The 226968-nt window shown below is 70.8% G+C and carries 204 protein-coding genes, 2 tRNA genes, 2 pseudogenes and 1 riboswitch (2 of these 209 only partly in view); of the genes and pseudogenes, 115 read left to right on the top strand and 93 right to left on the bottom strand.

Annotated elements, in window-relative coordinates; genetic code table 11:
* The 4 genes in view from opcA to tkt are tightly spaced (at most 19 nt apart) and all read right to left on the bottom strand, a layout consistent with a single transcriptional unit that may run on beyond the window.
* On the bottom strand, positions 1–524 hold the 5' portion of the coding sequence (gene opcA / locus ACFY5C_RS03275; protein WP_389439816.1) for a glucose-6-phosphate dehydrogenase assembly protein OpcA. It extends 412 nt beyond the left edge of the window; the window shows 524 of its 936 coding nt (coding positions 1–524); the start codon lies at positions 522–524; its stop codon lies beyond the left edge, outside the window.
* Positions 521–2062: a glucose-6-phosphate dehydrogenase gene (gene zwf / locus ACFY5C_RS03270; protein ID WP_389439812.1), complete on the bottom strand. Its 1542-nt coding sequence runs from the start codon at positions 2060–2062 to the stop codon at positions 521–523. Before zwf ends, opcA begins: the two co-directional genes overlap by 4 nt.
* Positions 2059–3207: a transaldolase gene (gene tal / locus ACFY5C_RS03265; protein WP_389439810.1), complete on the bottom strand. Its 1149-nt coding sequence runs from the start codon at positions 3205–3207 to the stop codon at positions 2059–2061. Before tal ends, zwf begins: the two co-directional genes overlap by 4 nt.
* A 19-nt stretch (positions 3208–3226) precedes the next feature.
* Positions 3227–5302 carry a transketolase gene (gene tkt, locus ACFY5C_RS03260; protein ID WP_389439808.1) on the bottom strand — a complete coding sequence of 692 codons (2076 nt, stop codon included), beginning with the start codon at positions 5300–5302 and terminating at the stop codon, positions 3227–3229.
* Between the two features lie 177 nt (positions 5303–5479).
* Between tkt and ACFY5C_RS03255 the strand changes: the two genes are divergently transcribed.
* On the top strand, positions 5480–6367 hold the full coding sequence (locus ACFY5C_RS03255) for a helix-turn-helix domain-containing protein (protein WP_389439807.1): 888 nt from the start codon (positions 5480–5482) through the stop codon (positions 6365–6367).
* A 122-nt stretch (positions 6368–6489) separates the two neighbouring features.
* Here ACFY5C_RS03255 and ACFY5C_RS03250 read toward each other — a convergent pair whose 3' ends face one another.
* Together ACFY5C_RS03250 and ACFY5C_RS03245 are read right to left on the bottom strand one after the other, a co-directional pair.
* Positions 6490–7848 (bottom strand): rhodanese-like domain-containing protein, encoded by a 1359-nt coding sequence (locus ACFY5C_RS03250; protein WP_389439805.1) that lies wholly within the window; start codon positions 7846–7848, stop codon positions 6490–6492.
* 237 nt (positions 7849–8085) lie between these two features.
* The gene (locus tag ACFY5C_RS03245; RefSeq protein ID WP_389439803.1) at positions 8086–9483 is read right to left on the bottom strand and encodes a glycoside hydrolase family 16 protein; all 1398 of its coding nucleotides are present in this window, start codon (positions 9481–9483) and stop codon (positions 8086–8088) included.
* Between the two features lie 229 nt (positions 9484–9712).
* Here ACFY5C_RS03245 and ACFY5C_RS03240 point away from each other — a divergent pair, with 229 nt between their 5' ends.
* Both ACFY5C_RS03240 and ACFY5C_RS03235 read left to right on the top strand, forming a co-directional pair.
* A complete protein-coding gene (locus tag ACFY5C_RS03240; RefSeq protein WP_389439801.1) occupies positions 9713–10000 on the top strand; it encodes a DUF1905 domain-containing protein in 288 nt (95 codons plus the stop codon).
* Positions 10001–10077: 77 nt separating this feature from the next.
* Complete coding sequence (locus ACFY5C_RS03235) at positions 10078–10281, top strand: hypothetical protein (RefSeq protein ID WP_389440729.1); 204 nt, start codon at positions 10078–10080, stop codon at positions 10279–10281.
* A 188-nt stretch (positions 10282–10469) separates the two neighbouring features.
* On the opposite strand, the gene ACFY5C_RS03230 is transcribed toward ACFY5C_RS03235, so the two are convergent.
* Both ACFY5C_RS03230 and ACFY5C_RS03225 read right to left on the bottom strand, forming a co-directional pair.
* Entirely contained in the window at positions 10470–11258 is a 789-nt protein-coding gene (locus ACFY5C_RS03230; protein ID WP_389439800.1) for an IclR family transcriptional regulator, read from the bottom strand.
* Positions 11259–11304: 46 nt separating this feature from the next.
* On the bottom strand, positions 11305–11844 hold the full coding sequence (locus tag ACFY5C_RS03225; protein WP_389439798.1) for a MarR family winged helix-turn-helix transcriptional regulator: 540 nt from the start codon (positions 11842–11844) through the stop codon (positions 11305–11307).
* Positions 11845–11965: 121 nt separating this feature from the next.
* Here ACFY5C_RS03225 and ACFY5C_RS03220 point away from each other — a divergent pair, with 121 nt between their 5' ends.
* From ACFY5C_RS03220 to fxsT, 8 genes are all read left to right on the top strand, one after another.
* Positions 11966–12883 (top strand): SDR family NAD(P)-dependent oxidoreductase, encoded by a 918-nt coding sequence (locus tag ACFY5C_RS03220; RefSeq protein ID WP_389439796.1) that lies wholly within the window; start codon positions 11966–11968, stop codon positions 12881–12883.
* 11 nt (positions 12884–12894) lie between these two features.
* The gene (locus ACFY5C_RS03215; protein ID WP_389440679.1) at positions 12895–13770 is read left to right on the top strand and encodes an amidohydrolase family protein; all 876 of its coding nucleotides are present in this window, start codon (positions 12895–12897) and stop codon (positions 13768–13770) included.
* 10 nt (positions 13771–13780) lie between these two features.
* Positions 13781–15295: a long-chain fatty acid--CoA ligase gene (locus ACFY5C_RS03210; protein ID WP_389439794.1), complete on the top strand. Its 1515-nt coding sequence runs from the start codon at positions 13781–13783 to the stop codon at positions 15293–15295.
* Positions 15292–15747, top strand: a complete 456-nt coding sequence (locus tag ACFY5C_RS03205; RefSeq protein ID WP_389439792.1) for a MaoC family dehydratase — start codon at positions 15292–15294, stop codon at positions 15745–15747. Before ACFY5C_RS03210 ends, ACFY5C_RS03205 begins: the two co-directional genes overlap by 4 nt.
* 350 nt (positions 15748–16097) lie before the next feature.
* The gene (locus ACFY5C_RS03200) at positions 16098–18230 is read left to right on the top strand and encodes an FxsB family cyclophane-forming radical SAM/SPASM peptide maturase (RefSeq protein WP_389439790.1); all 2133 of its coding nucleotides are present in this window, start codon (positions 16098–16100) and stop codon (positions 18228–18230) included.
* A complete protein-coding gene (locus ACFY5C_RS03195; protein ID WP_389439788.1) occupies positions 18227–19105 on the top strand; it encodes an aminoglycoside N(3)-acetyltransferase in 879 nt (292 codons plus the stop codon). Before ACFY5C_RS03200 ends, ACFY5C_RS03195 begins: the two co-directional genes overlap by 4 nt.
* Positions 19106–19174: 69 nt before the next feature.
* On the top strand, positions 19175–20458 hold the full coding sequence (locus tag ACFY5C_RS03190; protein WP_389439786.1) for a TIR-like protein FxsC: 1284 nt from the start codon (positions 19175–19177) through the stop codon (positions 20456–20458).
* Entirely contained in the window at positions 20445–24518 is a 4074-nt protein-coding gene (gene fxsT / locus ACFY5C_RS03185) for an FxSxx-COOH system tetratricopeptide repeat protein (RefSeq protein WP_389439784.1), read from the top strand. The genes ACFY5C_RS03190 and fxsT overlap by 14 nt, the downstream gene beginning before the upstream one ends.
* Positions 24519–24531: 13 nt before the next feature.
* Here the strand turns inward: fxsT and ACFY5C_RS03180 are convergent, their stop codons facing one another.
* The 9 genes from ACFY5C_RS03180 to ACFY5C_RS03140 form a co-directional block, all read right to left on the bottom strand.
* Positions 24532–25425: an alpha/beta fold hydrolase gene (locus ACFY5C_RS03180; protein WP_389439782.1), complete on the bottom strand. Its 894-nt coding sequence runs from the start codon at positions 25423–25425 to the stop codon at positions 24532–24534.
* A gap of 158 nt (positions 25426–25583) precedes the next feature.
* Positions 25584–26420: a hypothetical protein gene (locus tag ACFY5C_RS03175; protein ID WP_389439780.1), complete on the bottom strand. Its 837-nt coding sequence runs from the start codon at positions 26418–26420 to the stop codon at positions 25584–25586.
* Positions 26421–26427: 7 nt separating this feature from the next.
* Complete coding sequence (locus tag ACFY5C_RS03170; RefSeq protein ID WP_389439778.1) at positions 26428–28095, bottom strand: PHP domain-containing protein; 1668 nt, start codon at positions 28093–28095, stop codon at positions 26428–26430.
* A 19-nt stretch (positions 28096–28114) separates the two neighbouring features.
* Positions 28115–29950: a LamG-like jellyroll fold domain-containing protein gene (locus ACFY5C_RS03165; protein WP_389439776.1), complete on the bottom strand. Its 1836-nt coding sequence runs from the start codon at positions 29948–29950 to the stop codon at positions 28115–28117.
* 72 nt (positions 29951–30022) lie between these two features.
* On the bottom strand, positions 30023–32938 hold the full coding sequence (locus ACFY5C_RS03160) for a glycoside hydrolase family 2 TIM barrel-domain containing protein (protein ID WP_389439774.1): 2916 nt from the start codon (positions 32936–32938) through the stop codon (positions 30023–30025).
* Positions 32938–33801: a carbohydrate ABC transporter permease gene (locus ACFY5C_RS03155; protein ID WP_389439772.1), complete on the bottom strand. Its 864-nt coding sequence runs from the start codon at positions 33799–33801 to the stop codon at positions 32938–32940. Before ACFY5C_RS03155 ends, ACFY5C_RS03160 begins: the two co-directional genes overlap by 1 nt.
* A 15-nt stretch (positions 33802–33816) precedes the next feature.
* Positions 33817–34773 carry a carbohydrate ABC transporter permease gene (locus ACFY5C_RS03150; RefSeq protein ID WP_389439770.1) on the bottom strand — a complete coding sequence of 319 codons (957 nt, stop codon included), beginning with the start codon at positions 34771–34773 and terminating at the stop codon, positions 33817–33819.
* Positions 34773–36059, bottom strand: coding sequence for an ABC transporter substrate-binding protein (locus ACFY5C_RS03145; RefSeq protein WP_389439768.1), 1287 nt, complete (start codon positions 36057–36059; stop codon positions 34773–34775). Before ACFY5C_RS03145 ends, ACFY5C_RS03150 begins: the two co-directional genes overlap by 1 nt.
* 90 nt (positions 36060–36149) lie before the next feature.
* Positions 36150–37169: a PfkB family carbohydrate kinase gene (locus tag ACFY5C_RS03140; RefSeq protein ID WP_389439766.1), complete on the bottom strand. Its 1020-nt coding sequence runs from the start codon at positions 37167–37169 to the stop codon at positions 36150–36152.
* Positions 37170–37336: 167 nt separating this feature from the next.
* Between ACFY5C_RS03140 and ACFY5C_RS03135 the strand changes: the two genes are divergently transcribed.
* The 4 genes from ACFY5C_RS03135 to ACFY5C_RS03120 all read left to right on the top strand — a co-directional run bounded on the left by ACFY5C_RS03135 (position 37337) and on the right by ACFY5C_RS03120 (position 43841).
* Entirely contained in the window at positions 37337–38101 is a 765-nt protein-coding gene (locus ACFY5C_RS03135) for a DeoR/GlpR family DNA-binding transcription regulator (protein WP_389440676.1), read from the top strand.
* Entirely contained in the window at positions 38098–39438 is a 1341-nt protein-coding gene (locus tag ACFY5C_RS03130; RefSeq protein WP_389439764.1) for a 6-phospho-beta-glucosidase, read from the top strand. The genes ACFY5C_RS03135 and ACFY5C_RS03130 overlap by 4 nt, the downstream gene beginning before the upstream one ends.
* A 93-nt stretch (positions 39439–39531) precedes the next feature.
* A complete protein-coding gene (locus tag ACFY5C_RS03125; protein ID WP_389439762.1) occupies positions 39532–42585 on the top strand; it encodes an alpha-mannosidase in 3054 nt (1017 codons plus the stop codon).
* Between the two features lie 5 nt (positions 42586–42590).
* Positions 42591–43841 carry an alpha-L-fucosidase gene (locus tag ACFY5C_RS03120; protein ID WP_389439760.1) on the top strand — a complete coding sequence of 417 codons (1251 nt, stop codon included), beginning with the start codon at positions 42591–42593 and terminating at the stop codon, positions 43839–43841.
* Positions 43842–44200: 359 nt separating this feature from the next.
* Here ACFY5C_RS03120 and ACFY5C_RS03115 read toward each other — a convergent pair whose 3' ends face one another.
* From ACFY5C_RS03115 to ACFY5C_RS03105, 3 genes are all read right to left on the bottom strand, one after another.
* Entirely contained in the window at positions 44201–44632 is a 432-nt protein-coding gene (locus ACFY5C_RS03115; protein WP_389439758.1) for a hypothetical protein, read from the bottom strand.
* 18 nt (positions 44633–44650) lie between these two features.
* Complete coding sequence (locus tag ACFY5C_RS03110; protein ID WP_389439756.1) at positions 44651–46459, bottom strand: hypothetical protein; 1809 nt, start codon at positions 46457–46459, stop codon at positions 44651–44653.
* A 216-nt stretch (positions 46460–46675) separates the two neighbouring features.
* A complete protein-coding gene (locus ACFY5C_RS03105; protein WP_389439755.1) occupies positions 46676–47812 on the bottom strand; it encodes an ATP-grasp domain-containing protein in 1137 nt (378 codons plus the stop codon).
* 314 nt (positions 47813–48126) lie between these two features.
* Here ACFY5C_RS03105 and ACFY5C_RS03100 point away from each other — a divergent pair, with 314 nt between their 5' ends.
* On the top strand, positions 48127–48987 hold the full coding sequence (locus ACFY5C_RS03100; protein WP_389439753.1) for a metallophosphoesterase family protein: 861 nt from the start codon (positions 48127–48129) through the stop codon (positions 48985–48987).
* A complete protein-coding gene (locus tag ACFY5C_RS03095) occupies positions 48984–49664 on the top strand; it encodes a 4'-phosphopantetheinyl transferase (RefSeq protein ID WP_389439751.1) in 681 nt (226 codons plus the stop codon). Before ACFY5C_RS03100 ends, ACFY5C_RS03095 begins: the two co-directional genes overlap by 4 nt.
* Positions 49665–49691: 27 nt before the next feature.
* Here the strand turns inward: ACFY5C_RS03095 and ACFY5C_RS03090 are convergent, their stop codons facing one another.
* From ACFY5C_RS03090 to ACFY5C_RS03080, 3 genes are all read right to left on the bottom strand, one after another.
* Positions 49692–49922, bottom strand: coding sequence for a hypothetical protein (locus ACFY5C_RS03090; RefSeq protein ID WP_328421058.1), 231 nt, complete (start codon positions 49920–49922; stop codon positions 49692–49694).
* Between the two features lie 127 nt (positions 49923–50049).
* Positions 50050–50574, bottom strand: a complete 525-nt coding sequence (locus ACFY5C_RS03085) for a toxin-antitoxin system, toxin component (RefSeq protein ID WP_328430364.1) — start codon at positions 50572–50574, stop codon at positions 50050–50052.
* A 54-nt stretch (positions 50575–50628) separates the two neighbouring features.
* The gene (locus ACFY5C_RS03080; RefSeq protein WP_389439749.1) at positions 50629–51279 is read right to left on the bottom strand and encodes a helix-turn-helix domain-containing protein; all 651 of its coding nucleotides are present in this window, start codon (positions 51277–51279) and stop codon (positions 50629–50631) included.
* Between the two features lie 223 nt (positions 51280–51502).
* Between ACFY5C_RS03080 and ACFY5C_RS03075 the strand changes: the two genes are divergently transcribed.
* From ACFY5C_RS03075 to ACFY5C_RS03010, 14 genes are all read left to right on the top strand, one after another.
* Positions 51503–52165, top strand: a complete 663-nt coding sequence (locus tag ACFY5C_RS03075; protein WP_389439747.1) for a hypothetical protein — start codon at positions 51503–51505, stop codon at positions 52163–52165.
* A gap of 115 nt (positions 52166–52280) precedes the next feature.
* Positions 52281–53432: an NAD(P)/FAD-dependent oxidoreductase gene (locus tag ACFY5C_RS03070; RefSeq protein ID WP_389439745.1), complete on the top strand. Its 1152-nt coding sequence runs from the start codon at positions 52281–52283 to the stop codon at positions 53430–53432.
* The gene (locus ACFY5C_RS03065) at positions 53429–53731 is read left to right on the top strand and encodes a (2Fe-2S)-binding protein (RefSeq protein WP_389439743.1); all 303 of its coding nucleotides are present in this window, start codon (positions 53429–53431) and stop codon (positions 53729–53731) included. Before ACFY5C_RS03070 ends, ACFY5C_RS03065 begins: the two co-directional genes overlap by 4 nt.
* Entirely contained in the window at positions 53724–53957 is a 234-nt protein-coding gene (locus tag ACFY5C_RS03060; RefSeq protein ID WP_389439741.1) for an FAD-dependent oxidoreductase, read from the top strand. Before ACFY5C_RS03065 ends, ACFY5C_RS03060 begins: the two co-directional genes overlap by 8 nt.
* Positions 53950–55329, top strand: a complete 1380-nt coding sequence (locus ACFY5C_RS03055) for an NAD(P)/FAD-dependent oxidoreductase (protein WP_389439739.1) — start codon at positions 53950–53952, stop codon at positions 55327–55329. The genes ACFY5C_RS03060 and ACFY5C_RS03055 overlap by 8 nt, the downstream gene beginning before the upstream one ends.
* Positions 55326–56216 carry a dihydrodipicolinate synthase family protein gene (locus ACFY5C_RS03050; protein ID WP_389439737.1) on the top strand — a complete coding sequence of 297 codons (891 nt, stop codon included), beginning with the start codon at positions 55326–55328 and terminating at the stop codon, positions 56214–56216. Before ACFY5C_RS03055 ends, ACFY5C_RS03050 begins: the two co-directional genes overlap by 4 nt.
* 21 nt (positions 56217–56237) lie before the next feature.
* Positions 56238–57239, top strand: a complete 1002-nt coding sequence (locus ACFY5C_RS03045; RefSeq protein WP_389439735.1) for a proline racemase family protein — start codon at positions 56238–56240, stop codon at positions 57237–57239.
* A gap of 87 nt (positions 57240–57326) precedes the next feature.
* Positions 57327–58025, top strand: coding sequence for a GntR family transcriptional regulator (locus tag ACFY5C_RS03040; protein ID WP_389439733.1), 699 nt, complete (start codon positions 57327–57329; stop codon positions 58023–58025).
* Positions 58026–58075: 50 nt separating this feature from the next.
* A complete protein-coding gene (locus ACFY5C_RS03035) occupies positions 58076–59074 on the top strand; it encodes a LacI family DNA-binding transcriptional regulator (protein ID WP_389439731.1) in 999 nt (332 codons plus the stop codon).
* Between the two features lie 131 nt (positions 59075–59205).
* Positions 59206–60552, top strand: coding sequence for an ABC transporter substrate-binding protein (locus ACFY5C_RS03030; protein ID WP_389439729.1), 1347 nt, complete (start codon positions 59206–59208; stop codon positions 60550–60552).
* 6 nt (positions 60553–60558) lie between these two features.
* The gene (locus tag ACFY5C_RS03025; RefSeq protein ID WP_389439727.1) at positions 60559–61515 is read left to right on the top strand and encodes a carbohydrate ABC transporter permease; all 957 of its coding nucleotides are present in this window, start codon (positions 60559–60561) and stop codon (positions 61513–61515) included.
* Positions 61512–62372 (top strand): carbohydrate ABC transporter permease, encoded by an 861-nt coding sequence (locus ACFY5C_RS03020; protein ID WP_389439725.1) that lies wholly within the window; start codon positions 61512–61514, stop codon positions 62370–62372. The genes ACFY5C_RS03025 and ACFY5C_RS03020 overlap by 4 nt, the downstream gene beginning before the upstream one ends.
* A 44-nt stretch (positions 62373–62416) precedes the next feature.
* Positions 62417–64000 carry a glycoside hydrolase family 13 protein gene (locus tag ACFY5C_RS03015; protein ID WP_389439724.1) on the top strand — a complete coding sequence of 528 codons (1584 nt, stop codon included), beginning with the start codon at positions 62417–62419 and terminating at the stop codon, positions 63998–64000.
* 81 nt (positions 64001–64081) lie between these two features.
* Positions 64082–66232 carry a discoidin domain-containing protein gene (locus tag ACFY5C_RS03010; protein ID WP_389439722.1) on the top strand — a complete coding sequence of 717 codons (2151 nt, stop codon included), beginning with the start codon at positions 64082–64084 and terminating at the stop codon, positions 66230–66232.
* Here ACFY5C_RS03010 and ACFY5C_RS03005 read toward each other — a convergent pair.
* Genes ACFY5C_RS03005 through ACFY5C_RS02990 form a run of 4 tightly spaced genes read right to left on the bottom strand, consistent with a single transcriptional unit; the run spans position 66204 to position 69569 of the window.
* Complete coding sequence (locus ACFY5C_RS03005) at positions 66204–67034, bottom strand: ABC transporter ATP-binding protein (RefSeq protein ID WP_389439720.1); 831 nt, start codon at positions 67032–67034, stop codon at positions 66204–66206. The genes ACFY5C_RS03010 and ACFY5C_RS03005 overlap by 29 nt on opposite strands.
* A gap of 20 nt (positions 67035–67054) precedes the next feature.
* Positions 67055–67834 carry an ABC transporter permease gene (locus ACFY5C_RS03000; protein WP_389439718.1) on the bottom strand — a complete coding sequence of 260 codons (780 nt, stop codon included), beginning with the start codon at positions 67832–67834 and terminating at the stop codon, positions 67055–67057.
* Positions 67831–68604 (bottom strand): ABC transporter permease, encoded by a 774-nt coding sequence (locus ACFY5C_RS02995; protein WP_389439716.1) that lies wholly within the window; start codon positions 68602–68604, stop codon positions 67831–67833. Before ACFY5C_RS02995 ends, ACFY5C_RS03000 begins: the two co-directional genes overlap by 4 nt.
* On the bottom strand, positions 68601–69569 hold the full coding sequence (locus tag ACFY5C_RS02990) for an ABC transporter substrate-binding protein (protein WP_389439714.1): 969 nt from the start codon (positions 69567–69569) through the stop codon (positions 68601–68603). The genes ACFY5C_RS02995 and ACFY5C_RS02990 overlap by 4 nt, the downstream gene beginning before the upstream one ends.
* A 206-nt stretch (positions 69570–69775) precedes the next feature.
* Between ACFY5C_RS02990 and ACFY5C_RS02985 the strand changes: the two genes are divergently transcribed.
* Positions 69776–70567 carry an IclR family transcriptional regulator C-terminal domain-containing protein gene (locus ACFY5C_RS02985; RefSeq protein ID WP_389439712.1) on the top strand — a complete coding sequence of 264 codons (792 nt, stop codon included), beginning with the start codon at positions 69776–69778 and terminating at the stop codon, positions 70565–70567.
* Between the two features lie 9 nt (positions 70568–70576).
* On the opposite strand, the gene ACFY5C_RS02980 is transcribed toward ACFY5C_RS02985, so the two are convergent.
* The 7 genes from ACFY5C_RS02980 to ACFY5C_RS02950 form a co-directional block, all read right to left on the bottom strand.
* Positions 70577–71515 carry a PDR/VanB family oxidoreductase gene (locus ACFY5C_RS02980; RefSeq protein ID WP_389439710.1) on the bottom strand — a complete coding sequence of 313 codons (939 nt, stop codon included), beginning with the start codon at positions 71513–71515 and terminating at the stop codon, positions 70577–70579.
* Positions 71512–71712 (bottom strand): hypothetical protein, encoded by a 201-nt coding sequence (locus tag ACFY5C_RS02975; protein ID WP_389439708.1) that lies wholly within the window; start codon positions 71710–71712, stop codon positions 71512–71514. The genes ACFY5C_RS02980 and ACFY5C_RS02975 overlap by 4 nt, the downstream gene beginning before the upstream one ends.
* A complete protein-coding gene (locus tag ACFY5C_RS02970; protein ID WP_389439706.1) occupies positions 71709–72785 on the bottom strand; it encodes a Rieske 2Fe-2S domain-containing protein in 1077 nt (358 codons plus the stop codon). Before ACFY5C_RS02970 ends, ACFY5C_RS02975 begins: the two co-directional genes overlap by 4 nt.
* A 116-nt stretch (positions 72786–72901) precedes the next feature.
* Entirely contained in the window at positions 72902–74638 is a 1737-nt protein-coding gene (poxB, locus tag ACFY5C_RS02965; protein WP_389439704.1) for a ubiquinone-dependent pyruvate dehydrogenase, read from the bottom strand.
* On the bottom strand, positions 74619–75146 hold the full coding sequence (locus ACFY5C_RS02960) for a hypothetical protein (RefSeq protein WP_389439702.1): 528 nt from the start codon (positions 75144–75146) through the stop codon (positions 74619–74621). Before ACFY5C_RS02960 ends, poxB begins: the two co-directional genes overlap by 20 nt.
* A 146-nt stretch (positions 75147–75292) precedes the next feature.
* Complete coding sequence (locus tag ACFY5C_RS02955) at positions 75293–76015, bottom strand: hotdog fold domain-containing protein (protein WP_389439700.1); 723 nt, start codon at positions 76013–76015, stop codon at positions 75293–75295.
* A gap of 73 nt (positions 76016–76088) precedes the next feature.
* Positions 76089–77387 (bottom strand): MFS transporter, encoded by a 1299-nt coding sequence (locus tag ACFY5C_RS02950; protein ID WP_389439698.1) that lies wholly within the window; start codon positions 77385–77387, stop codon positions 76089–76091.
* A 162-nt stretch (positions 77388–77549) separates the two neighbouring features.
* On the opposite strand from ACFY5C_RS02950, the gene ACFY5C_RS02945 reads away from it, so the two are divergent.
* On the top strand, positions 77550–79601 hold the full coding sequence (locus tag ACFY5C_RS02945; protein WP_389439697.1) for a phosphocholine-specific phospholipase C: 2052 nt from the start codon (positions 77550–77552) through the stop codon (positions 79599–79601).
* A gap of 18 nt (positions 79602–79619) precedes the next feature.
* Here the strand turns inward: ACFY5C_RS02945 and ACFY5C_RS02940 are convergent, their stop codons facing one another.
* Positions 79620–80621 carry a DMT family transporter gene (locus ACFY5C_RS02940; protein WP_389439695.1) on the bottom strand — a complete coding sequence of 334 codons (1002 nt, stop codon included), beginning with the start codon at positions 80619–80621 and terminating at the stop codon, positions 79620–79622.
* Positions 80618–81439: a phosphatase PAP2 family protein gene (locus tag ACFY5C_RS02935; RefSeq protein WP_389439693.1), complete on the bottom strand. Its 822-nt coding sequence runs from the start codon at positions 81437–81439 to the stop codon at positions 80618–80620. The genes ACFY5C_RS02940 and ACFY5C_RS02935 overlap by 4 nt, the downstream gene beginning before the upstream one ends.
* Before the next feature lie 291 nt (positions 81440–81730).
* On the opposite strand from ACFY5C_RS02935, the gene ACFY5C_RS02930 reads away from it, so the two are divergent.
* Positions 81731–82345 carry a TetR/AcrR family transcriptional regulator gene (locus tag ACFY5C_RS02930; protein ID WP_389439691.1) on the top strand — a complete coding sequence of 205 codons (615 nt, stop codon included), beginning with the start codon at positions 81731–81733 and terminating at the stop codon, positions 82343–82345.
* A 178-nt stretch (positions 82346–82523) separates the two neighbouring features.
* Here the strand turns inward: ACFY5C_RS02930 and ACFY5C_RS02925 are convergent, their stop codons facing one another.
* From ACFY5C_RS02925 to ACFY5C_RS02915, 3 genes are all read right to left on the bottom strand, one after another.
* Positions 82524–83570: a DUF2510 domain-containing protein gene (locus ACFY5C_RS02925; protein WP_389439689.1), complete on the bottom strand. Its 1047-nt coding sequence runs from the start codon at positions 83568–83570 to the stop codon at positions 82524–82526.
* 75 nt (positions 83571–83645) lie between these two features.
* Positions 83646–84800 carry an anhydro-N-acetylmuramic acid kinase gene (locus ACFY5C_RS02920; RefSeq protein WP_389439687.1) on the bottom strand — a complete coding sequence of 385 codons (1155 nt, stop codon included), beginning with the start codon at positions 84798–84800 and terminating at the stop codon, positions 83646–83648.
* Positions 84801–84992: 192 nt separating this feature from the next.
* Positions 84993–86306 (bottom strand): MFS transporter, encoded by a 1314-nt coding sequence (locus tag ACFY5C_RS02915; RefSeq protein WP_389439685.1) that lies wholly within the window; start codon positions 86304–86306, stop codon positions 84993–84995.
* Between the two features lie 206 nt (positions 86307–86512).
* Between ACFY5C_RS02915 and ACFY5C_RS02910 the strand changes: the two genes are divergently transcribed.
* Positions 86513–89188 (top strand): ATP-binding protein, encoded by a 2676-nt coding sequence (locus tag ACFY5C_RS02910; RefSeq protein ID WP_389439683.1) that lies wholly within the window; start codon positions 86513–86515, stop codon positions 89186–89188.
* A gap of 6 nt (positions 89189–89194) precedes the next feature.
* Here ACFY5C_RS02910 and ACFY5C_RS02905 read toward each other — a convergent pair whose 3' ends face one another.
* From ACFY5C_RS02905 to ACFY5C_RS02870, 8 genes are all read right to left on the bottom strand, one after another.
* Positions 89195–89986, bottom strand: coding sequence for an SDR family NAD(P)-dependent oxidoreductase (locus ACFY5C_RS02905; protein WP_389439681.1), 792 nt, complete (start codon positions 89984–89986; stop codon positions 89195–89197).
* A gap of 75 nt (positions 89987–90061) precedes the next feature.
* Complete coding sequence (gene pcaD / locus ACFY5C_RS02900; protein WP_389439679.1) at positions 90062–91201, bottom strand: 3-oxoadipate enol-lactonase; 1140 nt, start codon at positions 91199–91201, stop codon at positions 90062–90064.
* Entirely contained in the window at positions 91198–92493 is a 1296-nt protein-coding gene (pcaB, locus tag ACFY5C_RS02895; RefSeq protein WP_389439677.1) for a 3-carboxy-cis,cis-muconate cycloisomerase, read from the bottom strand. Before pcaB ends, pcaD begins: the two co-directional genes overlap by 4 nt.
* Complete coding sequence (gene pcaG, locus ACFY5C_RS02890) at positions 92490–93095, bottom strand: protocatechuate 3,4-dioxygenase subunit alpha (protein ID WP_389439675.1); 606 nt, start codon at positions 93093–93095, stop codon at positions 92490–92492. The genes pcaB and pcaG overlap by 4 nt, the downstream gene beginning before the upstream one ends.
* Before the next feature lie 6 nt (positions 93096–93101).
* Complete coding sequence (gene pcaH, locus ACFY5C_RS02885; RefSeq protein WP_362381892.1) at positions 93102–93875, bottom strand: protocatechuate 3,4-dioxygenase subunit beta; 774 nt, start codon at positions 93873–93875, stop codon at positions 93102–93104.
* 17 nt (positions 93876–93892) lie between these two features.
* Positions 93893–95095 carry a thiolase family protein gene (locus ACFY5C_RS02880; RefSeq protein ID WP_389439673.1) on the bottom strand — a complete coding sequence of 401 codons (1203 nt, stop codon included), beginning with the start codon at positions 95093–95095 and terminating at the stop codon, positions 93893–93895.
* Complete coding sequence (locus ACFY5C_RS02875) at positions 95092–95736, bottom strand: CoA transferase subunit B (protein ID WP_389439671.1); 645 nt, start codon at positions 95734–95736, stop codon at positions 95092–95094. Before ACFY5C_RS02875 ends, ACFY5C_RS02880 begins: the two co-directional genes overlap by 4 nt.
* A 2-nt stretch (positions 95737–95738) precedes the next feature.
* Complete coding sequence (locus tag ACFY5C_RS02870; RefSeq protein ID WP_389439669.1) at positions 95739–96518, bottom strand: CoA transferase subunit A; 780 nt, start codon at positions 96516–96518, stop codon at positions 95739–95741.
* Between the two features lie 210 nt (positions 96519–96728).
* Between ACFY5C_RS02870 and ACFY5C_RS02865 the strand changes: the two genes are divergently transcribed.
* Positions 96729–97193 carry a MarR family transcriptional regulator gene (locus ACFY5C_RS02865; RefSeq protein ID WP_328420981.1) on the top strand — a complete coding sequence of 155 codons (465 nt, stop codon included), beginning with the start codon at positions 96729–96731 and terminating at the stop codon, positions 97191–97193.
* Between the two features lie 26 nt (positions 97194–97219).
* On the opposite strand, the gene ACFY5C_RS02860 is transcribed toward ACFY5C_RS02865, so the two are convergent.
* Complete coding sequence (locus tag ACFY5C_RS02860; protein WP_389440673.1) at positions 97220–98167, bottom strand: DUF3048 domain-containing protein; 948 nt, start codon at positions 98165–98167, stop codon at positions 97220–97222.
* A gap of 304 nt (positions 98168–98471) precedes the next feature.
* On the opposite strand from ACFY5C_RS02860, the gene ACFY5C_RS02855 reads away from it, so the two are divergent.
* Positions 98472–99662, top strand: a complete 1191-nt coding sequence (locus ACFY5C_RS02855) for a zinc-dependent alcohol dehydrogenase (protein WP_389439667.1) — start codon at positions 98472–98474, stop codon at positions 99660–99662.
* Between the two features lie 19 nt (positions 99663–99681).
* Here the strand turns inward: ACFY5C_RS02855 and ACFY5C_RS02850 are convergent, their stop codons facing one another.
* Positions 99682–100752: an ATP-dependent DNA ligase gene (locus ACFY5C_RS02850; protein ID WP_389439665.1), complete on the bottom strand. Its 1071-nt coding sequence runs from the start codon at positions 100750–100752 to the stop codon at positions 99682–99684.
* Positions 100753–100791: 39 nt separating this feature from the next.
* Positions 100792–101049, bottom strand: coding sequence for a hypothetical protein (locus ACFY5C_RS02845; RefSeq protein ID WP_389439663.1), 258 nt, complete (start codon positions 101047–101049; stop codon positions 100792–100794).
* Positions 101050–101225: 176 nt separating this feature from the next.
* Here ACFY5C_RS02845 and ligD point away from each other — a divergent pair, with 176 nt between their 5' ends.
* Entirely contained in the window at positions 101226–102278 is a 1053-nt protein-coding gene (gene ligD, locus ACFY5C_RS02840; RefSeq protein ID WP_389439661.1) for a non-homologous end-joining DNA ligase, read from the top strand.
* A 31-nt stretch (positions 102279–102309) separates the two neighbouring features.
* Here the strand turns inward: ligD and ACFY5C_RS02835 are convergent, their stop codons facing one another.
* Together ACFY5C_RS02835 and ACFY5C_RS02830 are read right to left on the bottom strand one after the other, a co-directional pair.
* On the bottom strand, positions 102310–104535 hold the full coding sequence (locus tag ACFY5C_RS02835; RefSeq protein ID WP_389439659.1) for an OmpL47-type beta-barrel domain-containing protein: 2226 nt from the start codon (positions 104533–104535) through the stop codon (positions 102310–102312).
* The gene (locus ACFY5C_RS02830) at positions 104535–107012 is read right to left on the bottom strand and encodes a ThuA domain-containing protein (RefSeq protein ID WP_389439657.1); all 2478 of its coding nucleotides are present in this window, start codon (positions 107010–107012) and stop codon (positions 104535–104537) included. Before ACFY5C_RS02830 ends, ACFY5C_RS02835 begins: the two co-directional genes overlap by 1 nt.
* A gap of 178 nt (positions 107013–107190) precedes the next feature.
* Here ACFY5C_RS02830 and ACFY5C_RS02825 point away from each other — a divergent pair, with 178 nt between their 5' ends.
* From ACFY5C_RS02825 to ACFY5C_RS02815, 3 genes are all read left to right on the top strand, one after another.
* On the top strand, positions 107191–108207 hold the full coding sequence (locus tag ACFY5C_RS02825) for a multicopper oxidase domain-containing protein (RefSeq protein WP_389439655.1): 1017 nt from the start codon (positions 107191–107193) through the stop codon (positions 108205–108207).
* Between the two features lie 14 nt (positions 108208–108221).
* Positions 108222–109145: an ornithine cyclodeaminase family protein gene (locus ACFY5C_RS02820; RefSeq protein WP_389439653.1), complete on the top strand. Its 924-nt coding sequence runs from the start codon at positions 108222–108224 to the stop codon at positions 109143–109145.
* 114 nt (positions 109146–109259) lie between these two features.
* The gene (locus ACFY5C_RS02815; protein ID WP_389439652.1) at positions 109260–110294 is read left to right on the top strand and encodes a LacI family DNA-binding transcriptional regulator; all 1035 of its coding nucleotides are present in this window, start codon (positions 109260–109262) and stop codon (positions 110292–110294) included.
* A gap of 27 nt (positions 110295–110321) precedes the next feature.
* Here ACFY5C_RS02815 and ACFY5C_RS02810 read toward each other — a convergent pair whose 3' ends face one another.
* Positions 110322–111113, bottom strand: a complete 792-nt coding sequence (locus ACFY5C_RS02810; protein WP_389440670.1) for a VOC family protein — start codon at positions 111111–111113, stop codon at positions 110322–110324.
* Positions 111114–111384: 271 nt separating this feature from the next.
* Between ACFY5C_RS02810 and ACFY5C_RS02805 the strand changes: the two genes are divergently transcribed.
* Positions 111385–111639, top strand: coding sequence for a WhiB family transcriptional regulator (locus ACFY5C_RS02805; protein WP_328877953.1), 255 nt, complete (start codon positions 111385–111387; stop codon positions 111637–111639).
* A gap of 331 nt (positions 111640–111970) precedes the next feature.
* On the opposite strand, the gene ACFY5C_RS02800 is transcribed toward ACFY5C_RS02805, so the two are convergent.
* The 5 genes from ACFY5C_RS02800 to ACFY5C_RS02780 form a co-directional block, all read right to left on the bottom strand.
* Entirely contained in the window at positions 111971–112945 is a 975-nt protein-coding gene (locus ACFY5C_RS02800; protein WP_389439650.1) for an acyl-ACP desaturase, read from the bottom strand.
* 221 nt (positions 112946–113166) lie between these two features.
* A complete protein-coding gene (gene ddaH / locus ACFY5C_RS02795; protein WP_389439648.1) occupies positions 113167–113943 on the bottom strand; it encodes a dimethylargininase in 777 nt (258 codons plus the stop codon).
* Positions 113944–114044: 101 nt separating this feature from the next.
* The gene (locus ACFY5C_RS02790) at positions 114045–116417 is read right to left on the bottom strand and encodes an ATP-binding cassette domain-containing protein (protein WP_389440667.1); all 2373 of its coding nucleotides are present in this window, start codon (positions 116415–116417) and stop codon (positions 114045–114047) included.
* A 22-nt stretch (positions 116418–116439) separates the two neighbouring features.
* Positions 116440–118065, bottom strand: coding sequence for an ABC-F family ATP-binding cassette domain-containing protein (locus tag ACFY5C_RS02785; protein WP_389439646.1), 1626 nt, complete (start codon positions 118063–118065; stop codon positions 116440–116442).
* 327 nt (positions 118066–118392) lie between these two features.
* Positions 118393–118809, bottom strand: a complete 417-nt coding sequence (locus ACFY5C_RS02780; protein ID WP_389439644.1) for an SsgA family sporulation/cell division regulator — start codon at positions 118807–118809, stop codon at positions 118393–118395.
* A 251-nt stretch (positions 118810–119060) separates the two neighbouring features.
* Here ACFY5C_RS02780 and ACFY5C_RS02775 point away from each other — a divergent pair, with 251 nt between their 5' ends.
* Together ACFY5C_RS02775 and ACFY5C_RS02770 are read left to right on the top strand one after the other, a co-directional pair.
* A complete protein-coding gene (locus ACFY5C_RS02775; protein WP_389439642.1) occupies positions 119061–120164 on the top strand; it encodes a WD40/YVTN/BNR-like repeat-containing protein in 1104 nt (367 codons plus the stop codon).
* Between the two features lie 49 nt (positions 120165–120213).
* A complete protein-coding gene (locus tag ACFY5C_RS02770; protein WP_328877947.1) occupies positions 120214–120540 on the top strand; it encodes a plasmid stabilization protein in 327 nt (108 codons plus the stop codon).
* A gap of 3 nt (positions 120541–120543) precedes the next feature.
* Here the strand turns inward: ACFY5C_RS02770 and ACFY5C_RS02765 are convergent, their stop codons facing one another.
* A complete protein-coding gene (locus ACFY5C_RS02765; RefSeq protein ID WP_389439640.1) occupies positions 120544–120840 on the bottom strand; it encodes a YciI family protein in 297 nt (98 codons plus the stop codon).
* A 62-nt stretch (positions 120841–120902) separates the two neighbouring features.
* Between ACFY5C_RS02765 and ACFY5C_RS02760 the strand changes: the two genes are divergently transcribed.
* Positions 120903–121601: an endonuclease V gene (locus tag ACFY5C_RS02760; protein WP_389439638.1), complete on the top strand. Its 699-nt coding sequence runs from the start codon at positions 120903–120905 to the stop codon at positions 121599–121601.
* A gap of 428 nt (positions 121602–122029) precedes the next feature.
* On the top strand, positions 122030–122176 hold the full coding sequence (gene mmpA / locus ACFY5C_RS02755; RefSeq protein ID WP_328877944.1) for a morphogenic membrane protein MmpA: 147 nt from the start codon (positions 122030–122032) through the stop codon (positions 122174–122176).
* A 26-nt stretch (positions 122177–122202) separates the two neighbouring features.
* On the opposite strand, the gene ACFY5C_RS02750 is transcribed toward mmpA, so the two are convergent.
* Positions 122203–123384 (bottom strand): saccharopine dehydrogenase family protein, encoded by a 1182-nt coding sequence (locus ACFY5C_RS02750; protein ID WP_389439636.1) that lies wholly within the window; start codon positions 123382–123384, stop codon positions 122203–122205.
* A gap of 91 nt (positions 123385–123475) precedes the next feature.
* Between ACFY5C_RS02750 and ACFY5C_RS02745 the strand changes: the two genes are divergently transcribed.
* The 6 genes from ACFY5C_RS02745 to ACFY5C_RS02720 all read left to right on the top strand — a co-directional run bounded on the left by ACFY5C_RS02745 (position 123476) and on the right by ACFY5C_RS02720 (position 130671).
* Complete coding sequence (locus tag ACFY5C_RS02745; RefSeq protein ID WP_389439635.1) at positions 123476–123859, top strand: MmcQ/YjbR family DNA-binding protein; 384 nt, start codon at positions 123476–123478, stop codon at positions 123857–123859.
* A gap of 136 nt (positions 123860–123995) precedes the next feature.
* Positions 123996–125162 carry a CaiB/BaiF CoA transferase family protein gene (locus tag ACFY5C_RS02740; protein ID WP_389439633.1) on the top strand — a complete coding sequence of 389 codons (1167 nt, stop codon included), beginning with the start codon at positions 123996–123998 and terminating at the stop codon, positions 125160–125162.
* On the top strand, positions 125159–126301 hold the full coding sequence (locus tag ACFY5C_RS02735; RefSeq protein WP_389439631.1) for an acyl-CoA dehydrogenase family protein: 1143 nt from the start codon (positions 125159–125161) through the stop codon (positions 126299–126301). The genes ACFY5C_RS02740 and ACFY5C_RS02735 overlap by 4 nt, the downstream gene beginning before the upstream one ends.
* A gap of 45 nt (positions 126302–126346) precedes the next feature.
* Positions 126347–127561: an acetyl-CoA C-acetyltransferase gene (locus tag ACFY5C_RS02730; RefSeq protein ID WP_389439629.1), complete on the top strand. Its 1215-nt coding sequence runs from the start codon at positions 126347–126349 to the stop codon at positions 127559–127561.
* 34 nt (positions 127562–127595) lie between these two features.
* Positions 127596–129773 (top strand): 3-hydroxyacyl-CoA dehydrogenase NAD-binding domain-containing protein, encoded by a 2178-nt coding sequence (locus ACFY5C_RS02725; protein ID WP_389439627.1) that lies wholly within the window; start codon positions 127596–127598, stop codon positions 129771–129773.
* 172 nt (positions 129774–129945) lie between these two features.
* Complete coding sequence (locus ACFY5C_RS02720; RefSeq protein WP_389439625.1) at positions 129946–130671, top strand: SDR family NAD(P)-dependent oxidoreductase; 726 nt, start codon at positions 129946–129948, stop codon at positions 130669–130671.
* Here the strand turns inward: ACFY5C_RS02720 and ACFY5C_RS02715 are convergent.
* Positions 130648–131370 (bottom strand): MerR family transcriptional regulator, encoded by a 723-nt coding sequence (locus ACFY5C_RS02715; RefSeq protein ID WP_389439623.1) that lies wholly within the window; start codon positions 131368–131370, stop codon positions 130648–130650. The two genes, ACFY5C_RS02720 and ACFY5C_RS02715, sit on opposite strands and share 24 nt — an antisense overlap.
* Before the next feature lie 230 nt (positions 131371–131600).
* Here ACFY5C_RS02715 and ACFY5C_RS02710 point away from each other — a divergent pair, with 230 nt between their 5' ends.
* The gene (locus ACFY5C_RS02710; RefSeq protein ID WP_389439621.1) at positions 131601–133067 is read left to right on the top strand and encodes an amino acid permease; all 1467 of its coding nucleotides are present in this window, start codon (positions 131601–131603) and stop codon (positions 133065–133067) included.
* 248 nt (positions 133068–133315) lie between these two features.
* Positions 133316–134227, top strand: coding sequence for a PfkB family carbohydrate kinase (locus tag ACFY5C_RS02705; protein ID WP_389439619.1), 912 nt, complete (start codon positions 133316–133318; stop codon positions 134225–134227).
* Positions 134228–134241: 14 nt separating this feature from the next.
* Here ACFY5C_RS02705 and ACFY5C_RS02700 read toward each other — a convergent pair whose 3' ends face one another.
* Positions 134242–135735: a M1 family metallopeptidase gene (locus ACFY5C_RS02700; protein ID WP_389439617.1), complete on the bottom strand. Its 1494-nt coding sequence runs from the start codon at positions 135733–135735 to the stop codon at positions 134242–134244.
* A 209-nt stretch (positions 135736–135944) separates the two neighbouring features.
* Here ACFY5C_RS02700 and ACFY5C_RS02695 point away from each other — a divergent pair, with 209 nt between their 5' ends.
* The 5 genes from ACFY5C_RS02695 (at position 135945) to ACFY5C_RS02675 (ending at position 143879) form a co-directional block, all read left to right on the top strand.
* Positions 135945–137903, top strand: coding sequence for a Xaa-Pro dipeptidyl-peptidase (locus tag ACFY5C_RS02695; RefSeq protein WP_389439615.1), 1959 nt, complete (start codon positions 135945–135947; stop codon positions 137901–137903).
* On the top strand, positions 137900–139171 hold the full coding sequence (locus tag ACFY5C_RS02690; protein WP_389439614.1) for a M14 family metallocarboxypeptidase: 1272 nt from the start codon (positions 137900–137902) through the stop codon (positions 139169–139171). The genes ACFY5C_RS02695 and ACFY5C_RS02690 overlap by 4 nt, the downstream gene beginning before the upstream one ends.
* Before the next feature lie 88 nt (positions 139172–139259).
* A complete protein-coding gene (locus tag ACFY5C_RS02685; RefSeq protein WP_389439612.1) occupies positions 139260–140963 on the top strand; it encodes a BCCT family transporter in 1704 nt (567 codons plus the stop codon).
* 172 nt (positions 140964–141135) lie between these two features.
* Positions 141136–142158, top strand: a complete 1023-nt coding sequence (locus ACFY5C_RS02680) for an oxidoreductase (protein ID WP_389439610.1) — start codon at positions 141136–141138, stop codon at positions 142156–142158.
* Between the two features lie 80 nt (positions 142159–142238).
* On the top strand, positions 142239–143879 hold the full coding sequence (locus tag ACFY5C_RS02675; protein WP_389439608.1) for an ABC-F family ATP-binding cassette domain-containing protein: 1641 nt from the start codon (positions 142239–142241) through the stop codon (positions 143877–143879).
* Between the two features lie 22 nt (positions 143880–143901).
* Here the strand turns inward: ACFY5C_RS02675 and ACFY5C_RS02670 are convergent, their stop codons facing one another.
* The 4 genes from ACFY5C_RS02670 to ACFY5C_RS02655 all read right to left on the bottom strand — a co-directional run bounded on the left by ACFY5C_RS02670 (position 143902) and on the right by ACFY5C_RS02655 (position 148160).
* Complete coding sequence (locus tag ACFY5C_RS02670; protein ID WP_389439606.1) at positions 143902–144453, bottom strand: putative glycolipid-binding domain-containing protein; 552 nt, start codon at positions 144451–144453, stop codon at positions 143902–143904.
* Between the two features lie 81 nt (positions 144454–144534).
* Entirely contained in the window at positions 144535–146922 is a 2388-nt protein-coding gene (locus ACFY5C_RS02665) for a Tex family protein (RefSeq protein WP_389439604.1), read from the bottom strand.
* A gap of 122 nt (positions 146923–147044) precedes the next feature.
* Positions 147045–147176: an LPFR motif small protein gene (locus ACFY5C_RS02660; RefSeq protein ID WP_010042827.1), complete on the bottom strand. Its 132-nt coding sequence runs from the start codon at positions 147174–147176 to the stop codon at positions 147045–147047.
* Positions 147177–147290: 114 nt separating this feature from the next.
* Complete coding sequence (locus ACFY5C_RS02655; protein ID WP_389439602.1) at positions 147291–148160, bottom strand: hypothetical protein; 870 nt, start codon at positions 148158–148160, stop codon at positions 147291–147293.
* Positions 148161–148273: 113 nt separating this feature from the next.
* Here ACFY5C_RS02655 and ACFY5C_RS02650 point away from each other — a divergent pair, with 113 nt between their 5' ends.
* Both ACFY5C_RS02650 and ACFY5C_RS02645 read left to right on the top strand, forming a co-directional pair.
* Positions 148274–149233: a GlxA family transcriptional regulator gene (locus ACFY5C_RS02650; protein WP_389439601.1), complete on the top strand. Its 960-nt coding sequence runs from the start codon at positions 148274–148276 to the stop codon at positions 149231–149233.
* Positions 149234–149256: 23 nt separating this feature from the next.
* Positions 149257–149892: a DJ-1/PfpI family protein gene (locus tag ACFY5C_RS02645; protein WP_369274743.1), complete on the top strand. Its 636-nt coding sequence runs from the start codon at positions 149257–149259 to the stop codon at positions 149890–149892.
* Here the strand turns inward: ACFY5C_RS02645 and ACFY5C_RS02640 are convergent.
* On the bottom strand, positions 149879–150634 hold the full coding sequence (locus ACFY5C_RS02640; protein WP_389439599.1) for an enoyl-CoA hydratase/isomerase family protein: 756 nt from the start codon (positions 150632–150634) through the stop codon (positions 149879–149881). The two genes, ACFY5C_RS02645 and ACFY5C_RS02640, sit on opposite strands and share 14 nt — an antisense overlap.
* Positions 150635–150746: 112 nt before the next feature.
* On the opposite strand from ACFY5C_RS02640, the gene ACFY5C_RS02635 reads away from it, so the two are divergent.
* Together ACFY5C_RS02635 and ACFY5C_RS02630 are read left to right on the top strand one after the other, a co-directional pair.
* On the top strand, positions 150747–151385 hold the full coding sequence (locus ACFY5C_RS02635) for an HdeD family acid-resistance protein (protein ID WP_389439597.1): 639 nt from the start codon (positions 150747–150749) through the stop codon (positions 151383–151385).
* Positions 151386–151559: 174 nt separating this feature from the next.
* A complete protein-coding gene (locus tag ACFY5C_RS02630; RefSeq protein ID WP_362382030.1) occupies positions 151560–152069 on the top strand; it encodes an ATP-binding protein in 510 nt (169 codons plus the stop codon).
* 27 nt (positions 152070–152096) lie between these two features.
* Here ACFY5C_RS02630 and idi read toward each other — a convergent pair whose 3' ends face one another.
* From idi to galE, 3 genes are all read right to left on the bottom strand, one after another.
* Positions 152097–152690, bottom strand: coding sequence for an isopentenyl-diphosphate Delta-isomerase (gene idi, locus ACFY5C_RS02625; protein ID WP_389439595.1), 594 nt, complete (start codon positions 152688–152690; stop codon positions 152097–152099).
* Positions 152691–152877: 187 nt separating this feature from the next.
* A complete protein-coding gene (locus tag ACFY5C_RS02620) occupies positions 152878–153819 on the bottom strand; it encodes a cation diffusion facilitator family transporter (protein ID WP_389439593.1) in 942 nt (313 codons plus the stop codon).
* Between the two features lie 169 nt (positions 153820–153988).
* Complete coding sequence (gene galE, locus ACFY5C_RS02615; RefSeq protein WP_389439591.1) at positions 153989–154972, bottom strand: UDP-glucose 4-epimerase GalE; 984 nt, start codon at positions 154970–154972, stop codon at positions 153989–153991.
* Between the two features lie 276 nt (positions 154973–155248).
* Between galE and ACFY5C_RS02610 the strand changes: the two genes are divergently transcribed.
* The 20 genes from ACFY5C_RS02610 (at position 155249) to ACFY5C_RS02515 (ending at position 176540) form a co-directional block, all read left to right on the top strand.
* Positions 155249–157057, top strand: a complete 1809-nt coding sequence (locus ACFY5C_RS02610; RefSeq protein ID WP_389439589.1) for a DUF5941 domain-containing protein — start codon at positions 155249–155251, stop codon at positions 157055–157057.
* The gene (locus ACFY5C_RS02605) at positions 157054–157806 is read left to right on the top strand and encodes a sugar phosphate nucleotidyltransferase (RefSeq protein ID WP_389439587.1); all 753 of its coding nucleotides are present in this window, start codon (positions 157054–157056) and stop codon (positions 157804–157806) included. Before ACFY5C_RS02610 ends, ACFY5C_RS02605 begins: the two co-directional genes overlap by 4 nt.
* Positions 157794–158855: an iron-containing alcohol dehydrogenase family protein gene (locus tag ACFY5C_RS02600; protein ID WP_389439585.1), complete on the top strand. Its 1062-nt coding sequence runs from the start codon at positions 157794–157796 to the stop codon at positions 158853–158855. Before ACFY5C_RS02605 ends, ACFY5C_RS02600 begins: the two co-directional genes overlap by 13 nt.
* Positions 158833–159612: a CDP-alcohol phosphatidyltransferase family protein gene (locus tag ACFY5C_RS02595; protein ID WP_328420897.1), complete on the top strand. Its 780-nt coding sequence runs from the start codon at positions 158833–158835 to the stop codon at positions 159610–159612. The genes ACFY5C_RS02600 and ACFY5C_RS02595 overlap by 23 nt, the downstream gene beginning before the upstream one ends.
* 8 nt (positions 159613–159620) lie before the next feature.
* Positions 159621–160493, top strand: coding sequence for a glycosyltransferase family 2 protein (locus tag ACFY5C_RS02590; RefSeq protein ID WP_389440664.1), 873 nt, complete (start codon positions 159621–159623; stop codon positions 160491–160493).
* A 99-nt stretch (positions 160494–160592) separates the two neighbouring features.
* Positions 160593–161522, top strand: a complete 930-nt coding sequence (locus ACFY5C_RS02585; RefSeq protein ID WP_389439583.1) for an ABC transporter permease — start codon at positions 160593–160595, stop codon at positions 161520–161522.
* On the top strand, positions 161515–162294 hold the full coding sequence (locus tag ACFY5C_RS02580) for an ABC transporter ATP-binding protein (RefSeq protein ID WP_389439581.1): 780 nt from the start codon (positions 161515–161517) through the stop codon (positions 162292–162294). The genes ACFY5C_RS02585 and ACFY5C_RS02580 overlap by 8 nt, the downstream gene beginning before the upstream one ends.
* Positions 162295–162652: 358 nt before the next feature.
* Positions 162653–163582 carry a squalene synthase HpnC gene (gene hpnC / locus ACFY5C_RS02575; RefSeq protein WP_389439579.1) on the top strand — a complete coding sequence of 310 codons (930 nt, stop codon included), beginning with the start codon at positions 162653–162655 and terminating at the stop codon, positions 163580–163582.
* Positions 163579–164541 (top strand): presqualene diphosphate synthase HpnD, encoded by a 963-nt coding sequence (hpnD, locus tag ACFY5C_RS02570; protein ID WP_389439577.1) that lies wholly within the window; start codon positions 163579–163581, stop codon positions 164539–164541. Before hpnC ends, hpnD begins: the two co-directional genes overlap by 4 nt.
* The gene (locus ACFY5C_RS02565; protein WP_389439575.1) at positions 164541–164684 is read left to right on the top strand and encodes a DUF6380 family protein; all 144 of its coding nucleotides are present in this window, start codon (positions 164541–164543) and stop codon (positions 164682–164684) included. Before hpnD ends, ACFY5C_RS02565 begins: the two co-directional genes overlap by 1 nt.
* Complete coding sequence (hpnE, locus tag ACFY5C_RS02560; RefSeq protein WP_389439573.1) at positions 164681–166108, top strand: hydroxysqualene dehydroxylase HpnE; 1428 nt, start codon at positions 164681–164683, stop codon at positions 166106–166108. Before ACFY5C_RS02565 ends, hpnE begins: the two co-directional genes overlap by 4 nt.
* Positions 166109–166179: 71 nt before the next feature.
* On the top strand, positions 166180–167244 hold the full coding sequence (locus tag ACFY5C_RS02555; protein WP_389440662.1) for a polyprenyl synthetase family protein: 1065 nt from the start codon (positions 166180–166182) through the stop codon (positions 167242–167244).
* 143 nt (positions 167245–167387) lie between these two features.
* The gene (gene shc, locus ACFY5C_RS02550; RefSeq protein WP_389439571.1) at positions 167388–169403 is read left to right on the top strand and encodes a squalene--hopene cyclase; all 2016 of its coding nucleotides are present in this window, start codon (positions 167388–167390) and stop codon (positions 169401–169403) included.
* On the top strand, positions 169403–170044 hold the full coding sequence (locus ACFY5C_RS02545) for a 1-hydroxy-2-methyl-2-butenyl 4-diphosphate reductase (protein ID WP_389439569.1): 642 nt from the start codon (positions 169403–169405) through the stop codon (positions 170042–170044). Before shc ends, ACFY5C_RS02545 begins: the two co-directional genes overlap by 1 nt.
* A gap of 5 nt (positions 170045–170049) precedes the next feature.
* Complete coding sequence (gene hpnH, locus ACFY5C_RS02540; protein WP_328877905.1) at positions 170050–171072, top strand: adenosyl-hopene transferase HpnH; 1023 nt, start codon at positions 170050–170052, stop codon at positions 171070–171072.
* Positions 171073–171076: 4 nt separating this feature from the next.
* Positions 171077–172252, top strand: a complete 1176-nt coding sequence (gene ispG, locus ACFY5C_RS02535; protein WP_389439567.1) for a flavodoxin-dependent (E)-4-hydroxy-3-methylbut-2-enyl-diphosphate synthase — start codon at positions 171077–171079, stop codon at positions 172250–172252.
* Between the two features lie 31 nt (positions 172253–172283).
* Complete coding sequence (gene dxs, locus ACFY5C_RS02530) at positions 172284–174272, top strand: 1-deoxy-D-xylulose-5-phosphate synthase (protein ID WP_389439565.1); 1989 nt, start codon at positions 172284–172286, stop codon at positions 174270–174272.
* Positions 174269–175654, top strand: coding sequence for an aspartate aminotransferase family protein (locus tag ACFY5C_RS02525; protein ID WP_389439563.1), 1386 nt, complete (start codon positions 174269–174271; stop codon positions 175652–175654). Before dxs ends, ACFY5C_RS02525 begins: the two co-directional genes overlap by 4 nt.
* Before the next feature lie 74 nt (positions 175655–175728).
* A complete protein-coding gene (locus tag ACFY5C_RS02520; protein WP_389439561.1) occupies positions 175729–176421 on the top strand; it encodes a helix-turn-helix domain-containing protein in 693 nt (230 codons plus the stop codon).
* Positions 176418–176540: a DUF6126 family protein gene (locus ACFY5C_RS02515; RefSeq protein ID WP_369274764.1), complete on the top strand. Its 123-nt coding sequence runs from the start codon at positions 176418–176420 to the stop codon at positions 176538–176540. Before ACFY5C_RS02520 ends, ACFY5C_RS02515 begins: the two co-directional genes overlap by 4 nt.
* A 58-nt stretch (positions 176541–176598) precedes the next feature.
* On the opposite strand, the gene ACFY5C_RS02510 is transcribed toward ACFY5C_RS02515, so the two are convergent.
* A complete protein-coding gene (locus tag ACFY5C_RS02510) occupies positions 176599–177396 on the bottom strand; it encodes a tyrosine-protein phosphatase (protein ID WP_389439559.1) in 798 nt (265 codons plus the stop codon).
* A 202-nt stretch (positions 177397–177598) separates the two neighbouring features.
* Between ACFY5C_RS02510 and ACFY5C_RS02505 the strand changes: the two are divergent.
* From ACFY5C_RS02505 to ACFY5C_RS02495, 3 genes and pseudogenes are all read left to right on the top strand, one after another.
* Positions 177599–179005: pseudogene (locus tag ACFY5C_RS02505) on the top strand (glycoside hydrolase family 36 N-terminal domain-containing protein); the annotation flags it as partial.
* A gap of 310 nt (positions 179006–179315) precedes the next feature.
* A riboswitch (cyclic di-AMP (ydaO/yuaA leader) is annotated at positions 179316–179473 on the top strand.
* A 4-nt stretch (positions 179474–179477) separates the two neighbouring features.
* Positions 179478–180443: a LysM peptidoglycan-binding domain-containing M23 family metallopeptidase gene (locus ACFY5C_RS02500; protein ID WP_389439557.1), complete on the top strand. Its 966-nt coding sequence runs from the start codon at positions 179478–179480 to the stop codon at positions 180441–180443.
* Positions 180444–180705: 262 nt separating this feature from the next.
* Positions 180706–181491 carry an SGNH/GDSL hydrolase family protein gene (locus ACFY5C_RS02495; RefSeq protein WP_389440660.1) on the top strand — a complete coding sequence of 262 codons (786 nt, stop codon included), beginning with the start codon at positions 180706–180708 and terminating at the stop codon, positions 181489–181491.
* A 97-nt stretch (positions 181492–181588) separates the two neighbouring features.
* Here the strand turns inward: ACFY5C_RS02495 and ACFY5C_RS02490 are convergent, their stop codons facing one another.
* Both ACFY5C_RS02490 and ACFY5C_RS02485 read right to left on the bottom strand, forming a co-directional pair.
* Positions 181589–182209: a TetR/AcrR family transcriptional regulator gene (locus ACFY5C_RS02490; RefSeq protein ID WP_389439555.1), complete on the bottom strand. Its 621-nt coding sequence runs from the start codon at positions 182207–182209 to the stop codon at positions 181589–181591.
* Positions 182210–182280: 71 nt separating this feature from the next.
* Positions 182281–183459 carry a Glu/Leu/Phe/Val dehydrogenase dimerization domain-containing protein gene (locus ACFY5C_RS02485; RefSeq protein WP_389439553.1) on the bottom strand — a complete coding sequence of 393 codons (1179 nt, stop codon included), beginning with the start codon at positions 183457–183459 and terminating at the stop codon, positions 182281–182283.
* 194 nt (positions 183460–183653) lie between these two features.
* Between ACFY5C_RS02485 and ACFY5C_RS02480 the strand changes: the two genes are divergently transcribed.
* The 6 genes from ACFY5C_RS02480 to ACFY5C_RS02455 all read left to right on the top strand — a co-directional run bounded on the left by ACFY5C_RS02480 (position 183654) and on the right by ACFY5C_RS02455 (position 189829).
* Positions 183654–184829, top strand: a complete 1176-nt coding sequence (locus tag ACFY5C_RS02480; RefSeq protein ID WP_389439551.1) for an MBL fold metallo-hydrolase — start codon at positions 183654–183656, stop codon at positions 184827–184829.
* Between the two features lie 671 nt (positions 184830–185500).
* Entirely contained in the window at positions 185501–187711 is a 2211-nt protein-coding gene (locus ACFY5C_RS02475; protein ID WP_389439549.1) for an ATP-binding protein, read from the top strand.
* Positions 187712–187803: 92 nt separating this feature from the next.
* On the top strand, positions 187804–188238 hold the full coding sequence (locus ACFY5C_RS02470; RefSeq protein ID WP_328877892.1) for a roadblock/LC7 domain-containing protein: 435 nt from the start codon (positions 187804–187806) through the stop codon (positions 188236–188238).
* 2 nt (positions 188239–188240) lie between these two features.
* The gene (locus ACFY5C_RS02465; protein ID WP_389439547.1) at positions 188241–188612 is read left to right on the top strand and encodes a DUF742 domain-containing protein; all 372 of its coding nucleotides are present in this window, start codon (positions 188241–188243) and stop codon (positions 188610–188612) included.
* Positions 188590–189189 carry an ATP/GTP-binding protein gene (locus ACFY5C_RS02460; protein ID WP_328420849.1) on the top strand — a complete coding sequence of 200 codons (600 nt, stop codon included), beginning with the start codon at positions 188590–188592 and terminating at the stop codon, positions 189187–189189. Before ACFY5C_RS02465 ends, ACFY5C_RS02460 begins: the two co-directional genes overlap by 23 nt.
* Before the next feature lie 61 nt (positions 189190–189250).
* Positions 189251–189829, top strand: coding sequence for a GAF domain-containing protein (locus ACFY5C_RS02455; RefSeq protein WP_389439545.1), 579 nt, complete (start codon positions 189251–189253; stop codon positions 189827–189829).
* Between the two features lie 24 nt (positions 189830–189853).
* Here the strand turns inward: ACFY5C_RS02455 and ACFY5C_RS02450 are convergent, their stop codons facing one another.
* Positions 189854–190459 carry a GPP34 family phosphoprotein gene (locus ACFY5C_RS02450; protein WP_389439543.1) on the bottom strand — a complete coding sequence of 202 codons (606 nt, stop codon included), beginning with the start codon at positions 190457–190459 and terminating at the stop codon, positions 189854–189856.
* A gap of 277 nt (positions 190460–190736) precedes the next feature.
* Between ACFY5C_RS02450 and tdh the strand changes: the two genes are divergently transcribed.
* From tdh to ACFY5C_RS02405, 9 genes are all read left to right on the top strand, one after another.
* Positions 190737–191765, top strand: coding sequence for an L-threonine 3-dehydrogenase (gene tdh, locus ACFY5C_RS02445; protein WP_389439541.1), 1029 nt, complete (start codon positions 190737–190739; stop codon positions 191763–191765).
* Between the two features lie 40 nt (positions 191766–191805).
* A complete protein-coding gene (locus ACFY5C_RS02440; protein ID WP_389439539.1) occupies positions 191806–192999 on the top strand; it encodes a glycine C-acetyltransferase in 1194 nt (397 codons plus the stop codon).
* A 37-nt stretch (positions 193000–193036) separates the two neighbouring features.
* Positions 193037–193939 carry a LysR family transcriptional regulator gene (locus tag ACFY5C_RS02435; protein ID WP_389439537.1) on the top strand — a complete coding sequence of 301 codons (903 nt, stop codon included), beginning with the start codon at positions 193037–193039 and terminating at the stop codon, positions 193937–193939.
* A 46-nt stretch (positions 193940–193985) separates the two neighbouring features.
* Entirely contained in the window at positions 193986–194573 is a 588-nt protein-coding gene (locus ACFY5C_RS02430) for a helix-turn-helix domain-containing protein (protein WP_389439535.1), read from the top strand.
* Positions 194570–195082 (top strand): GNAT family N-acetyltransferase, encoded by a 513-nt coding sequence (locus tag ACFY5C_RS02425; RefSeq protein WP_389439533.1) that lies wholly within the window; start codon positions 194570–194572, stop codon positions 195080–195082. The genes ACFY5C_RS02430 and ACFY5C_RS02425 overlap by 4 nt, the downstream gene beginning before the upstream one ends.
* Positions 195083–195189: 107 nt before the next feature.
* Positions 195190–195675, top strand: a complete 486-nt coding sequence (locus tag ACFY5C_RS02420) for a YfbM family protein (protein ID WP_389439531.1) — start codon at positions 195190–195192, stop codon at positions 195673–195675.
* Positions 195676–195744: 69 nt separating this feature from the next.
* Positions 195745–196104, top strand: coding sequence for an MmcQ/YjbR family DNA-binding protein (locus ACFY5C_RS02415; protein WP_389439529.1), 360 nt, complete (start codon positions 195745–195747; stop codon positions 196102–196104).
* A gap of 31 nt (positions 196105–196135) precedes the next feature.
* Positions 196136–197458 carry an MFS transporter gene (locus ACFY5C_RS02410; RefSeq protein WP_389439527.1) on the top strand — a complete coding sequence of 441 codons (1323 nt, stop codon included), beginning with the start codon at positions 196136–196138 and terminating at the stop codon, positions 197456–197458.
* A gap of 100 nt (positions 197459–197558) precedes the next feature.
* Positions 197559–197632: transfer RNA gene (locus ACFY5C_RS02405), tRNA-Pro, on the top strand.
* A 72-nt stretch (positions 197633–197704) separates the two neighbouring features.
* Here ACFY5C_RS02405 and ACFY5C_RS02400 read toward each other — a convergent pair.
* From ACFY5C_RS02400 to ACFY5C_RS02375, 6 genes and pseudogenes are all read right to left on the bottom strand, one after another.
* Positions 197705–198018, bottom strand: a pseudogene (locus ACFY5C_RS02400) (FAD-dependent oxidoreductase); the annotation flags it as partial.
* A gap of 55 nt (positions 198019–198073) precedes the next feature.
* Entirely contained in the window at positions 198074–198601 is a 528-nt protein-coding gene (locus ACFY5C_RS02395) for an NUDIX hydrolase family protein (protein WP_389440658.1), read from the bottom strand.
* A 41-nt stretch (positions 198602–198642) separates the two neighbouring features.
* A complete protein-coding gene (locus ACFY5C_RS02390) occupies positions 198643–199827 on the bottom strand; it encodes an amidohydrolase family protein (protein ID WP_389439525.1) in 1185 nt (394 codons plus the stop codon).
* A 1-nt stretch (position 199828) separates the two neighbouring features.
* Positions 199829–201232: a glutamine synthetase gene (locus ACFY5C_RS02385; protein WP_389439523.1), complete on the bottom strand. Its 1404-nt coding sequence runs from the start codon at positions 201230–201232 to the stop codon at positions 199829–199831.
* Between the two features lie 78 nt (positions 201233–201310).
* On the bottom strand, positions 201311–202120 hold the full coding sequence (locus ACFY5C_RS02380) for an SAM-dependent methyltransferase (RefSeq protein ID WP_389439522.1): 810 nt from the start codon (positions 202118–202120) through the stop codon (positions 201311–201313).
* 153 nt (positions 202121–202273) lie between these two features.
* Positions 202274–203176, bottom strand: a complete 903-nt coding sequence (locus ACFY5C_RS02375; protein WP_389439520.1) for a hypothetical protein — start codon at positions 203174–203176, stop codon at positions 202274–202276.
* A 258-nt stretch (positions 203177–203434) separates the two neighbouring features.
* Between ACFY5C_RS02375 and ACFY5C_RS02370 the strand changes: the two genes are divergently transcribed.
* Genes ACFY5C_RS02370 through ACFY5C_RS02340 form a run of 7 tightly spaced genes read left to right on the top strand, consistent with a single transcriptional unit; the run spans position 203435 to position 210397 of the window.
* Complete coding sequence (locus ACFY5C_RS02370) at positions 203435–204076, top strand: helix-turn-helix domain-containing protein (protein WP_389439518.1); 642 nt, start codon at positions 203435–203437, stop codon at positions 204074–204076.
* 52 nt (positions 204077–204128) lie between these two features.
* The gene (locus ACFY5C_RS02365; protein WP_389439516.1) at positions 204129–205502 is read left to right on the top strand and encodes a M24 family metallopeptidase; all 1374 of its coding nucleotides are present in this window, start codon (positions 204129–204131) and stop codon (positions 205500–205502) included.
* Entirely contained in the window at positions 205502–206479 is a 978-nt protein-coding gene (locus ACFY5C_RS02360) for a thiamine pyrophosphate-dependent dehydrogenase E1 component subunit alpha (RefSeq protein WP_389439514.1), read from the top strand. Before ACFY5C_RS02365 ends, ACFY5C_RS02360 begins: the two co-directional genes overlap by 1 nt.
* Positions 206467–207447 (top strand): alpha-ketoacid dehydrogenase subunit beta, encoded by a 981-nt coding sequence (locus ACFY5C_RS02355; protein ID WP_389439512.1) that lies wholly within the window; start codon positions 206467–206469, stop codon positions 207445–207447. Before ACFY5C_RS02360 ends, ACFY5C_RS02355 begins: the two co-directional genes overlap by 13 nt.
* A 36-nt stretch (positions 207448–207483) precedes the next feature.
* The gene (locus ACFY5C_RS02350; protein WP_389439510.1) at positions 207484–208836 is read left to right on the top strand and encodes an amidohydrolase family protein; all 1353 of its coding nucleotides are present in this window, start codon (positions 207484–207486) and stop codon (positions 208834–208836) included.
* Positions 208833–209708, top strand: coding sequence for a cupin domain-containing protein (locus ACFY5C_RS02345; RefSeq protein ID WP_389439508.1), 876 nt, complete (start codon positions 208833–208835; stop codon positions 209706–209708). The genes ACFY5C_RS02350 and ACFY5C_RS02345 overlap by 4 nt, the downstream gene beginning before the upstream one ends.
* On the top strand, positions 209705–210397 hold the full coding sequence (locus tag ACFY5C_RS02340; RefSeq protein WP_389439506.1) for an SDR family oxidoreductase: 693 nt from the start codon (positions 209705–209707) through the stop codon (positions 210395–210397). Before ACFY5C_RS02345 ends, ACFY5C_RS02340 begins: the two co-directional genes overlap by 4 nt.
* A 28-nt stretch (positions 210398–210425) precedes the next feature.
* On the opposite strand, the gene ACFY5C_RS02335 is transcribed toward ACFY5C_RS02340, so the two are convergent.
* The 5 genes from ACFY5C_RS02335 to ACFY5C_RS02315 form a co-directional block, all read right to left on the bottom strand.
* A complete protein-coding gene (locus ACFY5C_RS02335; RefSeq protein WP_389439504.1) occupies positions 210426–211256 on the bottom strand; it encodes an SAM-dependent methyltransferase in 831 nt (276 codons plus the stop codon).
* Positions 211257–211305: 49 nt separating this feature from the next.
* The gene (locus tag ACFY5C_RS02330) at positions 211306–211953 is read right to left on the bottom strand and encodes an endonuclease (RefSeq protein WP_389439502.1); all 648 of its coding nucleotides are present in this window, start codon (positions 211951–211953) and stop codon (positions 211306–211308) included.
* A 3-nt stretch (positions 211954–211956) separates the two neighbouring features.
* The gene (locus tag ACFY5C_RS02325; protein WP_389439500.1) at positions 211957–212289 is read right to left on the bottom strand and encodes a DUF3140 domain-containing protein; all 333 of its coding nucleotides are present in this window, start codon (positions 212287–212289) and stop codon (positions 211957–211959) included.
* A 94-nt stretch (positions 212290–212383) separates the two neighbouring features.
* Complete coding sequence (locus ACFY5C_RS02320; RefSeq protein WP_389439498.1) at positions 212384–212866, bottom strand: Dps family protein; 483 nt, start codon at positions 212864–212866, stop codon at positions 212384–212386.
* Between the two features lie 126 nt (positions 212867–212992).
* Complete coding sequence (locus tag ACFY5C_RS02315; RefSeq protein ID WP_389439496.1) at positions 212993–213850, bottom strand: alpha/beta hydrolase; 858 nt, start codon at positions 213848–213850, stop codon at positions 212993–212995.
* A gap of 131 nt (positions 213851–213981) precedes the next feature.
* Between ACFY5C_RS02315 and ACFY5C_RS02310 the strand changes: the two genes are divergently transcribed.
* On the top strand, positions 213982–215169 hold the full coding sequence (locus ACFY5C_RS02310) for a thiolase family protein (RefSeq protein WP_389439495.1): 1188 nt from the start codon (positions 213982–213984) through the stop codon (positions 215167–215169).
* A gap of 66 nt (positions 215170–215235) precedes the next feature.
* A complete protein-coding gene (locus ACFY5C_RS02305) occupies positions 215236–216009 on the top strand; it encodes a sulfite exporter TauE/SafE family protein (RefSeq protein WP_389439493.1) in 774 nt (257 codons plus the stop codon).
* Between the two features lie 3 nt (positions 216010–216012).
* Here the strand turns inward: ACFY5C_RS02305 and ACFY5C_RS02300 are convergent, their stop codons facing one another.
* Both ACFY5C_RS02300 and ACFY5C_RS02295 read right to left on the bottom strand, forming a co-directional pair.
* Complete coding sequence (locus ACFY5C_RS02300; protein ID WP_389440655.1) at positions 216013–216855, bottom strand: HAD-IIA family hydrolase; 843 nt, start codon at positions 216853–216855, stop codon at positions 216013–216015.
* A 53-nt stretch (positions 216856–216908) separates the two neighbouring features.
* On the bottom strand, positions 216909–218360 hold the full coding sequence (locus tag ACFY5C_RS02295) for a DUF6351 family protein (protein ID WP_389440653.1): 1452 nt from the start codon (positions 218358–218360) through the stop codon (positions 216909–216911).
* 237 nt (positions 218361–218597) lie between these two features.
* Between ACFY5C_RS02295 and ACFY5C_RS02290 the strand changes: the two genes are divergently transcribed.
* Positions 218598–219344 carry a cobalt-precorrin-6A reductase gene (locus ACFY5C_RS02290; protein WP_389439491.1) on the top strand — a complete coding sequence of 249 codons (747 nt, stop codon included), beginning with the start codon at positions 218598–218600 and terminating at the stop codon, positions 219342–219344.
* On the opposite strand, the gene ACFY5C_RS02285 is transcribed toward ACFY5C_RS02290, so the two are convergent.
* The 3 genes from ACFY5C_RS02285 to ACFY5C_RS02275 form a co-directional block, all read right to left on the bottom strand.
* On the bottom strand, positions 219334–219795 hold the full coding sequence (locus ACFY5C_RS02285) for a hypothetical protein (protein ID WP_389439489.1): 462 nt from the start codon (positions 219793–219795) through the stop codon (positions 219334–219336). The two genes, ACFY5C_RS02290 and ACFY5C_RS02285, sit on opposite strands and share 11 nt — an antisense overlap.
* Positions 219796–219863: 68 nt before the next feature.
* On the bottom strand, positions 219864–220637 hold the full coding sequence (gene cobF, locus ACFY5C_RS02280) for a precorrin-6A synthase (deacetylating) (protein WP_389439487.1): 774 nt from the start codon (positions 220635–220637) through the stop codon (positions 219864–219866).
* Between the two features lie 83 nt (positions 220638–220720).
* Complete coding sequence (locus ACFY5C_RS02275; RefSeq protein ID WP_389439486.1) at positions 220721–221242, bottom strand: DUF309 domain-containing protein; 522 nt, start codon at positions 221240–221242, stop codon at positions 220721–220723.
* 111 nt (positions 221243–221353) lie between these two features.
* Here ACFY5C_RS02275 and ACFY5C_RS02270 point away from each other — a divergent pair.
* From ACFY5C_RS02270 to ACFY5C_RS02255, 4 genes are all read left to right on the top strand, one after another.
* Positions 221354–221427: transfer RNA gene (locus ACFY5C_RS02270), tRNA-Pro, on the top strand.
* 405 nt (positions 221428–221832) lie between these two features.
* Entirely contained in the window at positions 221833–222495 is a 663-nt protein-coding gene (locus ACFY5C_RS02265) for an NUDIX domain-containing protein (protein ID WP_389439484.1), read from the top strand.
* Positions 222496–222607: 112 nt separating this feature from the next.
* Positions 222608–223594: an aldo/keto reductase gene (locus tag ACFY5C_RS02260; protein ID WP_389439482.1), complete on the top strand. Its 987-nt coding sequence runs from the start codon at positions 222608–222610 to the stop codon at positions 223592–223594.
* 46 nt (positions 223595–223640) lie between these two features.
* Positions 223641–224444 carry a DUF427 domain-containing protein gene (locus ACFY5C_RS02255; protein ID WP_389439480.1) on the top strand — a complete coding sequence of 268 codons (804 nt, stop codon included), beginning with the start codon at positions 223641–223643 and terminating at the stop codon, positions 224442–224444.
* Here the strand turns inward: ACFY5C_RS02255 and ACFY5C_RS02250 are convergent.
* The 3 genes in view from ACFY5C_RS02250 to iolD are tightly spaced (at most 42 nt apart) and all read right to left on the bottom strand, a layout consistent with a single transcriptional unit that may run on beyond the window.
* The gene (locus ACFY5C_RS02250) at positions 224434–225219 is read right to left on the bottom strand and encodes a GntR family transcriptional regulator (protein ID WP_389439478.1); all 786 of its coding nucleotides are present in this window, start codon (positions 225217–225219) and stop codon (positions 224434–224436) included. The genes ACFY5C_RS02255 and ACFY5C_RS02250 overlap by 11 nt on opposite strands.
* Before the next feature lie 23 nt (positions 225220–225242).
* Positions 225243–226736, bottom strand: coding sequence for a CoA-acylating methylmalonate-semialdehyde dehydrogenase (locus ACFY5C_RS02245; protein WP_389439477.1), 1494 nt, complete (start codon positions 226734–226736; stop codon positions 225243–225245).
* 42 nt (positions 226737–226778) lie between these two features.
* Positions 226779–226968, bottom strand: partial view of a 3D-(3,5/4)-trihydroxycyclohexane-1,2-dione acylhydrolase (decyclizing) gene (gene iolD, locus ACFY5C_RS02240; RefSeq protein WP_389439476.1) — the final stretch only. Its footprint extends 1688 nt past the window's final position; only the last 190 of its 1878 coding nucleotides appear in the window; its start codon lies off the right edge, out of view; it ends in the stop codon at positions 226779–226781.

The following is a 226968-nucleotide window of genomic DNA, read 5'->3' as shown; positions in this document are numbered from 1 at the left end:
AGGTCGGTGTCGCCGGGCGCGTAGGAGCGCGCGCGGGCCTCCAGCTCGGCCTGCGGGTTCTCGGTGGTGTAGAGATCGGTGATCCGGCGCTGTGCCAGCGCCCCCAGCGGATCCTTCGCCGGGTTCTCCGGCGCCTCCACCGGCCACCACACCACGACCGGCGCGTCCGGCAGCAGCAGCGGCAGCACCACCGAGTCGGCGTGGTCGGACACCTCGCCGTACATGCGCAGCACGACCGTCTCACCGGTGCCGGCGTCGGCGCCCACCCGGACCTCGGCGTCCAGGTGCGAGCGGGTGCGGTCGCGCGGGGTGCGGGCGTGCCGCTTGATGACCACCAGGGTGCGCGCCGGGTGCTCGTGGGAGGCCTCCTCGGCCGCCTTGATCGAGTCGTAGGCGTTCTCCTCGTCCGTGACGATGACCATCGTCAGGACCATGCCCACGGCCGGCGTGCCGATCGCGCGGCGGCCCTTCACCAGAGCCTTGTTGATCTTGCTTGCCGTGGTGTCGCTCAGGTCGATCTTCATGGCCTGCGCCAGCTCCGTCCGTCTCGTGCGAGCATCTCGTCGGCTTCCTCGGGTCCCCAGCTCCCGGACGCGTACTGCGCCGGCTTGCCGTGCGTGTCCCAGTACTCCTCGATCGGGTCGAGGATCTTCCAGGACTCTTCCACTTCCTGGTGACGGGGGAACAAATTGGCGTCACCGAGGAGGACATCCAGGATGAGCCGCTCGTAGGCCTCCGGGCTGGACTCCGTGAACGACTCGCCGTACGCGAAGTCCATCGTCACGTCCCGGATCTCCATCGACGTGCCCGGCACCTTGGAGCCGAACCGCACCGTCACGCCCTCGTCCGGCTGGACGCGGATGACGATGGCGTTCTGGCCGAGCTCCTCGGTGGCGGTCGAGTCGAACGGGGAGTGCGGCGCCCGCTGGAAGACGACCGCGATCTCGGTGACCCGCCGCCCGAGCCGCTTTCCGGTGCGCAGGTAGAACGGCACGCCCGCCCAGCGCCGGTTGTCGACGTTCAGCCTGACGGCGGCGTACGTGTCGGTCTTCGACCGCGCGTCGATGCCGTCCTCCTGGAGGTACCCGACGACCTGCTCGCCGCCCTGCCAGCTTGCCGCGTACTGCCCGCGCACGGTGTGCCTGCCCAGGTCCTCCGGCAGCTTGACCGCCTTGAGCACCTTCAGCTTCTCGGTGAGCAGCGACCCGGCGTCGAAGGCGGCCGGCTCCTCCATGGCGGTCAGCGCCATCAGCTGCAGCAGGTGGTTCTGGATGACGTCACGCGCCGAGCCGATGCCGTCGTAGTAGCCCGCCCGGCCGCCGATGCCGATGTCCTCGGCCATCGTGATCTGCACATGGTCGACATACGACCGGTTCCAGATCGGCTCGAACATCTGGTTGGCGAACCGCAGCGCCAGGATGTTCTGGACGGTCTCCTTGCCCAGGTAGTGGTCGATCCGGAAGACCTGCTCCGGGTCGAACACGTCGTGCACGATCGCGTTCAGCTCCCGGGCGCTCGCGAGGTCGGACCCGAACGGCTTCTCGATGACCGCCCGCCGCCAGGACCCCTCCGGGGCGTCCGCCAGGCCGTGCTTCTTCAGCTGCTGCACGACCTTCGGGAAGAACTTCGGCGGTACGGAGAGGTAGAAGGCGTAGTTGCCGCTCGTACCGCGGGCCGTGTCCAGCTCGTCGACCGTCTGGCGCAGCTGCTTGAACGCCTCGTCGTCGTCGAAGTCACCCGGGATGAACCGCATGCCCTCGGCGAGCTGCTGCCAGACCTCCTCGCGGAACTCCGTACGGGCGTGCTCGCGCACCGAGTCGTGCACGACCTGCGCGAAGTCCTGGTCCTCCCAGTCCCGGCGGGCGAACCCGACGAGTGAGAAGCCCGGCGGCAGCATGCCGCGGTTGGCGAGGTCGTACACGGCCGGCATCAGCTTCTTGCGGGACAGGTCGCCGGTCACACCGAAGATGACGAGCCCGGACGGGCCCGCGATACGGGGCAGACGGCGGTCGCGCGGGTCGCGCAGGGGGTTGTCCCAGTCCCAGTCCCAGTCGGCGGTCATTCTGCGTCAGCTCCCTTGCTGCCGAGCGACTTGTGCACGGCGTCCAACAGGTCCTGCCACGCCACCTCGAACTTGGCGACGCCTTCGTCCTCCAACCGGGTGACCACCTCGTCGTAGGAGATGCCGAGTGCCTCCACGGCGGCGAGGTCGGCACGGGCCTGCGCGTAGCCGCCGCTCACCGTGTCGCCGGTGATCTGGCCGTGGTCGGCGGTGGCGTTCAAGGTGGCCTCGGGCATGGTGTTGACGGTGCCGGGCGCGACCAGCTCGTCCACGTACAGGGTGTCCTTGTACGCCGGGTCCTTCACACCGGTCGAGGCCCACAGCGGACGCTGCTTGTTGGCCCGGGCACCGCCGAGGGCGGTCCAGCGGTCACCGGAGAAGACATGCTCGTAGGCCTCGTAGGCGAGCCGCGCGTTGGCGAGCGCCGCGCGGCCCTTGAGGGAGAGGGCCGTGTCCGTGCCGATCGCCGTCAGCCGCTTGTCGATCTCGCTGTCGACGCGGGACACGAAGAAGGACGCCACGGAATGGATGGCGGACAGGTCCAGGCCCTTCGCTGCGGCCTTCTCCAGACCGGCCAGGTAGGCGTCCATGACCTCGCGGTAGCGCTCCAGGGAGAAGATCAGCGTGACATTGACGCTGATGCCCTGGCCGATGACGTCGGTGATGGCGGGGAGCCCGGCCTTGGTCGCCGGGATCTTGATCATGACGCCTGGCCGGTCGACCAGCCAGGCCAGCTGCCGGGCCTCGGCGATCGTGGCCGCCGTGTCGTGGGCGAGCCGCGGGTCGACCTCGATGGAGACCCGGCCGTCCCGGCCCTCGGTGGCGTCGAACACGGGCCGCAGGATGTCGGCGGCGGCCCGCACGTCAGCGGTGGTCATCATGCGCACGGCCTCGTCGACCGTCACGCCCCGCACCGCCAGATCGGCGAGCTGCTCCTCGTAGCCCTCACCGGAGCCGATGGCGGCCTGGAAGATGGAGGGGTTGGTGGTGACGCCCACGACGTTCTTGTCCGCGATCAGTTCGGCCAGGTTGCCCGACTCGATCCGCTTGCGCGACAGGTCGTCCAGCCAGATCGAGACGCCTTCGTCGGAGAGGCGCTCGAGGGCTCCCGCGGTAGCGGTGGCTTCGGTGCTCACAGTGTTCATCTTCTTTCTGGCGGTCGGATCAACCACGCGCGGCGGCCAGCGATTCCCTGGCTGCGGCGGCGACGTTCTCGGGGGTGAAGCCGTACTCGGCGAACAGGGTCTTCGCGTCGGCGGAGGCCCCGAAGTGCTCCAGGGAGACGATGCGTCCGGCGTCGCCCACGAACCGGTACCAGGTCAGCCCGATCCCGGCCTCGACGGCGACCCGCGCCTTCACGGCCGGCGGCAGGACGCTCTCGCGGTACTCACGGGGCTGCTCCTCGAACCACTCCACGGACGGCATCGAGACGACACGGGTACCGATCCCGTCGGCCTCCAACCGCTCCCGCGCGGCGACGGCGAGCTGGACCTCGGAACCGGTGGCGATGAGGATCACCTCGGGCGTCTGGGTGGAGGACTCCCGCAGGACGTAACCACCCTTCGCCGCATCGGCGTTGGGAGCGTACGTCGGCACGCCCTGGCGGGTGAGCGCAAGTCCGTGCGGGGCGGGGTTGGTGGAGTGCCGCTCGAGGATCTCGGCCCAGGCGATGGCGGTCTCGTTGGCGTCGGCGGGGCGCACGACGTTCAGGCCCGGGATCGCGCGCAGCGAGGCAAGGTGCTCGACCGGCTGGTGGGTGGGGCCGTCCTCGCCGAGGCCGATCGAGTCGTGCGTCCAGACGTACGTCACCGGCAGCTGCATCAGGGCCGACATACGGACGGCGTTGCGCATGTAGTCCGAGAACACCAGGAAGGTGCCGCCGTAGATACGGGTGTTGCCGTGCAGGGCGATGCCGTTCATCTCCGCGGCCATCGAGAACTCGCGGATGCCGAAGTGGACCGTACGGCCGTAGGGGTCGGCCTCGGGCAGCGGGTTGCCCTTCGGCAGGAAGGAACTCGCCTTGTCGATGGTGGTGTTGTTGGAGCCGGCCAGGTCGGCCGAGCCGCCCCACAGCTCGGGGACGACCGTGCCGAGGGCCTGGAGCACCTTGCCGGAGGCGGCCCGGGTGGCGACCGACTTGCCCTCCTCGAAGACCGGGACCGTTGACTCCCAGCCCTCGGGCAGCTGCCCGGCGACGATCCGGTCGAAGAGCCGGGCACGCTCGGGGCTGGCCGCGCGCCACGTGCCGAGCTGCTTGTCCCAGGCGGCATGGGCCTCGGCGCCCCGGTCCAGGGCGCGGCGGGCGTGGGCGAGGACTTCGGCCGGGACCTGGAAGGACTGCTCGGGGTCGAAGCCGAGGATGCGCTTGGTGGCGGCGATCTCGTCGGGGCCGAGGGCGGAGCCGTGGGAGGCCTCGGTGTTCTGCGCGTTCGGGGCGGGCCAGGCGATGATCGTGCGCATCGCGATGATCGAGGGGCGCTCGGTCTCGGCCTGCGCGGCCCTCAGCGCCGCGTACAGCGCGTGGACGTCGATGTCACCGCCCAGCGAGGGCTCGATCCGCTGCACGTGCCAGCCGTAGGCCTCGTAGCGCTTCAGCACGTCCTCGGAGAAGGCGGTCGCGGTGTCGCCCTCGATGGAGATGTGGTTGTCGTCGTACAGGAAGACCAGGTTGCCGAGCTTCTGGTGGCCGGCGAGGGAGGAGGCCTCGGCGGCCACGCCCTCCTCCAGGTCGCCGTCGGAGACGATCGCCCAGATGGTGTGGTCGAACGGGGACTCGCCCTTTGGCGCGTCCGGGTCGAACAGACCGCGCTCGTAACGGGCGGCCATCGCCATGCCGACCGCGTTGGCGGCCCCCTGGCCCAGTGGGCCGGTCGTCGTCTCGACGCCCGCAGTGTGGCCGTACTCGGGGTGACCCGGTGTCTTCGAACCCTGGGTCCGGAAGGACTTGAGGTCGTCGAGCTCCAGCTCGTAGCCGGCGAGGAACAGCTGGGTGTAGAGGGTCAGCGAGGTGTGGCCGGGGGAGAGGACGAAACGGTCCCGGCCGGTCCACTCGGGGTCGGCGGGGTCGTGACGCATCACCTTCTGAAAGATCGTGTACGCGGCCGGGGCGAGGCTCATGGCGGTGCCCGGGTGGCCGTTACCGACTCGCTGCACGGCATCCGCCGCCAAAAGGCGGGCGGTGTCGACGGCACGCCGGTCGAGTTCGGTCCATTCGAAGCTGTCCGGTGTCTGCGTGCTCATCTTCAAAAAGTCCTCGATCGGAGCGAAGTGGCTGGTCCAACGCGTTCAAAACTAAAAGTCTGACTTTTACTAGGGAAGGTCGGGGTGTGCCAGGCTGTGGTGAAAGTGGGACACCGCGACGAGCGCCGCGCACGGCTGAGCGCGCCCCTCGCACGACTGAGACGGCACGAGACGGACATGGTGGACACAAGGGCCCAAGGCGGCCAGGCGATACGGACGTTTCCGTTCCCGGTCGATCTGAGCGTCCTCGGAGTCGGCATGCAGGTCGGCCCGATGGGCGCCGGCCGTACCTGGCACGCCGCCGACACACCGCTGGAGCGGGTGCATCGCATCGACTTCCACGTCGTGATGCTCTTCGACGAGGGCCCCGTTCGCCACATGATCGACTTCGCCGAGTACGAGGCGCAGGCCGGCGATCTGCTGTGGATCCGCCCCGGCCAGGTCCACCGCTTCGCGACGACCGGCGCCTACCGGGGCACCGTCCTGACCATGCAACCGGGCTTCCTGCCCCGCGCCACGGTCGAGGCCACCGGCCTGTACCGCTACGACCTCCCGCCCCTGCTCCACCCCGACGAGGCCCAACTCGGTGCCCTGCGTTCGGCCCTCGCCCACCTGCGGCGCGAGTACCAGGACACGACGACCCTCCCCCTGAGCCTGCACACGTCAGTGCTGCGTCACTCCCTCACGGCATTCCTCCTGCGCCTCGCCCACCTCGCGGCGAGCTCGGCCGAGGCCGAGCGGCGGCAGGGCGGCACGACGTTCACCCTCTTCCGCGACGCGGTGGAGCGGGGTTTCGCCACCAACCACAGCGTCAGTGCCTATGCCGACCAGCTCGGCTACTCGCGCCGCACCCTCGTGCGCGCAGTCCGGGCCGCAACCGGAGAGACGCCCAAGGGCTTCATCGACAAGCGCGTGATCCTGGAGGCGAAGCGGCTGCTGGCCCATACGGAGATGCCGATCGGCCGGGTCGGGGCGGCGGTCGGCTTTCCGGACGCCGCGAACTTCTCCAAGTTCTTCCATCAGCACACGGAGACGACGCCGGCGGCGTTTCGGGCGGAGCTGTGACGCTCCGCCGGGGTCGCCACGCGGTGGTGCCGCACCGGGTTGCCGGGCGCCTGCGGGTGCGTCGTGGCTGGTCGCGCAGTTCCCCGCGCCCCTAGGAGGTGGGGTGGTGGTGACGGGTGTCGTCATGCGCTGGTCTGCAACGGGCGGTCTGTGGCCCTCGACCAGTCGGTCGGGCCGCCCTTGAGGACCGACACGTTCGTGTGGCCCTCGCGTTGGAGGACGCTGGCGGCGGTCATCGCGCGTTCGCCGCGGGTGCAGTGCACCACCGGGCTCCTCGGTGCCTCGTCCGTACGGGTGGGCAGGGCGCCGAGTTCGATGCCGACGGCGTCGGGAATGTGCCCGGCGTCCCACTCGGACTGCTGGCGGACGTCCAGGACGGGACGGCCGCCTACGCCGTCGGCCGCCACGAACTCCACGCTCTCCCGCTCGCCCCCGTCGGCCGTCCAGGCGTCCATGGTCAGGTGCCCGTGCAGCCGGTCGTGCCCGATCTTCAGGGCCTGCCAGGTGAGCCCGGCCAGATCCTGGCCGGGCGCGGTGACGAAGACGAGCGGCGCGCCCTCGGGCAGCAGCCAGCCGAGCCAGACGGCGAACTGGTCACGCAGATGGATGGAGAGGGCGCCGGGGACGTGGCCGGCGGCGAAGTCCTCGACCGGTCGTACGTCGACGATCTGCGCGCCCAGGCCGAGCAGTTGGCGTACGTCGGACGCGGAGAGTCCCGGCAGCGAGGGCGCCGCGGCGAGGACCTCAGGGCCCCGCCGGTTGACCTCGGCCAGCCGGTCGAAGTAGGCGGGGTAGGACCCGAGGCCGCCGAGCAACTGCCGCACGAAGCTGTCCTCGTCCGGCGCGGTGAGCAGGTCGTTGGACCGCCTCTCGGCGCCGATGGTGGTGGTGCGCTCGGCGCCCTGCGGAGCCGAGCAGAAGGAACCGGCGCCGTGGGTCGGCCACACCGCCGTCGCGTCGGGCAGCCGGGCCAGACGGTGGAGGGAGCGGTACTGGGCGCGGGCGAGTTCCTCGGCGCGGTCCGCCCCGAGCAGGTCCGTGCGGGCGACCGAGCCGACGATCAGCGAACCGCCGCTGAAGACCCCCAACTCCCGTTCGCCGTCGAGGAGCAGGAAGGCAAGGTGCTCGTCCGTGTGACCGGGGGTGGCCAGCGCACGCAGGGTCAGCCCGCCCAGGTCCACCTCGTCGCCGTCGGTCAGGCCCCGATGTCCGAAGTCGCGCTGCCCGGCGGCGGACGCCAGCACCCTCGCCCCGTCGTCGGCCGCCAGCTGAAGCGCTCCGGTCAGGAAGTCCGCGTGCAGGTGGGTGTCGGCGGCGAAGGCGATCGCCAGCCCACGCCGCTGCGACTCGGCACGCACGGCGCGCAGATCCCGGCTCACGTCCACGGCCAGGGCACGCCCGTCGCCGAGGTCGACGAGATAGGCGCTGTTGCCGAGGCCTTCGTCGACCAGCGCAATCAGATGATCGTCGGCGAATCCCATGGGGTCCTCCATCTGCCACGGTACGCGTCGAGTGCCCCGTACACGCACTCTGACCCGGAACCGGTGATTTCCCCTCCCGGCCATGGTGCGGCCGACCGCCGACGTCGCCACCGTCGTCCCGCAGCCATGCCCCGCGAGGACCGGCTGGGACCGGCGCGTTCTCGCGGGGCAACGGGCGGCGCATGACTCGGCACGACTGGTCGGCAGGCGACTCGGCATGCCTCGTCAAGTCGCCGCTCAGCGGCCGAAGTTGAACCAGTTCACGTTCACGAAGTCCGACGGCTGGCCGCTGGTGAAGGTGAGGTAGACGTCGTGCGTGCCGGTCACCCCGCTGATGTTCGCGGGGATCGTCCGCCACGACTGCCACCCACCGGTGTTGCCCACCGCGAAACTCCCGACCGGCGCGTTGCTGCGGCTGTCCAGGCGCACCTCGACCAGACCGCTGACGCCGCTCGCCGCCCCACTCGCCACCCGGCCGACGAACTGAGTGGCCGCTGTGGAGCCGAAGTTGACGCCCCGGTACAGAGCCCAGTCGCCGCCCGCGAGAGAGCCGATGTTCTGGCCGCCGCCCGAGTCGGCCGTGGTCTCGGCGATGACCCCGCCCTGGCTGTCGTACGACTCGGCCTGGATGGCGCTGTAGGCGTCACGGTTGCCTGTCGGCGGGGGAGTGGTACCGCTCCCACTGGACAGCACCTGGACGTAGTCGACGACCATCGAGTGGCCGGGCACGGTCGCGCCGTCCGGGCCGCCGCCGAAGGCGTCGACGAAGCCGCCGCCCATCGCCACGTTCAGGATGATGTAGAAGCCGTGGTTGGTGGCGTTGCTCCAGGTCGTCGCATCCACCTGATCGGCCCGTACGGTGTGGTAATTGATGTCGTCGACATAGAAGCGGATCTGCTCCGGGCTGGTCGAGCGGTCCCATTCCACCGCGTACGTGTGGAAGCCCGCCTGGCAGGTCGCGCCGGGGCAGGCCCGGGAACCGCCGATGCCCGTCGTCTCGTTGCACGGCCCGCCGGGGCTCGTGCCGCAGTGCATCGTCGACCACACGGTGTTGAGGCCCTGGACGTTCTCCATGATGTCCAGCTCGCCGACGCTCGGCCAGTTCCAGTAGTTGCCGCGGTAGGGCGCGCCCAGCATCCAGAACGCCGGCCAGTAGCCGCGGGCGGCCGCGCCCGTGACGTTCGGCATCTGGATTCGGGACTGCACCCGCAGCTTGCCGCCCGCCGGCGGCTGGAAGTCGGTGCGGTTGGTCTCGATACGGCCGGACGTCCAATTGCCGGAGGCGTCGCGGCGCGGGGTGATGCGCAGGTTGCCGCTGCCGTCCAGGGCCACGTTGTTCGTGCTGGACGTCATGGTCTCGATCTCGCCGGTCCCCCAGTTGGCGGGACCGCCGGGGTAGCCGGTGCCGGTGGCGTACTGCCAGTTCGCGGTGTTGACGCCGGTGCCGGCGGCACCGGTGAAGTCGTCCACGAAGACCTGCGTCCAGCCCGACGGGGGCGCGGGAGCGTCGGCGTTCGCGGACGGGGTGGCGACCGTGGCGACGGCCGCCGCCAGACCCAGGGTGCTCAGGACGGCGACGAGGCCGCGCCGCAGCGGACGCCGTCGTCTGTGGGGTGTGCCGGAGGTTCCACTCATGTGAGGTGCTGCCTCTCGGGTACGGGGTGTGGGGTGCGCGGGTGCTCCGGAGAGCGGCTTGGGGTACAGGCTTGAGAGCGCTCTCAGAGTGTCGTCAATGTGCTCCTCGACTCTCGGGTCGTCAAGAGGTGAAACAGATAAATCCCTTGCGCCACAGGTAAGTTCATTCTGTGAATGCGTACCAGCACGGCCGGAGTGCGTCGCCCTGGAGAGAGAAGGCCCTGAACGCATGGAACTCGCCTTCACCGGTCCGGTCATCGAATGGCGTGGGCCGGCGCCGTACTACTTCGTCAGGGTGCCGGACGAGGAGGCCGCCGACATCCGCGAGGTGGCCGCGATGGCCACGTACGGCTGGGGCGTCATCCCCGTCGAGGCGCGGATCGGCGAGGTCGCCTTCGAGACGTCCCTCTTCCCCAAGGACGGCGGCTATCTGCTGCCGCTCAAGAACGCGGTACGCAAGCCGCAGGGGATCGAGGCCGGTGAAAAGGTGAGCGTCGAGATGACCGTCCGCCTGTAGGGCCGGTCCGGGCATGCCGGTGGCTGCACTTGCGGGCCGAACCGGTCGTGGTGCCGTCGCAGCGGCTTCGGTGCCCCATGCCAGGTGCCGAACAGCGCCATCGTGGCCGGGACCGGCAGTATCCGCACGACGGCGCCTTCATGACGGGCGCCTTCGCGCCGACCTTGCAGATCGGCCTCGGGCTCACCCCCGCGGTGCTGATCGACGCGGCCGCCGCGACGGTATCCGCCGCCGTGGCCTGTGACCCCTGGGACCCGTCGTGCGGATCAGCTCGGCTGTGAGGGTCGGTTCGTCTGGGCGGACCCGAGCGTTTGGGGCGTGCAGCTGCAAGGCGCGAGGAGGGAGTCGACGCGAGGGAGGTACCCCTCCCGCTCGAGCGAAGTCGAGAGTGGGGGAGTCGGCGACCGGCGACAGGCAGCAGATGCGCGTGCCAGGCCCCGCAGCGCCGGGATGATCCAAACGGCAGAGCCTAGGCCGCTGTCTCGGGCTGCCACCCCAGCGCCCGCGAGATCCCCCGCGCCGCCAGCCGTACGGCCGGCACCAACACCGGAACCTGTGCGTCGGCTTGGGGTACGACCACGGACACGGCGGCGGCGATCGTGCCGTCCGGGCTGCGGATCGGAGCGGCGACCGACAGGGCGTCGTCGGTGACCTGGCGGCTGCTCACGGCCACTCCGGTGCGGCGTACGTCGGCCAGCACGCGGCGCAGCCGGGCGGGGTCGGTGATGGTGTACGGAGTGAAGGAGGAGAGCGGCCCGGCGAGATACTGGTCCTGGAACTCCGCGTCGCTGTGGGCGAGCAGCGCGAGGCCGACCCCGGTGGCGTGCAGCGGCCAGCGGGCCCCGACGCGGATGTGGACGCCGACCGCGGAGCGTCCCGACAGCCACTCGATGTACACGACCTCGGGACCGTCCTGGACCGCCAACTGCACGTTCTCGTGCGTCGCTTCATACAGGTCCTCCAGGTACGGCAGCGCGATCTGCCGCAGCGCCGGCCCGCGCGGCGCGAGTGCCGCGAGCTCCCACAGCCGCAGGCCGACGTGGTAGAGACCGGATTCGTCCCGCTCCAGGGCGCCCCACTCGCTGAGCGCGGTCACGAGCCGGTGCGCGGTGGTCAGACTGAGTCCGGCCCGTCGGCTGATGTCCGTCAGGCACAGCGCCGGATGCTCGAGGTCGAAGGCTCCGAGCACGGACAGCAGACGGTCGGGCGCGGAACGCGTCCCTTTGGCCGGCGCGGTCGGCTCGGCGTCGGCGGTCATCGGCACCCCCATCACCCTGTGAAAACTGTGCGACCCGTCAAACCCGTCACGCCAGGCCGGACTCGCTGACCCTCTGCAGCAATGCGTGCAGCTGCTCGCGCTCGGCGGGGTCGAGAGGCTGGAGCAGCTCGTTGGTGACGCGCTGCCCGGCCTCGTCGGTGTCGCGCAGGAACGCACGGCCGCCCTCGGTCAGCACGATGATCCGGCTACGGCGGTCGTCGGGGGAAGGGCGCCGCTCGGCGAAGCCCTGCTTCTCCAGGTCGTCGACCAGGCCGACGATCGCGCTCGGGTCGTAGCCGAGCGACGTGCTCAGCTCGCGCTGGAGCGCGCCCGGCGTGGTGGCGAGGAACCGCAGGACCGCGTAGTGGCGCAGGCGCAGTCCCGACTCCTGGAGGGAGGCGTTGAAGAGCTGACCGGAGCGCAGGCCGAGGCGGTACAGCAGATAGCCCGTGTCGGAGTGCAGTCCCCGCATCCACGGCTCGTCGGCGTCGATCGGTGCGGGGTTCGTGGTCGGCCGGCTGGCGATGGCGGGCTCCCTGGTCGAGGCCCCGGGTGAGGGGGCGTGCGTACGTACTGCCCCCAGCATGACGCAAGGACGGGTCACCAACAACTATTGACGTCACCAATTATTGTTCCTACCTTCGATCTCGCACCGCCTTCGACATCGAAGTCGCACCACCCGCACCCCCACCCGAAGGGACCCGCCCGTGCCCAGCATCGATCTCACCGGCAAGGCCGCCGTCATCACCGGCAGCGGCCGGGGCCTAGGCCTGGCCTACGCCCACGCCCTGGCCGCCCACGGCGCCTCCGTGGTCGTCAACGACGTCGACGAGGCCGTTGCCGAGGCGGCCGTGAAGTCCATCACCGAAGCGGGCGGCACCGCCGTCGCCGAGGTCGTCCCGGTCGGCACGGCCGAGGCCGCGGACCGGCTGGTCGGCCGCGCGGTCGAGGAGTTCGGCCGGCTCGACGTCCTGGTGACCAACGCGGGCATCCTGCGCGACAAGGTCCTGTGGAAGATGACCGACGACGACTTCGACGCGGTGCTCACCACCCACCTCAAGGGCACCTTCACCTGCGCCCGCGCCGCCGCCGTCCGCATGCGCGAGCAGGGCGAGGGAGGCACCCTGATCCTGGTCGGCTCCCCGGCCGGGCAGCGCGGCAACTTCGGGCAGACGAACTACGCCGCCGCCAAGGCCGGCATCGCCGCCATGGCCCGTACCTGGTCGATGGAGCTGGGCCGCGCGAACATCACCGTCAACGCGATCGTGCCGGTCGCCGCGACCGCCATGACCGAGACGATCCCCGCGTTCGCCCCGTATGTGGAGGCGATGAAGAGCGGCGAGCCACTGCCCGACTTCCTGCGCAAGGGCGAGGGCTTCGGCACCCCCGAGGACTGCGCCGCCCTCGTCCCGTTCCTCGCCTCCGAGGCCGCCCGCGGCATCACGGGCCAGGCCATCGGCATCGGCGGTGACAAGGTGGCACTCTGGTCCCATCCGCAGGAGATCGCGGCGGCGTTCGCGGACGGCGGCTGGACCCCCGACACCCTGGCCGACGTCTGGTCCTCCTCGGTCGGCGCCGAGCTCCAGTCGGTCGGCATTCCGGCGCCCAAGTTCCCGGAGGCGTGATGGCCCCCTCCATGAATCCCGACGAGCTGGTCGCGATCGACGTCCACACCCACGCGGAGGTCTCCTCCAAGGGCCACTCCTCCCTGGACGACGACCTGCACGACGCCTCCTCGGCCTACTTCAAGGTCGAGGGCAAGCGGAAGCCGACCCTGGAGGAGACGGCCGCCTACTACCGCGAGCGGAAGATGGCCGCCGTGATCTTCACGGTCGACGCCGAGTCCGCGACGGGCACGCCACCCGTCCCGAACGAGGAGGTGGCCGACGCGGCCGCCGCCAACGCCGACGTCCTGATCCCCTTCGCCTCCATCGACCCCTTCCGCGGCAAGGCGGGCGTCAAGCAGGCCCGCCGCCTGGTCGAGGAGTACGGGGTGAAGGGCTTCAAGTTCCACCCCAGCATCCAGGGGTTCTTCCCCAACGACCGCTCGGTGGCGTACGACCTCTACGAGGTGATCGAGGAGACCGGCACGATCGCCCTCTTCCACACCGGTCAGACGGGTATCGGCGCCGGAGTCCCCGGCGGGGGCGGCATCCGCCTCAAGTACTCCAACCCCCTCCACGTGGACGACGTGGCGGCCGACTTCCCCCACCTGAAGATCATCCTCGCCCACCCGTCGTTCCCCTGGCAGGACGAGGCCCTCGCCGTCGCCACGCACAAGCCGGGGGTGCACATCGACCTGTCCGGCTGGTCGCCGAAGTACTTCCCGCCGCAGCTGGTTCAGTACGCGAACACCCTGCTCAGGGACAAGGTGCTCTTCGGCTCCGACTTCCCCGTCCTCACCCCCGACCGCTGGCTCGCCGACTTCGGGAAGCTGTCGATCAAGGACGAGGTCAAGCCGAAGATCCTCAAGGAGAACGCCGCCCGGCTGCTCGGGCTGACGACACCGTAAGGGGCGTGACATGCGCAACGAGGGACTGGGGTCATGGCCCGCACGCCGGGCCCGCAAGACCCCGCACCGCACCGCCCTGATCCACGGCGGGACGTCCACGGACTACCGCACCCTGCACACGCGCACGACCCGCCTCGCCCACGCACTGCGCGCCCGCGGCATCCGCCGCGGCGACCGCATCGCCTACCTCGGCCCGAACCACCCCTCCTACCTGGAGACCCTGTTCGCGGCGGGCACGCTGGGCGCGGTCTTCGTCCCCCTCAACACCCGCCTGGCCGGCCCCGAGATCGCGTACCAGCTCGCCGACTCCGGCGCCAAGGCCCTGCTCTACGGCCCGTCACACACCGGTCTGGTCGCAGGACTCCCCGGCAGCACCGATGTCCGCACCTACGTCGAGCTGGGACCCGAATACGAGGAGGCGCTCGCGTCGGCGTCCGAGGAGCCGATCGACACACCGGTCACCCCCGAGGACACCTGCATCATCATGTACACCTCGGGCACCACCGGGCGCCCCAAGGGCGCGATGCTCACCCACGGCAACATCACCTGGAACGCGCTGAACGTCCTCGTCGACACCGACCTGATCGCCGACGAACGCGCCCTGGTCAGTGCCCCGTTGTTCCACACGGCGGGCCTGAACATGCTGACCCTGCCCGTGCTCCTCAAGGGCGGCGCCTGCGTCCTGGTCGAGGCCTTCGACCCGGAAGCCACCTTCGACCTGATCGAACGGCACCGGATCACCTTCATGTTCGGCGTGCCGACCATGTTCGACCAGGTCGCCAGGCACCCGCGCTGGCCCGAAGCGGACCTGTCGTCCCTGCGCATCCTGACGTGCGGCGGCTCCCCCGTACCGACCCCGCTCATCGCCGCGTACCAGGAACGCGGCCTGACCTTCCTCCAGGGCTACGGCATGACGGAGGCCGCGCCCGGAACCCTGTTCCTGGACGCGGAACACGCTGTCACCAAGGCCGGCTCGGCCGGCGTGCCGCACTTCTTCAGCGATGTACGCGTCGTGGGGCCGGACCTCGCCCCCGTCGACGTCGGCGAGACCGGCGAGGTCGTGGTCCGCGGCCCCCATGTCATGCCCGGCTACTGGGGGTTGCCCGAGGAGACGGCCGCCTCCTTCGCGGACGGCTGGTTCCGCAGCGGGGACGCGGCCCGAACCGACGAGGACGGCTACGTCTTCATCGTCGACCGCATGAAGGATCTGATCATCTCCGGCGGCGAGAACATCTACCCCGCCGAGATCGAGGACCTGCTCCTCGCCCACCCCGACATCGTCGAATGCGCGGTGATCGGGGTGCCGGACGACAAGTGGGGCGAGGTACCGCGCGCGGTCGTCGTGCCCCGCGAGGGCGCCACCGTCGACCCCGACGAGGTGCTGGCCTCCCTGTCCGGACGGCTCGCCAAGTACAAGATCCCGAAGTCGGTCGTCCTCGCGGACGAACTCCCGCGCACCGCCTCCGGAAAGCTCCTCAAATCCCGTGTCCGTACCCGGTACGGCAAGAGTGAAGGAACCGCATGACCATCACCGTGAACGGCCTCGACGAACTGAAGAAGCTGGCCGGCAGCGACCTCGGCACCAGCGAGTGGATCGAGATCACCCAGGACCGCATCAACACGTTCGCCGACGCCACGGGCGACCATCAGTGGATTCACGTCGACCCGGAGCGGGCGGCGGAGGGGCCCTTCGGCGCGCCCATCGCGCACGGATATCTGACGCTCTCCCTCTTCATCCCTTTGTTCACCGAGCTGTTGGATGTCCAAGGAGTGACGACGAAGGTCAACTACGGGCTGAACAAGGTGCGTTTCCCGTCTCCGGTGAAAGTCGGGTCGCGGATCCGGCTCATCGGTAAACTGGCCGAGGTGCAGGAGGTACCGGGCGGTGTACAGATCGCCGTGGACGGCACGATAGAGATCGAGGGCGGGGCCAAGCCGGCGGCGGTACTGACAAGTCTGTCCCGGTTCTACAGCTGAGGTGTTTCATTACCCCGAAGCGGTACCGATATCCCCCAGTCGGGTGCATAGTTTGGTCATCAGCGGGGTACTAGCGACCCCGCGGCTGTAACGTGCTGCCAGAGTGTCCATTCACTCACCCACCTTCCCCTCCTGATCAGGGAATACCGTGACCGTTCCAACCAGAGCCACTGCCGGCACCAGGGTTCGTCCGTCGGCTGCCGAAGCTCACACCACCGCGCCGGGTCTCGACGCTCCGCACGACCCGAAGAGCGTCCGAGGCGTACGTCGCGCTCGCTCGTCCGAGCAGACGCGCAGGGGGGGAACGGTCACCTTCCAGTCGTCCATCTGAGGACACCGCATACTCCGTCATGACCGGTCCGACCGTCCCGCTGCGGCAGCTCGTGCTGAAAGTGCACAGCAGATGCGATCTCGCCTGCCGGCACTGCTACATCTACGAGCACGCCGACCAGAGCTGGAGTTCGCGACCCAGGGTGATCTCACAGGAAACGATCTCCTGGACCGCCCTTCGGCTGGCGGAGCATGCCAAGAAACACCAGCTCGCCTCCGTGCAGGTCATTCTGCACGGAGGCGAACCGCTGCTCGCGGGCCCGGCACGCTTACGGGCCGTCTGTGAGGCGCTGACCACCGCGCTGCACGGCATCTGCGCCCTCGACCTGCGCATCCACACCAACGCCGTTCAGCTGGGCGAGCGCCACCTGGATCTCTTCGCCGAGTACGGCGTCCGGGTCGGTGTCTCCCTCGACGGCGACCGGGCCGCAAACGACCGTCACCGGCTCTTCGCCAACGGCCGCAGCAGCCACGACAAGGTCCTCCGGGCGCTCGCCCTGCTCGACCAGGACCGCTATCGCCACCTCTACGCCGGCATCCTGTGCACCATCGACGTGCGCAACGACCCCGTCGCCGTCTATGACGCCCTGGCCGCTCTGCGGCCCCCGCGCATCGACTTCCTCCTGCCGCACGCCACCTGGGACGAACCTCCCCTGCGACCCGACGGCGCAGGCACCCCGTACGCCGACTGGCTCCTCACCATCCATGACCGTTGGAGCGAGCGGGGACGTCCGATGCCGGTGCGGCTGTTCGACTCGGTCGTCAGCACCCTCGGCGGCGGCCCCAGCCTGACCGAGGCGATGGGCCTGGAGGCCGCCGATGTCGTCGTGGTCGAGACCGACGGCACCTACGAGCAGGCGGACTCGCTGAAGACCGCGTACGACGGGGCGCCGGTCACCGGCAAGGACGTCTTCCGCCACACCCTCGACGCCGTGGCCGGCCATCCCGGCATCGCCGCCCGGCAGCACGGTCTGGACGACCTGTGCGCCCAGTGCCGCGCCTGCCCCGTGGTGCGCTCCTGCGGCGGCGGGCTGTTCGCCCACCGCTACCGCTCCGACGGCACCGGATTCGGCAACCCGTCAGTGTTCTGCGCGGACCTGAAGGAACTGATCCTCTCCATCGACGCCCGGACCGGAGCGAGCGCGACCCGTCCGATCGCAGGCCTCGACGCCCTGGCCGACGGCAGCGACGAGGGCGCAGGTGTACGGGAGTTGGCACGGGTCCGGCAGGACGTCACCCGCGGGCTGCTGACCGCCCTGCATGAGGAGGTCGGGCCGCGGGCAGGCGAACTGTGGGCCCGCTCCTGGCAGCTCGCCCTCGGTCTGGGGCGGCGTGATGGCGCTCTGCTGGAGCCGCTCCTAGCCCATCCGTACACCCGCACCTGGGCCGTGCGCTGCCTCGACGAGGCCGCATCGCCCGACCACCTGGCCTCGCTCGTGGCCGCCGTGGCGCTGCCCGCGCAGGCCGTCGAGCGGGTGAGGGTACCGGTGCACGACGGCTTCGCCCATCTTCCCGGCTTGGGCAGTGCGTGCGACCAACTCGCCTGTGAATTCGCGGAGTTGACGCAGCGGCACCTCACTGGTCCGGCTTGGGAGCCGCTGCCTCGGGTCCGGGCCGACGGGCTCGACGTCGCCCTGGACGACGTTGATCCACATCGCGATTGCTACGGCACTCCGGTCGGCGGACGGCTGACAGACGCGGAGACCGAGCTGTGGCGTCATGTGCTGCCGCAGGCCTGGGCGTTGATCCGCAAGGCCGTGCCGGCCGTCGCCGCCGGCTTGGCCGAGGGCGTCCGCGTGATCACCCCGCTCGCCGCCTCGCCCGATCCCGAACACTTCGTGCCCGGCGGAGGGTTCAGCGCGCTGGGCGTCCATCTCGACTCAGACCCGGAGCGCGTCGCCATGGACCTGGTGCGCGGATTCAGGCTCGGCGTGCTGGACGCGCTGCTCGACGCGTGCGACCTGTACGACGAGTCCGACGCCCGCACCGGCACGATGCTCGCCGACACCTACGCGCGCGCCGCGACCGACGCACTGAGGCAGGACGCCGAGAGCGCGCGCCGCACGCGGGCCCAGTGGGCGGAGTTGACGGCCGCCGAATCGCTGACCGGGCTCGGCCGGAGGTTCGTCGACGGTATCGGACGAAGCCTGTGAACGCCGACGCCGAGGCCGACGCCGACGCCGACGCCGACGCCGACGTGATCGCGTCGCTCGGCGAGGAACTCGCGGTACTGGGCGTCCGGCCCGGGGCCACCCTGCTGGTCCACGCCTCCCTTCGCCGGGTCGCCGCCGGACCCGACGCCGTCCTGGCCGCGCTTCGTACCGCCCTCGGCCCCGAGGGCACGCTCGTCGTGCCGACGTTCACCGCAGGAAACTCCGACACCTCACCGGCGTACCGGGACCGCACCCGGAACATGACGACCGATCAAATCCGGGCAATGCGCGAGCAGATGCCCGCGTTCGATCCGGACGAGACGCCCTCCGAGGGCATGGGGCGGCTGGCCGAGGCCGTGCGGTGCGCCGGGGGACGGGTGCGCAGTGCGCATCCGCAGACGTCGTTCGCCGCCGTGGGCGCCCGGGCCGGCGAACTGCTGGCCGTGCATGACGAGAACTGTCACCTGGGCGAACGCTCACCGCTGGGCCCGCTGTACGCGGCCGGCGCGCTGGTGCTGCTGCTGGGTGTCGGGTTCGAGGTGTGCAGCGCCTTCCACCTCGGCGAGTACCGGGTCCCCGGGGCGCCCCGGCGGACCTATCGCTGCGTGGTCCGGCGCGACGGGGAGCGCAGCTGGATCGAGTACGAGGACGTCGCTCTGGACGACAGTGACTTCGGTGCGCTGGGTGCCGACTTCGAGAAGCAGGACGCAGCACGGTCCCACCCGGTCGTGCGCGGCGGTCGCGTCGGGGCCGCGCACGCCCGGCTGTTCCCGCTCGGCGCGGCGGTGGACTTCGCCACTGCCTGGCTGGCCGGAAAACGATCCCTCCACGTTTTCACAGACCCGTCACAAATCGCTGCGAGGTTCCTACACTGAGTGTCCACCCCCGCCGGGGCGGGGGAACGGGGGACGGGATCGGGGGATCGCGTGGAGCCGACGGGACCAATGGGGGATGCCACCGCCCCCTATTTCTTTCTCAGTTACGCCCGCATGCCGCAGGACGGCTCGGGATCGGCGAACCCGGATCTGTGGGTCCACCGTCTCTTCCAGGAACTGTGCGAACACATCCAGCACATGACGGCCCATCCGGGTGCGCCGGGATTCATGGACGGGTCGATTCGGACAGGGCAGATCTGGAGCAGTGAACTCGGCGACTCGCTCGCCCGCTGCCGGGTGTTCGTGCCGCTGTACTCGCCGCGCTACTTCATCAGTTCGTGGTGCGGCAAGGAGTGGGCGGCCTTCGGCAGCCGCCCGGCGCGCCACGTCGACGCCGAGCAACCCGGCGATCCCAGCGGGGTGGTGCCCGCTCTGTGGTCGCCCGTGCCCGACCGCCGGCTCCCCGAATGCGTGAAGGAAGTGCAGTACATCCACCCCGAACTCGGCCAGCGCTACCGCACGTTGGGCCTGTACGGACTGGCCAAGCTGAGAGCCTTTCGCAGCGACTACGAGAAGGCGGTCCTGCATCTGGCCCGGCGCATCGTCGACGTGGGCGACAGCGTCGTCGTCGAGCACGGCGACCGCGCCGCACTGAGCACGGCATCCGACGCCTTCGCTGCCACCCCGACGAAGGCCTCGACCACCGGGCGCACCCTGCGCATCAGCGTGGCGGCGGCCTCCCTGAACCGGCTCCCCGAGGGCCGCACACCCGACTACTACGGCCCCTCGGCCGTTGACTGGAACCCCTACCACCCCGCGTCCGGCCGGCCCCTCGCCCGGATCGCCGCCGACATCGCCGAGGGACTCGCCTTCCGCCCCGACGTCCGCGAGTTCGACCACACCGCGCATCCCGCCGAAGGGCCGGAGGTCGTGCTCCTCGACCGCTGGGTGCTGCGCGATCCCGAACACCGCGCCGCCCTCGGCGAGTTCGACAGCAGTGATCTTCCGCCCACCGGCCTTGTGGTGCCGTGGAACGAGAACGACCCCGACAGCGACGAGGCCGAGTACGAACTCGCCGCCCAGGCCGAGGCCACCCTGCCGCGCCGCATCCGGCTGGGCCGGCAGGCGTGCAGACCCGCGGTCCGGGGGGTGCCGGACCACAAGACCTTCGACCAGGTCCTCCCCGACGTCGTGCAGTGGGCGGAGGGCGAGTACCGCAAGCGGGCCCAGCCCCGGCCACCGGCCGGACAGGGCACCGAGCGATTCCGGCTGTGCGGGAAGGACAGCCAGGACAGCCGACCCCAGGGACACCGCCGGAACGCCGAGGAGGAAGACCGCGATGAGCAGCCTTGACGAACAGGACGGCCGGGCCGGCCGCATCGTCACGTTCTATTCGTACAAGGGCGGCACCGGCCGGACCATGGCCCTCGCCAACGCGGCCTGGATCCTGGCCGCCAACGGCAAGCGTGTCCTCGCCGTGGACTGGGACCTGGAGGCACCGGGCCTGCACCGCTTCTTCCACCCGTTCCTCGACCCTGCCACCATCGGCGCCACCACCGGCGTCATCGACATGCTCAAGGAGTACGCCTGGGCGGCCACCGGCGACGGCGACGACGACGACAGCGACGAGCGGCCGCCGGACTGGCATCTGGACTACGCCCGCATCCAGCGCCACGCCGTCTCCCTGGACTGGCCCTTCCCCGAACCCGGCACCCTGGACCTGGTGTCGGCGGGACGGCAGGACCGCGACTACTCGGCGCTCGTGAGCACCTTCGACTGGGACCACTTCTACGACGACCTCGGCGGCGGACTCTTCTTCGACGCGCTGCGCGAGGACATGCGCCACAACTATGACTACGTCCTCGTCGACAGCCGCACCGGACTGTCCGACATCGCCGACGTCTGCACCGCCCACCTGCCCGACACCCTGGTCGACTGCTTCACCCTCAGCGACCAGAGCATCGACGGCGCCGCGGCGGTCGCCCACGACATCCGCGACCGGTACCGCCGCCGCCGTATCCGCATCCTGCCCGTACCCATGCGCATCGACGAGGGCGAGAAGGAGAAGGCGGATGCCGGGCGCGCTTTTGCCCGCGCCAAGTTCGACGGGTTCCCCACCGGCATGACCGAGGAGGAACTCACCGGCTACTGGGGTTCGGTGGAGGTCCCGTACCGGCCCTACTACGCCTATGAGGAGACGCTGGCCACGTTCGGCGACGAGGCCGGCAACGCGACGTCCCTGCTGGCCGCCTTCGAGCGGCTCACCGGCGTGATCAGCGATCAGGCCGTCATAGCGCTGCCCCGCATGGCCGAGGAGGTGCGCGAGGCCGTGGCGGCGAAGTTCACCCGCCCCCGGCTCGCGCTCCCCGCCGACCTGCACCTCAGCTATGTGTCCGAGGACCGTATGTGGGCCGACTGGATCGCCTCCCAGCTGTCGAGGGCCGGCTTCAAGGTGTCCCGCAGGTATGTCGGCTGCGAGGGAGACGGTGCCGAGAAGCCCGCCGACCGCACCGTGTTCGTGCTCTCCCCGGCGTTCCAGCGCTCCGCGCGGGCCCGCCAGGTGTGGGACGCGGCCGCCGGCGGTGATCTCTCGGGCCGCCGGCAGGTGGTCGCCGTCCGGGTCGGCGACCTGCGCCCGGCGCCCACGTTCAGCGAGCGCCCCTCCGTCGACCTGGTGCGCACCAGTGAGCGGAACGCCGCCTCCGCCCTGCTGCGGGCCCTCGGCAAGCCGCCGCTGCCGGCCGAGCTGACCGACGAGTCGGCGTACCGGGACGCCCGGTTCCCGGACACGGTGCCGAAGTTCTGGAACGTCTCGCCGCGCAACTCCTCCTTCACCGGCCGCAGCGCACTGCTGGAAAGGCTCCGCGACGGGCTCGGCAGCAGCAATACGGGCGGATCGCCGGCGCCGTACGCCCTCTACGGGCTGGGCGGTGTCGGCAAGACCCAGATCGCGCTGGAGTACGTGCACCGGTTCGCCGCCGACTACGACCTTGTGTGGTGGATCCCCTCCGAGCAGAACGAGCTCGTGGTCTCCGCCCTCACCGATCTCGCGCGCCGGCTGGGGCTGCGGGTCGGCGACGACGCCGCGCAGGCCGCCCAGGAGGTCTGCGACCATCTGCGCCAGTCGTCCTCGACGCTGCGCTGGCTGCTGGTGTTCGACAACGCCGACGAGCCGCAGGAGGTGAGCAAGCACTTTCCCGGTGGTGCCGGCCATGTGCTCGTCACCTCCCGCAACCAGACCTGGCTGCAGTTCGGCGAGGCCCTGGAGATCGATCCGTTCCTGCGCGAGGAGAGCATCGAGCACCTGCTGCGCCGGGCCGCCGACCTCACCACGGAGGACGCCGACCGGGTCGCCGCCGCCGTGGGCGACCTGCCCCTGGCCCTCGACCAGGCCGGCGCCTGGCTGGCCGAGACCGGCACGCCCGTCGACACCTACCTCACCGAACTGGAGCACCAGGCGGAGCGGGTGCTGTCACTCAGCCAGCCCGCGAACTACCCCGAACCGGTCGGCGCCACCTGGAACGTCTCCATCGATCGCCTGAAGGAACGTTCCCCGGCGGCAGTGCGCCTGCTCCAGCTGTGCGCCTTCTTCGCCGCCGAACCCATCTCGATGGAGCTGTTGTACGGCGACGAGATGACGAGCGTCCTGGCCGAGCTCGACCCGTCGCTCCAGGAGAGGATGGTGCTCGGCCGGGTGATCCGGGAGATAGGCCGGTTCGCCCTCGCCAAGGTGGACCGGGCCACCGAGTCGATCCAGGTGCACCGGCTGGTGCAGGCGGTGATCCGCTCCCAGCTCACGCCCCGGGAACAGGAGGACGCCCAGCACGTCGTGCACCGCATACTGGCCGGTGCCCGCCCGTCCGGCGAGGAGCCGATCGACGACCCGAAGAACCAGCCCATCTTCGCCGCGATCTGGCCGCACCTTGAGGCTTCCGAGGCCAGCACCTGCGACGAGCCGAAGACCCGGCAGCTGCTCATCGACCGCGTCCGCTACCTGTGGAAGCGCGGCGACCTGAATGCCGCGCTCTCCTTCGCCGAAGGCCTGCGGCAGCTGTGGGAACGCCAGTTGACGGTCAGCCGCGCCCGGATCGCCGACCTCGAGAAGCGGCAGCCGCCCGAGCGGGTACCCGCGCCCCAGCCGGCCGGCTTACGGGACCCGCGGGCCCCGCGCACCCTCGCCGAGGAGCGGCGGTACGCGACGGAACTCCGGACCCAGCTGCTGCACCTGCGCTTCCACATCGCCAATGTGCTGCGCTCGCTGGGCAAGTACGTGGAGGCGGAGGAACTGGGCTCCGACACCCTCGCCCAGCAGCGCGCCTTGCTGACGCCGGGCCATCCGCACATCCTGATGACGGCCAGCGGCCTCGCCACCGACCTGGGCAGCATCGGCCGGTTCGAGGAGGCCCTGGAGCTCGCGAAGGAGGCCTACAACGGCTTCAAGGAGAACTTCGGCGAGGACCACCCGCGCACCCTGAGCGCCAACAACAACCGCGCGGTGTGCCTGAGACTGCTCGGCCACTACACCAAGGCACGCGACGTCGACCAGGAGATCTACGACCTGCGGCGCAACGACCTCGGTGCCTCGCATCCGCACACGTTGATCAGCATCACCAACCTGGGCCGCGACCTGCGCGAGACGGGCGAGTACGAGCCGTCCATCTCCCTGCTGAGCAGCAGCTACGAGTCGTACAAGCGCCTGTTCGGCGACACCTACCCGGAGACTCTGCGCAACGCGAAGAGCCTCGCCGTGTCCTTGCGCAAGGCCGGCCGGGTGGACGAGGCGCGGGCGCTCACCCAGCAGACCCGCGAGCACTACCGGCTGCGGGACACACCCGCGTCCACCCCCGACGTGCTGGACTGCACCCTGAACTACGCGACCGACCTGTACGCCACCGGGGCGCGCGAGGAGGCCCTGGCACTGGCGCAGGACATCGTGCGGCAGTACCGCACGGCACCCGGCGAGCGTCATCCGGCGACGCTCGCCGCCGTCAACAACCTCGGGATCTTCCTGCGCGGTTCCGGCGAGGCGAACAGGGCGAGGACGCTGCTGGAGAAGAACCTCGACACCCTGCGGGAGGCGCTCGGCGAGCGTCACCCCTACACGCTCGCCTGTGCCGTCAACCTCGCCAACGTACTGGCGGAGCTGAACGAGCTGCGCCAGGCTGAGGACCTGGAGCGGATGGCGGTCGCCGGCTTCCAGCCCACCCTCGGCCACGAGCACCCGGACACCATCGTCTCGCGCGCCAACCTGGGCGTGACGCTGCGCGCGCTGGGCCGCATCCCCGAGTCCGACCAGCTCCAGGAGAGCACGCACGCCGAGTTCGTACGGCTGCTCGGCGAGAACCATCCGCACACGGTGAGCGTCCGCGAGGGCAAGCGCATCCACCGGGACCTGGAGCCGCCGGCCGTGTGATCGGGTACGGGACTCAGGCGGGCTCGGCCGAAAGGCGCGAGCGTCCGCCCAGCAGCCAGGTGAACACGTCGGGCAGCACCCGCAGCGACGCGAAGTGCGCCTCCTCGGGGTGCAGGACGGCCCGGCCCCCCGGAATGCGTTCGGCCAGCCACCGGGTGTGGCTGGCCGGCGAGAACCCGTCCCGTTCGCCGTGCCACAGCAGGACGGGTACGGAGATGTCCGCCGGCGAGAAGCCCCACGGGCTGCAGAACGACAGGGCGTCGTCCACCCAGCCGTCGGCGGACACGCTGAGCGCCTCACGGTAGTTGCGCAGCAGCATCGCCCGGATCCCCGCGTCCGAGACCACCCGCAGATCGGACTCGGTCAGTTCCCACCGCAGTTGCGCCAGCAGCTTGCGAGGGTCCGACCGGATGTCCACGGACCGCTTGCGCAGGCTGTCCTCGAGCTGGCCGGGCCCATCCAGGGCCTTGGTGTACTCGTTGACGTTGGACGCCGTCATGCCCGCGAACCAGTCCAGCCCGTCCGCGTCCCGCGGGGCGAGGCTGACCAGGACGGCGGCCCGGGTCACCCGGTCCGGCAGCAGCGCGGCGCAGGCGAGGGCGTGTGGCCCGCCGCCGGAGCGGCCGACGACGGCGAAGCGCTCGACGCCGAGGGCGTCCGCGATGGCGGCGACGTCGGCGGAGACATGGGCGACCCGGCGACCGGGGAGGCGGTCGGAGGGACCGTAGCCGGGGCGGTCGTAGGTGATGAGCCGAACCCGCTGGTGGTACAGGAGCATCGGGCGGGGAGCCGGGCCGAGCCGGCTGCCGGGCGTGCCGTGCAGCAGGAACACCGGTGAGCCGCCGGGATCTCCGCTGATCTCGACGGCTAATCGGCGTCCGTCCCCCGTGAACACGTCTTTGAGCATGCGCGGCCCCCTCTCGAAGCCCCCGTCCGCTGCGGCATGCTGTGTGGTCGTGCAACGGCCATTCCCCATCGTGCCCCAGATCATCCCGGTGTGGGGGTGTTTCCGGCGGCCGGCGGGTCAATGACCGAGAGGTGTCGCGGACTTGTCGTTCAGACCCCTTACTTGTAGGCGTACACGGCAGTAGCCACCGCACACACCCCGGGCGGAATCATCTGCGCCCGCAACGTGCCGCTGTTCACGTCGTAGTCGACGCCCTCCGTCTCGAACGAACCCGTGCACAGGCTGCGCTGCGGCAGGGCGAGCAGGCTCTGCACCGCGCCCGTCACCGGCTGGCCGTCCACCTTGCGGGGCAGGTCGACCTGGAGAAGGGGGCGGATCTCCGGGAAGAGGGTGCCCGAGGCGTCGTTGGAGGCGCAGATCAGGCGGGTGTCCGTCACGAAGTCGCAGCCCTGGATGTCGCGTACGGGCTTGTCGAGGGTGATCTGCCAGGCCTCCTTGAGGTCTCCGCCGGTCGGTGGGGTCGCGGGGTTGAGCAGGGGAGCGGGGAAGACCTGGAGTCTTCGCTGCTCGCTCCACTCGCCCGACACCAGCCACTGTCCGTCGGGCGAGACCGCGGCGAAGGAGTTGTTGAGCTTCTCGCCCGGGTTGAGCTGGTGGACGTACTCGTAGCGCTTCCCCGCCGGGGTCGTCACCGCGAACATCTTGGACGTGGCCGTGTCCGGGCCCTGATAGGCGTCGAAGACGTGGCCCTGGGCGATGTCCGGGTCGCCGACGTGGTTCCAGCCCTTGATCCGCAGGCTCAGCGGGATGTCGGCCAGGCCCCGGTAGAGGAGCGAGCCGTCCGCCCGGGCGGCGAGACCCTGGCCGCCGCCCAGCGTGTCGGTGTACGCCGTGCCCGACTCGGCCCATTGCGGGTCACCGGCGGCGGATGCGGTGCCCGCGCCGAGCCCCAGGGCGGCCAATAAGCAGACGGGAGTGAGGAAGTGACGCTTCATCAGTTTGTCAGGCTCCTGCCACGTCGACGAATACGGGATTCGAATAGAACCACGTATCCGCCCACGGGTCACCGTCTCCGGGCGCGTGCGGGATCGGGCCGTGCGGGTCGACCGAGGCGCCGAGGTAGCCCGTGCCGTTGCGGTTGCCGTCGCTGCCGCGCAGGCGGACGTAGAAGGACTCGTGCCCGGCGGTGAGCGGGATGCGCAGGGTGTACGTCCCCTTGCGGCCGCTCACGTCCTTCGTCGTCACGACCTTGGTGTCCGCCGCCTTCCAGGCGTCCCGGTCGGCCACCGGGCCGCGCACCGCGCCACGGATGACGTCCACGTGCGCCAACTCGGGCAGGATTCCCTCCGGGTTGGGCCGGGAGGCCGTCGTGACCGTGACATGCAGCGTGAGCTTCTCGCCCTCGCGTGCCCGAAGCCGGCCGCCCAGGGTGACGCCGCGGCCGTGGTCGCAGTCCCGCTTGACGCGGACGTCGAGGCCGTCGAGGAGATGCCCGTGGTCGAGCCAGACCCGGCCCGCGCGCAGGCCCGCCATCACCGCGCGGTAGCCGTAGCGGGTCACGCCGACGTGGGTGCGGCTGAACTGGCCCGGCCAGAAGTCGCTGCCCGGCTGCGGGGCGTCGGTGTTCACCGGGTCGGGCAGCTTGCCGGTGTTGTCGAAGTTCTGGCCCGCGGGCCAGTCGCCGTTGCGCCAGGTGTCGAAGACGATGCGGTGGGCGTCGGAGTTCGTGGTGATCGAGAACAGACGGCCCTCCGCCAGCATCGAGTCCCACAACCCGCCGACCGTCGCGGTCGCCCAGTCGAAGCCGCCGTAGGTCAGATACGCCTGAGCCGGGTAGCCCGGCCAGGACTGCGCCGAGGGCTTGTTCTCGTACTCGCCGCGCATGGACGTACTGCCGCGCCAGCCGGGGATCGCCGCGCCCTGGGCGCCCGGCGCGCCCTCCATGCCGATCATGATCTCGGGGGCCGCGTCCCGCCAGGCCCGCATCTCGTGCGGAGAGTCGATGCCCAGGCGCAGCGGGTGGTTGGCGAGGACGAGGACGTCGTCCACGTAGCCCTTGCGGCGCTGCTGCGCCAGCCACTTGATGGCCTTGACGGCGTGGGCCTCGTTGCGGGCGGTGTCCGCGTCGGCGGGGCCGCCCTTGTCGTAGCCGAGCAGCTTGCCGTCGTAGGCGCTCTCGAACTGGGTGAGCAGGTCGACCTCGTGCCGGCCGGGCGCCGCGAAGACCGTGCAGTGCTCGGCGGCCGGGATGTACCACTCCAGGCCCTGGAAGATGAGCTGGCGCGGGTTCTCGGCGCGCGCCTTGAGGATCTCCTCGTGCTCCAGCGCGGCCCCGTACTTGGCGTGCCCGAAGTTCGAGTGCTCGGTGAACACCATCCAGTCGAGCCCGTACTTCGCGCCCGCGGCGGCCAGTTGGGAGAAGGTGTACTTGGCGTCGTGGCTGTAGACCGTGTGGATGTGGTGGTCGCCGACGAGGTAGGCGAGGCGCGGGTCGTCGCCGCCCCACCCCCGTGTGGACGCCGCCGCGGGCACGGCCGCGGAGCCCAGCGCGAACGCGGCGCCGAACAGGCCCGCACGGCGCAGGAGTCCGCGCCGCGAGACGCCCTGCGGGTCGAGGTCGGCGGGGGCGACGGACGGGTCCGCCCAGGTGGGCAGCTGCTGATCGGTCATGTTCATCCTCGGGCGGGCGTCAGTGGTTCATGAAGGACGTGACGGGCAGCGCCCGCGCGACGATACGGACGTCGCCGAGGCGGCCGTACAGGATCTGGTCGATCTTGCCGCCGTACTCGTAGCCGCCGAGCAGCCACGGCAGCCCGACCGAGGTGAGGCCGATCGCGGTGGCGTGCGGGTTGCGGGCCACCGGGCAGCCCTGCACGTACAGCGTGGTGTGCCTGCCGTCGTTGACGACCGCGACGTGCCACCAGGTCTCGCGTGCGGTCTCGTCGCCCCAGTTGGTGGCGATGCCCTGCTGGTTGAGCGGGCGGACCGCCCACTGCGGGCCCGGCCCGTCGGAGAGGGAGAGCGTGGCGAGCGGCTCGTCGGGGTCGCCCTCCGTCTTGCCTGCCGCCCCGCCCGTGCCGGTACGGCTGACCAGGCCCGCCCACGCGTTGTGCGAGGCGTCCCAGTCGGCGGGGAGCCGGTAGAAGGCCTCGACGGTGTAACCGTTCCTGAAGGTGGCCGCGTTGAGCGGGGCGCCGTCGACCGTGCGCAGGTACGCCCCCTTCAGGGGGGACTTGTAGCCCTGGAACTCCAGGCTGCCGTGGCCGGGCTGGTCGGGGTGGTGGTCCTCGGACCAGCCGAGCTTGCCGCCGCCCACGGAGACCACGGTGAGGTCGTTGCCGTGGCCGGACAGGTCGCGGACGGTGCCGGTGACGGGCGACTCGAAGCGCCAGTAGGCGGCCGTGTCCCGGATCAGCATCTTCGACGCGGGGCGCGCCGGGCGGGCGGGTACCGGGGCGAAGCCGGAGAAGCGGTCCGCGAAGTCGATGTCGACGGAGAAACGGTCGGCGTCGCCGCTGAGTTCGATCTCCTGCCGCTCCAGCTCGTTGAGCCCCTTCGCGGCCCGGCCCAGGATCCACGGGGAGACCGTCTCGACGTCGATGACGTTCCGGTCGAGGTCGAAGCGGTAGAGGCGGATCATCGCCGCGCCGCCGAAGTAGCGGTTCTGGTAGTTCGTCAGGTGCAGGTGGACGTCGTTGCCCGCCGCGTTCTTGCGGGTGACCCGGCCCGCGGGCCAGTAGTGCCCGTTGAGGGTCAGGAAGATCTGGTCGTGGTCCTCTATCAGCTGGTCCCACAGCTGCCGGCCGTACGACGACAACGCGTCGTCCTGGACGACCAGTTCGTGGGTGGTGAGGATGACCGGCGTCCTCGGGTGCCGGGCGAGCACGTCCTTCGCCCAGGTGTAGCCCTTCGCCGACAGCCGCCAGTCCAGGGCGAGCACCATCCACTCGCGGCCGGCCGCCCGGAACAGGTGGTAGGTGTTGTAGCCGTCCGAAGAGGCGCCTCCGAAGGTGGGCTTGCCCTGGAAGCGCCGCGGCCCGAACGTGTCCAGGTACGGCGTCGAGCCGCGCTGGTCGTCCGTGGAGGACTTCACGTCGTGGTTGCCGGCGAGGATGCTGTAGCCGACGCCCCGCCGGTCGAGCAGCTCGAACGCCTTGCCGATAGCGGCGCATTCGTCCTTCGCGCCGTTCTCGGTGAGGTCGCCGAGGTGCGACAGGAAGACGATGTTCTCCTCCCGCCCGTGCTCCAGGAGGTAGCGCAGGGACGCCTCGACGGGCGCCGCGTTGATGCTCGGCCCGTCGAAGAGGTACTGGGTGTCGGGCATCACGGCCAGCGTGAAGCGGCGGCTTTCGGTGTTCGGACGCCAGCCGGCCGTGGCCGGGGACGCCTCGGCCACGGCCGGCAGTGCGACCCCCGCCGTGGCGGCGGCGCCGAGCAGCGCGGTCGCGCGCAGGAAACCGCGTCTTCCGGCACCGGCCTGCTCGGCCTCGCCCTGGGCATGGTCATGGTCATGCGAAGTACACACGCGTGCTCCGTAAGAAGATCCGTGAGATCCGTGGGATCCATGAGGGGTGACAGCGAAGGGCGTGGGGGGAGTTCAGAGCACGCGCAGGGTCCAGCTCCAGCGATGGACGCCCGGTGCGACGAGATACGACGGTGAGGTGTCGGGGCCGCAAGAGGCGGTGCCCAGCCCCCGGTGCGCGGCGTCGATGTGCACCACGCAGCCGGGCCGCGGGACCAGCTCGTCGTGGTGCCGTGCGGAGGCGAGATCCTCGGCGCGATAGCGGGTCACGGAGACCTGGCGGGGTTCGTCCAGCGCGACGCAGAGGCCGGTGGCGTCCGGCGCGGACAGCGTGAACCGCCGTACGCCGTGCCGGCCGCCGCTCTCCTGCGGACGCAGATACGGGGTGAACAACTCGTCGACGGGTACGCGGTGATGGCCCACGGGCGCGCCCGCGCTGCGGTCGGGGTACGACTCCCACGGGCCCTGCCCGAACCACTCCAGCAGGTCGAGACCGGCGGCCGTCTCGAAGACCGTTCCGACCCTTGCCACGTCGTCGAACGTCTCCGGCAGCTCTGCCTCCTCGTCGACGCGGACCCCGCCCTCGACGGGCGTGAGCACCTGGCGGTGCCGTACGACACCGGCGGTGCCTGCGTACTCGGCCTCCACCGTCACCTGCCCGGCATCGTCTCGGACGGACACGACCTTGCGCACCAGCGCGTCGAGCCCCCAGTTCCGCCAGCGTCCGGCCATGCCGCCCAGCTCGTCGTTGTCGGTGGGTGCCCGCCACAGGGAGAGCGTGGGGGCCGCCGTCAGCAGCGGATGCAGGAGGAGTCCTTCGCCGTCGACCCCGACGTGCCGGTCCACCGGCAGGTCCGGGGCCACGGCGGGTCCGCGCAGCCGGATCTGCGGCACACACACCTCGGTGCCACGCGGCGCCCACGGCTGGTCCTCGGCCACCGTCACGCGCAGCGTCAGCCAGGCCTCGCCGCCCTCGTGCGGCACCTCGAAGGGCAGCGGCACGGCGGCCGTCTCGCCCGGGCACAGGTCGGGCAGCTCGGCGGGACCGGCCAGGGTCGTGCCGTCGGCCAGGTCCAGCCGCCACTCGCCGGCCAGCCAGTCCAGGCCCCGGAAGTGCTGGTGGTTGCCGAGCACGATGCCCTCGTGCCTGTAGCACTCGATGCGCACCGGCGCCGCGATCTCCCGGTGCTCGAACATCGCGGGCTTGGGCGTGCGGTCGGGAAACACCATGCCGTCCGCGATGAACGCGCCGTCGTGGAGGGACTCGCCGAAGTCACCGCCGTACGCCCAGCGGTACCCGGGCGCGGCGACACCGTTGTCATAGAGCCCGGCGCCCGCGCGCCCGGCAGGTCTGCCATCGCTCACGCGTTGCAGAATTCCGTGGTCCCAGAACTCCCAGATGAACCCGCCCTGAAGACCTGGGGTGGCCTCGATGGCAGCCCAGTGGTCGGCCAGCGTGCCGTTGCTGTTGCCCATCGCGTGCGAGTACTCGCACTGGATGAGCGGCCTGGTCTGGCGGCCGGACAGGGCGTGGGCCACGCAGTCCTCCAGCGGCGCGTACATGGGGCAGGCGATGTCGGAGGCATCGTGAGTCGCCGCCCAGTCGAGCTTGGCCGCCCCCTCGTACTGGAGGGGCCGCGTCGGATCGTGCCGGCGCACCCAGCCCGCCGCCGCGTCGTGGTTCGCGCCGTAGTCCGACTCGTTGCCCAGCGACCAGATGATGACCGACGGGTGGTTCTTGTCGCGCAGCACCATGCGCGAGACGCGGTCCACGAAGGCGTTCAGATGGCGCGGGTCGTCGGCGATCTCGTGGGCGTGGTCGTGGGACTCGATGTCCGCCTCGTCGACGACGTAGAAGCCGAGCTCGTCGGCGAGGTCGTACAGCGCCGGGTCGTTCGGGTAGTGGGCGGTGCGGATCGCGTTGAATCCGAACCGCTTGAGCAGGACGAGATCGGCGCGCATGTCGTCGTACGACACCGTCCGCCCCGTCAGCGGATGGAAGTCGTGCCGGTTCACGCCCCGGATGAACACCCGCTCTCCGTTGACCAGCAGGTCCCGGCCGACGATCTCCACGTCACGGAAGCCGATCCGGTGCCGGGAGGTGTCGGCGACCGTGCCGTCGGCGCGGTGCAGCCGCACGGTCAGGCCGTACAGCTCGGGCGTCTCCGCGTTCCAGGTGCGCACGTCGGGCACGGTGGTCAGCAGCCGTGCCTCGCCGAGGAAGTCGGAGACCCGTTCGTCCTCGGCGTTGAGGCGGTCGAACTCGCGGTCCTGCACGAGGAGTCGGCCGTCCAGCTCGCCGGTGAGGTGCCACCCCGCGGGCAGCGCACCGCCCGCACACCGCACCCGGCAGTCGACGCGCAGCTCACCGCTGCGGCCCGCCCGCACGGTCACGTCCGCGAGATACAGCGGGTCGGTCGCGTACAGCAGCACCGAGCGGGTGATCCCGCCGTGCCACCACTGGTCCTGGTCCTCGATGTGCGAGGCGTCCGACCATTTCACGACCGTCAGTCGTACGGTGGCCCGCTCCCCGGCGCCCACCAGACCCGTCAGGTCGAACTCGGCCGCCAGGTGGGAGTCCTTGGAGATGCCCACGGGCCGCCCGTCCACATGCACCAGGAGCACACTCTCGGCGGCCCCGACCTGGAGCACGATCCGGCGTCCGGCCCACTCGGCGGGGACGTCCACCTCGCGCTCGTACACACCGGTCGGGTTGGCGGCCGGGGAGTGGGGCGGGAACTCGGGGAACGGCATGCGGACGTTGGTGTACTGCGGCAGGTCGTCCGTGCCCTGCAGGGTCCAGACGCCGGGGACGGACGACGTCGACCAGGCACCGCCGACCGGCGCGTGGGAAGCCTGCAGCAACTGGAAGCGCCAGTCGCCGTCGAGGGGGAGTGCTCCGCAGCGCCGGTCGACGGCGTTCATGGGCTCTCGCCCCCAGGAGGTCACCTCGGGTGCCTCCCAGGGGCGCAGCCCCAGCAGCGGGTCCATCAGCGGATGGCCCCCTTGCCGAGGTCGCCGATGATCTGCTTGGCGCCGATGGCGAAGACGATGAGCAGGGGGATGAGGGCGAGCAGCGCGCCGGTCATCACCATGCCGTAGTCCGTGGTGCCGTGGACGCCGTTGAGCTGGGACAGCGCGACCTGGAGGGTGACGTTGTCCGGGTTGGTGAGGGCGATCAGGGGCCAGGCGTAGTCGTTCCACTGGGCCATGAAGGTGAAGATGCCGAGGAAGGCCAGGCCCGGCCGGACGACCGGGAGGGCCACGTGCCAGTACTGGCGCAGGAAGTTCGCCCCGTCGATCCTCGAGGCGTCCAGCAGTTCGTCGTGGATCGCGCTCTTCATGTACTGGCGCATCCAGAAGATGCCGAAGGCGTTGGCCGCCGCCGGCACGATCAGCGCCGTCATCGAGCCGATCCAGCCGATGTTCGCCATCATCACGAACTGCGGGATGATCGCCAGCTGCGTCGGCACCATGAAGATGATCATCAGCAGAGTGAACAGCAGGCGACGGCCCGGGAAGTCGAACTTGGCGAAGACGAACGCGGCCAGCGAGTCGAAGAACAGGACCAGGAAGGTCACCGCCGACGCCACCAGCAGCGAGTTGAGCATCGAGCCCAGGAAGTCGATGTTGTCGAAGAGGCTGCGGGCGTTCTGCAGGAAGTGCGAGCCGGGCAGCAGCTTCGGCGGGTAGGAGAAGATCTCGGTCGACGTGTGCGTCGACATGATGACGGCCCAGTAGAACGGGAAGGCCGACAGCAGCAGTCCGATGACGAGTACGGCGTGCAGCGCGATGCCCCGGCCGCGGGTTCCCCGGATGGCCTTCGGCCGCCGTGTTCCTTGAATGGATGCCATGGTGGTCAGGCCTCCCTAGTCTTCGCCCCGGCGCTGCACCAGCCGCCAGTTGATGATCGAGAAGATGACGACGACGAGGAAGATCCCCCACGCCACGGCGGCGCCGTAGCCGAAGTCGTTGTTGTCGAAGGTCTGCTGGAAGAAGTAGAGGACCATCGTCCGGCCCGCGTGGTCCGGGCCGCCCGAGAACGTCGAGTCGTTCGAGGTGTTCTGCAGCAGCACCTGCGCCTCGGTGAAGCTCTGCAGCCCCGTGACCGTCGAGACCACCAGCACGAACAGCAGCGTCGGCCGCAGCATCGGCAGCGTGATCCGGAAGAAGGTCTGCACGGGACCGGCACCGTCGACCCGGGCCGCCTCGTACAGCTCGCCCGGGACGGTCTGCAGGCCCGCGAGGAAGATGATCGCGTTGTAGCCGGTCCATTGCCAGGTCATCAGCGTCGCGATGGCGACCTTGATGCCCCACGGGGTGTTCAGCCACGCCACCTGATCCAGCCCCACGGCCTGCAACAGGGCGTTCATCAGGCCGAAGTTGGTGGAGAAGACCGAGCCGAAGACGATCGCGATGGCGACGACCGAGGTGACGTTCGGCAGGAAGTACGCGAAGCGGTAGACGTTCTTGAAGCGGACCGCCGAGTTGAGCATCACGGCCGTGATCATCGCCAGGAAGATCATGGGGAAGGTGGCCAGCGCCCAGATGATCAGCGTGGTCCCGATCGAGCTCCAGAAGTCGCTGTCGCTCAGCAGGTACTGGTACTGCGAGAAGCCCGCCCACTCCATCGAGCCGAGGCCGTCCCAGCGGTGGAAGGAGAGGTAGAGCGAGAAGCCGACGGGGATCAGGCCGAAGGCGAGGAAGAGGAGGTAGAAGGGGGAGATCGCGGCGTACAGGTGCCAGTACTTACGGAAGCCCGAGCGGGGTGCGGCAGCCGCCGTCTGCTCCGCCATGACGGGCGGCTTGTCCAACGCGGTGGCCATCAGTAGCTCACCCCCAGGTGCTTCGCGATCCGCCGGCACTTGCTCATGGCGTCAGTCCAGGCCTTCTTCGGGTCCTTGCCGAGGACGCCGACGTTCTTGATCTCGTCCTTGATCGGCTGCCCGAGCGCCACGTCGAACGGGCTGTTGTAGGCGACCACGATCTTCTGCGCGGCGGGGCCGAAGACGTCCGTGGTCACCTGGCCCCCGAAGAAGGGGTCGGGGTCGCGCAGTTGCTTCAGCTCGTACGCGGCGGGAGTGGAGGGGAACAGGCCCGCGTCGATGTAACCGGAGGCCTGATTGGACGCGTTCAGCATCCAGGCGATGATCTCGAAGGCCCGCTCGGGCTCCCGGCACGCCTTCGTGATCGACAGGAACGAACCGCCGTTGTTGGACGGCCTGACCGGCATGTCCGCGATCCGCCACTTGCCCTTGGTCTTCGGGTTGCCGTTCTTGATGTCGTACGTCGCCCAGGAGGCGCCGAGCTGACTGGGCAGCTTGCCGCTGTCGACCGCGGATATCTGGTCCGGGGTGCCGGTGACGAGGTTGGAGACGATGCCGCGCCGCTTGGCCTCCACCGCGAGCGCCCAGGCGTTGCGCACGTGCTCCTGGTCGCCGATGAAGTGGCGGTCCTTGTCGACGTACCGCTTGCTGCCCTGCTGCACGACGTTCTCGAAGACGCTGTTGACGTCGGTGAGCAGCGAGGTCCCGGGGATGCGCTGCTTGAGCCGCTCGCCGGCCGCGAAGAACTTCTCCCAGGTGTTCAGCGCCTTGGAGACGTCGGCGGGCTCGTACGGCAGCCCCGCCTCGCGGAACACCTCGTACTGGTAGAAGTGCGCGACCGGGCCGCAGTCGATCGGGAAGCCGATCATCGTGCCGTCGTCGGCTACGCCCTGGTCCCACTTCCAGTCCAGGTACTGGCTCCGGTACTTGTCCGCGCCCAGTGTCCTGAGGTCCACGAACTGGTCCGCGTTGGGCAGGTAGGACGCCATGTCCTCGCCCTTGAGGCCCGCGATGTCGGGGACGTGGGCGTTGCCGGTCATCGTGGTGATCAGCTTGGAGCGGTAGTAGCCGCCGATCTTGATGGCCTGGAGGTCCACGCTGCTGGCGTAGCGGGCCTTGGCCTTGTTGACGGCCGTGTCGCCGAGGCCGCCGTCCCAGTACCACAGGACCATGTTCCGGCCGGTCGAGCCGGTCGGAACGGCACAGCCGGACGCCAGGCCGCCCAGCGCCGAGGCAGCCGTGCCGGCCAGGCCCGCGCGGAGCAGGCCTCTTCGTGAGAGCCGCACAGCTCCCACCGCCTTTCGGATCTTTTCGGGACTTCGCATGAGAGGGGCACGTGGGGGAGAGAGCACGTGGGGGAAGCTCGTTCGGGGAAGTCAGTTCTGCCGTGCGGGAGGGGTCACGGGGGCGTACGCGACGGGGGGCCCCGGATCGTCCGGGAGCCGGTCCGTCAGGAAGCCGTACGCCCGCTTCAGTTCGGGATCGGTCAGGGAGCGCCACCAGCGGTCGACGCCGTACCAGCCGGGGGCCGCCAGCGCCCCGCCGGGCCGCCGGACCGAAAGACCGGCGGCCAGGACGGCGAACTTCAGCCGTTCCGCCAGCGGCCAGCCGCCCAGCGAGGCCGCGACGAAGCTCGCCCCGAACACGTCGCCCGCGCCCGTCGCGTCGAGGACGTCGATGTCCAGGGCGGGCACGTCCGCGTACTCGCCGGTCGTCTGGTCGACGGCGACGGCGCCGTCCCCGCCACGCGTCACCACGGCCACCGGCACCAGTTCACTGAGGGTGCCGAGGGCCGCGACGGCGGTGTCGGTGCGGGTGTAGGCCATCGCCTCGGTCTCGTTGGGGAGGAAGGCGTGGCACAGGGAGAGCTGGTCCAGGAGGGCGGTGGACCACTGCTGGGTGGGGTCCCAGCCGACGTCGGCGTAGATCCGGGTGCCGTTCGCGGCGGCCTTGGCCAGCCACTCGCGGGGTTCGGCCTCGATGTGCACGAGGGCGGTGCGTGCCTCGGGCGGGTCGCCCATCAGCGCGTCCTGCGAGTACGGGGGTTCCTGGCCGTGGGTGACCAGAGCCCGGTCGTGGCCGTAGGCGAGGGAGACGGTGACCGGGGTGGGCCAGCCGTCCGCCGTGCGGGAGAGCGAGAGGTCGATGTCCTCCTGGTCGCCCAGGACGTCCCGGCAGTACTGGCCGTAGAGGTCGTCGCCGAACACCGTGGCCAGCGAGGTGCGCAGGCCGAAGCGGGCGGCGGCCGCCGCCAGGTTGGCGATGCCGCCGGGGCCGCAGCCCATGCCGCCCGTCCAGATCTCCTCGCCCGGTGTCGGGGGCTTCCCGAGCCCGGTGAGGACGAGGTCGTAGAAGAGCAGCCCGGTCAGCAGCACATCGGGCCGGTCGTCGTCCACGGAAAAGTCCTCTCGCTCGGGCTCTCGTCCGGGGACCCCCGCAGGGGAGAGCTCGTCAAAACTCTTCATTTCGGTGACCGGAATCGTGCGCCGCTCCGCGGGATTGGTCAATACCCGAGCAGAAATGAGCATGGCGATGATTGAAGATGACGAGTAGTGTTCACGCCGTGCTGGCAGAACGACGACACCAACTCATCCTGCGGGCCCTGCGCTCCGGCGGCCCCGCGGCCGTGACCGATCTCTCCGAGCGGCTCGGTGTGAGCCCCGCCACGGTCCGGCGTGACCTGGTCAAACTCGAGGAGGACGGCCTGCTCACGCGGGTGCACGGCGGCGCGGTCGTGGAGGAGGGCGACCAGCCCTTCGCCGAGGTCGCCGAGATGCGCGTACCCGAGAAGGACGCCATAGCCGCGCACGCCGCCGCGATGATCGAAGATGGTCAGTCGGTGCTGCTCGACATCGGAACCACCGCCTTCCGGCTGGCCCGCCAGCTGCACGGCCGCCGCCTCACTGTGATCACCAGCAACCTGGTGGTCTACGAGGAGCTCGCCGACGACGAGGGCATCGAGCTGGTGCTGCTCGGCGGCATGGTCCGCCGCGAGTACCGCTCCCTGGTCGGTTTCCTCACCGAGGACAACCTGCGCCAGCTGCACGCCGACTGGTTGTTCCTCGGCACCAGCGGGGTGCGGCCCGGCGGGCAGGTCATGGACACCACGGTCGTCGAGGTGCCGGTCAAGCGGGCCATGATCAAGGCCGGCGACAAGGTCGTCCTGCTCGCCGACGCGGCGAAGTTCCCGGGGACCGGCATGGCGAAGGTATGCGGTCCCGAGGACCTGGACATGGTGGTGACGAACGCTCCCGTGAACACGGCGACCCGGTCCGCCCTGGAGGAGGCCGGCGTCAAGGTGCTCGTGGCAGGAAAGGTGCAGGCGTGAAGCTGACGATTCTGGGCGGCGGCGGATTCCGCGTGCCGCTCGTGTACGGGGCGCTCCTGACGGACCGCGCGGAGGGCCGGGTCACCCGGGTCGTGCTGCACGACCTGGACGCCGCCCGCCTGAACGCCGTGACCCGCGTGCTCGCCGAGCAGGCCGCCGGGGTGCCCGACGCGCCCGAGGTAACCGCCACCACCGACCTCGACGAGGCCCTGCGCGGCGCCGACTTCGTCTTCTCGGCGATCCGCGTCGGCGGCCTCGAAGGCCGGGCGGACGACGAGCGGATCGCCCTCGCCGAGGGTGTCCTCGGCCAGGAGACGGTCGGTGCGGGCGGCATCGCCTACGGCCTGCGGACCGTCCCGGTCGCCGTCGACATCGCCCAGCGGGTGGCCCGCCTCGCGCCGGACGCCTGGGTCATCAACTTCACCAACCCCGCGGGACTGGTCACCGAGGCCATGTCCCGCCACCTCGGCGACCGCGTCATCGGCATCTGCGACTCGCCGGTCGGCCTCGGCCGCCGTATCGCCCGCGTGCTCGGCGTGAAGAACCCCGGCGAGGCGTGGATCGACTACGTCGGCCTCAACCACCTCGGCTGGGTGCGCGGCCTGCGCGTCGCCGGCCGCGACGAGCTGCCGCGCCTGCTCGCCGACCCCGACCTGCTCGGCTCCTTCGAGGAGGGCAAGCTCTTCGGCGTCGACTGGCTCCGCTCGCTCGGCGCCATCCCGAACGAATACCTGCACTACTACTACTTCAACCGCGAGGCCGTCCGCGCCTACCAGCAGGCCGACAAGACCCGCGGCGCCTTCCTGCGCGACCAGCAGGCCGGTTTCTACGAGCAGGTGCGCAACCCGGACGTCTCCGCGCTTCAGGCATGGGACCGCACCCGCGCCGAGCGCGAAGCCACCTACATGTCCGAGAACCGGGAGACGGCCGGCGCCGGCGAGCGCGACGCCGACGACCTCTCCGGCGGGTACGAGAAGGTGGCGCTCGCGCTGATGCGGGCCATCGCCCGCGACGAGCGCACGACCCTGATCCTCAACGTCCGCAACCAGAACACCCTGTCGGTGCTCGACTCCGACGCCGTCATCGAGGTGCCCTGCCTGGTCGACGCCAACGGTGCCCACCCGGTCGCCGTCGCCCCGCTGCCCGACCACGCCACCGGCCTCGTCTGCTCGGTCAAGGCGGTCGAGCGGGAGGTACTCGCCGCCGCCGAGTCCGGCTCCCGTACGACGGCGGTGAAGGCCTTCGCGCTGCACCCGCTGGTCGACTCGGTGGGCGTCGCGCGCAGACTGGTCGAGGGCTACGCCGGGGTGCATCCCGGCCTCGCGTACCTTAAGTAGCGCCCGCCTCGGAAAGCGCTTCCATCCCGCGCCCCGGCCTCCACACGGTTCCCTCCGCTTCCCCCTCCGTTCTCTCCCTCCCTGGAGACCCTGATGCACGACGAACGCCGCCGGATCGAGGAACGCGTCGAGCGCGTCCACAATCAGCGCATCAAGCCCGCGATCTACTCGGCCACCGTCCCCTTCGAGGTCGAGGCCTGGCACGCGCCGGGGGAGCCGGTCTCCTTCGAGGAGGCCGCGGCCGCCCGCTACACGCCCTTCGCGATGGACACCCCGTGGGGCCCGCCCTGGGGCACGACCTGGCTCCGGATGCGCGGCAGGGTGCCCGCCGAGTGGGCCGGGCGGCGCGTCGAGGCGGTCATCGACCTCGGCTTCGTGGGCGACTGGCCCGGCAACCAGGCCGAGGCCCTGGTCCACCTGCCCGACGGCAGGCCCCTGAAGGCCGTCAACCCGCTCAACCAGTACGTGCCCATCGGCAACCCGGTCTCGGGCGGCGAGGAGATCGACTACCTGGTCGAAGCCGCCTCCAACCCGGACATCCTCGCCAACGACTTCGCCGCGCCCACCCCGCTCGGTGACGTCCTCACGGCGGGGGACAAGCCGCTCTACACCTTCCAGCGGGCCGACATCGCCGTCCTGGACGAGGAGGTCTGGCACCTCGATCTCGACCTCCAGGTGCTGCGCGAGCTCATGGTCCACCTAGGCGAGCACGAGCCGCGCCGCCACGAGATCATGCACGCCCTCGACCGGGCGATGGACGTCCTGGACCTGGACGACATCTCCGGGAGCGCGGCGGCCGTCCGCGAGGTGCTCGCGCCCGTCCTGGCCCGCCCCGCTCACGCCAGCGCGCACACCGTCTCCGGCGTCGGCCACGCGCACATCGACTCCGCGTGGCTGTGGCCCATCCGAGAGACCAAGCGCAAGACGTCCCGCACCTTCTCGAACGTCACGTCCCTGGCCGACGAGTACGACGACTTCATCTTCGCCTGCTCGCAGGCCCAGCAGTACGAGTGGGTGCGCGACAACTACCCGCACGTGTGGGCCCGCATCCAGGAATCCGTGAAGAAGGGCCAGTGGGCGCCGGTCGGCGGCATGTGGGTCGAGGCCGACGGCAACCTGCCCGGCGGCGAGGCGATCGCCCGCCAGCTGATCCACGGCAAGCGGTTCTTCATCGAGTACTTCGGCGTCGAGACCAAGGGCGTCTGGCTGCCCGACTCCTTCGGCTACACCGCCGCCTACCCGCAGCTCGCCAAGCTCGCCGGAAACGACTGGTTCCTGACCCAGAAGATCTCCTGGAACCAGACCAACAAGTTCCCCCACCACACCTTCTGGTGGGAGGGCATCGACGGCACCCGCATCTTCACCCACTTCCCGCCGGTCGACACCTACAACGCCCGCTTCAGCGGCGAGGAGATGGACCGCGCGGTCCGCAACTACTCGGAGAAGGGCGGCGGTTCGCGCTCCCTCGCACCCTTCGGCTGGGGCGACGGCGGTGGCGGCCCCACCCGCGAGATCATGGAGCGGGCGCGCCGGCTGGCGGACCTGGAGGGCTCCCCGAAGGTCGTCGTGGAACACCCCGACGAGTTCTTCGCCAAGGCGCGCGAGGAGTACCCGGACGCCCCGGTGTGGGTCGGCGAGCTCTACCTGGAGCTGCACAGGGCGACGTACACCTCCCAGGCCCGCACCAAGCAGGGCAACCGGCGCAGTGAACACCGCCTCCGTGAGGCCGAGTTGTGGGCGACGACGGCCGCGCTGCACGCGCCGGGCTACCTGTACCCGTACGAGAAGCTGGACCGGCTGTGGAAGACGGTGCTGCTGCACCAGTTCCACGACATCCTGCCGGGGTCGTCGATCGCGTGGGTGCACCGCGAGGCGGAAGCCGAATACGCGCGGGTGGCCGAGGAGTTGGAGGCGCTCACCGCCGAGGCGGTGGCCGCGCTGGGCGCCGACGGCACGCGGGTGTTCAACACCAGCCCCTTCGACCGGGCCGAGGTCGTCCGCACACCCGAGGGCGCACCGGCGTACGTCGAGGTGCCCGCGAGCGGCAGCGCGCCGCTGACCGACGCCGAGCCCGCACGGCCGGTGAAGGTGGAGGGCCGGGTCCTCGACAACGGCCTGGTCCGTGTCGAGGTGGCGCAGGACGGCACGCTCGCCTCCGTGCGGGATCTGCGGGCCGGCCGTGAAGTCCTCGCCGACAAGGGCAACCTGCTGCGTCTGCACACCGACCTCCCGAACTACTGGGACGCCTGGGACATCGACAAGCACTACAGGAACCGCTACGCCGATCTGCTCGACGCGGACGCGGTCACCGTCGTCGAGGCGGACGCCCTGATCGGGGCGATCCGGGTCACGCGGTCGTTCGGCAAGGGCTCGAAGGTCACCCAGACGATCACCCTGCGCGCCGGCAGTCCCCGCATCGACTTCGAGACCGAGATCGACTGGCACGAGGCCGAGAAGATCCTCAAGGCGGGCTTCCCGGTGGACATCCGGGCCCCGCACTCCTCCGCGGAGATCCAGTTCGGCCACATCCAGCGGCCCACCCACACCAACACCAGCTGGGAGGCGGCCCGCTTCGAGGTCTCCGGCCACCGCTGGGTGCACATCGCCGAGCCCGGCTACGGCGTCGCGGTCATCAACGACTCGACGTACGGCCACGACGTCTCCCGCACGGTCCGCGAGGACGGCGGTACGACGACCAGGGTCAGCCTCAGCCTGGTCCGCGCCCCGCGCGTGCCGGACCCCGAGGCCGACCAGGGCATGCACCGCTTCACCTACTCCCTGCTCCCCGGCGCGAGCATCGAGGACGCCGTCGCCGAGGGCTACGCCCTCAACCTCCCCCTGCGGGTTGCGGATGCGGCGGGAGCGCCCGAGCCCGTCGTCTCGGTGGCCGGGGACGGCGTGACCGTCGAGGCGGTCAAGCTGGCCGACGACCGGTCCGGCGACGTCGTCGTACGCCTCTACGAATCGCGGGGCGGCCGGGCGAGCGGCGTCCTGCGCACCGGCTTCCCGCTCGCGGGCGCCCAGGTGACCGACCTGCTGGAGCGCCCGCTTCAGGACGCGGACGTCACCGGCGACGGCGGGGTCGCACTCGCGCTGCGCCCCTTCCAGGTCCTCACGCTCCGCCTGCGGCGCGCGGAAGGGAGCTGAACGGGGTGCCCATGCAACCCTGGTTCACCGACGCCAAGTTGGGGATCTTCATCCACTGGGGCATCTACGCCGTGGACGGCGTCCAGGAGTCCTGGTCGTTCTACGACGACATCGTCCCGTACGACCGGTACATGTCCCAGTTCGACCGCTTCACCGCATCCCGCTACGACCCGCGCGACTGGGCGAAGCTCTTCGCGCGGGCAGGCGCCAAGTACTCCGTCCTGACCAGCCGCCACCACGACGGCGTGGCCCTGTGGGACACGGCCCACGGCGACCTGAACGTGGGCCGCGACCTGATCGGCGGCTACGCGGACGCCCTGCGCGAGCAGGGCCTCAAGGTCGGGCTCTACTACTCGCACTCGGACTGGAGCCACCCCGACTACGCCTCCACGCGCAAGCCCGGCCGCCCGCCGGAGCTGGAGGACAACCGGTACTCCGAAGTCGCGGCGGAACTCGAGGACCTGGACGCCTGGGAACGCTTCCTCGCCTACCGGGACGGCCAGATCCGCGAGCTGACCTCCCGCTACAAGCCGGACCTGATGTGGTTCGACGGCGAGTGGGACCGCAGCGAGGAGCAGTGGCGCATCCCCGAACTCGCCGCGCTGATCCGCTCCGAGGTGCCCGACGTCGTCTTCAACGCCCGCATGCTCAGCGAGGGCGACTACGCGACCCCGGAACAGGGCGCCCCGGTGATACCGCCGGAGGGCCCGTGGGAGCTGTGCCTGACGATCAACGACTCCTGGGGCCACCAGCACCACGACCACAACCACAAGTCGGTCGACCAGCTGATCCGCTACTTCGCCGAGACGATCGGCGCAGGCGGCAATCTCCTCCTGAGCGTCGGACCCCGCGAGGACGGCACGATCCCGGCGGAGCAGGCCGAGCGGCTGGAGGGGCTCGGCGACTGGATCGCCAAGCACGCCGAGGCGGTGTACGGCACCGGCCGCGGCCTCCCGGCCGGCCACCACTACGGCCCGAGCACCCTGTCCGAGGACCGCCGCACCCTGTACCTGATCCTCTTCGACGCCCCGCGTGCCGAGATCAACGTACGCGGCCTGCTCGGTTCGGTACGCCGGGTCACGGTCGTCGGCAGCGGCACCGAACTGTCCCACCGCATCACCGGCGGCCTCCATGAGACGCCGGGCGTGCTGTGGATCGAACCGCCCACCGCGGCCGACCTCGACCCGCACGCCACGGTGCTCGCCGTGGAGCTGGACGGGGAGTTGGAGCTGTACCGGGGCTCGGGCCGCTTCTGACCGGGGAAACGCCTTCGGGCCGGCCGGTCGCTGCCCCCGTGGCAGCGACCGGCCGGCCCGAAGCCCCCGTACTTCCCCCGTGGTGGTGCGTCCCCCCGTGGATCCCCCGTGTTTCCCGGTTCCCCCGTTGCCTTTCACTCTTATGAGCGCGCCGGTGGCGCCCTGATACACCCTCCCGGAAAAATTCCTCCCGGGAGGGTGAAGGTGGTGTCAGCCGGTGAACCCGGCGCTGATCGAAGTGAACTGCCAGTTACTCTGGCTGATCCCGGAGCAGTTGCTCGTCACGCCGCCGCCCGGAAGTTGACGGTGTTGCCGTACATGTCGGCGCCGCCGCCGAAGTCGAACGGCATGATCGTGTCTTAGCCGTCCGACCCTGCCGGCCGTGTCGAGTGGACCGTCAGATCACCGTTCACGACGGCGTTCACGGTGCCGTGGCCGTATGCGCGGTTGTCCTGGCGGATCGGGGTGGCGGAGACGGGGCGGGGCGGGGGCAGCTCGGCGATCGCGGACCGCAGTTCGTCGGCGGCGTCCGGATTCTCCTCCAGCAGGTCCTGGAGGCGCTGCCGCCAGGCACGGCGGGCCTCGGCCAGTTCACCCTCGCTGCCGGACTCTTCGACGACGCGGCGTAGATCGTCCAGACGCCGGGCCGCCGTCTCGGTACGGTCGGGATCGCCGCGGCCCAGCAGCCGGGCGAAGCGCTCACGAGCGGCCTGCCAGACGTCGGTGGAGGCGGCGTTGACCAGGGCTGCGGAGCCGGCCGCGGCGAGTGTGGTCAGCCATTCGGATATCACGTCGGTGCCTTTCCTCGGTCAGGAGTCGGAGCGCCGCGCGGTCCACGGACCGGAGGCGTCGTAGCAGTCGGTCTCGAAGGTGCCGCGCATGGTGTCGCCGTCCACGCTTCCGGTGAACGTGATCTCCTTCGCGCTGTTCACGCTGCCGAAGGTGATGCGGTCGCCGTCGAGCGTGCCGTTGAGGGCCCCGTCCAGGGAGCAGGGCACCCCGTCGACCTTCAGCTCTCCGGTGAGTCGGTTCCCGTCCTGGGACAGGGTGGCCGTGAACCCTCCGGTGCCGAACCCCGTGGACCAGTCCCCTGTCCACGCACCGGTCAGGGTGGCGGTCCCGGACGGCTTCGACCCGTCGCCGGAGGGCGGCGCGGACGGGGTCACGGTCAATCCGAAGTCCCAGTAGCGGGCGGAGGCGGGCAACCGGTCGCCGGCCGCCCGTGTGGTGAGGCGGACGAGCCGACCGAGGTCGTCGATGCGTGCCGTGAAGTCGACGGTGGTGTCGTCCGCCCGAGGTGTGGAGGTGGCCGCCGCCAGTGTGATGGGGCCGCTGTTCGACCTGGCGACGGCCGGTTCGGCGGTTCCGGAAGGTCCGCTGGGTTCGGCCGAGGGAGCGAGAGTTCCCGTGAAGGTGCAGCCCTCGCGCCGCGCCCGTGTCACCGTTCGCAGTTCCCTCGCCGGTGCAGCGGGGTCGACGGCGTCCATGAAGGCGCCGTCGGCCCGCACCCACCTCGGGTCCACGCCGGACGGTGTGGTCGTGCCGGTGGGGAGCACGACCCTGCCCCGGTCGATCGTGCCGCTCGTGACGGGGCCGCCGGTCAGGCCCTGCCGGAACCAGGCGGTGCGCGCATGCGGGTCCGCCGCCCCGGCGACATGGTGCCGACCGCGTGTGACGTCGTAGCGGAAGCTCGTCAGTTCCACGCGCCGGGCGGCCTCCGCCAGGACCGCGGGAGCCGAGCGGCCCTCGGCGGCCTTGTCGCAGGACGCCCCGCCCATGACGCGCGGCACGACGACGGTCACCGTCACGGTCACGACCACCACGACCGTGACCACACTCGCCACCACGGGCACGCTCACGCCGGCACCGGCGAACGTCAGGGCCTTGGTGACGGCGGCTGCGGCCTTGGCGAGGACGGTCGCACCGCCTTTGGCGGCGGCCGCCGCGCCCGGCGCCGAGACTCCGGCGGCCGACGTGGAACCGGCGGTCTGCGCGGCCGTGCCGGCCGCCTGCGTCGGGTCGGCGAGCGGCGCCCCCGGCGCCGATCCGGTCCCTGCCGCCTTCACGGCCTCCGTGGCGAGATGGTCGGCGACCACGTGGCCGCCGACAGCGGTCGTTGCCGCCGCGCCGCCCGTGATGACGGCGGTCTTGCCGAGGCTCGTCCTCCGGGGCGGCCGTGGAGCCAGGCCGAGTACGACCTCGTAGTAGATGTTGCCGTTCTGCACGGCGTTGACGGTGCCGTGCCCCGTCGCCACCGCGATCTGGGGCGTGGCGTCGGGCGAGGGGAGGAGCGATTGAATGGAATCCGCGAACCGGCGGGCTTCTTCCGCCCGTTCGGGATCATCCGCGACGGCCCTCTCGATCAGCTCCCGCCATTCCGGCAGCGACTCCGTCAGGTAACGGGTCAGCCCCTCGCCCTCGCGGCGTGCCGCGACGGCCGCCCAGGCGTCGATGCGCTCGTTCACCTGTGGCTCGTCGTCCGGTAAGAGGCCGAGGACCCCTTCCCGGGCCTCGGCCCAGGCCGGTGTCCCGATCGCCGCGGCGAGATGCTCTGCCGCGTCCTCGGCAGGATCCACGGACCTTCCGAATGCCCCGTCGTCCTGCGTGTCTTCGGCCATGAAGCCGTCTCCCCCGGTTGCTCCACGCTGTGTTGGCGCGAAGCTAGCAGCCACGAATGAGGGAGCGAGCGGCTTCGAGGGACGCCTGTCCGACGGCTCGTGGTGAGGGGGCATGCAGGGGGCGCTCCGCTTGGCAAGCGCCCCGTCGAGCGACTGGACGCGCCCCGACCGCGCCTGTCGGGCGCCCGATATGGCGGATCTTTTGGCGAACCCGAACTAGAGCGGCAGCACCTGCGCCGCCCCGCTCTCGACCGGTTCGACCGGTGCGGGGGCCGGTACCGCCGGCAGCATGGGTTCTGCCTCCTCAACCGCGCGCTGCTGCGGAATGGACACCGGGCGCAGGGGCCGCGGCCCGGACACCACCGTGTAGTCCTGCCCGAGGAACGGCGGAACCACCTCGCCCGGATCGTCGCCCAGCGCCAGCTGAACGGCCAGCCACGGCACGTTGACCCCGCACAGCGAGAGCTGGTGCAGCCCGCCGGCCGGCCGGGTGTTGACGTCCATCAGCACCGGTGTGTCCCCGAACATCCGGAACTGGATGTTCGACAGATAGTGCAGCCCGAACCCCTCCGCGATCAGCCGCGCCGGCTCCAGCCACGGCTCCTGCAGAGTGAACCCGCGACGGCGGCCGTTCTTGATCCGCCCGATCGCCAGCCGCACCCGGTTGTCCGGACCGGTGAGGCAGTCCACCGACACCTCCGGCTGCTCGAGGCGCGGCATCACCAGCCAGTCCACCGGCTCGTCGGTGCGCCGCAACGCGTCCAGCACCAGATCCAGTTGCACATACGGCGTCGGGAACCCGCTGAGGTGCATGAGTGAGAAGGGGGCACGCGTGATGACACGGAAGCCGACTCCGCCCGCACCGGACGCCGGCTTGAAGCAGGCCTTGTGACCGGCCGCCTCCAACTCCTCGACGGCGGCGAGCAGTTCATCGACGTTGCGCACCCGCCACCACGGCGGCACCGGCACCCCGACCGCCTGCACGGCCTCGTACGCGATCACCTTGTCGTGGAACACCGCGACGGCCTCCGGCGGCGGCGCGAGCAGCGCCGTACCGACCGCCTCGAAGTCCGCCCGGTGGGCCACGATCGCCGACTGGTGCAGCCGGGGCACGAACACGTCGATGCCGCGTCGCCGGCACTGGGCGAGGGCGTACTCCACGTACCCGGCCGGGGACAGGCCCTCCGGCTCCAGCTCGGCGGTGTCGGCGGCGGCCAGCACGGGGGAGTCGGCGTCCCCGTGCGTCGCATGGATCTCGACGGCCCGATCGCTGGGATTTCGTCGCAGCTGATCCATGAAGAACACGTTCTCCGCGTACGTGCGGTTGAGCCAGACGCGTACGCGAGAGACCATGCAGGGCCGTCCTTTCGGGTTCGCGGGCAGGGCGAAGCGGGCCCGTGCCCGGGCAGGGTGGTTGGAGGGACACCAAACCGCCCCGTGCGAAGGGACGTTCATGGCGGTGGTGTTGCGGCGATCATACGGCTTTCAAGGGGTGCCGCGTGCAACGTACGTGTTACGGAATTGCGGATGGTTCCTGACCGTCCCGGTCACCCCGCCCCTCACCGCCCGGACAGTGCCCCAGGGACGCGACGACGTGATCCCGTCTTGTGCCCCGAACGCGGGCTGTGTTCTCGTAAGGTCATTCGTGTGATCGAAAGGGGCGAGGGGTGACGTCGACGGCCGGCAGTGCCGGACAGCTGCTGGCCATCAGCGACCTGCACATCGGATACGAGGAGAACCGCGCGCTCGTCGAGCGGATGCGCCCCGGCTCTGACGACGACTGGCTGCTGGTCGCCGGCGACGTGGCGGAGACCGTGGCCGACATCGGCTGGGCGCTCAAGACCCTCGCCGGCCGCTTCCGCAAGGTCGTCTGGGCCCCCGGCAACCACGAACTGTGGACCCACCCCAAGGACTCCGTCACCCTGCGCGGTGTCGCCCGCTACGAGCACCTGGTCGACCTGTGCCGCGAGATCGGCGTGACGACTCCCGAGGACCCGTACCCCGTCTGGGACGGCCCCGGCGGACCGGTGGCCGTGGCGCCGCTGTTCCTGCTGTACGACTACTCCTTCCTGCCCGCCGGCTGCACGACCAAGGAGGAGGGGCTGGAGTACGCGCACGGGACCGGGGTCGTGTGCAACGACGAGTACCTGCTGCACCCCGACCCCTACCCGTCACGCGAGGCCTGGTGCGAGGCCAGGGTCGCCGAGACCGAGCGCAGACTCGCCGCACTTCCCGAGGACCTGCCCACCGTCCTCGTCAACCACTACCCGCTGGACCGGCATCCCACGGACGTGCTGTGGTACCCCGAGTTCGCCATGTGGTGCGGTACCCGGCGGACCGCGGACTGGCACCGCAGGTTCCGGGTCGAGACGATGGTCTACGGCCACCTCCACATCCCGCGGACCACCTGGCACGAGGGCGTCCGCTTCGAGGAGGTGTCGGTGGGATACCCCCGCGAGTGGCGCAAGCGACCGGACCCGCCGGGACGGCTGCGCACGATTCTGCCCAAGGAGGACCGGGCCCGTTGATCGAGGAACTGCTGCCGGCCTCGGTGGCCACCGTCGAGGCGTACGGCGACGAGGAGCCCGCGCACACGGTTCTGTACCCCGAGGAGGAGGCGGTCGTGGCGAAGGCGGTCTTCAAGCGCCGCCGGGAGTTCGCCGTCGTACGCTCCTGCGCGCGCAGCGCCATGGAGAAGCTCGGCGTGCCCGCCCAGCCGATCCTGCCCGGTGAGCGCGGTGCCCCGGGCTGGCCGACCGGCCTGGTCGGCAGCATGACCCACTGCGACGGCTACGGCGCCGCCGCGCTGGCCCGCGCCGCCGACCTGGCCTCCCTCGGCATCGACGCCGAACCCCACCAGCCCCTCCCGGACGGTGTCCTTCCCGCCGTCGCCCTGCCCGCCGAGACGGACCGGCTGCGCCGCCTGGCCGGTGACCTTCCCGGCATCCACTGGGACCGGCTGCTGTTCAGCGCGAAGGAGTCCGTCTACAAGGCGTGGTTCCCGCTCACCGCGAAGTGGCTGGACTTCACCGAGGCCGACATCGACCTCTTCGCCGACCCCGGTGAGCTGCACAGCGGCGGCTTCCGCGCCCGGCTCCTCGTGCCGGGCCCGCTGGTGGGCGACCGGCGCGTCGACCGGTTCGCGGGCCGTTGGACAGTGCGGCGGGGGCTGGTGGCGACAGCGGTGAGCGTGCCGCACACCTGACCCCCGGCGGGCCCGCTGCGGGATCAGCTACGGCTCCGCCGGGCACCAGCTCTGCAGCAGCCGGAAGAACTCCTCCTCGTTGCCCGTCAGGCCGGCGTCCGCCAGGGCCTGTTCCGCCTCGGCGAGGACGGCGGGCGGGACGACGGGTGGTCGGCGGGAGCCGGGAGGACCGTCGAACGCGGCTCGTACGGTGTGCAACAGGCGCAGGTAGGCCTGTACGGCGGTGCGCTCGCGGTCGGTCAGTACGGCGGTGGGCATCGGTCGGCTCTCCCCGGCTCGGCGTCATCGCGTCACGCCCGCACATGAGGGCGCACCACCAGCTTGCCGTCCACCACTGACAATCGGGTTCGTCCACCGCCCGGACGCGGGCCCGGCGTTCCCTCGATCAGCCCTGCGGACCGAGATAACCCAGTGACGCCTCGATCCGCCCGGCCAGATGGTCCCGCTGCCCGCGCACCGAGGAAACCGCCAGCCACGTACGGCACTTGCTGGCCAGCAGCAGCCCGAAGGTCTCGGCCTCCTTCTCCTCGGCCTGGTCGAAGTGGCTGCGGGCCGCGACCTTCAGGATCGTCGAGTGCAGGTCGGCGTCGTCGTCGAGGAGGCGGGCCGCCACACTGGCGCCCTCGATGCTGTGGCTGCAGTGCCCGGCCTTCATGTGCCACAGCTCGTGGCCCAGGATCACCAGCTGGTGGTCGGGCGCGGTGCGTTCCTCGATCACGACGAGGTCCTGGTCGGCCATGTCGAGCCACAGTCCGCTCGCGGTGCCGGGCGGGAAGGCGGCCGTACGGAAGTGGACGGGGCGGCCGCGGCGTCTGCTCATCGCGCCGCACAGGGCGCTGTACAGCTTCTCGGGCGGCGAGGGTGCGGGGAGCGTCAGCTCCGCGACCAACTCGCCGCACAGGCGGCGCATTTCCTTACCGATGCCCACAGTTCTCCCGTTCTCCCCCCGGCTTTCCCCTCCGGATCACGACTCGGGCCGCTTGACGCTCTCCAAGAGCATGTCCAGCCACTCCGCGACCTTGTCGCGATGCTGGTCGGTGGGCAGTTGGGCGGCCCGCCAGGCGATGCCGCGCACCCCGTGGTCCTGCAGCAGCCTCTCCAGCGGGTCCTCGGCGGCCTGGGCCGCCTCGCGCTGCGCGAGCTTTTGCAGCAGGTCCTGCTCGGTGCGCTGGAGTGCGCCCGCGAGCGCCTCGGGGTCCTCGGCCGTGAGAAATCCGGCGTGGACGCGGAAGAAGCGCTGGATGGCGTCGCAGTGCTCCATGGTGGGGCGCCGGTCGCCGTTGATGAGGGCGCCGGCCTGCTGCCGTGACATGCCCGCGCCGTCGGCGATCTCCTGCTGGGTGTACCTGCGGCCGTTCGGCTTGACGCGGGTGCGGCGCAGGAGGTCGAGTCGCTGCAGGAACCGGGCCTGAACGTCGGGCTCACCCGCCGGGCGTCCGCTCAGCAGCGCCTTGACCACGGGCTCGGTGACGCCGGAGGCCACGCACAGACGGCCGGTGTCGAAGACCTCCGCGTGCGGGACGCCGAGCCTGTCGGCGAGCGCGGTGACGCGAGCGACGACGGCCGGCAGCTCAGCCGTCGGTATGACGCCCGGACCCTCGATGCCATCCGTCACCGACAGATCTCCTAAAGCTCTCACAGGCTTCTCACAAGCGGTCGCGGTGAACTGGACGGAGATTACCGGGTAGTTCGAACTCACATCCAGGTCTCGCCACAACTGTGGCCAATTTCAGCCGTCAACAGGCACCGAATGCCACGATAGTTGACACCGCTCCGGCCCGGGCAGCAGGATCAAGGCGCCGCGTGAAGGCCGCATAGGCAAGAGGGGTGACCTCCCGATGGCATATCAGGCAGGTGGGCAGCGGTCCGTACCGCGGCCCGTCCCCGAGAGGCCCGAGGCCGAGGCGTATCTGCGGGACTACGCCACCCTCGTCGAAGCCGTGCCCTTCCCGTCCGTCATCGTCGACCACCGCTGGGACGTCGTTCTGGCGAACACCGCTTTCGCGTCACTTTTCGGCGGCGTGGGCCCGCATCCGACAGCCATGCCCGACGACAACTTCCTCAAGTTCGTGCTCTTCCACCCGGACGCGAACACTGTCCTCGGTGATCACGAGTCCAGCTGGTGCCTGCCGATGCTGGCCCGTTTCGCGGCCGCCGTGGAGCGGCACGGTCACGACCACGGCCTGCAGGCCGTCCGCCGGGAGATCGCCCAGGACCCGATCATGGAGGCCGCCTACCGGCAAGGCCTGCCGCACTGGATCCGCGCGGTCGGCGAGCGGGCGGCCGAACTGGACGGCGCCGTACGGCCGCTGCTGCACCCCGATCCGCGCTGGGGCGCCACCGACTGCCGGGTCGTCGACGAGACGCCCCGGACCCTTCAGGAGCTGGGCTACACCCGGCTGACGCTGGTCCTGCGCGAGGTGCGCCGCGACCGGCCCAGGGTTCGCGGGGCCCGAGCCGCCGCGGCCCACCTGCGCGTGGTGCCCACCCCCGAGGACTGAACGGGGCACCGTCGGCGTTCAGGTCGCCGGCGGCGCCCCGTCAGCTCTGTCCCCCCGGTACGGAGACGTCGTCGGCCCTGTTCCGTCGCAGGGTGGTGTGTGACATAGTACTGGCGTGAGCGAGCGACTGACCTGCGACGTCGTGGTCGTCGGAGCCGGGATGGTGGGCGCGGCCTGCGCACTGTACGCGGCACGGGCGGGCCTCGCCGTGATCCTCGTCGACCGCGGCCCGGTGGCCGGCGGCACCACCGGCGCCGGCGAGGGCAACCTCCTGGTCTCCGACAAGGAACCGGGCCCCGAGCTCGATCTGGCGCTGCTGTCCGGCCGTCTGTGGGGCGAGCTGGCGCAGGAGTTCGGTCGGGCCGTCGAGTACGAGGCGAAGGGCGGCGTCGTCGTGGCCTCGTCCCCGGCCGGGCTCGCGGCACTGGAGCGGTTCGCCGACGGGCAGCGGGCGGCCGGAGTCATCGCCGAGCCTGTCGCGGGCGACCGCCTGCACGACCTCGAACCCCACCTGGCCCCCGGCCTGCCGGGCGCCGTCCACTACCCCCAGGACTGCCAGGTCATGCCCGCCCTGGCCGCCGCCCACCTCGTCCGCGCATCGGGGGCCCGCCTGCTCACCGGCCGGACGGTGACGGACGTTCTGCGCGCACCGGACGGTGCCGTACGCGGAGTCCGCACGGACAAGGGCGACATCCACGCCCCCCGCGTCGTCAACGCGGCCGGCGCTTGGGGCGGCGAACTCGCCGCCCTGGCGGGCGCCCACCTCCCCGTCCTCCCGAGACGCGGCTTCGTCCTCGTCACCGAACCGCTGCCACGCCTGGTCCGTCACAAGGTGTACGCCGCCGACTACGTGGCCGACGTCGCCAGTGACTCGGCAGCGCTGCAGACCTCCCCCGTCGTCGAGGGTACGGCGGCGGGCCCGATCCTGATCGGGGCGAGCCGGGAACGCGTCGGCTTCGACCGGACCTTCTCCCTGCCCGTCGTACGTGCTCTGGCGGCGGGCGCGACGCGGCTGTTCCCGTTCCTCGCCGATGTCCACGCCATGCGCGCCTACTTGGGCTTCCGCCCGTACATGCCCGACCACCTGCCCGCCGTCGGCCCCGACCCCAGGGTCCCCGGCCTGCACCACGCCTGCGGCCACGAGGGCGCCGGCATCGGACTCGCCACCGGCACCGGCCACTTGATCGCACAGGCCCTGACCGCGAAGACCCCCGACCTGGACCTGACGCCGTTCCGCCCCGACCGCTTCGCCGAGGAGGCCGCATGAGAACCCCTCTGGAGCTCACCGACGCCGAGCCGGGCCCCGCCTTCACGGTCATCCTGGACGGCCGCGAGATCGAGGCACTGCCCGGGCAGACGGTCGCCGCCGCGCTCTGGGCGACCGGGATCACCTCCTGGCGGACCACGCGGGGCGAGGGCCGCCCGCGTGGCGTCTTCTGCGGCATCGGCGTCTGCTTCGACTGCCTGGTCACCGTCAACGACCGCCCGAACCAGCGGGCCTGCCTGGTGCCGCTGCAGCCGGGCGACACGGTCCGGACGCAGGAGGGGACGGGGCACGGTGGTTGATCTCGTGGTGATCGGCGCGGGTCCGGCGGGCCTGGCTGCGGCGCTTGCGGCCGCTGCTCGGGGTGTTCGGGTGGCGCTGGTCGACTCGGCGGGGGAGGCCGGGGGCAGTTCTGCGGGCAGTCCGCGTCGGGTCTCCACGCCCGGTGCGCGGGGGTCCTGCGCCAGTGTGCCGGTGCACCGGGGCGACACGGTCCGGACGCAGGAAAGGGCGGGGCACGGTGGCTGATCTCGTGGTGATCGGCGCGGGTCCGGCGGGCCTGGCTGCGGCGCTTGCGGCCGCTGCTCAGGGCGTACGGGTCGCGCTCGTCGACTCGGCGGCGGACGCGGGTGGGCAGTTCTACCGGCAACCCGCGCCCGCACTCCGTGCCCGCCGTGCGCAGGCCCTGCACCATCAGTGGCGCACCTGGGAGCGGCTGCGGGACGGTTTGCGCCGCAGTGATGTCCGGTTTCTGAGGGAACATCATGTCTGGTGCGTGGAAAGGGACTCCGAGGGCTTCGCAGTGCACGCTCTGCTCGGTCCCGAGCAACGGGAGCCGGTTGCCGTGCACGCCCGCGCCGTACTCCTCGCCACCGGCGGCTACGAGCGGGTGCTTCCCTTCCCGGGCTGGACCCTGCCCGGTGTCGTCACCGCCGGTGGTGCGCAGGCGATGCTCAAGGGCGGCCTCGTGGTGCCGGGGCGCACGGCGGTCGTCGCCGGGACCGGGCCTCTGCTGCTGCCCGTGGCGACCGGACTCGCGGCGGCGGGCGTCGAGATCGCGGCGCTCGTGGAGGCCGTCGACCCGAAGCTTCTCGTACGGCACGGTCGGGCGCTGGCCGCCAAGCTGCCCGAGGGCGCCGGATACGCGGCCCGGCTCCTGCGCCACCGCGTCCGACTCCTGGTCCGGCACACGGTCGTCCGAGCCCACGGCGACGACCGGCTCACCGGGGTCACCGTGGCCGCCCTCGACGCCGAAGGGCGCGTCCGGGCCGGCACCGAGCGGGATCTTCCCTGCGACACCCTCGCCGTCGGACACGGCATGCTCCCGCACACCGACCTCGCCGAGACCCTCGGCTGCCGCCTGGACGGGCTGATGGTCGCCGTGGACGACGAGCAGCGCACGGACGTGCCCGGGGTGTGGGCGGCGGGGGAGTCCACCGGCGTCGGCGGCTCGGCCCTCGCACTCGCCGAGGGCCACATCGCCGGACTCTCCGCCGCCGCCCGCCTGAAGGGCACCGAACCCGACCCCACGCGGTGGGCGGCGGCCGCCAAGTCCCGTACCGGACTTCGCAAGCTCGCCGCCGCCCTCGACGCCGCCTTCCCGCCGCCCGCGCACTGGAGCGACCAGGTCACCGACGACACCCTCGTCTGCCGCTGCGAGGAGGTCACCGCCGGTGCCGTGCGTGAGGCCGTGGACGAACTCGGCGCGGGCGACGTCCGCACCGTGAAGCTGCTGACCCGGGCCGGAATGGGCTGGTGCCAGGGACGCGTGTGCGGTCCGGCGGTCGCCGGGCTCGCCGGCTGCGAACTCACCCCGTCCCGGCGGCCGTTCGCACGTCCCGTACCGCTCGGTGTACTCGCCCGGCAACACGACAACGCCACTCGGAGAGGAACCTCATGACCGACCACCGCCCCTGGCGCGGAGTCCTCGTCGCCACCGCGCTCCCCCTCGACGACGACCTCCGCGTCGACCACGGCAAGTACGCCGAGCACTGCGCCTGGCTGGTCGAGAACGGCTGTGACGGCGTCGTTCCGAACGGCTCCCTCGGGGAGTACCAGGTCCTCACGCCCGAAGAGCGCGTGAAGGTGGTGGAGACCGCCGTCGCCGCGATCGGGGGTTCGCGGGTGATGCCGGGTGTGGCCGCCTACGGCTCGGCGGAGTCCCGCCGCTGGGCCGAACAGGCCCGTGACGCGGGCTGCGAGTCCGTGATGTTGCTGCCGCCCAACGCGTACCGGGCGGACGAACGGTCGGTGCTGTCGCACTACGCCGAGGTCGCCAAAGCCGGCCTCCCGGTCGTGGCGTACAACAACCCCATCGACACCAAGGTCGACCTCGTCCCGGAGCTGCTCGCGAAGCTGCACGGCGAGGGGTACATCCAGGCGGTCAAGGAGTTCTCCGGCGACGTCCGCCGCGCCTATCAGCTCGCCGAACTCGCCCCGGAACTCGACCTGCTGATCGGCGCCGACGACGTCCTGCTGGAGCTCGCGATCGCCGGCGCCAAGGGCTGGGTCGCCGGCTACCCGAACGCGCTGCCGAGGTCCACCGTGGAGCTGTACCGCGCGGCCGTCGGCGGCGACCTCGCCACCGCGGGGCAGCTCTACGCGCAGTTGCACCCGCTGCTGCGCTGGGACTCCAAGGTCGAGTTCGTGCAGGCGATCAAGCTGTCCATGGACGTCGTCGGCCGCCACGGGGGACGCTGCCGTCCACCGCGGGTGCCGCTGCTGCCGGAGCAGGAGGCCGCGATCCGCGCCGCCACCGAGAAGGCCGTCGCCGCAGGGCTCGCGTAACACGCAGGAGGAGACCCGGTCATGCACAGCAAACTCGTCCTGCACGCCGTCGACTCGCACACCGAGGGCATGCCCACCCGAGTGATCACCGGCGGCATCGGCACGATCCCCGGCGCGACCATGAACGAGCGGCGCCTGTACTTCCGTGAGCACCGCGACTACATCAAGCAGCTCCTGATGAACGAGCCCCGCGGCCACTCGGCGATGAGCGGCGCGATCCTCCAGCCGCCCACCCGTCCCGACTGCGACTGGGGCGTGATCTACATCGAGGTCTCCGGCTATCTGCCGATGTGCGGGCACGGCACGATCGGTGTGGCGACCGTGCTCGTCGAGACCGGCATGGTCGAGGTCGTCGAGCCGGTCACCACGATCCGGCTCGACACCCCGGCGGGCCCGGTCGTCGCCGAGGTGGCCGTTGAGGACGGCGCCGCGAAGGCGGTCACCCTCCAGAACGTGCCGTCGTTCTCCGTCGCCCTCGACCGCAAGATCACCCTGCCCGACGGGCGCACGGTGACATACGACATGGCGTACGGCGGCAACTTCTACGCCATCCTGCCGCTGGACCAGTTCGGGCTGCCCTTCGACCGGTCCCGCAAGGACGACATCCTGCAGGCCGGCCTCTCCCTGATGGCGGCGATCAACGCCGAGGAGGAGCCGGTCCACCCCGAGAACCCCTCCATCCGCGGCTGCCACCACGTCCACCTGATCGCCCCCGGCGCGACGGCCCGCCACTCCCGGCACGCGATGGCCATCCACCCGGGCTGGTTCGACCGCTCACCCTGCGGCACGGGCACCAGCGCGCGCATGGCGCAGCTGCACGCGCGTGGTGAACTCCCGCTGCACACCGAGTTCGTGAACGAGTCGTTCATCGGCACCCACTTCACGGGCCGTCTCCTCGGCACCACCGAGGTCGCGGGCCGTCCTGCCGTCCTGCCGAGCTTCACGGGCCGGGCGTGGCTCACGGGCACGGCGCAGTACCTGCTCGATCCGTCGGACCCGTTCCCGGCCGGGTTCGTGCTCTGAACGTCGACGATAATGTGCCGCGTAACGCGTGACATTGCACAGCGCGTCACTTCGCACAGCGCGTGACACAGCACAGCTAGGAGAGTCATGGCCGCCCAGCGCACCAGCGCCCCGCCCGCCGCAGCCGGCCCGGCGCTGCCCACCCTGGGCGGCAAGAAGAGCAGCTACCGGGAGCGCGTCGCCGACGCCCTGCGGGCCGCGCTGATCGCCGGAGAACTGCGCCCGGGGGAGGTGTACTCGGCGCCCACGCTCGCCGCCCGCTTCGGCGTCTCGGCGACCCCGGTGCGCGAGGCCATGCTGGACCTGGCCAAGGAAGGCCTGGTCGACACCGTCCCCAACAAGGGCTTCCGGGTCACCGCGGTCTCCGAGAAACAGCTCGACGAGTACACCCACATCCGCGCGCTCATCGAGATCCCCACGGTCGTGGAGTTGGCCAGGACGGCCGACAAGGTCTCCCTGGAGGCGCTGCGCCCGGCGGCCAGGGAGATCGTCCACGCCGCGGTCTCCGGTGATCTCATCGCCTACGTCGAGGCCGACACCCGCTTCCATCTCGGCCTGCTCGCCCTCGCCGGCAACGCCCACCTCGTCGAGGTCGTCGGCGACCTCCGCAAGCGCTCCCGCCTCTACGGCCTGACCGCCCTCGTCGAGGCGGGCCGTCTGCTGGCCTCCGCGGAGGAGCACCTCGAACTCCTCGACGCGCTGCTCGCCCGCGACGAGGAGGCCGTGCGCGAGGTCATGACCCGACACCTGGGACACGTTCGCGGGCTCTGGGCAGCGAAGAAGTAGCCGGCACCACAACGCAAGCCACTTGCATCATTTGCGCTATTCTTGCGCGCATGACGCGACGACTTGCGGAAGTGGCGAAGAAAGTCGGGGTCAGCGAGGCCACGGTCAGCCGGGTGCTCAACGACAAGCCCGGCGTCTCCGAGGCCACCCGGCAGGCGGTGCTCTCCGCCCTGGACGTCCTCGGCTACGAGCGGCCCACGCAACTGCGCGGGGAACGCGCCCGGCTCGTCGGTCTGGTCCTCCCCGAGCTGCAGAACCCGATCTTCCCAGCCTTCGCCGAAGTGATCGGCGGCGCGCTCGCCCAGCTCGGACTGACGCCGGTGCTGTGTACGCAGACCAAGGGCGGGGTCTCCGAGGCCGACTACGTCACGCTGCTGCTGCAACAGCAGGTCTCCGGCGTCGTCTTCGCCGGCGGGCTGTACGCCCAGGCCGACGCGCCGCACGGCCACTACAAGGAGCTCGCCGACCGCAACATCCCGGTCGTGCTGGTCAACGCGGCCATCGAGCACCTCGGCTTCCCGGCTGTGTCCTGCGACGACGCCGTGGCCGTCGAGCAGGCCTGGCGGCATCTGGCCTCGCTGGGTCACGAGCGCATCGGGCTGGTGCTCGGGCCGGGCGACCATGTGCCGTCGGCGCGGAAACTGGCCGCCGCGCGGGGCGTCGCCGGGGAACTGCCCGAGGAGCACGTGGCGCGGGCCATCTTCTCGATCGAGGGCGGTCATGCGGCCGCCTCCCGGCTGATCGACCGAGGCGTCACCGGCATCATCTGCGCCAGCGACCCGCTCGCCCTCGGTGCCGTCAGAGCCGCGCGCCGCAAGGGCCTTGACGTACCGTCACAGATCTCCGTCGTCGGGTACGACGACTCGGCGTTCATGAACTGCACGGAGCCGCCCCTCACCACCGTCCGCCAGCCCATCGAGGCCATGGGGAGGGCGGCGGTGGAACTGCTGAACGCGCAGATCGCGGGCACCGCCGTAGCGGCGGAGGAGCTCCTCTTCGAGCCGGAACTGGTGGTGCGGGGATCGACGGCTCAGGCCCCTCGCGCCTGACGGCTGCTCCGCAGTTCCGGACATCCACCGAGCTGTTAAAAAATTTCAAATCTCGCGCGACATCTTGCGGTCCGATGTCGGCGGTGCTTGAGTGTGCGGCGCCCACCGCTCCTGCCCAGAGGGGTCCACCGATGAGAAGCACCGGGTTCCGCCGTACCTTTGCCGCGCTGAGCGTCTGCTCCCTCGCTCTGGCCGTCTCCGCCTGCGGGTCGAGCGACGACTCGGCGAGCGGAAAGACCCGCATCACGGTCAACTGCATGCCGCCCAAGAGCGCCAAGGTCGACCGCCAGTTCTTCGAGCAGGACATCGCGTCCTTCGAGAAGCAGAACCCGGACATCGACGTCGTGGCCCATGACGCGTTCCCCTGCCAGGACCCGAAGACCTTCGACGCGAAGCTCGCCGGCGGACAGATGGAGGACGTCTTCTACACGTACTTCACGGATGCCAGGCACGTCGTCGACATCAACCAGGCGGCCGACCTCACGCCGTATCTCAAGGAGTTGAAGAGCTACGAGACCATCCAGCAGCAGCTGCGCGACATCTACACCGTCGACGGCAAGGTCTACGGCATCCCGCGCACCGGCTACTCGATGGGCCTGATCTACAACAAGAAGCTCTTCGAGCAGGCGGGCCTCGACCCCGAGAAGCCCCCGGCCACCTGGGACGAACTGCGCGCCGCCGCCAAGAAGATAGCCGGTCTCGGCAACGGCACCGTCGGCTACGCCGACTACAGCGCCCAGAACCAAGGGGGCTGGCACTTCACCGCCGAGCTCTACTCCCAGGGCGGGGACGTGGTGAGTGCCGACGGCAAGCAGGCCACGATCGACACCCCCGAGGGCCGCGCAGTCCTGCAGAACCTGCACGACATGCGCTGGACCGACAACTCGATGGGCAGCAAGCAGCTCCTCGTCATCAACGACGTCCAGCAGATGATGGGCTCCGGCAAGCTCGGCATGTACCTCTCCGCCCCGGACAACATCCCGATCCTGGTCAAGGAGAAGGGCGGGGACTACAAGGACCTCGCCCTGGCTCCCATGCCCGGCGGCAAGGGCACGCTCATCGGCGGCGACGGGTACATGTTCAACAAGAAGGCGAGCCCCGACCAGATCCGCGCCGGACTGCAGTGGCTGGACCACATGTTCCTCACCCCCGGTGACGGCTTCCTCGGCGACTACGCCCGCGCCAAGAAGAACGACGCTCCCGTCGGACTGCCCGAACCGCGCCTGTTCTCCGGTGCCGCCGACGCCAAGGACCAGCAGGTCAAGGAGGCCAACGCGAACGTACCGGTGGAGAACTACCAGGCGTTCCTCGACGGCAACCAGAGCCTCGACATGAAGATCGAGCCGCCGAGCGCCCAGCAGATCTACTCCGTCCTCGACGGCGTCGTCTCGGCAGTCCTGACCAAGAAGGACGCCGACATCGACCAGCTCCTGAAGGACGCCTCAGGGAAGATCGACGGCATCCTGGCGCGAGGCTGACGGGCCATGACCAGGACGGCTCAGCGCCGCACCGTCGAGAAGGTCGCGGTCCGCCCGATGCAGGCGCCGCCCCCGGCAGGGGACCGGAGGCGGCGCCGCCTCACCGACCAGCTGCGTGCTTACGGCTTCCTCCTCGGCGGCCTGGTCTGCTTCGCCCTGTTCTCGTGGTACCCGGCGATCCGCGCCGTCGTGATCGCCTTCCAGAAGTACACGCCCGGCAGCGACCCCGAATGGGTCGGCACCGCCAACTTCACCCGTGTCTTCGCCGACCCGGAGTTCGCCGCGGCCTGGCGCAACACCCTCACCTTCACACTGCTCGCCCTGCTGATCGGCTTCGCGATCCCGTTCGTACTCGCCCTGGTCCTCAACGAGTTGCGGCACGCCAAGGCGTTCTTCCGGGTCGTGGTCTATCTGCCGGTGATGATCCCGCCGGTGGTCAGCGCCCTGCTGTGGAAGTGGTTCTACGACCCCGGCACCGGCCTGGCCAACGAGACGCTGCGCTTCCTGCACCTGCCCACGTCGAACTGGTCCAACGGCGCCGACACGGCGCTCGTCTCCCTGGTGATCGTGGCCACCTGGGCCAACATGGGCGGCACCGTCCTGATCTACCTGGCGGCGCTCCAGTCCATCCCGGGGGAGCTGTACGAGGCGGCCGAGCTCGACGGCGCGAGCCTGCTGCAGCGCATCCGCCACGTCACGATCCCGCAGACCCGCTTCGTCATCCTGATGCTGATGCTCCTTCAGATCATCGCCACGATGCAGGTCTTCACCGAACCGTTCGTGATCACGGGCGGCGGCCCCGAGAACGCCACCGTGACCGTCCTCTACCTGATCTACAAGTACGCCTTCCTCTACAACGACTTCGGCGGCGCCTGCGCGCTGAGCGTCCTGCTCCTCGCGCTCCTCGGCGCCTTCTCCGCCGTATACCTGCGTCTGACGCGCACCGAAGGGGAGGGCGTATGACCACCCGGACCCTCGTCTCCCCGGCGGCCCTGGCCCGTCCGCGCGGCAAGGCCGTCTACTGGTCCGTCTTCACCGGCACCGTGCTGCTGTTCGCGCTGGCCTTCCTGTTCCCCGTCTACTGGATGGCGACGGGCGCGATGAAGTCACCGGACGAGGTGGCGCGCACACCGCCCACCGTCGTCCCCGAGCAGTGGCACCTCAGCGGATACACGGACGCCTGGGACCTCATGCAACTGCCGACGCATCTGTGGAACACGGTGGTCCAGGCCGCCGGTGCCTGGGTGTTCCAGCTGGTGTTCTGCACGGCCGCCGCCTACGCGCTGTCCAAGCTGCGGCCGGTGTTCGGCAAGGTGGTCCTGGGAGGCATCCTCGCCACGCTGATGGTCCCGGCCCAGGCCCTGGTCGTGCCGAAGTACCTGACGGTGGCGGACCTCGGCCTGCTCAACGACCCCCTGGCCATCTGGCTGCCGGCCGTCGCCAACGCCTTCAACCTCTATCTGCTGAAGCGGTTCTTCGACCAGCTGCCGCGCGATGTCCTTGAGGCCGCCGAGATCGACGGCGCCGGGAAGCTGCGCACCCTGTGGTCCATCGTGCTGCCGATGTCCCGGCCGGTCCTGGGCGTCGTCTCGATCTTCGCTCTGGTGGCCGTCTGGCAGGACTTCCTCTGGCCGCTGATGGTCTTCTCCGACACCGACAAGCAGCCGATCAGCGTCGCCCTCGTCCAGCTGTCGCAGAACATCCCGCTGACCGTGCTCATCGCCTCCATGGTGATCGCCAGCATCCCCATGGTCGCCATGTTCCTGGTCTTCCAGCGGCACATCATCGCCGGGATCGGCGCGGGCAGCAGCAAGGGCTGATGTCCCCAGGACGTCCTCCTCCTTCCGACAGAAAGGGCCGCACCGTGGCACAGCCCCGTCACGCCTCCGCGCAGTGGTGGCGTTCCGCCGTCATCTACCAGGTCTACGTCCGCAGCTTCGCGGACGGCGACGGCGACGGCACCGGCGACCTCGCGGGCGTCCGCGCCCGGCTGCCGTACCTCGCCGAACTCGGCGTGGACGCACTGTGGTTCACACCCTGGTACGTCTCGCCGATGAAGGACGGCGGCTACGACGTCGCCGACTACCGCGCCGTCGACCCGGCGTTCGGCACCCTCGCCGAGGCGGAGAAGCTCATCGCCGAGGCCCGTGAGCTGGGCATCCGCACCATCGTCGACATCGTGCCCAACCATGTCTCCGACCAGCACCCGTGGTTCCGCGCGGCCCTCGCCGGCGGCCCGGAGCGCGCCCTGTTCCACTTCCGCCCGGGACGCGGCCCGCACGGTGAACTCCCGCCCAACGACTGGCGGTCCGAGTTCGGTGGCCCCGCCTGGAGCCGGCTGCCCGACGGTGACTGGTACCTCCACCTCTTCGCCCCCGAGCAGCCCGACCTCGACTGGTCCCACCCGGCCGTGCGCCAGGAACACGAGGACATCCTGCGCTTCTGGTTCGAGCGGGGCGTCGCCGGAGTCCGCATCGACTCGGCCGCCCTCCTCGTCAAGGACCCCGACCTGCCGGACTTCACCGAGGGTGAGGCCCCGCACCCGTACGTCGACCGCGACGAACTCCACGACGTCTACCGCTCCTGGCGCGCGATCGCCGACGAGTACGGCGGCATCTTCGTCGGCGAGGTCTGGCTCCCCGACACCGAACGCTTCGCCCGCTACCTGCGCCCCGACGAACTCCACACCGCCTTCAACTTCTCGTTCATGACCTGCCCCTGGGACGCCGGACGGCTGCGCGGGGCCATCGACGAGACGCTCGCCGAGCACGCCCCGATCGGCGCCCCCGCGACCTGGGTGCTGTGCAACCACGACGTGACACGCACGGTCACCCGCTACGGCCGCGCCGACACCGGTTTCGACTTCGCCACCAAGGCCTTCGGCACCCCGACCGACCTCGCTCTCGGCACCCGCCGGGCCCGGGCGGCCGCGCTGCTGTCGCTCGCCCTGCCAGGAGCCGTCTACGTCTACCAGGGCGAGGAGCTCGGCCTGCCCGAGGCAGACATCCCCCTGGACCGCATCCAGGACCCCATGCACGCCCGCTCCGGCGGCACCGACCCGGGCAGGGACGGCTGCCGGGTGCCGTTGCCGTGGGCGGCCCGGGCGCCGTACGCCGGCTTCGGCTCACGCGAGGAGCCGTGGCTGCCGCAGCCCGCCGTCTGGGCCGCGTATGCCGCCGACCGTCAGGACGCGGACCCAGGTTCGATGCTCGCCCTCTACCGCCGGGCGATCGAGCTGCGGCCGACGTTCGGCGAGGGCCCGCTGACCTGGCTGCCCGCACCCGCCGGTGTGCTCGCCTTCACCCGAGCGCGGGGCGCGACCTGCGTGGTGAACCTCGCGGACGCTCCCGCCGAGCTGCCCGCCCACACCGAACTCCTGCTCGGCAGCGGCCCTTTGGACACCGAGGGGCGGCTGCCGAAGGACACCGCGGTCTGGCTGCGCGCCTGACACCGCGGCCCGCTCATCCCCGTACCCCCACCACGAAGGGATCAGCACATGCAGCAGCACACCCATCGGGCTGTCAGGCCCATGACAACTGCGGCTTCGGCGGCCATGGTCGTCGCCCTCGCCGGCGGTCTGCTCACCGCGACGGCCCCCGCCGCCCACGCGGCCGCCGGCGCCACCCTCCCCTTCACCTCGGTCGAAGCCGAGTCCGCCACCACGACCGGCGCGAGGATCGGCCCCGACTACACCCAGGGCACCCTCGCCTCCGAGGCCTCCGGACGCCAGGCCGTACGCATCACCGCTGGCCAGCGCGTCGAGTTCACGGTCCCGCGCGCCGCCAACGCCGTGAACGTCGCCTACAGCGTCCCCGACGGCCAGTCAGGCACCCTGGACGTGTACGTCAACGGCCAGAGGATCGCTAAGACCCTGGCGGTCACCTCGAAGTACTCCTACGTCGACACCGGCTGGATCCCGGGTGCCAAGACACACCACCTCTACGACAACGCACGCCTGTTGCTCGGCCAGAACGTGCAGGCGGGCGACAAGGTGGCCTTCCAGGCCACGGGCACCCAGGTGACCGTCGACGTCGCCGACTTCGAGCAGGCCGCGGCGCCGACGGGGCAGCCCGCCGGATCGGTGTCCGTCACCTCCAAGGGTGCCGACCCCAGTGGCCAGGGCGACTCGACCCAGGCCTTCCGCGAGGCCATCGCCGCCGCGCAGGGCGGGGTGGTGTGGATACCGCCGGGCCAGTACCGGCTGACCTCGTCCCTGAACGGTGTGCAGAACGTGACCCTCCAGGGCGCCGGGCACTGGCACTCGATCGTCCGCAGCTCCCGCTTCATCGACCAGTCCAGCTCCTCCGGGAAGGTCCACATCAAGGACTTCGCGGTGATCGGCGAGGTCACCGAGCGGGTCGACTCCAGCCCCGACAACTTCGTCAACGGCGCCCTGGGTCCGGGGAGTTCCGTTTCGGGCATGTGGCTCCAGCACCTCAAGGTCGGCCTCTGGCTGCTGGGCAACAACGACAACCTCGTCGTCGAGAACAACCGCTTCCTCGACATGACCGCCGACGGACTCAACCTCAACGGCAACGCCCGAGGCGTCCGCGTCCGGCACAACTTCCTGCGCAACCAGGGCGACGACGCGCTCGCCATGTGGTCCCTGTACGCGCCGGACACCAACAGCAGCTTCGAGAACAACACGATCACGCAGCCGAACCTCGCCAACGGCATCGCGATCTACGGCGGCACCGACATCACGGTCAAGGACAACCTGATCTCCGACACCAACGCGCTGGGCAGCGGCATCGCGATCTCCAACCAGAAGTTCCTGGACCCCTTCCACCCGCTGGCCGGCACGATCACCGTCGACGGCAACACGCTGGTCCGCACGGGCGCGATGAACCCCAACTGGAACCACCCCATGGGCGCCCTGCGCGTCGACTCCTACGACAGCGCCATCGAGGCGAACGTCCGGATCACCAACACGACCATCACCGACAGCCCGTACAGCGCCTTCGAGTTCGTCTCGGGCAGCGGGCGTGGCTTCGCGGCCAAGAACATCACCGTCGAGGGCGCGACCGTGCGCAACACGGGCACGGTCGTCGTCCAGGCCGAGACCCCGGGCGCCGCCACCTTCCGCAACGTCACGGCCACCGCCGTGGGCGCCGCGGGCATCTACAACTGCCCCTACCCGTCCGGCTCAGGCACCTTCACCCTCACCGACGGCGGCGGCAACTCCGGCTGGAGCAGCACCTGGTCCGACTGCTCGACCTGGCCACAGCCCGGCCAGGGCAACCCCGACCCCGACCCGGCCCGCAACCTCGCCAAGAACCGCCCGGCCTCGGCCACCGGCTCGCAGGACGTCTACACGCCCGGCAAGGCGGCCGACGGTGACGCCGGCAGCTACTGGGAGTCGGCCAACAACGCCTTCCCGCAGTCCTGGACGGTCGACCTCGGCGCCAACGAGGCGGTCCGCCGTCTGGTGCTGAAGCTGCCGCCGCAGTCGGCCTGGCAGGCCCGCACCCAGACACTGTCGGTGCAGGGCAGCACGGACGGCTCGACGTACTCGACCGTGGTCGCGGCGAAGGACTACCGCTTCGATCCGGCGACCGGCAACACGGTCACCGTCTCCCTGCCGAGCGGCACGAACCTGCGCCACCTGCGGCTGCAGGTCACCGCCAACACGGGGTGGCCCGCCGCCCAGTTCAGCGAGGTGGAGGCGTATCTGTCCTGACCGTCTCCGGCACCGCGTCCTGAGGCGTTCCGCGCTTCGCCGCCTGGATCTGCTCGTACACCTGGGTACGCAGCTCGGCGAAGCGCGGATCCACCCGCGTGTGCAACTGGTCGCGCTCGGCGGGCAGATCGACCTTCAGCTGTTCCTGGACGACGGTGGGGGACGCGGACAGGACGAGTACCCGCTCGCCCAGGTACACGGCCTCGTCGATGTCATGGGTGACGAACAGGATCGTGATGCCGCGCTCCCGCCACAGCCCCCTGACCAGGTCCTCCAGATCCGCTCGCGTCTGCGCGTCCACCGCCGCGAAGGGCTCGTCCATCAGCAGCACACGGGGCTCGTACGCCAGCGCCCGGGCGATGGCGACCCGCTGCTGCATACCGCCGGACAGCTGCCACGGATACGCATGGACGGCATCCGCCAGCCCGACCGACTCCAGCGCGTCCCGGACCAGCTCCCGCCGTCGGGATTTACTCAAGTCCTTCTGCCGCAAGGGTAGTTCGACGTTCTCGCCGACCCGCATCCAGGGGAAGAGGCTGCGCCCGTACTCCTGGAACACGAACGCCATCCCGGGCGGCGGACCCGTCACCTTCCGCTCCTCCAGGACCACCTCACCGGCCGTCGGCGTGAGCAGTCCGCCTATGCACTTCAGCAGCGTCGTCTTGCCGCAGCCCGACGGGCCGACCAGACACACCAGTTCGCCGGCGTCGACGGTGAAGGTGAGGTCGCGGACGGCCTCCACCCGCCGCCCCGACCCCTCGTAGACCTTCTGCAGGCCGGATACGGCAAGAAGCGCGTGCATGGACCGCCCTTTCACGAGGCTCACGGCGACCGCCGGGCCGAGGCGCGCAGACCGTGGTACCAGCCGAGCACCCGCCGCTCGACCAACTGGAAGACGACCGACAGCACAAAGCCGAGCAGGCCGAGCACGAGGATGCCGGTCCACATGTCCGGGATCGCGAAACCGCGCTGGAACTGCACGATCGTGAAGCCGAGCCCGTTGCTGGCGGCGAACATCTCGCTGATCACCATGAGGATGATGCCGATGGACAGGGCCTGGCGCAGGCCCGCGAAGATCTGCGGGCTCGCGGAGCGCAGGACCACCTTCCGCAGCCGCGCCATGCCTGCGATGCCGTACGACCGTGCCGTCTCCGCGAGCACCGGGTCCACCGCCCGCACACCCTCGACCGTGTTGAGCAGCACCGGCCACACGCAGCCGCTCGCGATCACCGTGACCTTCATGGTGTCGCCGATGCCCGCGAACAGCATGATGACCGGCACCAGCACCGGCGGCGGCACCGCCCGCAGGAACTCCAGGACCGGCTCGCACACCGCCCGCACCCGCGGGTAGGAGCCGATGACGGTACCGAGGGCCACGCCCACGACGGCCGCCAGCGCGTAACCGCCCGTCAGCCGCAGCACGCTGGGCAGGACGTCCGCACGCAGCCGCTGGGCCGTCCACACGTCCGGGAAAGCCTCCAGGATCGTCCGCAGGGGAGGCCAGTACACGTCCGTGCTGCCGGCCGACGCCACCCACCAGAGAGTGACCAGCACGGCCGGCAGCGCGCACACGAACACCAGCCGCAGCAGTACGCGCGTCACACCGCCACCTCCCCGCGCACCGACTGATGCCACGCCAGCGCCCGCCGCTCCACCGTCCGCGCACCCACGTTGATCAACAGTCCGAGCAGCCCGGTCACCACGATCAGCGCGTACATCTCGGGCACCGCCTGCGAGGCCTGCGCCACCCCGATGAGCTTGCCCAACCCCGGGGCTCCGATGATGAGTTCCGCGGTGATGGCGAGGATCAGCGCGACCGCCGCCGCCAGCCGCACACCGGTCATGACGTACGGCAGCGCGGTCGGCCACAGCACATGCCGGATCCGCGCCCAGGTGCCGAGGCCGTACGACCGTGCCGTCTCGTCGGCGACGGGGTCGACGTCCTGGACGCCGTACAGGACCTGGATCAGCACCTGCCAGAACGAGGCGTAGACGACGAGCAGGAGCACCGAACGCAGTTCCGTGCCGTACAGCAGCACCGCGAGGGGGATCAGGGCCACCGACGGGATCGGGCGCAGGAACTCGATCGTGGAGGCCGTCACCTCGCGCAGATACGGCACGACCGAGACGACGACGCCCACCACGACGCCCGCGCAGGACGCGATAACCAGGCCCAGCGCCCAGCCGGTGAGCGTGTCGCCGAGGGCGCTCCAGAAGGCCGAGCCGGTGACCTCGTCCGCGAGCGCCCCCGCGATACGGCTGGTCGGCGGGAAGTAGGCCTCCTTGACCAGACCGAGCCGCGGCACCGCCTCGCCCAGGGCGAGGAAGGCCGCGAGGCCGGCCGCACCGAGTGCGGCGTTGACGCCCTTCACGGCAGCAGGGCGTCCAGGTCGGGCGTCTTCTTGAACAGGCCGTCCTCCTCGCCGAGCTTCATGAGGGCCTCGATGGAGGGGCGGTTCGGCTCGGCCGGCCACTTCGGGAGGACGACCTGCTCCAGCACCGCCGCCGGGATCTTCGTGTACGTCGTGACGATCTGCCGCGCCTCGTCCGGGTGGGCCTCGGCGTACGCGAGGGACTCGGCGGTGGCCTCCTGGAACTTCTTGACCACGTCCGGGTTCTGCTGCGCGTACTGCGTCGAGGTGAAGTACATCGCGACGGTGAGCTCCGACGCGACGTCGATCAGGGGCGAGGCGATCTCGCGGCCGCCCTGGCTCCTGATGGTGGCGGTCGCCGGCTCGACGACGCACGCCGCGTCGATCTGGCCCTGGTCGAGGGCGGCGGGCATCTGGTCGAAGGCCATCTCGACGAGCTTCACCTTGTCGGGGTCGCCGCCCGCCTCGCGCACCGCCTGCCGCACCGCGGTCTCGTTGATGTTCTTGAGGGTGTTGATGGCGACCTTCTTGCCCTCCAGCTCCTTCGCCGACTTGACGGGGCTGTCCTTCTTGACCATGAGGCCGTTGAAGTCCTTGCCCCGTACCCCGGTCGACGCGATGCCGTTGGCGACGGCCTTCACGGGGACGCCGTTGGTCTGGGCGACCATCAGGGACGTCACGTTGCTGAACCCGAACTGGAACTGCCCGCTGACCACGCCGGGGACGATCGCCGCACCGCCCTGTGCGGTGGTGAACTCCAGCTTGAGGCCGTGCCTTTCGAACAGCCCTTTCTGCTGGCCGAGATACAGCGGCGCGACATCGACGATCGGGATGACTCCGAGCTTGACGGTGGTGACCCCGCCGGACGACGCGCCCGCGTCCGGCGAACCGTCGTCGGACGAGCCACAGCCCGTCGCGACGAGCAGCAGGGCGCCGGCGGTGAGACCGGCCGACAGACGACGCATGGCTCCTCCTGTACAGACAACGGTGCAGCGGTGTTCCGACAGGTTGTGCGCAAGGCGCACAGTAGTGCGCGGGAATGCCCTGCGGGAAGGTAGAAGTCTCAACGGGGACAGGGCAATTGGCGGTGCGGAGCTGGACGGAGCGGGACGGGTCGGGTCCCGCACCGAGTATGTCGCCGACAACATTGTTGACACTATTGGAGGTGGCGATGCTCCCGGCAGACCGCGCACCACACTTCGTGAAATCCTTCGAGCGCGGCCTCGCGGTCATCCGCTGCTTCGACGCCGACCACCCCGCCCGCACGCTCAGCGAGGTCGCCCACACCTGCGACCTGACCCGCGCCGCCGCCCGCCGGCTGCTGCTGACCCTCGCGGACCTCGGCTACGTCCACCAGGACGGCCGGCTCTTCCGCCTCACCCCGCGCGTGCTGGAACTCGGCTACTCCTACCTCTCCAGCTACACGCTGCCCGAGCTCGCCGAGCCGCATCTCGAGCAACTCGTCGCACGTGTACGGGAGTCGTCATCACTGTGCGTCCTGGACGGCGACGACATCGTGTACGTGGCACGGGTGCCGACCCGTCGCATCATGACGGCGTCGATCACCGTCGGGACCCGCTTCCCTGCGTACGTCACGTCCGTGGGCCGGGTGATCCTCGCCCATCTGCCCGACGAGGAGGTGGAACTCCGAATGGAGCAGGCCGAGTTGAAGCCCTTGACCGACCGCACGATCACCTCGCCGGACGCCCTGCGCGCGGAACTGTGCCGCGTGCGCCGGCAGGGCTACGCCGTCGTCGACCAGGAGCTGGAGGAGGGGCTCAGGTCGGTCGCCGCCCCGGTGCGGGACCGGGGCGGCGAGGTGGTCGCGGCCGTCAACATCGCCGTGCACGCCGGGCGCAACTCCGTCGACTCCGTGCGCAATGACCTGCTGCCGCACTTGCTGGCGACCGTCGCCGGGATCGAGGGCGATCTGCGGATCGCAAATCCCGGACGGGGCACATAGCCAGGCGGGTCACAGATCCAGGACCAGCCGCTTCCCCCGGCACCGCGACACGCAGATCATCATCGTCTCGCCGCTCTCCTGCTCCTCCGGCGTGAGCACGGAGTCCCGGTGGTCGGGAGTGCCGTCGAGGACGTCGGTCTCACAGGTGCCGCAGGTGCCCTCGGTGCAGGAGAAGAGCACCTCGATGCCGGCGGCGCGTACGGTGTCGAGCACGGACACGCCCGGCGCGACGGTGAGCGTCAGCCCACTCTGCGCCAGCTCGACGTCGAACTCGCCGTCCTCGCCGCCCGGTTGCTCCTTCGCCTGGAACCGCTCGACACGCAGCACCTCCGGCGCGCACCGCGCCTCGACGGCGTCCAGCAGGGGGCCGGGGCCGCAGCAGTAGACGAGGGTGCCGGCCGGGATGTCGTCGAGCACCGAGGCCAGGTCCAGCAGCCCGGACTCGTCCTGCGGAGCGACGGTCACCCGTTCGCCGTACGGCCTCAGCTCCTCGGCGAACGCCATGGACCGACGGGTGCGCCCGCCGTACAACAACGTCCACCCGGCGCCCGCCGCCTCGGCCGCCGCCAGCATCGGCAGGATCGGGGTGATGCCGATGCCGCCGGCGATGAAGAGGTAGCCGGGAGCGGACTCCAGCCGGAAGTGATTGCGCGGCCCCCGCACCCGTACCTTGCCGCCCTGCCCCAACTGCTCGTGCACATGGGCGGATCCGCCGCGCCCGTCCGGCTCCCGCAGCACGGCGATCCGCCAGACGGTGCGATCGGCCGGATCGCCGCACAGCGAGTACTGGCGCTCCAGCCCCGGCCCGAGCACGACGTCGATGTGGGCGCCGGGCTCCCAGGCGGGCAGCGGCTCGCCCAGCGGGTGGCGCAGGGTGAGGGCGAGGACGCCGTCGGCCGCGAACTCCCGGCGGTCTACGACCAGTTCGGCTTCGTACACGTCACTCATGAAGTGGTTCCTCGCGGCTCGTGTCCCCGGAGCTGGTGTCCCTGGAGCTGGTGCCCCTGCGGGTGGGCGAGCATCCACTCCCACATCTCCACCGGATCCTGCGCGGTGTGCTCGCGACCGCAGTGACAGGTGCCGTACAGGACGTCGGTGCCCGGCAGCCAGTCGATGCGGTAGACCTCACCGGTGGGGCCGCTCACTGGACCTTCTCCGTCTCCATCGGCTTCGCGCCCTCCTCGACCAGCCGGGCGAGGATACGGCGGGCCGCCAGGCCACCGGTGTCGATGTTGATGCTCAGCTCCTGGTAGCCGTGGCGCTCGGTGCCGAGGGTCTGCTGGAGCAGGTTGAGGGCGGTGACGTCCTGCATGACGACGGTGTGGTTGTTGCCGCGCAGGAACTCGGTGACCTCGTCGTCGTCCGTCGCCCAGTCCCGCGAGACCGCCCAGAAGTCGTACACCTTGCCGTCGCCGGACGGCGTGATGGCGTACGTGATCTCGGTGTGGAAGCCGTTCGGATCGCTGCCGTCCGCCTCGGGCAGCACGCCGACCGGCGCGATACGGCTGTGCAGCAGATACAGGCAGGGGGCGTGGTACTCGATGTCCTGCCAGCGCGTGATCCGGCCCGCTATGCCGGTCGACCTGGCGTAGAACGGCGGACACTCGGCGTCGTCCATGTGCCGGCTCACCCGGACGATCCCGGCGCCCTCGTCGACCTCCGTGGTGATCGGCGTCTCGGCGACCTCGGGGGTGCCGATGTAGCCGCCGTGGAGATAGGTCTCGTGGGAGAGGTCGAGGAGGTTGTCGACCAGCAGGCCGTAGTCGCAGTCGATCGGCTCCATGCCGCGCACGGTGACCCAGCTGGGGGAGTCGAGGTGCCTGGCCCGCGGGATGCTCTGCGGGTCGGCGAGCGCCGGGTCGCCGATCCACACCCAGATCAGCGAGTCCTGCTCGACCACCGGGTACGAGGCGACGCGTGCGGTGCGCGGCACGCGTTTCTGTCCCGGCACATACACACACGTACCGGTGGTGTCGTAGGTGAACCCGTGGTACCCGCACACGATCCGGTCCCCGTCGAGCCGGGTCGGCGCCTCGGACAGCGGGTAGCGGCGATGCACACACCGGTCGTGCAGGACGACCGGCGTCCCCTCCTCCTCGGTGCGGTAGAGCACGAGGGTCTCTCCGAGGATGGTCCGACCGAGCAGCTCCCGTCCGACCTCGTGGCTGTAGGCGGCGACGTACCACTGGTTCCTGGCGAAGGCGGTGGTGTGAGGCATGGGGTTCCCGTCCCTGTCGGCGGGGCTCCGTCGCCCCGCGTGCCGTGGTTGGCATCAGGGTCGTGACGGCTGCGACCGCCGCGCAAGGCGACTTCTGCCAGACGGAAGGGCAGGCCCTACTCAAGGCTGAGCTGACGCAGATTGGTCCTGGTGAGCTCGAGGATCTCGTCACCGCGTCCGGAGAGGACGGTGCGGGTGGCGAACAGCGTGAAGCCCTTGATCTGCTCAAGGGTGAGCTTGGGAGGCAGCGAGAGCTCCTGGCGCTCGGTGTGGACGTCGACCAGTGCGGGCCCGTCGTGTGCGAAGGCCTCCTGCAACGCGTCCTCCAACTCGTCCGCCCGCCGGACGCGGGACGCGTGCAGGCCGGCTGCGCGGGCCTGCGCGCTGAAATCAGGGTTCTCCAGGCCGGTGCCGTAGGTGACGACGCCTGCGGCCTTCATCTCCAACTCGACGAAACCCAGAGCCGAGTTGTTGAAGACGACGACCTTCACCGGGAGGTCCAGCTGCCGCAGGGTGCTCAGCTCGCCGAGCAGCATCGCCAGGCCACCGTCGCCCGAGAGCGCGATCACCTGGCGGCCGGGATGGCTTGCCTGAATGCCGATCGCGTGGGGCAGAGCGTTGGCCATGGAGCCGTGGTTGAAGGAGCCGATGAGCCGCCGCGCCCCGTTCATACGCAGGTAGCGGGCCGCCCATACGGTGGGCGTGCCGACGTCGGCGGTGAAGGCCGCGTCGCGGGCCGCCAGCCGGTCGACGGTGGCGGCGACGGACTGCGGGTGCAGCGGCGAGTCGGTGGGCTTGGCCTCGGCCAGCCGGTCCAGGCGGGAGCGCACCCGCTGGTAATGGCGGGTCATCGTCCCCAGGAAGCTGTCGTCGCCCCGACGTGCGAGGAGGGGAAGCAGCGCCTGGGCGGTGTCCTTGACGGTCCCGACCAGGGGGACCTCCACCGGCGTACGGCGGCCGATGTGCTCACCACGCACGTCGACCTGCACGACGTGTGCCTTCCGCGGGTAGAACGAGCGGTAGGGGAAGTCGGTGCCCAGCATGAGCAGTGCGTCGCAGTGCTCCATCGCCCGGTAGCCGGAGCTGTAGCCGATCAACCCGGTCAGCCCCACGTCGTAGGGGTTGTCGTACTCCAGGAACTCCTTGCCCCGCAGCGAGTGCACCATGGGCGCCTGCAGCGCCTCGGCCAGCGCCACGGCCTCGTCGTGCGCCCCTTCGCAGCCGGCCCCGGCCAGGATCGTCACCCGGTCCGCCGCGTTGAGGATCTGCGCCGCACGCGCCAGCGTGGCGTCGTCCGGCCGCATGTGGGACGACGTCTTGAGCACCGGGTGCTGAGCGGGCCCGTCGGGCGCCGGCGCCAGGAACAGCTCGCCGGGGACGACCAGCACCGCCACTCCGCTGCGTTCGAGAGCGGCCCGCACAGCCGTCCCCAGGAGCCAGGGCACCTGCTCCGGCATGCTTGCCAGTTCGCAGTACACGCTGCACTCGCGGAACAGCAGCTGCGGATGCGTTTCCTGGAAGTACTCGCTGCCGATCTGCTCCTGGGGAATCTGCGCGGCCACCGCGAGCACCGGCACCCGGCTGCGCTGCGCGTCGAACAGCCCGTTGATCAGGTGCAGGTTGCCCGGCCCGCAACTGCCGGCCGCGACCGCGAGGCGCCCCGTGACGCCTGCCTCGGCAGCGGCGGCGAAAGCCGCGGCCTCTTCGTGCCGGACATGTCCCCACGCGATGGTGCCGTCACGGCGCAGAGCGTCGGTGAAGCCGTTCAGGGAGTCGCCGGGCAGGCCGTACACCCGTCGTACGCCGGACCCCTTGAGCATGGAAACGATGAGGTCAGCAACCGTGTCGGCCATGATGTGAGGTCCTCCTGCCCCGGGCTGCGTGCGGCGGTGGGCTGAGGAGCCGGTTGAACACGCTCACCGTCACCCCCGCGTAGGCGAGGTGGGGAACGATGTCGGCAGCCCAGTCGGTCGCGGCCCAGGTCCGCGGATCGGTCACCCCCAGTACGGTCATGGGCCCGTTGGTGGCCACCAAAGCCCCCACCACGGCCACCGCGTACTGGGTGCCTCGAGCCGGACGCCAGCCGGCCGCATGCCCCAGCCCCAGCAACACGCCCATACCGGTCCCGGCAGCCAGGCCGGTCAGCGCGCCGAGAGCCGTGGTCCGGTTCTCCCGGGCCTCACCCTCGCCGGGGATGCGCAGATGAAGCTTCTGTGCCAGCTTGCGTACGGTCGTCTCGGGTGTCGAACTGGCCGGCCGGCCCCGCAGGACCATGTCGCCGTACGAGACCACGTTGAGCGCCGTGGTCCCCGCGGCCCCGGCGGCGGCCCCGTAGAGCAGTGGGCCCGTGACACACACCATGGCAGTCCTCCTCCCGCCCGTCCGGAGCCCGGCACGCCGAAATGCCCCGCAGCCCGCGGAACGCAGGGGGGACCTCCTCCCTACGTCCACCATGCGCCCCCTCCGCCTCGCACGCCACGGGACGACGAGCTCGGGCAGCGGAGGCTTCAGGGGGCGGGCTTCGGGTCGATCCACAACGCCTCGGAGACGGCGCACAGTTCGCCCCCGGCCGTGGCGAGTGCCACGCCCATGGTGTGCTTGCGTCCGGACTCCGACCGCAGCCACGCGTACGAGATGTACGGCTCACCGACGGTGACCGGCCGCAGAATCGTGCCCGTGAGCGCCGCGGTGACCGCTCCTGGGCGCAGGGTGCCGAGGAAACGGCCCGCCCAGTGTCCCGGGCAGTCCAGGGCGCCCCAGACCAGCGGGGCCGGGAGCAGGCCGTCCGGGTCGGCGAAGGCGGGGGACGGGATCCAGGCCGAGGCCACCATGCCGAGATCCGGCACCGGCGTGCCGTGCACACGCAGACCGCGGTCGGCGGTACGCAGGCCGCAGCCGAAGCAGTCGACCACACCCGACGGCGGCGCCGCCCGGAACCTCTCGGCCGCAGCGGCCGCCTCGTCCCAGGAGGGCGCGGCCGGCGCGTCGACCGGCAGCTCGGCGGGGCGCGCCGCGGCAAGGGGCCGCTCGGCCTCACCCAACTCCACGCCCCCGTCCGCCGCCTCGGCGATCCGCACGGGCACCTCGACCGGCACCGGCCCCCGGAAGTCCACCCGTACCGTCCGTGCTCCGGACTGCTCCGCCAGCACACCGGCGACGTACCCGCCGAAGGCCACCTCGGGGTAGCCGACGTACAGCTCGGGCACCACGATCGCGTCACTCGTCGTCATGATCCCCACCTCACCACACCCGAGGACCGAGATCGTGCCGAGCCGGCAGGCGCGCGGCGGTGCGCCGAGGGGCTCACCGCTCCAGCGTCCGGTGCGCCGTCTCCGGAAGGCGCAGATACACCAGCGACGAGCCCAGGCACAGTGCGGCGACGTACCAGGGGAAGAGGTCCGCGTGCCCCAGCTCCTTGAACAGGGTGCCGACGTACGGTGCCGTACCACCGAACATCGCGACCGTCAGTGAGTACGGGAACCCGATGCCCGCCGCCCGCACCCGGGGCGGAAACACCTCGGCGTTCACGGCCGCGCTGATCGACGTGAACCCCGTCAGCAGCACCATGCCCGCGCACTGCACGAGCAGCAGCACCGCGAACGAGTCGCGCAGGGCGTGCAGCAGCGGGACGGTGAGGAGGGTGAAGCCCAGGCCGAAGAAGAGGAGGAGGGGGCGGCGGCCGAAGCGGTCGGAGAGGAGGCCGCCGAGGGGCTGGAGCAGGGCGAAGAAGGCGAGCGAGATCGTGCCCGCCAGCAGCGCGTCGGACTTCTCGATGCCCGCGTTGAGTTCGGCGTACGTCGGCAGGTACGAGGTCCAGGTGTAGTAAGCAATCGTGCCGCCCGCCGTGATCCCGCAGATCAGCAGGGACTGGCGGGGGTGGCGGCGCAGCGCCTCGAACAGGGCGGGACGCGAAGCCTGTTGCTGCTCGGCGCTCCGTGTCTCCTGCGCGCCCTGCCGGATCCAGAAGCCGACCAGGCTCAGCACGGCACCGAGCACGAACGGAATCCGCCAGCCCCAGCCGTTCATCTGTCCGTCGGTCAGGGTGTCCACCAGCAGGGTCGCGATGCCGGAGGCCACGAGTTGCCCGGCCGTCGTCGACACGTACTGGAAGCTGGAGAACAGCCCGCGGCGGCCCGGTCCCGCCGACTCCACGAGGAAGGTCGTCGACGCCGCGAACTCGCCGCCCACGGACAGGCCTTGGAGGAGGCGGGCGAGGACCAGGATCACCGGAGCGAGGACGCCTGCCGTCTCGTAGGTCGGGGTCAGGCCGACCAGCAGGCTGCTGCCGCCCATCAGGAGGATGGTGACCGTCAGCGCGGCGCGCCGCCCGCGCCGGTCGGCGATCGCGCCCATCACGAGCCCGCCCACCGGCCGCATGAAGAAGCCCACCGCGAAGACCGCGAACGTCGAAAGCAGCGGAACCAGGGAGTTGTCCGCGCTCTTGGGGAAGACTTCTGCCGCGATGTAGGTGGCGAGGAACGTGTAGGCGTACCAGTCGTACCACTCCACGGCGTTGCCGACGGAGGCGGCGAGGAGCTGGCGTACGGGCCGTTTCGTCGGCGGGGAGACCGTGCGCGTCGTCTCTGTCATGATCGCGACCATCCCCGCGTCCCGGTCCCGGCACACCTCACGTACCCGCGACTTTCACACGAGCGCCACCGGACCCTTCCCTGACGTTTGGTGCTCCTGGAACACTCCTTCCGCGCGCATTCCGTCACATGCCGTCCGGTCAAATCACCCCCTATGGGAAGAGGTCCCTCACCCATGCCCGAAGTCAATCGCCGCAGATTCCTTCAAGTCGCGGGCGCGACCACGGCGTTCACTGCTCTGTCGAGCAGCATCCAGCGGGCCGCCGCCCTCCCGGCGAACCACCGAACGGGGTCGATGGAGGACGTCGAGCACATCGTCGTCCTGATGCAGGAGAACCGTTCCTTCGATCACTACTTCGGCAAGCTGCGTGGCGTCCGCGGCTTCGGCGACCCGCGCCCGGTGGCGCAGGACGGCGGCAAGTCGATCTGGCACCAGTCGAACGGCACCAAGGACATCCTGCCGTTCCACCCGGACGCCGACGACCTCGGCATGCAGTTCCTGGAGGGCCTGCCGCACGGCTGGAACGACGGTCAGCAGGCGTACAACGGCGGCAAGTACGACAAGTGGGTCCCCGCCAAGGGCACCACGACCATGGCGTACCTGAACCGTGAGGACATCCCCTTCCACTACGCCCTCGCCGACGCCTTCACCATCTGCGACGCCTACCACTGCTCGTTCATCGGCTCCACCGACCCGAACCGCTACTACATGTGGTCGGGCTACACGGGCAACGACGGCACCGGCGGCGGCCCGGTCCTCGGCAACGACGAGCTCGGCTACGGCTGGACCACCTACCCCGAGCGCCTGGAGCAGGCGGGCGTCTCCTGGAAGATCTACCAGGACATCGGCGACGGCCTGGACGCGGCCGGGTCCTGGGGCTGGATCGAGGACGCGTACCGCGGCAACTACGGCGACAACTCGCTGCTGTACTTCAACAAGTACCGCAACGCGGTGCCCGGCGACCCCTGGTTCGACAAGGCCCGCACCGGCACCGACGTCAAGAACGGCGACGGCTACTTCGACCAGCTGAAGGCCGACGTCAAGGCCGGCAAGCTGCCGCAGATCTCCTGGATCGCCGCCCCCGAGGCCTTCACCGAGCACTCCAACTGGCCCTCGAACTACGGCGCCTGGTACATAGCCCAGGTCCTGGACGCCCTCACCTCCAACCCGGAGGTCTGGTCGAAGACGGCCCTGTTCATCACCTTCGACGAGAACGACGGCTTCTTCGACCACGTCGTGCCGCCGCTCCCGCCGAAGGACGCCTCCAAGGGCAAGTCCACCGTCGACGTCTCGCTCGACCTCTACAAGGGCGACAGCAAGCGTCCGGCAGGCCCCTACGGCCTCGGCCCGCGCGTGCCGATGCTGGTCGTCTCGCCATGGAGCAAGGGCGGTTACGTCTGCTCCGAGACCCTCGACCACACCTCGATCCTGCAGTTCATGGAGCGCCGCTTCGGCGTCAAGGAGACCAACATCTCCCCCTGGCGCCGCGCCATCTGCGGCGACCTGACCTCGGCCTTCGACTTCTCCTGCAAGGACAGCCGCCCGGCCGCGCTGCCGGAGACGGACGAGTACGAGCCGCCGGACCGCGAGCGTCACCCGGACTACAAGCCGACGCCACCGGCCGACCCGGCCATGCCGAAGCAGGAGCGCGGTCTGCGTCGGGCCCGCCCGCTCAAGTACGCCCCTCACGTGGACGGTTCCGTCGACGCGGCGGCAGGCAAGTTCACGCTGACCTTCGCCTCCGGCGCCAAGGCCGGTGCCGCCTTCCACATCACCTCCGGCAACCGCACCGACGGCCCCTGGATGTACACCACCGAGGCCGGCAAGAGCATCGCGGACACCTGGAACTCGGCGTACTCGAACGGCTCGTACGACCTGACCGTGCACGGCCCCAACGGTTTCGTGCGCTACTTCAAGGGCTCGAACAAGACGGCCGGCCCCGAGGTCACCGCCCGCCACAAGGGCGACGACATCGAGCTGACCTTCACCAACAAGGGAACGACGAGCGTCGGTCTGAAGATCGGCAACGGGTACGGCGGGCGCCCCGCGACGGTGACGGTACGGCCCGGTGACACCGTGCGCCGCACGGTCGACCTGCAGGGGAGCCGGCGCTGGTACGACCTGACCGTCACCACCGACGCCGACCCGAGGTTCCTGCGGCGCTTCGCCGGGCACGTCGAGAACGGGCGGCCGGGCGTGAGCGACCCGGCGATCATCACGGACTAGTCCGGATCGCAGCTCTGCTCAGAGTGCTGTGAGGTGCCCCGGCTCCGGTTGCCGGGGCACCAACGCCGGTTCCGGAGCGGGCGGCTCCGGCGTCAGCGCCGGTGTCTGTGCCGCCGACCTCTCCGCCTCGAGCGCCAGCACGGCGGCGACGGGGTGGTCGTCCCCGGCGGGGGCCGGGGTGGCAGGCGCCTGGGAAGCCGGGCCGGACGTCGCCCGGCTGAGCAGCACCACACCCCAGGAGGCCAGTCCCGCCCCGGCCAGCGCGAGCAGGATGCCCGCCGCGCCGCCCTGCAGGCGTTCGCCGAGCAGGACCAGCCCGATGACCGCGGCCGCCATCGGGTTGGCCAGCGTCACCACCGCGAGCGGGGCGCCGAGGCCGCCCCGGTAGGCGGTCTGCGACAGCAGCAGCCCGCTCGCCGCAAGGGCCGCGACCAGCAACGCCACCCCGATCACCTGAAGGCTGAGCAGCGGGGCCGAGTGGTCCGTCGCGGCCACCGTCACCGTCTGCGTGAGCGCCGAGGCCACTCCGGAGGCGAAGCCGGACGCGGTCGCGTGCCGCAGTCCCGGCCGGGCGCCCGGCCGCGACAGCATGCCGATCAGCGCCACCGTCACCGCCGCGACCGCCACTGCCTCGGACGTGCTCAGCACGTCGTCGGGCGCGGGCCCGGACGCCGTGACGAGGATCGCGCCCAGCCCGGCGAGCGTCAGCGCCGTACCGCGCCATTCGACCGCGCTGACCCGCCGCCCGGCGAGGCGCGCACCCAGCGGCACCGCGGCCACGAGGGTGAGCGCGCCCAGCGGCTGCACCAGGGTCAGCGGACCGTACTTGAGGGCCACGACGTGCAGCAGCGCGCCGGAGCCATTGAGCAGCACCGAGCCCCACCAGGCGCCGGAGCCCAGCAGCCGCAGCAGCCCCGACCCCGCGGCGCGGGAGGCCAGCCGCTCCTGGGCCACGGCCGCGGCGGCGTAGGCGACGGCCGAGAACAGCGACAGGACGACGGCGAGGACGGTTGCGTTCATCGGACCGCTCCCACGAGTACGGATTCCTGGTCGCCGGCTTCCTCGCTGCGGGGCGCCGGTACGAGCGTGCCGGCTCCGCGTCCGGCCGTCGGCGCCGTGTGCTGCGGCAGATGGATCAGCGCTAGCGCGATGCCGAGCATGGCGGTCGCCACGATCGCGTCGAGCCAGTAGTGGTTGGCCGTGCCCACGATGACCAGCAGGGTCAGCAGCGGGTGCAGCAGCCACAGCCACCGCCACCGCGACCGGGTCGCCACGATCAGGCCGATCGCGACCATCAGTGCCCAGCCGAAGTGCAGCGACGGCATCGCCGCGAACTGGTTCGAGAGGTGGTCGGTCTCGGGCGAGCCGTACACGGAGGGGCCGTACACCTGCCCGGTGTCGAGCAGGCCGGCCGCGGCGAGCATGCGCGGCGGGGCGAGCGGGAACGTCAGATGCACCACCAGGGCGGCGGCGGTGACGACGGCCAGGACGCGGCGGGCCCAGACGTAGTGCCCGGGGCGCCGCAGGTAGAGCCAGATCAGGAAGGCCGCGGTGGCCGGGAAGTGGACGGTCGCGTAGTAGGTGTTCGCGACGTGTATGAGCGTGTCGCCGTGCAGCAGCAGGTTCTGCACCGAGCCCTCGCCGGGCAGGTGGACGGTTCGTTCCAGGTCCCACACGCGGTCCGCGTTGTGGAAGGCCTCGCCGGTGTGGCCCGTGGCGAGCTGCCGGCCGGACTTGTAGACGAGGAAGAGCCCTGCGACGAGCAGGAGCTCCCGGACGAGCGGAGGCCGCGCTATCGCGTCGGTCTCCGCCCGGGCAGGCTCGGTTCGGGCATTCATTCCCCCGGCCCTTTCGCTGACGGTGGGTGGTGCTGGGTGGTGCTGGGTGGTGCTGGGCGGCGCTCGGTGGTGGGTGCTCGGTGGTGCTGAGCTGAGCCGGCGAGCTCATGACTCCCCGGGCTCCGCGAACTCATCGGTACGGCGACGTACCGAAACGCCACTGTACCGATACGCCACTGTACCGATACGGGTGCGTTCCGGTACAGTGGCGTATCGATAGACGTGCGACACACTGGAGACGCAGCCTCCGTCACTCCGCGAGGCCGCCCCACCCGAGCGAGGAGAAGAGCCATGACGTCGCAGGCCGCGGACGGACCGGAGACGGTCGCCGCCTCGCGCCGCTCCAAGATCACGCCCGAGCGTGAGCGGGAGTTCTTCGACGCCGTGCTCGAACAGATCCGCGCCTGCGGTTACGACGCCGTCACCATGGAGGGCGTCGCCGCCAGCACGCGGTGCAGCAAGTCCACGCTCTACCGGCAGTGGGGGACCAAGCCCCAGTTCGTGGCGGCGGCCCTGCGTTCCAGCAGGCTCACGCGCTTCGACGGCATCGACACCGGCACGCTCGCCGACGACCTGCGCGAGGCCGCGCGGGCCGCGGGGGCGTGGTCGGCCAAGGACACACGGCTGTTCCAGGCGCTCGGGCACGCCGTGATGGAGGACCCGGAACTCAAATGCGCGCTGCGTGAGGCGCTCATCGACCCCGAGATCGAGGCCCTGAGGCAGATCCTCAGACGCGGGGTCCAGCGCGGCGAGGTCGCCGACGGCCATCCGGCGCTGGAGTACGTCCCCGCCCAGATCTTCGGCGTGCTGCGGGCGCGTCCCGTGCTGGAGGGCGAGGACGCCGACCCGGACTACCTCGTCCGTTTCGTGGAGGCCGCCGTGCTGCCGGCACTGGGCCTCACCTGAGACTCAGGCCGCCGTCCACGGGGTGACTGGACGGTGACCTGTTCGCGCCGCACCGTGGGGACGGGGGCGGCGCGCACCCCCCGGCCGGGTGGGGTTCCCCTTGAGCGGAGGGGCGCTCCACCCGGCCGCATCATGTGCGCGGCACGGGGCTGGGACACGGGGGTGCGGTCGGGGTGTGTCAGACGTCCTGGCCGTTGCCGCCGCCGGTGGACACCTTGATGCCCTTGGTGATGTCGTCGATCAGCGACTGCTTCTCACCGACGTCGACACCGAAGCGGACCACGACCATCTGCTCGGCCCGCACTGGCGAGGGGAACGCGAGGGACTCGACATAGCCGTCGGCACCCTTGCTCGTGATCGCCTTCCAGCGGACCAGATAGCCCTTCTGCCCGGCCACGGTCACCGCCTTGGAGGCCAGCACCTCGTGCGAGGTGATCTCTCCGTAGCCCTCGCCGTAGGACTCCTTGGCGTTCTCCTCGATGTCCGCCTTGGCGACCTCCTCGGCCGTGTCGCCCTTGGTGCCGAGCGCGAGCGCGGGAGCGGAGTACGCGCCTCCCTTCTGGCAGCTCTGGGAGGTGTCGGCGGGGCACTTGTACGTCTCGTCCGAGGCCACGTGCGCGCCCCAGCCGATCTCCTGCCCGTACCAGCCGTCCGGGATCGGGATGCTGATCCCGCTCACGGCGTCGGTCACCGAACCGCTGTCCACCTTCGGCGCCTCGGACTCCTCGGGTGCGGGAGACTCCCCGCCCGAACCACCGTCGCCGCCCCCCGAACCACCGTCGCCGCCCCCCGAACCGCCGTTGCCGCCGCCGGAGTCGCCGAAGGGACCGCCCTGACCGCCACCGGGCCCGCCCTGGCCACCCTGCCCGCCGGGCCCCTGCTGCGGGGAGTTGGCGCTGCTGCCCCCCGAGCCACCGTCGGCGGTCAGCGCGTACACGCCGACCCCGATGCTCGCGAGGACCACGGCGGCCACTCCCACGGCTATGCCGGTGCGCAGACGGCGCCGCCCGCCCGACTGCAACTGGCCGGGATATCCGGGGTGTACCGGATATGTCGGATGAGCGCCCTCGGCCGACAACTGCTCCGGAGGACCCCATGCGTCGGTCGACCCCGCGGGCCGGACCTGGTCCGTCCATGCCTTGCCGTCCCACCAGCGCTCGGTGGGCGGACCGTCACTTTGCCGGCCGGGGTCGGGGTACCAGCCGGGAGGAGTCACCTGCGTCATGAGCCCACCGTATGAGGTGTCGGTGAAAGCCGGATGAGAGGATCCGGCCCCGGCATGCTCGGATTTCGGCCCGAATCACTCCAGGACCAGCCGTACCGGACGCTCCTTCGCGGGCGGCGGAAGCCGCAGCCCGTCCCGGCCCGGGGTGATCGAACCGAGCACGCGCGCATGCCGGGCGCCGGTGGCGGACGGCACGGTGCCGGGCAGTCCGTGCGCGGTCAGGAATCCCAGCACGGCGAAGGCGTACGCCTCCTTCGCGGCCGACGGCAGCCCCAACTCGTCGGACGTGCGCAGCGCCACCCCGGCGAGCCGCTGCCCGAGCATCCTCATCAGTACGGGGTTGCGTGTGCCGCCGCCCGAGGCGATCACCTCCGTCGCGCCCATCGCACGCACGGCGTCGGCGACCGTCCGTGCCGTGAGCATGGTCAGCGTGGCGACGACGTCCTCGGCGGGCAGCGTTCCGAATCCGGCCAGTGCGTCCCGCAGATGGCCGAGGTGGAAGAGTTCCTTGCCCGTCGTCTTGGGCGCGGGCAGCGCGTAGTACGGCTCCTCCAGCAGCCGCAGCAGCAGCGGCTCATGGACGCTGCCGCGACCGGCCAGCGCCCCGTCCACGTCGTAGGCCAGCCGTCCGCCGCTGAACCCCCTCGCCGCGGCGTCGATCAGCGCGCAGCCCGGCCCGGTGTCGAAGGCGGTGCCGTCCGGAGCGGTGAGGTTGGCGATCCCGCCGACATTGAGGGCGACGGGCGTGCCGGGCCGGCCCCGCAGCCACAGCAGGTCGACCAGGCTGACCAGCGGTGCGCCCTGTCCTCCGGCCGCGATGTCGCGTGGCCGGAAGTCGGCGACCACGGGCAACCCTGTCGCCTCGGCGATCCATGCGGGCTGCCCGAGCTGCAGCGTGCCGTGCACCTGTCCGTCCTCGGCCCAGTGGTAGACGGTCTGCCCGTGCGAGGCGACCAACTCGGCCCGCCCGCCGCACAGTTCACGATCCGCCCGCACCGCCGCCGCGGCGAAGGCCTGCCCGATCCGCGTGTCCAGCCGGCACACCTCCGCCATCGAGGCCACCCCCGGAGGCAACGCGTCCGCGAGGACCTCCCGCAACGCCTCGTCGTAGCCCTCGCTCACCATCCCCAGCGTCTTGAGGACGAGGCTGTCGCCGATGAGGTCCAGGTCGGCGGCCGCGGCGTCGATGGCGTCGTGGGAGGTGCCCGACATGAGGCCGATCACTCGCATTGGCTCAGCCCGCCTTTCGTTTCGGCTTCGACGTCCTGGCCGGCGCGGCGACTTTCACCGGTCTCGCGCAGTCGCGGCCAGCCCGGACAGCCACCGCTTTGCGTGGCCTGGCGCGAGGCGTCGTCATGGGCCTCGCTCACCAGCCCCGGCGTCTTGAGGGCGAGGCTGTCGCCAGCCGAGCGCCCGCATTTCTCAGCCTGCCTTTCCTCTCGGTTCCCCGACCGGGCCTCCCCGCTTCCGGGCCCGGGCCTTCGGCGCCGCAGTCAGTGCGAGGACACTCACCGCGCAGGTCGCGGCAGCGTAGTACGCCGGGATGTCCACGTTGCCCGTTCGTTCGATCGTCTCCGTGATGATGAGCCCGGCGCAGCCCGAGAACACCGCATTGGACAGGGCGTAGGCGAGTCCCAGCCCCGTGTAGCGCACATTGGTCGGGAACAGCTCCGCGAGCATCGCCGGGCCCGGCCCCGCCATCAGGCCCACCACGGCACCCGCGCCGCATACCGCCGCACCCTTCACGGTGAGGGAAACGCCCGGGTCCTGGAGAAGGTTGAGCAGCGGCACCGCGAGGACCACCACGAGCACCGCTCCCGTCAGCATCACCGGCCGCCGCCCGTACCGGTCGCTGAGCCGGCCCGCCGGCACGATCGTCGCCGCGAAACCGAGGTTGGCCAGCACCGTGGCGATCAGCGCCTGCTGGAAGGTCGCGTCCAGCGTGGACTGCAGGTACGACGGCAGGACGACCAGGAAGGTGTACCCGGCCGCCGCCCACCCCATGATCCGCCCGGCGCCCAGCGCGATCGCCCCCGCCACCTCGCGCCCCGGTGGCCGCTCTGCCTCCCGCTCCTCCCGGAACGCAGGCGTCTCGTCCAGCCGCAGCCGCAGCCACAGGGCCCCCAGCCCCAGCGGCAACGTCAGCAGGAACGGCAACCTCCAGCCCCAGTCGCCCAGTTGGCCCTCGGTCAGCACGGTGGCCAGCAGCGCCGCCGCCCCCGCGCCGCCCAACAGCCCCAGCGCCACCGTGAACGACTGCCACGAACCGTAAAGGCCGCGCCGCCCGGGTGGCGCGAACTCGGTCATCACCGACACCGCGCCCCCGAACTCCCCGCCCGCGGAGAGCCCTTGCACCACCCTCAGCAACGTCAGCAGCCACGGGGCGAGGGCGCCGACCGTGTCGTACGTGGGAAGCGCGCCGATCAGCGTCGTCGCCCCGGTCATCAGCGTGATCACCAGGATCAGCACCGGACGCCGCCCGATCCGGTCCCCGAGCCGCCCGAACAGGGCCGCTCCGACCGGCCGGAAGAAGAACGCCAGCGCGAACGACGCGTACGTCCGCACCAGCGCCTCGACCTCACTGCCGCCCTCCGGAGTGAAGAAGCGCGCCGCGATGATCGTCGCGAAGTAGCCGTAGACCCCGAACTCGTACCACTCGATGAAGTTGCCCACCGAACCCGCGACCAGGGCCCTGCGGGATCGGACCGTGCCGCGGCCGGAGGAAGTCAGCGTCATGCCCGCCCCTTCGAACGTCGCTTGTGTGGCGCAATTTTGACTGTCAGTCAGTTTTGCCCGGGCAGGTCCCGGGCCCCTCGCGTCGCCCGCGCGCACCAGCCGTCACCCTTCACGGCAACAGCTGCCCGGACCCGCCTCCACTCAGGCAACCCGACGGCTACGCTCGAGGTCTGTACGTCGTTCGGGCGACTTGGGGAGGGAGCGGGATGACGGAGGTACGGCCCACACAGGCCGCCTCGGCCTCCCTGTGGGAGCGCGACGAGGAACTCGCCGCCGTCGAGGCGGCGCTCGACAGCCTTTGCATGGAGATGTCCTCCTCGGGCAGCCTCCTGGTGCTCCGGGGCGAGGCGGGACTCGGCAAGACCGCGCTGCTGGCCGAAACCCGCCGTATCGCCGAGGCCCGCGGCTGCACGGTGTGGTCCGCCCGCGGCAGCGAGACCCTGAGCTCGGTCCCCTTCAACGTCGTGCGGCAGCTGATGCAGCCCGCCCTGCTGTCGCTGATGCCGGAGGAGGCACGCGAGTACCTCGGCGACTGGTACGACATCGCCGGACCCGCCCTCGGCATCACGGACCCCGGCGAGCGGCAGGCCGACCCGCAGGGCGTGTGCGACGGCCTGGTCGCCGCCGTACGCCGGCTGGCCCGCCGCGACTGGCCGCTGGTGCTGCTGATCGACGACGCCCACTGGGCCGACCAGGAGACCCTGCGCTGGCTCGCCGCCTTCGCCGAACGCCTCGGCGAACAGAACGTCCTGGTCGTGGTGGCCCGCCGCCCCGGTGAGGTCAGCGGCGACAGCGCCCGCCACCTCGACGCGGTCGCCGCCGCGGGCAGCTCCGTCGCCACCCTGAGCGCTCTCACCCCGGACGCGACCGCCGGCCTCACCCGCGCCACCCTCGGCCCGCACGCCGACGCCCCGTTCTGCCGCGAGGTCTGGGCGGTCACCGGCGGCAACCCGTACGAGACCGTCGAACTCCTCGCCAAGGTGCAGGACAGCGAGTTCGAGCCGACCGAGTCCGCGGCCGCCGAGCTGCGCGCCCTGAACCGCGCCGCACGCGGCGGCGGCCTCGTCGCCCGCCTGGAGACCCTCGGCATCGAAGCCACCCGTTTCGCCTGGGCGGCCGCCATCCTCGGCACCGGCATCTCCGTCGAGCTGGTGGCCGAGCTCGCCACCATGAGCCTCGACGACGCGGTGCGCTGCGCCGACCTCCTGCGCACCGCGCGCATCCTCACCGAGCCCGACCCGGCGGGTGCCCAACCGGACGACGGCGAGCTGGAGTTCGTCCACCCCCTGATCGCCACCGCCGTCTACAACTCGATTCCCGACGCCCTGCGCACCGCGATGCACGGCATCGCCGCCCGCGTCGTCACCGACAACGGACGCGGCCCCGCGGTCGCCGCCCGCCACCTCCTCGAGGTCCACCCGGACAGCGACGAGGAACTCGTCGAGCAACTGCGCGAGGCCGCCCGCGAACATCTCGCCGTCGGCGCCCCCGACGCGGCCCGCCGCTGCCTGGAGCGGGCCCTGCTGGAACCGCCCCTGCCCGAGGTCCACGCGCGCGTGCTGCACGAACTGGGCGGCGCGACCCTCCTCACCGCGCCCGCCACCACCATCGACCACCTCCAGACCGCCCTGGCCATGCCCGGCCTGGACGGCGACGAACGCGTCGACGCCGTCTACCGCCTCTCCCAGGCACTGCTCCACAACGACCAGCTGGAGGAGGCCGTCCGCACCGTCGAGGCGGAAGCCGCCCGGCACCGAGCCGGTCCCGCCAGGCTGCGGCTGCAGGCGGTGCAGTTCATGTGGGAGGGCATCCACGCGGGCGAGGAGACCTCCCCGGGGCGCTCCACACGCCTCGCCGAACTCGCCGGCACCTGCACCGGCCGCGACAACTCCGAGCGCGCCCTGCTCATCCTGCGCGGCTTCGACGCCATGGCCCGCGGCGAGAGCGCGGAGGAGGTCGCCGAACTGTGCGACCGCGCCCTCGTCAACGGCCGCCTCGCCCCCGGACTCGGCTGGACCGACCCGGAGTGGGGCATCGAGCTGCTGATGATGCTGGCCAACTCCTATGCCTTCACCGACCGGCTCGACCGGGCGGAGTCCCTCTACAACGAGGCCCTGCGCGCGTACGAGTCCGCTGGCTGGAGCGGCGGCCACCTCGCCCTGGCCCACGCGTACGTCGGCGTCGGACACCGCAGGCGAGGCCGCCTCCGCGAGGCCGAGGCGTCCCTGCGCAGGTCGCTCGCGCTCGCCGAGCGCGTCGGCCGTCGACTGCCCCTGCACTGGTCCGCGACCTGCAACCTCGTCGACACCCTGCTCGCCCGCGGCCACGTCCAGGAGGCCTGGGAGCTCGCCGAGCAGCACGGCTTCGCCCCGCCGTACCCGACCACCATCGTGCTGCCGGACCCGCGCTCGGTCCGCGGCCGTCTGCTGCTCGCCGTCGGCCGCACCAAGGAGGGCATCAACGAACTGGAGGCCGCAGAGAAGGCGGCTGCGGTGCGTGGGCACAACAACCCGGTCCTGGTCCCCTGGGCCGTCGACCTGGCCCGCGCCCTGGCCAACGAGGACCCGGAGCGCGCCGCCCGGCTGGCCACCGACGTCCGCCGGCACGCCGAGCGCCTCGGCACCGACACCGCCATCGGCGAGGCCCTGCGCTGCGCGTCCGCCCTGGAGACCGGCCAGCGCGCGGTACGCCTCGCCGAACAGGCCGTGACCTATCTGGAGGCCTCGCCCTGCCAGTACGAACACGCCGCCGCCCGGGTCGAGTTCGGCATCGCCGCGCGCTCGTCGGCGGAGCTTCGGCGCGGGCTGACGCTGGCGCGGTCGTGCGGCGCGGACGGACTGGTGCTGCAGGCCGAGGCGGCGCTGGCCGCGGGAGTGGTGTGAGGCGGCTCAGAGGCTCAGCAACTGGTCCGTGACGGCTGCCAGCCGCTTGCGGACATCGGGGTCGTACGCCCGCTCGTGCGCCCGCGCCCGGGACGTTCCGTCGAAGTAGCCGCCCGTGCCCAGGTCCCGGGTGGCGAGGGCCAGGACGCCCGGGGCACCGTCGGCGACCGTGTGCCGGGGCGTGAAGCCGCCGTCGCGGACCATCGCCGTGTCCATGTGGGTCGCCGGGTGCAGCACGTTGACCGAGACACCCGTGCCGGCGAGTTCCTCGGCGAGGGTGAACGTATGGGCCGCGAGGGCGAACTTGCTGCGGCAGTACGCCGAGAGTCCGTCGTAGCCGCGGGTCAGCTCGGGGTCGTCGAAGTCGACGGGTTCCTGACCGGCCGAGCCGACGTTCACGATCCGCGCGGGCACGTTGGCGAGCAGTACGGGGAGCAGGGCGCGGGTCAGTGCGACCGGCGCCAAGTAGTTGACCGCGAGGCGCAGTTCGTGCCCGTCCGCGCCGGTTTCCCGTTCGGACCTGCGCGGCCCGGCGCCCACCGCCGCGTTGTTGATCAGTACGTCGAGCTCGGGATGGGCCCCGGCGACATGGGCCGCCAGCTCCCGCACCTGCCCGAGCGAGGCCAGATCCGCGACGAACCCCTCGGCCTCGCCGTCGGCCCGCAGCTCCTCGACGAGACGCTCCGTGCGGTCCGCATCCCGCCCGTGTGCCAGGACACGGTGCCCGGAGCGGACCAGCTCGACGGCGACGTGGCGGCCGAGGCCCGAGGTGGCGCCCGTGATCAGAATCGTGGACATGCCTCCACCGTAGGCACGCGGGGAAGGCATGTGCGAGCTGCCGCTGGAGGTACGACCGCCAGGGTCACTCCGCTCTCACTCCGCTGTACCGGCGTCCGGCTCCGCCTCCTCGGCCAGCACCCGCTGGGCCGCCGCGAACGCCGAGTTCGCCGCCGGAACCCCGCAGTACACGGCCGTCTGCAGCAGTACGGCCCCGATCTCGTCCGGCGTCAGCCCGTTGCGCCGGGCTGCCCGGACGTGCATGGCCAGCTCGTCGTAGTGGCCGTGCGCCACCAGCGCCGTGAGGGTGATCATGCTGCGCTCGCGGCGGCTGAGCGTCGGATCGGTCCAGATCTCGCCCCAGGCGTAGCGTGAGATGAAGTCCTGGAAGCGGGCGGTGAACGGCGTCTGCCGGGCCTGCGCGCGGTCGACGTGCACGTCGCCGAGCACCTCCCGCCGTACCTCCATGCCCCGCCTGGCACCGCCGCCGAAATGCGCCCGCAGTGCTGTCAGCACCGCCTCGGGGCACTGCGCCGGCGCCAGATGCGAGGCTCCCGGGAGCTCCACGAGCGTGGCACCGGGCACGGTGTCCGCGATCTCCCGCAGATGGGCCGGCGGGGTCGCCGGGTCCTCGCGCCCGGCGATCAGCAAGGTGGGGGAGGAGATCTCGGACAGCCGGTCCCGCAGGTCGAAGGCGGCGAGCGCATCACAGCAGGCGGCGTACGCGCCCGGGTCGGCGTCGCGGTGGTCCTGCACCAGCTCCGGCACCGTGAACCCGGGCGTGAACCAGCGGTCGTTCGCACCTTCGGCGAGTCCCGCAAGTCCTTCGCGCCGCACCAGCGCGGCCCGCTCCTGCCACGGCTTGGAGCCGTTGAAGTGCGCCGACGAGCAGATCACGGCCAGTGAGGAGACCCGTTCGGGATGGTGCACGGCCAGGTGCAGCCCCACCGCTGCGCCCAGCGAAACTCCCGCGTACGCGAACCGCTCGATGCCGAGCGAGTCGGCGAGCGCGAGCACCAGGCCGGCGAGGTCACCGACGGTCGCACCCGGGCCGATGAGGCCGGCCGCCGAACCTCCGTGCCCCGGCAGATCCCAGCGGACGACCCGATGGGTGATCGACAGCTCGGGGGCGACCTTGTCCCACAGGGCGTACGAGGTGCCGAGCGAGGGCCCCAGCAGCAGCGGGGGAGCGGAAGTGGCCCCTTCGGCACGGTGGTTGAGGAGTTTCTCGGTCAACGTCGCTCCAGGGCGCGGTCAGTGAGGGCTCCGGCGGAGCCGGTGTAGTGGGTGGGGTCGAGGTCGACGTCCGCCAGCTCCGGCGCCTCACCGAGCGGGCGGCCCTCGGATGCGAGCCGGGTGAGGAGTTCTTTGGCGCGGGCCCGTCCCAGGACGGGGGCCAGCTCGGCTGACAGCCGCTCCGAGACGATCAACCCGTGGGTGAGATCCAGGTGTTCGCGCATGGCATCGGCTGCGACCCGCAGCCCCCCGGTCAGTTCGACGGCATCCCGGGCGGCCCCGCCGACCAGCCGCAGCAGGTCCCTGAGCGGCTCCCACTCGGCGTGCCAGGCCCCTGCGGGCCGCTCGTCCTCGGCCGCCAGCGAGCCGTACAGCGTGGCCGCGAGCTGAGGCGCCCGCCGCGCGGCGGACGCGATCAGGGTGGACCGTACGGGATTGGACTTGTGCGGCATGGCGGACGAGCCCCCGCCGCTGCCCTCCGACACCTCCGCGATCTCGGTGCGGGAGAGGGTGAGGACGTCCGCCGCGAGCTTGCCGAGCGCCCCCGCCGTGAAGGCGAGGCACCCGGCGAGATCGGCGATGGGCGTGCGCAGGGCGTGCCAGGGCAGCTCGGGCGCCCGCAGGCCGAGTTCGCGGGCGTAAGCCGCCGGCAGCGCGGTGGGATCGTTCACGCCGTACGCCCCGAAGGCCGCCAGCGTCCCGGCGGCACCGCCGAGTTGGGCGGGCAGCGAGTCCCGTACGGCTGTCACCCGGTCGCGGGCGTCCAGCACCAGAGACCGCCATCCGGCCGCCTTGAGCCCGAAGGTCGTGGGTACCGCGTGCTGCGTGAGCGTCCTCCCGGGCATCGCCGTGTCGCGGTGCCCGGCGGCCAGCCGGGCCAGGGCCTGCTGGGTGCGGTCGAGGTCGGCCAGCAGCAGGTCCAGCGTGCGGGCCGCGACCAGCATCGTCGCCGTGTCCAGGATGTCCTGGCTGGTGGCACCCCGGTGGACGTAGGGGCCGTACTCCTCGCCGACCGCCTTCATCAGGTCGGCGACCAGCGGGATGACCGGGTTGCCGCCTCCGCGCGCCCGCTCGGTGAGGGACCGTACGTCGAAGCGGGCCGCCTCGGCCGCCTCCGTGACCGCCCCCGCCGCCTCGGCAGGGACCGCGCCCAGGGCGGCCTGGGCCCGCGTCAGCGCGGCCTCGGCGTCCAACAGCGCCTGGAGATAGGCGCTGTCACCGGTCGCGGAGGCGGCGGGGGAGCCTGTCCACCCGGGGGCGAGCAGGCCGGTGTCGGCATCGGGAGAAGTCACTGGTACTCCAGGAAGACCGTCTCGCCTTCGCCCTGAAGGCGGATGTCGAAACGGTATGTCCCATCCCGCTGCTCCCGCGCGATCAGCGTGTCGCGCCGCTCGGCCGGTACCCGGGAGAGCAACGGGTCCGTGGCGAGAGCGGCCTCGTCGCCCGGCAGATAGATCCGGGTGTACAGGTGCACCAGCAGGCCGCGTGCGAAGACGCAGACGCTGAGGTACGGCGCGCTCCGCCCGCGCGCGCCGGGCCGCAACGTCCGTGCGGTCCAGTGCCCGTTGGCGTCGGTCTGGATGCGGCCCCAGCCGGTGAACTCCACGCCGTTGCGGCCCAGATAGCCGCCGCTCGCCGGGTCGCGCCGGATCGAACCGTCGACCTGCGGGACGTCGCCGTCCGGGTCGGCGCCCCACAGTTCCAGGAACGCGTCCGGCAGCGGAGTGCCCTCGCCGTCGCTGATGTAACCCTGCAGGGCGATCGTGTCCGGGTGGCCGACGGGGGCGATGTCGCCGCCGCCGGGGAAGGGCAGCGCGTGGCCGTAGAACGGGCCGACGGTGTGCGACGGGGTCGGGAGCACGGTCTCCGGGCGCCTCGTGTCGATCTTCGTCATGGCAGGTCAGCGTCCCTCTTCGATCCAGGTGGCGTTCGGTCCGTCGAGGACGATGTCCCAGTGGTAGCCCATCGAGAACTCCGGCACCGACAGGCCGTGGTCGTAGGTGGCGACCAGCCGCTGGCGGGCCGCGTCGTCCGTCACCGACTGGATGATGGGGTCGTACGGGAACAGCGGGTCGCTCGGGAAGTACATCTGCGTCACCAGCCGCTGGGTGAACGCCGTGCCGAACAGCGAGAAGTGGATGTGGGCCGGCCGCCAGGCGTTGACGTGCTGGCGCCACGGGTACGGGCCGGGCTGGACGGTGGTGAAGCGGTAGAAGCCGCTGTCGTCGGTCAGGGTGCGGCCGACGCCCGTGAAGTTCGGGTCCAGCGGGGCGTCGTGCTGCTCACGCTGGTGGGCGTAGCGGCCGGCCGAGTTGGCCTGCCAGATCTCGATGAGCTGGCCGCGGATCGGACGGCCGTCGCGGTCGAGGAGCCGGCCCTCGACGGTGATGCGCTCGCCGATCGGCTCACCCGTGTGCTGCCGGGTCAGGTCGTTGTCGATCTCGGTGATGTCCCGCTCGCCGAATGCGGGGGAGTGCAGCTCCACCAGCTCCGGGTCCTTGCTGACGTCGATCGTGACCGGCGGCTGTTTGGGGTGGCGCAGGACGGAGGAGCGGTAGGGGGTGTAGTCGCGGCGCGGGTGGTGCTCGACGGGGGCTCCGTCGGCGATCCGCTTCTCGTACGCGGCGTGCTCGGCCGCGATCTCCCGGTCGATGTCGTGCTGGGTGAGAGTCATGGGGATCCTGCGTTTCGTCAACGTTCGAGGACTAGGGCGAGGCCTTGGCCCACGCCGATGCAGAGGGTGGCGACGCCGACTCCGCCGCCCTTGCGGGCGAGCTGGTGGGCGACGGTGCCGGCGAGGCGGGCGCCGGACGCGCCGAGCGGGTGGCCGAGGGCGATGGCGCCGCCCTGGGGGTTGAGGATCGCCGGGTCGAACTCGGGCCACTCGGCGACGCAGCCCAGCACCTGGGCGGCGAAGGCCTCGTTCAGCTCCAGCACGGACAGGTCGCCGAATCCCCTGCCCGCCTTGGCCAGGGCCCGGTTGACGGCCTCGACGGGGGCGAGCCCGAAGTAGTCCGGGTCGAGGGCGTTGACGCCGGTCGCGCAGATCCGGGCGAGCGGCTCACGGCCGGTGGCCCGCAGGCCGTCCCCGTCGACGAGGAGCAGCGCGGCGGCGCCGTCGTTCAGCGGGGAGGCGTTGCCTGCGGTGACGGTTCCGTCGGAGGTACGGAAAGACGGCTTGAGCTTGGCCATCGCCGCCACGGACGCATCCGGCCGTACGCATTCGTCGGCACCGAAGACGACCGGGTCGCCCTTGCGCTGCGGGATGCTCACCGGCGCGAGTTCGGCGTCGTAGCGGCCCTCGGCCTGCGCCCGGGCCGCCTTTTGGTGGCTGTGCAGGGCGTACTCGTCCTGCTGCTCCCGGCTGATCTTGTGCTTCTCGGCGATGAGCTCGGCCGACTCGCCCAGCGGGATCGTCCACTGCGGTGCCATCCGCGGGTTGACCATGCGCCAGCCCAGGGTGGTGGAGAACAGCTCGGTGTGGGCGGCCGGGAAGGGCTTGTCGGACTTGGGCAGCACGTACGGCGCCCGGGTCATCGACTCCACACCGCCGGCCACGACGATCGAGGCGTCCCCTGCGGCGACGGCGCGGGCTGCCTGGATGACCGCTTCGAGGCCCGATGCGCACAGCCGGTTGACCGTCACGCCGGGCACGGAGGTGGGCAGGCCGGCCAGGAGCGCGGCCATGCGGCCGACGTTGCGGTTCTCCTCTCCGGCGCCGTTGGCGTTGCCGAAGTACACGTCCTCGATCCGGGACGGGTCCAAGTCGGGTGTACGGCCCATGAGTTCACGGATGGCGTGGGCGGCCAGGTCGTCCGGGCGGACGGAGGCGAGGGCACCGTTGTAGCGGCCGATCGGGGTGCGGACCGCGTCGACGAGGTAGACGGTGTTCACAGCAGACTCTCCGAGACGGTGAGTTTCGCGTCGGTGGCGGCGCTGATCTCGTCGACGGTCACACCCGGCGCGGTCTCCACGAGGAGCAGACCGTCCGGTGTCACGTCGAGCACGCCGAGGTCGGTGATGATCCGGTTCACACAGGCCTTGCCCGTGAGCGGCAGTGCGCACTCGGCGAGGATCTTGGGGCTGCCGTCCTTGGCGGTGTGGGTCATCACCACGATGACCGTGCGGGCCCCGTGCACGAGGTCCATCGCACCGCCGATCCCGGTGATCATCTTGCCCGGGATCGCCCAGTTCGCCAGGTCACCGGTGGCGGAGACCTGCATGGCGCCGAGCACGGCGACATCTATGTGCCCGCCGCGGATCATCGAGAACGACAGCGCCGAGTCGAAGAAGGAGGCGCCCGGCAGGACCGTGACGGTCTCCTTGCCGGCGTTGATCAGGTCCGGGTCGACCTGCTCCTCGGTCGGGTAGGGGCCGGTGCCCAGGATGCCGTTCTCGGACTCGAGGATCACCTCGACGCCGGGCGGCAGATAGTTCGGGATCAGGGTCGGCAGGCCGATGCCGAGGTTGACGTACTGGCCGTCCCGAAGCTCGCGAGCGGCCCGGGCGGCCATCTCTTCGCGGGTCCACGCCATGGCTAGCTCACCGTCCCGTGTGCCAGGGGCGCGGAAACCGTGCGCCGTTCGATCTGCTTGTCGGCCGCCTGCTCCGGCGTGAGCGCCACGACCCGCTGTACGAAGATGCCCGGCAGATGCACCGCGTCCGGATCGATCTCGCCCGGCTCCACGAGTTCCTCCACCTCGGCGATCGTCACCCGCCCGGCCATCGCGGCCAGCGGGTTGAAGTTCCGGGAGGACCTGTTGAACACCAGGTTCCCGTGCCGGTCGCCCTTCCACGCCCGCACCAGCGCGAAGTCGGTGCGGATTCCGCGCTCCAGCACGTACTCGGTGCCGTCGAACTCCCGCACCTCCTTCGGCGGCGAGGCGAGCGCGACCCCTCCGGAGCCGTCGTAGCGCCACGGCAACCCGCCGTCGGCGACCTGCGTGCCCACCCCGGCGGGCGTGTAGAACGCGGGGATCCCGGCCCCGCCGGCCCGCAGCCGCTCGGCCAGCGTGCCCTGCGGGATCATCTCGACCTCCAGCTCACCGCCCAGGTACTGGCGGGCGAACTCCTTGTTCGCGCCGATGTACGAGCCGGTCACCCGGGCGATCCGGCCCGCCGACAGCAGCACCGCGAGACCCGACTCCATCGCCCCGCAGTTGTTCGAGACCACCGACAGGCCGCCCACCCCGCGCTCGTACAGCGCCTGGATCAGTACGTTCGGCACACCGCTCAGCCCGAAGCCACCCACCGCGAGCGACGCGCCGTCACCCACATCGGCCACTGCCCCCAGGGCCGTGGCGACCACCTTGTCCATCCGAGAAGCCCCATCTCTTCCGAGCGCTCAGCACCGGAGTTAGTCAGCGCACTGAGTATTTCTGCGAGGTTGCCTCTCACGCTGCCACCGGAGGGGGAAGCCGTCAAGAGCTCGACAAACGCGAACGTCATGAGGCTTGCGGCCCGAGGACAGTCCAGTGCAGGTCCGGTATTGTTCAGTGCACCGACGATTACGACCAGGGGAGCACGCATGGCCGCCGTGGACCTCACCACCCACCCCGGGCACCTGGCCCGGCGGCTCCAGCAGGCGCACTACCTGCTCTGGAACACCATGGTCTCCGAGGAGATCACCTCGCCCCAGTTCGCCGTCCTCAACACGCTCGTCGCCGAGCCGGGCCTCGACCAGCGGACGGTGGGGGAGCGGGTCGGGCTCGACCGGTCCACGATCGCCGAGGTGATCAGCCGGCTCGGCCGCCGCGGGCTGCTCGACAAGGTCCGCGACCCCCAGGACGGCCGGCGCTTCCTGCTGCGCCTCACCGACGAGGGGCTGCGCACGCACAAGAAGCTGACCGTGCGCACGGCCCGGATGAACCAGGTTTTCCTGGCCCCGCTCTCCGCCGACGAGCAGGCACTCTTCTTCGACCTGATCCGGCGCGTCGCGGACGCGGCCGAGGGGCTCCGCAACCCGGCGGAACCCCTCGTCGCACACCCCTGATCCCGCACCTCTGTGCCCTCGGACGCTCAGGGCGCCTTCGCGAACACCACCCACACCTGGCCGTCCCGGAAGGTCATCGGCTTGCCGGCGCCGGTCGTGAACGTCGTGCCGTCCGTGGCCTTGGGGCGCTTCCACGTGACGTCGTAGGCGCGCCCGTCGCGCAGCACCCGCGCCTTCCCGGAGCCGACCGTCTCGGTGTACGGCGTGTAGTGGCCGAGCGTGTCGTGGAAGTCGGACTTGCGCACCTTCACGTACTGCATGACGACCGTCGGGGCCCCCAGTCGCTTGCCGTCCGACGCCACGGCGGCCTTGCCGTCCATGGCGACCAGCCAGCGGTTCTGGCTCCCGGACCAGGTGAACGTGTACCGGGCCAGCGTGTAGCGCACCGTCTGTGAGGCCGTGGCCTTGCCGCCCGCCGGGGCGGCGCCGAAGCGGAAGCCGGTCGTCAGGGCGTCCCGGCCCGGCGCTGCGGGCATCAGCCGCTGGGGCCGCAGGAAGAGGTTGTGCGGCGCGGGCCGGTCCTTCCCGCGGAAGTAGGCGCCGACCGCCTTCTCGGGTGGCTGCGCCTGCACGGGGGCCTTGTCGATCAGCGGCAGGAGCTTGCCCTGCGCCCCGGAGAAGGCGAGCGTCGGCTTGTTGAACTGGGCCAGGAGCTCCAGGTCGGACTCGCGTGCGCTGCGCACCGGCCCGACGGCCTTCGGCAGCTTCGTCGCGTACACCGCCATCAGGCGGCTCAGTCCGCCCTCGACCGGCTCGACGTACACGATGTCCGCGGCGTTCAGGCCCGTGTGGGGCCGGGCCGCGCGGGCGTTGTCGATCTTCACGGCGAGTACCGAAGGGCTCTTCTCCCGACTCTCGCCCTCCCCCGGCGTCGATGTATGCGGCCGGCCGCGGCCGTCGTCGCGCGGTCCGCCGGGCGTCGTGCACCCCGCCGCCAGGGATGCTCCCAGCGCGGCCGCCAGCAGCCCCGCCATGGCCGTGGCGCGTCTGGAGCGCGCCCCTCGTCGTCTGCCCACCGTTGCCACTCGCACCCACCCACCCAGCCTGTGTCATTAATAGTGCGCTTATCTGTTCATAGGTGACATACCCGATCAGCTGGGGCTGCCCGCGCCAATCCGCCGATCGGCCCTGCGGCGGACAGCCGGTCGGCGTACAGCGTGCACGGCCGGCTCCCGGGCGGATCACCGGCCCGCCCGAACGGTTCGGCGCGGGAGCACAGGGGTACCCGGCGGCCACCGAACGAGCGAACGCGCACATGTTCCGGAGGGAGCGCGGGCGATGAGGGCAGTGACGTGGCAGGGAAAGCGGGACGTGCGCGTGGAGAACGTGCCCGATCCGACCATCCAGGAGCCGACGGACGCGGTCATCCGCATCACGTCCACCGGGCTGTGCGGCTCCGACCTGCACCTGTACGAGGTGCTCACGCCGTTCATGACACCGGGGGACATCCTCGGCCACGAACCGATGGGCATCGTCGAGGAGGTCGGCGCCGCGGTGCCGGACCTGCAGGCGGGGGACCGGGTCGTGGTGCCGTTCCAGATCGCCTGCGGCAACTGCTGGATGTGCCTGACCGGCCTGCCGACCCAGTGCGAGACCACCCAGGTCACCGGCGAGGGCATGGGCGCCGCCCTGTTCGGCTACACCCGCCTGTACGGCGCGGTGCCGGGCGCCCAGGCAGAGTATCTGCGGGTCCCGCAGGCGCAGTTCGGGCCGATCAAGATCCCGGAGGGGCCGCCCGACGACCGGTTCGTCTACCTCTCCGACGTGCTGCCCACCGCATGGCAGGCGGTCCGCTACGCCGAGGTCCCGAAGGGTGGCAGCGTCGCCGTGCTCGGCCTTGGCCCCATCGGCGACATGGCCTGCCGGGTCGCCCAGGTCCAGGGCGCCGAGCGGGTGTTCGGAGTGGACCTGGTGCCCGAGCGGCTGCGCAGGGCACGCGAGCGCGGAGTCGAGACGTTCGACCTCAGGAGCTTCCACGACGAGAAGGAACTCGTCGCCGCCATCCGCGACGAGACCGACGGCCGCGGCCCCGACGCCGTCATCGACGCGGTCGGCACCGAGGCCCACGGCAGCGCCGCCGCCCGGCTGGCCCAGTCGGCCTCCGCGATGCTGCCCCGCAAGCTGAGCGGCCCGCTCGCCGAACGCTTCAGCGTGGACCGGCTCGCCGCCCTCTACACAGCCATCGACCTGGTGCGGCGTGGCGGAACCATCTCCCTGTCCGGCGTGTACGGCGGCACCGCGGACCCGATACCGCTGCTCACCCTGTTCGACAAGCAGATCCAGATCAGGATGGGCCAGGCCAACGTGCGCCGCTGGAGCGACGACATCCTGCCGTACCTGACGGACGAGGATCCGCTCGGCGTCGACGACTTCGCCACCCACCGTGTGCCACTGAGCGAGGCCCCGCACGCGTACGAGATGTTCCAGCGCAAGCAGGACGGCGCGGTCAAGGTGCTGATGCAGCCGTGATTCCGGCTCGCGCCGCTCGTCAGGCCTGCGGCGCGAAGATCTCCGCCAGGTCGTAGCGGACCGGCTCCTCCAGCTGCGCGTACGTACAGCTCTCGGGCGTGCGGTCCGGGCGCCAGCGGCGGAAGCGGGCCGTGTGCCGGAAGCGGACCCCGTTCTCCATGTGGTCGTACGCCACCTCGGCCACCCACTCCGGCCTCAGCGGCACCCAGGACAGATCCTTCTTCCCCGACCAGCGGCTCGGCGCCCCCGGCAGCCGCGCCGACTCGTGGGCCGCCTCGTCCGCCCAGGCCGCCCAGGGATGTCCCGCGGCGTCCGCCATGCGCAGCGGCTCCAGCTCCTCGACCAGTTCGGCACGCCGCTTCATGGAGAACGCGGCCGACACGCCCACATGTTGGAGGGCGCCCTGGTCGTTGTGGAGGCCGAGCAGCAGGGAGCCCACGACCGGGCCGCTCTTGTGGAGGCGGTAGCCCGCCACGACGACGTCCGCTGTCCGCTCGTGCTTGATCTTGAACATGGCCCGCTCGTTCTGGAGGTAGCGCAGCGTGAGGGGCTTCGCGATGACCCCGTCGAGGCCCGCCCCCTCGTACTGCTCGAACCACCCCTGGGCCGTGTCGACGTCGGTTGTCGCCGGTGCCACATGCACCGGCGCCGTCACCCCGGACAGGGCCATCGTGAGCATCGCCCGCCGGTCCGCGAGCGGCACCTCGAGGAGCGACTGATCCGCCTGCGCCAGCAGGTCGAAGGCCACGAACGACGCCGGCGTCCGCTCGGCCAGCGTCCGTACCCGGGAGTCGGCCGGGTGGATGCGCTCGGTGAGCGCGTCGAAGTCCAGCCGCCCCTCCCGCGCGATGACGATTTCCCCGTCCAGCACGCACCGCTGAGGCAGCCGCTCCTTCAGCGCCGCAACCAGCTCGGGAAAGTACCTGGTCAGCGGCTTGCCGGTACGGCTGCCCAGTTCGACCTCATCCCCGTCGCGGAACACGATCGCCCGGAACCCGTCCCACTTGGCCTCGTACTGCATGCCCGGCGGGATCTTCGCCACCGACTTGGCGAGCATCGGCTTCACGGGCGGCATCACCGGCAGGTCCATGCTCCGACTCTACGAGCAGTGCATGGCGTCCGCCTGCCCTCAGACCTCCACGCACACACAGACTTCCCAGTCGTCGACGGTCGTGCAGATGCAGACGCTGTCCCTGCCGGCCGACGTGTGTGTGAAGGGGCGGGCCACCCTGATCCGGGCGGTGAATTCGACGGACTCGCCGCCGGATGCCTTTACCTTCTCGGGAGCTGCCCGGAGCACATGTGCCAGGAGGGCCCTGGCGAACGAATCCGGCGTGTCCACCTGCTTGATCGCGTCCGTGAAGTCCGCGCGGGCTGCCTCGCTCATGACAACTCCTCCTCTGTGGACGGGCTCATGCGATGGCCCGTCTTCCCCACCCTGGAGGTACGTCGGACGCCCCGCACCGCGGGGCAGCGGTGCAGGCGACTGTCCGGGTGGCGAACGGCGCTCTGCTGTTGCGGCTCGGTATGCCGGATGCGCCCGGTGCGCCTACCGTGTCTCGCATGGGCGAAGCGGTGGAACTGGAAGCGGGCGGCCGGACCGTGCGCCTGTCCAATCCGGGCAAGATCTTCTTCCCGGAGCGCGGCTTCACCAAGCTGGACCTCGCCCGCTACTACATCGCCGTCGGCCCCGGCATCCTGCGCGCCCTCCGCAACCGGCCCACCACCCTGGAGCGCTACCCGGACGGGGTGACCGGCGAGTGGTTCTACCAGAAACGGGCGCCCAAGAGCATGCCCGACTGGATCCCCACCGCCCACATCACCTTCCCCAGCGGCCGCAGCGCCGACGAGATGTGCCCCACCGAGGAGGCCGCGGTCCTGTGGGCCGCCCAGTACGGCACGCTCACCTTCCACCCCTGGCCGGTCCGCCGCGACGACGTCGACAGCCCCGACGAACTGCGCATCGACCTCGACCCGCAGCCCGGCACCGACTTCGACGACGCCGCCCGCGCCGCCCATGAACTGCGCGCCGTACTCGACGAGTTCGGCGGCCTGCGCGGCTGGCCCAAGACCTCCGGCGGACGCGGCCTGCACGTCTTCGTGCCCATCGAACCGCGCTGGACCTTCACCCAGGTCCGGCGCGCCGCCATCGCGGTCGGGCGGGAGATGGAGCGCCGGATGCCTGAGCACGTGACGATCAAGTGGTGGAAGGAGGAGCGCGGCGAGCGCATCTTCATCGACTACAACCAGACGGCCCGCGACCGCACGATCGCCTCCGCCTATTCCGTACGGCCCCGCCCGCACGCCCCGGTCTCGGCGCCCCTGCGCTGGGAGGAGGTCGGCGAGGTGCACCCCCAGGACTTCGACCTCGTGACCATGCCCGCGCGCTTCGCCGAACTCGGTGATGTGCACGCGGACATGGACGACCACCGCTTCTCGCTGGACGCGCTGCTGGAGCTGGCCAACAAGGACGAACGCGACCACGGACTCGGCGATCTGCCGTACCCGCCCGAGTATCCGAAGATGCCGGGCGAGCCGAAGAGGGTGCAGCCGAGCCGCGCGAAGAAGGAGGCGCCCCCGTCGGAGGCGCCCCCCTCGGAGCCCACAGCTCCCTGAACTACAGCTTGTTGATCTGCACCTTCTTGATCTACAGCTCCTTGATCCGGATGTCCCGGTACGAGACCACATCCGTGGTGCCGTGCACCTGGAGCCCGATGTAGCCGGAAGCGAACCTGCGCCCGTCCGTGCCCGGGTCGTCCGAGCGCGGCGGGACGAAGTCCTGGCCGCCGGTGTTGTCGAACTCGTTGATCAGCACGCCGTTGCGGTAGACCGAGTAGTGCTGGTCGACCACGCGGATCTCGTAGTCGTTCCAGGTGCCCTTCTGGGTGACGCCGGCCCCGGCGAGCCCCACCCGGTCGAAGCCGTAGATCGAACCGGTCTTGTACATGTCGCCGTCGGGCCGGTCGAGAACCTGCACCTCGTGCCCGTACTTGATGGCGACCCACTCCGGCCGTGACTCCTCGGAGTGGTCGTGGACCCAGGGGAAACGGACGAACACTCCGGAGTTGGCGTTGCCGGTGCCCGGAGCGTCGTCGCGCCACTGGAGCTTGAGCGAGAAGTCGCCGTACTTCCGCTCGGGGAACCACAGCATGCCCAGGCCGGCCTTGCTGGTGCCGCTCGTGATCGAGCCGTCCCCGTTCGGCGCGAACGAACCACCGCCCACCTGCTGCCACTTGGCGAACGACTCCGCGCTGCCGTCGAGGATCGTGCGGTAGCCCTCGGTCTGGCCGGGCTTGCCGATCCCGGACTGCCGGGCGGCCTTGCGGACGGCGTCGTACTCGCGCTGGTCGACGACACCTTCCTTGAGGAGCTTGTTCAGGACCGTCGTCACGTGCTTGAGGAACAGCGCGTGGGACGTCCACTCCTTCTCGTCCTCGATCAACTCGTTGATCCGGCACCGGCTGTTGGTGAGCCGGTTCGGGACACCCGAGTCGACCGTGCCGACGATCACCGTCAACCGCTCGTCGAACTCGGGGCAGTTGGGGGCGGGGACCTGGCCGGACACCACGGTGAAGGTCACCGTGCGCGCGGTGGAGGTGTTACCCGCCTTGTCCGTCGCGCGGTAGCCGAGCGTGTGGGTGCCGGCGCGGTCGACGACCACCGGGGCGCCGTAGGCGAGGTACGGCCCGCCGTCGATCGAGTACTCGATCCGGTCGACACCCGAGCCGTGGTGCTCGTCGGTCGCCGTGACGGTCACCTTGGCGTTGCCGATGTACGCCCCGTCGGAGTTCTTCGTGCCCTCGACGGTCACGCCCGTCACCGGCGCCGTCGTGTCCGGCTGAGGCGCCGCCACGACCGTGAACTGCACGTTCTTCTCGGCGGCGACGTTCCCCGCCTTGTCGGTGGCCCGGTAACGCACCGTGTGGGCGCCGACCTCGTGCACCATCACGGGCGCGGTGTACGGCTGCCAGGCGCCGTCGCCGATCGCGTACTCGATGGTGTTGACGCCGGAGCCGGTGTCGGAGGCGGAGACCGTGACGGTCGCCATGTCGATGTACGTGCCGTCGGGGTTCTGCTCGCCGCTGACGGTCGCCGAGGTCTCCGGCGCCGTCGTGTCGTCGGTCGGCGGCGGGACGACCGTGAACTGGGCGCTCTTCTCCGCCGAGACGTTCCCCGCCTTGTCGAAGGCCCGATAGCGGATCTTGTGGTCGCCGACCTGGTCGACGACGACCGGGGCGGTGTACGGCTGCCAGGCGCCCGCGTCGCCGACCGCGTACTCGGTGCGGTCGAGCCCGGAGCCGCCCTCCTCATCGGTGGCGTGGATCGCCACGCTCGCCGAACCGACGTACTGGCCCTGCGCGTTCTGCGTCCCGCTGACGTGCGCCGATGCTTGCGGTGCGGTCGTGTCCTCTCCGCTGCCCTCGGTCACCACGAGGATGCCCTGCATCTGCCCGTGGCCGGGGATCGTGCAGTAGTAGCGGTAGCGGCCGGGGGTGAGCGTGACCTCGGCGGTGTGCTTGCCGCCCTGGTCGTCGTTGGGGTTGGCGAGGATGTTGAGCTGGACGTCGTTGTTGTACTCGGGGTCGGACGTGTCGAACGTCAACGTGTGCGGCATCCCGGTGGTGTTGCCGGTCGCCGTGCTGTTCTCGAAGACGATCGTCGTCGTGCCGGCGACCGCCGTCGCGGGGGCCGACGCGTACTTCGTGATGTCGTCGCCGGCCGTCCAGGTGAGCGTCTGCGCCGCGGCGGCGTTCGCGGGCTGGGACTCGGGACGCCCGAACGCGGGGACGGACTGCAGCCCCAGCATCACCAGCAGCACGGCCAACAGGGCCGCCCAGACTCTTCGCCGGGGCGGAGTGCTTCGCATCATCATCACTGGGCTCCCCTCGCCAGCTGGTCGGCGGCCGGAGTCGGAGCGCCGCCCGTGTAAGTGACCCTCCACAGCGCCGACTTGGCGTCCGAGGTGAAGAAGCCGCGACCGTAGTCGAGCACGTACAGCACGCCGTCCGGCCCGAACTTCCAGTCCATGAGGTTCTTGATGCCGTCGTTGCCGATCGGCACGATCTTCTTCAGCGACTCCGAGTGAATCGGCAGACCGCCCTCACCGTGCGTCTTCGGGTCGGTGATCACCGCGTTGCGCGGCTGGTCGGCGTCGTAGAAGTCGCCGACGAACCACTTGCCGTCCCAGTAGGCAGGCCACTTGGTGTCACCGGCGCTCGCCGCGTCGTACCGGTAGACCGGCCCGTTCATCGCGGCCTGCCCGCCGCCCTTGAGCCACGGCAGCGCGTAGGTGGCCTCCTCCTGCTTGTACGACGGCACGCCGTTCGCGTCACGCGGGAAGTCCGGCGCGCCGCCCTGGGGCGAGTACCAGATGTTGTTGCCGGTGACCGGCGGGAGGTTGACGAGGCCGTCGTTGTTCGGCGACTCGTTCTTCGGGTGGTCGCAGTCGTACCAGCCCAGGGGCTTCGTCGGGTCGGGCAGATTGCGGTCACGGTAGGGCTGCTTGTTGCCCATGCAGTACGGCCAGCCGCGGTTGCTCGCCTTGGTGATGACCGCGAAGGTGTCGTACTTCGCCGGACCCCAGGTCGTCGAGGGCGCACCCGCGTCGGGGCCGACCCAGCCCGCGTACAGGACGTCCGTCTGCTTGTCGACGGAGATGCGGGCGGGGTTCCTGACTCCCATCACGTAGATCTCGCCGCGGGTCTTGCCGCCGCCCTCGTCGGTCTCCCGGCCCGTGAAGAGGTTGCCCTCCGGCAGGGTGTACGTGCCGTCCGGCTCCGGGTGGATGCGCAGGATCTTGCCGTTGAGGTTGTTGGTGTTGCCGGCGGTGCGGCGCGCGTCGGCGAAGGAGACGCCCTTGTAGTTGGGCTCGGGGTTGTTGCCCGAGTAACCGCCGCTGAAGCCGCTGGAGTTGTTGTCGCCGGTCGCGATGTACAGGTTGCCCTTGGAGTCCCAGGCCATCCCGCCGCCCGAGTGGCAGCAACTGTGGACCTGCACCGGCCACTTGAGCAGGACCTTCTCACTGCTCAGGTCCAGCTTGTTGGTCGCGAGGTCGAGCGTGAAGCGGGAGACGCGCCGCTCGGCCATCCGCGTGTCGCGGTTGAGCTGGGAGTGCGGGGTGTAGTGCAGATACACCCAGCCGTTGTCCTCGAAGCGGGGATCGAGCTCGATGCCGAGGAGCCCCTCCTCGACCTTGATCAGCTCATCTCCGCCGCCCTTGTTTCCGAAGACCGTGAGCGCCCCGGCCAGGGTGACCTTCTTGGTCCTCGGGTCGTAGACGTGGATCTCGCCCTTGCCCTTGCCGATCTCCGGGTTGTTCCAGTCGGTGACGACCGGCTGGGAGGAGTCGGCGCCGCCCCGGCCGATGTAGAGCACCCGGCCGTCGGGAGCGGTGACCAGGCCGTGGGGCTCGCCGATCTGGTCGTTCTGGCCGGGCTGGTTGGGCTGGGTGAGGCGCTCGGCCTTGTAGTTGCCGGTGATCGTGGCCTTGCAGTCGGCCTGGACCAGCCGCGTCGTCCACAGCAGGGCACCGCGCAGATGGGTGCGGAAGTCCGTCTCGTCGTACGACGACGCCGTGCCGCCCATCCCCGTGTAGAAGGAGCGGCCGCCGTCGTAGTCACGGCACCAGCTCACCGGGTGGTCCCAGCCGTTGGCGCCCGTTCCCGGTTGGTACGAGGACTCCCGGACCCGGGCGACCGTGTGCACCGCGCCCGACGGGTTCTTCGCCCAGTTCAGCCACTTGTCCGGCCGTTTCCATTGCACCGGCAGTTCCTTGGAGGCCGGGTGCTGCCGGTCACCGACCTCAACTACGGCCCGCTGCACGTTCGTCGGGCCGCCGGCCGCCGGGCGGGCGCCGACGAGGCCGGTGAACCAGTCCGAGTACGGCTCGGCGCGCGCCGCGTCATGGATGCCGACGAAACCGCCGCCCGCCTCCATGTAGGCCTCCAGGCCCGCCTCCTGCTCGGGGTCGAGGACGTCGCCGCCTCCGGTGAGGAACACGATCGTGTTGAAGCGGCCCAGCTTCGTCTCATTGGTGAAGACCGAGGCGTCGTTCGTGGCCTCGGTCTTGAAGCGCTGGTCGGCCGGGCCCGACAGGCCGATCTTCTCGATCGCCCCGATGCCGGCGTTCACCACGGGCGACTCCTCGCCGCCGGCCGCGGACCCGTAGAAGATGAGCACTCGTACATTCGCGCCGCCCGGGGGCGACTTGATGGACATCGTTGTCAGGGGTGGCTCCGGGGCCGGGCGTGCGTCGGCTGCCGGGGCGGACATCAGCCCGGCGGCGACGATCCCGGCGGTCACAGTGGCCACCCAGGTCTGTCTGGTCGTGCTCAACCCTCGCAAGTGCATGGGCACCTCCACGGTCACAGCAACAGCGACAAGGAAGCTAGACCCCTTTGAACGACTCGCCAATACCTACGGCCGTACTGGGGCCAACTTTGTCCTGAGTGTGGATAAACGCGGGATCGACCGGTACCGTCTCAGCGGTTCACCCCCGTAATTTCCGTAACACCGTGGGGAGTTCGGCATGAGCGAAGGCAGCTTCACCAGACGCGGCTTCGACAGGCGCACCTTCAACAGACGCGTCCTGCTCGGTGGCGCGACCGTCGCGACATCGTTGTCGCTCGGGCAGGTGCCCGAGGCCGCGAGCGCCGACGCACCGGCGAAAACCGCCCCGGCCGGCGGCGAGGTCAGACACCTCAAGCTGTACGCGGAGAAACTCGCCGACGGGCAGATGGGCTACGGCTTCGAGAAGGGCAAGGCGACCGTCCCCGGCCCGCTGATCGAGCTCAACGAGGGCGACACCGCGCACATCGAGTTCGAGAACACGATGGACGTGCCGGTGAGCCTGCACGTCCACGGCCTCGACTACGAGATCACCAGCGACGGCACGAAGCTCAACAAGAGCGACGTGGAGCCCGGCGGCACCCGCACCTACACCTGGCGCACCCACGCCCCCGGCCGCCGGGGGGACGGCACCTGGCGGGCGGGCAGCGCCGGTTACTGGCACTACCACGACCACGTCGTCGGCACGGAGCACGGCACTGGCGGCATCCGCAAGGGCCTCTACGGGCCGGTGATCGTCCGGCGCAAGGGGGACATCCTCCCCGACGCGACCCACACGATCGTCTTCAACGACATGCTCATCAACAACAAGCCCGCGCACAGCGGCCCCAACTTCGAGGCCACGGTGGGCGATCGCGTCGAGTTCGTGATGATCACGCACGGCGAGTACTACCACACCTTCCATATGCACGGTCACCGCTGGGCGGACAACCGCACGGGCATGCTCACCGGCCCGGACGACCCCAGTCAGGTCATCGACAACAAGATCGTGGGCCCGGCGGACTCCTTCGGCTTCCAGGTGATCGCGGGGGAGGGGGTCGGCGCGGGCGCCTGGATGTACCACTGCCATGTGCAGAGTCATTCGGACATGGGGATGGTGGGACTGTTCCTGGTGAAGAAGACGGACGGGACGATTCCGGGGTACGACCCGCACGACCACGGACATGAGCCGGCCTCCGGGTCCGCGCACGAGCACTGACGCATCATGTACGGGTGACACTTGTACTGACGCGTGGTGACCTGGAGTCGCTACTGGAGCCGGAGGCCTGCTTGACCGCCCTGCGGGAGGGTTTCCGGACCGCGGACTCCGTGCCGGTCGCCGGGCAACGGGTGCGGACCGACCTGCCGTTCCCCGGCACGGCCACCGCACTGATCCCCGGCCTGCTGCCGGGCATCGAGGCGTACACGGTGAAGGTCAACGCCAAGTTCCCGGGCGCGCAACCGGCGTTGCGCGGGGTGATCTGCCTGCACAGCGGGCGGGACGGCGAGTTGCTGGCGCTGCTGGACTCGGCCACGGTGACGGCGTGGCGTACGGGGCTGGCGGCGGCATTGGGGACGGATCTCCTCGCCGGTCCGGGTGAGACGGTGGGGGTGATCGGCGCCGGAGCCCAGGCAGAGTTGGTGGTACTAGGGCTCGCAGCGCTACGGCCTGGCAGCGCCCTGGTCGTCCACGACACGTCCGCCGACCGCGCCGCGGCGTTCGCAGGGCGCCACGGCGGCCGCGTGCTGTCCTCCGCTGCGCAGGTCGCCGCCGCTGCCGATGTCGTCCTGTCGGCCACCTGGTCGAGGGAGCCGCTGCTGCACCTGGCGGATGCCAGAGCAGGACAGCACTTCACGAGCCTGGGGGCCGACGAGCCGGGCAAGGTGGAGCTGGCAGCCGATCTGCTGGAGGCCGCGACGGTCGTGGTCGACGATCGTGAACTCGCGGTGACCATGGGCGCCTTGGCCCACGGCGGGACCGCCGACGCGACTTTGGGCGAGGTCGTGCGGGGTGAACATCCGGGCCGCGCGAGCGCCGACAGCCGTACCGTCTACGCCCCGGTCGGGCTGCCCTGGCAGGACCTGGCGTTGAGCTGGCTGGCGTACCGGGCGGCCCAGCGGGAGGGCATCGGGCGGCGGATGGACCTGCTGGCGTGAGCGGCACATGGGTGCCAGGGGGTTCCTCGAGCCCTCTCGATCACCCGAGAGCGCTCTCACCTCCGCCTCCACCACGGCTATCCTGATCGGCAACCGCCGACGAGGAGCCCTGCAGTGACCGATACCGCCCCACGTCCCACCCTGGAGGCCGTGGCCGCCCGGGCCGGGGTCTCCAGGGCCACCGTGTCCCGGGTCGTCAACGGCGGGGACGGGGTCCGGGAGCCGCTCGTGGAGCGGGTGCGCGCGGCGGTGGAGGAACTCGGGTACGTGCCCAACCAGGCCGCGCGCAGCCTCGTGACCCGGCGCCATGACGCCATCGCCGTCGTCGTCGCCGAACCCGAGACGCGTGTCTTCGCCGACCCCTTCTTCGCGCTGCAACTGCGCGGCATCAGCAAGGAGCTGACGGCCCACGACAACCAGCTGGTGCTGCTCCTCACGGAGGGCCGCGACGACCACGCCCGCGTCGGCCGCTACCTCGCCGGCGGCCATGTCGACGGGGCGCTCGTCTTCTCGCTGCACCTCGACGACCCGCTGCCCGCACTGATCCAGCACGCCGGGGTTCCCACCGTGTTCGGCGGACGGCCCGGGTGGAGCGGCGACCAGCGCGGCGTCGTGTACGTCGACAGCGACAACCGTGGCGGCGCCCGTGACGCCGTACGGCATCTCGTCGGCCTCGGCCGTACCCGCGTCGCGCACATCGCCGGCGCCCTCGACCAGACGTCGGCGGTGGACCGGCTCGACGGATACCGGGATGTCATGGTCGACGCCGATCCACGACTGATCGTCGAGGGCGACTTCACACCGGCCGGCGGCGAACGGGCGATGCGCGAACTGCTCGAACGCTGCCCCGACCTGGACGCCGTGTTCGCCGCGAACGACCTCACCGCGGCGGGGGCGCTGCGGGTGCTGCGGGAGTCGGGGCGGCGGGTGCCGGACGATGTCGCCGTGGTCGGGTTCGACGACATGCTGCCGGTGGCGGACCAGACCGAACCGCCGCTCACGACGGTCCGTCAGGACATCGAGGAGATGGGCCGGCTCATGGCCCGGCTGCTGCTGCGCGGCCTCGACCGCCGCACCGGTGAGCAGGTGGGAGGCGCGCCGTCCAGCGTCGTCCTGCCGACGACGCTGGTCCGGCGCGCATCCGCCTGAGGCAGGCCCCCTACCGGTCGGGCGGGCTCAGCTCGGCACCGGTGCGCTCTTGATCACCGCGAAGCGGGCGCCGTACGGGTCGGTGAGCTTGGCGATACGGCCGACGTCGGGGAGGTCCGTGGCGGGCATGCGGACCGTGCCGCCCAGCTCCTGCGCCTTGGCGACCGTGGCGTCCGTGTCGGTGACCTCGAAATACGGCAGCCAGTACGGCGGGCCGTCGGCCTCCGCCGGGTCGTCGGTCTTGTCGACGACCCCGCCGAACATGGCGTCCTCCCCTTGGCCCGCAGGGCTGAACGTCGTGTAGGTGCCGCCGTAGAAGTCGAGGGCGAAGGTCTCCATGCCGAGCGTGGTGTTGTAGAACCCCGCCGCGGCCGGTACGTCCGTGGTGTACAGCTCCAGCCAGCACAGCGTCCCGGGCTCGTTCATGACGTCGAGGCCCTTGTTGGTGCCGGGCTGCCAGAGGCCGAAGCCCACGCCCGCCTTGTCGGCGAGGATGGCCATGCGGCCCATGTCCATCACGTCCATGGGCTGCACCAGCACCGCGCCGTGCGCCTGCTCGGCTGCCTTGGCCGTGGCGTCCGCGTCCGGTGTCTGGAAGTACACCGTCCAGGACGGCGGGCCCTGCTCCTCGGTGGTCTGCATGCCGCCGGCCGTCGTCCTGCCGTCGAGCTGGAAGAGGCCGTAGCCGCCGGTCTCGGGCCCGCCCGGCTGGAACCGCCAGCCGAACAAGCCGCCGTAGAAGGAACTGGCGCCCTCGATGTCGGGGGTGCCGACGTCGATCCAGTTCGGCGCGCCGGTGACATAACGGGTGGTGAGCATCATCGCCCTCCTCGGAAGGGTCCCGTTGTCTGCTCTGCCGAGTCTTGCACCGCCCACTGACAATCGCTGCCGGAGTTGGGCCGTCGGTCCCAGCGGTCGTTGCGGCTGCCGCGGTGACCAGTACGGGTCTCTTGGATTTCACCCGTTTCCGCGCGCGCCGCCGTGCGTCGCCGTGCGCGGGAGGAGACCATCGGGTCGGCCGGGGGCCCGGCGACGCGGCGTTGATCCGGCGTTGATCGAACGTTTTTCGCCGACCGGCACGATCCTGCGCATGCTCATCGACACGATCACAACGATCACCTCGCCCGACCTGGACTGGCAGCAGGAGGCGTTGTGCGCGCAGACCGGGGCGGACTTCTTCTTCCCCGAGCCGGGCAGCTCCGTGCGCGAGGCGAAGCGGATCTGCGGCATGTGCCCGATCCGCTCCGCCTGCCTGGAGTGGGCCCTCGACAACGACGAACGATTCGGCGTCTGGGGCGGCCTGTCCGAGAAGGAACGCCTGGAACTCAGGCGCGCGTCACGCTGAACCGGACGGTTACCTCGCACGGTGCGGCGTCCGCGTACGCGGTGATCTGCCGGGCCGTCCGCCAGGTGGGGCCCCGGCGTGGCAGCGGGCCGGTGTGCACGGTCACACCGCCGCCCGGCCGACGGCTGCCATTACCAGGCCCGGCCGCAGCCGTCAGCTCGCCGGACGAGGGCCGCTGGGTCCCTGGCGGCTCACCGGCCCTCGCCGCGGCTCACAGGTCCGCTCAGCAGCCCGTGCTGTCGGTCCGGCGTCGCTGCGGCGACCGTCGCAGCCCGCGGCATCAGCCGGATGGGCTCAATCGGCCGGCCTCAGTCGGTCCCGTCAGGCCCCGTCAGGCCCCGGCGCGAGCCGCCATGCGGGCCTTGCGAGCCGCCAGCTTCTCGTCGAACTTGACGGCCTCCGCGTCCAGGCCGCCCATGTACAGACCCAGCTCCTCCTGGGCCTTCTGGCCCTCGGGGCCGAGGCCGTCGATCTCCATGATCTTCAGGAAGCGCAGGACGGGCTGGAGCACGTCGTCGTGGTGGATGCGCATGTTGTAGACCTCGCCGATGGCCATCTGCGCGGCGGCGCGCTCGAAGCCGGGGATGCCGTGGCCGGGCATGCGGAAGTTGACCACCACGTCCCGCACGGCCTGCATCGTGAGGTCGGGGGCGAGTTCGAACGCGGCCTTCAGCAGGTTCCGGTAGAAGATCATGTGCAGGTTCTCGTCGGTCGCGATGCGCGCCAGCATGCGGTCGCAGACCGGGTCACCCGATTGGTGGCCGGTGTTGCGGTGCGAGATGCGGGTCGCCAGCTCCTGGAAGGCGACGTAGGCGACCGAGTGCAGCATCGAGTGCCGGTTGTCCGACTCGAAGCCCTCGCTCATGTGCGACATCCGGAACTGCTCCAGCTTGTCCGGGTCCACCGCGCGCGAGGTGAGCAGGTAGTCGCGCATCACGATGCCGTGCCGCCCCTCCTCGGCGGTCCAGCGGTGCACCCAGGTACCCCAGGCGCCGTCGCGGCCGAAGAGCGAGGCGATCTCGTGGTGGTAGCTGGGGAGGTTGTCCTCGGTGAGGAGGTTCACGATCAGGGCGATGCGGCCGATCTCGGTGACCTTGGACTGCTCCTTGTCCCAGGCCTCGCCGTCCTCGAAGAGGCCGGGGAAGTTGCGGCCGTCGCTCCACGGCACGTACTCGTGCGGCATCCAGTCCTTGGCGACCTTCAGATGCCGGTTGAGTTCGTTCTCGACAACTTCCTCCAACGCGTGAAGCAGGCGGGCGTCGGTCCAGACGGCGGGGCTGCCAAGGTGAGGGGAAGCGATCGTCACGGGAACTCCAGGGGGACGCACAACACAGGAAACGGTGACCGGCGAGCGGTTGCCGGGAACCTACGGAATCGTAGGCTACGAAACCGTAGGTTACGTAGCCGTAGGTTAAGGGCGACGTAAAGACCGCTGATCAGCCCCGTTCCGTCGAGAGGGTCACGGGTGTGCGAAACGCCCCGGTGACCCGCAGGTCCCGGGGCTGAACGAGTGCAGCACTCAGTCGGTCAGGCGTACAGATCCCGCATCCGTACCGAGAGACATGTCACACATCCTTCGAGCTTCTCGAACTCGCTGATATCGACCAGAACGGGCTCGTGGCCGAGATCGGCGAGCAGTTCCGCCGTCTTCGGCGCACTGGCGGCCATCAGCAGCTTCTCGCCGCCGAGCAGCACCACGTGCGCCCCGGACTCCTCGGGCACCGGCAGGAAGCGCGGGAACAGCGACGGCGCGTCCAGCTGGGGGATGCGGCCCAGAATCGTTCCGTCGGGCAGCGCCGTGATCGCCGACTTCAGGTGCAGCACCTTGCTCACCGGCACGGCCACGACCCGTGCCCCCAGCGGCTCGAACGCGGCCCGCAGCTGCTGGACACCGGCCGCGTCGGTACGGCCGCCCCGGCCGACGTAGATCGTGTCGCCGACCTTCAGCACGTCGCCGCCGTCCAGCGTGCCCGGCTCCCAGATCCAGTTCACGGAGCAGCCGAGCGAGGCCACGGCCTCCTCCACGCCGAGGGTCTCGGCGCGCCGGGACTCGGCACCGGGCCGGGTGATCAGCGCGACGTTCTTGTACATGACGACGGTGTCCTCGACGAACACCGAGTCGGGGCAGTCGTCGGCCGGGTCCACCTCGACCGTCTCCCAGCCGTGCGTGCCCAGGGCCTCCACGTACGCCTCCCACTGCTCGACCGCGAGATCGAAGTCGACCTTCTCGCGCTCGATGTGCGTGACCAGCCCTTCGGCGAGGCGCGGGCTCGGGCGGCGGACGAGGGCCTTCTTGCTGGGCACGACGGGATCTCCGGATCGATGGCAGGGTTCGGCGCCCCTGATGCATGGGGCACCGATCCGCCATGATGCAGGGCCCGTGGGCCCGCACAAAACCCCTGCGGTCAGGCTGTGGCCCTCCTGAGATGCTCCGCGGTGAAGGACCCGTGGGTTTTGCGGAGCTGCTGCGGGGTTCCCTCGAAGATCACCCGGCCTCCGTCCCGGCCACCGTCCGGCCCCAGGTCGATGATCCAGTCGGCGTGCGCCACGACGTCCAGGTTGTGCTCGACGACCACCACCGTGTTGCCCGTGTCGACCAGCCGGTCCAGCAGTCCGAGCAACCCGTCGACGTCCGACATATGCAGCCCGGTCGTCGGCTCGTCGAGGACGTACACCGCTCCGGTGCTGTTCTTGTCGCGTCGCCTCCGGGGCGCTCCAGCCGGTGTCGAGAGCTCGACCGTGCTCAGCCCTTCGGGCCTCCGCGCGCTCGAGCTCGCGCCTCCGGCGCGCCCCTCCGGCTCCTTGTGCAGCCGCGTCGCCAGCTTGATGCGCTGCCGCTCGCCGCCGGAGAGGGTGGAGAGCGGCTGGCCGAGCGAAAGGTACGTCAGCCCCACCTCCCGCAGGGCGCGCAGCCTGCGCCGTACGCCCGAGTCCTGGAAGAACTCCAGTGCCTGCTCGGCCGTCATCCCCAGGACGTCCGCGATGGAGTTGCCGTCGACGGTCAGCCGCAGCACCTCGTCCTTGAAGCGGCGCCCCTCGCAGTCGTGGCACGTCGTCGTCACCGGGTCCATGAAGGCGAGGTCGGTGTAGATGATCCCGCGGCCTTCACACGTGCTGCACGCGCCCGTCGAGTTGAAGCTGAAGAACCCCGGCTCGGCGCCCGTCTCGCGCGCGAAGATCTTCCGTACCGTGTCCATGATCCCCAGATACGTCGCCGGCGTCGACCGCGCGGAGATCCCGATCGACGACTGGTCCACGACCACGGCACCGGCGTGCGCCTCGGTGAACTCCGCGACCAGCGTGCTCTTTCCGGACCCGGCGACACCGGTCACCACGGTGAGCACCCCGCTCGGGAACTCCACCGTCACGTCCCGCAGGTTGTGCCGCTGGGCACCCTTCACCCAGAGCCCGGAGTCCGCCGTTCGTACGTCCTCCTTGATCGCGGTACGGCGACCCAGGCACCGCCCGGTCACCGTGCCCGACCCGGCCAGTTCGTCCGGCGTCCCCTCGAACACGACCTCTCCGCCGCCCGCTCCCGCCGCCGGCCCCATGTCGACGACGTGATCGGCGAGCGCGATGACGTCCCGGTCGTGCTCGACGACCAGCACCGTGTTGCCCTTGTCGCGCAGCCGCAGCAGCAGATCACCGAGGCGGCCCACGTCACGCGGATGCAGTCCGACGCTGGGCTCGTCGAAGATGTACGTCATGCCGGTGAGGCTGGAGCCCAGGTGGCGCACGGTCTTCAGGCGCTGACCCTCGCCGCCGGAGAGCGTGGACGTCTCGCGGTCGAGGCTGAGGTAGCCGAGGCCGATGGCGTCGATGCGTTCGAGTGCGGTGACGGCGGCCCGGGCGATCGGTCCGGCGACCGGGTCGGTGATGTCCTTCAGTACCGCGATCAGGTCACTGACCTGCATACGCGCGCACTCGGCGATGTTCATGCCGTTGATCCGGGTCGCGAGCGCCGCCGCGTTCAGGCGGGCCCCGTCGCAGAGCGGACAGGTGCCCTCGGCCAGGAACTCCCGCACCAGATCGCGGGTCTTCTGGCTCATCGCCGACAGGTCCCGCTTCAGGTACAGCCGCTCGAAGCGGGTGGCCAGCCCCTCGTAGTCGGTCGTCCAGGTGCCGCCCGTGCCGTTGACGGTGACCTTGCTGCCCGGGCGGCCGTGCATCAGGAACTCCCGCTCGGCGGCGGTGAAGCGCCTGACGGGCTTGTGCGGGTCGAGTTCGGCGCTGTTGGTGTACGCCTGCCCCTGCCAGGTGCCCGCCGCGAACGGCGGGAAGCGGACCGCCCCGTCGCCCAGGGAACGGTCCGGGTCGAGGATGCGGTCCCAGTCCGGCCGTACGGTCCGGCCCAGGCCGTCGCACTCGGGGCACATGCCGGAGGGGTCGTTGAACGAGTACGCGGTCGCCGGCCCGGCGCTCGGGGTGCCGTGCCGGGAGAACAGCACCCGGATCACCGAGTAGATGTCGGTCATCGTGCCGACCGTGGACCGGGAGTGGCCCCCGATCGGCCGCTGGTCGACGACGATCGCGGGTGAGAGGTCCTCCAGCGCCTCGGCGTGCGGCCGCTCGTACTTGGGCAGCCGGTTGCGCACGAACCACGTGAAGGTCTCGTTCAGCTGGCGCTGCGACTCGACCGCGATCGTGTCGAAGACGATCGACGACTTCCCCGATCCCGAAACGCCGGTGAACACGGTCAGCCGGCCTTTCGGGATACGGAGAGCGACGTCCTTGAGGTTGTTCTCCCTGGCTCCGGTGATGGTGATGAAATCGGGCATGAAGTCGGCCATGCAGTCGAAGCTAGGCGGGATACCCGACAGCTTCTGGCGTGATTTCCTTCAGTTCTCCGTCCTCCACCATCAGCCAGCGCGTGATGCCGATCGACTCCAGGAACGGCAGGTCGTGACTGGCCACGATCAGCGCCCCCTCGTACGACTCCAGGGCCGAGGTGAGCTGCCGGACGCTCGCCATGTCCAGGTTGTTCGTCGGCTCGTCCAGCATCAGCAGCTGGGGTGCGGGCTCGGCGAGCATCAGCGCGGCCAGCGCCGCCCGGAAGCGTTCGCCGCCGGACAGCGTCGCCGCCTTCTGGTCGGCGCGGGCGCCCCGGAACAGGAAGCGGGCCAGCCGCGCCCGGACCCGGTTGTTGGTGGCGCCCGGCGCGAACCGGGCCACGTTCTCGGCGACGCTCAGCTCCCCGTCCAGCACATCGAGCCGTTGCGGCAGGAACCGCAGGGGCACATGGGCCGTCGCCTCACCGGCAACCGGCTCCAGCTCCCCGGCGATCGTCCGCAGCAGCGTCGTCTTGCCCGAACCGTTGCGCCCGATCAGCGCGATCCGCTCCGGTCCGCGCAGATCGAAGCCACCGGCGACGCGCGCGCCGTACACGAGCTCCAGGTCCATCAGCGTGAGCACGGTACGGCCCGGCGGTACGGCCGTGTACGGCAGGTCGACGCGGATCTCGTCGTCGTCCCGTACGGCGTCCACCGCGTCGTCGAGCCGCTCCTTGGCCTCGGCGAGCTTCTCCTCGTGCATGATGCGGTGCTTGCCGGCGGACTCCTGTGCCGCCCGCTTGCGCGCCCCCATGACGATCTTCGGCTCACGCTTCTGGTCCCACATCTTCTGCCCGTACCGCTTTCGCCTGGCCAACTTGACTTGAGCGTCGACCAGTTCGCGCTTCTGCTTCTTCAGGTCGGCCTCTGCGACCCGCAGCATGCGCTCGGCCGCCTCCTGCTCGACGGCGAGCGCCTCCTCGTACGCCGAGTAGTTGCCGCCGAACCAGGTGACCTCGCCGGAGCGCAGATCGGCGATCTGGTCGACGAGTTCCAGGAGTTCACGGTCGTGGCTGACGACCACCATCACCCCCGGCCAGGACGCGACGGCCGCGTACAGCCGCCTGCGCGCGTACAGGTCGAGGTTGTTGGTGGGCTCGTCCAGCAGCAGGACGTCCGGGCGGCGCAGCAGCAGTGCGGCCAGCCGCAGCAGCACCGACTCGCCGCCCGACACCTCGCCGATCGTGCGGTCCAACTCGACGTGTCCGAGCCCGAGTTCGCCGAGGGTGGCGAGGGCGCGCTCCTCGACGTCCCAGTCGTCGCCGACGGTCTCGAAGTGCTTCTCGGCCACGTCGCCCGCCTCGATGGCGTGCAGTGCGGCCCGCCGGTCCGCGATGCCGAGCGCCTCGTCGACCTTCAGGCCGGTGTCGAGGGTGACGTTCTGCGGGAGGTAGCCGACCTCGCCCGCGACGCGTACGGCGCCGTCGGCCGGGGCGAGCTCACCGGCGATCAGCTTCAACAGGGTTGACTTCCCTGACCCGTTGATGCCGACGAGCCCGGTACGGCCGGGGCCGAACGCGACGTCGAGGCCCTCGAAGACGGGGCTGCCGTCGGGCCAGGTGAAGGAAAGGGACGTACAGGTGATGGAAGTAGACATGCGGGCCTCCGCGGATGCTCGAAGCGATCAAGGGCAAACGCGTTTCGAGACACCGGCGACCGGCGACCGGCGGGGAGGCCTCGGGAGGGGTATGAGAAAAGCCCTGTTTCCGGAGGACGGCTCGAATGCCGAGGTCGCACGCTGCGCACACACACTTCAGGTGTGTGACGCGGTGTCTCAGGACCTCAGACGAGCAACGTCCTTCTCCAATCGACGGCAACAGGACCGCTGTAAACGCTAGGAGGGGACGGAGAGGGTGTCAACGCAATTAACGCGCCGCAGGCCGTGCGGCGCGCTCGGTGTGGAACGCCCGGTGGTGCGTACGCCTCAGCAGGCGTCCCGCATCAGCTCCGCCAGGTCGTGGTCCAGGTCCAGCTGGAGGTGCTCCAGGCCGAGCGGCACCAGTTCGCTCGTGGACTGCAGGAAGTGCCGTATCTCGCCGGAGCGGATGTGCACGACGGCGGTGCCCTCGGGGGCGTGGAACTCCAGGACCGTGCGGTCGTAGCCGTACGGCCGCACACGGACGTCGCCGTGGCCCTCGGGTGCCTCGAGGCCGGCCAGGAGCAGCTCGCGGCTGAAGGTCCAGCAGACCTCCACGCCCTCCAGGGTGGCCGGAGCCGGGAAGGTCATGCGCACGGCGAACGGGTCGCGGCGGTCGTAGTGAAGGGTGGCCGGAATGCTCGGCATCCGCGGCGCGGCGGCGACGAGACGGGCCTCGACGGGCTGCTCGATTACGGTGGACAACGCCTTGCTCCCTTGTGACGGCTGGACGAACATCCGGGCGGACGAGACGGGCACTGGTAGAGACGACGGAATCAGCCAATCCGTGCACACGAAGGTCGAGTGACCTCTGTCACCGCCTTCATGCGCGGGAGTGGTGCGTTCGCCCTGCAGTGCCGGGAAAGTCACATGTGGTCGTCTGCTCTCGTCCGGGGTCTCTGTGGCGGACGTGGCCATCTGGACGGCGCCGTGGCGGTCGGCTAGCTTCGCCCGCCATGAGGCGTTCGGGGAGCACGCGACGGGTAGGGCATACATTTCGGACAGTGGCCGCGGGGGTGGCCTGCGGGGCGGCGCTCGCCGCACTGACAGCCGCACCGGCACAGGCGCACGGGCCGCAGAGCCGGGCCCCGCACTGGGAAGCCAAGGACAGCGGCACACCCGAGGCTCGTTTCCGGGGGCTGTCCGCCGTCAGCCGCGACATCGCGTGGCTGGCCGGAACCGGGGGCACCGTTCTGCGCACCACCGACGGCGGCGCGAGCTGGCGGAACGTCTCGCCGCCGGGCGCCGCCGAACTGCAGTTCCGGGACATCGAGGCGTTCGACGCGCGCCGCGCGGTGGTGCTGGCCATCGGGGAGGGCGAGGCGTCCCGCGTGTACCGCACGGATGACGGCGGCGCCACCTGGACCGAGTCCTTCCGCAACACCGACGCGCGGGCCTTCTACGACTGCATGACGTTCTTCGACCGCCGCCACGGCCTCGCGATGAGCGACCCGGTGGACGGCAGGTTCCGCATCCTGTCCACCAGCGACGGCGGCCGCTCCTGGAAGGTGCTGCCCAGCGCCGGCATGCCCGCGGCGCAGGAGGGCGAGGCAGGCTTCGCGGCGAGTGGGCAGTGCCTTGTGAGCTCCGGGCCCGAGGACGTCTGGCTGGCCACCGGCGGGGCGGCACGCGCGCGTGTGCTGCACTCCCGCGACCGGGGGCTGACCTGGACGGCCGCCGACGCGCCGATCCCGGCGGGCGATCCGGCCCGCGGCGTCTTCGCCCTCGCGTTCCGCGACCGCACCCACGGCCTCGCGGTCGGCGGCGACTACCGCCCCGACCAGTCCTCCCCGCGAGCGGCCGCCCGTTCCGGCGACGGGGGCGCCGGCTGGCAGCCCGCCGCGCAGCCGGTGCAGGCCTACCGCTCCGGCGTCGCCTGGCTCCCGCACAGCCGAACCGCCGCCCTCGCCGTCGGCCCCACCGGCACCGACCTGACGACCGACGGCGGACGCACCTGGCGGACCGTCGACACCGGGTCGTACGACACCGTGGACTGCACGCCGGACCTGGGGTGCTGGGCGGCGGGGGAGAAGGGCCGGGTCGCACGGCTGGAGAGCTGACGGCGAATTGTGGGTACTCGGGCGCGGACTGCGAGAGGAGTGACCCGACATGCCACGCGGTTCGAGCCCCAAGCGGGAACGCCAGTACGAGCACATCAAGCAGAGCGCCCAGGACCGGGGCGAGAGCACCGGGCGGGCCGAGGAGATCGCGGCGCGCACGGTGAACAAGGAGCGCGCCCGGTCCGGCGAGTCGAAGACCGCCAGCCGCACGTCGACCCAGGACATGTCCTCCGGCAAGCGGGGTGGGCAGCGGTCGGGCAAGGGCTCCCAGGGGCCCACCTACGACCAGCTCTACGAGGAGGCCAAGCAGCGCAACATCCGCGGCCGTTCGGACATGAACAAAACCCAGCTCAAGCAGGCGCTGGGCAACAAGTGAGGCTCAGTCCGACGTCTCGCGGTACCGCTCGAGTTCCGGCGCCGTCTTGGTCGCGTAGAACTCGGTGATGCGGTAGGCGCAGACCCCGGCCGTTACGAACGGGTCGGTCGCGGCGATCTCCTCGATCAGGGCCCGGTCCCCCGCGACGGCGAGGATCACCCCGCCGTCGCGGGGGTTCTTGCGCCCGGACGCCAGGAAATGGCCCCTCTCGTACTGCTCGTCGAGCCACGCCACATGCGCCTCCAGCACGGCGTCGACGGCCTCGATCGGTGCGGTGTACGTCAGCTCCAGCACGAACATGATCGCGAGCCTACCCCTGGGCCGACGGCGGCGGGCCCCCTCGCCGTACGCTCGTGCCCACCATGACGACCGTACCCATCCCCGCGGGCTGGCCCGCGACCGAGGAAGAAGCCCGCGCCGTCCAGGACGAGCTGTGCGAAAGGGTGGTGCTCGACGAGCCGGGGCCACCGCCCGGATCCGGGCATGTGACCGGCGTCGACGTGGCCTACGACGACGAGCGGGACGTGGTGGCGGCAGCGGCGGTCGTGCTGGACGCCGCGACTCTGGAGGTCGTCGCAGAGTCCACGGCCGTCGGCCGGATCTCCTTCCCGTACGTCCCCGGTCTGCTCGCCTTCCGCGAGATCCCGACGGTGCTGGCCGCCCTCGACGCCCTGCCCTGCCCGCCCGGCCTGGTGGTCTGCGACGGCTACGGCCTCGCCCACCCCCGCCGCTTCGGCCTCGCCAGCCACCTCGGCGTCCTCACCGGCCTGCCCACGATCGGCGTCGCCAAGAACCCGTTCACCTTCACGTACGACGACCCCGCCCCCGCGCGCGGCTCGTCCGCGCCCCTCCTGGCAGGCGACGAGGAGGTGGGCCGAGCTCTGCGCACCCGTGAAGCCGTCAAGCCGGTCTTCGTCTCGGTCGGCCACCGCGTGACCCTCACCAACGCCTGCGCCCACACCCTCGCACTGACCCCCGAGTACCGCTTGCCGGAGACGACGCGCAGGGCGGACGGTTTGTGCCGACGGGCGTTGAAGGAGGCGACCGGTACGAGGGCTTAGACCAAGGGGGCGGTACCTGTTCGGGCGCCGGCCCGTGGCGTGGGCCGGGCGGGTGCTCACGGCAGCGGCGGAGGGCCCGGTCCGAAGGCCAGAGATCGAAGCCGCGGTGGCGCAGGGCCGCCAGGGGTCAGTGGAGCCGGGGCAGCGAGGTGCCCGGGCTTCACCTCTCAATGCCGGCCCAGGCCATTCAGCCCGTCCGGTCAATGCCGGTCCAGGCCATTCAGCCCGTCCGGCGTTTGAGGACGAGGCCGTTCAGGCCGACAGCGGGGGTCTGGGGGCGGCAGCCCCCAGGGACGGGACGGGTAGGGGCGGCGGGGGCGACAACCTCCCTGCCCACGACTGACGACAACCGAGCCCGCGGGCTGAGTACATCGTCTGAGTACCCGTACGGATGTCAGCCCCACGGGGTCATCGGCAGGCTGAGCCCCATGGCAACGCACCGTTCCCCCAAGCCCCTCGCCGACCCCGACCGCCCCGTCGAACGTGCCGTGACGGCCGCGCTGGTACTCGCCACGTTGGCCGGGCTCGGCTGGATCGTCGGGATGATCTACACGATCGCGGGGTGGCCGCTCTAGGAGTGGGGGACGGTTGCAGGATCGGTTCAGCGGGTGGCTGCGACCCGGAAGGTGATCCCCGCCGACCGAAGCCGCTCGATCAGGGCGTCTCCCATCGCCACGGCCGTCGTGACCTGACCGGCCGTCGGCGGCAGGTCGTCGAAGGCGAGAGACAGGGCCCCTTCGGCGAACATCTTCGCCGTCTCCCCGTACCCCGGGTCCCCGCCCGACACCTCGGTGAAGACCCGCCGGCCGCCGCCCTCACCCACGAAGCGGACGGAGAACCAGCTCTTCGCGCGCTTCTCCGGGCCGGGCCCCTCGCCCGGCTTGAGCCGGTCGGACAACCAGCGCCGGGCGGGCGGCAGTTGGGCGGCCGTGAAGAGCCCGCCCATCGCCGCGACGCCGCCGAGCGCGATGGGCAGATGCCGGACGGCGGCGTAGTGGCGGTAGCGGAAGTCGGGGCCGTAGCGATCGAGGGCCCGCGCGGACCGCTTGACCACCTGCGGGTCGATCGTCGGCAGCGGCACCGCCCACGCGCCGACCTCCTTGGCGAACCGCGGCGTGCCCGTCGGTGCCTGCGCCCGACGCCCCATCAGCCGCGGCTCGTGCCGGGCACGATCACGCGCGGCGGCGAGCATCTGGCGCCCGCGCGCGAACTGGTTCAGCGCCGACGCGAACGTACCGCCCGAGAAGGTGGCATCGACGGTCACGAATCCGTCCACCGTCAGCGGCACGCCCGCCGGCAGCTGCTGGACGGTGAAGTACGCGCCCAGATCGTGCGGGACGGAGTCGAAACCGCAGGCGTGCACCAGCCGCGCACCCGTCTCCCGCGCGCGTGCGTCGTGCCGGACGTAGGTCCGGTCCACGAACTCCGGCTCACCGGACAGATCGAGATAGTCGGCGCCGGTGTCCGCGCAGGCCGCCACGAGGTCCTCGCCGTACGTCACATAGGGGCCCACCGTCGTGGCCACCACGCGCGCCTGCTCGGCAAGGTGGCGCATCGAGGCCGGATCGGAGACGTCCGCCTCCAGCAGCCCGACCCCCTTGCCGCCGTCCGGAAGCCGGTCGCGCAGCCGCTCCAGCTTCTCCTTGCTGCGACCGGCGATCGCCCAGCGCAACCCCTCGGGCGCATGCGCGGCCAGGTACTCCGCGGTGAGTATCCCGACGAATCCCGTCGCTCCGAAGAGCACGATGTCGTACGGGCGATCCGTCCTGTCCAGCCTGGTCATGACACCCCTCGGTCTCGCAGCACGCGCCGTTGTCGGTGGCCGAGGCTAGCGTGAGGGGTGCGGAGCCCGACGACGAGCCCGGAGGTTAGCGGTGGCCGTGCCCAGGACTGCCCTGAAGAAGTGGGAAAAAGTACGCGAGTTCGCCCTCGGGATGCCGGGCGCCGTCGAGGAGTTCCCGTGGGGCGAGTCGGTCGCGAAGGTCAACAAGAAGGTGTTCGTCTTCCTCGGAGTCGCCGACGGCAGCTATCCGATGGGCGTCACGGTGAAGCTCAAGGACGAGTCGGCCCACGCCCACGCCCTGACCTGCCCGGGTGCCGAGCCCGCCGGCTACGGCCTGGGCAAGTCGGGCTGGGTGAGCATCCCGCTGGAGCAGAAGGGCGCCCCGGCGGCGGAGCTGCTGTGCGACTGGGTGGAGGAGAGCTACCGGGTGATCGCGCCGAAACGGCTGATAGCGGAGCTGGACGGACGCGACTGACCCGATAGGACGGTGACCGGCAGGGAGACCGGCCGGTAAATTGGCTAAGCGCTTGCTCGTCAGGTCTTGTGTCCGCTGGAACACGTTCTTAGCATCACTGGTGTTACATCAGTTGTGTCACGCCAATGGGGGCAGGATGACAACGGCAACGACGCCCGGGCACGGCCCGCTCACCGGCGTGCGCGTGGTCGAGCTGGCCGGGATCGGGCCCGGTCCCTTCGCCGCCATGCTCCTGGCCGACCTGGGCGCCGACGTCGTCCGCGTGGACCGGCCCGGCGGCACGGGACTCGCCATCAACACCGAGTACGACATCACCAACCGCAACAAGCGCTCCGTGATCGTCGACCTGAAGTCCGCCGACGGCGCGGCCCGCGTCCTCGACCTCGCCGCCCGCGCCGACATCCTCATCGAAGGCAACCGCCCCGGCGTCGCCGAGCGCCTCGGCGTCGGCCCCGAGGCCTGCCACGCCCGCAACCCCCGCCTCGTCTACGGCCGTATGACCGGCTGGGGCCAGGAGGGGCCGCTCGCCCAGCGCGCCGGCCACGACATCGCGTACATCGCGCTCACCGGCACCCTCGGCATGATCGGCAGCCCCGACGAACCACCGGCGGTCCCCGCCAACCTGGTCGGCGATTACGCCGGCGGCTCCCTCTACCTCGTCGTCGGCGTCCTCGCCGCCCTCCACCACGCGCGCGCGACCGGCAGCGGCCAGGTCGTCGACGCCGCCATCGTGGACGGCACCTCCCACCTGGCCGCGATGATCCACGGCATGCTCGCCGCCGGCGGCTGGCAGGACCGGCGCGGCGCGAACCTCCTGGACGGCGGCTGCCCGTACTACGGCACCTACGAGACCGCCGACGGGCAGTACATGGCCGTCGGCGCGCTGGAGCCCCAGTTCTACGACGAGTTCGTGACGCTTCTGGAGATCCCCGAACACGCCGGCGCGCGCAAGGACTGGGCCCGCTGGGGCGAGCTGCGCGAGGCTGTCGCGGCCCGCTTCAAGGCCCGTACCCGGGACGAGTGGACGGCCGTCTTCGAGGGGTCCGACGCGTGCGTGGCGCCCGTGCTGTCCCTGAGCGAGGCCCCGCACCACCCGCACCTGGCGGCCCGCGGCACCTTCACCGACCACGGCGGCATCACCCAGCCCGCCCCCGCGCCCCGCTTCTCCGCGACCCCCACCGCCGTACGCACCGGACCCGCCCAGCCGGGTGCCGACACCGCGGACGTGGCACGCGACTGGGACGTACCCGACCTGATGAAGGGCCTCGATGTGGAGGACGCCGGTATGGAGGGCCTCGAATGAAGCGGCAGATCTTCGCCCCCGAGCACGACGCGTTCCGCGCGACCGTGCGCAGCTTCCTGGCCAGGGAGGTGCTGCCGTACTACGCGCAGTGGGAGCAGGACGGCATCGTTTCGCGTGACGCCTGGCGCGCGGCCGGAAAGCAGGGCCTGCTCGGCTTCGCCGTACCCGAGGAGTACGGAGGCGGCGGCACTCCCGACTTCCGCTACAGCGCCGTCCTCGCGGAGGAGTTCACGCGCGCGGGCGCTCCGGGCCTCGCGCTCGGCCTGCACAACGACATCATCGGCCCCTACCTCACCTCGCTGGCCACCGATGAGCAGAAGCGGCGCTGGCTGCCCGGCTTCTGCGACGGCACCCTGATCACGGCCATCGCCATGACCGAACCCGGCGCCGGCTCCGACCTCCAGGGCATCCGCACCCACGCCGAGGACCGCGGCGACCACTGGGTCCTCAACGGCTCCAAGACGTTCATCTCCAACGGCATCCTCGCCGACCTGGTGATCGTGGTGGCGAAGACGACCCCCGAGGGCGGCGCGCACGGGCTGTCGCTGCTGGTCGTCGAGCGCGGCACGGAGGGCTTCGAGCGCGGCCGCAACCTCGACAAGATCGGCCAGAAGGCGCAGGACACGGCCGAGCTGTTCTTCCACGACGTCCGCGTGCCCAAGGAGAACCTCCTCGGCGACCTCGACGGCGCCTTCGTCCACCTGATGACGAACCTCGCGCAGGAGCGGCTGAGCATCGCGGTCTCCGCGATCGCCGCCGCCGAGCACCTGCTGGAGATCACCACCGAGTACGTCAAGGAACGCGAGGCCTTCGGCCGGCCGCTGGCCACCAAGCAGCACGTCCGGTTCGAGATCGCCGAGATGGCCACCGAGTGCGCCGTCACCCGCACCTTCCTCGACCGCTGCATAGCGGACCACGACAACGGCGAGCTCGACGCCGTGCACGCCTCCATGGCCAAGTGGTGGGCGACCGAGCTGCAGAAGCGGGTCGCCGACCGCTGCCTGCAACTGCACGGCGGCTACGGCTACATGAGCGAATTCCCGGTCGCCAGGGCCTTCACCGACGGCCGTATCCAGACCATCTACGGCGGGACGACCGAGATCATGAAGGAGATCATCGGCCGTTCCCTGCTGGGCTGAGTCTCCTTTTTGCTCGGCTGACCCTCATCCCCGAAAGGCTTCCCAGTGAGCACCGAAGCGTACGTGTACGACGCGATCCGCACCCCGCGCGGCCGCGGCAAGGCGAGCGGCGCCCTGCACGGCACCAAGCCGATCGACCTGGTCGTCGGCCTCATCCACGAGATCCGCGACCGCTTCCCGGCCCTGGACCCGGCCGCGATCGACGACATCGTGCTCGGCGTCGTCGGCCCGGTCGGCGACCAGGGCTCCGACATCGCCCGCATCGCCGCGATCGCCGCCGGGCTGCCGGACACGGTCGCCGGCGTGCAGGAGAACCGCTTCTGTGCGTCGGGCCTCGAGGCCGTGAACATGGCCGCCGCCAAGGTCCGTTCGGGCTTCGAGGACCTCGTCCTCGCGGGCGGCGTGGAGTCCATGTCCCGGGTGCCGATGGCCTCGGACGGCGGCGCCTGGTTCAACGACCCGATGACCAACCTCGCCGTCAACTTCGTGCCGCAGGGCATCGGCGCCGACCTGATCGCGACCATCGAGGGCTTCTCCCGCCGCGACGTCGACGAGTACGCGGCGCTCTCCCAGGAGCGGGCGGCGACGGCCTGGAAGGAAGGCCGCTTCGACCGCTCCGTCGTCCCGGTGAAGGACCGCAGCGGCCTCGTCGTCCTCGACCACGACGAGCACATGCGCCCGGGCACCACCGCCGACTCGCTCGCCAAGCTGAAGGCGTCCTTCGCCGACATCGGCGACCTGGGCGGCTTCGACGCCGTCGCGCTGCAGAAGTACCACTGGGTCGAGAAGATCGACCACGTCCACCACGCGGGCAACTCCTCCGGCATCGTCGACGGCGCCTCGCTCGTCGCGATCGGCAACAAGGAGGTCGGCGAACGATTCGGCCTCACCCCGCGCGCCCGCATCATCTCCGCCGCCGTCTCCGGCTCCGAGCCCACCATCATGCTCACCGGCCCCGCCCCCGCGACCCGCAAGGCGCTCGCCAAGGCCGGGCTGACCATCGACGACATCGACCTCGTCGAGATCAACGAGGCCTTCGCGGCCGTCGTCCTGCGCTTCGTGAAGGACATGGGCCTGTCCCTGGACAAGGTCAACGTCAACGGCGGCGCGATCGCCCTCGGCCACCCGCTCGGCGCGACCGGCGCGATGATCCTCGGCTCGCTCGTCGACGAACTGGAGCGCCAGGACAAGCGGTACGGCCTCGCCACGCTCTGCGTGGGCGGCGGCATGGGCATCGCCACGATCGTCGAGCGCATCTGACCCCCTCCCGACGGATCACACGGAGCACCTCCACATGAGCACTGAGTCCACCACCATCCGCTGGGAACAGGACCGCGAAGGCGTCGTCACCCTCGTACTCGACGACCCCAACCAGTCCGCGAACACCATGAACCAGGCGTTCCGCGACTCCCTCGCAGTCATCACCGACCGGCTGGAGGCCGAGAAGGACACCATCCGCGGTGTCATCATCACCTCCGCCAAGAAGACCTTCTTCGCCGGCGGCGACCTGCGCGACCTGATCCGCGTCACACCGGACACCGCGCAGGACCTCTTCGAGGGCGGCATGGCGATCAAGCGCCAGCTGCGGCGCATCGAGACCCTCGGCAAGCCGGTCGTCGCCGCGATGAACGGCGCGGCCCTGGGCGGCGGCTACGAGATCGCTCTCGCCTGCCACCACCGCATCGCCCTCGACGCGCCCGGCTCCAAGATCGGCTGCCCCGAGGTCACCCTCGGCCTGCTCCCGGGCGGAGGCGGCGTCGTGCGCACCGTCCGCCTCCTCGGCATCGCCGACGCCCTGCTGAAGGTCCTCCTCCAGGGCACCCAGTACAACCCGCAGCGCGCCCTGCAGAACGGCCTGATCGACGACGTGGCCGCCACCCAGGAGGAACTGCTCGCCAAGGCCCGCGCCTTCATCGTGGCCCACCCCGAATCGCAGCAGCCCTGGGACCGGCCGGGCTACAGGATCCCCGGCGGCACGCCCGCCAACCCCAAGTTCGCGGCCAACCTGCCCGCCTTCCCGGCCAACCTGCGCAAGCAGACGGCCGGCGCCCCCTACCCGGCCCCGCGCAACATCCTCGCGGCCGCGGTCGAGGGCTCCCAGGTCGACTTCGAGACCGCACAGGTCATCGAGGCGCGCTACTTCGTGGAGCTGGCGGCGGGCCAGACCTCCAAGAACATGATCCAGGCGTTCTTCTTCGACCTCCAGGCCGTCAACTCCGGCGCCAACCGCCCCAAGGGCATCGAACCCCGCAAGGTCCGCAAGGTGGCCGTCCTGGGCGCCGGGATGATGGGCGCCGGTATCGCCTACTCGTGCGCCCGCGCGGGCATCGAGGTCGTCCTGAAGGACGTGGCGCTGGAAGCCGCCGTCAAGGGCAAGGGCTACTCCGAGAAGCTGTGCGCCAAGGCGGTCTCGCGGGGCCGTACGACGCAGGAGAAGGCCGACGCGCTGCTGGCCCGCATCACACCGACGGCCGATCCGCAGGACGTGGCCGGCTGCGACGCGGTCATCGAGGCCGTCTTCGAGAACCCCGAGCTCAAGCACAAGGTCTTCCAGGAGATCCAGGGCATCGTCGAGCCGGACGCGCTGCTGTGCTCCAACACCTCGACCCTGCCGATCACGGTGCTGGCCGAGGGCGTCGACCGCCAGGCCGACTTCATCGGACTGCACTTCTTCTCGCCCGTCGACAAGATGCCGCTCGTCGAGATCATCAAGGGCGAGCGGACCGGCGAGGAGGCGCTGGCCCGCGCGTTCGACCTGGTCCGGCAGATCAACAAGACGCCGATCGTCGTCAACGACTCCCGCGGCTTCTTCACCTCCCGCGTCATCGGCCACTTCATCAACGAGGGCGTGGCGATGGTCGGCGAGGGCATCGAGCCCGCGTCGGTGGAGCAGGCGGCGGCCCAGGCGGGCTATCCGGCCAAGGTCCTGTCCCTCATGGACGAGCTGACGCTCACCCTCCCGCGCAAGATCCGCAACGAGTCGAAGCGGGCCGTGGAGGAGGCGGGCGGCGTCTGGACGTCCCACCCCGCAGAGGCCGTCATCGACCGCATGGTCGACGAGTTCGGCCGCGAGGGCCGCAGCGGGGGAGCGGGCTTCTACGACTACGACGCGGAGGGCAAGCGGGTGGGCCTCTGGCCGGGCCTGCGCGAGCACTTCACCCGCGAGGGCACCCGGATCCCGTTCCGGGACATGCAGGAACGCATGCTGTTCTCCGAGGCCCTGGACACGGTCCGGCTCCTGGAGGAAGGCGTCCTGACGTCGGTCGCCGACGCCAACATCGGCTCGATCTTCGGCATCGGCTTCCCCGGCTGGACGGGCGGCGTCCTGCAGTACATCAACGGCTACGAGGGCGGCGTCGCCGGCTTCACGGCCCGCGCGCGTGAGCTGGCGGAGCAGTACGGCGACCGGTTCGCGCCGCCGGTGCTGCTGGTCGAGAAGGCGGAGAAGGGGGAGCGCTTCGGGGACGAGTGACGCCGGGGACGCGTGACGCCGGGGGCGGCGGGGCAACTTCTCCGCCCCGCCGCCCCTACCCACCCCGCGCCGCAAGGGGATCAGTCCCTTCGGGGAACTGCCTCTTCCGCAAGGCTTGTTGGGGAGCACAGGCCCCCTTGCCGGGTTACTGACGGCTCATCACACTCGCCTCATGGAGACGCGTACCGCACTGGTGACCGGAGCGGCACAGGGCCTGGGGCAGGAGTTCGCCGTCGCGCTCGCCGGACGCGGGTACCGGGTCGCCGGTCTCGACCGCGTTCCGCAGCCGGAGACCGCCGGAAAGATCCTGGACTACGTGGAGTTGACGGCCGACGTCACGGACGAGACCCAGGTGTGCCGGGGACTGGAGCGCGTCATCGACCGGTTCGGCACGCTGCACGTCGTCGTCAACCATGCCGACGTCCAGCCCGAGAGCACCTTCGAGGAGACGTCGGTCGAGGAGTGGCGCCGGATCATGCGCGTCAACCTGGAGGCGCCGTTCCTGGTGACCCGGGCCGCGCTGCCGTACCTGAAGGCGGCCGGCTGGGGCCGGATCGTCAACATCGCCTCGGCGGCCGTACTCACCCCACCGCCCACGATGGTCCCGTACGTCGCCTCGAAGATGGGCCTGATCGGCTTCACGCGTTCCCTCGCCGCGGCCCTCGCGCCGTACGGCATCACCGTCAACGCCATAGCGCCCGGCGCGATCCGCACGGCTCCTGCCGAGCAAAGGGCGGGTGCGGACGGCGGCTTCGAGCCCGTCCGGGACCCGCAGGCGGTGCCGAGGGCGCAGGCACCGTCCGACCTGGTGTCGACGCTGCTCTACGTCGTCGACGAGGGCAGCGGCTTCCTGACCGGGCAGACGCTCAACGTGTCAGGCGGATCGTCCTTCCTCTGAGACGCCGCCCAGCCAGTCCCGCAGCTCCTCGCGCAGGGAGCGCTGAAAGGTCGTCAAAAGGGCCTGCACCACCAGAGGTTGCATATGTGCGGACAGTGACTTCACGTCCTGCGCGGCGCGTTGCGAAACCTCGCCGCGGAAGAGCTGCGCCAACTCGTGCGCGGCGGACCGCGAGTGTTCGATGAGCACCTTGCGCGCCGCGAGGATCGCCTCCTGCGACAGCGGTACGTCCAGCAGCCCGACGCCCAGCCGCAGCAGTCCGAGGTCGACGCGGTAGCCGTCGGCGCCGTCGTCCGGCTTCACCACACCCATCGCGGCCAGCCGCTCCACGTCGTCGTCGCCGAGCGCCCGCCCCGCCCGGCGCTCCAGCTCCGGCCGCGTCACCGTCTCCACGGCGTCCGGCGCCCAGGAGGCCACCACGGCCCGGTGGATGGCGAGGTCATGGGCGTCCAGATCGGGCGGCAGCTGCTGCACATACCGTTCGATCGCGGCGAGCGTCATGCCCTGCTGCTGCAACTCCTCGATGAGCGCCAGCCGGGCCAGGTGCTCGCGGCCGTAGTGGCCCACTCTGCGCGGACCCAGCACCGGAGGCGGCAGCAGCCCTTTGGTGCCGTAGAACCGCACCGTGCGGACCGTCATACCCGCCCGCGCGGCCAGCTCGTCGATCGTGAGGGTCGTCTCCTCGGTGCCGGTCGTCATGTGCAGCAGTATCGCTGTCTCACCGGTGCTGTGACACCTCCGGCGACTCGTGGGGCGCGGCGGCATCACCGTGTGAGATGTAACGCTGTGTGACCTCCGCCACCGCATGAGCCGGGTTTCCTGGGGGAAGGTGAGCCCTTGGTCTGTGCACTTATCCAGCGCACAGGCCATACGCACGTCCGGCCACCCGAGCGCAATCCGCTCGGGCGCACCAGAGAGTGGTACCACCCGTGAGCAAGGACGCCGTGAACACGGCAGTGGCCGCACCCCGCACCGACGCGGCCCAGGTGCCCGCGGATGCGGGCGACGCCGGTTACAGCAAGGACCTCAAGGCCCGCCACGTCAACATGATCGCCATCGGCGGGGCCATCGGCACCGGCCTCTTCCTCGGCGCCGGCGGCCGCCTCCACAACGCGGGCCCGGCGCTGGCGATCGCCTACCTGGTCTGCGGCATCTTCGCCTTCTTCGTGGTGAAGGCCCTCGGCGAGCTCGTGCTCTACCGCCCCTCCTCGGGCTCCTTCGTGTCGTACGCGCGCGAGTTCCTCGGTGAGAAGGGCGCCTACGTCGCCGGCTGGATGTACTTCCTGAACTGGTCGACCACCGGCATCGCCGACATCACCGCGATCGCGCTCTACACCCACTACTGGAGTCTGTTCACGGACATCCCGCAGTGGGTGCTCGCCCTGATCGCCCTGGCGGTGGTCCTGGCGGTGAACCTGATCTCGGTGAAGATCTTCGGCGAGATGGAGTTCTGGTTCGCGATCATCAAGGTCGCCACGCTGGTGGCCTTCATGTTCGTCGGCATCTTCCTGCTGGCCACTCAGCAGGAGGTGGGCGGTACGACGCCCGGCCTGAGCGTGATCACCGACAACGGCGGCGTCTTCCCGCACGGCATGATGCCCGTCGTCCTGGTCATGCAGGGCGTGATCTTCGCGTACGCCGCACTGGAGCTGGTCGGCGTCGCGGCGGGCGAGACCGCCGAGCCGGAGAAGGTCGTCCCGCGCGCGGTGAACTCGATCATGTGGCGCGTCGGCGTCTTCTACGTCGGCTCGGTCGTCCTGCTGGCCCTGCTCCTGCCGGGCTCGGTCTACTCGGCCGACCAGAGCCCGTTCGTGACGGTCCTGTCGAAGATCGGTGTTCCGGCAGCCGGCGACGTGATGAACCTGGTGGTCCTGACGGCGGCGATGTCCTCCCTCAACTCCGGCCTCTACTCGACGGGCCGCATCCTGCGTTCCATGGCGATGGCGGGCTCCGCCCCGAAGTTCACGGCGCGCATGAACCGCAGCCAGGTGCCCTACGGCGGCATCCTGCTCACCTGCGCGGTGTGCGTCCTCGGCGTCGGCCTGAACTACCTCATGCCCAGCCAGGCCTTCGAGATCGTGCTGAACGTCGCCTCCCTCGGCATCATCTCGACCTGGGTGATCATCATGATCTGCCACCTGATCTTCGTCCGCCGCGCCAGGGCGGGCCTGGTGGACCGACCGCACTTCCGCCTGCCCGGCAGCCCGGTCACGGAGATCGCCACGATCGTCTTCCTGCTGGCCTGCCTCGGCATGATGTGGAACGACCCCGAGGTCGGCCGCAAGACCCTCCTCCTCATCCCGGTGATCGCCGCGATGCTGGTCGCCGGCTGGTACGCGCTCCGCCGCAGGGCGAACCGCGCGGAGGACCAGGAGCTGACCGAGCTCACGAAGTAGTCCGAAGGCCGTTGTCAGAGGCGGCATCTACGGTGGCGTCATGTCGGAGATCACGGATGTCCGGGGTGACGCCACCGTTCCGTTGGGCATGCTCGTCAAGGTGATGGCCGAGAGCTTGTCGTCATGCGGTCACGGACGCGCCCCACAGGGGCGCGGGGAACTGCGCGATCAGCCACGTACGACCCGCAGGCACCCGCTGTCCTGGGGGCCTGCGGCGAGAGAACCGTTCACGACCGGGGGGTCCTGAGTTGAGCCGCGACACCGACGTCCTCGTCCTGGGCGGCGCCGGGGTGGACACCATCGTGTACGTCCCCGAGCTGCCGCTCCCGTACGCCGACAGTTACATGATCGACTCAGGGATCCGCACCCGCGCCGGGCAGACCGGGGACTTCGTGGCCGTCGGCCTGAGCAGCCTCGGGCTGCGCACCCATCACGTCGACTTCCTCGGCGATGACCCCGAGGGCGACCTCGTCCGTGCCCTGCACCGCGAGCACGGCATCGCCCTCACCGCGATCCCGCAGCCCGCCGGCACCAAGCGCGCGGTCAACCTGGTCGGGCCGGACGGACGGCGACTGTCCCTTTACGACACGAGCCGCGGATACGCCGAGGACCGCCTGCCGGAAGGGACGGTCCGGGCCCTCGCCGACGCGAGCCGCCATGCCCATGTCTCCATCACCCAACCGTGCGCCCACGCCCTGCCCACCCTCCGCGCGGCCGGTGTCACGCTCTCGACCGACCTGCACAACTGGGACGGCGAGAACCCGTACCACGAGTCGTTCGCCTACGCGGCTGACGTCGTGTTCCTCTCGACGGCCGCCCTGGACGACCCCGTGCGGACCATGCGCCGGATCGCCGAGCGGGGGAGGGCCGAGGTGGTCGTGGCCACGGCCGGAGCCGAGGGCGCCCATCTGCTGACCGACGGCGAGCTCAGTCACGTCCCGCCGGTCCGGCCCGCGGCCCCCGTGGTCGATTCCAACGGCGCCGGTGACGCCTTCGCGGCCGCCTTCCTCTACGGCAGGCTCACCAGCGAGCCACCGCACCGATGCGCGTTGTACGGCGCGGTGGCCGGCGCCCATGCCTGCACGGTGCCGTCGACGCAGACGGCACCGATGGGCCGGGACGAACTCCTCGAGCGCGCCTCCGCGTTCGAGGGTTCATAGGACGCCCCAGGACGTCAGTGTTCGTGCACGCCGTTCGTCGCCGCGATCTTCTTCCAGGACTTCGGCTGCACCAGATCCGTGCCCGACCTGGCGATCGACGCCGCGCGTGCCGCCGGCGCGGCCGGCTTCGACGGCTCGAACAGCCATGTGTCGAAGAGCGCCGCCAGCGGCTGACCGGACACCTGCTCGGCGTACCGCCGGAAGTCGGCCACCGACGCGTTGCCATAGGCGTACTTCTGCGTCCAGCCCTTGAGGATGGCGAAGAACGCCTCGTCCCCGATCTCGTTGCGCAGCGCCTGCAAGGTCAGCGCACCCCGGTCGTAGACCGCGATGTGGAACTGCTTCTCCGGCCCCGGATCCCCGGGCTTGACCGTCCAGAACGCGTCGTCGGCCGCCCGCGAGGCGTACACGTAGTCGGCGATCTCCTGCGCCGTCCCCTCACCCTCGTGCTCCGACCACAGCCACTGTGCGTAGCGGGCGAACCCCTCGTTGATCCAGATGTCCTTCCAGTCCTTCACGGACACCAGGTCGCCGTACCACTGGTGGGCGATCTCATGGACGACGACAGAGGTGTTCGTCCCGTTCGCGAAGTTCGACGGGCTGTAGAACGGCCGGGTCTGCGTCTCCAGCGCGTACCCGGTCTTCGTGTTCGGCACATACCCGCCGAGGGCGTTGTAGGGATACGGCCCGAAGTGCCCGGTCAGCCAGTCGGCGATCTCCCCGGTCCGCTCGATGCTCGCCCGCGCCGCGCCGGCATTGGCGCCCAGGTCCTTGCTGTAGGCGTTGATGACCGGAATGCCGCTCTCGCTCGTCCCCGTGGTCACGTCGAACCGGCCGACGGCGAGCGTGGCCAGATACGTCGCCTGCGGTTTGTCGGAGCGCCAGTTGTACCGGGTCCAGCCCAGGCGTGAACTCGTCGAGTGAAGCGTGCCGTTGGAGATGGCCTGCGTGCCGTCCGGGACCAGCACCGAGACGTCGTACGTCGCCTTGTCGAGCGGGTGGTCGTTGCTGGGGAACCACCACCAGGCGGCTTCGGGCTCGTTCGCCCCGACTCCGCCGTCCGGGGTGCGGTGCCAGCTGGTGAAGCCGTACGCCTCCTTCGACGAGGGCACGCCGCGGTAGCGCACGACCACGGTGACGTCCGTGCCCTTGGCCAGCGGCTTCTTCGGCGTGATCTCCAGCTCGTGCTCGCCCGAGGTCGCGAACGACGCCTTCGCGCCGTTGACCCGGACCTCGCTGACGTCCAGCAGGAAGTCCAGATTGAACCGGGACAGATCCTGCGTGGTCCTCGCCAGCAGGGTCGCCGTCCCCTCCAGCTCGTCCGTGGCCGGCTGGTACTTCAGCCGGAGGTCGTAGTGGGAGACGTCGTATCCGCCGTTGCCGTAGGCCGGGTAGTAGGGGTCGCCGATGCCCGGAGCACCGGGGGAGTGGCTCGCGGCCGACGCCGGGATCGCCAGCATCAGCGAGGCGGCCGCCAGTGCGCCCGGCGCCATGAATCTGCGGTGCACGAAAGCTCCAAGTCGTAGGGGCCCGAAGTCTGTCCGGAGCCTATTCACCACCTGTGTCACCGGGTGTGTCCATGACCACTGCTGTCACACGATCGCCATTCGGCCGACATGAGTCCACTCGCCCGGCCGACGTTTATCGGCCACACAAGGCCTCACATGCCATCAGTTGCCCCCTTCTGCACGAGAGTTGACCGATGTACCGTCCGCGCATGCCGAAACGCATGCGCTTCACGATCTGGAGACCGCTCGCGACGGTGGCCGCAGCCGCGCTGATGGCCACGTTCCTCTCACCCGCGACGGCGCACGCCGCCGTGCGGGAGAGCAAGCCCGTGTACTCGTACGAGAACGCCATCCGCGAGGCCGTATGGGTGGACACCGGACTCGACGACGACCGTGACGGAAGGAACGACCGCGTCGCCGTCGACGTCGTCCGCCCCCGGGAGGCGGCCGCGCAGGGCCGCAGAATCCCCGTCATCATGGACGCCAGCCCGTACTACTCCTGCTGCGGGCGGGGCAACGAGAGCCAGAAGAAGACGTACGACGCCGACGGCGACGTCGTCCAGATGCCGCTGTTCTACGACAACTACTTCGTGCCCCGCGGCTACGCCTTCGTCGGCGTCGACCTCGCCGGCACCAACCGCTCCGACGGCTGCGTGGACGTCGGCGGCCGCTCCGACATCCTCTCCGCCAAGGCCGTCGTCGACTGGCTGAACGGCCGCGGCAAGGCGTACACGACCCGCACCGGCACCACCAAGTCCAAGGCGACCTGGACCAACGGCCGCACCGGCATGATCGGCAAGAGCTGGGACGGCACCATCGCCAACGGAGTCGCCGCCACCGGCGTCGAGGGCCTGCGGACCATCGTCCCGATCAGCGCCATCTCCTCCTGGTACGACTACTACTTCCAGCAGGGCGCCCCGCTGTACGACTCCGGCCCCGAGTGGCTCTCCGACTACGTCAACAGCCCCGACGCCCGCGCCAAGTGCGGCGCCGTCCAGCAGAAGCTCATCGACGGAGCCCCGCGCACCGGCGACTGGACGCCGCTGTGGACCGAGCGTGACTACGTCAAGGACGCGCGCAAGGTCAGGGCGAGCGTCTTCCTGATCCATGGCATGCAGGACCTCAACGTCCGTATGAAGCACGTCGGCCAGTGGTGGGACGCCCTGGCGAAGAACGGCGTCGAGCGAAAGGTCTGGCTCTCCCAGACCGGCCACGTCGACCCGTTCGACTTCCGCCGCGCCGAGTGGGTCGAGACCCTGCACCGCTGGTTCGACCACGAACTCCTCGGCTACGACAACGGCATCGACCGTGAGCCGATGGCCGACATCGAGCGCCACCCCGACCAGTGGGCCACCTCCAAGGTCTGGCCGCCGCGCGGCACCGACGCGACCACCCTGCGCCCCGCCAAGGGCACCGAGGCCGGGGTCGGCACCCTGGGTCTGCGCAAGGGCAAGGGCACCGAGACCTTCACCGACGACCCGCAGCACAGCGAGACCGACTGGGCCGCGAACGTCGACCGGACCACCCCGGACAAGGCCGGCTTCGTCACCAAGCCGCTCACCCGCGACCTGCGCCTGTCCGGCTCCTCCGAGGTCACCGTCACCGCGACCCCGACCACCTCCACGGCCCATCTCTCCGCCGTCCTCGTGGACCTCGGCCCCGACACCATCCGCGACTACGCGTCGAGCGGCGAAGGCATCACCACCCTCACCGACCGCACCTGCTGGGGCGCGAGCACGACCGGCGACAGTTCCTGCTTCAAGGAGACGCGGGCCAAGACCGCCGACGTCGGTTACACCGTCGTCAGCCGCGGCTGGGCCGACCTGGGCAACCACGCCTCCGACCTGAAGGGCGCACCGCTCACCCCGGGCAAGGCGTACACGATCACCCTCGACCTGGCGGCCACCGACCACGTGGTGCCGGCCGGCCACCGCCTCGCCCTGATCGTCGCGGGCACGGACAAGGACCTGATCGACCCTCCGTCGACCAAGCCGACGCTGACCCTCGATCTCTCCCGTACGAAGGCCCGCGTCCCGCTGGTCGGCGGCGCCCACGCCTTCGCACGCGCCACGGCGGGCTCCGTCTCCGCTGCTCCCGAGGCCGCGCCGCTCGCCGGCTTGAGCGCACCCCGCACCACCACTCACCGCATCCCGGAGGGAGGCCAGTGACCCGCACCCGAGCAGTCACCCTGGTCGCCGCGGCCCTCGCCGCATCCATCGTCGCCATACCGGCCCACGCCGCCGACTCCGCGCCCCGCACCGGCTTCGAGGAGTCGAACGGCGCCCGCTGGACCAGCCAGCCCGAGGAGCAGGACTTCCTCGCGGCCGTCGACAAGGCGAGCAAGCGCGTCTCCGTCACCCGCATCGGTTCGACGAAGCAGGACCGCCCGCTCCAGCTCGTCAGGATCGGCACCCGCCCCACCCCGAACAAGGTGCTGCTGATCTGCAGCCAGCACGGCGACGAACCCTCGGGCCGCGAGGCATGCCTGTCCACCGTCCGCGACCTGGCCTACGCGAAGGACCGGCAGACCCGGCGCTTCCTGGAGCGCACCACCCTGCTGGTGGTGCCCACGGCCAACCCCGACGGCCGGGCCGCCGACACCCGCGGCAACAGCGACGGCGTGGACGTCAACCGCGACCACCTCGCACTCCAGACCGCCGAGGGGCGCGCCATGGCCGCGGTCATCCGCGACCAGCGCCCCGACGTGATCTACGACCTGCACGAGTACGGCGCCACACCCCCGTACTACGACAAGGACTTGTTCGACCTGTGGCCGCGCAATCTCAACACGGACGCCCGTGTCCACGACGCGGCGCAGACCCTCTCGGAGTCGTACGTGCGCCCCGCCGCGTCCGGCGTCGGTTACTCGACCGGTACGTACGGGATCTGGACCGACCCCGAGACGGGCGAGCCGATCAAGCAGGTCGCCGGTGACGGGCAGGAACGCATTCTGCGGAACATGTCCGGCGTCAAGCATTCGGTGGGGCTGCTGATCGAGAGCCGCGTCGATCCGCTGACCGAGGAGGAGAAGGCCGACGAGTCGCTCAACAACCGGCGCCGGGTGTACTCCCAGGTCGCCGCGCTGGACGGCCTGTTCGACTTCACCGACGCCCGCCGCGGACAGGTCGAGGCGGCGACCGGCCTGGCCAGGCTCGCGGGCTTCGCCGACACCGGGCCCGTCTACGTCGGCGGCGCCGACAACGACCCGGCCGAACCCGCCGAGGTGATCGCGGACCCGCCCTGCGGATACCGGCTCACCACCGATCAGTACGCGCAGTTCAAGGACGAGCTCGCGCTGCACGGAGTGAAGGCGAAATCGACGTCCACGGGTGCACTTGTGCCGATTCGTCAGTCCTTGCGTTCCCTTGTCCCGTTGCTCCTGGACGAGCGCGCCCCGTATCACCTCGCCGCAGGTGAGCCCGACACCGACTGCTGAAACGGCTGCGATCGGCGGAATCTGTGGTAGGTCCTGGGAGACGACGTGGAAACGGCGTATCCACGGTTTCCCGGGGAAGGTGCCGCTGATGACTGACGATCTTAAGAAGAGAGGTGGCCGGGAAGGCCCTTCGGAGGACTCCGGCCACCGCAGCACCGACCGAGTGGTGTTCGGCGTCACCGCCGTCATCACCCTGGCCTTCGTGATCTGGGGCTGGGCCGCCACGGACTCGCTGGAGAGCGTGTCCACGAAGATGCTCAACGGCCTGATCCACAACGGCGGCTGGGCCTTCATGCTCGCCGCCTCCTGCTTCGTGGTCTTCGCCCTGTGGCTGGCGATCAGCCGCTACGGCCGCATCCACCTGGGCGCCGAGGGTGAGGAACCCGAGTTCAAGACCGTGTCCTGGGTCGCGATGATGTTCAGCGCGGGCATGGGTATCGGACTGATGTTCTACGGCGTGAGTGAGCCGCTCTCGCACTACAACGCCCCACCGCCCGGCACCACCCCCGCCGACTCCGCCGAGCGCATGGAGACGGCGATGGCCACCACTCTCTTCCACTGGACGCTGCACCCCTGGGCGATCTACGCGGTGGTCGGCCTCGCCATCGCCTACAGCACCTTCCGCAAGCGCCGGCGCCAGACCATCAGCGCGGTGTTCACCCCGCTGATCGGCGAGAAGCACGCCAACGGCGCCGGGGGACGGGTGATCGACATCCTCGCGATCATCGCCACCGTCTTCGGTTCCGCGGCCTCCCTCGGCCTCGGCGCGCTCCAGATCGGCTCCGGCTTCCAGGAGCTGGACTGGATGGACGACGTGAGCGACGGCCTGCTCGTCGCCATCATCGCCGTACTGACCCTGGCCTTCGTCGCCTCAGCCGTCTCCGGCATCGAGCGGGGCATCCAGTGGCTGTCCAACACGAACATGGTGCTCGCCCTGATCCTCGCGGTCTTCGTGTTCATCGCGGGCCCCACGATCATCGTGCTCGACCTGCTGCCCACCTCGATCTTCGCCTACCTGGGCGACCTTCCCCAGCTCGCCGGCCGCACCGAGGCAAGCGGTGGTGAAGGGGTCGCTGACTGGCTCGGCAGCTGGACCGTCTTCTACTGGGCCTGGTGGATCTCCTGGACGCCCTTCGTGGGCATGTTCATCGCCCGCATCAGCCGCGGGCGCACCATCCGGCAGTTCGTCGGCGGCGTCATCCTCGTCCCCAGCACCGTCAGTCTGATCTGGTTCGCGATCTTCGGCGGTACCGCGATGAAGCTCAGGGAGGGCGGCGCACTCGCCGGGGAGGAGACCCCCGAGGGGCAACTCTTCGCCGTCCTGCAGGAGTTCCCGATCGCGACCGTCACCAGCCTGCTGGTGATGATCCTGGTCGGCATCTTCTTCGTCTCGGGTGCCGACGCCGCGTCCATCGTCATGGGCACGCTGTCCCAGAAGGGGGCCCTGGAACCCGGCCGGTTCGTCGTCGTGTTCTGGGGTGTGGTGACCGGAGCCGTCGCCGCCATCATGCTGCTCGTCGGAAGCGGTCAGGGCGACGCGCTCACCGGCCTGCAGAACCTCACGATCCTGGCCGCGGCGCCGTTCGTCCTCGTGATGATCGGCATGTGCGTCGCACTCGTGCGCGACCTGCGCCGGGACCCGATCATCGTGCGCACCGAGATGGGCTCGGAGGCCGTCGAACTCGCTGTGATCGAGGGCCACAGGAAGTATGACGGAGACTTCGAGATCAGGGTCGGCCCGGGCGTCGGCACTGAGACGGAGGGTGACCCGCTGGGCCACGACCACAGCTGAGCGGTACGCACGCACGCGGGAGGGGGCGAGCCGGAGAGCCGCCTCCTCCGCGTGCCTGGCCGACCGGGCGGCCGCCGCGTTCCTTCGGTCAGCCGTTCGCAGTCGTCCAGGGACGTATGCGGAATATGTCATGCCGCGCTCATATCGGTCCCGCTCTGGGGATACTCACAGCATGTCTGCCGAGTACGCGACCTTCGGCCTGGCACCGGCGATGCGTGCCGGTGGCGTCCTCGCCAACGGTGACTACCAGGTGCACCGGGATTTCGTGGACTTCATCGTCGACGGACGCCCGCTGCTGTTCCAGCTCTCCGACCTCGACGCCGTCTCCCCGCTCGCTTCCGACGTCCCGCCCGCCATCTTCACCGCACAGGTCCGCAGCCTGCTGCTGGAGGCGGAGGCCCCGCTTCCGGGTGGCCGCTATGTCATCTACGGCTGCCCCGAGTGCGAGGACCTCGCCTGCGGAGCGGTCACCGCACTCATCGACAAGGAGGGCGACGACTACATCTGGCGGGACTTCGCCTGGCAGACCGACGAACACGCCGACCTGGAACTCAACGGCTACCACGGCATCGGACCCTTCCGCTTCCACGCCGCCGAGTACCGCTCGGCGCTGGGCTCCCTGCTCGACGGCGACTCCGAGGCGCCGCGCCGCCGGGTCCTGCTCATCGGCGCCCGCGTGGCCCTCCTGGCCAAGCTCGCCGCCGCCCTGCGCACCATCGGCATCGGCGTCGAGATCACCCACGACGTGAGCGGCGTCGCCGTCGACGAACTGCGCACCTACGGCGCCGTCGCCTTCGGCCGTGGCATCGGCGAGGAACAGCGCGCCGCCGCACGCCGCGCCTTCACGGAGGCCGGAGCCGACGTGGCCTACGTCGACGGCCTCGCACCGATCGTGCCCTTGCTGGTCGCGCAGATCGAACACGCCCTGGACCGCAGCCCGGTCGAACAGCGGCGTCTGACCCGCCTGGTGGCCGCCGACGGCGAGGCGGGCGTCGAGGTCACCTCGCCCTGCCGCGTCCAGCTCACCGCGTACCGCGTCGACCGCCTCTACCGCACCCACACCCACGAGGTCTTCGACGGCGTCCTGGAACCGGGTCGCCACCGCATCGCACTGGACGCGAAGGCAGTGAAGGGGGAGTCGTTCGTGGTGGCGCGAACCTCGGGGGGTGTGCTGGTGGAGGCGATGGCGCGGTGAGGGCGTACGGGCCCTCGGAGGCGCCGGCCCGCTGAGACGAAGGTGCTCGCGGCCCTGCGCGGCGACTAGGATCGCGGTCTGTGAGTGCCACCCTCGTCGCCAAGAACCTCGCCGCCGGTCACGGCGACCGTTCCCTGTTCAGCGGGCTCGACCTCGTCGTGGCGCCCGGAGACGTGATCGGCCTGGTCGGAGCCAACGGCGCGGGCAAGTCCACGCTGCTGCGCCTGCTCGCCGGGCTGACCGCACCGGAGGACGGCGAGCTGCGGCTGTCCCCGCCGACCGCGACCGTCGGTCACCTCCCGCAGGAGCCGGAGCGGCGGCCGGGCGAGACCGTACGGGAGTTCCTGGCCCGGCGCACCGGAGTCGCCGAGGCCCAGCGCGCGATGGACGAGGCGACCCAGGCCCTCGTCGACGGGGCGCCGGGCGCCGACGACGCGTATGCGACGAGCCTGGAGCGCTGGCTCGGCCTCGGCGGCGCCGACCTCGACGAACGGGCGGAGGAGACCGCCGACTCGCTGGGCCTGGCCGTGGACCTGGACCAGCCCATGACCTCGCTGTCCGGCGGCCAGGCGGCGCGAGCCGGCCTCGCCTCCCTGCTCCTGTCCCGCTACGACCTCTTCCTGCTCGACGAGCCGACGAACGACCTGGACCTCGACGGCCTGGAGCGCCTGGAGCGCTTCGTGGGCGGCCTGCGGGCCGGCACCGTGGTCGTCAGCCATGACCGTGAGTTCCTCACCCGCACGGTCACCAAGGTCCTCGAACTCGACCTCGCCCAGCAGCAGATCAACCTCTACGGCGGCGGCTATGAGGCCTACCTGGAGGAGCGCGACGTGGCCCGCCGCCACGCCCGCGACGACTACGAGGAGTACGCCGACAAGAGGGCCGCCCTCCAGGACCGGGCACAGACCCAGCGCGCCTGGATGGACAAGGGCGTGAAGAACGCGCGGCGCAAGGCGAGCAACGACAACGACAAGATCGGCCGCAAGTTCCGCAGCGAGGCCAGCGAGAAGCAGGCCGCGAAGGCCCGCCAGACCCAGCGCATGATCGAACGCCTGGAGGTCGTCGACGAGCCCCGCAAGGAGTGGGACCTGCGCATGGAGATCGCCTCGGCACCGCGCTCGGGTGCGGTGGTCGCGACCCTGCGGGACGCCGAGGTACGACGCGGCGACTTCAGCCTCGGCCCGGTGTCCCTGCAGATCGACTGGGCGGACCGGGTCGCCGTCACGGGCGCCAACGGCGCGGGCAAGTCGACGCTGCTGGGCGCCCTGCTGGGCCGCATCCCCCTCACCGCCGGACAGTCGGCGCTCGGCTCCGGCGTCCTCATCGGCGAGGTCGACCAGGCCCGCAAGCTGTTCCACGGCGAGGAGTCCCTGCTGGACGCCTTCTGCGCCGCGGTCCCGGACACCGAACCGGCGGAAGTGCGCACCCTTCTCGCCAAGTTCGGACTGAAGTCGGACCACGTCCTGCGCTCGGCGGCCACCCTCTCCCCGGGCGAACGCACCCGGGCCGCGCTGGCGCTGCTCCAGGGCCGGGGCGTCAACCTCCTGGTCCTCGACGAGCCCACCAACCACCTCGACCTGCCGGCCATCGAGCAACTGGAATCGGCTCTGGACGCCTACGAGGGCACGCTGCTCCTGGTCACCCACGACCGCCGCATGCTCGACGCGGTCCATGTCACGCGCCGTCTGGAGGTCGCCGACGGCAAGGTGACCGAACGCTAGCGACGGGTTCTGCCCCGCCGGCTCAAGCGAGCCGGGTGGCCAGCTCCGGGTAGTCGACGACGAACCCGTCGCCGTCGAACTCGATGTCGCTGCGGAAGTCGCCGGAGGCGAAGCGGATCCGGTTGCGCCCCAGATGCGTGTAGATCTGCCGGGACGGGAGGACAGCCAGGTCCGGCACCGACACCCACGCCATCAGGAACTCCCGTTCCCCGGGCGCCAGCCGGAGCCCGTGCCGCAGCACCGGCATCGTGTTGGTGAGCGGGCACAGGCCCAGGTCGCAGTCGAGGGCGCCGTCGACGTCGGGCAGATGTTCACCGTCGGCCGTCCACCGGCCCGCTCCGTCGTGCCGCAGGTCGAGCGTGCGGGTGCCGTCCGCGGACTCGGCGGTGACGCGCAGGCGACGCGTCACGAAGCCGTCCGCCGTGTCGAGTTCGTACGAGATCCAGTACGGCTCCGGCGTCGTCCCGACCGCTCGGCCGCGGGCTCGCAGGGCATCGTCGCCGAGCTCGGCCCACGCGGTCTCGATGCCCTTGCTCCCCGACACCGCCCAGGTGATGACACGCGACTTCGGCATGCCGTCACCCTAAGGGCGAACGGGCCCGGACCCTCCGTGGCACATCCGTGTCGCTCGGAGAGTCCGGGTCCGGCCGTCGTCTCAGCGCTTGCCCTTCGGGTCGACCAGACCCGCGCGGCGCAGGGCGTCGGCCATGGCGCTGTTCGCCGGAGGCTGCGCCTGGCGCGAGCCGCCACCACCACCACCACCGCCGCCTCCGCCACCGCCGCGGCCCTGACGCTGCTGGGGCGGCCGCCCGCCCCGCTGCCGGCGCTCGCCGCCGCCCCCGCCCTGCTGACGCTCGGGAGCCGCCTCGTCGTCGAGGCGCAGGGTCAGGGAGATCCGCTTGCGCGGAATGTCGACGTCGAGGACCTTCACCTTGACGATGTCACCGGGCTTGACCACGTCCCGCGGGTCCTTGACGAAGGTCTTCGACATCGCGGAGACATGCACCAGCCCGTCCTGGTGGACACCGACGTCCACGAACGCCCCGAAGGCCGCCACGTTCGTCACGACGCCCTCCAGCACCATCCCGGACGCCAGGTCGGAGATCTTCTCGACGCCCTCCTTGAAGGTGGCCGTCTTGAAGGCGGGACGCGGGTCGCGCCCGGGCTTCTCAAGCTCCTTGAGGATGTCCGTGACGGTCGGCAGACCGAACGTCTCGTCCACGTAGTCGTTCGCCTTCAGCGACCGCAGCACGCTCGTGTTGCCGACGAGCGCGGCGACCTCCTGGCCCGACGTCTTCACCATCCGCCGGACCACCGGGTACGCCTCGGGGTGCACGCTGGACGCGTCCAAGGGGTCGTCGCCGCCGCGGATGCGCAGGAAGCCCGCGCACTGCTCGTACGCCTTCGGGCCGAGCCGTGCCACGTTCTTCAGCTGCGAGCGGGACTTGAACGGGCCGTTCGCGTCGCGGTGGGACACGATGTTCTCGGCGAGCCCGGAGGTGATGCCGGAGACGCGCGCGAGCAGCGGTGCGGAGGCGGTGTTGACGTCGACGCCGACGCCGTTCACACAGTCCTCGACCACCGCGTCCAGCGAGCGCGACAGCTTCACCTCGGACAGGTCGTGCTGGTACTGGCCGACGCCGATCGACTTCGGGTCGATCTTCACCAGCTCTGCGAGCGGGTCCTGGAGCCGCCGCGCGATGGAGACCGCGCCGCGCAGCGACACGTCCATGTCGGGCAGTTCCTGCGAGGCGAACGCGGATGCCGAGTACACCGAGGCGCCGGCCTCGGACACCATCACCTTGGTGAGCTGCAACTCCGGGTGCTTGGTGATCAGTTCACCGGCGAGCTTGTCCGTTTCGCGCGACGCGGTGCCATTGCCGATCGCGACCAGTTCGACCGCGTGCTCCTTCGCCAGGCGGGCGAGCTTGGCGATCGCCTCGTCCCACTTGTTCGCCGGGACGTGCGGATAGATCACGTCCGTGGCCACCACCTTGCCGGTGGCGTCGACGACGGCGACCTTCACACCCGTACGGAAGCCGGGGTCCAGGCCCAGCGTCGCGCGCGTGCCGGCCGGCGCGGCGAGCAGCAGGTCGCGGAGGTTGGCCGCGAACACGCCCACGGCCTCGTCCTCGGCGGCGGTGCGCAGGCGCAGGCGCAGATCGATGCCGAGGTGGACGAGGATACGGGTCCGCCAAGCCCAGCGGACCGTGTCCGTCAGCCACTTGTCGGCCGCGCGGCCACGGTCGGCGATCGCGAACTTGTGGGCGACGATGCCCTCGTACGACGAGGGCCCCTCGGTGGGCTCCTCCGGCTCCAGGACGAGGTCGAGGACCTCCTCCTTCTCGCCGCGCAGCATCGCCAGGATGCGGTGCGAGGGCAGCTCGGTGAACGGCTCGGCGAAGTCGAAGTAGTCCGCGAACTTCGCGCCCGCCTCCTCCTTGCCCTCCCGCACCTTGGCGGCCAGCCGGCCGCGCCCCCACATGCGCTCGCGCAGCTCGCCGATCAGGTCGGCGTCCTCCGAGAACCGCTCCGTGAGGATCGCCCGCGCGCCGTCCAGGGCGGCCTGCGGATCTGCCACGCCCTTGTCGGCGTCCACGAACGCCACGGCGGCCGCGAGGGGGTCGACCGTCGGGTCGCCGAGCAGACCCTCGGCGAGGGGCTCGAGGCCGGCCTCGCGGGCGATCTGTGCCTTGGTCCTGCGCTTCGGCTTGTACGGCAGGTAGATGTCCTCGAGCCGCGCCTTCGTCTCGGCGGCGCGGATCCGGGCCTCCAACTCCTCGGTCAGCTTGCCCTGCTCACGCACCGACTCGAGGATCGCGGTGCGCCGCTCCTCCAGCTCCCGCAGATAACGCAGCCGCTCCTCGATCGTGCGCAGCTGCGCATCGTCGAGCATCTCGGTCGCTTCCTTGCGGTAGCGGGCGATGAAGGGCACCGTCGAACCGCCGTCGAGCAGCTCCACGGCAGCCTTCACCTGCCGCTCTCGTACGCCGAGCTCCGCGGCGATCCTGTCTTCGATGGACCCTACGAGGGGTGTCGTCACGATCCCGTACCGCCTTCTCACTGAGGTTGCGCGGCAATTGTGGCAGGTGGCACCGACAACCGGGGATCAGGGCGGCGACCCGGCCGGTCGTGGCGGGTCGCGGGCCGGGCGGCGGGACGAGATCAGACCCTGCGGCTGCGCGTACTGCTGGAGGCTCCGCCGAACAGCCGGGCGAGCGCGCGGAACGGCAGCGTGACGACAGTGGCGATGGCGCCACCGATCTGGCGCAGTACGTCTGCGATTGCACGGAACACGTGATCACCCTTCCTTGTGGTTGGAGACCCCGAGTACCGCAGCTCGGCCCTGCTATGCAGCGTGATCCGAATTCCTGGTGCAGCCGGTTGTCCCAGCCCGGCCGGGGCAGACGATCAGGCCTTGCCGAGGAGGTCCTGGGGAAACGCCCCAGCCGCCACCGCAGCGCGAGCGAACCCCGTGGCGAGTTCCGTGAGGCGTGCGACCCGCTCCGCGCCGAGGTGCTCGTACGGTGCCCGGTCGAGGCGGTCCGTCTCGGACTCGATGCGTTCGCGCAGGGCGACGCCCGCCGGGGTGAGGTCACCCGAGTCGTCCAGGAGGCCCCGCTCGCGCAGGCGTTCGGACGCCGCGTCCCAGTCCTCCCGGGACCAGCCACGCGTGCTGCACACCCACTTCGGTGTCATTCCCTTGCCGGTCGCGGTGTGGGTCACGACCGCCTCGAGGCCGTCGAGCCCCTCGGACATCAGTACCGCGAGGTGCCCGTCGCCCCGGTGCTCGCGCAGCAGCGTGGTGGCGTGGAAGTAGGCCAGGTGGGTCTCCTCGGGGACCGGCAGGTCCGCGTGCGCCGAGTACAGGGGCCGGGCGCTGCGGGAACAGGCCTCGGTGGCCTGGAGCGCCAGGTGCGCGGCCTCCGCCATCTCCGGGGACGTCACCGCCTCCTCGCCCAGGAGCCGCCGTAGCGCCGTGTCGACCGCACGCGCGCGTGCCGCCAGTACGTCCTGCGGGGACGCGATCGCCCAGACCGCCGGGACGTGCTCGGCCACCAGGTCGTACTTGTAGTTGTAGAACGTCGCCGTCACCGCGCCCGCGCCCACCGGGCCCAGTGCGGCGGCCCTGACCGCGAAGTTGACGGCCCTGGGATGCGTGATCCCGAGGGCGCCCAGCTCCTTCCCCGTTTCGGGAGCGAAGTAGGACGTGGAGTGCAGGGAGTTGAGCATGTTGTGGCAGCGGCGGGCGGCACGCGGTTCCAGGGCGGAAGTAGTCATGGTCGGCACGTTACCAACCGCTTGGTACGTGGCTCGGGCGGATACGGATCGTGGCAGGAAAGGTGGGGTCCTCGTCATTGCGGTCATGCGGCGGTTCTCGAAGAATCGATGACATGGCGCAGCGAACCGTCCTCTTCGTCCTCTTCGACGGCGTACAGAGTCTCGACGTGACCGGCCCGCTGGAGGTCTTCGCGGGGGCCGAGAAGCATCGCGCGGGCACCTACCGCATCCGCACCGCATCCCTGGACGGCGCCCCCGTCCGCACGTCCAGCAACCTGACCGTCGCGCCGGACGAGTCCCTCACCGACGTCAGCGAGCCGCACACGCTCGTCGTCCCGGGCGGGGAAGGCACGCGGGGTCCGCAGCCCGGGCTGACCGACTGGCTGCACGAGCACGGACCCCGCGCCGAGCGCCTGGTGTCCGTCTGCACCGGCGCGATCCTGCTCGCCGCGGCAGGCCTGCTGGACGGCCGCCGCGCCACGACCCACTGGGCGTACTGCGACAAGCTCGCCCGAGACCACCCGGCCGTGGAGGTCGACCCTGACCCCATCTACGTACGGGACGGGCGCGTCGCCACCTCCGCCGGTGTCACCTCCGGCATCGACCTTGCTCTCGCCCTGGTCGAGGAGGACCTGGGCCGGGACGTGGCCCTCGGTATCGCCCGCCACCTGGTGGTCTTCCTGCGCCGGCCCGGAAACCAGGCTCAGTTCAGCGCCCAGCTCGCCGCCCAGACCGCCCAGCGCGAACCCCTCCGGGAGGTCCAGCGCTGGATCACCGAGCACCCCGACGCCGACCTGACCGTCGAGACGCTCGCCGCCCGCGCCAGCCTCTCCGCGCGGCACTTCGCGCGCGCCTTCCAGACCGAGACCGGCCTGACCCCGGGCCGCTATGTGGACCGGGTCCGGCTCGAACATGCCCGGCGCCTCCTGGAGGACTCGAGCGACGGCATCGAGGAGATCTCCCGGGCCAGTGGCTACGGCACTCCCGAAGCCATGCGGCGTGCCTTCGTCAAGACGCTCGGGGCGGCACCGATCGAGTACCGCCGCCGGTTCCGCCCGGTTCCGGCAGGCTGACTTTCCTTCCGAAGGGACGAATCATGCAGATCGCGATGGTCCTGTACGACCGCTTCACCGCCCTCGACATCGTGGGACCGTACGAGGCGCTGAGCCGTCTCCCGGACGCGCGGGTCGACTTCGTCGCCGAGTCCGCGGGACCGGTGCGCGCCGACACGGGGTTCCTCGCCCTCACCGCCGACAAGGCCCTGGCCGACGTACCGCACCCCGATGTCGTCGTGGTGCCCGGCGGACCCGGGACGTTTGCCGAGATCGAGAACGAGGCCCTGCTGGAGTGGCTCAGGACCGCCGACGCCACCAGCACCTGGACGACCTCCGTCTGCTCCGGCTCGCTGCTTCTCGGCGCCGCGGGCCTCCTTCAGGGCCGCCGCGCCACCTCGCACTGGCTCACCCTGGACTTCCTGCCGCAGTACGGTGCCGAACCCACGGGCGAGCGGGTCGTACCGGACGGCAAGTACATCACCGCGGCCGGTGTCTCCTCCGGCATCGACATGGGCCTGACCCTGGTCGGGAAGATCGCCGGCGACGAACACGCCCAGGCCGTCCAGCTGCTCACCGAGTACGACCCGCAGCCGCCCTACGACGCCGGCTCGCCGCAGAAGGCGCCCGCGCACCTCGTCGAGGAGTTCCGTACGAACAGCCGCTTCAGCCTGGTGTAGGCACGTTCCAGGTGAAGCGGGGCTGCCTGCGCTCCAGGAACGCGGCGACACCCTCCGCGGTGTCGCCGCTCGCGCGCGCCTGCTCCGCCCAGTGATCGTCGCGGTCGGTGTGCCCCTCCGCGAACTCCTTCGCCGCGGCCTGCGTCAGCTGCGAGCGGGAGGCGAGGATCCGGGTGAACTCCACCACGCGCTTGCCGAGTTCACCCTCCGGCAGCACCTCGTCCACCAGGCCCGAGCGCAGGGCCCGCTCGGTGTCGATCAACTCGCCCGAGAACAGCAGGTACTTGGTGGTGGCCGGGCCCACCAGCGACGCCAACCGGCGCGTGGAGGACGCCGGATACACGATCCCGAGCTTCGCGGGCGTCACCCCGAACAGCGCCCCCTCCTCGGCGAACCGCAGATCGCACGCCGCCGCCAGCTGTGACCCGCCGCCCACACAGTGCCCGCGGACCGCCGCCAGCGTCGGCTTCGGGAACGCCGCCAGTGCCTCCTCGGCGGCCACCGCCAGCCCCTGGGCCTCCTGCGGTGAGCCCTGGAGCGTGGAGATGTCGGCACCCGCACAGAACGTCCCGCCCTCACCGGTGAGCACCAGCGCCCGTACGCCCGGATCGGCGGCCAGCGTGCCGAGCAGCGGCGGCAGCGCCCGCCACATCGCGCCCGTCATGGCGTTGCGTTTGGCCGGATGGTGGATGACGACGGTGGCGACCGCGTCCGTGACGCTGTGCAGCAGCTGGGGCTCCATGCGGCGGATGCTATCCGCCCCGCCGAACGGCCGATCCGGAAGGGGCGCTCGACCGAGTTACGGCACAGGGTGCTGGGGGGACCAGGAGAAGGGGGCCATCGAGGAGGTGCCGATGAAAGCGACCACCAAGCCCACGGGCGAGGCGGCGAAACTGCACCGCGGCTTCGGCCGGCTCGCCGTACTCGGCGTGATCCTTGTCCTGGCGGGTCTCGTCGGACTCGTCTATACCGGCGTCGCCACGCTGACCTCGATGGTCCTGTTCGGATGGCTGCTGCTGATCGGCGGCGCCGTGGGGCTGCTGCACGCGGTCCAGGCGCGCGGCGACAACTTCTTCTGGCTCGGTGTCGTGGTGGCGGCACTGAACATCGCGGCCGGTGTGGTGGTGCTCCGCAGGCCGGAGGCGGCGGCCGAGGCGCTCACCATGTTCGCGGCCCTGCTCTTCCTCACCGGCGGGCTTTTCCGGCTGGCGGGCAGCCTGGTGGTGCGGGGCCCGCAGTTCGGCTGGACGCTGGTGCAGGGCGCCTTCGGACTGCTCCTGGGCATCCTGGTGCTGGCCGGCTGGCCCAGCAACAGCAAGTACGTGATCGGGACCTTCTTCTCCCTTGCCCTGCTCTTCGACGGACTCGGACTGATCGCGACCGGCTTTGGCGGACGCCGTGTCGTCAGCATCGTCACCGAGCAACTGACCGCCGAGGACGGCAAGCGGAACGAGCCGGACGGTGGGGGCGCCAAACCCGTACAACCCGAATAGTTCGCGAAGTCGGCACAAGGGGCGCCGGAGCGGTCCCACAACTGACCGTGTCATACGCCAACGATCAGAAACGCTCGATACCTGCTGACTTCTGGTCAGTACTACGGCCCGGACCTGTGCGTTATCAACACTCGACGTGTGGTGACAATCGAGCGCGAGGGTGGCGACCGGACGATGGAGAACCACGGGCGCGGGTCCGGCCCACGCCCAGCAGGCGGCGCCGACGAGCCCCTCGTCCAGCGGCCGCCGAATCCACTGCCGTACGAGGGCGTCTGGCGGTTCACCGCCCCCGCCGTCGACGCCTCGGTCCCGCAGGCCCGGCACGCCGTACGGGACCTGCTGTACCGCCAGGGCGTGCCGGTCCCCGACGATCTGGTCCAGGGGGTGTTGCTGATCGTGTCGGAGCTGGTCACGAACGCCGTCCGGCACGCGGCGCTGCTGTCGCCGACGCTCGCCGTGGAGGTCGCCGTCGGCGCCGAGTGGCTGCGGGTGTCCGTGGAGGACAACCACCCCTACCGCCCGACAGCCCTGGAGGCCGACCACGGCCAGACCGGCGGCCGCGGGCTGCTGCTGGTGCGCGAGGTGACCCGGGAGGCGGGCGGCGTGTGCGACGTCGAGCACACCGCGAGCGGCGGCAAGGTGATCTGGGCCGCCGTCCCGCTCAAACCCGCGCGCGTGCCCTAGGGCCTGCCGGGCCGGCCCCGCCCCTCGTCACCAGCCGGCCGACGGGCCCGTCAGCTCCTTGACTGCGGGGCGGGCCGCGTCGAGCACGGTCATGAACCAGGACGAGAAGGGGTCCTTCGCGTGGCGCTCCGCCAGCTCGGCCGGCGTCACGAAGGCCGTCTCGCCGACCTCTTCCGGGTCCGGCCGCAGCGGGGACTGCACGAGTCCGACGAAGAGGTGGTTGTACTCCTGCTCCACCAGGCCCGAGTCCGGGTCCGGGTGGTTGTAGCGGACCGTGCCCGCCTCGGCGAGCAGCGACGGGGAGACGCCGAGTTCCTCGTGCGTGCGCCGGGCCGCGGCGGCGAAGGGTGCCTCGCCGGGGTAGGGGTGGCCGCAGCAGGTGTTGGACCAGACACCGGGGGAGTGGTATTTGCCGAGTGCGCGCTGCTGGAGCAGCAGCCGGCCGTGCTCGTCGAAGAGGAACACGGAGAAGGCGCGGTGCAGCTGCCCGGGAGGCTGATGGGCGGCGAGCTTCTCCGCGGTGCCGATCGTCACACCGTTCTCGTCGACCAGTTCCAGCAAAATCGCGTCTGCGGCGCCGTTCGACGGACTGTGCGTCGCGGTGGCAGGTGTGATCGGCATACCCATCCTTCACTTCGGTCTTGCGCCCCAAGTGTGCCGTACGAATCCGGCACTCCCGGCAGTTGATCGTGCCCGGCGCGGCGGGCACGGAACCGTCGCCGGGGGCGCTGTGAGCATGAGGACGCGGCCTACCACCGGATCGCTGCATTCCGTCCGTACTGACGTCTTATCGGACCGTACGGTTGTTTCAGTGACAGAGCCGGGCTTCGTGCTCCGCGTGCCCGACCGGCTCAAGCTGGAAGGTGCAGTGCTCCACGTCGAAGTGGTCGCCGAGGCAGCCCTGGAGCTCGTGCAGCATCTTCTCGTGGCCGATCGCGTTCAGTACGTCGGAGCGCACCACCACATGGGCCGACAGCACAGGCATGCCGGACGTGATCGTCCAGGCATGCAGGTCGTGGATGTCCTCGACACCGTCCAGGGCGAGTACGTGGGCCCGGACCTCCGCCATGTCGACATCCTTGGGAGCCGACTCCAGCAGGACGTCGAGGGTCTCGCGCAGCAGCTTCAAGGTGCGCGGCACGATCATCAGGCCGATGACGAGCGAGGCGATCGGGTCGGCCGCCTGCCAACCGGTGGTCAGGATCACCGCCGCGGAGATCAGCACCGCTAGCGAGCCCAGCGCGTCCGCGGCCACCTCGAGGAACGCGCCGCGCACGTTCAGGCTCTCCTTCTGGCCCTGCATCAGCAGGGTGAGCGAGATCATGTTCGCGACCAGGCCGATCGCGCCGAACACGATCATCAGGCCGCCGTTGGTGTCCGCCGGCGTGAGGAACCGTTCGATCGCCTCGTACAGGACATAGCCGCCGACGCCCAGCAGGAGCAGACAGTTGGCGAGGGCCGCGAGGATCTCCGCGCGGGCGAGACCGAAGGTGCGCTTCTCGCTCGGCGGGCGGTTCGCGAAGTGGATGGCGAGCAGGGCCATGGCCAGACCCACCGCGTCCGTCGCCATGTGGGCGGCGTCCGCGATCAGGGCGAGCGAGTCCGCGGTCACACCGCCGACGATCTGGACCACCATGACGCCGAGGGTGATCGACAGCGCGACTCGCAGCCTCCCGCGGTACGCGGCCGCCGCCGTGCCGGTCGTCGGCGCGTGCGCATGCCCGTGCCCGTGATCGTGCCCAGCCCCCATGAGAAAGCCGCCCTTCTGCGGTCCGTCGACGATCGGAATGTCCGATGGGAATTCCGTCCGGGATCACAGTGAACTACGGGTGGGGGGTATCCGGCAACGCGGCACTGAACACCGTTGTCATGTGCCCTGACCTGCGAAAACGATCCGCAGGTCAGGGCGCTTCACTTGATCAGTCGGCCGCTCGCCGGCCGTGGTGCAGCAGCCACCCCTGCCACGCCGACTCGACCATCTCGGGTACCCCGCGCCGAGCCGTCCAGCCGAGCTCCTCTGCGGCCAGCGCGGCCGACGCGACCGCGCGCGGGGCGTCTCCGGGGCGCCGCGCCTCGACGAGGGCGGGGCGTGTGTCGCCGGTGACTTCGGCGATGACGGTGATCAGTTCGCGGACGGAGACGCCCTCGCCGCGACCGATGTTGACCGTCAGATCGCCGCTTGCGTCCGCTTCGGTGAGCCGCCGGGCCGCCGCCAGGTGCGCCTCGGCGAGGTCGGCGACGTGGATGTAGTCGCGGACGCAGGTGCCGTCCGGGGTCGGATAGTCGTCGCCGAAGATCCGCGGGGCCTCGTCGCGGGTGAGCCGGTCGAAGACCATGGGGACGATGTTGAAGACGCCCGTGTCGGCCAGCTCGGGCGACGCGGCGCCCGCGACGTTGAAGTAGCGCAGGCACACGGTGGAGATGCCGTGTGCCCGGCCCGCCGCCCGCACCAGCCACTCCCCGGTGAGCTTCGTCTCGCCGTACGGGTTCACCGGCGCGCACGCGGTGTCCTCCGTGATGAGGTCCACATCCGGGTTGCCGTAGACCGCGGCGGACGACGAGAACAGGAACCGCTTGATCCCCGCCTCGGCGACCGCCTCCAGGAGCGTCGCGAGGCCTCCCACGTTCTCCCTGTAGTAGCGGGTCGGCTGTGCCACGGACTCCCCGACCTGCTTGCGTGCGGCGAGATGCACCACACCCGTCACCGTGTGCTCCGCGAACACCCGCTTCAGCAGGTCACCGTCCAGCGACGAGCCCTCGACGAGCGCGACGTCCGCAGGGAGCCGGGCGGGATACCCGGCCGAGAGGTCGTCCAGTACGAGGACCCGCTCCCCGGCGTCGGTCATGGCCCGCGCCACATGTGCTCCGATGTAGCCGGCTCCGCCTGTGATCAGCCATGTCATGGTCGCCCACCCTATGACGGGCCCCCGCCGGGGCATGCAATGTCCCCGATGCCCCGGTCTGTGAGCGCGAGTTTGTGAGCGGACCCCGCGATCCGTGATGATGATCGCGGCAAAGCTCAGGGCAAACCGCGTTGATCGCTCCGCCAAACGGCCGGTGAACGTTGGCTTCCAATCATCCGATAGCCTCTGCCGACACGCCGCCCGGCCGACACCGGCGGGGGCGCCGCCACCATGTACATGACCGGCGCGAATGCCGGTTCCAGGGAGTGAGTTCGGTTGTCGACCGCCATCCTCACCGGTCAGCCGGTGCCCGGATCGTCGATCGAGGGCGATCTGCGGTCCCTCGGCTATGACGTGCGGGTCGCCACCGACACCGCCGACGCCGAGACCCTGCTCGCCCAGGTGCCCGGCGACCAGCGGGTCGCCGTGGTCGACGCCGGGTTCGTCGGCCACCTGCACGCGCTGCGCCTCGGCCTGACCGACCCCCGCTTCCCGCTCGCCGCGATCCCGGGCGCCGTGACGGCCCAGCCGGCCGGACGCCAGGCGCTGACCCGGGTGATGGCCCGGGAGAACTCCGCGGGCGGCGGTACGGCCGTCGCCGTCGACAGCCTCGCCGACCGTATCGTCAGCGCCCTCGACCACGACGGCACCGACGTGCACCGCCCCGAGCTCGGGAGCCTGGTCGCAGCCGTACCGGCCGACCCGCAGGCCCGCAACGAGGCCCGGCAGGCCGTCGCCGCCGTCGACGACGAGGCCGTACGCCTGAAGTCGGCCGTGAAGTCCCGCGACGGCTTCTTCACCACCTTCTGCATCAGCCCGTACTCCCGCTACATCGCCCGCTGGTGCGCCCGCCGGGGCCTGACCCCCAACCAGGTCACCACCGCCTCCCTCATCACGGCGCTCATCGCGGCGGGCTGCGCGGCCACCGGCACCCGGGGCGGGTTCATCGCGGCCGGCGTCCTGCTGATCGCGTCCTTCGTCCTGGACTGCACCGACGGCCAGCTCGCCCGCTACTCCCTGCAGTACTCCACGCTCGGCGCCTGGCTCGACGCCACCTTCGACCGGGCCAAGGAGTACGCCTACTACGCCGGCCTCGCGCTGGGAGCCGCCCGCGGCGGGGACGACGTATGGGCCCTCGCCCTCGGCGCCATGGTCCTGCAGACCTGCCGGCATGTCGTCGACTTCTCCTTCAACGAGGCCAACCACGACGCCACCGCCAACACCAGCCCCACCGCCGCCCTCTCCGACAAGCTCGACAGCGTCGGTTGGACGGTGTGGGTGCGGCGGATGATCGTCCTGCCGATCGGCGAGCGCTGGGCGATGATCGCGGTGCTCACGGCCGTCACGACACCCCGGATCACCTTCTACGTCCTGCTCGTCGGCTGTGCCTTCGCGGCGACGTACACCACGGCGGGGCGGGTGCTGCGGTCGCTGACGCGGAAGGCGCGGCGTACCGACCGGGCCGCCCAGGCGCTGGCCGACCTCGCGGACTCGGGCCCGCTCGCGCAGGGCCTCGCCGGTGTCTTCAGGAACGCCGCGAGCCGGCTGCCCGGCATCGCCGCCCCCGCCGTGGCCCTCCTCGGCGGCCTCGTCCTCCTCGGCCTGGCCGCGCAGCCCGGCTTCGGCGGTCCCTGGGCGGTCGTCGGCGCCGTCGTCTACGCCGTCACCTCGGCCCTGGCCGTCGCCCGCCCCCTCAAGGGCGCCCTCGACTGGCTGGTCCCGCCCTTCTTCCGGGCTGCCGAGTACGGCGTCGTCCTGCTGCTCGCAGCCAAAGCCGAGGTGAACGGAGCGCTTCCTGCGGCTTTCGGCCTGGTGGCCGCTGTCGCCTACCATCACTACGACACGGTGTACCGCATCCGCGGCAACGCCGGAGCGCCCCCGGCCTGGCTGGTGCGCGCCATCGGGGGGCACGAAGGACGGACGCTGCTCGTCACCGTCCTCGCCGCGGTGCTCTCCGCCTCGCAGTTCAGTGTCGCGCTCACGGTGCTCGCCGTGGCCGTGGCCCTCGTGGTGCTCGTCGAGAGCATCCGCTTCTGGGTGTCCTCCGGGGCACCCGCCGTACACGATGAAGGAGAACCCGCATGATCGGCCTCGTGCTGGCGGCCGGCGCCGGACGGCGTCTGCGCCCCTACACCGACAGCCTTCCCAAGGCTCTGGTGCCGGTGGGGCCCGCGGGCATAGAGGGCGAACCCACGGTTCTCGACCTGACGCTCGGCAACTTCGCCGAGATCGGTCTGACCGAGGTCGCGATCATCGTCGGCTACCGCAAGGAGGCCGTGTACGCGCGCAAGGAAGCCCTTGAGCAGAAGTACGGCCTGAAGCTGACACTCATCGACAACGACAAGGCCGAGGAGTGGAACAACGCCTACTCCCTGTGGTGCGGTCGTGACGCCCTCAAGGACGGCGTGATTCTCGCCAACGGCGACACCGTGCACCCGGTCTCCGTCGAGAAGACGCTGCTCGCCGCCCGCGGCGACGGCAAGAAGATCATCCTCGCCCTGGACACGGTGAAGAGCCTGGCCGACGAGGAGATGAAGGTCGTCGTCGACCCCGCGAAGGGCATGACGAAGATCACCAAGCTGATGGACCCCGCCGAGGCGACCGGTGAGTACATCGGCGTGACCCTCATCGAGGGCGACGCCGCCCCCGAGCTGGCCGACGCCCTCAAGGCGGTGTGGGAGACCGACCCGCAGCAGTTCTACGAGCACGGCTACCAGGAGCTCGTGAACCGCGGCTTCCGCATCGACGTGGCGCCGATCGGCGACGTCAAGTGGGTGGAGATCGACAACCACGACGATCTCGCCCGCGGACGGGAGATCGCGTGCCAGTACTGACCCGGCTGATCCCCTCGCCGGTGGTCGTGGACATCCGCCCGGGTGCCCTCGACGACCTGGCCTGTGTGCTCGCCGACGAACGCATCTCGCACTCCGGCAAGCTGGCCGTCGCGGTCAGCAACGGCTCCGGCGCCCGGCTGAAGGAGCGCCTCGCTCCCGCCCTGCCCGGCGCCACCTGGTACGAGGTCGGCGGCGGCACCCTCGACGACGCGGTCCGGCTGGCCAGTGACATAAAGGCCGGCCACTACGACGCGGTCGTCGGACTCGGCGGCGGCAAGATCATCGACTGCGCCAAGTTCGCCGCGGCGCGCGTCGGCCTGCCGCTGGTCGCCGTACCGACGAACCTCGCGCACGACGGTCTGTGCTCGCCGGTCGCCACCCTCGACAACGACGCCGGGCGCGGCTCCTACGGTGTGCCGAACCCGATCGCGGTCGTCATCGACCTGGACGTCATCCGCGACGCGCCGGTGCGGTTCGTGCGGGCCGGCATCGGCGACGCCATCTCCAACATCTCCGCGATCGCGGACTGGGAGCTGGCGAACCGCGTCAAGGGCGAGAAGATCGACGGCCTCGCGGCGGCGATCGCCCGGCAGGCCGGCGAAGCGGTCCTACGGCACCCGGGCGGCATCGGGGACACCGACTTCCTCCAAGTGCTGGCGGAGGCCCTGGTGCTCAGCGGTATCGCCATGTCGGTGTCGGGTGACTCCCGCCCGTCCTCCGGCGCGTGCCACGAGATCAACCACGCCTTCGACCTGTTGTTCCCGAGGCGCGCCGCCGCCCATGGCGAGCAGTGCGGACTGGGCGCGGCCTTCGCGATGTACCTGCGCGGAGCTCACGAGGAGTCGGCCTACATGGCCGAGGTGCTGCGTCGGCACGGGCTGCCGGTACTGCCGGAGGAGATCGGCTTCACGGACGACGAATTCGTCCGCGCCGTGGAGTTCGCTCCGCAGACCAGGCCCGGCCGCTACACGATCCTCGAACACCTCGACCTGACAACCGACCAGATCAAGGACATCTACGCCGACTATGTCAAGGCCATCGGTAGCTGAACTCCGCCCCGTCGTTCACCCCGCGGGGGTGAAGGACAGGCGCAGCGGTGAGCACTGGATGGGACGCCTCTACATGCGTGAGGTGTCCCTGCGGGTCGACCGCTACCTGGTGAACACCAGGGTCACGCCCAACCAGCTCACATACCTGATGACCGTATGCGGCGTCCTCGCGGCCCCGGCACTTCTCGTGCCGGGGATCCCCGGGGCCGTGCTCGGCGTGGTCATGGTCCAGCTCTACCTGCTGCTGGACTGCGTCGACGGCGAGATCGCGCGCTGGAAGAAGCAGTACTCCCTGGGCGGCGTCTACCTCGACCGCGTCGGCGCCTACCTCACCGACGCGGCGGTGCTCGTCGGCTTCGGCCTGCGCGCGGCCGACCTGTGGGGCAGCGGCCGTATCGACTGGCTGTGGGCCTTCCTCGGCACCCTGGCCGCCCTCGGCGCCATCCTGATCAAGGCCGAGACCGACCTCGTCGGGGTCGCCCGGCACCAGGCCGGGAAGCCGCCGGTCCAGGAGGCCGCGTCCGAGATGCGCTCCTCCGGCATGGCCCTGGCACGCAAGGCCGCCGGTGCCCTCAAGTTCCACCGCCTCGTCCTCGGCATCGAGGCGTCCCTGCTGATCCTGGTCCTGGCGATCGTCGACCAGATCCGCGGCGACCTGTTCTTCTCCCGGCTCGGCGTCGCGGTGCTGGCCGGCATCGCGCTGCTGCAGACCGTGCTGCACCTCGTGTCCATCCTCGCGTCGAGCAGGCTGAAGTGAGCGCGCCGATGAAGGTCGGCGCGGTGATCATCACGATGGGCAACCGCCCCGACGAACTGCGCGCCCTCCTCGACTCGGTCGCCAAGCAGGACGGCGACCGGGTCGAGGTCGTCGTCGTCGGCAACGGCTCCCCGGTCCCGGACGTCCCCGAAGGCGTCCGGACGATCGAGCTGCCCGAGAACCTCGGCATCCCCGGCGGCCGCAACGTCGGCATCGAGGCCTTCGGCCCCGACGGTCGTGATGTCGACATTTTGCTGTTCCTCGACGACGACGGCCTTCTCGCCCACCACGACACCGCCGAGCTGTGCCGCGAAGCCTTCGCGGCCGACCCGCAGCTCGGCATCATCAGCTTCCGCATCGCCGACCCGGACAACGGCGTCACCCAGCGCCGCCACGTCCCCCGGCTGCGCGCCTCCGACCCGATGCGCTCCTCCCGGGTCACCACGTTCCTCGGCGGCGCCAACGCCGTCCGTACCCAGGTCTTCGCCGAAGTCGGCGGGCTGCCGGACGAATTCTTCTACGCGCACGAGGAAACCGACCTGGCATGGCGGGCCCTCGACGCGGGCTGGATGATCGACTACCGGTCCGACATGGTGCTGTACCACCCGACGACCGCGCCCTCGCGGCACGCGGTCTACCACCGCATGGTCGCCCGCAACCGCGTCTGGCTCGCCCGCCGCAACCTTCCGGCCCCCCTTGTCCCGGTCTATCTGGGCGTCTGGATGCTGCTCACCCTCGCCCGCCGCCCCTCCCGCCCGGCCCTGCGGGCATGGTTCGGCGGATTCCGGGAAGGCTGGACCACTTCATGCGGTCCCCGCAGGCCCATGAAGTGGCGTACGGTGTGGCGGCTGACCCGACTGGGCCGACCTCCCGTCATCTGACAAGCTCGACCCTGAGAGCAGCCACCGGACCGTACCCCGGCCCCAGGTTCATGCCATGCCCGCACAGGCTGCGCATCTCGAAGACGAAAGTTTCAACTGGTGAGTGAGACAACGCACGACGGCTCAGTCGCGGTGAGCGCGCCTCCGTCGCCCGACGAGGGACTCACGGCGGCCGACCTGGCCGCCAAGTACGGGCTGTCCGTGAGCGGCGCCCGCCCCTCGCTGTTCGAGTACGTCCGTCAGCTCTGGGACCGGCGGCACTTCATCCTCGCGTTCTCGCGGGCGAAGCTGACCGCCCAGTACAGCCAGGCGAAGCTCGGCCAGCTCTGGCAGGTGGCCACCCCGCTGCTGAACGCGGCCGTGTACTTCTTCATCTTCGGCCTGATCCTCGAGGCCGACCGCGGCATGTCCCGCGAGGTGTACATCCCGTTCCTGGTCACGGGCGTCTTCGTCTTCACCTTCACGCAGAGCTCGGTGATGGCGGGCGTGCGCGCGATCTCCGGCAACCTCGGCCTGGTCCGCGCCCTGCACTTCCCGCGCGCCTCACTGCCGATCTCCTTCGCGCTCCAGCAGCTCCAGCAGCTGCTGTTCTCGATGATCGTGCTGTTCGCCGTGGCCCTGGGCTTCGGCAGCTACCCGGCGATGTCCTGGCTGCTGATCGTGCCGGTGCTCGTCCTGCAGTTCCTCTTCAACACCGGCCTCGCGATGATCATGGCCCGGGCGGGCTCGAAGACCCCGGACCTGGCGCAGCTGATGCCGTTCGTGATGCGCACGTGGATGTACGCGTCCGGCGTGATGTTCTCCATCCCGATCATGCTCGAGGGCAAGCCGGAGTGGATCGCGACCGTCCTGCAATGGAACCCGGCCGCCGTCTACATGGACCTGATGCGCTTCGCCCTCATCGACGGCTACGGCTCCTCGAACCTGCCCGACCACGTCTGGGCGGTCGCGCTCGGCTGGTCCGTGCTGGTGGCCGTCGGTGGCTTCGTGTACTTCTGGAAGGCGGAGGAGAGGTACGGCCGTGGCTGAGCAGAGGACGGATTCCCACATCCCCACCGTCATCGCGGACGAGCTGCACATCGTCTACCGCGTCAACGGTGCCAAGACGGGCAAGGGCAGCGCCACCGCCGCGCTCAGCCGCATCCTCAAGCGCGGCGAGGAGCGGGGCGTGCGCAAGGTGCACGCGGTCCGTGGTGTCTCCTTCGTCGCCTACCGCGGCGAGGCGATCGGCCTGATCGGCTCCAACGGCTCCGGCAAGTCCACCCTGCTGCGCGCCATCGCCGGCCTGCTCCCGCCGGAGAAGGGCAAGGTCTACACCGACGGCCAGCCCTCGCTGCTCGGCGTGAACGCGGCGCTGATGAATGACCTCACCGGCGAGCGCAACGTCATATTGGGCGGGCTCGCCATGGGGATGTCCCGCGAGCAGATCAAGGAGCGCTACCAGGAGATCGTCGACTTCTCGGGCATCAACGAGAAGGGCGACTTCATCACCCTGCCGATGCGCACCTACTCCTCCGGCATGGCGGCCCGGCTGCGCTTCTCCATCGCCGCCGCCAAGGACCACGACGTCCTCATGATCGACGAGGCGCTGGCCACCGGCGACCGCAAGTTCCAGAAGCGCTCCGAGGAACGCATCCGCGAGCTGCGCAAGGAAGCCGGCACCGTGTTCCTCGTCAGTCACAACAACAAGTCCATCCGCGACACCTGTAACCGGGTCCTGTGGCTGGAACGTGGCGAGCTGCGCATGGACGGACCGACCGACGAGGTCCTCAAGGAGTACGAGAAGTTCACGGGCAAGTAGTCCACCCGGACATGGGCCGAGCGGCCCAGCAGGCTTGACCGGGCCCCGCCGGAACTGCCACGGCGGGGCCCCGCGTCTGCAAAGGAAACGTCAACTTCGCCTGCTCCTGGGAAGCTTGACGCCAATCGGTGTGTTGTTGTGATGTGCAGGACACCCCCACGGGTCCCGCACCGTTGTACAACGTAAGCTGTACCGGTACCGAAACGCGGCAAGTAGGGCGATAAGGCACGACACCCCTCTCTCCGGGCCGCGGCGCGGACGTCCGGGCGGCGTGTCCGAAATAGTGTGCATTGGGTCTGCGGTGTAGAACGGGAGATGTGACGGCAATGGCTACGGAAACTCCCCAGCTCCACGCAGCATGTGCCGTCCTCGCGCAGGGCAGTCCACGGTGACGGGAAAATCCGCGCGCCCAGGTGAACCGGAGCGCGAGACCCTCGACAAGGCCGCCGCGGAGAACTTCCCCGTGGCGCCGTTCTTCCTGCCCAGGGCCTGGCGGACCGACCTCATGGCCGTCTACGGCTTCGCCCGCCTCGTGGACGACATCGGCGACGGCGATCTCGCCCCCGGCGGTGCCGACGCCCGCCTGCTCGGCGCGTCGCCCGAGGAGGCCGAGGACCGGCTTGCGCTCCTCGACGCCTTCGAGGCGGACCTGCGCCGGGTCTTCGACGGCACCCCCGGCCACCCTCTGCTGCGCCGCCTGCAGTACACCGTCCGCCGCCGCTCACTGACCCCCGAGCCCTTCCTCGGCCTGACCGCCGCGAACCGCCAGGACCAGCTCGTCGGGCGCTACGAGACCTACGACGATCTCCTTGCCTACTGCGAACTGTCCGCCAACCCGGTCGGCCGGCTCGTCCTCGCCGTCACCGGCACCGCGACGCCCGAGCGGATCCGCCGTTCCGACGCGGTGTGCACCGCGCTGCAGATCGTCGAGCACCTCCAGGACGTCACCGAGGACCTCGGCCGTGACCGGATCTATCTGCCCGCGCAGGACATGAAGCGTTTTCACGTCCAGGAAACCGATCTGGCGGCAAAAACAGCAGGCGCATCGGTGCGCGCACTGGTTGCATACGAAGCCGAACGTGCTCTGAACCTCCTGAATGAAGGCACCCCCCTGGTGGGTAGCGTCCACGGCAGGCTCAAGCTGCTGCTGGCGGGTTTCGTGGCCGGGGGAAGGGCGGCGATCCGGGCGATCGCCGCCGCCGAATACGACGTACTTCCCGGCCCGCCCAAGGCCAGCAAGCTCCAGCTGCTGCGCGAGGTGGGCGTGACTCTGCGAGGAGAGGGGTGATCCGGACCGTGGAGTCTGCACCACACGCGTCCGCACCGGTACTCGCCGCCTACAGCTACTGCGAGGCCGTCACAGGGCAGCAGGCCCGGAACTTCGCCTACGGCATCAGGCTGCTGCCCACGCCCAAGCGCCGCGCCATGTCGGCGCTGTACGCGTTCTCGCGCCGCGTCGACGACATCGGCGACGGCGATCTGAGCAGCGACGTCAAGATCGCCAGGCTCGAGGACACCCGGAAGCTGCTGACCCGGATCCGCGACGGAGCGGTCGCCGAGGACGACACCGACCCCGTGGCCGTCGCCCTCGCCCACACCGCCGGCGCCTTCCCGGTCCCGCTCGGCGGCCTGGACGAGCTCATCGACGGTGTCCTGATGGACGTACGCGGCGAGACCTACGAGACCTGGGACGACCTGAAGGTCTACTGCCGCTGCGTGGCCGGCGCCATCGGACGGCTCTCGCTCGGCGTCTTCGGCACCGGACCCGGCGCGCGCGGCGCGGAGCGCGCACCCGAGTACGCCGACACGCTCGGGCTGGCCCTCCAGCTCACCAACATCCTGCGGGACGTCCGCGAGGACGCCGAGGGCGGACGCACCTATCTGCCCTCCGACGACCTCGCGAAATTCGGCTGCTCGGCCGGCTTCAGCGGGCCGACCCCACCGGAGGGCTCCGACTTCGCGGGCCTCGTGCACTTCGAAGTGCGTCGGGCCCGCGCCCTTTTCGCCGAGGGCTACCGGCTGCTCCCCATGCTGGACCGGCGAAGCGGCGCCTGCGTCGCCGCGATGGCCGGCATCTACCTCCGCCTCCTCGACCGCATCGAGCGCGACCCGGAGGCCGTGCTGCGCGGCCGGGTCGCACTGCCCGGGCGCGAGAAGGCCTACGTCGCCGTGCGAGGTCTGTCCGGTCTGGACGCGCGGCATGCGACCCGCCGAACCGTCAGCCGTGCCGTCAGGAGGCGCACCTGATGGACATTCCGGTCCAAGGTGATGCCACCGGCGAAAAGTGGCGGGCAACCCTCCGCTGCCGGGTCGCGTCCCTGACTGAGACGACCGGCCGTGCACCGTTCAAGCACCTGCACGGCGGTCGGGCAGGGGAGGGTGCACGATGACTGACGGCACGCCGCCGCAAGGGCCGCTCGCCGACATGCCTGGAGGCTCCGGGAAGGACGCCGTCGTGGTCGGCGGCGGGCTCGCCGGCATCACCGCCGCGCTCGCCCTCGCCGACGCCGGAGTGCGCGTCACCCTGATCGAGGGCAGGCCGAGGCTGGGTGGCCTGGCCTTCTCCTTTCAGCGCGGCGACCTGGTCGTCGACAACGGACAGCACGTCTATCTGCGCTGCTGCACCGCCTACCGCTGGTTCCTCGACCGCATCGAGGGCACGGCGCTGGCACCGCTGCAGGACCGCCTCGACGTGCCCGTGGTCGATGTCGCACGGCCCGAGGGGCGGCGCCTGGGCAGGCTGCGGCGCGACGCCCTGCCCGTACCCCTGCACCTGGGCCGGAGCCTGGCGACGTATCCGCATCTGTCGCTCGCCGATCGCGCCAGGGTCGGGCGGGCCGCGCTCGCGCTCAAGGGGCTCGACCTCGCCGATCCGGCCCTGGACGCCCAGGACTTCGGCAGCTGGCTGGCCGCGCACGGTCAGTCGGCGCGTGCCGTCGAGGCCCTGTGGGACCTGGTCGGGGTCGCCACCCTCAACGCGGTCGCGGGTGACGCCTCGCTGGGGCTCGCCGCGATGGTGTTCAAGACCGGTCTGCTGTCCGACCCTGGCGCGGCCGACATCGGATGGGCGCACGTCCCGCTGGGCGACCTGCACGACCGGCTGGCCCGCAAGGCGCTCGACTCCGCGGGTGTTCGTACCGAGGTCCGTACACGCGTCACCTCCATCTCCACTGACGAGAACGGACGTTGGAGCCTTCAGGTTCCCGGCGAGACGCTGCGCGCGGACACCGTCGTCCTCGCCGTGGCCCAGCGTGAGGCCTACGACCTGCTGCCGGAGGGTGCCCTCGACGCTCCCGAACGGCTGCTGGAGATCGGCACCGCGCCGATCCTGAACGTGCATGTCGTGTACGACCGCCAGGTGCTCGGTCGGCCGTTCTTCGCGGCACTCGGCACCCCGGTGCAATGGGTGTTCGACCGCACCGCTGCCTCCGGGCTGCGCGGCGGCCAGTACCTCGCCCTGTCCCAGTCGGTCGCGCAGGACGAGATCGACGCCCCCGTCGCCGCACTGCGCGAGCGGTATCTGCCCGAGCTGGAGCGGCTGTTGCCCAAGGCGCGGGGCGCGCAGGTGACGGACTTCTTCGTGACCAGGGAGCGCACGGCGACGTTCGCTCCCACTCCCGGCGTCGGGCGGCTGCGGCCCGGCGCCCGTACCAAGGCACCCGGTCTGTATCTGGCCGGAGCGTGGACCGCCACAGGGTGGCCCGCGACCATGGAGAGTGCGGTCCGCAGTGGCGTGAGTGCGGCCGGCGCCGCGCTGAGCGCCCTGGGCCGGCCCCGCCCCAGCCACCTCTTCGACGTAGAGGAGGCGGCGTGATGCTGAACCAGCACACGGCGGCAGGCCCCCGCACCCCCGGTACCGCAACAAGAGGAGAGAACGTGCCCACTGTGCCCCCGGCCTCGAAGGCCGCTCGAGAGACCGCGGTCGACGTGACCGCGCTCCTGGAGCGCGGTAGGACCCTGGCCACGCCGGTACTGCGGGCGGCGATCGACCGCCTGGCCCCTCCCATGGACACCGTTTCCGCCTACCACTTCGGCTGGATCGACGCCGCCGGCAACCCCACGGCCGGCGACGGCGGCAAGGCCGTACGCCCGGCCCTCGCGGTGCTCTCCGCCGAGGTCACAGGCGCCGCGCCCGAGGTCGGCATCCCGGGCGCCGTCGCCGTCGAACTGGTCCACAACTTCTCGCTGCTGCACGACGACCTGATGGACGGCGACGAACAGCGCCGCCACCGCGACACCGTCTGGAAGGTGCACGGGCCCGCGCAGGCCATCCTTGTCGGCGACGCCATGTTCGCGCTCGCCAACGAGGTCCTGCTGGAGCTCGGCACCGTCGAGGCCGGCCGCGCCACCCGCCGCCTGACCACCGCCACCCGCGCCCTGATCGACGGCCAGGCGCAGGACATCTCCTACGAGCACCGCGACCGCGTCAGCGTCGAGGAGTGCCTGGAGATGGAGGGCAACAAGACCGGCGCCCTGCTCGCCTGCGCCAGCTCCATCGGCGCCGTGCTCGGCGGGGCGGACGACCGCACCGCCGACACCCTGGAGAAGTACGGCTACCACCTGGGCCTCGCCTTCCAGGCCGTCGACGACCTCCTCGGCATCTGGGGCGATCCCGTCTCCACCGGCAAGCAGACCTGGAGCGACCTGCGCCAGCGCAAGAAGTCCCTGCCGGTCGTGGCCGCGCTCGCGGCGGGCGGCTCCGCCTCCGAGCAGCTCGGCGAGATCCTCGCCGCCGACGCCAAGAGCAGCGACGCCGAGAGCTTCTCCGAGGAGGAGTTCGCCGCCCGCGCCGCCCTCATCGAGGAGGCGGGCGGCCGCGAGTGGACCGCCGACGAGGCGCGCCGTCAGCACGCCGTCGCCGTCGAGGCCCTCGACGCCGTCGACATGCCCGACCGGGTGCGGGACCAGTTCACGGCACTCGCCGATTTCGTCGTCGTACGAAAGAGATGATCCCCTCCGGGCGAAAAGAGATGATCAGTATCGGTCGAATAACCCTCGCTTAGTCGCCGGCCGGTGCAGCGTGAACGAGCGCACCGGCCGACGGCGGACCCACAGCAGACGCACTCCCAGTAGCACTGCACGAAGGGGAAGCCATGACAGCGACGACCGACGGAAGCACCGGGGCACTGCCACCCCGGGCCGCCGCGGCCAGCGACACCGACAGCGAAACCCCCGTGGCGGCCGGGGTCCACGAAGCCGCCGTACGCGCCGTCCGGCGCGCCACCGACTTCCTGCTGGCGAAGCAGGACGCCCAGGGCTGGTGGAAGGGCGACCTCGAGACGAACGTCACCATGGACGCCGAGGACCTGCTGCTCCGTCAGTTCCTGGGCATCCGCGACGAGAAGACCACGCAGGCCGCCGCGCTCTTCATCCGGGGCGAGCAGCGCGAGGACGGCACCTGGGGCACCTTCTACGGCGCGCCCGGCGAACTCTCCGCGACCATCGAGGCCTACGTCGCCCTCCGCCTGGCCGGCGACGCGCCCGACGCCCCGCACATGGCGAAGGCCTCCGCCTGGATCCGCGAGCAGGGCGGCATCGCCGCCGCGCGCGTGTTCACCCGGATCTGGCTGGCCCTGTTCGGCTGGTGGAAGTGGGAGGACCTGCCCGAACTCCCGCCGGAGCTCATCTACTTCCCCAAGTGGGTCCCGCTCAACATCTACGACTTCGGCTGCTGGGCACGGCAGACCATCGTCCCGCTGACGATCGTCTCCGCGAAGCGCCCGGTACGGCCCGCGCCGTTCCCGCTCGACGAACTGCACACCGATCCGGCCCGCCCCAATCCGCCCAAGCCCCTTGCGCCGACGGCCAGTTGGGACGGCGCTTTCCAGCGACTCGACAAGGCGCTGCACCAGCTGCGCAAGGTCGCCCCGCGCAAGCTGCGCAGAGCAGCAATGAACAGCGCCGCCCGCTGGATCATCGAGCGGCAGGAGAACGACGGCTGCTGGGGAGGCATCCAGCCGCCGGCGGTGTACTCGATCATCGCCCTGCACCTGATGGGATACGACCTCCAACACCCCGTGATGCGCGAGGGATTGGCGTCGCTGGACCGCTTCGCCGTCTGGCGCGAGGACGGCGCCCGCATGGTCGAGGCCTGCCAGTCGCCGGTCTGGGACACCTGCCTCGCGACCATCGCGCTGGTCGACGCGGGTGTGCCCGCCGACCATCCGCAGCTCGTCAGGGCCGCCGACTGGATGCTGGGCGAGGAGATCGTCCGGCCCGGCGACTGGGCGGTCAAGCGTCCCCAACTGCCGCCGGGCGGCTGGGCGTTCGAGTTCCACAACGACAACTACCCCGACATCGACGACACCGCCGAGGTGGTCCTCGCGCTGCGCCGGGTCAGGCACCACGACCCGGAGCGGATGGAGCGGGCGATCGGCCGCGGGGTGCGCTGGAACCTCGGGATGCAGTCGAGGAACGGGGCGTGGGGCGCCTTCGACGTCGACAACACCAGCCCGTTTCCCAACCGGCTGCCGTTCTGCGACTTCGGTGAGGTCATCGACCCACCGTCGGCGGACGTCACCGCGCACGTGGTGGAGATGCTCGCCGTCGAGGGCCTCGCCCACGACCCCCGCACCCGGCGCGGCATCCAGTGGCTGCTCGCCGAGCAGGAGCCGGACGGCTCGTGGTTCGGGCGCTGGGGCGTGAACTACGTCTACGGCACCGGATCCGTCGTACCCGCCCTGGTGGCCGCCGGCTTCCCGGGCTCGCACCCGGCGATCCGCCGCGCGGTGAGCTGGCTGGAGTCAGTCCAGAACGACGACGGCGGCTGGGGCGAGGACCTGCGCTCCTACAGGTACGTCAAGGAGTGGAGCGGCAAGGGCGCCTCCACGGCCTCACAGACCGCGTGGGCGCTGATGGCGCTGCTGGCGGCGGGGGAGAAGGACTCCAAGGCCGTCGAGCGCGGCGTCGAGTGGCTCGCGGCGACCCAGCGCGAGGACGGCTCCTGGGACGAGCCGTACTTCACCGGCACCGGATTCCCCTGGGACTTCTCGATCAACTACCACCTCTATCGTCAGGTCTTCCCGCTCACCGCACTCGGCCGGTACGTCCACGGAGAGCCCTTCGCCGAGAAGGCCGAGCCATCCTTGGCCGAGGCCAAGGTGCGCTGATGAGCCCACAGCCCGCCCCGGCCCCGCTGCTGATCGCCTGCGCGCTCGGCATCGAGCACTTCGCGCTGCGCACGAGCGACCGTGGCGGTGCCGGCGGGCCGGTCACCGTGCTGCGGACCGGCATGGGCCCCCGGGCGGCCGAGCGCTCCGTCACCCGGATTCTGGGCGACCCGGCACTCAGCGGTGCCGCCGTGCTCGCCACTGGGTTCTGCGCGGGGCTCGCTCCCGGCATGCACCCCGGCGACCTGGTCGTCGCCGAGGAGACCCGGGATCCGGGTGGAACCATTCCGTGTGTCAGGACCGACCTACTCGTCAAAGAGCTCGCGCGGGCCGTCCCCGGCCGCACCGTCCACACCGGACCTCTCACCGGCTCCGATCACATCATCCGTGGTCAGGAACGGTCCGATCTGCTCTCGACCGGCGCAATCGCGGTCGACATGGAATCGGCGGCCACGCTCCTGAGCGCCGTGCGCGCGGGCGATCGCCCGGTTGCGGCCGTCCGGGTGGTCGTGGACGCTCCAGAACATGAACTCGTCCGGATCGGCACGTTGCGCGGTGGAATATCAGCGTTCCGCGTCCTTCGTTCCGTTCTACCCGCATTCTTTGAATGGCACCGTTCCTTGCTGCTCCCCAGGAGGTGAGCCAGATGGCCATGCCGCTGCGTCAGTCCATCAAGGTCGCTACTTATTTGGCCGAACAAAAGCTCCGCCGACGGGACAAGTTTCCGCTGATCGTCGAGCTGGAACCGCTCTTCGCCTGCAACCTCAAGTGCGAGGGCTGCGGCAAGATCCAGCACCCGGCCGGAGTACTCAAGCAGCGCATGCCGGTGGCCCAGGCCGTGGGTGCGGTGCTCGAATCCGGTGCGCCGATGGTGTCCATCGCCGGCGGTGAGCCCCTGATGCATCCGCAGATCGACGAGATCGTGCGGCAGCTGGTGGCCAAGCGGAAGTACGTCTTCCTGTGCACGAACGCTCTGCTGATGCGCAAGAAGATGGACAAGTTCAAGCCCTCGCCCTACTTCGCCTTCGCCGTACACATCGACGGCCTGCGCGAACGCCACGACGAGTCCGTGGCGAAGGAGGGCGTGTTCGACGAGGCCGTGGAGGCGATCAAGGAGGCCAAACGGCGCGGCTTCCGGGTCACCACCAACTCGACCTTCTTCAACACCGACACCCCGCAGACCATCATCGAGGTGCTCAACTTCCTCAACGACGACCTCAAGGTCGACGAGATGATGATCTCGCCCGCCTACGCCTACGAGAAGGCCCCCGACCAGGAGCATTTCCTCGGCGTCGAGCAGACCCGCGAGCTGTTCAAGAAGGCCTTCGCGGGCGGCAACCGCAGGAAGTGGCGGCTGAACCACTCGCCGCTGTTCCTCGACTTCCTCGAGGGCAAGGTCGACTTCCCGTGCACCGCGTGGGCGATCCCGAACTACTCGCTGTTCGGCTGGCAGCGCCCCTGCTATCTGATGAGCGACGGGTACGTCCCGACGTACCGCGAGCTGATCGAGGAGACCGACTGGGACAAGTACGGCCGCGGCAAGGACCCGCGCTGCGCCAACTGCATGGCGCACTGCGGCTACGAGCCCACCGCCGTCCTCGCCACCATGGGCTCGCTCAAGGAGTCGCTGCGCGCCATGCGCGAGACGGTCTCCGGAAACCGGGAGTGACGCGATGACCGCCATCTCCTTGGGCGTCCCCGAGGTACCCATCCGGCCGATCGCCGAGCGGCGTGTGTCGCGGCAGATCCAGGTCGGCCCGGTGGCGGTCGGGGGCGGTGCCCCTGTGTCGGTGCAGTCGATGACGACGACGCGTACGTCGGACATCGGTGCCACTCTCCAGCAGATCGCGGAGCTCACGGCCTCCGGCTGCCAGATCGTGCGCGTGGCCTGCCCGACGCAGGACGACGCGGACGCCCTCGCGACGATCGCCCGCAAGTCGCAGATCCCGGTGATCGCGGACATCCACTTCCAGCCGAAGTACGTCTTCGCGGCGATCGAGGCCGGCTGCGCGGCGGTCCGCGTGAACCCCGGCAACATCAAGCAGTTCGACGACAAGGTCAAGGAGATCGCGGGGGCGGCCAGGGACCACGGCACGCCCATCCGCATCGGCGTCAACGCGGGATCGCTCGACAAGCGGCTGCTGCAGAAGTACGGCAAGGCGACACCGGAGGCCCTGGTCGAGTCGGCCCTGTGGGAGGCGTCGCTCTTCGAGGAGCACGACTTCCGGGACATCAAGATCTCGGTCAAGCACAACGACCCGGTCGTGATGGTCGAGGCGTACCGTCAGCTGGCCGCGCAGTGCGACTATCCGCTGCACCTCGGTGTGACCGAGGCGGGCCCGGCGTTCCAGGGCACGATCAAGTCGGCCGTGGCCTTCGGGGCGCTGCTGTCCCAGGGCATTGGCGACACCATCCGGGTCTCCTTGTCGGCTCCGCCGGTCGAGGAGGTCAAGGTGGGCATCCAGATCCTGGAGTCGCTGAACCTCAGGCAGCGGCGGCTGGAGATCGTCTCCTGTCCGTCGTGCGGGCGTGCGCAGGTCGACGTCTACAAGCTGGCCGACGAGGTCACGGCGGGCCTGGAGGGCATGGAGGTGCCGTTGCGTGTCGCCGTCATGGGGTGCGTGGTGAACGGCCCCGGTGAGGCGCGGGAGGCGGATCTGGGGGTCGCCTCCGGCAACGGCAAGGGTCAGATCTTCGTGAAGGGCGAGGTCATCAAGACCGTCCCCGAGTCCAAGATCGTCGAGACCCTGATCGACGAGGCGATGAAGATCGCCGAACAGTTGGAGCAGGACGGAGCCGCCACGGGCGCCTCCATCGTCACGGGGAAACCAGAAGTGACTGTGAGCTGAAGCAAGGCACGGACCGAGAGGGGGCCCGAGCGTGACGATTCTGGAGAGCATCCGGGGACCACGTGACCTGAAGGCGCTGTCCGAGGCGGAACTCGGTGAACTGTCCGACGAGATCAGGGAGTTCCTGGTGCACGCGGTCGCCAGGACCGGTGGACATCTCGGGCCCAATCTGGGGGTGGTGGAACTCTCCATCGCGCTCCACCGGGTCTTCGAGTCGCCGGTCGACCGCATCGTCTGGGACACCGGTCACCAGAGCTATGTGCACAAGCTTTTGACGGGACGTCAGGACTTCTCCAAGCTACGCGGCAAAGGCGGTCTGTCCGGCTACCCGTCGCGCGAGGAGTCCGAGCACGACATCGTCGAGAACAGCCATGCCTCCACAGCGCTCGGCTGGGCCGACGGGCTCGCCAAGGCACGCGACGTGCAGGGCGAGAAAGGGCACGTCGTCGCGGTGATCGGCGACGGGGCGCTGACCGGCGGGATGGCCTGGGAGGCGCTCAACAACATCGCGGCCGCCAAGGACCGGCCCCTGATCATCGTCGTCAACGACAACGAGCGCTCCTACGCTCCCACCATAGGGGGCCTCGCCAACCACCTGGCCACCCTGCGCACGACCGACAGCTACGAGAGGGTCCTGGCCTGGGGCAAGGACGTACTGCTGCGGACACCGCTGGTGGGCCACACGGTCTATGAGTCGCTGCACGGCGCGAAGAAGGGCTTCAAGGACGCCTTCGCGCCGCAGGGCATGTTCGAGGACCTGGGTCTGAAGTACGTCGGCCCGATCGACGGGCACGACATCGGCGCCGTCGAGTCCGCGCTGCGGCGGGCCAAGCGCTTCCACGGGCCCGTGCTGATCCACTGCCTCACGGAGAAGGGGCGGGGCTATGAACCGGCCCTCGCCCATGAGGAGGACCACTTCCACACCGTCGGCGTCATGGACCCGCTGACGTGCGAGCCGCTCGCGCCGTCCAGCGGACCGTCCTGGACGTCGGTGTTCGGTGACGAGATCGTGCGGATCGGCGAGGAGCGCGAGGACGTCGTGGCGATCACGGCGGCCATGCTGCATCCCGTCGGGCTCGGCAGGTTCGCGGAGCGGTTCCCGGACCGGGTCTGGGACGTCGGGATCGCCGAGCAGCATGCGGCGGTGTCGGCGGCGGGGCTCGCGACGGGCGGGCTGCATCCGGTCGTCGCCGTCTACGCCACGTTCCTGAACCGCGCCTTCGACCAGCTGCTGATGGACGTTGCGCTGCACGGGTGCGGGGTGACCTTCGTGCTGGACCGGGCCGGTGTCACGGGCGCCGACGGGCCCTCCCACAACGGCATGTGGGACATGTCGATCCTCCAGGTCGTGCCCGGCCTCAGGATCGCCGCGCCGCGCGACGCCGACCAGCTTCGGGCGCAGCTGCGGGAGGCGGTGGCCGTCGACGACGCGCCCACGCTGGTGCGGTTCCCCAAGGAGTCGGTCGGACCGTCGATCACGGCGGTGGACCGGGTGGGTGGCCTGGACGTGCTGCACCGGGACGCGGGCGAGCCTGAGGTCCTGCTCGTCGCCGTCGGCGTGATGGCGCCGGTGTGCCTGCAGGCCGCCGAGCTGCTCCAGGCACGCGGCATCAACTGCACCGTCGTCGACCCGCGTTGGGTCAAGCCGGTCGACCCCGCACTCGCGCCCCTGGCCGCCGAACACCGGCTGGTGGCCGTCGTCGAGGACAACAGCCGCTCGTCCGGAGTCGGCTCCGCCGTGGCGCTCGCGCTGGGCGACGCCGAAGTCGACGTACCCGTACGGCGGTTCGGCATCCCGGAGCAGTTCCTCGCGCACGCCAAGCGGGGCGAGGTGCTCGCCGACATCGGGCTCACGCCCGTGGAGGTCGCCGGACGGATCAGCGCCAGCCTCGCCCTCAAGGAGGCCGAGGGCGGCCATGAGGGTCCTGCCGTCGTGCCGGCCAAGAAGAAAGCACCCAAGGACAAGGCCCTCAAGGACAAGGCCCTCAAGGAGAAAGTACTCAAGGAGAAAGCCGAATGACCACGGAGTTCGACCTCGGCCATCTCCTCGCCGAGCGCGGAGCCGAGCGCTACGAGCTGCACACCAGGCACCTCAACCACCAGCTCCCGCGCATGCTGCACACCATCGGCTTCGACAAGGTCTACGAGCGGGCCGAGGGCGCCTACTTCTGGGACGCGGACGGCGACGACTACCTCGACATGCTCGCGGGGTTCGGGGTGATGGGCCTGGGGCGCCACCATCCCGTCGTCCGCAAGGCGCTGCACGACGTCCTCGACGCCCAGCTCGCCGACCTCACCCGTTTCGACTGCCAGCCGCTGCCCGGGCTGCTGGCCGAGAAGCTGCTCGCGCACAGCCCGCACCTGGACCGGGTCTTCTTCGGCAACAGCGGTACGGAGGCGGTGGAGACCGCACTGAAGTTCGCGCGGTTCGTCACCGGCAAGCCCAGGATCCTGTACTGCGACCACGCCTTCCACGGGCTGACCACCGGCTCCCTGTCCGTCAACGGCGAGTCCGGCTTCCGGGACGGCTTCGCCCCGCTGCTGCCCGACACGGCCGTACCGCTCGGTGATCTCGACGCACTGGCAAGGGAGTTGAAGAGAGGCGATGTCGCCGCCCTGATCGTCGAGCCGATCCAGGGCAAGGGCGTCCACGAGACCCCGCCCGGCTATCTGCGGGCCGCCCAGGAACTGCTGCACAAGCACAAGGCGCTGCTCATCGCCGACGAGGTGCAGACGGGGCTGGGCCGCACCGGGGACTTCTACGCCTACCAGCACGAGGACGGTGTGGAGCCGGACCTGGTGTGTGTGGCCAAGGCGCTCTCCGGCGGCTATGTGCCGGTCGGCGCCACCCTCGGCAGGGACTGGATCTTCAAGAAGGTCTACTCGTCCATGGACCGCGTGCTGGTCCACTCGGCGAGTTTCGGGTCCAACGCACAGGCCATGGCCGCCGGGCTCGCCGTGCTGTCCGTCATCGAGGACGAGCAGATCGTCGCGAACGCGCGGGCGACCGGGGAGCAGCTGAGGTCCCGGCTCGCGGCACTGACCGACAAGTACGAGCTGCTCGCCGATGTCCGCGGCCGGGGCCTGATGGTCGGCATCGAGTTCGGCAGGCCCGACTCGCTGAAGCTGCGGAGCCGTTGGACCATGCTGCAGGCGGCGCGCAAGGGCCTGTTCGCGCAGATGGTCGTCGTGCCGTTGCTGCGGCGGCACCGGATCCTCACCCAGGTCTCCGGGGACCACCTGGAGGTGATCAAGCTGATCCCGCCGCTGATCATCGGCGAGCGGGAGGTGGACCGGTTCGTCGATGCCTTCACGGACGTGATGGATGATGCCCACAGTGGGGGCGGGCTGATGTGGGACTTCGGCAAGACGCTGATCAAGCAGGCGGTCGCCAACCGCTGACGGCCGGAGCCCGCGCTTTTGCCTCTGAGGCAATAAATTTGCCGCAGAGGCAAGTGTCCGGCTGAATGGAGAGCATGAGCTCTCCCGAGACCGAGCCAGAACCCGAGACCGCGCCCGAGCCAGGACCCGAGACCGCGCCCGAGCCGGGACTCGGGGCCGAGGCCGGCGCAACCGGGCTGGTCGATGCCCTGCCCGCCGTCGCGCCCCAGCTCCGCGCGCTGCGCCGCCGTGCTTCCCTCACCCTGGAGGCCGCGGCACGCTCTGCCGGGCTGTCGCCCGCCCATCTGTCCCGTCTGGAGACCGGGCAGCGCCAGCCCTCGCTGCCGATGCTGCTCGCGCTCGCACGTATCTACGGTACGACCGTCTCCGAGCTGCTCGGCGAGACGGTCGCCGACCGGGATGCCGTGGTGCGTGCCGCCGACATGGAGCCGACCGCGGCCGGCGGCTGGACGTACTGGCAGGCGGGCGCGTCCGGGCGTGGGATGCAGGCCCTGCGCGTGCACGTGCCGTACGGCTCGCAGGGCGACATCGTGCGCGTGCATCCCGGCGAGGAGTGGCTGCACGTCCTCAAGGGGCGGCTGCGGCTGCGCCTCGGGGATGCCACACACCGGCTCGCGCCCGGTGACAGTGCCCACTTCGACTCGCTCACCCCGCACCGGATGGCCGCCCTGGATCAGGGCGGGGTCGAGCTCCTGTTCGTCCACACCCTGCTGCAGAGCCCCACGGCCACGCTGTGCCTGGGCCCCACCCCTGGAGAGACGCCATGAGCAACATGGAAGAGAAGTTCCCGCGGGCCCTGTGGGTGCGGCTCATCATCTACATCGCGGTGGGGCACGTCTTCGCGGCGTTCATCTACCTGCTGTTCGAGATGGGCGCGCAGAAGTAGCCCGGCGGGGCCCGCCCGGCGTGGACGCTCAGGCGGGCGCGCCGCAGGCCGCTCGGCGTCAGTCGAGCAGCCGCTCCCGCAGCCGCTCCCGGGTCTCCGGGGTGAGCCCCAGGCCCTGCTCCAGGTATGTGTCCACGCCGCCCCATGCGTCGTCGATCGTGTCGAAGGCCGCTGTCAGATACTCGGCCCGCGCGTCGAACAGGGGGCTGAGCAGCTCCATGACCTCGGGCGAGTAGGTCGAGGCGTCGCTGCCGCTGCGGCGCACCTTGTAGCGGCGGTGCTTGGCGTTCGACTCCAGGTAGTCGGCGAGGATCGCCTCGCGCTCGACGCCGAGGGCGAGCAGCGTCACGGCGATGGACAGGCCGGCGCGGTCCTTGCCGGCCGCGCAGTGCATTAGGGCGGGGACGCTGTCCTGCGCGAGGGAGTGCAGCACCTGCGAGTGCTCGGCGGTGCGCTCCTTGATGATCATGCGGTAGGAGGCGATCATCCGGCCGGCGCCCTTGCCGTCGGCCAGGATCTCTCGGAGCTGGTCGAGGTTGCCGTCCCGGACCATCTTCCAGAACTCGGCGCCGTCCGCGGGGTCGGACAGCGGCAGGTTCACATTGCGCACGCCCCGCAGCTCCACATCGGCGCCTTCGAGCTTCTGGTCGGCTGCGTTGCGGAAGTCGAAGATCGTGTGCAGTCCCAGGGTGTTGAGGAAGGCCGCGTCGTCCTCGGTCGCGTGCGCGAGGTGGCCGCTGCGGAACAGAACCCCGTGCCGCACCCGCCGTCCGTCCACGGTCGGCAGTCCGCCCACATCACGAAAGTTGCGAACTCCGGCCAGCTCGGGCTCGGTCGACGGGATCTGCTGCGTCACGGGGGCTCCTCCCAGTCGGCCCCGTCGACGCGGCTCGGCGATGCGGCCGACGGGGTGCGCTCTCGACGATACGACATGGCTTCCTGGGCCAATGAGTTGTCCACAGGCGTTGCCTCCGGGCCGCGCGCCTCTTGATGATGTTGGTACTTGGTGACACCTGTTCGGATCTGTTTCGGGTCTGATTCGGATCGGCGAGGGCTTGATGCTGGAGATCTCCGACAACGGCCGTACGTGGGTCCTCTCCGGGCCGACCAGCAGCTACGCCGTCCATCTGACGGACGCCGAGGAGCTCCTGCACCTCCACCGGGGCCGCGCCTCGACCTCGCCGACGCCGAGGCCCTCGCCGTACGCCCACTGCCGGAGTACTGGCCCTTCGAGTCCCCGCTCGACGGCCGCGAGGAGTGCCCGGTCGAGGGCGGCCTCCGCTTCGTGCGGCCCGCCCTCTCCGTGCGCACCGACGGGCGGCGTGGCACCGAGCGGGGTTTCGACGGTACGAGGCCGAGGGTGACGAGCTGCGGTTGCGCTTCCGTGACGGCGGGCTGAACCGCACCCTGCACTACCGGATGCGCACAGACGTCGTGGAGCGCTGGGCGACCACGGACCGGTCGTGGAGCTGCTGCGCGCCGACTCGGCCGCCTGGACGCTGCGCGACCGGGAGGGGTGGCGGTTGTCGCAGCCGCACGGCCGATGGGGCGCCGAGTCCCGGCTTGCGCCGGCCCACTCACCTGCGGCGAGAAGTCATCGGCAGCCGCCTTGGACACGCCGGGCCTCGGCACCTGCCCTGGATCGCGCTCGACACGGACGCCACCGAGGAGCGCGGCGAGGTCTACGGCTGCGCTCTCGGCTGGTCGGGGTCCTGGCGTATCGCCGTGGCACAACTTCCCGACGCGCGCGTGCAGATCACCGGCAGTGCCGGATACGACGATTCGGGCCTCCTGCGTCTCGCGGCGGGGAGTCCTTCACCGCGCCCGTCTTCGCCGGCCTGTGGAGCGACGCCGGCTTCGGCGGGGCCAGCCGCGCCTGGCATGCGTACCAGCGCGCATACGTGATCCCGGACGCGGACCAGGACCGGCCGGTGCTGTTCAATCGCTGTTCAACCCCTGGGGGGGGCGACGGGGTTCGACCCCTCCGAGGAGCAGCAGAGCCTGCTCGCGCGGCGGGCCGTGGCCATCGGCGTCTGGACGCCCAACCCAGGCCGCTTCCCGTCCGGGCTCAAGCCCCTCGCCGAGTACGTGCACGCACTCGGCATGCAGTTCGGCATCTGGGTCGAACCGGAAATGGTCAATGCGGACAGTGAGTTGTATAGAGCCCAGACCGAGTGGGTTCGGCATCAAACATGACGAAAGCGGACGGAACTCCGCAATCGAGTGGGTGACGCTCTGCAAGGAGATCAGTTCCGTCGTGCAGTGGGGCGACCTCCACCTGGCTCCAGGCGCAGCGCTACGGCGAACCCGCCCTGGCGCTGCGGCTGCGCGCTCTCGACCCGACAGCGGCGTATGAATGCCTTGAAACGGGCGAAAGTCTCCGATGGTCCGTATTGGTGCATCGCGGACAACGCCCCGGCCTGCGAGGGAACCTTGATGCGACGGTTGTCCGCCTGCGTCGTATCCAGGTGTTCTGTCCGAATTGGCGTCTTCATTCCAACTCGCTCTGGAGCAAAGGGAGCTGGAGAAGTGTCACGTGAGGAGCGTCATATTCGTGACGGTGCGTCGCTCGTCATGTTCACGTAATTCACGTGCTTTTCGAGGGGTTTTGAGTCCGGCGATGCCCTGATAATTCACGGAGTGTGACCGGTAATTCCCACGAGGGATCAACAGGAACGCATTCGGACGGAACCCCTCACTTGTTCCCGTGCGTCTTCCTCGCTTACGTTCCACACCAATCCGGACGGACGCCTAATCCTGCCGCCGACCGGATCCCGCGCTAACTCACCCGTACCCGGCAGGAGCGGGGGACCCACAGGTACAACCGCCTGTTCCGGTCTCCGGAACGGCTTGGGGTCAAGTCGCGTCCCGACGCGACCGGGCATCTCCAGCCCGCACCCGACAGCTCACCTCGCAGGCGCCGGAGAGGAATTCGCCATGCCCGCGAAGGGTAAGCATCGCCGCCCGAAGTCCCTGCGCTTCACCCGCTCCATCGCCGTCGCCGGAACCGGTGGCGCCGCTCTCGCTCTCCCGCTCATCGGGGCCACCGGCGCCCACGCCGCTCCCTCTCAGTCCGTTTCGGAAAAGGCCGTTCAGTCTGCTCCGGCCGCCGAGAAGAAGGCCGAGAAGAAGGCCTCCGACAAGAAGGCGGACGCGCGGACCTATTCGGTCAAGGTCGGCGACTACCTTGCGAAGATCGCCGACGACCAGAACGTCAGCGGCGGCTGGAAGAAGCTCTACGCCGACAACCGCGAGGCCGTCGGCGCGGACCCGGCGCTGATCCACCCGGGTCTGAAGCTCACCATCGGCGGCCAGAAGGCCGAGACGAGCGCCCCCAAGTCGTCGTCCGCGCCCTCGTCCTCCTCCGCGCCTTCGAAGTCGTCCTCGGACACCACCGCCTCGAAGTCCTCCGCCTCGAAGTCCTCCGCGAGCAAGTCCGCCGCGTCGAAGACCACCACGACCGCCCAGAGCGCCGGGAACACCAGTGCTTCCAGCGGCTTCTCCGCCCCCCTCGACGGCGCCACCCTCGGCACCGCCTACAAGGTGGCGGGCAGCATGTGGTCCAGCGGCTACCACACCGGTGTCGACTTCTCCGCCCCCACCGGCACCCCCCTGAAGGCGGTCGGTGCGGGCACCGTCGTCTCGGCGGGCTGGGGCGGCGCGTACGGCAACCAGGTCGTCATCCAGCTCGCCGACGGCCACTACGCCCAGTACGCCCACCTGTCCTCGCTGTCCGTCTCCAGCGGCCAGTCCGTGACGGCGGGCCAGCAGATCGGGCTCTCCGGCGCGACCGGCAACGTCACCGGCCCGCACCTCCACTTCGAGATCCGTACCACCCCGGACTACGGCTCGGACCTGGACCCGGTCGCGTACCTCCGCTCCAAGGGCGTCTCCATCGGCTGACGCCTGACACGAACCCACTGCCTGACACGCTGCCGAAGGCCGGACCCCGATCCCCGGGTCCGGCCTTCGGTGTGCGCGCACACGGCTGTGTGACGGTTGCGCCCACAACACCCCCGATCAGAGGGTTATTCCACGTTTGGTGAACCCTTTAGGAGTGGCTTATATCACCGCTCGTCAACCCCGTCCTACGGTCGCGTAGGTCACATTCGAAGGTGAATCATGGGCCGACGTGGCAGACGATTCGAAGAGTGACAGCAGATCAGTGATCGGGTCGTACGTTGCGGTGGGGGACAGCTTCACCGAGGGCGTCGGCGACCCCGGCCCCGACGGGGCGTTCGTCGGCTGGGCCGACCGCTTCGCGGTCCTGCTCGCGGACCGACGACCCGAGGGCGACTTCAACTACACGAACCTCGCCGTGCGCGGCAAACTGCTCGACCAGATCGTCGAGGACCAGCTCCCGAAGGCCGTCGAACTGGCCCCGGACCTGGTCTCGTTCTGCGCGGGCGGCAACGACATCATCCGGCCCGGCACCGATCCCGACGAGGTCGCCGAGCGCTTCGAGCGGGCGATCGCCCGGCTCACCTCCGAGGTCGGCACCGTCCTGGTGACGACCGGGTTCGACACCCGTGGCGTGCCCGTGCTGAGACATCTGCGCGGCAAGATCGCCACGTACAACGGTCATGTGCGGGCCATCGCCGACCGGTACGGATGTCCGGTGCTCGACCTGTGGTCCCTGAAGACCGTTCAGGACCGGCGGGCCTGGGACCACGACCGGCTCCACCTGTCTCCCGAGGGCCACACGCGCGTGGCGCTGCGCGCGGGCCAGGTCCTCGGCCTGGAGGTCCCGGCCGACCCGGACCAGCCCTGGCCGCCGCTGCCGCCCCGCGGCACCCTCGACATCCGCCGCGACGACGTCCAATGGGCCCGTGACTACCTGGTGCCCTGGATCGGGCGGCGCCTGCGGGGCGAGTCGTCGGGAGACCACGTCACGGCCAAGGGCGCGCTGTCCCCGGGCGACATCAAGATGCGGATCGAATCGGTGGCTTGAGGGCGGTTCGCGAGCGACGTCCGATCGGGTTCGCGGGTGACGTGTACGTGTGGGCCGTACCGATGAGTGATCGGTACGGCCCACACGTGCGCCGACGTCAGCGCGCCGACGCCGTCAACTCCGCCCGCTCCAGCCCAAGTTCCCGGGCGAGCGCCTCGTCCACCCACTCCTGGGCACGCGCGCGTGAGACCGCGCCGCGGTACGACGTCATCTGCACGGCGAGCCCGTCGAGGAGGGCCGTCAGGCGCAGGGCCGCGCCCATGGGGTCCGGACAGTGGAACTCGTCCGCGGCCACGCCCTCCGCGATGACCTCGGCGAGGGCCGCCTTCCACTGCCGGTCGAGGTCCCGCGTGACCTCCTGCAGCGCGGGTTCGCGCAGCGCCGCCGCCCAGCCCTCGATCCACAGCCGCCAGCCCTTGGCCTGGCCGGTCGGCGCGTACCAGCGCACGGCCGCCCGCAGCCGGCGCAGCGCCGTCGTGCGACGCCCGAGTACCCGTCGCAGACGGGCCAGATCGCCCTGGGCGGCGTGCGTGAACGCGGCCGCGACCAGTTTCTCCTTCGTGGCGAAGTGATAGAGCACCAGCGCGTTGCTCACCCCGAGCGCCGCGGCCACGTCGGCGATCCTGACCGCCGCCACGCCCCGCGCCTCTATCTGCTCCACGGCGGCACGCAGCAACTCCTCACGCCGCTGCGCCACGCTCAATCGCACTCTTGCCACTCGGCCACCCTAAAGCCTTCGCCGCAGGCCGTTCCCGGGCCGGGCTCGAGTGGGGTCCGGGTCCTTCGCCGTCAGCGGAGTTCGCCGAAACGCTCGGCGATCACCGGCAGCCGGTCCTCCGCGATGGCGTGCGCAGCGGCCCGGGGGGTCGTCCCGTCGGTCTCGGCGCGGGCCAGGGTGAGGTCGGTCAGGGCGCGCATCGAGCGCCGCGTGTGGGTGAACACCTCGTCCGCGTCCGGGCCGACGTCGCCGAACATCGTCCACCACCACCAGGCGTTCGTGGCCGAGTTGACCACGACGTCCGGCAGCACGGTGACGCCCCGCGCAGCCAGCATTTCCTCCGCTTGAGGCCGTACGGGCATGTTGGCCGCCTCGGCGATCCAGCGGGCGGTGATCCGCCCCTGGTTGGCGGCGTCGATCACGTAGGAGACCGCTGCCGGAACCAGTACCTCCGTCTCGGCCGACAGCCAGGCGTCGCCCGGCAGTTCGCGGTCACCGGGCCGCAGCGCTGCCCGGTCGACCGTGCCGTACGCGTCCCGTGCCGCCAGCAGGGCCTCGATGTCGAGGCCCGCCGGGTTGGCGATCGTCCCCTTGATGTCGGCGACGGCCACGACGGTGAGCCCCGCACGCGTGAGGAACCGCGCCGTGGCCCCGCCCATGGTCCCGAACCCCTGCACGGCGGCGCGCGTCCTCCAGTACGGCACACCGGCCCGGTCCAGGGCGGTGAGCACCGCCTCGGCGACCCCGCACCCGCCGACCAGCTCGTCGAGCCCGATGCCGTCCACCTCGACCGCGAACGCGTCCGCGAGCCGGCTGCGGGCACCGGCCTCGTCGTCGAGCAGCGGATACACGGCCTGGACGGACGAGACGAGCCCTGCCTCGGCGGCGGCCCGGTCGACCACGTCCTGGGAGAGTCCGAGGTCCTCGCCCGTGGTCCAGTGGTTCTCGATGTAGGGCCGCATGGTCCGCAGATAGCGCACGAGGAGCCCGTACGCCTCCGGATCGCGGGGATCGCAGTCGATGCCGCCCTTGGCCCCGCCCAGGGGGATGTACCTGGCCTCGGGGTCGTAGTGCAGGGCTTCCTTCATGCTCATGCCGCGGGCGAGCCCGGTGACCTCGTCGAGCGTGCAGCCCGGCCGCATGCGCAGCCCGCCGCTGGACACGCCCCGCACCAGCCGGTCGACGACCAGGAAGCCCTGGCGGCCGGTTACGTGGTCGGTCCAGGTGAGCGACAGCAAGGGCGTGGTCATGAGGTCTCCGGGGTGGGGAGGGGAGGGCGAGCGATGGCCGCGTGCCGCGCGCGGCTACTGAACGATGGGTCAGTATCCGAGGATGGGTGAGGACATGTCAATGTGAAGTGGCCGGGATTAGGGCCGGGGGCGTCCGGGGTTGTCGGAGGGGCCGACCATAATGGAATTTCTCACCGACTCCACCTGGAGGTACCGTGGCCGGTTTCCGTTTCCCGAGCTCCGGGCTGCGTGCCCTGCGGCCCGAGGCCTTCGGCGTGGATCCGAGCGGTGAGCGCATGGCGCGCATCCGCAGATCGCCGCACTTCCGGGACGGGGTCTTCCAGAACCCCGGGGGCACCGCGCGGACCAGACCTTCCGGATCGATGCTGGAGTTCGCCAAGGTCTTCTTCGACCGGGACACCCGGCCCCACCGGGTCCCGAAGAGCACCGTGCCGGTGCACCCCACCACGTACGCCGACCTGGCGAAACCGCCCGCCGGCGGGCTGCGCATGACGTGGATGGGGCACTCCAGCGTCCTCGCGGAGATCGACGGCCACCGGGTGCTCTTCGACCCCGTGTGGGGCGAGCGCTGCTCCCCCTTCCCCTTCGCCGGGCCCAAGCGGCTGCACCCCGTGCCGCTGCCGCTCGCCCAGCTCGGCCCTGTCGATGTCGTCGTCATCTCCCACGACCACTACGACCACCTCGACCTGCCCACGATCAAGGCACTGGTCGGCACGGACACGCTCTTCGCCGTACCGCTCGGCGTCGGCGCCCACCTCGAGCACTGGGGCGTCTCGGCCGACCGGGTGCGCGAGCTGGACTGGCACGAGACGACGAAGGTGGGTGGACTCAGCCTGACGGCCACCCCCGCCCGCCACTTCTGCGGCCGGGGGCTGCGCAACACCCAGCACACGCTCTGGGCGTCCTGGGTCGTCGCCTCCGACGAGCACCGGATCTACCACAGCGGGGACACCGGCTACTTCGACGGCTTCAAGGACATCGGCGCCGAGCACGGCCCGTTCGACGCGACGATGATCCAGATCGGCGCCTACTCGGACTTCTGGCCCGACATCCACATGACGCCGGACGAGGGCGTCCGCGCCCACCTCGACCTTCAGGGCGGGGACCCGGCCGCGGGCGTCATGCTGCCGATCCACTGGGGCACGTTCAACCTGGCGCCGCATGCGTGGGCGGAGCCGGGGGAGTGGACGATGCGGGCCACCCACAAGGCAGGGGTCACGATGGCGGCTCCGCGCTGCGGCGAGCCCTTCGAGCCTGCCTCGATGCCGCCCCTGAAGCCGTGGTGGCGTGAAGTGGCCGAGACGCCTGCCGGGGGGTGGCCGACGTGGCCGCCGGTCGCGTCGGGGCCGGACGGGGCTGCGGTCGTCTAGCGAGGCTTCCTGTACGGGGTCGGTCGCCCCATTGCCGCGCTCACCTCTTGCAGTGCCTGTCGTGTGCCGCGCCCGCCTCTTTGCGGCGCCCAGCCTGTGCAGCGCCCGCCGCAGTGCAGGGCGCCGCAGTGGCGACCGGCACTGGGCGCGTAGGCAATCGATGGCTCCGTGCGCCCTTGCGGGAGGCTTTGTGCGGGGCGTGCGTGAGTGCGGCGGGGCGCCCGCGGGGCTTTGCGCGCCGCTACGGCCCGTAACGCTTTGGGGGGCGGAGGGCGCGCGTTCGGGGTGCTGAATCGTCCCGGCCAGGGCGGGCGAGGACGTGCGAACCAGGAGTCGGCACGGCGTGCGGCGTACGGAGTGCCCCGCGGCTCGACTTTTCATGGTGACCACTTCTGACCAGGTCTGATCGTTCGATTTCTGCTTGTGGGCGAACGGTGGGGCGGGTTATCGGTCTGTCGTACGAGCCCTCATACCAGAGCGGGACGCTGCCTGCGGGACTTTGTCAACTGCCCACCGCACTTGATGCGGAGGCGACTACTGTCAGTGTCCGTCGGGCGACGCGGAGCCGAATTCGTCGGTTCTGTCGACCGACATCGCGATGGCGCACGCCCCGGGCCGCGCAGACCGCGCGCATCCCAGGCCCCGACCGACGGACCAGTACGAGGACCCCGATGTCTCATCTCCGCGCCCCGGCCGCGCGCGCTGACCGCCGTGAGGGCGGGCGGCACGGGCGCCCGGCCGCCCGCACCGCAACCGCGCTGCCCGAGACCCACATACGGCCCCAACTGCTGCGTCTGGCCGTGCTGCCGCCGGTCGCGGTGACCCTCAGCGCCTTCGCGGCCGTGCTGTTCGTCGTGCGGTCCACCGGAGTACGGCCGAGCCTGACCCTGTGGGGCGTGCTCGCCGGCGCGGTGTCGGTGACCCTGGCGGGCATCCTGATCGCCGCGGTGGCGGCCAACCGCACCGCCAGGTCCGTGAGCGACCGCATCGGCGCACTACGCCGCAGGAGCGCGCGCGGTGAGGCCGATCTGCGTGCCCTCGTCGAGACCCTGCGGCGTGGCGAGGCGCCGCCGAAGCGCAGGCAGCGCAGCGGTCCGCCCGACGGCGCCGACGACTTCGAACTGCTCGCCGCCGATCTGGCCCGCGCCCAGGACGGGGCCGTCACCGCCGTCGTCCAGGCCTCCCAGCTCTCCAGCCAGGCGGGCAGCGAACAAAAGCTAGAGGTCTTCGTCAACCTGGCCCGGCGTCTTCAGTCGCTCGTACACCGCGAGATCTCCATCCTCGACGAGCTGGAGAACGAGATGGAGGACCCCGATCTGCTCAAGGGCCTCTTCCACGTGGACCACCTCGCCACCCGCATCCGCCGCCACGCCGAGAACCTCGCCGTACTCGGCGGCGCCGTCTCCCGCCGGCAGTGGAGCAACCCGGTCTCCATGACCGAGGTGCTGCGGTCCGCCATCGCCGAGGTGGAGCAGTACTCGCGGGTCAAGCTCGTGCCGCCCGTCGACGGCACCCTGCGGGGGCACGCCGTCGCCGACGTCATCCATCTGCTGGCCGAACTGGTCGAGAACGCCACGGTGTTCTCGGCGCCGCACACCCAAGTGCTGCTCCGCGCCAACCTCGTGACCTCGGGGCTGGCCGTCGAGGTCGAGGACCGCGGGCTCGGCATGCCGGTCGGCGAGCAGCACCGGATGAACGCCCTGCTCGCCGATCCCGACCAGGTCAATGTCGCCAGCCTGCTGGCGGACGGGCGCATCGGGCTGTTCGTCGTCTCGCAGCTCGCCAAGCGGCACGGCATCCATGTGCGCCTCCAGACCAACATCTACGGCGGTGTCCAGGCCGTAATCGTCGTGCCGCAAGGGCTGTTGGGTGCGGAACCGGCGGCTCGCGCAGGCGCGGAAGGCACGCAGGAGCCGCACAGGGCGGCGGGCACGCCCGTACCACCGCACGCCCCGTCGCCGACCCGCCCGCAGCAGCCGCGTGCACCGCAGACGCCGCCGCCACCGCAGCACTACGGGCAGCATGCGTCGGCCGCGTCGGAGGGCGGGCAGCGAGGTGCGTCCGAGGCGTCAACGGGCGCGCCGCGCCGGCAGCAGCCGCAGGCCGCCGGGATGGGCGCGGCCACCGGAGGAAACGGCACCGGACCGGCGCCGCTGCCCGTGCGCGGCGCCCACGAGGAGCGGGCCAACCCGGCGGAGGCCCTGCCCGGCATCAGGCCCGACGATCGTGGCCGTGTCGAGGAGAACACCGCCGCACCGCTGGCCCCGCGCACCGGCACCGTCCGCGGCACCATGGGCAAGCCCCAACTGCCCCGGCGCCGCGCCCAGGAACACATCGCCCCGCAACTGCGTGACGGCCCCGCACCGCGTCAGGAGTCCGACCAGCTGGCCGGGCACGACCCGGGGCTGATGGCGGCCTTCCAGCGAGGTGTCGGGCTCGCGGAGACTCAGCAGCACATGGAGTCGGCACACGGGGAGTCGCTGCACACGGAGTCGGCACACATGGAGTCGGCACACACCGCCACCACGCAGGGGACCGCTTCCGCCTACACATCATCGCCGCACCAGGGCTCCGACATCACGTCGACCGACCCGGATCCCACAGGCTTGGCCCACACGTCTCCCGAGCCCATCCGCCTGGAGTCCGTGCGCCCGGTGCCGATCCGCCTGGAGCCGACGAGCCTCGACACGGGACGCCCGCAGCCCACACCCCTGCGGCCGACGGCCCTGGATGGGCTGCACCCAGACGTGACCCCCATGACCACCCGTCCCTCCATGGACGTATCGCCCATGGACCCGGCCCACACCACCGAGAGGCAGCCCGGGTCCGAGCCCGGCGCCGACCACACCCCCTGGCACGACGGGAGCGCACCAGCCGGATGACCACGTTCATGACCAGTTCGACGTCCGCCTGGAAGTCCACCCCCACCCCCAGCGCTCCCGCTGACCTTCGTACCTCAAGGAGTCGATCCATCATGGCGAGCGAAGCGCAGACCGCCCATGTGTCCGATCTCGACTGGCTGATGAGCGGCCTCGTGCAGCGCGTACCGCACACCACCAGTGCGGTCCTCCTCTCCTGCGACGGGCTCGTGAAGTCGGTTCACGGCCTCGACCCGGACAGCGCGGACCACATGGCCGCCCTGGCCTCCGGCCTGTACTCCCTCGGCCGGAGCGCCGGCGTCCGCTTCGGCGACGGCGGAGAGGTGCGCCAGGTCGTCGTCGAACTCGACTCGACCCTGCTCTTCGTCACCACGGCCGGCTCCGGCACCTGTCTTGCGGTGCTGGCCGGCCGCGAGGCCGACGCGGCCGTGCTGGGCTACGAGATGGCGATGCTCGTCAAGAGCGTCCGCCCCTACCTGGTCACCGCTCCCCGGCAGCACTCTGTCGAACCCTCGGCGCTGAGGCCTTGAACATGACGGCGGCCGGCGACGGGCCCTGGCTCGACGACGCGGCCGGACGGCTGGTGCGCCCTTTCACGGTCAGCAACGGCCGCACCCGGCCCACCGTCGCGCTCGACCTCATGTCGCAGGTCATGGCCACCGGGGCGACCCCCCTCGGCTACCTGGGCCCCGAGCACGAGCAGGCGCTCGACCTGTGCCGCGGCCCGGTGTCGGTCGCCGAGGTCGCCGCCCATCTGAAGCTGCCGGCGGTGGTCACCAAGGTGCTGCTGTCGGACCTCGTCGACTGCGGGGCGGTCACCACCAAGCCCCCCGAGTTCCACCACAACCCGACTGACCGGGCCCTTCTGGAGGCAGTGCTCGATGGACTACGACGACAGCTCTGATCCCTTCCCCACCGCGCTGAAGATCTTGGTGGCGGGAGGGTTCGGGGTAGGCAAGACGACATTCGTCGGCGCGGTGAGCGAGATCGCGCCGCTCAGTACGGAGGAGCTGCTCACCACGGTCAGCGCCGCGACCGACAGCCTCGAAGGGATCGAGAACAAGGTCGAGACGACGGTGGCCATGGACTTCGGCCGCATCACGCTCGATCCGGAACACGTCCTGTACCTGTTCGGCACGCCCGGACAGGAGCGGTTCTGGTTCATGTGGGACGAACTCTCCGAGGGTGCGCTCGGCGCGGTCATCCTCGCCGACACCCGGCGACTGGAGGAATGCTTTGCCGCCGTCGACTTCTTCGAACAGCGGGGCCTCGGATTCATCGTCGCGATCAACGAGTTCGACGGCGGCTACCGGTACGACCCGGAGGAGGTCCGAGCCGCGATCGACCTCGACCCCCAGGTTCCCGTCGTCCGTTGCGACGCGCGGATCTCCAGCTCCGGCGTCCAGACGCTGCTGACCCTGGTCCGGCACCTCATCGCTCACGCGCCGGCACCTGCGCCGAGCCACGGCGCCCACATGTGACATCCGCACACACCAGCACGGAGCCGCATATGACGTACGCCCACAGCGACGGAATCCGCCCATGAGCCACGGCCCACCGCACCCGGTCGCTCGCCTGCTGCTCACCCCCGAGGACAAGGAGGCCCCCGCCCGCACGCAGCGGCTGCTTCGCATGGGCCTGGGGGAACACCCCGATCCGGCCCTCGACGTCTTCGCGGACCATCTGGCCGAGCTCACCGGGGCGCCGTACGCCATGGTCAACTTCATCGGCGAGAACCGTCAGTTCTTCGCCGGCCTGCATGTGCGCCACGCCGTGAACCTCGCCCGCGCCAACGACAGCAAGCCCCAGCTGGGCCGCCATATGGAGCGCGACCATGGGTTCTGCCCCCATGTGGTCGTCCGACGCAAGGCGCTGGTCCTGGAGGACGTCTGCGACTATCCGCGGTTCGCCGGGAACCCGATCGTGGACGAGTTCGGCATCCGCTCCTATCTGGGCGCACCGCTCATCGACAGCACGGGGATGGTGATCGGCACTGTGTGCGTCGTCGACGTGGAGCCGCGGCCGTGGGGGAGAGCGGGACTGGAGACCATCAAGGCGTCGGCGGCGGACCTGGTCACCCGGCTGGAGCGGCGGGAGGCCGACGGGCTTCCCCTGCTGTGACTGCTCCGGGCCCGGGAGCGGCGGCTAGAAGCCGCGCCACACGTTGTCGAACGCTGCGTCCTCGATCGCCCGCCGTTGCCGTACGGCCTCCAGCTCCACGACCGCGTTGCCAGCGGCGGCGAGGACGGTCGTGACCGTCTCGTCGGTGAGGTCGTCCGGGCCGTCGTCCGGCATGTCGTGCAACCCGGCGGCGGCAGCCAGCGCCGCCAGGACGGGCTCGCCCGACGTCCAGCGCTCCTCGGCCTGCTGCCGGGCCGCCGAGTCGACCGGCACCGACCGCCCGGCCCGCAGCGAGATGCGGTGGGCCCGCGGCCGGGCGGTGAGCCCCATGCTCTCCAGATCCGCGACATAGGCCGAGGACAGTCCGCGCCCCCGGCGCCACAGCCAGTCCTCGACCGACTCGTAGGGCTCCTGCCGTACGAGTGACGAGGCGGCCTCGTCCAGCAGCCGGTCGCCCGTCGGAGCCTGCGCGCTCGGCGTGATGCGTTCGTCGTCGAGGACGAGGGCCCCGGCCTCGATGAGGTCGAAGACTTCGGCCGCCGCGAGCGCGAGCGACAGTTCGCCCTGCCCCACGGGGCGGTCGGGCGCCATGTCCAGCGCGACGATCGCGAGGTCACGTGCGGTGTTCATGAGCGACTCCAAGTCAGTCGGCCGACTACGGGGCGGGAGCACCGGGACCGGGACCGACAGCGGCGGCGGTCCGGGCCCTACCTCGATTGTCGCCGCCCAGAGCGCTTGAGGGGGCGCGAGTGCAGGGCGTGAAGGAAAGCTGTGACGCTGCTTAAGAAATCCTCGATGGACCGGGGCGCCGCCGTACGGCAGATTGCTAGGCGATTCCACCCCCCCTCCCCGGCCGCGGGCGCCTTCGGCATGCCCGCAGCCGGGACTCACCGTCAGGAGCCGTTGCGTGAAGGCGCTGGTCAAGGAGAAGGCGGAGCCCGGACTGTGGCTCGCGGACGTCCCGGAGCCGGCCGTCGGACCGGGCGACGTACTGATCAAGGTGCTGCGCACCGGCATCTGCGGCACCGACCTGCACATCCGGTCCTGGGACGGCTGGGCGCAGCAGGCGATCCGCACCCCGCTCGTGCTCGGGCACGAGTTCGTCGGCGAGGTCGTCGAGACGGGCCGCGACGTCACCGACATCGCCCTCGGCGACCGGGTCAGCGGTGAGGGCCATCTGGTGTGCGGCAAGTGCCGCAACTGCCTGGCCGGCCGCCGTCATCTGTGCCGGGCCACCGTCGGCCTCGGTGTCGGACGCGACGGCGCCTTCGCCGAGTACGTCGCCCTGCCCGCCGCCAACGTGTGGGTGCACCGCGCACCGGTCGACCTCGACGTGGCCGCGATCTTCGACCCGTTCGGCAACGCTGTGCACACCGCGCTGTCGTTCCCGCTGGTCGGCGAGGACGTCCTGATCACCGGAGCGGGCCCCATCGGGCTGATGGCGGCGGCCGTGGCCCGGCACGCGGGCGCCCGCAATGTCGTGATCACCGACGTGAGCGAGGAACGGCTGGAGCTGGCCCGCAAGGTGGGCGTGAGCCTCGCGCTGAACGTGTCCGAGGCGAGCATCGCCGACGGACAGCGCGAACTCGGGCTGCGCGAGGGCTTCGACATCGGCCTGGAGATGTCCGGGCGGCCCGAGGCCATGCGCGACATGATCGCCAACATGACGCACGGCGGCCGTATCGCCATGCTCGGCCTGCCGGCGCAGGAGTTCCCGGTCGACTGGGCCCGCATCGTCACCTCGATGATCACTGTCAAGGGCATCTACGGCCGTGAGATGTTCGAGACCTGGTACGCGATGTCGGTGCTCCTGGAAGGCGGCCTCGACCTTGCCCCCGTGATCACCGGCCGTTACGGCTACCGCGACTTCGAGGCGGCGTTCGCCGACGCGGCGAGCGGCCGTGGCGGCAAGGTCATCCTCGACTGGACCGCGTAAGCCACCCGCGTAAGTCATCTGCTTTTCTAGGAGCTTTGAGATGTTCGACTCCGTGCGCGACGACCTGCGCGCCACCCTCGACGAGATCCGCGCCGCCGGGCTGCACAAGCCCGAGCGCGTCATCGACACCCCGCAGTCCGCGACCGTGAACGTCGCCGCGGGCGGCCGTCCCGGCGAGGTCCTCAACTTCTGCGCCAACAACTACCTCGGCCTCGCCGACCACCCCGAGGTGATCGCCGCCGCCCACGAGGCCCTCGACCGCTGGGGCTACGGCATGGCCTCGGTGCGCTTCATCTGCGGCACGCAGGAGGTGCACAAGGAACTGGAGGCAAGGCTCTCCGCGTTCCTCGGCCAGGAGGACACGATCCTGTACTCCTCCTGCTTCGACGCCAACGGCGGTGTGTTCGAGACGATCCTCGGCCCGGAGGACGCGGTGATCTCCGACGCCCTCAACCACGCGTCGATCATCGACGGCATCCGGCTGTCCAAGGCCCGCCGCTTCCGGTACGCCAACCGCGATCTGGCCGACCTCGAGCGGCAGTTGAAGGATGCGTCGGACGCCCGTCGCCGGCTGATCGTCACCGACGGCGTCTTCTCCATGGACGGCTATGTGGCCCCGCTGCGCGAGATCTGCGACCTCGCCGACCGCTACGACGCCATGGTCATGGTCGACGACTCGCACGCCGTCGGCTTCGTCGGCCCCGGTGGCCGCGGCACCCCCGAGCTGCACGGCGTCATGGACCGCGTCGACATCATCACCGGCACCCTCGGCAAGGCCCTCGGCGGCGCGTCCGGCGGCTATGTCGCGGCCCGCGCCGAGATCGTCGCCCTGCTGCGCCAGCGCTCCCGCCCGTACCTCTTCTCCAACACCCTGGCCCCGGTGATCGCGGCCGCCTCCCTCAAGGTCCTCGACCTGCTGGAGTCGGCGGACGACCTGCGGGTCCGGCTGGCCGAGAACACCGCACTGTTCCGCCGCCGGATGACCGAGGAGGGCTTCGAGATCCTCCCCGGCGACCACGCCATCGCGCCCGTGATGATCGGCGACGCGTCCAAGGCCGGCCGGCTGGCGGAGCTGCTGCTGGAACGCGGCGTGTACGTGATCGGCTTCTCGTACCCGGTCGTGCCCCAGGGTCAGGCCCGCATCCGCGTCCAGCTGTCCGCCGCGCACTCGACGGACGACGTCAATCGTGCCGTCGACGCCTTCGTCGCGGCCCGGGCGGAACTGGAAGGCTGACGTCCGGCCCACTCCGGACCTTGCGATAATCGATCTCATGATCGAAGCGCGGCGGCTCCACATTCTCCGTGCGGTGGCCGACCACCGCACCGTGACGGCGGCTGCCGCCGCGCTGTATCTCACGCCCTCCGCGGTCTCCCAGCAGCTCGCGGCCCTGGAGCAGGAGACGGGTCACCGTCTGGTGGAGCGCGGCGCGAAGGGCGTACGGCTGACCCCGGCCGGTGAGATCCTGCTCAGCCACACCAACGCCGTCCTCGCCCAGCTGGAGCGGGCGGAGGCCGAGCTCGCGGCGTACAGCTCGGGCGCGGCCGGTACGGTCACGGTCGCCTCCTTCGCGACCGGCATCGCCCTGGTCGTCGCGCCCGCGGTGGCCCGTCTCGCCGGGACGTCCCCCGGCATCCGCATCCGCGTCCAGGACGCGGAGGGCGACGCCAGCCTGCCGATGGTGCTGGACCGGCAAGTCGACATCGCGGTGGCCGTCGAGTACCGGGGGGCGCCGCCCGCCGACGACCCCCGCCTCGCGCACGTACCCCTGTACGCCGAGCCCTTCGACGCGGTCGTCCCGGTGAGTCACCGGTTGGCCGACGCGGCCGAGGTCCCCCTCGCCGAGCTGGCGAAGGACTCGTGGATCGGCCAGTACCCCGGCAACCCGTGCCACGACGTGGTCGTCCTGGCCTGCGAGAACGCCGGTTTCCAGCCCCGCCTCGAACACTCCTCGGACGACTTCCGCGCGGTCGTCGCCCTCGCCTCGGCCGACGCCGGCGTGGCGCTCGTACCGCGCTCGGCGCTGCGTGGCATGGACCTCGCGGGGGTCGTCGTACGCCCCGTGGACGGCGTGGCGCCCACGCGCCGGGTGTTCGCGGCAGTGCGCCGGGGCGCGGAGGAGCACCCACTGATCAGGCCGGTGCTGGACGCGCTCGGGGACGTGGCGGGGGAGTGAGGCTCCCGTAACGCCGTCGTTTCATATCTGGGATAGCGTACCGGATATGAAACACGTGGCAGACGGTGGCGAGACCCCGGAGACGGTCGACACCCGCCTCGGTGTCCGCCTGGCCGAGCTGCGGGCCGAACGCGGCTGGTCACTCGGCGAGCTGGCGGAGCGCAGCGGCATCAGCCGCTCGACCCTGTCCCGGGCCGAGCGGGCGGAGATCAGCCCCACCGCCTCGCTGCTGAACCGCCTGTGCAACGTCTACGGCCGGACCATGTCCCAGCTGCTCAGCGAGGTCGAGTCCGAGCCCGCGCTGTCGGTACGCGCGGCCGAGCAGCCGGTGTGGGAGGACCGTTCCTCCGGGTTCGTACGACGGTCCGTGTCGCCGCCGCACCCCGGGCTGCGCGCCGAACTCGTCGAGGGCCGGCTCACCGAGGGCGCCGACATCGCGTACGACCGGCCGCCCGTGCCGGGACTGGAGCAGCACATCTGGGTGCTGGAGGGGGCGCTCGACGTGACGGTTCAGGATGCCGAGCACCATCTCGACGCCGGAGACTGTCTTCGGATGCGGGTGTGGGGGCCCACGCGGTTCCGGTGCGCGGGGCCCGCACCGGTGCGGTACGTGCTGGCGGTGGTGCTGCCGTGATCGTGACGCGCCTGGACGAAGGCCAACTGCTGGGCCGGGCCGGGGACTTGGCCGACCTGCTGGTGGACACCGTGGACGACGGCGCCTCCGTCGGATTCCTCGCACCCCTCGACCGTGCGGCGGCCGAGGCCTGGTGGCAGGAGCGCGCGGTGGCCGTCGGCGCCGGGCGGCTGGCGGTGTGGGTGGCATGCCGGGGCGCGCGTGTGGTCGGCACGGTCAGCCTGGCCTTCGCCGACAAGCCCAACAGTGGCCACCGGGCCGAGCTGGTCAAGCTGATGGTGCACCGGGAGGCGCGGGGACAGGGCCTTGGCCGCCGGCTCTTGTCGATCGCGGAAGCGGCGGCGATCGGCGCCGGCGTCACTCTGCTCCACCTGGACACCGAGACCGACAGCCTCGCCGAGCGCCTGTACGCCTCGGCCGGCTGGTCCCGGGCCGGGGTGATCCCCGACTACGCCGCGAGCCCGGCCGGAGTGCTGCGGCCCACGACGATCTACTTCAAGCACGTGTGACCGGACGACCCCTGTGCCGGTGCCGTTGTCAGTGCCGCCTGGAACACTCACCGTCGTTGATCGACCAGAGGGCCGAACGGGCCCTGCACCAAGGGGGATTGCCCGACATGAGTGTGACCATCTCGTTCATCAGCGCGACCACGGAGGAACTGGACAGGGCGGAGAAGGAGCCGAGTTGGGCCGAGGAATTCGTCGACTCGCTGTACGACAGTGATGTCTACCCGTCGCAGGACCGCCCGGACAGCGGGCCGGACAAGGCATGGGCCGGCCTCCAGTTCCTGTTCGACGAGGCGGAGGTGGGCCCTGAGTTCCTGATGGACGGATTCATGATCCAGGAGGACGGAACCCTGTTCGGCTGGACCGCCGAGCAAATAGCGCACCTGGCACGGCAGCTGGGGGCGACCCCCTGGAAGCAGCTGGCGGCGCACTACGACCCGGTGCGGATGACGGAGGCGGACGTGTACCCCAATGTGTGGAGGTTCGACCCCGAGGGCGAGCTGGGCTGGCTCGAGCGCCACTATGGGGAACTGGTCGCGTTCTTCGCCGCGGCGGCCGAGCGGGGCCACGGCGCCTTCATGAACTTCAGCTTCTAGGCTGCGGCCCTGGGGCGGGCCGGTCCGCTCACCAGGTGGTTGTCAGTGGCAGCCGCTACCGTGCCTGTCATGCCGGACGCCGAAGACGTACGCCGTATCGCCCTGTCCCTGCCGGACACGACGGAGAAGATCGCCTGGAGCATGCCCACGTTCCGGGTCGCGGGCAAGATGTTCGCCACACTGCCCGAGGACGAGACCTCCATCGCCGTGCGCTGCCCCAAGGAGGAGCGCGACGAACTGGTGCTGGCCGAGCCGGACAAGTTCTGGATCGCGGACCACGAGGCGCAGTTCGCCTGGGTGAGGGCGTGGCTCACCGCCCTGGAGGACGAGGACGAACTGCGCGACATCCTCGCCGACTCCTGGCGCCAGGCGGCACCGTCGAGCCTGCTGGAGGCACATCCCGAGTTGGGGCTGCCGGCGGGGGAGTGAGGCGAGTGGGGCGTCGCCAGTGCACCCTGTCATGACCGGAAGGCGCAAGCGGATGAACGGGCGGGTTGGATCACACCCGGTGTGGTCGCGTGACTTCGGCCTGTTCTTCGTCGCCCGGGCCGTCGCCCAACTCGGCGACACCATGCTGCCGGTGGCCCTCGCCGCGGGCCTGCTGCAGCACGGGTACGGCGCCGGAGCCGTCGGCCTCGCCCTGGCCGCGACGTCCGCGGCCTTCGCCGGGCTCATCGTCTTCGGCGGGGTGATCGCCGACCGCTTCAGCACCCGCAAGCTGATGATCGGCGCCGACCTGGTCCGCCTGGGCACCCAGTCACTGGCCGCCGTGCTCTTCTTCTCCGGGCATGTCGTGCTGTGGCAGGTCTGCGCGATCGGCTTCGTCAACGGAGCGGCGGGCGCCGTGTTCCAGCCCGGCGTCGCCGGCACGGTGCCCCGGCTCGCAGCCGACGTCCAGGGCGCGAACGGTGCCATACGCGTCGCCGAGGCCGTGGCCCAACTCGCCGGACCGGCCCTCGCCGGTGTGCTCGTCGGTTTCGCGTCACCCGGCGGCGTGTTCGCGGCCCACGCGACCACCTACGCGGTGAGCGCCCTGTGCCTCCTGCTGCTCCGCCTGCCCCCACCGGTCCGCCCGCTTGGCGACCGCGCAGTCCGCGGGGCCAGGGCCTTCCGGGCCGATCTGGCGGAAGGCTGGCGGGAGTTCAGGGCTCGCACCTGGCTCTGGGGCGTCATAGCCATCTGGTGCGTGTACATGATCGCCGTGTGGGGACCGACCGTTCCGCTCGTGGCGACGGAGGTGGTCCAGCAGCACGGACCGCGCGCCTACGGCCTGATCAACTCCGCCCTCGGCGCGGGCACCGTCGTGGGCGGCCTGCTCGCGCTGCGGCTGCGCCCGCGCCGTATGCTCCGCGCCGGCGCGATCGCGCTCTTCGCCTTCGCCGGTTTCCCCCTGACGGTCGGCGCCGGCCTCGATGTTCCGGCCATGGCGGCCGGAGCCGCTGTCGCCGGGGCGGGCATGGCCTTCTGGAGCGTGATGTGGGCGACCAGTGTCCAGACGCAGGTCCCGGCCGACGTCCTCAACCGCATCCACGCCTACGACGTGGCGGGCTCCCTGGCGATGATGCCGGTCGGCCAGGCCCTGGCGGGCCCGGCCGCGGCCACCATCGGCACGGACCACGTACTCCTGGTCGCCGGAGGTGTGAGCCTTGTCGTCGTGGCCGCCCTGCTCTCGGTTCGTCCGATCCGTGACCTGGTGCGGGCCGACACCCCGACGACCGTCGGACCGGCCCCGTCTCCAGCCCCGGCCGCGACAGGCGAGGGCATGTGCTCCGAGCGGACCTGAAGCCGCCGGGCACGCAGAAACGCGTGCGCGACCACCGACCCGAGTGCGGTATTGTTTCCATGCACGTTCGGCCGGGGGAAACCCCAGGTCAGACGGGCACCGGGACGTGGCGCAGCTTGGTAGCGCACTTGACTGGGGGTCAAGGGGTCGCAGGTTCAAATCCTGTCGTCCCGACGGTGCGAAGGGTCTTCGCAGGCGAGAGCCTGTGAGGGCCCTTTTCCGCTTGGCTTCCGGGTGACCGGGCACTCAGCCGGTGGCGGCGCCGAACCACCTCGGCAGATGGCCGAGCATGTCCCGCTGATCCTGACCGGTCCAGGCCACCTGGCCGTCCGGCCGCAGCAGCACCGCGGGCACGTCCAGTTCCTCGCCGGTGTCCACCACGTGGTCGATCCGATCCGCCGGCCCGCCACCGAGAGCCGGCCCGTCCGGTCGAGCAGGAGTCCGCGGCCGCCGCGCATCAGTTCATGGAGGCGGCCCTGCTTCAGCTGCACGTCCCGCAGCCGTCGGCCGAGCAGTTCGTGGCCCTCGCCGAAGTCGTAGTGGACCCCGAGCGCGGTGATCGCCGCCCACGATGATCATGTCGATCATCGGGCGACGAGGCCGCCGTCCGGCGGTTCAGATCACGCAGCCCACATGCGCCAGCGCCTGCTTGAGCAGCACCCCGTGGCCGCCCGGCATCTCGCTCTGCACCGCCGGGGACAGAGCCTCCTGCGGGCTGAACCAGACCAGGTCGAGGGCGTCCTGGCGGGGCCGGCAGTCGCCGGTCACCGGGACGACGTAGGCGAGGGAGACCGCGTGCTGGCGCGGGTCGTGGTACGGCGTGACGCCCTGGGTGGGGAAGTACTCCGCGACGGTGAAGGGCTGGAGAGAGGTCGGGACCCGGGGGAGCGCCACCGGGCCGAGGTCCTTCTCCAGGTGCCGCAGGAGGGCGTCGCGGACGCGCTCGTGGTGCAGCACGCGGCCGGAGACCAGGGTCCGGCTGACCGTTCCGTCCGGTCCGATGCGCAGCAGCAGGCCGATGCTGGTGACCTCGCCGCTGTCGTCGACCCGCACCGGCACGGCCTCGACGTACAGGATCGGCATACGCGCGCGTGCCGACTCCAGCTCGTCGGAGGACAGCCAGCCGGGCGTGGTCTCGGTCATGTCAGACATTGCTTGATCATACTTTCCGGGATTGCGAACGCTCAGTCGCGAGGCGGGCGGGGCTCGAGGGCGGGGGCAGGGGCGGGGTCGGGTTCGGGGGCGGGAAGTCCGTAGAGGCGGCGGGCGTTGTCGCCGGCCGCCCACGCCGCGATCCGCAGCGCGTCCGGCAGGCCCAGCTCGTCGGCGTCCACCCTGTCCTGGAGCAGTTCGCCCAGGCCGCGGCGGAACGCCAGAGCGCCGAGCTGGTAGAACTCCGCCAGACCATACGCGTCGGAGGCGTACAGCAGCTTGCGGAAGGGAGTGATCTCCATCGCCTCCGCCAGGATCGCCCGGGACCGGGCGGGGCCGACGTGGTGCAGGGTGAGGCCGACGTCGAGATACACCTCCTCGAAGACCGCCGCCAGGTAGGCGGCCTGGCGCTGATAGGGCCAGCAGTGCAGGAGCAGCACCGGAATCGTGCCCTTGATCAGGCGTAGCCAGTCCGTCAGGCGGGTCGGGTCCACGCGGTGCAGGCGGATGTCGTTGTCGCCGAACCCGGTGTGGAGCTGGAGGGGGCGTCCCAGGTCGACCGCCGTCCACAGCAGATGGCGTACCAGGACCGGGTCGGTCAGGCGGCCGCCGCTCGCCAGCCACTGCCGGGCCGCCGCGGTGACCAGCGCGTCCGAGGGGCGCGCCGGGTCCAGGTCGAAGCCGGTCCGGTAGGCGGCCACCGACTTCACGGCCACCACGCCCTCACGCCGTACGGCCTCCTCGGCGGCCGTGGGGAAGGCGGTGGCGTAGGCATCCGGTTCTACCCCCCGGGCCGCGAGCGCCTCGGCGACCGCCTCCAGCCGTACGACCTCGTACGCGGTCGCGTCGGCGGCCTCCGCCAGCTCCTGGGGCGTGGTCAGGCGCTGCGGGGTGTAGCCGGTGTCGACGCAGAACACGTCCGTCCCGGCGGCGGCGAGCAGCCGGCGGTCCACCTCGCGCCGGCCCAGCTCCGCACGCCGGGCCAGATACGCGTCGGCGGGGGCGTGCCGCGGCAGATCCAGCAGGGGTGCGCAGTGGCGGCGTACGGCCACACCGGCCGGGGTGTCGAAGGACGAGATGCCGGGCCAGCGGTCGCCCTCGGTGAGCAGGGATTCGAAGCCGTCCCTGTCCAGCTCGGCGGTGACGATGCCGTGGCAGTGGTGGTCCACCAGCGGCAGCGCCGCGAGCGCCTCGTGGACCGGCCCGGTGGCGCCCACGTCAGTACTTCCAGCGGTACGCCGCCGCCACCTGGTCGTCGTCCAGACCGGCGACGGCCTCGACCTCGCCCTGCCGTACGGCGATCACGGCGTCGGCGAGGACGGGGCCCAGCGCGGCCCGCAGCGGCTCGTTCGTACGGAACTCCCGCACGGCCTCCGCGAGCGACGTCGGCAGCCGGCGGACACCTCGGGCAGCCGCCGCCTGAGCGTCCAGGTGCGCCGGGTCGCCGGTGATCTCCCCGGGCAGCCGCGCGTCCGACGTCAGTCCGTCCAGCCCGGCGGCGATCAGGCAGCCGAGGGCGAGATACGGGTTGGCGGCCAGGTCGACCGGCTTGACCTCCAGGTTGGCCGCATCGGCGCGACGGCCTGCCGTACCCGTGACGACACGCAGCCCTGCCTCCCGCGTCTCCAGGCCCCACGCGGTGAACACTCCGGCCCACTGCGAGGGTCTGAGCCGCAGGTGACTCGCCGGGCTCGGCGCGGTCACCGCCGTGAGGGCGGGGAGGTGGGCGAGGATGCCGGCCGCGAAGGACTCGGCCTCGGGTCGCATGCCGTGGCGGCGGTCACCGCCCGCGTGGAGATTGATCCCCTCGCGCCAGGCGGAGAGGTGGACGTGGCCGCCGTTGCCGACGCCCTGGCCGAGGACCGCGGGGGCGAAGGACACCGCGAGCCCGTGGCGCTGGGCCACCGCCCGGATCGTCTGCCGCACCAGCACGCTGCGGTCCGCCGCCGCCACCGGATCGAGCGCGGCCACCGACAGCTCGAACTGTCCCGCCGCGTACTCCGGATGGAACTGGTCGACCTCGACCCCCTGCCGCGCGAGCGCCGCCAGCAGCTCGGCGGCACAGTCGCTCAACTCGACCTGGCGGACCGCGCTGTACGCCGGACCCGTGACCGCCGGCACGAACTCGCCGTCGGGCCCCGGGGGTTGAGCGACGGCCCACTCGATCTCGATGCTCGCCTTGAACGTGACGTCCTGCTGCTCGGCGGCCTCGAGGACCGTCCGTCGCAGGAAGGTGCGGCTGCACGCGGGATGCCGCTCGCCCTCCTGCGTGATCCGGTCGACCGGCGCCCACGCCCAGCCGGGCTGTGCGGACAGCTCCACCAGCAGGTCGAGGTCGGGGTAGAGGCGCAGGTCGCCGTCCGGGGAGCCGAGGACGTCCGTGGTGACGATGGAGTCGCCGGCCAGGAAGGTGTCGAACACCGGCGACATCCCGACGCCCCAGGCCGCCGCGGAGGCCAGCTGCGCCGTCGGGACCGTCTTCACCCGGGCGATGCCCGCCGTGTCGACGTAGGCCAGGACGATCCCGTGCACGCCACGCCCGGACAGCTCGCCGCTCAGCGCGCCCGCCCGCTCTACGTCACCGGGACGGCCACCGGGGACGGGATCGGCAAGGGTGGTCATACGGTCTCCTCGACGAGCTCGGCCGGTCCGTTCCGGTTCGTGCCGCTCGGTTCCGGCACGTGTGGTCCCTGCTGGGCGTCAGGGTTTCACGGCGACCGCGCCGTACTGCGGCACCGCAGCGGGAGAGTCGGGGGCGCGCCACTGCGAGCAGGACACCATCCCCGGCTCCAGCAGCTCCAGCCCTTCGAAGAAGGCGGCGATGTCCGTGCCGCTGCGGGCCGTGATCGGCGGCGTGGCGTTCTCGTTCCAGAACTTCATCGCCGGGATCTGGCCCTCGCCGCCGAGCTCCGGGTCGAACGTCGGGTGCGTCAGGACCAGGTGACTGCCGGAGGGAACCGCGGCCAGGACGCGCCGCACGATTTCGCGGGCCTCGTCGTAGTCCAGGACGAAGTTGAGGATGCCCAGCATCATCACCGCGACCGGCTCGGTGAAGTCCAGGGTCTGCGCGGCGCGTTCGACGATGGCGTCCGGGTCGTGCACATCGGCGTCGATGTAGGCCGTGACGCCCTCGTGCGTGCCGGTCAGGAGCGTGCGGGCGTGCACGAGGACGATCGGGTCGTTGTCGACGTACACGATCCGTGAGTCGGGCGCGACGCGCTGGGCGATCTCGTGGGTGTTGTCCGCCGTCGGCAGTCCGGTGCCGATGTCGAGGAACTGCCGCACGCCCTGCTCCTCGGCCACGCAACGCACCGCCCGGCCGAGGAAGTCGCGGTCCGCGCGGGCGATGTCCCGGATGATCGGGAACATCCCCGCGACATGCTCGCCGACCTGCTGGTCGACCTCGTAGTTGTCCTTGCCGCCGATCCAGTAGTTCCACACGCGCGCGTTGTGCGCCACACCGGTGTTCAGCTTCGCCGACCCGCCCGACGGGGTGTGGCCATCACTCACGACTCGTCCTCTCCTCGCACGAACGACCGAAACCGGCCATCGCCGCCATTGTGCCGCTCCGTTGATCACGCTGTCCCGGGAATCGGCAGAGCCGGGAGGGCTGTTGGGGGCGGCAGTCCGCAGTACGGCGAGAGGGGGGATGCGCCGGCCGTGTTACTCGATCTCGCTGGGGCTCGAGGCGGGCGACTTCCCGGCCAGGACGTCGTTCAGGCGCTGGGTGCCGAGCTTGACCGCCTGCTCCACGGAGTCGTGCTCGTCCCCGTCGAGGCCGCCCGCCGTGACGGTGATCGCGTCGTTGCCGACACGTACGGCGGCGACGTCGAGGGTCAGCGTGGCCTCCTCGCCGCCGGTCGTGCCCTGCACCGTCACGCGCAGGCCCTCGCGGGCGTCGCCCACGGCGGGCAGCGAGGTCTCGATGACCTGGACGGTGCGCTCCTCGCCGTTCTCGGTCATCGTGAACTGGTCGCACTCGTCCGGCAGCTTCGCCATCCAGTTCAACGAGTCCTGCGGGTCGGTGCGGTCGTAGGACGCGACCTGGTACAGCAGCCGCGAGTCGTCCTGGGTGAAGCCGCGCAGCGCGTTCGCTCCCGACGGCTTGCCCAGCAGATCGTCGTCGTAGAGCGAATCCATGAGCCGCTGGCAGTCGGCGGCGTCGGCCTTGGCGGTGAGGAAGTCCGAGACGTCCACCGTGCCGATGAGCAGGCTGTCGTGCCAGTTCTCGGCCTCGGTGTCCTTGACCTGGGTCCAGTTGTCCTCGATGTCCGCCTCGGTGATCAGCGCGGTCTGTGCGCCGGACTCGGTGAGGGCGGCTCCCCCAGTGGGAGATCCGGTGGTGGTGGGCGAGCCTGTCGTGGTCGGCGAGCCCGTCGCGGTGGGGGAGCCGGTCGTGGTGGGGGAGCCGGTCGGCTGCTTCCTGGCGGCGGGGGACGCGGTGATGCCCGAGCCCCGCGAGCCGTCTTTGTCGCCGTCGTCCGAGCAGGCGGCGGTGGCCAGCAGCGTTCCTGCCGCCAGGGCCGATGAGAGGACGCGGACGAGTCGGGGCGTGCGACGGGACATCGGGGTGCCTCCTGAGAGCGTGACGAGTGTCCTCAGCGCACCACCGGAACCCCCGGCCCACCACCGGCACCAGCCCGTTCGAGTGACCGCCCCGGGGGGCGCCTACGCGCATAACCCGGGGGCCATCCTCGGCGTTCGTACAGCCGAGGGCGACCTGGGGGCGCGGTTCCCCGCGCCCCTCGAGGCGTTGCGGTACCGCGCGTGCTGCGCGGGCTGTTCAATGAGAGCGAACAGTCCTGCCCGCCGAGAGGAGCCTCCATGCCCCCCGCCGCCGTCCCGCCGGTAGGCACCCGTATCCGGCAGGCCCGCCTGGCGCGCGGGACGAGCCTGCGGGCGCTCGCGCGGGAGGTCGGCGTATCGGCGAGCCTCATCTCGCAGATCGAGAACGGCAAGAGCCAGCCCTCGGTCAGCACCCTCTACGCCATCACCACAGCCCTCGGCATCTCCATCGAAGCCCTCTTCGAGGCCGGCGATGCTGCGACAGCCTCCCCGGCGGCGGCAGCCCCCGGCACTGTCCTGCACTCCCTCGCCGCTTTCGCCGCCGACCCGGGTCGCCGGATCGGTCCGCTGGTCACGCCGGAGGAGCGGGAGGTGCTGGAGCTGGACTCGGGCGTGGTGTGGGAGCGTCTCGGCCATGTTCCCGGCAGCGACGTCGACTTCCTGCTCGTGACCTACCGGCCCGGCGGGGCATCCTCCAGCTCCGGTGGCCTCATGCGTCACACCGGCACCGAATACGGCTGCCTGACCTCGGGTGAGCTGATCCTCACCCTCGGTTTCGACGAGTACACGCTGCGTCCGGGCGACGCCGTCTGCTTCGAGTCGACGACCCCGCACCGCTACCGCAATGATGGTGACGTGCCGGCTACAGGCATCTGGTTCGTGTCCAGTGTTGTTCAGTGAGACTTGACACTCGCCGCGTACAGTCGTTGACTCCGAAGCGGGGGTGGTCGCCATGGCGATCCGCACTTTCGGACCCAATGCCGTCGACTGGGAAGAGCGCGTCGACCTGGACCGGCTGCGCAGACAGCGGCTGGCTCGCCTGGGCGAGACCCTGAACCGCTCCGATCTCGGCGCGGTGCTCAGCTTCGACTTCGCCAACATCCGCTACATGACGGCCACGCACATCGGCACCTGGGCGATGGACAAGCTGATCCGCTTCGCCCTGCTGGTGCGCGGCGGCGAGCCGATCGTCTGGGACTTCGGCTCCGCAGCCCGGCACCACCAGCTCTACAACCCGTGGCTCGACTACAGCGACGGCAAGGAAGGCCCGCCCACCGGCGCCCGCGCCGGCATCTCCACACTGCGCGGTGCCTTCCACCCGCAGGCCCAGATCGCCGCGGACGTCGCAGCGAAGATCGCCACCGAACTGCGGGCACACGGCCTTGCCGACGAGCCGCTCGGCATCGACGTCGTCGAGATGCCGGTCCTCACCGCCCTGCGCGCCGAGGGCATCGAGGTCGTCGACGGACAGCAGGTCTTCCTGGAGGCCCGCCGCCTCAAGACCCCGGACGAGATCTCCCTGCTCACCCAGGCCTGCGCGATGGTCGACGCCGCCTACGAGGAGCTGTACGGCTATCTGCGCCCCGGCGTGCGCGAGAACGAGTGTGTCGGGGTGGTCAGCAAGGTGCTGTACGACCTCGGCAGCGAGTACGTCGAAGGCGTCAACGCGATCTCCGGCGAGCGCTGCTCACCTCACCCGCACGTCTACAGCGACCGTCTGATCCGTCCCGGCGACCCCGCCTTCTTCGACATCCTGCACAGCCACCTCGGCTACCGCACCTGCTACTACCGCACCTTCGCGGTCGGCAGCGCCTCCCGCGCCCAGCGCGACGCCTATGTGCGCTGCCGCGAGTACATGGACCAGGCCATCGACCTCGTCCGCCCCGGCGCCACCACCGCCGACATCGTGCAGGTCTGGCCGCGCGCCGAGGAGTTCGGCTTCGCCGACGAGACCGCCGCGTTCGCTCTCCAGTACGGCCACGGCGTCGGCCTGTCGATCTGGGAGAAGCCGATCTTCAGCCGACTGGTCTCCCTCGACCACCCAGAGGTGCTCGAGGAGGGCATGGTGTTCGCGCTGGAGACGTACTGGCCCGCCGCCGACGGCTGGTCCGCCGCCCGCATCGAGGAGGAAGTGGTCGTCACCGCCGACGGCTGCGAGGTCATCACCAAGTTCCCGGCGGAGGAACTGCTGGTGGCGGGCCGCAAGTACTGGACGGTCGGCGGTGAGCTGAACACCCGGCGCGAGTCGCAGTCCCACCTCAACACCTCGCGCGACACACCTCCGGACACCTCCCGCAGCACCTCCCGTGGCGACGGGTCCCGCTGATGGAACCGGCCGGACTCCTCGCCGCCTACGAGCAGATGACCGTCATCCGCCGTACGGAGAAGGCCGCCCACGACCTCTTCCTCCAGGGCCTCGTCAAAGGCACCACCCACCTCGCCGCCGGACACGAGGCCATCGCGGTCGGCGCGAGCGCCGCCCTGCGCCCCGACGACTACGTCTTCGCCACCTACCGGGGGCACCATCACGCGTTGGCGCGCGGGGCCACCCCCGAGGAGTGCCTCGCCGAACTCATGAGCCGGGCAACGGGGTTGTGCGGGGCCAAGGGCGGCTCCATGCACCTGACCAAGGCCTCCACCGGCATGCTCGGGTCGTACGCCATCGTCGGCTCCCACCTCCCGATGGCGGTCGGCGCCGCCTGGTCGGCCCGGCTGCGCGGCACCGAACAGCTGGCGGTCGCCTTCTTCGGCGACGGCGCCACCAACATCGGCGCCTTCCACGAAGCACTCAACCTGGCCGCCGTGTGGAAGCTGCCGGTGCTGTTCGTCTGCGAGAACAACCTCTACATGGAGTACACGCCGATCGTCGATGTCACGGCGGTGCCCCGGCCCGCCGCCGACCGGGCGCCCGCCTACGGCATCCCGGGCGAGGTCGTGGACGGCAACGACGTCCTCGCGGTCGAGGAGGCGGTGGCCCGGTACGCGGCTCGGGCCCGGGCAGGAGACGGGCCCGCGCTGCTGGAGGCGCTGACCTACCGCCACTTCGGGCACAGCCGCTCCGATCCGGCCACCTACCGCCCCGCCGAGGAGGTCGAACGCTGGCTCAGGCACGACCCGTTGGACCTGGCGCGGGGCCGGCTCGTGGAGATGGGGGTGCCGGAGGCGGTGATCGGCGAGGCGGACGACCGGGCAACCTCCCTCGTCCAGAAGGCGGTCGAGGCCGCGAAGGCGGCGCCCGCGCCCTCTCCGGACGAGGCGTTCACCGACGTATGGGCGGACGGGGGTGCGGCGTGGCGGACGTGATCAGTTATCGGGAGGCGGTCGCCGAGGGCATCGCGCGGGAGATGCGGCGCGATCCGTCCGTTGTGTGCCTGGGCGAGGACATCGGTGCGGCGGGCGGCGTGTTCAAGACGACCGTCGGGCTGTTCGACGAGTTCGGGCCCGAGCGGGTGTGGGACACGCCGATCTCCGAACAGGCCATCGTGGGGGCGGCCATGGGCGCCGCGATGACCGGGATGCGGCCGGTCGCCGAGATCATGTTCTCCGACTTCCTGGCCTGCTGCTGGGACTACCTCGCCAACGAGATCCCCAAGGTGCGGTACATGACGGGCGGCCAGGTCACCGTCCCGCTCGTGGTGCGCACCGCCAACGGCGGCGGGCTCGGCTTCGGCGCGCAGCACTCCCAGGCGACCGAGAACTGGACGCTCACCGTGCCCGGTCTGAAGATCGCCGCACCGGCGACTCCCGCCGACGTGACCGGCATGATGGCGGCGGCGATCCGCAGCGACGACCCGGTCGTCTTCTTCGAGCACAAGGCGCTGCTCGCCTCCAAGGGCGCGCCCGCACCGCCGGACCATGTCGTCGAGCTGGGCCGGGCCGCAGTCGTCCGCGAGGGCGCCGACGTCACCCTCGTCGCCCTCGCCTCCATGGTGCCGCTCGCGCTGAAGGCCGCCGACCTGCTGGCCGGCGAGGGCATCGAGGCGGAGGTCGTGGACCTGCGCTGTCTGGTGCCGCTGGACATGAGCACCGTGCTCGCGTCGCTCGGGCGGACCTCGCGGCTCGTCACCGTCGAGGAGAACCCGTACCAGGGCGGCTGGGGCGCGACGGTCGTCTCGGTCGTCGCGGACGAGGGATTCGGCCTGCTGGACGCGCCCGTCAGGCGGGTGGCGGGGGAGTGCGTTCCGCTGCCGTTCGCCGACGCGCTGGAGGAACGGGTGATCCCCACCGTCGACAAGGTCGTCACGGCCGTGAGGACCCTCACCGCCTATTGAACGTCCCGTCCGAAACACCGCATGGGAGGAAGAGCGATGCCCGATCGGATACTCCTGCGAGCCGGTCACGTGCTGTCGATGGACCCCGCTGTCGGGGACCTCCCGCAGGGGGACGTCCTCATCGAGGACGGGAGGATCACGGCGGTGGAGCCGGACATCAGCGCCGACGCGGAAGTGCTCGACATGAGCGGCCGTATCGTGATCCCCGGCTTCGTCGACACCCACCGCCACACCTGGGAGACGTCGATCCGCAATGTCGCCCCCGACGCCACCCTGGACGACTACTTCGTCGACATCCTCGACTCCTTCGCGCCGCTGTACACCCCCGAGGACGTGTACGCGGCCAACCTCGCGGGATCGCTGGAGTGCCTCAACGCAGGCATCACGACCCTCGTCGACTGGTCCCACATCAACAACACACCCGAGCATCCCGACGCCGCGATCCAGGCGCTCAAGGAGATCGGCATCCGCGCGCAGTACGCGTACGGCAGCGCCAACACCTCACTGGCCGACTACTGGTTCGACAGTAAGATCGCGATCCCGGGCGACGACGTACGACGCATCCGCAGCGCCCACTTCTCCACCGACGACGGCCTGCTGACCATGGGCCTGGCCACCCGCGGCCCCGGCTTCTGCACCGACGACGTCGTCACCGCCGAGTGGGCCCTCGCCCGCGACCTGGGCATCCCGATCACCGTGCACGTGGCGATGGGCCGTCTGGCGGGCCGCTTCGGCATGGTCAAGCAGCTCCAGGGCCTGGGGCTGCTCGGCCCCGACACCACCTATGTCCACTGCTGCTACCTCAGCGAGGAGGAGTGGCAGCTGGTCGCCGACAGCGGCGGCACGGTTTCCATCGCACCGCAGGTCGAGGTGCAGATGGGGCACGGCTGGCCGCCCGTCATGAAGGCCATCGAGGTCGGACTGCGGCCCTCCTTGAGCATCGACGTCGTCACCACCGTGCCCGGCGACATGTTCACCCAGATCCGCGCGGCCTTCGGCGCCGAGCGCGCCCGGGTCAACGCCGACTGCTGGAAGGCCAACCTGCCCGTACCCGAAACGATACTGACAGCGCGTCAGATGCTGGAGATCGCGACACGCAACGGCGCGCACGTCGCGGGCGTCGAGGACCGCACCGGCTCCCTGACCCCCGGCAAGCGCGCCGACGTCGTCGCGATCGACGCCACCGCGCTGAACGTCGCGCCGGTGCACGACGCGGCCGCCGCGGTGACACTGTCGGCGGACGTCTCCAACGTCGACACGGTCATCGTCGACGGCGTGATCCGCAAGCGTGACGGCCGCCTCGTGGCCGACGTCGACCGGGCCCGCCGACTGGTCCAGGAGTCCCGCGACCGGCTCCTGGCCGCCAAGGAGGCGAAGAGCGCCGCATGACCCGACACCTGGTGCGCCGGGCCGCCGACGTCCCGGAGCCGCCCTACGACGAACTCGGCCACCGGCGCCGGGAGTTGGTCGGCGAGGGCGACGGCAGCGTGCACACCGGCTTCGGCCTGTGCGAGATGCGGCCCGACGGCCGGGTCGGCGCGCACGTGCACTCGTACGAGGAGAGCTTCCATGTCCTCGAGGGGGCCGTGATCCTCGATCTGCCCGAGGGGTCGTACCTCCTGGTAGTGGGCGACTACGGCCTCCTCCCGACCGGAGTCCCGCACGCCTGGCGCGGCGCCGGGAACACCGTCGGACGCTGGGCCGACATGCTCGCGCCGGTGCCGCGGGCCCGCTACGGGCACGACACCCAGGCGGTGCCCCCGCTGCCGGCCCGCGACCCCGTCCGCATCGACGTCCGCGACCCGCGCACCCGGTCCTTCGGCCACTTCGAGCCCGCGCAGATGGACCCCGGCAAGCAGGCGCAGGACCTGCTCGCGGTGTCGGCGAGCATGCGGACCGCGTTGCTCGTGTACAGCGGGATCACCGTGAAGATGATGGTCGACGGCGATCTCGGCGCGGTCGCCTCGACCATGTTCATGGTGCAGTACGCGCCGGACGGGGTGGCCGGCACGCACGACCATCCCTTCGAGGAGACGTACCTGTTCCTGGAGGGAGTCGCGGACGCCACCTTCGACGGTGAGCGGTACCGGCTCGGGCCCGGTGACCTCGCGTGGGCGGGCGCCGGTTGTGTGCACGGGTTCGCCAACGCGGGGGAGGGACCCCTGCGCTGGCTGGAGACCCAGGCGCCGCAGCCGCCGCCGCGGCACTCCTACCGGTTCACACGGGACTGGGAGTATCTGAGGGAGGCGCTGGGGTCATGAGCAGTGTGCTCGTCGTGGGCGGCACCTCCGGGATCGGCCGCGAGTTCGCCCGCTCCCGCGCACAGCGGGGTGACGAGGTGGTCCTCACCGGCCGCGACGCCCATCGCGCCGATACGGTGGCCAAGGAGATCGGCGCTGCTCAGGGCATCGCCCTGGAACTGTCGCAGCCTCGGGAGATCGCCGCCGCGCTGGCCGGCGTCGGGCGCCTGGACCACCTGGTGATCGCGGGCGTCTCCCGGGACGACAACCGGGTCACCGAGTACGACATCGACGCCGCCGTGCGACTCGTCACGCTCAAGCTCGTCGGCTACACCGAGGTCGTGCACGCCCTGTGCCCACGGCTGCACGACGACAGCGCGATCGTGCTCTTCGGGGGACAGGCCAAGGAGCGCCCGTACGTCGGTGCGACGACGGTGGCGACCGTCAACGCGGGCGTGGGCGGGCTGGTGAAGACCCTCGCCGTCGAGCTGGCGCCGGTACGGGTCAACGCCGTGCATCCCGGGGTCGTGGGGGACAGCCCGCACTGGCTGGCCAAGCCCGGCGAGGTGCTGGCGGGGCTGCGTGCCAGAACGCCCACCGGGCAGCTCGCCACGATGGCCGACGTCGTGGACGCGGTGGACTTCCTGCTGCGCAACCGGTCGGTCAACGCGGTCGAACTCGCGGTGGACGGAGGGTGGTTGCTCGGGTGAGCAGCTGCGAACTGGGGAGTGCGACAGGTCAGGGCTTGAGGCCGACGGCGCCGTACAGCGACACGGGATCTTCCTTGTCTTCGCTTTCCTCTGCGGCCGGTCGCCAGTCCGACAGCGAGACGATCCCCGGCTCCAGCAGCTCGAGACCCTTGAAGAGCCGGCCCATTTCGTCGTGCGAACGGGCCACGAGCGTCACCCCGCTCGCGTTGTAGGCCGCGATGCCCCGGCGGACGTTCTCCGGTTCGAAGTCCGCCGTCATCGCCGACAGCACCAGACAGCTGCCCGGCGCCAGCGCGCCGACCAGCGTGTCCATGAGCCGGTGGGCGCCGTCGTCGTCCGCGATGAAGTGCAGCAGCGCAATCAGGGACAGGGCGACGGGCCGGTCGAAGTCGAGGACCGACCCCGCCTGTTCGAGGATCCGCTCCGGCTCACGGGCATCGGCCTGCACATACTCGGTCACGCCTTCCGGAGTGCCGCGCAGCAGGGCCTCCGCGTGAGCGAGCACGATCGGGTCGTTGTCCACGTACACCACCCGTGCGTCCGGGACGGCGGACTGGGCGATCTGGTGCAGGTTCGGCTCGGTCGGGATGCCGGAGCCGATGTCGAGGAACTGCCGGATTCCCGTCTCCCGGACGACCGCCCGCGTGGCCCGCTGCATGAACCGGCGGTTGGCCCGCGCATGCCGCGGAGCGTCGCCCTGCATCGCGGTGATCCGGCGGCCGAGCTCCTCGTCGACCGGGTAGTTGTCCTTGCCGCCGAGGAACCAGTCGTACACCCGGGCCGGATGTGGCCTGCTCGTGTCGATACTGGATACGGCCGACCGGGTCGCCGACTCGGTTCCCGACTCGGTCCCCGCCACGCGGGCCTCCTGTGCTCGACAACAGTGTGTTGCGAGCAGTCTTCCACGATCACGCGGCCCGGCGGAGACTGTCTTCGGCCACCTCCTTGTCGAGCGAAACCCGCACCAACGCGGCCGCCAGCACGGCCGGTTCGGTGTCTCCGGCAAGGCCGGCCACCCGTTCCGGGTCCTTGGGCAGGCCGAGCCGCTCAGCGCCCGAGAGAGCCTTGGCGTCCAGGTAGGGCGCTACTTCCGGCCAGACCCGCTGCGCCTCGCGCAGGAAGATGTCGGCTCCGGACGGACCGACGCCGGGGAACTCCCTCAGCAGGCTGCGCAGTTCGGCCACGTCGCCGTTCGCCTCCTTGCGCAGCCGCCGCAGGTCGCCACGCCACCGGTCGTTCAACAGCTCAGCCCCTTCACCGAGTTGGGTGGCCGTACGCTCGTCGTAGCGGCGGTATCCGCCCCGGCCCAGCGCGTCGACCCGTTCCTGCCAGCCGGCGTCGGCCATCCGGCGCGGATCGCGCAGCCCGGCGTCGTACAGGGCGCGGGCGGTGTCGACGGCGATCGAGCCGCGGATGCGGGCGCTGAGCAGGTGTGCGAGGACCAGCAGCCGGTACAGCGGCTGCGGGGTGTTCCGCAACGGGATGCCGGCCTCCTCGGCGAACGTCTGCCCGTGCGCGCGGACGAGTTCCCGTACGACCCGCTCGTCGTGGCTCACGGTCTAGGGCCTCAGCGGGTCGTGGCCGATCGTCATCAGCTGATGCCGGCGGCTCGTCTGCTCCGGCTCGGGCTCGTTCTCCAGGTCCGCCTGGGCGGTGACGGTGTCCACGACGTCGTACATCACCTGGATGTCGTCGTCCGTGAGGTCCGTGCGCCGCTTCTGGAGGATCGCGAGCACGTGCTGCCCGGTCGGCGTGCCGGCCTGGTCCGGCAGCGGTTCGGTCTCCTCGTCCGCGTCACTGACCCGCAGCCAGGTGGCCAGCTCCTGCGAGGTCATGTTCACGACGCGGTGGAACTCCTGCCACAGTGCGTCGAGTTCGAGGGCGTCGGTCACAATGTGCCCCTTCTCTCCAAGTACGGCTCTGCGCGTACGGCGTTTCGCGGTGTCGGTGTCGGTGTCGGTGTCGGTGTCGGTGTCGGTGTCGGTGTCACTCGTCTCGCGGCCAGTTCTCGGCGTCGAACATCCAGCGCTGCTTCTCCAGCTCACTCGTGATGCTGATCAGCAGGTCCTGCGTCACCGGGTCCGGCTCGGCGGTCGCGTCGATACGTGCGCGCAGCCGCTCTATGGCCGCCGCCAGGGAGTCCACGACGAGCTGAACGACCTCGTTGTCGCGGACCCAGCCCTCCTTGGGGCCGGGCAGCGTGTAGGCCGCGGCGATGGTCTCCGGCCGGCCGTCGGGCGGCAGGCCGAGTGCCGCGGAGCGCTCGGCGACCGTGTCGGCGAACGAGCGGGCCACCGAGACGACCTCGTCGAGCTGGAGATGGATCGAGCGGAACCGCGGGCCCACGATGTTCCAGTGCGCCTGCTTACCGATCAGCGAGAGTCCGAGAAGATCGACGAGGGTGCTCTGCAGGGCCTCCCCGGCGACCCGGCGAGCCGGTTCGGGAAGTGTGCTCTTGACGACAGTCATACCGAGCTCCTCCTTTTCTGGCGTGGTCGTGGCCAGTGCGGAGCGGTGCGACGCAAGCGCGAGCGCTGGTACCGCCCCATGCGGGCGCGGGTGCCCAGGGCGAACCGGTGCAAAACGCGTCGTGTCTCAGTGCGCGAGCGCAGCGTCCAGGAAGTGGACCAGGTCCGCGAAGACGTCCGCCTTGTTCGTCTCGTTGAACACCTCGTGCCGGGCTCCGGGGTAGATGTGCTCGGCAGAGATCCGCTCGGCAGAGATCCGCTCGGCGTGGATGTCCTCGGACGCCTCGCCCCCGCGCAGCTCCTCGACGCCGACACGGCTGCCGGCGAGCGGGACCAGCCGGTCGTCCTCGCCGTGCAGCCACAGCAGCGGCAGGCTGCCGATGCCGCCGCCCTTGGACACGGTGTCCAGCATCCGCGCGAACGCCTCCACTGTCGGCCGCTTCATGGGGCCGTGCCAGACCAGCGGATCAGCCACGTACGCCGCGCCCACCTCGGGATTGCGGGAGAGTGCGGCCGGGCTGATGGGCGTGTCGGGGATCTCGTCGAGGGCGAGCAGCCGACGGGGCAGCTCCCAGTCGCCGATCACGGGGCCGGACAGCACCAGGGCGGCGAGCCCGTCGCCGTGGAGCTGGGCGTAGCGGGCCGCGATCAGGCCGCCCATGGAATGCCCGACCATGACGACCGGCACATCCGGATGCGCGGCCCGGGCCAGCCCGGCGACCGCGTGCACATCGGCGACCACGTCCTCGAAGTCCTCGATCAGCACGCGCTCACCCGCCGACCTGCCGTGACCGACGTGATCGGGTCCGAACACGGCAGCACCATGCCTGACCAGGACATCCGCCACCTCGGCGTACCGGCCGACGTGCTCGCCGTAGCCGTGGACCACGAGGGCGACGTAGCGGGGTCGGCCGCGGCTCGGCCATTCGCGTACGACGATCGATCCCTGGCTTCCGTCGAGTACGTGCTCGCGGGCGTCGGCCATGGTTCCTCCGGCTGCGTCGGTGCAGGTTCCCGGAGGATCTTCCCAGGGGGCGGCAAGGCGGTCTATAGTCCAAAACTAGCGGTGCTAATTAAGAGGGTGCCGATCCATCCGGCCCGGTCAGGAGTCCTGTCGTGCGTCCCGTCCACTTCGCGGCCGCCCGCCGCACCCCCATCGGCAAACTGCGCGGAGCCCTTTCGTCGGTCCGGCCCGACGACCTCGCCGCGACCGTGATCCGTGGCCTCGTCGCCGAGGTGCCCGCACTCGACCCGGCGCGCATCGACGACGTCTACTGGGGCGCCGCCAACCAGGCGGGCGAGGACAACCGCAACGTCGCCCGCATGGCCGCGCTCCTCGCCGGGCTGCCCGAGTCCGTCCCCGGCGCCACGGTCAACCGCCTGTGCGCGTCCGGCCTGGAGGCGGTGACGTCGGCCGCCCGTACCGTCGCGGCAGGCGAGGCCGACATCGTGCTCGCCGGCGGGTCCGAGTCGATGAGCCGCGCACCCTTCGTCCTGCCCCGCCCCGACGAGGCCCTGCCCCACCGCATCGAGACGGTCGACACCCGGCTCGGCTGGCGCCTGGTCAACCCGGCGATGAGGGAGCTGCACGGCCTGCTGTCCATGGGCGAGACGGCCGAAGAGGTCGCCGAGCGATACGGCATCTCGCGCGAACGGCAGGACGACTTCGCCCTGCGCAGCCACCAACGCGCCGCCGAGGCCCGCAAGAACGGCCACTTCGACGACGAACTCCTGCCGGTCGAGCGCCCGGACGGCGTGCTCGTCGACAGCGACGAGTGCATCCGCGAGGACACGTCGTACGAGAAGCTGGCCCGGCTGAAGCCGGTCTTCCGGGCGGACGGCACGGTCACCGCCGGCAACGCCTCACCGATGAACGACGGCGCCGCCGGACTGCTCCTCGTCAGCGAGGAAGCGCTCAACGAACTCGGCCTGGAGTCCCTGGGCCGCTATGTCGCCGGCGGCTCGGCGGGCGTCCACCCGGACGTGATGGGAATCGGCCCGGTCCCCGCCACCCGCAAGGTCCTGGCCCGCGCCGACTGGACGATCGGCGACATCCAGGAGGCCGAGTTCAACGAGGCGTTCGCGGCGCAGGCCCTCGCGAGCGTCGACGAGCTCGGCATCGATCCCGAGCTCGTCAACTCGAGCGGAGGAGCGATCGCTCTGGGGCATCCGCTGGGCAGCTCCGGTGCGCGGATCCTCACGACGCTGCTGCACCGGATGCGGCGTACGGGTGCCGAACGGGGGCTGGCGACCATGTGCGTGGGCGTCGGGCAGGGGAGCGCGGTGCTGGTGGAGCGGCACTAGCAATCTCCCAACTGGCGAGACGGTCCTTACCAGTACCTGTTGTCTGCACATACCATCGGTCTCCGCATGGACACGATGACGCTTTGGCACATAACAGGCTGGGAGTTCGCCGCACTCGCCTTCGCGGCCCTGCTCGTCGGCTTCTCGAAAACGGCCGTGAGCGGGGCCAACACGGTCAGCCTCGCGATCTTCGCAGCCGTCCTCCCCGCCCGCGCCTCCACCGGCGTGCTGCTGCCGATCCTGATCGCAGGGGACGTCCTCGCCGTCCTCACCTACCGCCGGCACGCCCACTGGCCCACGCTGTGGCGGCTGTTCCCCGCGGTCGCGGCCGGCGTCGTCCTCGGCACGCTGTTCCTCGTCTGGGCCGACGACGGCATCGTCCGTACGTCGATCGGCGCGATCCTGCTGATGATGGCGGGCGTGACGGTGTGGCGCCGCCGTACGGCCGATCGGGAGGCGGAGCCGGACTCGGTCACCAGCCGGGCCGGCCGGGTCAAGGCCCGCTCGTACGGCGTCCTCGGCGGCTTCACCACGATGGTCGCCAACGCGGGCGGCCCGGTGATGTCGATGTACCTGCTGTCGGCCGGCTTCCGCAAGCTCGGCTTCCTCGGGACGTCCGCCTTCTTCTTCCTTATCGTCAACGTCTCCAAGGTGCCCTTCAGCGCCGGACTCGGCCTGATCGACGGCTCCTCGCTCCTGCTCGACGCGGCGCTCGTGCTCTTCGTCGTGCCCGGCGCGTTCCTCGGCAAATGGGCGGTGAACCGGATCAACCAGCGGCTGTTCGAGCAACTGGTGATCGCGGCGACGATCGTCGGCGGCCTCCAGCTGCTCCTGCGCTGACCCCTACTCCTGCGCTGACCCCCGCAGTTCCCTCAGCAGGGCGGGCAGGTCGGCGAAGGAGTCGATCACATGGTCGGGCGTGCCGCTCGCGGCCCGGTGGGTCTCAGGCAGATACTTCCCGGTCCTGACCAGCACGCCCCTGACCCCGGCCCGCTGCGCCGCCAGCACATCGGACTCGACGTCGTCCCCGACCATCACCGCCTCGCCCGCACCCACCCCCACATGGGCCAGCGCCGCCTCGAAGAACGCGGCCGACGGCTTCCCCGTGATCTCCGCCTCGACCCGCGCCGCCTTCTCCAGACCGGCCAGGAACGCACCGGTGTCCAGCTGCAACCCGTCATCGGTACGCCAGTACAGGTTCCGGTGCATGGCCACCAGCCGCGCCCCGCGCTGCAGATGCCCGAAGGCCCGGTTCAGCGCCGCGTAGCCGAACTCGGGCCCTGCACCTCCGACGACCACGACGTCCGGAACGGCCTGGTCGCTCGCGCCCTCGTCGACGCCCTCATCAGCGTCCTCGTCACCTTCGACGACAGTGACTGCGCCCAGGTCCTCCGCGATGTCCCCGCTGTTCAGCAGCACACACCGCGCCCCCGGACAGTGTTCCGCCAGATAAGCGGCGGTGACGGCGGGCGCGGTCAGGATGTCCTCGGCGGACACCGGGAACCCGGCGTCCGCCAGCGACCGCGCGATCGACGCCCGGGTCCGCGAGGTCGTGTTCGTGACCAGCGCGACACCGAGCCCGGCCTCGCGGATCTCCCGCAGCGCCTCGACGGCACCCGGCAGCGGCTGCCACGAGACCGTGAGGACCCCGTCGATGTCGATCAGGACGGCACGCAGGGGCTCCACGCCACGTACGGATTCCATGTCAGGACCATAGCCATCGATCGTCCCGGCACAGCTCAGGGCGCGATCCCGACACCCTCGATCCCGCTCCACGCCCGCTCCTGAGCCGACGACATGGCGGGCCACCGCAGGCCGCCCGGACGCGGTTCCACGCGCGTGGCGTACGGGGCCGGGCGGAACGCCGGGTCGTAGAAGCAGCCGGTGCCGTACCTGCGGTCGAACGTCGCGCACGACGCCGCGACCGACCCGGCCGTCGGCTTCCTGCCGCTGCGCACCCACGTGTCCAGGGCGGCAATGGAGTTGGCGTACTCGGCGTCGCCCAGCTCACTGTGCTCGGCCTCCCGCGTGAACGTCTGCACCAGGTGCCCATCTCGACGGGCCCCGTGCAGCGTGGCACGGTAGGCCGCCTCGTGCTCGACGAACGCCGTCGGGTCGTCGATCGCGTGCATCGTCAGCACCGGGATCGTGACCCTGCCCGTGAGATCGCTGTCGTAGGACAGATCGCGTACGGCCGTGGGATCGGGGGCGAAACGCTCGACACCGGCGTTGAGTGCCTTGTCGTCATGCGACCCGGAGTACCGGACGCCCACGTTTCCGAACGGGTTCCGGTCCCCGAGGCGGTCGTGCACGATGTCCCGGAACGTGAAGGTGGCGAACCGCAGATGCGACTCCAGCGTGCGCTCCGGGATCCGCGTGACGGCGAGGATGTCGTCGAGGTTGCGCTGCTGGAGCGCGGTCCGCTCCTGCGGCGCCGACGCGTAGCCCGTGCACTCCTGCAGCCGGGCGCGCAGCCCGGCGCTGGTCATGGTCGAGCCGGCGCGCAGGCCCTGCCACAGCGGGTACTGCGGCTCGGTCGGGCGGGGGTGGTTGCCGCAGTAGTACTGGTAGACGACGCGCAGGTCGACGCGGTAGTCGTAGCCGCGCGAGCCGCCGCCGAGGACACCGTTGGTGAGCAACGCCCCGTCGTACGCGCCGCGCCGGTTGCTGTAGGTCTCCACGACCTTCGCGGCGACGTTCCCGCCCCACGACTGGCCGTGCGCGTACGTCCGCCGGGGCTGGCCGAACTCACCGACGAACAGCCGGCGCACGCTCTCCGTGTCCGCGGCGGCCATCCGCGTCCCGTAACCGCCCCGGCGGTACGACGAACCCGCCCAGGCGTAGCCCTCCTTCACCATCACCGACCAGCGGCCCAGATCGTCGAGACTGCGGCCGGGGTCGGACTCCGCACCGAGGTCGGGGCCGCCGTGGGAGTGGACGACGAGAGAGCCGTTCCAGTCGTCGGGCACGGCTATCGCGTAGTAGGCGCCGTTGGGGTCGGCGCCGGTGTAGCAGGTGGCCTTGTCGGCGACGGCGGCGGGGCATTCGGCACGAACCGGGCCCGCCGGCTCGCCGGTCTCCCCCCGGGCGTTCGACGCGCCGACGAGGAAGCCGGCGGCGAGGGCACCGGCCAGCAGGGCGGACAGCGTGGTGCGCCGGTGGGGGGTCCATGGGACAGACCTGCGGATCACTGCGTGGGTTCTCGTCCAGTCCAAGACGCTGCTCCTCGTTCCTCTCGGCGCGTCGGCGAGCCGTGCGCCGCGATGCTAGGGAGCGGCGGGGCGAGGAACCACGGGTCCGTTCGTTGTGTTCATAGTGTTCGCGGTGTTCACGGCGTCCGCGGTGTTCAGGGCGTCCGCGGTGTTCAGGGCGTCCGCGGCGTTCCGGGCGGTGACATCGCAGCGGACGGCACGACGTACGCTCGCCCCATGTCCGCCCGCCACGTCCTGATCCTCGGCGGCACCACCGAGGCCCGCGAACTCGCCGCCGCCCTGGCCGCGCACCCCGGCCTGCGCGTCACCACGTCGCTCGCGGGACGCGTGGCACGGCCGGGCGCGGTCGTCGGGGACGTACGCATCGGGGGCTTCGGCGGGGCGGAGGGGCTGGCCGACTGGCTGCGCGCCGAGCACGTCGACACTGTCGTCGACGCCACGCACCCCTTCGCAGAGTCGATCACGGCGAACGCGGTCCGCGCCGCGACGGCGACCGGAGTGCCGGCGGTGATCCTGCGACGCCCCGGCTGGCGCCCGGGCCCCGGGGACCACTGGCACGAGGTCGCTTCGCTCGACGAGGCCGCGGCCGTCCTGCCGAGCTTCGCCCACCGCGTCTTCCTGACCACCGGCCGCCTCGGCCTGGCGGCCTTCGCCCACCTGACGGACCTCCACTTCGTCGTACGCTCCGTGGACCCGCCCGAACCACCGATGCCCCCGCACACCGAAGTGCTGCTGTCCCGCGGCCCGTTCACCCTCCACGAAGAGTCCGCCCTCCTGCGCGAACACCGCATCGACACCCTCGTGACGAAGGACAGCGGCGGCACGGCAACCGCGGCCAAGCTGACGGCCGCCCGCCGACTCGCCCTACCTGTCGTGCTCGTACGCCGCCCGCCGCTCCCGGAGGGCGTGGAGGCGGTGTCGGAGGTGGTGGGAGTGCTGGAGCGGCTCGGCGTCAGCCTGTGACGACGGAGGCGCGGAGGCGGTCGATGGCACGCAGGATCTCGTCGCGGTTCTTCGCGTGCTTGATCCAGGCGGGCAGCCGTCCGATGTAGGTCATCTTCCGTCCGTGCTCGTACCAGGGGGGCCGCTCCCGCAGCGATGCCGCCACGAAACGCCTGAGCAGGTCCAGATGTTCGAGGTTGTAGGCCCACACCACTCCGTGCCTGGTCTCGGTCTGCAGCCACAAAGGCGGCCGGGCACACCGCCCGTCTGCACGCCACGACTGCCGAGCCAGGCCGCAGGACCGGCAGACCAGACGGCGCTGCGGGTACGTCGCGCCGCCGGAGTCCGTAACGGCGTGCGACCGAAGCTCGTAGTGAGCGATTCCCTCGCAGCGAGGGCAGCGCACCAGGACCGAATCGGTGAACTGGTACAGCTCGGTGAGGGGGTCGCGGAAACGCACCGGTGCGGACATACGGCGAGTATCACGGCGGACTGCCGCAGGCCGCACCCGCATTTCCCAGCGCAGGGGGGGCGTACCGCCTACTGCTCCTTCGGATTCCTGCGCAGCAGATACGTGTCCATGATCCAACCCTTGCGTTCCCGCGCCTGCGCGCGCAGGCTCTCGATGCGTGGTGCGGTCTCGGCGATCGGGCCCGAGGCGAGGATCTCGTCGGGGGTGCCGATGTAGGCGCCCCAGTAGATGTCGATGTCCTGGTCGGCGTACTGCCGGAAGGTCTGGTGTGCGTCGAGCATCACGACGACGTCGTCCACGCCCTCCGGGAAGCCTTCGGCAAGTCTGCGGCCGGTGGTGATCTGTACGGGGCGGGCGACCCGGTTGAGCCCCGTCCGGTGGCGAGCGACCAGCGCGGAGACGCTGCTGATGCCGGGCACGACGTCGTACTCGAAGGCGACGGCGCCCTTGTCCCGTACCTCCTCCAGGATCCCCAGCGTGCTGTCGTACAGCGCGGGGTCGCCCCACACCAGGAACGCTCCGGACTCGTCCTCGCCCAGTTCCTCGGCGATCAGCCGCTCGTAGATGCCGGCGCGTGCACTGCGCCAGTCCCCGACGGCGGGGGAGTAGGCGGTACCGCCGGCGGACCGGTCCCGCTCGGGGTCCCGGGCCTCGACCCACCGGTACGACCTGTCCGGTATGTGCGCGTCCAGCATGTCCCGGCGCAACTGCGTGAGGTCCGACTTCACCTCGCCCTTGTCGAGGATGAAGAACACGTCCGTACTCCGCAGCGCCCTGACCGCCTGCAACGTCAGCTGCTCAGGATCGCCCGCGCCGATACCGATGACATGAATCTTTCGCACACCCCGAGTCTGCCCCACGCCACTGACAACCAGGACACCGCGTCCACGCCGACCGTGGTGAGGCCGCCGAAGCGGGCTTGCCCCTACGCCCGGCCCCGCAGCCTCGGTGCCCGCCCCTGCGCGTCCGCGGCCTCGCCGCTGTCCTCCACGACCCCCGCCAGCTCCCGCGCCCATGCGCTCAGCCCCGCGAGGTCCATCCCGTACGGCCGCCGCTCCCCGGATTCAGCAGCCCACTCCTCCACGGCCCCGGCCCCGCGCCGCAGCAGCCGCGGCCCGCCCGTCACGTTCCCTCGTGCCGAGTGCGTGAGTCCCACCGCGAGCTGTGCCAGTCCCCGCCACAGGGCCTGCTCCCCCTCCGGCCCCGCCTTCCAGGCGTCCTCGAACACCTCGTGGGCGTGGAAAGGCTTCCCCGCGTCCAGCAGCTCCTGCGCCTCGGCGACGGTCTGCTCCGGCGTGCGTACGACGCCCTCGGGCTGTCGGTCGACGCCGTCCGCGTCGTACGGCAGGGGGCGTCCGAGACCGTCCCGGGGCCGTGCGTTACGTGCCCGCCCCTCGCTGTCCCGGTCCCGCGCTGCGGCCTGGTGTCCTGACGATGTGCTGCCCATACACCGATTGTCCATCGTCCGGTCCCTCGCCGGATGCCCCCTTCGGCGCACTCGTCCCCGTACGGTAAAGTGCTGTCCGCGCGATCACGCGGTTCACCGCGTGAGAGGCACCGGGACGTGGCGCAGCTTGGTAGCGCACTTGACTGGGGGTCAAGGGGTCGCAGGTTCAAATCCTGTCGTCCCGACGGTGCGAAGGGTCTTCGCAGGTGAGAGCCTGCGGGGGCCCTTTCTCGTACGGCCGGACACCCGGCGTGCTGTCGGCTTCCCCGCCGCCCCGCCGCCCCGACCGACGCCGCTTCGTCCGACGCCGCTTCGTCCGTTGACCCGGCGGTACCGGCCGCGGTGAGGGCGAGGGTCGAACAGGCGGCGATCAGGGCGTGCCTCGTGCCGATTCCGTCGTGCGCATTGGGTCCCGGACCCGCCGTGCGCAGCGCGCCGGCGTGCCCGGTGCCGCCCCCCCCGGTACGTGGGTGCCGTGATCGACAGCGCGCCGGAGGGGGTGTCCTGCCGGCCGAAGACCGGCACTGTGCCATACCGGGGTGGTAGAAGCAGGCCATGACCAATTCGCTCATCCACCCCGCCGGTGCCCGATGACCGCCGGCATCGACACTCCCGACCGCCGCGGCCGCACCGGACTCGACCGGGTGGGCCGGGACCTGACCGGCAATCCCCGCATCAAGGTGCGGGACGTACAGCTCCTGTCCAGCCACTGGTACGTCGAACGCGCGACGACCTTCGACTTCCAGCACGCCGACGGCACCTGGAGCACTCAGCAGCGCGAGACGCACGACCGCGGCAACGGCGCGACCATGCTGCTGTACGACGCCGAACGCGAAACCGTGCTGCTGACCCGCCAGTTCCGCTTCCCGGTGTACGTCAACGGCCACCCCGACGGCATGCTGGTCGAGACGCCGGGCGGGCTGCTCGACGACGATGACGAGCACCCGGAGATCGCGGTGCGGCGCGAGGTGGTGGAGGAGACCGGGCACACCATCGGTGAGGTCCGGCACGTCTTCGACGTCTACATGAGCCCCGGCTCGGTCACCGAACGCGTCAGCTTCTACGCCGCCGCCTACGGCCCCTCGACGCGCACCCACGAGGGTGGTGGCCTGGACGAGGAGGGCGAGGACATCGAGATCGTCGAACTGCCCTTCCGCCGGGCCCTGGAGATGATCCGCAGCGGGGAGATCGCCGACGCCAAGACGATCATGCTGCTGCAATGGGCGGCGCTTGACGGCCCGTTCGCCAAGTGACGCCCAGGAACACCAAGTGCGCGTCCACGCCCTTGACTTGAAGTGCGCTTCAAGATGAACACTCCCGTTCGTGCCTCGAATTCCGGGCGCACGAACGGGAGGGAAGTCATCCATGAAGTACCGCACCATCGGCACCGCCCCGAACACCCGCCGCGAGGTGAGCGTCCTCGCGCTCGGCGCGATGCTGTTCGGCTCCCGGACCGACGAGGCGACCTCCTTCGCCGTCCTCGACCGCTATGTCGAGGCCGGCGGAACCTTCATCGACACGTCCGACAACTACGCCTTCTGGGAGGACGGCGGCCAGGGCGGACAGAGCGAGGAACTGCTCGGCCGGTGGCGCCGCAGCCGAGGCGTCGGCGACGAGATCGTCATCGCCACCAAGCTCGGCGCCCGCCCACTGGCCCCCGGCACCGGTTACATCGACAACGCGGAGGGCCTGTCGGCCAAGGTGATCCGCGAGTCGGCCGAACGCAGCCGCGACCGGCTCGGCGTGGCCGAGCTCGACCTGCTCTACGCCCACATCGAGGACCAGCGGGTCCCCCTCCAGGAGACCGTCGAGGGATTCGCCGAACTGGTCGCCGAGGGCACGGTCGGACTCCTCGGCGTCAGCAACCACGCCACCTGGCGCGTCGAACGGGCCCGCGCCCTCGCCGCCGCGGCGGGCCTGCCCGGCTATGAGGTGCTCCAGTACGCCCACAGCCACCTCAGGCCCCGCCTCGACGTCCCCGAGGGCCTGTTCCCCGACGGCAGCCTCGGCCACGCGGGCCCCGACCTGCTCAGCTATCTGCGCGCCGAGCCCGGCCTCACCCTGGTCGCCTACTCGCCGCTGCTGAAGGGCGCCTACACCCGCCCGGATGTCCCGCTGCCCCCCGACTTCGACCACCCGGGCACCCCGCCCCGCCTGAAGGTGCTCCGTGAGGTCGCGCAGGAGACCGGCGCCACCGTCAACCAGGTCGTCCTGGCCTGGCAGATCGGCGCCGAGCTGCCCATCGTCCCGCTGGTCGGAGCGTCGTCCGTGGCCCAGCTCGAGGAGAGCCTGGCCGCCGTGGACCTGGAGCTGACCGCCGACCAGCGGGCCCGGCTCGACGGGGTCCACTGACCCCGCCCGGAGTACGCTCCGAAGAGGAGCCGAAGGAGAGTGGGCCATGCCTCTGTTCCCCACCGAGCGCAACGTCCGTACGACGCCCGAAGGCCTCCTGTGGGAGCCCAGCGAGCGCTGGGTGCGGGGCCTGAAGGGCGATGTCACCGTCGTCGACAGCCGGCACCCCGTCCTGGTCTGGGAACCCGATCTGCCCGTCCCGTGCTACGCGTTCCCACGCTCGGAGGTCCGCACGGACCTCCTGCGTCCGGCCAAGAACCCGACGCCGGGCAAGCACACCGGCTCGCAGATCTTCTACGACCTCGAGGTCGACGGAGAGCTGGTGGAGAACGCGGCGTGGACCTTCCCCGCGGCCGACCTCGCCGGACACATCGCCTTCGAGTGGTTCTGGCGCTGGGGGACCGGCCTCGACCACTGGTACGAGGAGGAGGAAGAGATCTTCATCCACCCGCGCGACCCGCACAAACGGGTGGACACCATGCCCAGCAGCCGCCATGTGCGGGTCGAGATCGGCGGCACGGTCGTCGCGGACACACACCGCCCGGTGCTGTTGTTCGAGACCGGGCTTCCGACGCGGTACTACATGCCCCGCGAGGACGTCCGGCTCGACCTCTTCGAAGCCACCGACCACAGCACCGGGTGCCCGTACAAGGGCACGGCCCAGTACTGGACCTGGAAGGGTGAGGGCGAGGTCCCGCCGAACATCCTCTGGAGCTACGCCGAGCCGCTGGCCGCGGTCGCCCCCGTCCAGGGGCTCCTGGCGTTCTACAACGAGGCGGTGGAGATCACCGTGGACGGCGAGCGGCTGGAACGGCCGGTCACGCCGTTCACAGCGAGCCTCAAGACCTGACGAGCAGCTGGAAGTCGAACGCGTACCGGGACGCGCGGTAGATGTGCGTCCCGTACTCGACCGGCCGGCCCGTGTCGTCGTACGCCGTGCGCTGCATGGTCAGCAGCGCGGCCCCCTCCTTCTCGTCGAGCCGCTCGGCCTCCCCGGCGTTCGCGCAGCGCGCGCCGATGGTCTGGCGAGCGCTGTGCAGGGTGATACCGACGGCCCGCATCATCCTGTACAGGCCGGTCGACTCCAGCCGGGCGGTGTCGAGGTCGAGCAGGGTCGCGGGCAGGTAGTTGCAGAGGATCGCGACCGGCTGGCCGTGTGTGCAGCGCAGCCGTTCCAGGACCGTGACCTCGGCGCCCTCCGCGAGGCCGAGTGCGGCGGCGACGTCGGCTGCAGCCGGGACACGTTCGTTGCGGACGACCTGCGTGGTCGGACCCTGCCCGGCCGCCTCCAGGTCGTCGTAGAGGCTGCTGAGCTCCAGCGGGCGCTTCACCTGGCGGTGCACCACCTGGGTGCCCACCCCGCGCCGCCGGACCAGCAGCCCCTTGTCGACGAGCGACTGGATGGCCTGCCGGACGGTGGGCCGGGACAGGCCCAGCCGCACCGACAGGTCGACCTCGTTGCCCAGGAGGTTGCCCGGGGCGAGGGCCCCGTGCTCGATCGCCGCCTCCAGCTGCTGGGCGAGCTGGTAGTACAGCGGCACGGGACTGCCCCGGTCCAGGGCGAAGTCCAGCGAGGCAAGCGCGGAGCCGGACCCGGCACGTGCGGAGCCGCGGGTCTTCGCCATGGGACGACCTCCCTGTCAGGCTGTCAGGAGTTGCTGGGGAAACCGAGGTTGATGCCGCCGTCGGACGGGTCCGGCCAGCGCGTGGTGATGACCTTGCCCTGGGTGTAGAAGGCGATGCCGTCGTTGCCGTAGACGTGCAGATCGCCGAAGAGCGAGTCCTTCCAGCCACCGAAGGAGTGGTAGCCGACCGGCACCGGGATCGGCACGTTCACGCCGACCATGCCCGCCTTGACCTCCAGCTGGAAGCGGCGGGCGGCGCCGCCGTCCCGGGTGAAGATCGCGGTGCCGTTGCCCCAGCGGGAGTCGTTGATCAGCTTGATGGCCTCTTCGTACGTCTCCGCACGCACCACGGCCAGCACGGGGCCGAAGATCTCGTCCCGGTACGCGTCCGCCGTCAGCGGCACCCGGTCCAGCAGCGAGACGCCGAGGAAGAAGCCGTCCTCGTGGCCCTCGACCGAGTAGCCGGTGCCGTCGACGACGACCTCGGCGCCCTGCTCGGCGGCGGAAGCCACGTAGGACGCCACCTTGTCGCGGTGCTCGCGCGTGATCAGCGGGCCCATCTCGCTCGCCGGGTCGTGGCCGGGGCCGATGCGCAGGTTCTTCGCCCGCTCGGCGATCTTCCCGACCAGCTCGTCACCCGTGTCGCCGACCGCGACGACGACGGACACGGCCATGCAGCGCTCGCCCGCCGAGCCGTAGGCGGCGTTGATGGCCTGGTCGGCCGCGAAGTCCAGGTCGGCGTCGGGCAGGACCAGCATGTGGTTCTTGGCGCCGCCCAGGGCCTGCACGCGCTTGCCGTGCTCAACCGCCTTGAGCTGGATGTACTTTGCGATCGGCGTGGAGCCGACGAAGGACACCGCCTCGATGTCGGGGTGCTCAAGGAGGCGGTCCACGGCGACCTTGTCGCCCTGCACGACGTTCAGCACACCCTCCGGCAGCCCGGCCTCGGTGGCCAGCTCGGCCAGCCGGTACGACGCCGACGGGTCCTTCTCGCTCGGCTTCAGCACGAAGGTGTTGCCGCACGCGATGGCCAGCGGGAACATCCACATCGGCACCATGGCGGGGAAGTTGAACGGCGTGATGCCGGCGACCACCCCCAGCGGCTGCCGGATCGAGGCCACGTCCACCCGGTTCGACACCTGCGTCGACAGCTCGCCCTTCAGCTGCACGGAGATCCCGCAGGCCAGCTCCACGATCTCCATGCCGCGCGCCACCTCGCCGAGCGCGTCGGAGTGCACCTTGCCGTGCTCGGCGGTGATCAGCTCGGCGATCTCGTCGCGGTGCGCGTCGAGCAGCTCGCGGTACTTGAAGAGGATCGCCGTGCGCTTGGCCAGGGAGGACTCGCCCCAGCTCGCGAACGCGGCCTTGGCGGAGGCGACGGCCGCGTCCACCTCGTCGACGGTCGCGAAGGCGACCTGCTTCTCCTGGGCGCCGGTGGCCGGGTTGTAGACGGGGGCGAAGCGGCCGGAGCCGCCCTCCACGGGCTTGCCGTCGATCCAGTGGGTGATGGTCTTCATGGTGCGCAAGGGCCTTTCACGTACGGTTCGGGTGCGAGGAGTTCACAGGTGGTGGCGACGGTCCGTGACGTTCTGGTCGTACCGTGCGCGGGCTTCGACGGCGGCCTCGCGGGAGGCGACCTCGGCCACCGGTACGTCCCACCAGGCCTCGGCGCCCGGCGCGTTCGGGTTCGTGGTGTCGGTCTCGACGTACACGCAGGTCGGCCGGTCCGAGGCACGGGCCGCGGCCAGC

Source organism: Streptomyces sp. NPDC012935, from assembly GCF_042900345.1.
Classification (GTDB): domain Bacteria; phylum Actinomycetota; class Actinomycetes; order Streptomycetales; family Streptomycetaceae; genus Streptomyces.
This window is presented reverse-complemented; position numbering and strand designations above follow the sequence as displayed.

Coding starts and splice junctions, on each gene's coding strand:
- zwf (WP_389439812.1), bottom strand. CDS start 2,062: ATGACCGCCGACTGGGACTGGGACTGGGACAACCCCCTGCGCGACCCG.
- tal (WP_389439810.1), bottom strand. CDS start 3,207: ATGAACACTGTGAGCACCGAAGCCACCGCTACCGCGGGAGCCCTCGAG.
- tkt (WP_389439808.1), bottom strand. CDS start 5,302: ATGAGCACGCAGACACCGGACAGCTTCGAATGGACCGAACTCGACCGG.
- ACFY5C_RS03255 (WP_389439807.1), top strand. CDS start 5,480: ATGGTGGACACAAGGGCCCAAGGCGGCCAGGCGATACGGACGTTTCCG.
- ACFY5C_RS03250 (WP_389439805.1), bottom strand. CDS start 7,848: ATGGGATTCGCCGACGATCATCTGATTGCGCTGGTCGACGAAGGCCTC.
- ACFY5C_RS03245 (WP_389439803.1), bottom strand. CDS start 9,483: ATGAGTGGAACCTCCGGCACACCCCACAGACGACGGCGTCCGCTGCGG.
- ACFY5C_RS03240 (WP_389439801.1), top strand. CDS start 9,713: ATGGAACTCGCCTTCACCGGTCCGGTCATCGAATGGCGTGGGCCGGCG.
- ACFY5C_RS03235 (WP_389440729.1), top strand. CDS start 10,078: ATGCCAGGTGCCGAACAGCGCCATCGTGGCCGGGACCGGCAGTATCCG.
- ACFY5C_RS03230 (WP_389439800.1), bottom strand. CDS start 11,258: ATGACCGCCGACGCCGAGCCGACCGCGCCGGCCAAAGGGACGCGTTCC.
- ACFY5C_RS03225 (WP_389439798.1), bottom strand. CDS start 11,844: ATGCTGGGGGCAGTACGTACGCACGCCCCCTCACCCGGGGCCTCGACC.
- ACFY5C_RS03215 (WP_389440679.1), top strand. CDS start 12,895: ATGAATCCCGACGAGCTGGTCGCGATCGACGTCCACACCCACGCGGAG.
- ACFY5C_RS03210 (WP_389439794.1), top strand. CDS start 13,781: ATGCGCAACGAGGGACTGGGGTCATGGCCCGCACGCCGGGCCCGCAAG.
- ACFY5C_RS03205 (WP_389439792.1), top strand. CDS start 15,292: ATGACCATCACCGTGAACGGCCTCGACGAACTGAAGAAGCTGGCCGGC.
- ACFY5C_RS03200 (WP_389439790.1), top strand. CDS start 16,098: ATGACCGGTCCGACCGTCCCGCTGCGGCAGCTCGTGCTGAAAGTGCAC.
- ACFY5C_RS03190 (WP_389439786.1), top strand. CDS start 19,175: ATGGGGGATGCCACCGCCCCCTATTTCTTTCTCAGTTACGCCCGCATG.
- fxsT (WP_389439784.1), top strand. CDS start 20,445: ATGAGCAGCCTTGACGAACAGGACGGCCGGGCCGGCCGCATCGTCACG.
- ACFY5C_RS03180 (WP_389439782.1), bottom strand. CDS start 25,425: ATGCTCAAAGACGTGTTCACGGGGGACGGACGCCGATTAGCCGTCGAG.
- ACFY5C_RS03175 (WP_389439780.1), bottom strand. CDS start 26,420: ATGAAGCGTCACTTCCTCACTCCCGTCTGCTTATTGGCCGCCCTGGGG.
- ACFY5C_RS03170 (WP_389439778.1), bottom strand. CDS start 28,095: ATGACCGATCAGCAGCTGCCCACCTGGGCGGACCCGTCCGTCGCCCCC.
- ACFY5C_RS03160 (WP_389439774.1), bottom strand. CDS start 32,938: ATGGACCCGCTGCTGGGGCTGCGCCCCTGGGAGGCACCCGAGGTGACC.
- ACFY5C_RS03155 (WP_389439772.1), bottom strand. CDS start 33,801: ATGGCATCCATTCAAGGAACACGGCGGCCGAAGGCCATCCGGGGAACC.
- ACFY5C_RS03150 (WP_389439770.1), bottom strand. CDS start 34,773: ATGGCCACCGCGTTGGACAAGCCGCCCGTCATGGCGGAGCAGACGGCG.
- ACFY5C_RS03125 (WP_389439762.1), top strand. CDS start 39,532: ATGCACGACGAACGCCGCCGGATCGAGGAACGCGTCGAGCGCGTCCAC.
- ACFY5C_RS03110 (WP_389439756.1), bottom strand. CDS start 46,459: ATGGCCGAAGACACGCAGGACGACGGGGCATTCGGAAGGTCCGTGGAT.
- ACFY5C_RS03105 (WP_389439755.1), bottom strand. CDS start 47,812: ATGGTCTCTCGCGTACGCGTCTGGCTCAACCGCACGTACGCGGAGAAC.
- ACFY5C_RS03090 (WP_328421058.1), bottom strand. CDS start 49,922: ATGCCCACCGCCGTACTGACCGACCGCGAGCGCACCGCCGTACAGGCC.
- ACFY5C_RS03085 (WP_328430364.1), bottom strand. CDS start 50,574: ATGCGCCGCCTGTGCGGCGAGTTGGTCGCGGAGCTGACGCTCCCCGCA.
- ACFY5C_RS03075 (WP_389439747.1), top strand. CDS start 51,503: ATGGCATATCAGGCAGGTGGGCAGCGGTCCGTACCGCGGCCCGTCCCC.
- ACFY5C_RS03065 (WP_389439743.1), top strand. CDS start 53,429: ATGAGAACCCCTCTGGAGCTCACCGACGCCGAGCCGGGCCCCGCCTTC.
- ACFY5C_RS03050 (WP_389439737.1), top strand. CDS start 55,326: ATGACCGACCACCGCCCCTGGCGCGGAGTCCTCGTCGCCACCGCGCTC.
- ACFY5C_RS03045 (WP_389439735.1), top strand. CDS start 56,238: ATGCACAGCAAACTCGTCCTGCACGCCGTCGACTCGCACACCGAGGGC.
- ACFY5C_RS03040 (WP_389439733.1), top strand. CDS start 57,327: ATGGCCGCCCAGCGCACCAGCGCCCCGCCCGCCGCAGCCGGCCCGGCG.
- ACFY5C_RS03035 (WP_389439731.1), top strand. CDS start 58,076: ATGACGCGACGACTTGCGGAAGTGGCGAAGAAAGTCGGGGTCAGCGAG.
- ACFY5C_RS03030 (WP_389439729.1), top strand. CDS start 59,206: ATGAGAAGCACCGGGTTCCGCCGTACCTTTGCCGCGCTGAGCGTCTGC.
- ACFY5C_RS03025 (WP_389439727.1), top strand. CDS start 60,559: ATGACCAGGACGGCTCAGCGCCGCACCGTCGAGAAGGTCGCGGTCCGC.
- ACFY5C_RS03020 (WP_389439725.1), top strand. CDS start 61,512: ATGACCACCCGGACCCTCGTCTCCCCGGCGGCCCTGGCCCGTCCGCGC.
- ACFY5C_RS03010 (WP_389439722.1), top strand. CDS start 64,082: ATGACAACTGCGGCTTCGGCGGCCATGGTCGTCGCCCTCGCCGGCGGT.
- ACFY5C_RS03005 (WP_389439720.1), bottom strand. CDS start 67,034: ATGCACGCGCTTCTTGCCGTATCCGGCCTGCAGAAGGTCTACGAGGGG.
- ACFY5C_RS02990 (WP_389439714.1), bottom strand. CDS start 69,569: ATGCGTCGTCTGTCGGCCGGTCTCACCGCCGGCGCCCTGCTGCTCGTC.
- ACFY5C_RS02985 (WP_389439712.1), top strand. CDS start 69,776: ATGCTCCCGGCAGACCGCGCACCACACTTCGTGAAATCCTTCGAGCGC.
- ACFY5C_RS02980 (WP_389439710.1), bottom strand. CDS start 71,515: ATGAGTGACGTGTACGAAGCCGAACTGGTCGTAGACCGCCGGGAGTTC.
- ACFY5C_RS02970 (WP_389439706.1), bottom strand. CDS start 72,785: ATGCCTCACACCACCGCCTTCGCCAGGAACCAGTGGTACGTCGCCGCC.
- poxB (WP_389439704.1), bottom strand. CDS start 74,638: ATGGCCGACACGGTTGCTGACCTCATCGTTTCCATGCTCAAGGGGTCC.
- ACFY5C_RS02960 (WP_389439702.1), bottom strand. CDS start 75,146: ATGGTGTGTGTCACGGGCCCACTGCTCTACGGGGCCGCCGCCGGGGCC.
- ACFY5C_RS02955 (WP_389439700.1), bottom strand. CDS start 76,015: ATGACGACGAGTGACGCGATCGTGGTGCCCGAGCTGTACGTCGGCTAC.
- ACFY5C_RS02950 (WP_389439698.1), bottom strand. CDS start 77,387: ATGGTCGCGATCATGACAGAGACGACGCGCACGGTCTCCCCGCCGACG.
- ACFY5C_RS02945 (WP_389439697.1), top strand. CDS start 77,550: ATGCCCGAAGTCAATCGCCGCAGATTCCTTCAAGTCGCGGGCGCGACC.
- ACFY5C_RS02940 (WP_389439695.1), bottom strand. CDS start 80,621: ATGAACGCAACCGTCCTCGCCGTCGTCCTGTCGCTGTTCTCGGCCGTC.
- ACFY5C_RS02935 (WP_389439693.1), bottom strand. CDS start 81,439: ATGAATGCCCGAACCGAGCCTGCCCGGGCGGAGACCGACGCGATAGCG.
- ACFY5C_RS02930 (WP_389439691.1), top strand. CDS start 81,731: ATGACGTCGCAGGCCGCGGACGGACCGGAGACGGTCGCCGCCTCGCGC.
- ACFY5C_RS02925 (WP_389439689.1), bottom strand. CDS start 83,570: ATGACGCAGGTGACTCCTCCCGGCTGGTACCCCGACCCCGGCCGGCAA.
- ACFY5C_RS02920 (WP_389439687.1), bottom strand. CDS start 84,800: ATGCGAGTGATCGGCCTCATGTCGGGCACCTCCCACGACGCCATCGAC.
- ACFY5C_RS02915 (WP_389439685.1), bottom strand. CDS start 86,306: ATGACGCTGACTTCCTCCGGCCGCGGCACGGTCCGATCCCGCAGGGCC.
- ACFY5C_RS02910 (WP_389439683.1), top strand. CDS start 86,513: ATGACGGAGGTACGGCCCACACAGGCCGCCTCGGCCTCCCTGTGGGAG.
- ACFY5C_RS02905 (WP_389439681.1), bottom strand. CDS start 89,986: ATGTCCACGATTCTGATCACGGGCGCCACCTCGGGCCTCGGCCGCCAC.
- pcaG (WP_389439675.1), bottom strand. CDS start 93,095: ATGACGAAGATCGACACGAGGCGCCCGGAGACCGTGCTCCCGACCCCG.
- pcaH (WP_362381892.1), bottom strand. CDS start 93,875: ATGACTCTCACCCAGCACGACATCGACCGGGAGATCGCGGCCGAGCAC.
- ACFY5C_RS02875 (WP_389439671.1), bottom strand. CDS start 95,736: ATGGCGTGGACCCGCGAAGAGATGGCCGCCCGGGCCGCTCGCGAGCTT.
- ACFY5C_RS02870 (WP_389439669.1), bottom strand. CDS start 96,518: ATGGACAAGGTGGTCGCCACGGCCCTGGGGGCAGTGGCCGATGTGGGT.
- ACFY5C_RS02865 (WP_328420981.1), top strand. CDS start 96,729: ATGGCCGCCGTGGACCTCACCACCCACCCCGGGCACCTGGCCCGGCGG.
- ACFY5C_RS02860 (WP_389440673.1), bottom strand. CDS start 98,167: ATGGCGGGGCTGCTGGCGGCCGCGCTGGGAGCATCCCTGGCGGCGGGG.
- ACFY5C_RS02855 (WP_389439667.1), top strand. CDS start 98,472: ATGAGGGCAGTGACGTGGCAGGGAAAGCGGGACGTGCGCGTGGAGAAC.
- ACFY5C_RS02850 (WP_389439665.1), bottom strand. CDS start 100,752: ATGGACCTGCCGGTGATGCCGCCCGTGAAGCCGATGCTCGCCAAGTCG.
- ACFY5C_RS02845 (WP_389439663.1), bottom strand. CDS start 101,049: ATGAGCGAGGCAGCCCGCGCGGACTTCACGGACGCGATCAAGCAGGTG.
- ligD (WP_389439661.1), top strand. CDS start 101,226: ATGGGCGAAGCGGTGGAACTGGAAGCGGGCGGCCGGACCGTGCGCCTG.
- ACFY5C_RS02835 (WP_389439659.1), bottom strand. CDS start 104,535: ATGATGATGCGAAGCACTCCGCCCCGGCGAAGAGTCTGGGCGGCCCTG.
- ACFY5C_RS02830 (WP_389439657.1), bottom strand. CDS start 107,012: ATGCACTTGCGAGGGTTGAGCACGACCAGACAGACCTGGGTGGCCACT.
- ACFY5C_RS02825 (WP_389439655.1), top strand. CDS start 107,191: ATGAGCGAAGGCAGCTTCACCAGACGCGGCTTCGACAGGCGCACCTTC.
- ACFY5C_RS02810 (WP_389440670.1), bottom strand. CDS start 111,113: ATGCTCACCACCCGTTATGTCACCGGCGCGCCGAACTGGATCGACGTC.
- ACFY5C_RS02805 (WP_328877953.1), top strand. CDS start 111,385: ATGCTCATCGACACGATCACAACGATCACCTCGCCCGACCTGGACTGG.
- ACFY5C_RS02790 (WP_389440667.1), bottom strand. CDS start 116,417: ATGCCCGATTTCATCACCATCACCGGAGCCAGGGAGAACAACCTCAAG.
- ACFY5C_RS02785 (WP_389439646.1), bottom strand. CDS start 118,065: ATGTCTACTTCCATCACCTGTACGTCCCTTTCCTTCACCTGGCCCGAC.
- ACFY5C_RS02775 (WP_389439642.1), top strand. CDS start 119,061: ATGAGGCGTTCGGGGAGCACGCGACGGGTAGGGCATACATTTCGGACA.
- ACFY5C_RS02770 (WP_328877947.1), top strand. CDS start 120,214: ATGCCACGCGGTTCGAGCCCCAAGCGGGAACGCCAGTACGAGCACATC.
- ACFY5C_RS02765 (WP_389439640.1), bottom strand. CDS start 120,840: ATGTTCGTGCTGGAGCTGACGTACACCGCACCGATCGAGGCCGTCGAC.
- ACFY5C_RS02760 (WP_389439638.1), top strand. CDS start 120,903: ATGACGACCGTACCCATCCCCGCGGGCTGGCCCGCGACCGAGGAAGAA.
- mmpA (WP_328877944.1), top strand. CDS start 122,030: ATGGCAACGCACCGTTCCCCCAAGCCCCTCGCCGACCCCGACCGCCCC.
- ACFY5C_RS02750 (WP_389439636.1), bottom strand. CDS start 123,384: ATGACCAGGCTGGACAGGACGGATCGCCCGTACGACATCGTGCTCTTC.
- ACFY5C_RS02740 (WP_389439633.1), top strand. CDS start 123,996: ATGACAACGGCAACGACGCCCGGGCACGGCCCGCTCACCGGCGTGCGC.
- ACFY5C_RS02735 (WP_389439631.1), top strand. CDS start 125,159: ATGAAGCGGCAGATCTTCGCCCCCGAGCACGACGCGTTCCGCGCGACC.
- ACFY5C_RS02725 (WP_389439627.1), top strand. CDS start 127,596: ATGAGCACTGAGTCCACCACCATCCGCTGGGAACAGGACCGCGAAGGC.
- ACFY5C_RS02720 (WP_389439625.1), top strand. CDS start 129,946: ATGGAGACGCGTACCGCACTGGTGACCGGAGCGGCACAGGGCCTGGGG.
- ACFY5C_RS02715 (WP_389439623.1), bottom strand. CDS start 131,370: ATGACGACCGGCACCGAGGAGACGACCCTCACGATCGACGAGCTGGCC.
- ACFY5C_RS02695 (WP_389439615.1), top strand. CDS start 135,945: ATGCCGAAACGCATGCGCTTCACGATCTGGAGACCGCTCGCGACGGTG.
- ACFY5C_RS02685 (WP_389439612.1), top strand. CDS start 139,260: ATGACTGACGATCTTAAGAAGAGAGGTGGCCGGGAAGGCCCTTCGGAG.
- ACFY5C_RS02680 (WP_389439610.1), top strand. CDS start 141,136: ATGTCTGCCGAGTACGCGACCTTCGGCCTGGCACCGGCGATGCGTGCC.
- ACFY5C_RS02670 (WP_389439606.1), bottom strand. CDS start 144,453: ATGCCGAAGTCGCGTGTCATCACCTGGGCGGTGTCGGGGAGCAAGGGC.
- ACFY5C_RS02655 (WP_389439602.1), bottom strand. CDS start 148,160: ATGACTACTTCCGCCCTGGAACCGCGTGCCGCCCGCCGCTGCCACAAC.
- ACFY5C_RS02650 (WP_389439601.1), top strand. CDS start 148,274: ATGGCGCAGCGAACCGTCCTCTTCGTCCTCTTCGACGGCGTACAGAGT.
- ACFY5C_RS02645 (WP_369274743.1), top strand. CDS start 149,257: ATGCAGATCGCGATGGTCCTGTACGACCGCTTCACCGCCCTCGACATC.
- ACFY5C_RS02640 (WP_389439599.1), bottom strand. CDS start 150,634: ATGGAGCCCCAGCTGCTGCACAGCGTCACGGACGCGGTCGCCACCGTC.
- ACFY5C_RS02635 (WP_389439597.1), top strand. CDS start 150,747: ATGAAAGCGACCACCAAGCCCACGGGCGAGGCGGCGAAACTGCACCGC.
- ACFY5C_RS02630 (WP_362382030.1), top strand. CDS start 151,560: ATGGAGAACCACGGGCGCGGGTCCGGCCCACGCCCAGCAGGCGGCGCC.
- idi (WP_389439595.1), bottom strand. CDS start 152,690: ATGCCGATCACACCTGCCACCGCGACGCACAGTCCGTCGAACGGCGCC.
- ACFY5C_RS02620 (WP_389439593.1), bottom strand. CDS start 153,819: ATGGGGGCTGGGCACGATCACGGGCACGGGCATGCGCACGCGCCGACG.
- galE (WP_389439591.1), bottom strand. CDS start 154,972: ATGACATGGCTGATCACAGGCGGAGCCGGCTACATCGGAGCACATGTG.
- ACFY5C_RS02605 (WP_389439587.1), top strand. CDS start 157,054: ATGATCGGCCTCGTGCTGGCGGCCGGCGCCGGACGGCGTCTGCGCCCC.
- ACFY5C_RS02595 (WP_328420897.1), top strand. CDS start 158,833: ATGTCAAGGCCATCGGTAGCTGAACTCCGCCCCGTCGTTCACCCCGCG.
- ACFY5C_RS02590 (WP_389440664.1), top strand. CDS start 159,621: ATGAAGGTCGGCGCGGTGATCATCACGATGGGCAACCGCCCCGACGAA.
- hpnC (WP_389439579.1), top strand. CDS start 162,653: ATGTGCCGTCCTCGCGCAGGGCAGTCCACGGTGACGGGAAAATCCGCG.
- ACFY5C_RS02565 (WP_389439575.1), top strand. CDS start 164,541: ATGGACATTCCGGTCCAAGGTGATGCCACCGGCGAAAAGTGGCGGGCA.
- hpnE (WP_389439573.1), top strand. CDS start 164,681: ATGACTGACGGCACGCCGCCGCAAGGGCCGCTCGCCGACATGCCTGGA.
- shc (WP_389439571.1), top strand. CDS start 167,388: ATGACAGCGACGACCGACGGAAGCACCGGGGCACTGCCACCCCGGGCC.
- ACFY5C_RS02545 (WP_389439569.1), top strand. CDS start 169,403: ATGAGCCCACAGCCCGCCCCGGCCCCGCTGCTGATCGCCTGCGCGCTC.
- hpnH (WP_328877905.1), top strand. CDS start 170,050: ATGGCCATGCCGCTGCGTCAGTCCATCAAGGTCGCTACTTATTTGGCC.
- ispG (WP_389439567.1), top strand. CDS start 171,077: ATGACCGCCATCTCCTTGGGCGTCCCCGAGGTACCCATCCGGCCGATC.
- ACFY5C_RS02525 (WP_389439563.1), top strand. CDS start 174,269: ATGACCACGGAGTTCGACCTCGGCCATCTCCTCGCCGAGCGCGGAGCC.
- ACFY5C_RS02520 (WP_389439561.1), top strand. CDS start 175,729: ATGAGCTCTCCCGAGACCGAGCCAGAACCCGAGACCGCGCCCGAGCCA.
- ACFY5C_RS02515 (WP_369274764.1), top strand. CDS start 176,418: ATGAGCAACATGGAAGAGAAGTTCCCGCGGGCCCTGTGGGTGCGGCTC.
- ACFY5C_RS02500 (WP_389439557.1), top strand. CDS start 179,478: ATGCCCGCGAAGGGTAAGCATCGCCGCCCGAAGTCCCTGCGCTTCACC.
- ACFY5C_RS02485 (WP_389439553.1), bottom strand. CDS start 183,459: ATGACCACGCCCTTGCTGTCGCTCACCTGGACCGACCACGTAACCGGC.
- ACFY5C_RS02475 (WP_389439549.1), top strand. CDS start 185,501: ATGTCTCATCTCCGCGCCCCGGCCGCGCGCGCTGACCGCCGTGAGGGC.
- ACFY5C_RS02470 (WP_328877892.1), top strand. CDS start 187,804: ATGGCGAGCGAAGCGCAGACCGCCCATGTGTCCGATCTCGACTGGCTG.
- ACFY5C_RS02465 (WP_389439547.1), top strand. CDS start 188,241: ATGACGGCGGCCGGCGACGGGCCCTGGCTCGACGACGCGGCCGGACGG.
- ACFY5C_RS02460 (WP_328420849.1), top strand. CDS start 188,590: ATGGACTACGACGACAGCTCTGATCCCTTCCCCACCGCGCTGAAGATC.
- ACFY5C_RS02455 (WP_389439545.1), top strand. CDS start 189,251: ATGAGCCACGGCCCACCGCACCCGGTCGCTCGCCTGCTGCTCACCCCC.
- ACFY5C_RS02450 (WP_389439543.1), bottom strand. CDS start 190,459: ATGAACACCGCACGTGACCTCGCGATCGTCGCGCTGGACATGGCGCCC.
- ACFY5C_RS02440 (WP_389439539.1), top strand. CDS start 191,806: ATGTTCGACTCCGTGCGCGACGACCTGCGCGCCACCCTCGACGAGATC.
- ACFY5C_RS02435 (WP_389439537.1), top strand. CDS start 193,037: ATGATCGAAGCGCGGCGGCTCCACATTCTCCGTGCGGTGGCCGACCAC.
- ACFY5C_RS02430 (WP_389439535.1), top strand. CDS start 193,986: ATGAAACACGTGGCAGACGGTGGCGAGACCCCGGAGACGGTCGACACC.
- ACFY5C_RS02420 (WP_389439531.1), top strand. CDS start 195,190: ATGAGTGTGACCATCTCGTTCATCAGCGCGACCACGGAGGAACTGGAC.
- ACFY5C_RS02415 (WP_389439529.1), top strand. CDS start 195,745: ATGCCGGACGCCGAAGACGTACGCCGTATCGCCCTGTCCCTGCCGGAC.
- ACFY5C_RS02410 (WP_389439527.1), top strand. CDS start 196,136: ATGACCGGAAGGCGCAAGCGGATGAACGGGCGGGTTGGATCACACCCG.
- ACFY5C_RS02395 (WP_389440658.1), bottom strand. CDS start 198,601: ATGACCGAGACCACGCCCGGCTGGCTGTCCTCCGACGAGCTGGAGTCG.
- ACFY5C_RS02385 (WP_389439523.1), bottom strand. CDS start 201,232: ATGACCACCCTTGCCGATCCCGTCCCCGGTGGCCGTCCCGGTGACGTA.
- ACFY5C_RS02375 (WP_389439520.1), bottom strand. CDS start 203,176: ATGTCCCGTCGCACGCCCCGACTCGTCCGCGTCCTCTCATCGGCCCTG.
- ACFY5C_RS02370 (WP_389439518.1), top strand. CDS start 203,435: ATGCCCCCCGCCGCCGTCCCGCCGGTAGGCACCCGTATCCGGCAGGCC.
- ACFY5C_RS02365 (WP_389439516.1), top strand. CDS start 204,129: ATGGCGATCCGCACTTTCGGACCCAATGCCGTCGACTGGGAAGAGCGC.
- ACFY5C_RS02360 (WP_389439514.1), top strand. CDS start 205,502: ATGGAACCGGCCGGACTCCTCGCCGCCTACGAGCAGATGACCGTCATC.
- ACFY5C_RS02350 (WP_389439510.1), top strand. CDS start 207,484: ATGCCCGATCGGATACTCCTGCGAGCCGGTCACGTGCTGTCGATGGAC.
- ACFY5C_RS02345 (WP_389439508.1), top strand. CDS start 208,833: ATGACCCGACACCTGGTGCGCCGGGCCGCCGACGTCCCGGAGCCGCCC.
- ACFY5C_RS02340 (WP_389439506.1), top strand. CDS start 209,705: ATGAGCAGTGTGCTCGTCGTGGGCGGCACCTCCGGGATCGGCCGCGAG.
- ACFY5C_RS02320 (WP_389439498.1), bottom strand. CDS start 212,866: ATGACTGTCGTCAAGAGCACACTTCCCGAACCGGCTCGCCGGGTCGCC.
- ACFY5C_RS02315 (WP_389439496.1), bottom strand. CDS start 213,850: ATGGCCGACGCCCGCGAGCACGTACTCGACGGAAGCCAGGGATCGATC.
- ACFY5C_RS02305 (WP_389439493.1), top strand. CDS start 215,236: ATGGACACGATGACGCTTTGGCACATAACAGGCTGGGAGTTCGCCGCA.
- ACFY5C_RS02290 (WP_389439491.1), top strand. CDS start 218,598: ATGTCCGCCCGCCACGTCCTGATCCTCGGCGGCACCACCGAGGCCCGC.
- ACFY5C_RS02285 (WP_389439489.1), bottom strand. CDS start 219,795: ATGTCCGCACCGGTGCGTTTCCGCGACCCCCTCACCGAGCTGTACCAG.
- ACFY5C_RS02275 (WP_389439486.1), bottom strand. CDS start 221,242: ATGGGCAGCACATCGTCAGGACACCAGGCCGCAGCGCGGGACCGGGAC.
- ACFY5C_RS02265 (WP_389439484.1), top strand. CDS start 221,833: ATGACCGCCGGCATCGACACTCCCGACCGCCGCGGCCGCACCGGACTC.
- ACFY5C_RS02260 (WP_389439482.1), top strand. CDS start 222,608: ATGAAGTACCGCACCATCGGCACCGCCCCGAACACCCGCCGCGAGGTG.
- ACFY5C_RS02255 (WP_389439480.1), top strand. CDS start 223,641: ATGCCTCTGTTCCCCACCGAGCGCAACGTCCGTACGACGCCCGAAGGC.
- ACFY5C_RS02250 (WP_389439478.1), bottom strand. CDS start 225,219: ATGGCGAAGACCCGCGGCTCCGCACGTGCCGGGTCCGGCTCCGCGCTT.
- ACFY5C_RS02245 (WP_389439477.1), bottom strand. CDS start 226,736: ATGAAGACCATCACCCACTGGATCGACGGCAAGCCCGTGGAGGGCGGC.